This window comes from Pseudomonas sp. AC211 (assembly GCF_979258055.1).
Map to the genome: position 1 here is coordinate 4,467,501 of NZ_OZ409830.1, position 230,686 is coordinate 4,698,186.

Sequence of the window (230,686 nt, forward strand, 5' to 3'; positions counted from 1 at the left end):
GCCCAGCTTTCTAATACTCCAGCGGTTGGACGTAACGGCCAACGCGAGCAAGCCGATAAACGCCAAAGCCCCAACGAAGATGTAAGGGCGCTTGCGCAAGTCGATCAACAGCTGCCCGCCATCCAGCCCAAGCACAAACACGGCGTAAGCCGACACATGCAGCACCGCATAAGTAAAGCACCAAAGCCCCAACTGCCGCCGCACCGCAATCCAGCCTCCCCACGCGGTCAAGCGCTGCAGCGGTGTCATCGCTAAGGTAATAAGCAGCAGTGTCAGCGCACCCAGCCCCAAGCGATCAACAAGCACCTTGCCCGGATCTGGCCCTAGCGCAAACGCCCAGGCTTGATACAGCCAATACAAAGGGAGAACGGGGGCCAGACAAAACACCGCGAAACGCCATAACCGATATCGCATCAATAGTTAGTCCGCAAATCTAAACCGCTATACAACGAGGCCACCTCGTCATACCCATTGAACAGACGGGTCGGCATTACATTCGGACTAAACAGACTGCTCGGCAGACGTCGCTCATGCGCCTGCGTCCAACGCGGATGGTCAACGGCCGGATTTACGTTGGCATAGAACCCATACTCGTCAGCCGCCAGCGCCTGCCACGTATTAGTAGGCTGCTCTTCCGTCAGGGTGATTCGCACAATCGACTTGATGCTCTTGAAGCCATACTTCCGAGGCACGATCAGACGCAACGGCGCCCCGTTCTGCCCCGGCAACACCCGCCCATACATGCCAACCGCAAGAATCGCCAACGGATGCATCGCCTCGTCCATGCGCAAGCCTTCTATATAAGGCCAGTCGATCAGCGAGAAGCTGGAGCTCTGCCCTTTCATTTGCTCACGGTCGACCACTGTTTCGAAGCGAACATATTTGGCTTTCGCCGTCGGCTCGAAGCGTTTGAGCACGTCGCCCAACGAAAACCCCATCCAGGGAATGACCATTGACCAAGCCTCGACGCAGCGTAGGCGGTAAATCCGCTCTTCAAGTTGCTGCTCCTTGAACATATCCTCCAACGAGTAGCGACCCGGCTTGGCAACCTCCCCATCGACCATCACCGTCCAGGGCTCAGCTTTAAACGAGCCGGCGTAGCGTGCCGGGTCACCTTTATCAGGCCCAAACTCATAGGAAGTTGTTGTAGTGCGTAGCGTCTTTGAACGGCGTGATCGTTTCACTGCCGGCGGTAACGGCTTGCCAGCGAGCCGCCTTCAACTTGTCAGCGAACCAACCTGGCGCCGGGGCTTCTTCAACATCCGCATAGCGCGAGGCTTCCGCGCGCACGTATGCCGGCAGCGCCAATGCCGCGGCGGCGCCACCTGCTGCAGCAAAGAAGGAACGACGTGAGAGGTAAACCGACTCGGGCGTGACGTCGGATTCACTCGACGCGGAAGCAGAAGGGATTTTGATCAACATGGGAAACTCCGCGACTATCAGTGACTGACGCGCCAATAGACCGCGGAGCCTGAGGGAAATTACATCACTCCGCAGTTTTACGACGGCGCAGGCGCAGCAGGTATTGAACAGGCCCGGACGCAGCATAGGCGAGGAATATCAGCAGCAAAATACGTGGTGGGTCGCTGAATACCACGGCGAATACCAACACCACCGCAAGAATCGCTACAAAAGGCACCCGTCCTTTGAGGTCGAGATCCTTGAAGCTGTAATACTTGATGTTGCTCACCATCAACATGCCTGCGGCTGCCACCAACAAGGCGATCACGAACGACATGTTCGAACCTTGGATGCCGAAGTCGCTGAACGCCCATACGGTGCCCGCGACCACACCGGCTGCTGCCGGGCTAGCCAGACCAATGAAGTAGCGTTTATCGACCGTGCCAATCTGCGTATTGAAGCGCGCCAACCGCAGCGCAGCACCGGCCACATAGATGAAGGCAACCATCCAGCCCACTTTGCCCATGCTTCCCAGCGCCCATTCAAAGGCAAGAATGGCCGGCGCTACACCGAACGCGACCATATCGGACAGCGAGTCGTACTCGGCGCCGAACGCGCTCTGGGTATTGGTCAGACGCGCAACGCGACCGTCGAGACTATCAAGCACCATCGCTACGAACACCGTGGCGGCTGCTACATAGAAGTTGCCGTTGATGGCATTGATGATCGAGTAGAAACCGGCAAACAGGTTGGCGGTGGTGAACAGGTTGGGCAGCAGGTAAACCCCGCGGTGGCGGACTTTGCGCCCTTCGGCGTCATGACCTTCTTCAACATGCTCATCGATTGGCAGCAGGCTCTCTGCATCGGAACCGTTAGCCGGCTCCTCGGGACGTTCGTTCATGAACTACACCTTGCAACGGTTTGGAAAGTTTTTCGACCAGTACGCTGATCCGGGGTTCACCCGCTCCAGCACTGAGGCTTTATACCAGAGCCTTAGCCTAGAACGAAAAAACGCGGCCGTAGCCGCGTTTTTTCTGGATCGAACAGCCTTAGTTTTTGGCTTTGTCGACGATCTTGTTGGCAGCGATCCACGGCATCATGGAACGCAGCTGCTCACCAATGATCTCGATACCGTGAGCGGCGTTGTTACGACGCTTGGCGGTCATCGATGGGTAGTTGGTGGCGCCTTCGCTGATGAACATCTTGGCGTATTCGCCGTCCTGGATGCGCTTCAAAGCGTTACGCATGGCCTGACGGGATTCGGCGTTGATGACTTCCGGACCGGTTACGTACTCGCCGTATTCAGCGTTGTTGGAGATCGAGTAGTTCATGTTGGCGATACCGCCTTCGTACATGAGGTCAACGATCAACTTCAGCTCATGCAAGCACTCGAAGTAAGCCATTTCTGGCGCATAGCCGGCTTCAACCAGTGTTTCGAAGCCCGCTTTAACCAGCTCAACGGTACCGCCGCACAGAACGGCTTGTTCGCCGAACAGGTCGGTTTCGGTTTCGTCTTTGAAGGTGGTTTCGATGATGCCGGTACGGCCGCCGCCCACGCCCGAAGCGTAAGACAGGGCAACGTTCTTGGCATTGCCAGAAGCGTCCTGGTAAACAGCGATAAGGTCAGGAATACCGCCGCCTTTGACAAACTCGGTACGCACGGTGTGACCCGGAGCCTTCGGCGCGATCATGATCACGTCGAGGTCTTTGCGCGGCACAACCTGGTTGTAGTGAATCGCGAAGCCGTGGGAGAAGGCCAGGGTGGCGCCTTTCTTGATGTTCGGCTCGATTTCGTTTTTGTACAGCTGGGACTGGAACTCGTCCGGGGTCAGGATCATGACCAGGTCGGCAGCAGCAACGGCAGCAGGCACGTCAGCTACTTTCAAACCATGAGCTTCAGCTTTGGCGCGGGAAGAGGAATCCGGGCGCAGGCCAACGGTCACGTCAACACCGGAGTCTTTCAGGTTGCACGCTTGAGCGTGGCCTTGCGAACCGTAACCGATAACGGCGACTTTCTTACCCTGGATGATGGAAAGGTCGCAGTCTTTATCGTAATAAACTTTCATGAATTTCCCCTGATTTCTGAGGCCCGTCAGGGCCTCGCGCTAAATGAGTTAGATGCTCAGAACTTTGTCGCCACGGGCAATGCCGGTGACGCCGCTGCGGACCGTTTCCAAAATCGAACTGGTGCCCACTGCCTGAATGAAGCTGTCCAGCTTGTCGCTGGTTCCAGCGAGCTGGATGGTGTAGACGCTGCTCGTCACATCCACAATCTGGCCGCGGAAAATATCGGTAGTACGCTTGATCTCGGCACGCTGCGCGCCCGTCGCTTTCACTTTCACCAGCATCAGCTCGCGCTCGATATGGGCGCTTTCCGACAGGTTTACCAGCTTGACGACTTCGATCAGCTTGTTCAGGTTTTTGGTGATCTGCTCGATCACCTCATCATGGCCGACAGTAGTCAACGTCAGACGCGACAAGGTCGGATCTTCAGTCGGCGCCACGGTCAGGCTTTCGATGTTGTAGTTACGTTGAGAGAACAGCCCCACCACGCGGGACAGCGCGCCCGGTTCGTTTTCCAGAAGCAGAGAGATGATATGTCGCATGATTATGTCCGCTCCGTCTTGCTCAGCCACATGTCACGCATGGAGCCATCTCTGATCTGCATCGGGTAAACGTGCTCGCTGGTGTCCACCTGGATATCGAGGAATACCAGACGATCTTTCATCGCAAAGGCCTCAGCCATTTTTGGCTTCAGGTCTTTCAGATCGGTGATTTTCATACCCACGTGGCCATAAGCCTCGACCAGTTTGACGAAGTCCGGCAGCGATTCCATGTACGAGTGCGAATGGCGCCCGCTGTAGGTCATGTCCTGCCACTGGCGAACCATGCCCAGCACACCGTTGTTCAGGTTGACGATCTTGACCGGCAAGCCGTACTGCAAGCAGGTCGACAGTTCCTGAATGTTCATCTGGATACTGCCTTCGCCGGTCACGCACGCCACGTCGGCGTCCGGGAAGTTGAGCTTCACGCCCATCGCAGCCGGGAAGCCAAAACCCATCGTGCCCAGACCACCGGAGTTGATCCAACGGTTCGGCTTGTTGAAGCGGTAGTACTGCGCCGCAAACATCTGATGCTGGCCCACGTCGGAGGTCACAAAGGCATCGCCGTTGGTGACGTCGCACAAGGTCTCAACCACGGTCTGCGGCTTGATGATGCTGCCGTCGCCCTTCTCGTAAGGGAACAACGCGCCTTCGCCACGCCACTCATCAACCTGTTTCCACCAGCTGGCCACCGCTTCTTTATTCGGGGTTTCGCCGATTTCTTTGAGGATGGCGACCATCTCGGTCAGCACACTGTCGACCGGACCTACGATTGGCACGTCGGCCTTGATGGTTTTCGAGATCGACGCCGGATCGATGTCAATGTGGATGATCTTGGCGTTCGGGCAGAACTTCGACGGGCCATTGATAACACGGTCATCAAAGCGCGCGCCAACGGCCAGAATCACATCGGCGTGGTGCATCGCCAGGTTGGCGGTGTAGCTGCCGTGCATGCCCAACATGCCGATGAATTGGCGGTCAGTACCAGGGAAACCGCCCAAGCCCATCAGGGTATTGGTCACGGGAAGATTCAGCATTTTCGCCAGCTCGGTGAGCGGCTCGGATGCATTGCCCATGATCACGCCGCCACCCGAATACAGAATTGGGCGCTTGGCCGCCAGCAGCATCTCAGCGGCTTTGCGGATCTGCCCGGAGTGGCTCACGCACAGCTGGGCTATAGGAGCGCAGCTTGGCTTTCTTCGGATAAACGTATTCGAATTTTTCCGCCGGGTTGGTCATGTCTTTCGGGATATCGACAACTACCGGACCTGGGCGGCCGGACTGAGCGATATAGAAAGCCTTCTTCATGACTTCGGGGATTTCGGACGGGTGTTTGATCATGAAGCTGTGCTTCACGATCGGCCGGGAGATACCGATCATGTCGGTTTCCTGGAACGCGTCGGTACCGACCATATTGCTAGGCACCTGGCCAGACAGGATCACCATCGGGATGGAGTCCATGTAGGCAGTGGCAATACCGGTAATGGCGTTAGTCGCACCAGGGCCGGACGTCACCAGCACCACGCCGGCTTTACCGGTGGCGCGGGCGTAACCGTCAGCCATGTGGGTCGCGGCCTGCTCGTGACGAACCAGGATGTGAGTCACTTCCGGCTCTTTGAACAGCGCATCGTAAATATGCAGGAGGGCACCGCCTGGGTACCCATAGATATGCTTAACGCCTTCGTCACGCAAAAAGCGGACGACCATTTCAGCGCCAGATAAAAGCTCCACGTTGTTCACCTCTAAAACGCTTAGAGAACCGCTCACAAACGAACGGGTCCGAATAGGTTTACCGCCAAGCAGAGCATGAGCGACGGTGGTCGCCGACTACGCCAGCTACTACTTGAGCAAGTATTGGGAACGCCCCTAAGTGTTTCGGGGTTTTCCCACCCAGCGCGAGGTAACGCGTTGCGGGTGTAACAGGTCGGCACGGGTATGCGCCTCATGTCTGCTGAGCTAAAGCCTGCTTGCGGCCGACTCCACTACAGCGAACGTCGAATTGTTCGGATTCAACGCTCTCAAGTCAAGTCATCCGTGGTGCTTTCTTTGAATTGCAGCTGTGACCGGGTGCAGGGTGACGAGTGGCTGGATTTGGTTATAGTTAGCAGCACGTTCCGCCGCTAATCAGAAGGACACCGCATGCGACGCATGATCATCACCGGCAGCTTGCTGTTGGCCCTAAGCGCAGCCGCCTCGGCCAGCCAGGTTTACAAATGGGTCGATGCACAGGGCAACACCCACTTTGGCGCCCAGCCGCCGCAGGGCCAGGACGCTACGCCGATCAGCACCCAAGTTTCCCAGCCGAAGCCAACGCCTCCCCCGGCACTGCCCAAATTACCGGCACCCGGGACGGTCGATGATCCGGCGCAGAAAGCCATTGATGAAAAAAGTGAAGAAAGAAATTGCCGCGAAAGAGGAAGAGCGCGCGAAGTACTGCGAGGCGGTGCGTACCCACCTGTCGCAACTTCAGAACAATCCGCGCTTGATGGTGCAAGTGAACGGCGAAACACGCCGCTTCACCGAGGAAGAGCGGCAAAGCAAAATTGCCGAAGATATGAAAGCCATTACCGACACGTGCAGCGACTGACGCCTCCCGCCACACCGGCAACTTCCTAGGAAGTTGCCGCGCCGATCAAGCCATCAAACTCGCCAAGCAACACGAGCAAGCCGGTCGCCTTGCCCTAGCTTGGCGCTGTAGACCATTTCCGCCATTGGCCGAATGCCAGACACCGACGGCAGCGGCTGCCCGCTTTCGATAATTACCTTCATGCGCGGCAGAAAAATCCACTGCAGCCACTCTTCGAACGACAGGCTGTCTACGCAAAACGGTTCGACGCTAGCCAAAGCATCAGCGGACGGAGGCGTCGCCGCCCACCATCCTTGAGCACGCAATTCCCGCTCAATCAGCAGCAAGTGATCCGCCAGCGCAGGCAGCCGCTGATCCATCAGAGATTCACCTGAGCCTTCTGGCGAGCCTGGGCGGCGCCCGAGGCGTTGCCTTGTTTTTCCCGCGCTTGGGCGATTAGCCCCCACAGGCTGGCTTGGAGTGTGGGGCGACCGCTGGCATAGGTCAGACCACGCTGCGCTACCTGTTCGGCTTGCGCGGCATCACCTTGAGCCAAACGCACCTGAGCCAGTCGATACAATACTTGCGGCTCGCTTGGGGCGATGCGCTGCGCGCGCTCCAGACTGGACGAGGCACCATTGAGATCGCCACTGCTCTGCTGCTGTTGCGCCGTGGTGAGCAAGGCCAGCACCGGGCCATCCAACTGTTCATCAGCGGCCAGACCGCCCGATGACGGGATACCGCTTGGCGCCACAGGGGTGGGCACGCTGTAACTGGCGCTCGGGCCGGGCGTGATCGGACCCGTCGTGATCGGGCCAGACGTAATGCCGCCCGACGATATCGGCGCACTGCTCACGGATGAGCCGCCCGGGTAAGTTTGAATGGGCGCAGGCGCACGGCCCTGGCCCGGCACCATCACCACCACGCCGGAGTCCTGCGGCACCGATTGAGTCTGCGGCTGGGCTGGCGTTTGCGCGTAGCCGCCAGTGGTCGCGCGTCCATTGACCGGCGGGCGATCAGCGGAAAGCGGCGCGCCAGAGTCGACCACCGGGATCGAACCACGTTGAACACTGGCGCAACCGGTCAGCACGCTGGTGGCTATTAATGCAGGGATCAACCACTTATTCACTGAGCACCTCATCACTTAATTCATCCAACCGCGCACCCAGTCCATCACTTCCCCTGCAGGCGTTTGCCCGCCGCAGGCCGCACCGGCTGCCGGCTCGCTGCCGCGAATATACGGCATCTGTACCGCGTTCGGGCAGTTGGCATCGGAGCCTTGACCGTTGTTCGCGTCGACCCACACCTGGACCACGTTATCGGGCAGCGGCATGTTCAGCGGCAATGGGTCAGCCTGTTTCATAAACCCTGTCCACACCTGCAAAGCACCCGTTGCGCCGGTGAAGGGTGTGCCGCCGTTATCGTCACGGCCCATCCACACAACGGCCAGCAAATCCTGACTGAAACCGGCAAACCAGCTGTCGCGCGAATCGTTACTGGTGCCGGTCTTGCCGGCCAGGTTCAACGTCGACGGCAGTTGGTTATAGACCGAGCGCCCGGTGCCTTCGCGCATCACGCGCTGCATTGCGTTCTGTACCAGGTAAATGGCACCTGGATCAAAACGCTGTTGAATCTGGAACGGATAGCGCTTGAGAGGTTCCCCTTCGGCAGTCAACACACTCCGAATGCCGCGCAATGGCGTATTGAAACCACCGTTGGCCAGCGTCTGGTACATGCCGGCCACTTCGATCGGACTGAGCGCGCCCGCACCCAGCAACATCGATGGGAATGCCGGCCACTCACGGGAAACACCCAATCGCTGGAGCGTCTTCAGCACATTCGGAACACCCAGCTCCAGCCCGAGCTTGGCGGTCGACAAGTTGTAGGAGTTAGCCAGGCCTTGGTACAGATAAATCGTCCCGTGAGCCTTTCGATCGTAGTTTTGCGGCGTCCACACCTGACCGTCTTTACTCTTGACCGAGAACGGCTCGTCTTCCAGCCAACTGGTCAACGTGTATTGGCTCAGGCGTTCCAGCGCAGTCAAGTACACCGCTGGTTTAACCAGCGAGCCAATAGGCCGCACCGCGTCCAACGCGCGGTTGAACCCGGCGAAGCGTGGTTGACGGCTGCCGAGCATGGCCTGAATTTCGCCGCTTTCCGGATTGGTCACCACCATGGCGGCTTCCACTTCGTCGGCGCCTTTGCGGCCCTTGAAGCCCTTCAGCGTGGTGTGCAGTGCGTTCTCGGCTTTCTGCTGAAGAATCGGATCGAAGCTGGTGAAAATTCGCAGGCCTTCTTCCGTCAAGTCTTCATCGCGGTAGTCCTGGCGCAACTGGCGCTTCACCAAATCGAGGAAGGCCGGGTAGGAACTGTCTGCCATGCTGCCGCGCTTGGTCACGCCCAGCGGCATTTTTCTTAGCCGCTTCGGCCTGTTTGACAGTGACGACGTTTTGCGAAGCCAACAGATCGAGCACCAGATTACGTCGCTCAAGCGCACGCTCCGGATTACGGCGCGGGTTGTAATAGGTTGGCCCTTTCACCATGCCGACCAGCAACGCCACCTGATGGAGCTTCAGCTCCGCCATGGGCTGGCTGAAGAAGTACTGACTGGCCAGACCGAAGCCATGCACCGCACGCTGCCCGTCCTGACCGAGAAATACCTCGTTGAGGTAAGCCTGGAGAATTTCCTCCTTGCTGTAATGCAGCTCCAGCAACACCGCCATCATGGCCTCAGTGGCTTTACGGCTGAGGCTGCGTTCGCTGGTCAGGTAAAAGTTTTTCACCAACTGCTGCGTCAGCGTACTGCCGCCCTGGCGCATCTGCCCGGCGCTGGCATTGACCCAGAACGCACGGGCAATGGATTTTGGCGACACGCCGAAATGGTGGAAAAACTCGCGGTCTTCAACCGCTACCAATGTTTCCACTAAATAAGGAGGAGCCTGATCGAGCTTGATCAGAATCCGGTCCTCGTTGTGCGCTGGATAAAGGCCCCGATCAACAGCGGCTCCAGGCGTGCCACGGCGAGATCCTGGCCGCTGGACTGAGTGAGCCCGGCCACGTAGTCGCCAGAAAACTTCACACGAATGCGCTGCGCAGGCTCCGCACCTTCATAAAACTGAAAGCCGCGGGTATTCAAATCAATGTTATTGCCCGCCACCACTGCGGCGCCGGGTCCGGTCACCGAGGTTTCGCGGCGATAGCCAAGGGCATCCAGCTCGGTGAGGAAATCGTCTTTAGCCAGTTTCTGGCCCACAAACAACTCCAACGGCCGGGCGTACACCTTGGCGGGAATGGTCCAGCGTTTGCCGGAGAATTTCTCCTGCACCACGGCGTCGAGGTACACGGCAAAACCGGCCACGACCACCAGGCCGACGATGCTGAGTTTGAGCAGCCAACCCAGCCAGCGGCGCATGCCACCAGAGCGGGATTTAGGGCGCGAACGAGAGGGGCGAGAAGATCGGGTACGTGTCATGGCGGCGCATTATACGCACTTTGCCTGGGCCAGACAGACGCCTCCCAGCGGTTTGCACACTTGCTCACAGCCGCCATAATGGCCGCCTGAATTCAGTCCGTTATTCAAGGAAAGACCGTGAGCCAAACCCTGATTGCCGCCTTGCAGAACCCGGCCCTTTACCCGCATCCGGTAGAAGGTTTCCAGGTCATTGAAACGCACATCTCCTGGGTGGTGCTGACCGGTCCCTTCGCTTACAAAATCAAAAAGCCGGTCAACTTCGGCTTTCTCGATTTCACATCCCTTAGAGACCGCGAGCACTTCTGCAACGAAGAGCTGCGCCTGAACCAGCGCCTGACCGAAGGGCTGTACCTCGAAGTGCTGCCCATCACCGGCAGTGCCGATGCTCCGCAAATTAACGGCAGCGGCCCGGTAATCGACTACGCCCTGAAAATGCGCCAGTTCCCACAAAGCCAGCTACTGGCCGAAGTGCAAAGCCGCGGCGAGCTGACTACCGACCACATCGACGCCCTCGCCACACAGATCGCGCAGTTCCACCTGAACGCGCCGCGCGTGCCGCAAGACCATCCGCTGGGCACCGCCGCCGCGATCATGGCGCCGGTCACGCAAAACTTCGAACAGATCCGCCCCATGCTCTCGGAAAAAGCCGATCTGCTTCAGCTCGACGCGTTGCAAGCCTGGGCCGAAGCCAGCTTCGAGCGCCTGCAGCCGCTGTTCGAGCGTCGTAAAGCTGAGGGCTTTATTCGTGAATGCCACGGCGATATCCACTTGGGCAACGCCACCCTGCTGGACGGCAAAGTGGTGCTGTTCGACTGCATCGAATTCAATGAGCCCTTCCGCCTGACCGACGTCACCGCCGATGCCGCCTTCCTGGCAATGGACCTGGAAGACCGTGGCCTCAAGCCGTTGTCGCGCCGTTTCGTCAGCGCCTGGCTGGAACAAACTGGCGACTACGACGCGCTGGAAATTCTCAACTTCTATAAAGCCTATCGGGCGATGGTGCGTGGCAAGGTCGGCCTTTTCCGCCTCGGCCAGGAAGAAAGCGCCGTGCAACGCGCGGTAATTTTGCGTCAGTACCGCAGCTATGCCGCCCTGGCCGAAAGTTACAGCGCCATTCCCTCGCGTTTGCTGGCGATCACCCATGGCGTTTCGGCCGTGGGCAAAAGCCATGTCGCCATGCGCTTGGTTGAAGCCCTTGGCGCCATTCGCTTGCGCTCGGACGTCGAACGCAAACGCCTGTTTGGCGAGCAGAAAACGGCCGAACAAGGGCAATTGACTGCCGGCATCTACAGCGAAGACGCCAGCATTGCCACGTACCAGCGCCTGCATCAACTGGCGGAGTCGGCCTTGCGCGCCGGCTTCCCGGTGGTGATCGACGCAACTTACCTGAAACAGGCGCAGCGCCAGGCCGCGTGGGACGTTGCGCAGGAAACCGGTGCCCCCTTCGTGATTCTGGATTGCCAGGCTCCCGAAACCGTTATCGCCAGCTGGTTGGCGCAGCGTCAGGCGGCCGCGCAAGACCCATCGGATGCCACCATCGAGGTTATCCGCGCCCAGCAAAACAGCCGCGAGCCGCTTAATGCAGAAGAACTGGTGCTGACCAAACGCGTCGACACCCATGAGAGCGCCAGCCTCGACTCCCTGATCGAACGCATCCGCCAGCGCCTGCCAGGCCTCTAAGCCTCCGCGATCACCGCGCTCAGCCAGCGGGCAGAGCTGAGCGCGGCTTCTATACTGCCGATGAACCCCACATCGGAGGCCCGCCATGAGCAAGCCGCGTCAATTGGAAAATCCGCTGTACGTGCTGCTGCACAATGAAGACATCGAAGGCGTGAACGCCTTGAAAGCCCAAGGTGGCGACTTTGATTTTACCGGCGCCGACTTTCGCGGCCTGGACCTGCGGCTGCTTGAAGCCGATGGTTTCAACTTCACCGACGCCTACTTTCGCGGCGCCGACTTGCGCGGCATGGATTTGCGCAACACGCGCATGGACGGCGCGAGCATCGCGCACGCGCAAATCTCCGGGGTGTTCTTCCCCATCGAACTGAGTGCGGATGAAATCGTCATGTCGCTTACGTACGGCACGCGCATGCGCTATCGGTCCACGCCTTCATGAGCGAAATTGCCCAACTGTTCGGTAACCGCGCTGCCGCATACGCCAGCTTCCGCCCGCATTACCCGGATGCCTTGTTTCAATGGCTGGCGCAGCAAAGTCCGAGCACCGAACGCGCGCTGGATATCGCCTGCGGCTCTGGTCAGGCCAGCGAACCGCTGCTTGCCCACTTTCGCCAGGTGTTGGCCTGTGACGCCAGCGTTGAGCAACTCGCTGCCAGTGAAACGCTGCAGGCGACTTCGGTGTTCGCCGCTGACGCAACGGCGATCCCGCTGGCCAGCCGAAGCCTGGATCTGATCATTGTCGCTCAGGCGCTGCATTGGTTCGCCGGCCCATCCTTCTTTGATGAAGTGCAACGGCTGCTGAAACCGGACGGGCTGTTTTGCGCCTGGTGTTATGGGCTGATGAGCATCGACGAGGCGATTGACGAGGTGGTCAACGATTTCTACTGGAACACGCTGGGCGGCTACTGGCCAGCCGGGCGGGCCAGCATCGAGGCCGGCTACCGCGACATTCACTCACCGCTGCAACCGATAGCGATGCCCGCCTTTTCCATGCAGGCACAGTGGAGCTTCGACCACCTGTTGGGGTATTTGCGCACGTGGTCGGCGTGCCAGTTGTGGGAGCGCAAAAATGGGCGCGATCCGGTCGCCGACGTCGCCCCGGCACTGGAAAAAGCATGGAGAGATGTCAAACAGCCACGTTTTGTGAACTGGCCGCTACACTTCCTGGCAGGGTCCCCGTCGCGCTAACCGCGGGGGACTAAGCACGGCAGCCAAGGAGGCGCGATGAACGACGAACTGCAACACCTCAAAAACCTGGGTAAAACCTCATCGCAATGGCTGCATGCCGTCGGCATCCATAGCGCAACCGACCTACGCCGCCTGGGTGCAGTGGGCGCCTACCGTGCCGTGCAGGCGCGCGGGTTCAGGGCGTCGAAGGTCTTACTCTATGCAATCGAAGGTGCATTGCTGGATGTGCACTGGAATGAGTTGCCTCCGGCCCACAAAGCGGAGTTGAATGGCCAGCTGGACGCTATGCCCCCGCACAATAAGAGCTAGCTCACATCCTCTGCGCTCGAGGATTTACGCCGAGGCGGCCACGAACTATTGTTTCAGGGACCTTCGTGCGTTCTCGAAAGCCCAGCCAGTTCAAGGAATTACTGTATGTACCTACTCGGGGAGCAACCGGCGTACGCCGACCAGCTGATCAACCGACTGCAAGGCATCCCCACGCAACTGCTGGAAGGGCTTGCGCCTTCGGGCGCGACCTTGCGTCTGGAGCGCACCGACGACCTCGCGCTAGCAGTGCCGGGAAATCAGCTGTTCATCATCGAAAACGGCTTACTGCATGCGTTGGTCGATGAGCGTCCGTTGTTCTATCTGCAGGAAGGCGATCTGTTCGGCCTGCGCCAAGGCATCGAATTTCCCACCTGCCGGTACAGCAGCGAAGAGCCCCTGAGCCTGGTGCCGTACACCCGCAGCGAAGTGTTCAAACATATCTATGCCAGCGAAATGCGGCTGGAACTGTTCGTTCAGTACTTGATTGGCCATACGGCGCTGCTGTCCGACGCACTCGCGCGTTTGAAACAGCCGGAAATCCGCCCCGCCACCGGCTTCCAGCATTTTGCTGCTGGCGAAGAGCTTATTCACCAGGGCGACGAAGCCGACCACGTATTCATCATCATCGAAGGCCACGCCGAGGCTTACGTCGACGGCCATAAGGTCGGCGATGTTCAGAAAGATGAAATCTTCGGCGCCATGGCGGTGTTCACCCGCGAGAAACGCAGCGCCACCGTTCTGGCCAGCGAGCCTTGCACGGTGATGGTGATTCCGAAGGAACAATTCCTCAGCCTCACGCAAAGCAATCCGCGTATCGCCCACAGCCTGATTGAAAGCATGGCGCGGCGCATCGATCTGCTGAACAAAGAAGTCACCCAGCTGCGTTTGCCCGCTAGCGAGTAAGCCGTACGCTGTACGCAAAACCCGGCCAAGCGCCGGGTTTTGTGCTTTTAAAGCCCGGCGAGAAAAAAGTTTGGGGGAAGGGGTTGACTGAGAAATGAGAATTGTTATTATTACCGCAACTGGTCGCGAGATCAGTCGATATTTTGAGAGACCTTCAGTCGGCCTTTCAGATTATCTCCTCATCAGGCTAATCACGGTTTTTGACCCGGCTCTTGCCGGGTCTTTTTTTGCCCGCGAAAAAGTGCGCGATGCGCGCCGATAAAAGCCGCGCGCTTAGTTAATCGGCGTAGCGGTGAGGTTGGCGCGAATGTCGGCGTTCTGCGCCTTGATGCCATACATGGCCGTCACCGCCCCGCCGGTTGGGTGCACATTCTGCAAGCGATCCACATTCACCTCTTTGAAGGTAATGCGCCCGTTCACCGCAAACCCCAGCGGATCCGGCGTCACGGTCGTGCCCGCATTCGCCCCGCTTTTCACTTTTACGGTGGTCGGCGCAACATCCAGGTTCAGGTCGGCATTCACGCCATAGGTATTGGCGTTGGGATTGTTCGGATCGCCGTCGGACGTGGAAAAGTTGTCGATCACCAACTGCGCCCCGGTGCCGTTGCCTGCCGTGCGGTTGGTTTCCCACAGCACCTGGTTGCGCTTCTCGTCGGTGGCGACGCCGTTGACCGAGCTGTCCACCGCCGTATCACGCACGAACACGCTTTTCAGTTTCACCGACACACCTTCGTTGCCGCGATCTTCCCAGCGCCCGCCGCTGGCGCCACAGGCGCTGGCCGTGCCGCCACTGCCGCCGACACACAACGCACCGGCGCCGCCTGAACTCAGCGCCAGGGTCGAACCCTGCTCGTACCGCTTGAGCATGATCCGCCCGAGACTGGTGCCCGTGGCGCGGTCACCCCAGCGCACATCGCTGACGTCGAGCTTCGACCAATACGTGCCCTTACGCAGTTCGACGCCGCCCTTCTCGCCCGCCGCGCCGCTGCTGATATCCAGCGTGCCGTCACGGAAATGCATGTCGTAACTGGTGCCCGACAACCACAAGCCGCGCCCGGCCTCGTCGACCGTAATCGCCGCGCGCGCTTCGGTCACATAGAAGTCAGCGTTGTAGCGCACACCGCTGCCCACGTTGCCGCCCGGTTGAATGGTCAGTTGGCCATTCAGGGTGAAGTCGTAGGCGGGAAAAATCTCCATCAGCACCAGCAACTCGGTGCCGCCCTGCAACGGCGCCGTGGCGCTGCCCACTCGCAGGCCATCGAAGCTGTAACTGCCCTTGACGTTATTGAGGCCCACACGCAGCCCGTCGTAATGGCCGTTATAGCTGCCCAGGCTCATGTCGCTCTGGGTGCCGCCGTAGCAGCCCGTGCTGGCCCCAGCGGCGCAGCTTTTTGGTCACATCGAGTGTCACCTGGCCGCTGCCGTTGGTGCGCAGGCCGCTGAACCACATGCTGTTGCCGTTATCGGTCAGCGATACCGAACTGTTGACCATGTTCCAGCTCACGTCTGCGGTCACGCCCTTGAGCCCGGAATTGACGTCGCCGCCCGCCCGCAGCTTCAGCCAGTTCTGCTTCGCGCCGTCATCGAGGAAATTCAGATCAATCCCAAGGCTGCCAAGCTTCTGGTTGCTGGCATTGCCAATAATCAGGCCGCCCAAGGTCGCATTCAGCCGCAAATCAGGAAACTTCACCTGAGCAAATGTCCCCACCGTGTCGCTCGCCAAGTCCACCGTCAGGCCACTGGTGCTGCTCAGCACGCCAGCAAAATTCTCGGCCCGCAGCACGCCTTCGTCCTGATACTGAAACAGGCTGTTGGTGATCGCGATATTCGGCCGAATACGAATGCCCTGCCCGCTGGCGCCGCCACTGGCAATGCTCAAGCTGCCGCCCAGGCGCAGGTCGAGCGTGAGCGAGCCAAAGCTTTTGCTCGCGTTAGGGTCGCGAGTGTCCGGATTTGTCGGCGTCGCCAGCACGCCGTTCACCGCATCGCCATGGGCCAGGTCGAGGCCGATGCCAGCGATGCTCGCCAGCACCCGCGAATTGCCGAGGTCCAGTTTCACTTCCTTGCCGCTGCCGCCATTGACGATGTCGACATACGCGGCGTTGAGGTAGGCGTTCAGCGACATGCCGTTGACGATCAGGTCGTAGCCGTTATCGCGGTAGTAAAACGTCACGTCGGTCAGCGACAGCGTGCTGTCATCCAGGCCGATGCCGCTCACCCCGCTGCTGCCGCCGCCTTTTACCTTCAGTGTCGCGCCCAAGGTGTAAAACGCGCGGAAACTGCCGAAGCTGTTGCTGCTGCCGGCCATCTCGACGTTGTTCACCGCCAGCACTTGCGGGCTGGCTTTGTGTTCGACCACCAACTGATTGCCGACCACATCGACCTTGGTGGTCGAAGTGGCCGTGGCGCCACTGGCCGGCCGATTGCTGACATCTTTGAGCGCCACGGTTTTGCCGTCTTCGCTGTAGCCGACCGAGCTTGCCGACCAACCACCGCCGCTGATTTCCATGCTGATGCCGGACTGCCCGTTCACACCGGCCAGGCTCTCATCGTCCAACGCCTGCATGGCCAGCGCCGGCGCACTGAGGCCCAGCAAGACGATGCACAGCGGTAAACGCAGCAACGAACGGCGCATCGGCTTACCCCTCAGTTTTTAGGAAACACCAGCACGTTGCCTTGCATACGAATGCTGCCGTCGATTTTCGCCGAGAAAATGTTGGTTTGCTGATAGCTCGCATCGCCGCCGTTAGCGGCAGTGCCGGCCTTGTTGCGCCAGCCGCCCTGGTTGGCCACCGCGAAGGTAAAGCGGGTGTCTTGAAACTTCACTTCGTTGGGCAGGCCGAACTCCAGCGTGTCCTGGGCGAACGTGGCGCCATCGCCATTGAAGCCGCTGTCGATAAACCGTGTGCGAAGAGTCAGACCGTCGAAGCTGAACACGCCTTTCATATTGTCCAGCACGTACCAGCCACCGGCCGCCTCAGCGCGAATGGCCAGGCGCATGCCGCAATCCTCCGGCGAGCTGGCGCCAAGGGTGGCGCAACTGCGTTGGTTGGCCGTCCAGGCGCTGGCGGTATTGGTGGTTGGCGTCGACCACAACACGCCGCCGTTTTTATTCACGCTGAAATCACCTGATAGATACACGCCGCCTTGGCCGCTGGTGGCGCTTAACGCGTCATCGGCCATGGGTTGCAACTCACTGCGCGCCAGCGCTGGCAGCAGCAAGGCCAGCCACAACACCAACCACTCGATGCGCTTAAAGGTCATGGCTGGTCACCTTCAGGTAATTGATGCTCAAGCCCTGCAGCGTGTTGTAGCCAAAGTTGTAGCCACCGGTGCTGTAGTTGCCGCTGCCGACCTTGAGGTTGTCGATGACGATATTGGTGCGCGGCGCATTGGCGTAGAAGTCGGTCGCCAACGTGTTGCGCTGCGCCGCCGTGGTGCCGCCCGCCGTGGGGTTGGGCAGCTCCAGCACAAACTGGCCATTGCTGTTGACATCGAACAGCAGCGGCTGGGTTTTGCCGTACCCCAGCGAGATGTTCGCGTACATGTTGCTCAGCGTGATGGTGCGCGCCTCTTGGTCAGCCGCCGTGGCGCAGTTGGTGGCGCCGGCCGCGCACGACATTACGGTCAGACCTTTCGCATATAAATTCAGGCGCATCTCGCCGACCAACTGACTACGGGCGCTATCGCCCCACAACCGCAGGTACGAGCCGTCCATGGCCAACTCGGCGATGTCGATATTTAGAATGTCGGTGCGCCCAGCAGCCACCTGAAAGTCGAAGCGAATACCCAGGTCAGCTTTCTCGCTGGCCCGGCTCGAACAGTTACTGCCCGCCGCCGCGTAGCCGGAAATACAGGCTTGCCCGGCAGCGCCTGTCAGCCGCTCCGGAAAGGTCAGCGCCAATACCGCGACATTGCTCGGCGTGGTTTGCACCCACACGCCATCGTCGCGAAGCGTGCGCAGGTTTTCGCCTTTGTTGAGGTCGAGCGTGAATGGCGAACTGAGGCGGCCGATGGTCACGGGACTGAGGTTGGCGCCTTTGTTACTACCGGCCGCGCCGAGGTAAAACTCTTTCACCGAAATCGGCACGTTCTGGCCGCTGCCGTTGGTGATGTCGTTGATGGTGATGGTCGCGTTGTTGGCGTCGAGCAGAATGTCTTCCAGCACAAAGCCGAAGCCGGCGCCTTGCACGCCCGACAATTCCTGATCGTCCAGCGCCTTCATCTCGGCCTGCGCCAAGGCGCTGAAGCCCAGCAGGGCCAAGCCAGCGAACCGCCAGAGAGCGTTCATATCAGCAACCCGCAGTGGCGCTGCCGAGGCAGGTGTCTTGCCGCGGAATGCCGTTGAACGCCTGGTTGAAGTCGATGTTGATCGGCGAAACCATATTGCCGTTGGCGTCTCGGTACTTGGGCATGTTCATGAACGCGCCCTTGAGGGCAGTCATAAAGCTGTTGCTGTCCAGGTCGCGCCAGGCCACATCCTTGGTCTGCAGCGAGATGAAAAAGCCTTTCGCCGCGCCTTCGATAGCAGCCGTGCCGGCTTGATCGGCGACGCCCAGGTTGCCCACCGGCAGCGATTTGAATTGGTCGAGGTTGAAGCACGTCTGAATGCCCAGCAGCGCGCAGCCGTTGGACTTGATAATGCCCAGCGCCGCGTCGGTCAGAATCGGCAGGCAGCCGCTGGTGCACGTCAGGCCGTCGCCATTTTTCACGCCTGCCTGGGTGCCACGAATCGGGTCGGCGGCGCCACTGCCATTGACCAGTTGCGCGTCCGCCTCCAACACGCTGGAGGTGTAAATGCCGCCGATGCCCAAAATCAGTTTTTGGCCGACGTTGGCCTGGTCATAAATCGCCTGGCCTGTGCCTTTGATATGCACCGGCACGTTGCCGGTCAGGCTGGAAATGTCACCGGACAGCGTGCCTTTGGCCTCGCCAAAACCGATGCGCACGCCGATGACTTTGTTGCCCTCGTACGCCAGCTCGATAAATGGATTGGCGATTTTGAACGCATTGATGCTGTCGTCGGCGTTCACCGTGCCGAGGGCAAAGTTGTTGATCAGAATGTCGGAAGAGCCCGCCACTTCGCCCGGCCGAGTGAGGGAATCGTTGTACTGCCCGAGCTGAAGTTTCTTCATATTCAGCTGGGTATCGAGATTTACGCCCAGGTTCACCCGCGTGTAGTTGATGCCCGCATTGGCGTCGGTGGTCAGGTTGATGAATGCCTGCCCGGTGACGTTCGACAGTTCACTGTCAGCCAGCGCCTCCAGCTTGGCCTGCGCAGCACCCGGCAGCACGGCCACGGCCAGCAGCGCCAGCGTAAACAGCGAACGGAAGGGAGACAGACGACCTGCGGCAAGGCTACGGGGCGAGCGCATGGCGATTTCCTTATTCTTATTGTGTTCGGACTCTCAGCAGCGCGCGGGCGCGGCAAGAATCTACGGCATCACTATAAGAACCTCGGCCGCAACCGGCGCCCGACCCATAGTCGAGTCTGTAGAGGTGAGATAACGGGGCGCGCGGGGCGACTGTTACGAGAAATCACACTGGCGTAACGCCACTGCGGTCAGTGCTGACGGAACAGCGCGATCAGGTGATCGGCAATGGCGCCCTTGATGGCGTCGACACTGAGTTTGGAGCTGTTGCCCAGCTTGTCCGGATTGATGCGATGCAGATGCAGCGACGGCATACGCGCCTCGTATTCGCGCAGATCGCCCTTGATCAGCACCGGCAAAAAGGTCTCGCCCTTGGCCGCGTAGCGCTGGATCAGCAGCTTGAGCCCTTCCTGAAACGGCAACTCTTTCGACGCTACCAACCGGTGCTCGCCGGGAATCTTCAAATACAGCCCGGTATAGCCCATGGTTTCGCCCGGCAAAATGTGAATACCGGTGGGCTCCACGGCATCGGCCGGCACGTCATTGAACGTATCGTGCCAGGCCTGTTCATCCGGAAGAATCGTGATGCTGCCCTCCTCCGACTCCGGCACCACGAAGCTGTAATTGCTGTACAGCTTCTCCACATAGCTGGAATAGATGCACAACCGATTCTCAAACCGCTGCAAAAACGCCACCGCTTCGCGGCGGTCGGTGATTGCGTCCAGGTCCCAGTCGAGGTCGCTTTGACGCTCCAACTCGTCCCAACGGGCTTGGGCATAGGCGGCGGTGGAAGTGGACATGGGCAATCCGTAGAAGAAAGGCAGACACACGGCTATCGCAGAAAACATGCCAAGGGATTCAAGTACTTAAATCGGGGGCGGTGGGGGCGGGAGATGGGAAGGGTGCGACCTTGAGGGGGCGGAAACTGCCGAAAATGGTCAGGTGGGGGTTGGCGCTTGGGACAGGCGGGGTTGGCGCGTTATTCAACCCCCACGTACGGCGCGGGGATCAAGAATCGCTCGCCATACCTAAAAGCTGAACAACACGCGAATGAATAATCAATGGGCCCCTAAACCCCAGCCTCCAGCAAGTTATGCAACTCCACAAACTGCAACGTCAACTTATGCTTGGGCTCCAAGAAAATCAGCGGCACCGACACCTGATGCGATTCACGCATCTTCACCGAGCTGGCCAGGTACACCGGCAACACCGGCAAGCCCTCGGCAATCAATTCATCCAGCAACTGCTGCGGCAAACTCGCCCGTGCCTGGAATTGGTTGACCACAATCCCCTCAACCTCCAACCCCTCGTTGTGGTCTTCCTTCAGCTCTTCAATCTCGGCCAACAGGCTGTACAGCGCCTGGCGAGAAAAACTGTCGCAGTCGAAGGGAATAAGCACACGATCAGCCGCGATCATCGCTGAAACGGTGTAGAAATTGAGGGCCGGCGGCGTGTCGAGGTAAATGCGATCGTAGTCTTCGGACAAGTCGTCGAGCAATTTGCGCAGCTTGTTAATCTTGTGTTTGGCTTCCAGCTTTGGCTGCAAGTCGGCCAATTCACGAGTGGCGGTCACCACGTGCAAGTTGTCGAACGGCGTTTCGTAGATGTCTACCTGACCTTTCTTGGAAAACGGCCCCGTCGATAAGGTTTGCTTGAAGAAATCGGCGATTCCCATGGGGATGTCTTCGCCGGTCAGCCCGGTGAGGTACTGCGTGGAGTTGGCCTGGGCGTCCAGGTCGATGAGCAACGTGCGATAGCCCTCTTGGGCACTCACCGCCGCCAGGTTGCAGGCGATGCTGGATTTCCCCACGCCCCCTTTCTGGTTAAACACTACGCGTCGCATATCCCCACCTCGTCCTGAGCCTCGAATAGTCCCGGATTCTATGCAAAGCGCACCGCCAGGGCGAGGCACTACCGCGAACAGTGACCAGCGGCGCGGATATTTCTCCGCAACATGGGCAAAATAGCGCCCGCAAAACCGCACCTGTAACCAAAGTTTGCCTGAGCCCCGCCGCGTCGGGATAATGCCGGCACTTTGCTATGGCGCTAGCGCGGTTGCGACTTTTCCACCGGCGAAGACAGCTGCGGCTGTTCGAGGGACCTGGCCAAGCCAGGAGCGATCGCCTTTTTTACATGGACGCAAAAGCTGCCGATGCATTTCTCAATCGAACAATGGCGTGCCTGGGCCCCCGGCCTGGAACAGGAAGCTGACTGGCTGGCATGGAGCCAACAGTCCGAGCCGCCTGCCGCCAGCGATTCGCTGCCCGACGTCAGCTTTCTTCCGGCCATGCAGCGCCGCCGCCTCAGCCCGCTGGCGCGCATGGCCTTCAGCGTCGCCTGGCCACTGGCCGACGCCCATGGCGCGCCGCTGCCGCTGGTGTTTGTGTCCCGTCACGGTGAAACCCCGCGCACCTTTGCCCTGCTCAGCGATGTCAGCGCTGGCGCGCCCTTGTCGCCCACTCAATTCAGCCTTTCTGTGCACAACGCCATCATCGGCCAGTGGTCGATCATGCGCGGCGACACCAGCGAAATGACCGCGCTGGCCGGCGAAGCCGATGGCCTGGAACATGCAGTGCTGGAGGCGCAGTTGTTACTGGCCGATGGTGCGCCCGCGGTATTGCTGGTGATCGCCGAAGACACACCGCCCGCCGCCTATGCCGGTTGGGTGAGTGATGTTCCGTTTCCCTACGCCGTCGCACTGCTGCTGACGCCAGGCGACCGCTGGAACCTGCACCTGAGTACCAAAACGCAAGCACACGCAACACCTGCCGATACAGCCACCGCAGAGTGGCCGCACGCACTTAACCTGGTTTGCGCCTTGAATAACGGCGCAACCACCTTGGAGCATCGTTGGAGGAATCGACAATGGAGCTGGCAACAGAACAGCGCCTGAGCCGTTACAGCGCGCCCTATTGGTGGCGCCTGATCGCAACCGCCCTGAGCTTCACGCTGTTCGGGGTCGGTGGCGTACTGCTGCGCATCGTGGTGTTCCCGCTGCTGTCGCTGCTGCCGGGCGACGCCGTGGCGCGCCGCACCCGCGCCCGTGCCACCGTGAGCTGGACGTTCCGCGCGTTCGTGGAGTTCATGCACCGCACCGGCGTGCTCACGTTTGAAGTGCAAGGCATCGAGCGCCTTGGGCGTCCGGGACAAATGGTCATCGCCAATCACCCGTCGCTGATCGACGTGGTGGTGCTCATTGCCTTCATCCGCGACGCCAACTGCGTGGTCAAGCAGAGCCTGTGGGACAACCCCAGCATGCGTGGGCCGATTCGTGCTGCCGAGTACATCAGCAACAGCGGCAGCATGGACATGCTCGACGAAACCTCCGGCGCGCTGCGTGAAGGGCAAACCCTGGTGATATTCCCCGAAGGCACGCGCACCACGCCGGGGCAGGCGCCAGAGTTTCACCGGGGCGCCGCCGCTATCGCCTTGCGCGGTGCAACGGTGGTGACGCCAGTGGTCATCAGCGTAACGCCCACCACGCTGACCAAGGCCGAGCCTTGGTACCGCATCCCGGCGCGGCGCTTCCACTTCAAAATGCGCGTGGGCGAGGACATCGACCCGCAGCAATTCGCCGCCCACAGCTCGGCACCCATCGCCTCGCGCAAACTCAACGAACATCTGCACCAACACTTTATTAAGGAGCTCGCCAAAGATGAGCGATCTGCAACTTGAAATAAAAAACCTGATCATCGAGGCACTGGGCCTGGAAGACATCGGCCCCGACGATATCGACGCCGAGATGCCGCTGTTCGGCGAAGGCCTGGGCCTGGATTCGGTCGACGCCCTGGAGCTGGGCCTGGCTATCCAAAAGCGCTTCGGCTTCAAGATTGACGCCGACGCCAAAGACACCCGCAAGCACTTCGCCAACGTGGCTAGCCTTGCTGTGTTCGTGTCTGCACAGCAAGCCGCGTAAGAGAGATGACCATGCAAAACCGTGACGAAATCTTCACCACCCTGCGCGAGTCGCTGGTCGAGCTGTTCGAGCTTGAGCCCGAGCGCGTCACCCTGGAAGCCAACCTGTACCAGGACCTGGAAATCGACAGCATCGACGCCGTCGACCTGATCGACCACATCAAGCGCAAAACCGGCAAGAAACTCGCCGCTGAAGACTTCAAGGCCGTGCGCACCGTCGGTGACGTGGTCGAGGCGGTGTTCCGCCTGGTCAACGCGCCCGCCGCCTGAGGGTGTTGTTCGTGGACAAGGCATGAACCGCCTGATTGGTTTGGTGCTGCTGGTGGCCGGCCTGGCCTACCCCTTCGCGGTGTATTACGGCCAGCAACACCTGTCGCCGCGCTTCTTTGCCCTGCTGCTCGGCGGCTTGTGGCTGGCGCGCTTCCTGACGCAGGGGCAACGTCCGGGCAGCCGCGGCATGGCCACCGCTGCGCTGGGCTTTTGCGTATTGCTGGGCCTGGCGGACAGTCACGAGGTGCTGCGCTGGTATCCGGCGCTCATCAGCCTGTTCGGCCTGGGGCTGTTCGGCCTCAGCCTGAAATACGGCCCGCCGATGGTCGAACGCCTGGCGCGGCTGCGGGAGCCGGAGCTGCCTGAAGTGGCCATCGTCTACACCCGGCAAGTGACCAAAGTGTGGTGTGGGTTCTTTGTGTTCAATGCGCTATTGGTCAGCGCCCTCACGCTGTGGGCGCCGTTGAGCTGGTGGACGCTCTACACCGGCGTGATTTCTTACGTTTTGATGGGCCTGTTGTTCGCCGGTGAATGGCTGGTGCGCCAACGTGTGCGAGCCCAGGGATGAAGTGCCAGCTATGAAATGCCGACTATGAAATGGATAACCCTGCAAGACCTGCTCAGCCCCGTGCTGCAACGCCCAGTCGCCATTGAGCCGGCGTTGCAACATGCCGACCTGTGCGTGCAAGCGCTGAGCGTCGCCGCCGGCCTGCAAGCCCGCGGCGTGCGCAACATGGCCGTGCACCTGGAAGACAGCGCCGAGTTGGCCATTGCCCTGCTGGGCGCCTGGCGTGCCGGCGTGCGCGTGTTGCTGCCAGCCGATCTGCAAGCGCAAAGCCGCGAACGCCTGGCGCCGCAGGTGGATCTCTGGCTCAGCGACCAGGACGGTGACGCGCGCCTGGCCGAGCTGCACGCCGAGCCACTGCCAGCCGCCACGCTCGATCTCGATTTTATCGGCCTGACCCTGTGCACCTCCGGCTCCAGCGGCGAGCCCAAGCTGATCGACAAAACCCTGCGCCAGATGCACAACGAAGTCGCCGCCCTGCAAGCCCTGTGGGGCGAAGAGCTGGGCGATGCGGTGATCGTCGGCAGCGTCGCCGCGCAGCACATTTACGGCCTGTTATTCCGCGTGCTCTGGCCGCTGTGTGCGGGCCGCGTATTTGTACGTCGCCCACAACCCTTCCCGGAAGATTTGCAACGCTGGAGTCTGCCGCAAACGAATTTCGCCTGGATCGCCAGCCCGGCGCTGCTCAAACGCATGGGCGACAACCTCGACTGGCAGGCGCTGAGCCGCGTGCGCCGGGTGTTTTCCTCAGGCGGCCCGCTGCCAGCAGAAACCGGCGCGCAGCTGGGCGAACTGCTCGGCCAGGTGCCCACCGAAATATTCGGCAGTTCGGAAACCGGCGGCATCGCCTGGCGCCAGGGCGGTTCGCAGTGGCAGCCGTTTGCCGATGTGCAGGTCGGCCTTAACGAAGACGGCGCGCTGTACATTCGCTCGCCCTACCTCGCGCCCGGTCATACCGAGCAAACCGCCGATGGCGCCACGTTGCATGACGACGGCCGTTTCGAACTGCTGGGCCGACTCGACCGCATCGTCAAACTGGAAGAAAACCGCATCTCCCTGCCCATGCTCGAACAGGCGCTGGCCACACACCCGTGGGTGGGCGAGGCGCGCTTTGGCGTGGTGCACGACAAGCGTGCCTACCTCGGCGCGTTGGTGGCACTGAACGACGCTGGCTTGCACGCGTTGCGCAATCAAGGCCGCCGCGCCGTCACCGACAGCCTGCGTCAGCACCTGAGCCCGCATTGCATCGCCCTGGCGCTGCCGCGTCGCTGGCGTCTGGTGCGCCATTTACCGCTGAACGCCCAGGGCAAACTGCCGCAAGCGTCGCTCGAACAACTGCTGCACGCGCCGCGCACGCTGCTGCCGGATGTGGTCAGCCAGCGAGAAGAAAATGGCGAATGGCACCTGGAGCTGGACGTGCCGCTGGACCTCGCGCACTTCACCGGCCACTTCCCGAAAACGCCGATTTTGCCCGGCGTGGTGCAGGTCGATTGGGCGCAGAATCTGGCGCGGCAACTGATGGTGTTGCCGCCGCGTTTCTGCGGCATGGAAGTGCTGAAGTTCCAGCAACTGGCGCGCCCCGGCGACCGCTTGCAGTTGCACCTGCGCTTCGATGCGGAGCGCGGCAAGTTGTATTTCAGCTACCGCAATGGCGAGGCCGCGTGCTCGTCCGGGCGCATTTTGCTGGAGGCGGCCCGTGTCGACGCCTAACCCGCCCGCCAGTCACGCCGTGTGCGCGGTCATCCCCGTGTACAACCACGAACACGCGCTGCCCGCCGTGGTCGAGGCGCTGCATGCCAGCGGCCTGCCATGCGTGTTGGTGGACGATGCGTCGAGCCCGGCTTGCGCGGCGGTGATGGATCAACTCGCCACGCGTGAAAACACCCACCTGGTTCGCCTCATGGAAAACCAAGGCAAAGGCGGCGCCGTCATGGCGGGCCTGCGCGAAGCTGCTCGGCTGGGCTTTACGCACGCCCTGCAAGTGGACGCTGACGGCCAGCACGACCTGACCAACCTGCCGCAATTTTTGCAGCAGTCAGCGGCGCAGCCGGGCCATCTGATTTGCGGCTACCCGCAGTTCGATCACAGTGTTCCAAAAGGCCGGTTGTATGCGCGCTACATCACCCACATGTGGGTGTGGATCAACAGCCTGTCGCTGCAGATTCGCGACTCCATGTGCGGCTTTCGCGTATACCCGCTGGCCTCCACGCTGGCGCTCATCAACTCGGTGAAGATGGGCAAGCGCATGGACTTCGACACCGAAGTGCTGGTGCGCCTGAGCTGGCGTAACCAGGCCATGATCTGGCTGCCCGTTAAGGTGCAATACCCGCAAGACGGCCTCTCGCATTTTCGCGTGCTGCTCGACAACGTGCTGATCTCGAAAATGCACGCCATCCTGTTCTTCGGCATGCTCTGGCGCTCGCCGGCCATTCTCGCTCGCCGGTGGTTGCGATGAAAAACGGCCACTGGGCACGGCATAACGAGCGCGGCAGTTACCTGCTGATGGCGTTCACTGCCTGGCTGGCGCGCAACCTCGGGCGCCGCGTACTCAGCCCGCTGCTGCATGTGATCGTGCTGTATTTCTACCTGGCCGGGCGCAGCGCGCGGCACAGCGTGCAGGAGTATCAGCAGCGTCTGGCCGACTGGAGCGCCCGCCCGGATCTACAGCCGACCCGCCGTTCCGTGTTCAACCAGTTCATGGCCTTCGCCGACACCTTGCTCGACAAGCTCGACGTCTGGAGCGGGCGCCTGGGCCTGGAGCAGGTCACCCTGATAGACAACACCGATGTGCGCGGCAAGCTGCACCGCGACCAGCGCGGGCAAATGCTGGTGGGCGCGCACCTGGGCAACCTCGAAGTCTGTCGCGCCCTCGCCGAACTGGGCGAAAAAGTGCAGATGAATGTGCTGGTCCACACCAAGCACGCCGAGCAATTCAACCGCTTGCTCAACCAGGCCGGCGCCACCCATTTGCGCCTGATTCAAGTGAGTGAGCTGGACGCCGCGATCATGCTGCAACTCAGCCAGCGCCTGGAGCGCGGCGAGTGGCTGGCGATTGCCGGCGACCGCGTGCCGCTGCATGGCGGGCGCCGCGCGCGGGTGAATTTTCTCGGCCACCCGGCCGAGCTGCCGCAAGGTCCGTGGCTGCTGGCGGGCTTGCTGCAATGCCCGATCAATTTGCTGTTCTGTCTAAAACTCAACGGCCGTTATCAGGTCACCCTCGAACCGTTCGCTGAGCGCATTGAATGGCGCCGCAGCGACCGCGAGCAGGTGATCGAGCGGCACGCCCAAGCGTATGCCGAGCGGCTGGCGCACTACTGCCTGCAAGCGCCGCAGCAATGGTTCAACTTCTTCCCCTTCTGGATAGCCCATGACTAGCACACACGCCCCCACCGTGGTGTTCGGCGCCCAACCGCTGAGCATTGAGCAGGTGGTCAACCTGGCCGAACAACGCAGCCCAACCGCCCTGCAAAGCGACGGCGAATTCCGCCAGCGCATCGCCAAAGGCTCGCAGTTTCTCGACTCGTTGCTCGACAAAGAAGGCGTGATCTACGGTGTAACCACCGGCTACGGCGACTCTTGCGTGGTGGCGGTGCCGTTGGAACACGTTGAGGCCTTGCCGCGACACCTGTTCACCTTCCACGGCTGCGGCCTGGGCAAATTGCTCGGCCCGGTCGCCACCCGCGCGGTGTTAGCGGCGCGCTTGCAGTCGCTGTGCCAGGGCGTGTCCGGCGTGCGCATCGAGTTGCTGGAACGCCTGCAAGCCTTCCTCGATCACGACGTACTGCCGCTGATTCCGGAAGAAGGCTCGGTGGGCGCCAGCGGCGACCTGACGCCGCTTTCCTACGTGGCCGCCACCCTCACTGGCGAGCGCGACGTGCTGTTCCGTGGTGAAGTGCGCAGCGCCGCCGAGGTGCATGCCGAGCTCGACTGGCAGCCGCTGACCCTGCGCCCCAAAGAAGCTCTGGCCTTGATGAACGGCACCGCCGTGATGACCGGCCTCGCCTGCCTGGCCTACTCGCGCGCCGACTACCTGTTGCAATTGGCCACGCGCATCACCGCCCTCAATGTGGTGGCGCTGCAAGGCAACCCGGAACACTTCGACGAGCGCCTGTTTGCCGCCAAGCCGCACCCGGGCCAAACCCAAGTCGCCGCCTGGCTGCGCAAAGACCTGGCCATCGACGCCCCAACCGCACCGCTGCATCGTCTGCAAGACCGCTACTCGCTGCGCTGCGCACCCCATGTGCTCGGCGTGTTGGCCGACAGCCTGGGCTGGTTGCGCCAGTTCATCGAAATTGAACTGAACAGCGCCAACGACAACCCGATCATCGACGCCGAGGCCGAGCGCGTGCTGCACGGCGGGCACTTCTATGGCGGGCATATCGCCTTTGCCATGGACGGTCTGAAAAACCTGGTGGCCAACGTCGCCGACCTGCTCGACCGCCAGCTCGCGCTGCTGGTCGACACCCGTTACAACCACGGCTTGCCCAGTAACTTGTCCGGCGCGCCGGCCCACACGGCGATGATCAACCACGGCTTCAAAGCCGTGCAAATCGGCGCCAGCGCCTGGACCGCCGAGGCGCTGAAAAACAGCATGCCGGCCAGCGTGTTCTCGCGCTCCACCGAATGCCACAACCAAGACAAAGTCAGCATGGGCACCATTGCCGCGCGCGACGCCTTGCGTAGCCTGGAGCTCACCGAGCAAGTGGCCGCCGCCACTCTGATCGCCGCCAACCAGGGCGTGTGGCTGCGTGGCCACGAGCAAGACGCCCGGCCGCTGCCACCGTCGCTCGCCGCCATGCACCAGCAATTGGCCGAAGACTTCCCGCCGGTGATCGAAGACCGCGCCCTGGAGCGCGAACTGCGCCTGTGCCTGACGCGCATCCGCAGCCGCCACTGGAGCCTGTATGCGTAGCCATGGCGTGATCCAAACCGAAATCGAAGTGGTGGTGCCGTTTTTCGACGTCGACATGATGGAAATCGTCTGGCACGGCCACTACGTCAAATACCTCGAAGTGGCGCGTTGCGCGCTGCTCGACAAGATCGGCCACAACTACGCCAACATGCGCGAGGCCGGTTACGCCTGGCCCATCATCGACCTGCAACTGCGCTACATGCGCGGTGCCAAGTTCGGTCAGCGCCTGATCGTGCGCGCCGATCTGGTGGAGTGGGAAAACCGCCTGAAGATCAATTACCTGATCAGCGACGCCGCCACCGGCGAGCGCATGACCCGCGCCAGCAGCGTGCAAGTGGCGGTGGAAATCGCCAGCCTGGAAATGCAGCTGGCCTCGCCTGCCGTGTTCGTTCAGGCCGTCGAGCGCGCCATCCCATGAAGCGCTTCCTTGCCCTGCTGCTGAGCGTGGCGCTGGCGCCGCTGGCCCACGCCTTCGACCTCGACCAACTGGCCGCTCAACTGGCCAAACCGGCCGTGGTGCGCGGCCCGTTCGTGCAGGAAAAACACCTGCGCGCGTTGCCCAAGCCGTTCACCAGCACGGGCCAGTTTGTGCTGAGCAAAGACCTCGGTTTGCTCTGGCAATTGCAAACGCCGCTGCAACAGGAATACCGCATCGACGGCAGCGGCATCGCCAAGCGCACGCCACAAGGTTGGCAGCCCGTGGCACAGCAAAGCGCCAGCGCCCAGCAGAACCGTCTGTTTCTGGCCGTGCTCAAAGGCGACAGCAGCGGCTTGCGCCAGGACTTCGACTTGCGACTGAGCGGCGAAGCCGGCGCCTGGACCCTCGACCTGACGCCGCGCAGCCTGATGCTCAAGCAAATTTTCAGCGCCATTCAGATTCAGGGCGGCGAGCAAGTGGCGCGCATCGAACTGCGTGAAACCCAGGGCGACAGCACCGTGCTGCGCCTGACCGATAGCCACGCCGAGAGCCAACTCAGCGACACGGACCGTCATGCTTTCGCGGATTGATCACTGGGGGCCTCGGCTCTTTACCGTCGCGCTGTTGGCGCTGCTGGCCGTGGCCGCCTGGCAGTGGCGCGGCGGTGCGCCGATTTCCGCGAATCTGCTGGAACTGGTGCCCAGCGACACGCCGGACCTGCTGGAACAGCGCGCGGAAAAAATCGTTCAGGAACCGCTGAACCGCGAGTTGGTGGTGCTGATCAGCTTTCCCGACCGGCAGAAAGCCCTGAGCCAGGCGGCCGCCATTGGCCAGCAATGGCAGCAGGAAAAACTGTTCGAAAAAGTGCAGTGGGATGTCAGCTACGACCTCGCCCAGGTGCGCCAGCAGGTGCTCGGCAATCGCCTGGCTTTGCTCGGCGCTGAAGACCGCCAGTTGCTTCAGCAAGACCCCCGCGCCTTCGTCGAACGCCGCGTGCAGGATTTATTCGACCCCTTCCGCAGCCAGGGGCTGATCGCCACCGAGCAGGATTGGCTGGGCCTTGGCGCCCTGATCGAGAAAAAGCTGCCGCGTGCCCACAACGTGCAAGTCGACCTGAGCGGCGCACTGCTGGCCGAAAGTGACGGCAAAACCTGGGCGCTGCTGCGCGCGCGCACCCGTGGCGATGCCTTCGATGGCAACCTGCCGTTGGCCGTAGAAACCCTGGTAGCCAGCGCCCGCGCCGAGGTTCAAGCGCAAGGCGGCGAGCTGCTGGCCACCAGCGGGCTGCTGTACTCGGCCCACGGCCAGCGTCAGGCCACCCGCGAAATCAGCTTTATGGGCAGCGTGTCGAGCATTGGCGCCTTGCTGCTGATCCTGGTCGCCTTCCGCCGCTTGCGCGTGCTGGTGGCGCTGCTGCCCGCCGCCGTCGGCGTGCTCGCCGGTCTTACCGCATGCGTTGCGGTGTTCGGGCAGATTCACGTCCTGACGCTGGTGCTCGGTGCCAGCCTGATTGGCGTGGCCATCGACTACCCGCTGCACTTGCTGTCCAAAAGCTGGACGTTGCAACCGTGGAACAGCTGGCAGGCGCTGCGCGCCACGTTCCTCGGCCTAACCCTGGGCCTGGCCACCAACGTGATTGGCTACCTGGCGCTGGCGTTTACGCCATTCCCGGCCTTGAGCCAGGTGGCCATTTTTTCCTCGGCCGGCCTGCTGGGTTCTTACCTGTGTGCGGTGTGCTTGTTGCCGACCTTGCTCGGCAGAGGGCCGATCGTGCCATGGGCCAAACCGTATGGCCTGGCCACCCGTTTGCTGGCTTGGCGTCGGCGCTTGCTGTCGCGTATCGGCACGCCGTGGCTGCTGCTGATCTTCGTGCTGTTCTGCGCCGGCGGCGTGCTGCAACTGCAGCACAAGGACGATCTGCGCCAATGGGCCAGTACCCCGCCGCAGTTGCTGCAACAGTCGCAGGCAATCAGCAGGATCATTGGCTTTCAGCCCACCAGCCAGTTCTATCTGGTACGCGGCAAAGACGAAGAACAACTGCTGCAACGCCAGCACCTGCTCGGCCAGCGCCTCGACGCCCTGGTTGCCGACGGCAAATTGAAAAGTTACCTGGCACTGAGCCAATTGGTGGCGCCGGCCTCGGAGCAAAACAGCCTGCGCGCCTCGCTCAGCGCCGTGCCGACTAACAGCGCAGCCTTGCAGGCGCTCGGCGTTACGCCGCAACAGGTCGAAGCCGAAGTACGGCAACTGCAAGCCCTGCCCAACCGCAGCATTGAACAAGCCTTGGCCGGCACACTCGGCGAGCCGTGGCGCACGCTGTGGCTGGGGCCAACCGGCGAAGGCGAAGTGGCTGGTTTGGTGAGCTTGCAAGGCTTGAGCAACGCCGACCTGCTGGTTGCCCAAGCCGACGGTTTGCCTGGGGTAAAACTGATCGACCGCCTCGGGCAGCTCAATCGTCTGTTCGCCGCCACGCAAATCAGCGCAGCGGAACTGAAACTAGCCTCGTGCCTGCTGATCTTCGCCCTGCTCTGCCTGCCGTTCGGACCGCGCGGCGCGGCGCGAGTGCTGGCGGTGTCGCTGCTGGCGGCACTGGCCAGCTTGGCGAGCCTGGGCTGGCTGGGGCAGCCGCTGACCTTGTTCAGCCTGTTCGGCCTGCTGTTGGTAACGGCCATTGGCGTGGATTACGCCATCATCATGCGCGAGCGGGTCGGCGGCGAAGCCACCAGTTTGTTGGGCACCTTGATGTCGGCGCTGACCACCTGGCTGTCGTTCGGCCTGCTGGCCGTGTCGAGCACGCCAGCGGTGAGCAACTTCGGCCTGACCATCACCATCGGCTTGGCCTTCAGCTTTTTGCTCTCGCCCTGGGCCGGTGAACCGCCCAGCCCCGCGCACAAGGAGCTGGCGTCATGATGGTGATGCTGTTCTGGCTACTGGCCTTGGCCTTGTTCGGCGGCGTCGCGCTGCTGGGGCGCCAACGGCTGATTCCCATCGTCGGCCAATTGCTGGTCGCCAGCCTGGCGATTCCGTTGTTGCTGTTGGCGTGGGTAGAACCGCACTGGCAACTCAGCGCCAAGCAACTGCTGGCGCCGACCTGGCTGAGCCTGCTGTACAACCTGAGTTTCGCCCTGCTGCTGGGTTACATCCTCAGCGATGTGGTGGACCTTCACGTCAGCAGCGCCAGCCTGAAGATCGCCCTGCCCAGTTTCGCCGTGCCACTGCTGGCCGGCATCGCCGCCGCGCTGTGGCTGCTGCCGGACACAAGCGGTTGGCTGAGCGCGGTGGGCATCGGCTTGCTGTTTTCCATCACCGCGATTCCGGTGTTGTTTCTGTATTTGCAAAACATCGGCTACCCGGCCGAGGGCATCAAACGTCTGCTGCACGCGGCGATTCTGATGGACCTGATGTGCTGGAGCCTGTTCGGCCTGGCCCAGGGCAGCGCCGACCCGCAGACCTTGTTTTGGCCGCTGTTGGCCGCCGGTCTGCCGCTGCTGTTGAACAAGGTACTGGGCCTGCGCCATGCGCTGTTTTACAGCCTGCCGTTCTTCGCCCTGATGCTGGTTTTTCAACAGCTCAAACTGAACGCGCTGGTGTTTGGCATCGGCTACATGCTGTGCCTGGCGTGGCTGAAACAGCCCTTCGCCCTGCCACTGCCCGCCGCGCAGTGGAAGTGGCTGCTCAACGGCCTGGCCATTCCGCTGATTCTGACCTGCGGCGTACTGCGGGTAGATTTCCACGGCATCGGCGCCAGCTATTCCTGGCTGCACCTTGGCGCGCTGCTGGCGCTGCCGGTGGTGAGCAAATTGCTCGGCAGTTGGCTCGGTTTGCATTGGGCCATGCCCGGCGCCAGCCAGCGGCTGAAATGGTCGGAAAGTGTGCTGCTGAATATTCGCGGCCTGACCGAAGTGGTGTTCCTCAATCTGCTGCTGCAACTGCACCTGATCGACGCCCTGACCTATTTCAGCCTGCTGCTGATGAGCCTGTTTTCTACCTTGCTGCCCGCCCTGTTGGGCGTGGGCAAATCCCGAATTTCTTCGCAACAGTCCGCCACAAGGAGTCCCCATGGTGTCGCTTGAATTGGAACAGCGCCGCGTACTGGTCATCGGCGCAGGCCCGTCCGGCGCTATCGCCGCGGCTCTGCTGAAACGCAACGGGCATGACGTGCTGATCATCGAGCGTCAGCAATTCCCGCGTTTTTCCATCGGCGAAAGTCTGCTGTCCCATTGCCTGGATTTCGTCGAAGAAGCCGGAATGCTTGAAGCCGTCGAAGCCGCTGGCTTCCAGCGCAAGAACGGCGCCGCGTTTGCCTGGGGCGAGCGCCGCACGCATTTTGATTTCCGCGAAAAATTCACCGACGGCAAGGGCTGGACCTTCCAGGTGCAGCGCGCCACGTTCGACAAATTGCTAGCCGATCAGGCCGAGCTGCAAGGCGTGGAAATCCGTTACGAAGAAGAAATCATCGCCACCGACTTTTCCGCCAAGCCGATTGCCACCGTGCGCCGCCTGGACGGCAGCGAATACCGCGTGCAAGCCGACTTCGTGCTCGACGCCAGCGGTTACGGCCGCGTGCTGCCGCGCTTGCTCGACCTGGAAGCGCCGTCGGCCTTCCCGGTGCGCCAGGCCTTGTTTACCCACATCGAAGACCGCATCGACGATACGACTTTCGACCGCGAGAAAATCCTCGTCACCACCCACCCGACCATGCGTGACGTGTGGTTCTGGCTGATCCCGTTCAGCAACGGCCGCTGCTCCCTGGGCGTGGTGGCGTCCAGCGAGCGCTACGAGGGTCGTCCAGAGGACATGGAAGCGGCGCTGCGCAGCTTTATCGAGGAAACCCCAAGCCTGGGCAACCTGATTAAAAACGCCCAGTGGGACACCCCGGTGCGCAGCCTCGGCGGTTACTCGGCAAACGTCAAAACGCTGCACGGCCCGGGCTTCGCGCTGCTGGGCAACGCGGCGGAATTTCTCGACCCGGTGTTCTCCTCCGGCGTCACCATCGCTATGCGTTCGGCGAGCATGGCGGCCGGCTTGCTCAACCGTCAGTTGAATGGTGAAACGGTGGACTGGCAAAGCGAGTTCGCCGCGCCGCTCAAGCGTGGGGTGGATGCGTTCCGCGCCTATGTCGAAGGCTGGTACGACGAGAGCTTCCAAAACGTGATCTACCACCCCGCCGCCGCCCCGGAAATTCGCGGCATGATCTGCTCGATTCTGGCCGGCTACGCCTGGGACCTGAAAAACCCCTACGTCGCCGAGCCCAAGCGCCGCCTGCGTGTGCTGGCCGAGCTGTGCGCCACCGCGTGACAAGGACGATAAGCCGATGAACGCACCGATCCAGCCGTCGCCGCACAACCCAGCGGGCCGCAACTACGTTGAGGAAACCCGCTTCGGTTTCTGGTTCTTGCAGAGTCACGTCTGGCAGCACCACGTGCTGCGGGTGGCGATCAACGACCTCAAGGGCCTGCTCGGCCAGGCGCTGCCCAGCGATGCGGTATTGCTGGACGCCGGTTGTGGGCAGGGCAAGTCGTTCCGTCTGCTGCAAAACGCGTTTGCCCCGGCGCAGCTGATTGGCCTGGACGCCGACCCGCACAGCCTGACCATGAGCCGCGCCGAGGCCGAACGTGAAGGCTTGGCGGTTCAATTGCTGAGCAGCGATTGCGCGTCGATTCAGCTGCCGGACGCCAGCGTCGATGTGATTTTCTGCCACCAGACGTTCCACCATTTGGTGGAACAGGAAGCGGCGCTGGCCGAATTCTGGCGCGTGCTTAAACCCGGCGGTTGGCTGCTGTTTGCCGAGTCGACCCGGTACTACATCGACACCTGGGTGATTCGCTGGTTGTTCCGTCACCCCATGCACGTGCAACGCAGCGCCGACGAATACCTGGCCATGCTGCGCGCCCAGGGTTTCGAGTTTGGTCCGCAGAACGTTTCGTACCCGTACCTGTGGTGGAGCCGCTCGGCCGACTTCGGCTTACTGGAACGCTGGAAGCTGGTGAAGCCCAAAGCCGTGGGCCAGCGCAATGAAACCCTGGTGAACGCCGCCGTGCGCAAACCACTGGCGAGCCACAGCGCATGAAACGCTTCCTCGCGCCCCTGCTGCTGGCTCTGCTGTTGAGCGCCTGTGCCCATCAGGCGCCGCTGCCAGCGCACGCGCCGCGTCTGGACTTGCCGCTGCAATTGCATGTGCAGCGTGAACAGGCCGGGCAAACCCAGGACTGGTTTCTGGTGCTGCAACAGGAAGGCCCGGCGCTGCGCTGGTCGCTGATCGATCCCATGGGCATTCCTGTGGCGCGCCAACTGCTGACCGGCAACCAATGGCAGAATGACGGCCTGCTGCCGCCCAACCCCGAGGCGCGCGAGCTGTTTGCTGCCTTGCTGTTTGCCCTGACCCCGGCCGAGCAAGTGTCCGCTTATTACCCCGAGGCGGATTGGCAGCAACAGGCGCAACAACGCCGCCTGATGGAAGCGGGCGCCGCGCGCTGGCGCGTGGACTACCAGCAACCCCCTGAATTTTCAGCTCAGCACCCAGACGGGGCTGAGCTACCGCGTCGAGACGTTGCCATGACCGCCTACCTCAATGCCCTGGGCCTGCTGTGCGCCCTAGGCAATGACAAACACCACGTCGCTGAGCGCCTGTTCGCCGGCGACACCGATGGCATGCAGGTGCAAGCCGGCTGGGTGCCTGAGCGCCCGCTGCCGGTGGGCGCGGTCAACGCCGAGCTGCCCGCCATTGCCGGCGCCCACCGCGCCTACCAGACCCGCAATAACCAACTGCTGCTGGCGGCCGCTGAGCAAATCGACGTGGACATTCAGCAAGCCATCGCCCGTTACGGCCATGCCCGCATCGGCGTGGTGCTCGGCACCAGCACGTCGGGCATCGACGAAGCGACCCAGAGCATCCGCACGTTCCTGCAAGAAGGCGCATTCCCGGCGGACTACCACTACGGTCAGCAAGAACTCTCGGCGCCGGCAGAATTTCTGGCTGCGCACTATCAACTGGGCGGCCCGACCTACGTCATTTCCACCGCCTGCACCTCCAGCGCCCGCGCCTTGCTCAGCGCCCGTCGCTTGCTGCAAAGCGGCCTGTGCGACGCCGTGCTGTGCGGCGGCGTCGACTCGTTGTGCCAACTGACGCTTAACGGCTTCGGCTCGCTGGAAGCGCTGTCGGATGAACGCTGCAATCCGTTCTCGCGCAACCGGACCGGCATCAATATCGGCGAAGCGGCGGCGTTGTTTCTGATGACCCGCGACGCCGGCGTCAGCACCGAATCCATCGCCCTGCTCGGCGCTGCCGCCAACTGCGACGCTCACCATATTTCCGCCCCCGACCCGCAAGGGCGCGGCGCCGAACAGGTGATGCGCCAGGCCCTGGCCAACGCCGGTCTGAGCGCAGAGGACATCGCCTACCTCAACCTGCACGGCACCGCCACGCAGCACAACGACGCGATGGAAAGCCTGGCCGTATCGGCGGTGTTCCCCAACGGCGTGCCGTGTTCCTCCAGCAAACCCATGACCGGCCACACCCTCGGCGCGGCCGGCGCGTTGGAAGCCGCCTTCTGTTGGTTAAGCCTGAACGCCAAGCGCCTGCCGCCGCACATTTGGGATGGCCAGCGCGATGAGCAACTGCCCGCCCTTACGTTTACAGACGCCAGCTCAAGCCTGGAACGCCCAGGCCCACAGCGCCTGATGAGCAATTCCTTCGCCTTTGGCGGCAACAACATCAGCTTGATTCTGGGCACCACGCCGACAGCTCAGGTGCGCCCATGAACGTCTGGCCTATCGCCGAGCTGGTGCCCCACGCCGCCGACATGATTCTGGTGGACGAAGTGCTGAGCTTCGCCGACGAAGACGTGCACACCCGCCTGGTCGTGCGCGCCGGTGGCTTGTTCAGCCAGGCCGATGGCAGCCTGCCGGCATGGGTCGGCATCGAGCTAATGGCGCAAAGCGTGGCGGCGTTTGCCGGCTGCCAGGCGCGCCAGGCCGGCCTGCCGGTGGAGCTGGGTTTCCTGCTCGGCACACGCAATTACCAGTGCAACGTCGAGGCCTTTCCCCTCGGCGCCGAACTGCACATTCACGCCCTGCGCTCGCTGCAAGACGACAACGGCATGGGCGTTTTCGAATGCAACCTGACCGGCCCGGGCATTCACGCCCACGCGCGCCTCAATGTTTTCCGCCCGCCCCACGTGGCCAGCTATCTGGAAGAACCTGCACATGACTGACACCATTCTCGTCACCGGCTCCAGCCGTGGTATCGGCCGCGCCATCGCCTTGCGCCTGGCCCGCGCTGGCTTTGATTTGGTGCTGCATTGCCGCAGTGGCCGCGCTGAAGCTGAAGCCGTGCAGGCAGAAATCGTCGCCCTCGGCCGGCAGGCACGCATTCTGCAGTTCGATGTGGCCGAGCGCGCCGCGTGCCGGGAAATTCTCGAAGCGGATGTTGAGGCCCACGGCGCCTATTACGGCGTGGTGTGCAATGCCGGCCTGACCCGCGACGGCGCCTTTCCGGCCTTGAGCGAAGAGGACTGGGATGTGGTGCTGCGCACCAATCTGGACGGTTTCTACAACATCCTGCACCCGTTGGTCATGCCGATGGTTCGCCGACGCAAACCGGGACGTATTGTCTGCATCACCTCGGTGTCCGGCATGATCGGCAACCGTGGCCAGGTCAACTACAGCGCCTCGAAAGCCGGCGTGATCGGCGCGGCGAAAGCGCTGGCGGTTGAGCTGGGCAAGCGCAAAATTACCGTCAACTGCGTGGCCCCCGGTTTGATCGACACGGCCATGCTCGATGACGATCTGCCGATTGAAGAAATGATGAAGATGATCCCCGCCCAACGCATGGGCACCCCGGAAGAAGTGGCTGGCGCGGTGAATTTCCTGATGTCGGACGAAGCCGCCTACATCACCCGCCAAGTGCTCGCGGTCAATGGAGGCCTGTGCTGATGAAACGCGTGGTAGTTACCGGCATGGCCGGCATCACATCCCTTGGCAGTGACTGGGCCAGCATCGAAGCCAACTTCAGCGCCAACAAAAGCGGCATTCGCCGTATGCATGAGTGGGATCGCTTCGCCGAACTGAACACCCGTCTGGCCGGCCCCATCGACGATTTCGTGGTGCCTAAAACCTGGAACCGCAAACAACTGCGCAGCATGGGCCGGGTGTCGCGCCTGGTGGTGCTGGCCGCCGAAAAAGCCTTGGCCAACGCTGGTTTGCTGGGTGATGAAAGCATTCGCGATGGCCGTATGGGCGTGGCGTGCGGCTCGTCCACCGGCAGCACCGAAGAGATCAAAGCCTTCGGCAATATGCTGCTCAACTCGGTGGCCGACGGCCTCAACGCCAACTCGTACATCCGCATGATGCCGCACACCACCGCGGCCAATATCAGCATTTTCTTCGGCCTCAAGGGCCGTCTGATTCCCACGTCCAGCGCATGCACCAGCGGCAGCCAGGGCATCGGTTATGCCTACGAGGCGATCAAGTTCGGGCGCCTGCCGTTGATGCTGGCCGGCGGCGCCGAAGAGCTGTGCCCCACCGAAGCCATGGTGTTCGACGCGCTGTACGCCACCAGCCTGAAAAACGATGCCCCGCACACCTCGCCGCGCCCTTACGACAGCGGCCGCGACGGGCTGGTGATCGGTGAAGGTGCCGGCATGTTGGTGCTTGAAGAACTGGAACACGCCAAAGCGCGTGGCGCGACGATTTACGCCGAGGTCGTTGGCTTTGGCTGCAACGCCGACGGCCAGCACGCCACCAAGCCGGAACAGGTGACCATGCGCGGCGCCATGGAACTGGCTCTGCAAGACGCTGGTTTGGACCCGCACGCCATCGGCTACGTGAACGGTCACGGCACCGCCACCGAGCAAGGCGACATCGCCGAAACCCACGCCACCGCCAGCCTGTTCGGCTCGGGCATGGCCATCAGCTCGCAAAAAAGCTACCTGGGTCACACCTTGGGCGCGTGCGGGGCACTGGAGTCGTGGTTCAGCATCGAAATGCTCAACAGCGACCGTTATATCCACACCCTGAACCTGGACAACATCGACCCGCAGTGCGCGGACCTCGACTACCTGCGCGGCGAGCCGCGGCAGATGAACAATGAATTCGTGATGAACAACAATTTCGCCTTCGGTGGGGTCAATACCTCGCTGATCTTCCGCCGCTGGCGCTGACAGAACCGACCGACCTACCCCACCGCCGTCAAGGAGACGACTATGCACTTGAAAAGCCTCACCGCCGCAGCCCTGCTTCTGGCCGCTATTCCCGGCATCAGCCAGGCGCGCGACACCACGCACTACTTGCCACTGGAAACCGCGATCGCTCAGGCGACCGCTGCCGGCAAGCTGGATGGCTCGGTAAAATTCTACATGGCAGGGCAGAAGCCCGCTGGCAAAGTGAACGTGATCAACCCACAGATCACCACCAACCAGAAGACCAACGCCTTCAACAAGTCTGACGAAGAGGCCTGCGCCTGGGCCATGCAATCGGCCATCATCAAACTGGCCAACGCCGCCAAGGCAGCCGGCGCCAATGCGGTGATCGAAATCGCCAGCAACTACAAAGGCGTTGAGTACAAAAACCCGCAGAACTACGAATGCCACGCTGGCGCCATCATGGCCGGCGTTGCGTTGAAAGCGCAGTTGGCTTCGGTTAAGTAAGCCCACGTGTCACGGCTGAAAAGCCGTGATGCGCTTTTGCGCTCGGCTTGAGAGTCTGGATCCCCGCCTGCGCGGGGATGACGGTGGGTTTAAGACAAACTCCGTCATCCTCGCGCACGCGGCGGTCCGACGATTCGGGATGCAGAATCTCGGATGAGTCTTTGGTCTTCAGTCAGACCTATGCAAATCGTCGGTCGGCCTGCAACGCGGCCGCCTCCCGCGTCACCTGCTCAACAAAGGCCAAGGCCAGCGGCGCTTGCTGATCCTTGCGTACCACCAGCCACACCGCACTCGTGGCGCCTTCATCGAGCAACGTCCGATACACCACGCCATCCACCCGCGTGCGCCGGAACGATGCCGGCAACATCGACACCCCCAACCCTGCTGACACCAAGCCGATGATGGTCATGGCCTCACTCGCCTCCTGGGCGATGCGTGGGCTGAACCCGGCGTTGCGTGCCAAGCCAATCAGCTGGTCATACAGGCCGGTACCGTAACTGCGCGGGAAAAACACAAAGGGCTCATCGGCCAACGCGGCAATGGAAATGCCTTCGTCGCTTCCCTGCGCCAACGGATGATCCGCGCGCAGCACCGCCACCAGCGGGTCGCGAAACAGTTCGACGGCGGTGATGGTATCGGGCAACGCAAACGGGCGAATCACGCCGACCTGCACGGTCTCCTCCAGCAGCGCCTCAATCACCACGCGGCTGCTCATTTCCCGCAGGCTCAGGTGCACGTCCGGGTGGGCTTGGCGGAACGCGAGGATGCTGCGCGGGATGGTCGAGGTGAAGGGCGCCGACGCGGTAAAGCCGACATTCAGCTCGCCGATTTCGCCCTGCTGAGCGCGGCGGGCGATCTGCGTAGCCTTTTCGACATGGGCGAGAATCTGTCGGGTCTCGTCGAGAAACAGGCGGCCCGCTTCGGTCAGTTCAACCCGGCGATTGGTGCGTTCAAACAACCGCGCGCCGATCTCTTCTTCCAATGCTTGAATCTGCTGACTGAGCGGCGGTTGGGAGATGCCCAGTTGCTCGGCAGCACGGCCGAAATGCAGCTCTTCGGCAACCGCGACGAAGTAGCGTAAGTGGCGCAATTCCATGGGCAGTCTCCGCGGCAGATTAGGTCGTTAAACAGATCAAACGACACGAACAATATATTGGAGATAATAAACTGCGATTACTATTCTGTGCGCACTGCTCTTGTTCACGAGGTCTCTGTGCGCCCTTCCGCTTCCCCTGCCCTGCTCGATGCCGCCCGCGATGCGGCGGCCGACGTTGTGAGCACGGTTGAACAAACCGAAGCCTTTATCGAAAAAGGCACCCCGCAATTTGTTCGCACCTCGCTGGCCTTGTTTGCCGGCGGTTTCGCCACCTTTGCCTTGTTGTATAGCGTGCAGCCGTTGATGCCGGTGCTGTCTGCCGAGTTTGACCTTAACGCCGCGCAGAGCAGCTTGGTGCTGTCGATCTCGACCATCATGATGGCCATCGGGCTGCTCATCACCGGGCCGATTTCCGACGCCCTCGGCCGCAAGCAGATCATGGTGATTTCCCTGCTGTCGGCCGCCCTCTTCACCCTGGCCAGTGCGTGCATGCCGACCTGGCACGGCGTGCTGCTGATGCGCGGGTTGCTCGGTTTGTCATTGAGCGGATTGGCGGCAGTGGGCATGACTTACCTGAGCGAAGAAATTCATCCGCGCTTTATTGGTTTGTCGATGGGCTTGTACGTCAGCGGCAATGCCATTGGCGGCATGAGCGGGCGGTTGATCGCGGGGGTGCTGGTGGACTTCGTGAACTGGCGCGTCGCTATCGGTTCGCTGGGCGCCCTGGCACTGCTCGGCGCCTTGCTGTTCTGGCGCATCTTGCCGGAGTCGAAACACTTTCGCGCCACGCCGCTGAACCTGAAAAACCTGATCGGTAACTACGCCATGCACCTGCGCGACGCCGGGTTGCCGTGGCTGTTTCTTGAAGCATTTCTGCTCATGGGCGCGTTCGTGACGCTGTTTAACTACATCGGCTACCGGCTGCTTGGCGAGCCGTACCACATGAGCCAGGCGGTGGTCGGCTTGCTCTCGGCGGTGTACCTCGCGGGCATCTATAGCTCGGCGTGGGTCGGTTCGCTGGCCGACAAACTCGGGCGCCGCAAAGTGCTGTGGGCAGTCATCGTACTGATGCTCGCCGGCTTGCTGCTCACCCTGCTGCCGCAAGTGCCGGTGATCGTGGTTGGCATGCTGCTGTTCACCTTCGGCTTCTTCGCCGCCCACTCGGTGGCGAGCAGTTGGATTGGCCGGCGCGCGTTTGTAGCCAAGGGGCAGGCCTCGTCGATGTACTTGTTCTGCTACTACCTGGGCTCAAGCGTCGCCGGCACAGTGGGTGGCGTGTTCTGGCATCACTTTGGCTGGTTGGGCGTTGGCGTGTTTATCGGCGCGCTGCTGGTGGGCGCATTGGCCGTGTCGGTGCGTTTGGCGCGACTGCCAGTGTTGCCGGGGAATGCCTAAAGGCCGACCCTCTCCCCGGCCCCTCTCCCGCGAGCGGGAGAGGGGAGCCCGAAAATCCGGTTTTGCTCGATCAGCCCCTCTCCCGCCTGCGGGAGAGGGTTGGGGAGAGGGGCTTTTTTTTGCGCCAGTCAGTCAATCGCTTACAACTTCCCAGCCTTCATCTTCTCCAGCAGCGGCGCGCATTCATTCACCTGATCGCCACCGCCGCTCGGCACCACCAACGCCACCAACCCGGCCACCGGCGCAACGATAGCGCCCAATGCCAACATGCCTGCGCCACGGGCCAGCAGCGGCACGGTTTTCACGCCAGCGTTGGGGCTTTTGAACGGCCCGTTTACGTACAACGGCGAACGCAGGGAAATAATGCGTACGCCTTTGGATTGCGGGTCGATGGTCAGGTCCAGTTGTTCGGTTTTGAAGTTGGCAGTGCCGTCGACGTGTATCAGCGCGTTCTCGGTGTCGAACACCACCAGGCGCGTGGTCAGCAGGCCGTCTTTGACGCCGGTGTCGGCAGCGGCGCAATTGATGCGCACGTCTTTGTCGCCGAACAGTTTGCCGACCACGTAATTGCCGACATTCAAGCCCGCCAGTTCCATCAGCTCACGGCTGACGGCGCCGTCGTTGATCAACATGCGCACATCGCCGTTGGCCGTGCCCAGCAAGGCCGCCACGGAGTTGCCGGTGCCGCTGATGTCGACGTCGCCTTGCAGTGCGCCGAAGCTGGTTTGCAGCGGCGCGAAGGTGGGGAACAGTTCTTTGAGTTTGAAGTTGCGCGCGCTCAGCTTCGCCTTGCCTTGCATGGGCGTCTGGCTGCCGTCGAGGCGGATGGTGGCGTTCAACTGGCCACCCGCCACGCCGAACCGCAGGGGTTCCAGGCTGAGGGCGCCGTCGTCGAGCAGCACGTGCGCGTTGAGGTCGGTAAAGGGCAGTTTTTCGCTGTGGACGATGCGCTTGCCGGTGAAGTTGACGTCGGCGTCCATGTCGCGCCAGCGCGCGGTGCGGAATTCTTCCACGGGCAGCACTTTGTCGCTGGGCTGTTTGCTGGTGACGCCTCGGGCTTTCTGCTCGGATTTGGAGTCCGCGCCAATCAGCGGCGCCAGGTCGGCGAACCGCAATTGGTTGGAGGTTAAGGCGCCGCTGAGCTTGGGCCGTGGCTGGCCGGCGACGTAGCTGAGATCGCCGTGGATGTCGCTGTCGCCAATCGAGCCGTTGAACTGTTCGTAGTGAAACTGCATGCCGGCAGGATCGCGCAGTTGGGCGCGCAAGTGCCCGTCGGTGGCAAACGGCGGCGTGTCCGGCAAGGTCACGCCCGTTAGCGGATACAGATTGCCGAGGCTGGTGCCGGCCAGTTGCAGACGCAGGTCAAGCGCGCCGAAATTTTTCGGGTCGGTGAGCGTGCCGGCCAAGGCGATTTTGGTGGCACCGATTTGCACGTTGGCTTGTACCGGGAATGGCTGGCGGCTGTCTTGCAGCGCCAGCAATCCGCCGACCTTGCCGGAGCCATTGAGTGGCTGGCCTTTGTACTGGCCCTTGAGCGTCCAACCAAACGCGTAGTCCTGCGGTGTCGCCTCGGGCTGAGCCGCTTTGTCGGTGCCTGGCTTGTTGACGATGTCGGTGAACGGCACCGGTTTGCCCAACGGGTCGATCACCAGCTGCACCTGGGTTTTCAGGCTCTGATCGTTAACCTCAACCTGGCCTTTATCGAAGCCAATGGCGCCGATGTCGACCACCCACGGCGACTCCGATGGCGGCTCGTTGGGGTCGCTGGGTTTGAGGGTGAAGGTCCAGTTGTTGCGCCCATCCGCCAGGCGCTCAAGGCTGGCGAGTCGGGCCGGTTAGATCGATACGCGGGATGCTCACGGTGCGCCAGATTAGCGGCAGCGGTGCCAGGCGAAACTCCACGCGCTGCAGGCTGACCATCTGCGGCGCCTTGGCCCACTCGGTGTTGCCCAAGGTGATGTCTTCGGCGGAAAAATGCGGCCAGGGTACCCAGGCGCGCCATCCGCCTTCTTCCGGCTCCCTCGCCCACACCACCGCAAGGTTGCCGTTAATCGCGAACGGTCGGCCCAGCTGTTCGCTGACGGTGTCGTTGAGGCGCGGCTTTATGCGGTTCCAGTCGAAGGTGGCGATTACCACCAGCGCTATGGCAATCACTGCGAAGAAAATAGCCAGAAACCACAGCAACACTTTACGGGCCAACGTCATTCCTACCACTCCATAAACCGCAGCCCGTGGCGAACTGCGGGGGGCCGTCTTATAGAGGTATCGACGGTTTGATGGCGAAATGATTCAACCGCCGTTAGGTCGGTTGCGCGCCGAGGCCGTTGGGTTTGCGGTAAATCCAGATGCGCCGCAGCACCGTGGCGAACTGCCCGGCGAGGCTGCCGCAGTTGTAGGTTTGGCCGTAGCGCCGGGCGATTTCGCGCACTTCGACGGCCATGGCGGCGTAGCGTCGGGCCGGCACGTCGGGGTACAGGTGGTGCTCGATCTGGTGGCTGAGGTTGCCGCTGAGAATGTGGAACAGCTTGCCACCTTTGAGGTTGCTCGAGCCTTGCAGCTGACGCAGATACCAGTGCCCGCGGCTTTCGTTTTCCACCACCTCTCGCGGGAAAACCGCCGCTCGCTCGGTGAAATGCCCGCAGAAAATAATCAAAAAGGTCCACAGATTGCGCAGCAGGTTCGCCACGGCATTCCCAGCCAGTACCGCCAGGGCATTGGCACCGATCAGCGCGGCCAAGGCAGGAAAGAACAGGTAGTCCTTGAACCATTGGCGTCCGATTTTGGCGGTGAATACGCGAAGCAAAGGTCCTAACTCGTCGCGGCTCATCTTGCCTTTGTAGACTTTATCCAACCGCAGGTGCTGCACCGCCACGGAGTATTGGAACAGCAGCGCTTGCAACGTCACCCACAGCGGCTGCCAGCGGTAGAACGGCTTCCAGCGTTGTTCTGGGAACAGGCGGACCACCCCGTAACCAATATCGTCGTCCATGCCCAGCACGTTGGTGTAGGTGTGGTGGATATGGTTGTGGGTGTGGCGCCAGAAGTCCGAAGGGCCGGCGATGTCCCATTCGTAGGTGCGGCCGCTGAATTCGGGGTCGTTCATCCAGTCGTACTGGCCGTGCATCACGTTATGGCCCAGCTCCATGTTTTCCAGAATCTTGCCCAGCCCCAGCAACAGGGTACCGAGCAGCCACGTCGGCGGAAACCAGCCCAGCAACAACAGGCCGCGCCCGGCGGCCGTGCACAGGCGAATAACGTTGCGCAGGCGGCGAATGTAGCGGGCATCAACGGCGCCCAGGTCGGCCCGCGTGCGGCGGCCGAGGTCGTCGAGTTCAGCGGCGAAGGCGGACAGCTCGCTGTCGGTTAACGGGCGATCATTGCGCATGGCGCTCTCCTTAAATATCCACAACCACGTCGCCCATGGGCACGCTGACGCACAGGCGAATCGCCTGACCGGGCTCGCTTAGCACCATGCCACTGCGCTGGTCTCGCACCGTGCCGCTGAGCAGCAGGCAGGTGCAGCTGGCGCAAATGCCCTGCCGGCAGCCGTGCGCGGGCCGCAGTCCGGCAGCTTCGGCTTGTTGCAGCAGCGAGGTGGCTGTGTTGCCGAGCACGTCTTGCTGGGCACGGGCGAAACGCATGAGCACAGGGCGGTGGCTGGCGTTGCTGTTTAGTTCGGGCGGGCTAAACGATTCGGCTTGCAGCGGCGTTTCTGCTGCCGTGCTGCTCCACCATTCATTCACCGCATTCACAAACCCGAACGGGCCGCACGTGAGCACATCACTCGCGGTAAACGCGTGCAGATGAGCAGGCGAAAAGCGCCCGGTCTCGGTGGTCAGCATCGGTCGCACGCGCAGATTCTGGTAGCGCTGCTGCAGCACGTGCAGCTCGCGGGCGAACGCGTGCTGGCCGGCGTCGTGCACGTAGTGAAACAACTCCACCGGCGCGCCAAAGCCTTTTTCCAGCGCGTTACGCAACAGGCCCAGCAGGGGCGTCAGACCACTGCCCGCCGCCAGCAACAGCACGGCCTGCGCCTGATGCGGCCAGGTCAGCTCGCCGAAGGGCTCGCCAAGCTCCACGGCGTCACCGATGGCCAGATGGTCAAGCAGGCGATTGACAGCCGCCCGCCAGGCTGGCGTTTGACTGCGATCTCCACACTGCCGTCTGCCATCACTGCCGTGAGGCTGTAGCTGCGGCTCAGGCGGACGGCGTCCACTTCCAGGTACACCTGAATATGTGTTGGCCGGGCTCGGCGCCACGCCAGTTGCCGTTCGGTTGCAGGGTCAGGGCGAGCATGTCGTCAGCCACCCAGCGCCTGCTCACTAAGCGGGAGAAGACGCGGTTCAGCCGCCATGCCGGATGCAGCTGCGCCAGCACGGCGTCGACGCTGGCCTCGCGTAGCCAACCGCGCGCGACCAACGCACGCAGCGGCGCCAACAGGCGAGCGCTACGACGCGCAACGACAAAAGGAATTAGGGTCATGGACTTACCTAAGGAAAGAGCTTTGAGTGCACAAGCGTGCACCAAACTGCCAGAGTGACGAATCTCAGTCAACAGTCGTGCACTGAACGAGCGGATGGCCGCCTCGTTCGACGCCACGTAAATGCTTTTTGCTAGAGTGCGCGGCACACCACCGCAGGGAACCGCGCCACGCATGTCACCTCGTGCCGAACAGAAGCAGCAGACGCGCCAAGCGCTCTTGGATGCCGCGCGGTTCCTGATGGAAAGCGGCCGTGGCTTCGGCAGCCTGAGCCTGCGCGAAGTGGCGCGGCACGCGGGTATCGTGCCCACCGGTTTCTACCGGCACTTCAGCGATATGGATGAACTGGGCCTGGCGTTGGTAACCGAGGTGGGCGAAACCTTCCGCGAAGCCATCCGCCAGGTGCGCCACAACGAGATGCAAATGGGCGGCGTCATCGACGCCTCGGTGCGCATCTTTCTCACCAATGTCGAAGCCAACCGCTCGCAGTTCCTGTTTCTGGCCCGCGAGCAGTACGGTGGTTCGAAGAACGTGCGCCAAGCCATCAGTGCACTGCGCGAAGGCATCACCGCCGACCTGGTCAGCGACTTGGGCCATATGCCGAAACTGCCGCATCTGGACGAAGCCGCGCACGCGGTGATTGCCGACCTGGTGGTGAAAACCGTTTTCGCCACCCTGCCCGAACTGATCGACCCGCTAGCACTGGAACTCCCCGAACACCTCACCCCGCAGGCCAAAATGACGCAGCAATTGCGCTTTATCTTTATTGGCTCGAAGCACTGGCAGGGGCTGGGTAGCGTTTAACAGATGCCAGGCTGGTGCAATTTCGCTTGAAAAATACGAAACCAGCCAGTTTATCGGCGAGAAATTATCCAAAATAAGAATAGAAAAATCCTAACTAAACCCAAGTGTAAGCCGCCATAAACGCGTTATTCCGAACATCAGCGAAACGTTCAGTAATCGCCTCGCCATCACTCTTGTAAAAAACTGCGCTTCTTAACGCAGGCAACTTCCGACCGCGCCCATTCAGCATTGATCGCCGCAGCAATTAAGAGCAACCTGTTTCGCATCGAAAAAACACTCTTGTTTAAATTGTAACTGCCGACAAAAGACCAGCCCCGCTTTAACTCTAATTCAGCAAAACAACATTACTGACTGTCACCCCCTAAACAGAAAGTCGCGAGCCTAAACGCGAAAGAGCAGGAGCGTTGTAAATGTCGAGATTCAAGACTTCTTTGTTAATAGCTTCACTTTGCTTTGTTGTTTCACCACTTTCCCTGTTGCATGCGGCCGAGTGCATTTTAGCTGCAGGAAAAGAAACTTGATCCCGCCCAGATATACGACAGCCGCCATCAATGCGGCACATGCGCCGGACAACTCGAAAAGCCGCAGCTCTGCGCGACCATTAATCACATCATGGTGCCCAACTGGTCAGCCCCTTCCGATTTGGTGGCCGTTCCCCATAGAGGCCTCTGGGGACGTCTTCCAGGGCACGGCGCTGCGGAAAACACCCTTGCAGCGGCTCAGGCGGCATACGACGCCGGCTACCGGGTAATGGAGTTCGACGCGCTCGTCCTGGATGAAAACACAGCGATTAACGAGAAAGCGCTTTTGAGTCGCTACACATCAGCCAGTGCCGCCGGCGAACCGAATAGCAAGCGCTTCTACGACTATGAAGAAAAAGAACTGCACAAGCTTTATATGCGTAACCGCGACCAAACAAGGAACCATGAGCCAGGAAATAATCTGCTGCTAATAGATGATCTGCTCCAATGGGCCGTGGACCATCAGGTACTTCTTATTATCGACCCCTACGGTCGCGACGTAAAAGCATTCGGCGCGGTGCTCAATCGAGCACATTATCTTGGCGCCTTGGGTAACGTTGTTTTGAGGGCGCCAAATAGTGGAGGGGGCGACTATGCAAGACGACTGAAAGTCTCAATTGGTACCTGGTACCCGTATTACGCACATTACGAAGGCCGGTTTCTCTGGCTACCTACCATAAACGAAACCCCTGAGCTTGCCGCAATTTCCACAGAGATTGTGATCGGGAGCTGGCACAGAGAAACCAGCGAATCCAAAGGAATACTGGCCTATAACATTAACTTGTATAGCCCCAACCATTGGAGCACCAAGTCATATTCGGAAACCATCACGCTGGAACCGGCAGCCACGTGGATCAACCTCATTGACCGGTTCAGGAAGTTAACGCCATTGGGCAAACGTGCGGCGATCTGGTCAAGGGACTCGATGGGCGACAAAGGCAGGCTCAATAGCCAATACGCCTGGAACTTTGCCGCCAATTCAAGCACCGACACCCGTGGAAAATCCGTTCCGTAACCTAAGTTACGAGTTCGCCACACACCTTCTCGTGATTAGCGACCGACCAGAGTGGTACGAGCGCGCGGTCATCAAGGCTTCGAACAACTAGCCGCGCATTGGCCCTGAACATATAAAACCCTATCGGAACTGTCCGTGGATACATTTCAAGCTTGCCGGGGAGACCTAGGTGATTAATCTCAAAACTCTTGCAGTAGCAATATTATTGACCACAAGTTTCTTGCCGCCGGCCTTGGCCTACCAGGCAAACGTGGCCCTAAGATCGTACTCCAACAAACTGCCATCAGACGACTTGATTGTCGTCGAAACATATAACAATGGCAGCAGGGACCCACAGTGGTTCATAACCGAGCAGATGGGCAACAGCTTTAACATCCATCTGGTCGATTATTCACTAGGATTTAGGCGAAAACCGCTGAACTTGCCAGGGTTAGTTCAAAGGGCTTCCGATATTGATTCACTGGACAAACTGCATGACCTCAGGGTGGGCCAAGAGCATGGGCAGACCTACGACATGAGGGCCTTCTTCAACGAAGATTTCATGTGGATTGAAGTCTGGCCAAGCGGCAGCAAAACCGCGCCGGTAAGAAGCACATATCAGCTGTCGGGGTCAGATCGCGAAACCTACGAGTACTACCAACGCCATGATACCCGCGGAACCCGATACGCCAATCAGAAAGAATTAGTGGATGACATACAGAAAAAATTACGCATCCAAATACAATCCGGACTTTATCAACCTGATCCAGTACCCCGTCGCAGGGCGCAACGCCGTTCTTACAAACATGCTTTTGCGCACCCGTTGAATTGAAAGGCGTGTCGCTTCGATCGCGCACGTAACTATTGTTCAGACCGACAGTATCGGATCCGCGAGGCAATAAGCGGCGCCATAACATTCCCACATCGAGATTCAGCTGATGGTTTCGCCGACCCTAAAGTCATTCGCAGCGTTTTTACTGTTTCTACTATTCAACCCGGCATCAGCAAACAATTGCGCAACCAGCGCAGGTATTCAATTTGATCCGGTCGTTGTACTACGACGATCGTCATCAATGCGGAACCTGTGCAGGCCAACGCGAGAAGCCTCTGCTCTGCGGCGCGATCAATCGAATGATGGTGCCGCGTTGGTCAGCGGCAGCGGATATCGTTGGCATTCCAGAGCGTGGTTACTGAGGGCGTCCAGCCGCTAATAACGCTCCCGAGGGCACTGCTTAAAGCGGCCAAAGAAGCGTTGAACGCTGGTTACAGGATCATGCGGTTCAACGTATTTTTTACCGGACTCGACAAAACGGGTAACCATCAGCTACTCACCGGACGCCACGTGCCTATGGTCGCTTATGGCGGGCCAGCGGGAAAATACGTGTGGGACTACCCGCAGGACGTGCTAACCATGTACCGGATGCGCAAGCGGGATCAATCGCTAAGTTTTGGAACTGACGAAAATCTCGTTCTGTTTGCGGACCTTCTTAAATGGGCGGTGGATAATCAGGTTCTATTGATCATCGACCCGGTTACCGGGTATGCCAGGGCGCAGATACTGGAACATGCGCGATCAACTGGCGCCCTGGCCAATATTGCAGTTCGACCGGATGTTCAAGGTTACCGGAAGACCCTGATGGATCTGGAAGGCCATTTTGCCAAATTTATATTCTGTGTATGAAGGCCGTTTTTATGGCAGCCGCAAGTTAATTCCGCCGTCAACGTTAGCTGGGATACTGCCAAAACACTCATTAAGGAATGGCACGTTAATACCTCGCAGTCCAGACAGGTGCTTGCATACCAAGCCTATTTATACAGCGACACACACTGGAGCACACGACCGCTTGTTGACGGCGGGCGCACTTACATCAATCTTATTGACTATATAAAACAACTCAACCCTACGGGTAAACGCACCAGCATGTGGGCGCTTACTACAATGGGCGATAAAGGCTGGCTACACAGCGACTACACCTGGAATTTCTGGGCAAACACGTCGGAAGATACCCGCGGCAACCCATGGCGAAACCTTAGCTACAAGCTCGCGACGCATCTGGCGATTATTAGCGACCGGCCGGAGTGGTACATAGAGATGACGGAAAGCCCAACTCCACGATGATATTCACCGGCTAAAAGTCCGTAGCGTTTTATCAGTAAACCACCCCCCTGCACCTGAATGGACAACCAAGTGCACACCTAGAGAACATGGAGACGACTCGACACTTGAATACAAATTTCAGTTTTATTGTTTTCTTATGCTTGAGTGCCTATATAACCAACCAAAAGACTCGCAATCAGCTCGCTTATTAACCAGCAACGATTAACAAAATGGCCACAACGGGTCGCTATAACCTCTTGGAGTTATCTCATGAAGCCTATGTTTGGTGTCAGCCTAAAGTGCATGATGTTCCCACTATTTGCTCTCTCACTGCCGAATACTGTTTATGCATCGCAGACCTGTTTTACAACCGGATATATAAAAAGCGTTTATACCAACCTTGCCGACTTCAATTACAAGGGAGTCATTGGCATCCGTGTGCAGCACGATGACGGCCAGACCCGGTACTACAACACCCATGGCTTCCACGCTCTGGATGACGCGGTGGTTCGCTCTCTTTTGCAGCAGGCAACTACGGCGCTGGTGGCTCAGTCCCGAGTGCGCGTAGGCGTCGTTGATATATGCACCAACACGCACACACTGAACAAACAGGTGTGGGTGAGGGGTTGGAACGGCCTCACGTTGGAATAATTAAGGACGGGCCAGTCGCCGAGCCGCTGAAGCGCGGTGACCGAGCTCATCAAACATAGGAGGCCGTACGAGGCCGCCCAAGGTTTAAACATGGTGGGGCCTCGTTATGGTGAAAAAACATACGATTGCCGCCAGGCCACGGCCGAATAGGCTCACGGCGGCCGCTCCCCAGCTTATCCACAAGTCAATCCACAGCCTGACTGGATAACTTCTCCACAGGCGCGCGTCCATTTCTCGTAAACCCCTGAAAATACGCGAATATCAGTTGACAGTGTCTGTGCATAACTGAGCGACACATGGCGCTCGGCGACCCGCTCATTAAACGTACAAATCCCGCCAGGCCACGCCGCTCCTAGGCGCCAGCTAACGCTACCATGCTTATCCACAGCCCTACCCACAGAGATTGGGGGAAACTCGCCAAACGACGAGTTGCTCCGCCGAAGCGTGAATAACTGCTTGTTTTTACGAAACAAACGCGCCTGATCAAAAAATAGCCTATTTCCCACAGGCCCCGTCAAATGGCCTTCCTTGTCACCTTTACCCACCTTATCCACAGAACGCCCCACAGGTTTTGGGGACAGTATCGCCGGTGCCCCGACGAAGCTGTGGATAGATCGTCGAAAAGCCCTTGATTTTTGCCCGTATTGTCGCCCCATATTCACAGCAGGCGAAAACAACTGTACATATCCACAGCTGCGCACAAAAACCAGCTGAACTACTGCACTGACGCTCGGAAAGCTAGGTAAATCGCTGTTTTGCGGGAATAAATTACGGCGATCAAAAAATCTACAATTCCCGCTAGCCCACGCGATTTCACGCTAAGCCAGAGCTTTCCCCATTTTGCCCACAGAATTATCCACAGGTTTTGGGGACAGTTATTTCAGTCACCACTAGCGCCTACAAATCTGTGGCAAAAAGCGCAAGATATTTCGCTCAGTCTACAGCCAAAAGTCGACGATGTGCAAAAGTGTGGGCGCAGCTTGGAAACAGCTTGCTCCAGGGCTGTGGATATGCCGTAACGGGCGGTTCCAGAGGATTGGTCAATAACTGCGCAAAGCGCTGGAAGCCTTGTCCCCCATGGTCTGGACAGATCGCTCCCGCGCTTATCCACAGCACTGCCCACAGTTGTTGGGGGCAAGTTGTGCGACGAAGACGCCATTAGCGCTGCAAACCGTGAAATTCGCGCTAAGGCGTTGTTTTTAAGGCTGAAATTGATCCAAAACGCAGCGCTGTACAAAAAACCCGCAGAAGTCGCCAGATCCCATGAACAGCGGCTCCTTGCCACCTTTACCCACCTTATCCACAGAACGCCCCACAGCTTTTGGGGACAGTTCACAGCGCCGGCTGCTGAGACAGTAGCGTCTTGGCGGCAATCAGGTCTTCCAAGGCAAACCCGACGGATTTAAACAGGGTGATTTCGTCTGCGTTGAGGCGCTGGCCGTGCCCATTGAGCAAATCCCGCAGCTCCACGGCAATCGCTTGCTCGCTGATGGCACCGTCGGCGAGGGCGAAGAGCAGATCGCCCGCTTCTTCCAACGCGCCCTCACGGGTGTCGACCACGATTCGTGCGCGGCCAACAGCGGCTGAGTCGGTTTCGCGCATGCGGGGCAGGAAAGCGCCGACCAAGTCCAGATGGCTGCCAGGCTTCAGCCAGGCGCCCAGCACCAGCGGTTCGCGTGAGGTGGTGATGCAGGTGATGCTGTCGGCCTGCTCGACGCTGGCTTGCAGGTTGCTGCTGGCAGAGACGGGGAAGCCCTCGCCTTGCAGCTGTGTAACCAAGGGCGCGAGCTTCTCCGGGCTGCGGCCCCAGATCTCGACGTGGCGGTACGGCCGCACGCAGCAATGGGCGCGCACCATATGCGCGGCCAGCGTGCCGCTGCCGACGATCAGCAAGCGCTCGGCGTCTTGGCGCACCAGGTAGTCGGCCGCCAATGCCGAGGTGCAGGCGGTGCGGCGGGCGGTCATTTCCGAGGCTTCGAGCAGGGCCAGCGGTTGGCCGGTTTCGTCGTCGAACAAGGTGAACACCGCCGCAACCGAGGGCAGTTTGCGGGCGCTGTTGTGGGGGAACACGGTGACCAGCTTCACGCCAATGCCCTGCCCTTTCTGCCACACCGGCATGTGCAACAGACTGGCATCGTGCGGCAGGTCGTGACAGCTGCGCACGGGCGCCTCGCAGGCAACGGCCAAGCCGGTGCGCAGGGCTTCGATGAGCGGGGCGTAATCCAGCGCGCGAGCGACGTCGGCGTTGGTGAAGAAACGGAGGGTGTGCATGTGACGGTGCTCCTGGTGCCCTTGTGTGGACGCTAAGCGCTCGCGGCTAAAGCCGCTCCTACAAGTTTTGTAGAGGGGCTTTAACCGCGATGCAGGCGACGCTGCAAAGGGCAGTATCGAGATTCAAAAAGCGCCTCAGAAGAGGCGCGCTATTAGTGCCCGCCCAAGTAGGCGTTGCGCACGTCTTCGTTACCCAACAGTTCCTGGCCGGTGCCGGTCATGCGGATTTCGCCGTTGACCATCACGTAGCCGCGATCTGAGAGGCGCAGGGCGTGGTTGGCGTTCTGTTCCACCAGAAAGATGGTCATGCCGGTTTTCGCCAGTTCCTTGAGGGTGGCGAAAATGTGCTTAACCACAATCGGCGCCAGGCCAAGACTCGGTTCGTCCAGCAACAACAACTTCGGCCGGCTCATCAGTGCCCGGGCGATGGCGAGCATTTGCTGCTCGCCGCCGGACATGGTCATGGCGCGCTGGTTGCGACGCTCCAGCAAACGCGGGAACAGTTCGAACATGCGCTGCATGTCTTCGTCGGCGTGCTTGGCACCAATCGGAATGGTGCCCATCAGCAGGTTCTCTTCCACGCTCATGTCGGGAAACACCCGGCGACCTTCCGGCGATTGCGCGATGCCGTTGGAGGCCACGAAGTGCGACGACTTGTTGGTGATGTCGATGCCGCCATAGACGATGCTGCCGCCACTGGCGCGCGGCTGGCCGAAGATCGACATCAGCAGCGTGGATTTGCCCGCGCCATTGGCGCCGATCAGGCTCACCGTTTCCCCTTCGTTGATGTGCAGATTGACCTTCTTCAGCGCCTGAATCGGCCCGTAGAACACGTCGACGTCGTTGAATTCGAGGATCGGCTTGCTCATGCCACTTCCTCTTCGTCGGCGCCCAGGTAGGCGGCAATCACTTTCGGGTTGTTGCGAATTTCTTCCGGGTTTCCCTCGGCGATCAGCGCGCCGTGGTCGAGCACGATGATGTGATCGGAAATACTCATAACCATGCCCATGTCGTGTTCGATCAGCAGAACGGTGATCTGGTGCTCTTCGCGCAAGCGCCGAATGATGCCGCTCAGGGCTTCGGTTTCGGCGGGGTTGAGGCCGGCAGCCGGCTCGTCGAGGCAGACGATTTCCGGGCGCGTGCACATGGCGCGGGCGATTTCCAGACGGCGCTGTTGGCCGTAGGAAAGCTCACCGGCCAGGCGGTTGGCGCAGTCGACCAGGTCGACCAATTCCAGCCAGTAGAACGCGGTGTCCAGGGCCTTTTCTTCGGCGCGGCGGTAGCCGGGCGTGTTGAGTACGCCGGCGATCATGCTGCGGTTAACCCACATGTGTTGGGCTACCAGCAGGTTTTCCACCACGGACATTTCTTTGAACAGGCGAATGTTCTGGAACGTCCGCGCCAGCCCGGCGCGGTTGACCAGGTGGGTGCCGCCGAACATTTTGTAGAACAGGCGGCTGGCGAATTTGGGCGGCGACACGAAGTCGGTGACCTGGAACGGTTCGCCCATGATTTTGCCCACGCTGGTGAGCTTGGCTTGGGCATCCAGGGTGATCTGGCCGTCGGTGGCTTTGTAGAAGCCGGTGAGGCAGTTGAACACCGTGGTTTTGCCGGCGCCGTTGGGGCCGATCAGCGCGGAAATGGAGCCGCGCTGAACGTTGAAGCTCACATCGTTCAGGGCCTTGATGCCGCCGAACTGCATCATCAGATGCTCGACCGAGAGAATGATGTCGTTGCTCACGGCTTCACTCCTTTACGAATCGCGTAACCGTTGCGGCTGATACGCACCAGGCCGCGCGGACGCCAGATCATCATCAGCACCATGAGGATGCCGAACATCAATACCCGGTACTCGGCGAAGCTGCGCAACAGCTCAGGCGCCACCGTGAGTACAAACGCGGCAATCACCACGCCCAGGGTCGAGCCGAGGCCGCCGAGCACGATGATCGCGAGGATCAACGCCGACTCGAAGAAGGTGAAAGACGAGGGGTCGATAAAGCCTTGCTTGGTGGCGAAGAACACCCCGGCCAAACCGGCAATCGAGGCGCCGATCATAAAGGCCGAGAGCTTGACCAACACGTGGTTCAGGCCCATGGCGCGGCAGGCGATTTCGTCTTCGCGCAAGGCTTCCCAGGCGCGGCCGACCGGCATGTGGGTCAGGCGGTGTTTCACGTACAGCACCGCCATCACCACGATGAACAGCACCACGAAGGTGAAGATCAATTCGGCGTTGGGGTTGTAGCTCACGCCCAGCCATTCGTGGATTGGCACATGGCCTTCTTCCTTGGCGCGGCGGCCGAATTCCAGACCGAACAGGGTCGGGCCGGGAATCGGAATGCCGTTCGGGCCGTTGGTGAGCGACACCCAGTTGTTGAGCACCAGACGAATGATTTCACCAAACCCCAGGGTCACGATGGCGAGGTAATCGCCGTGCATTCGTAACACCGGGAAGCCGAGTAACGCGCCGGCAAATGCGGCGAGCAGCATCGACAACGGAATCATGGTCCAGAAGCCCAGCCCCAAGTATTCGTAGCCCAGGCCCAAGCCGTAAGCGCCAATGGCGTAGAAGCCAACGAAGCCCAGATCGAGCAGGCCCGCCAGGCCGACCACGATGTTCAGGCCCAGGCCCAAGAGCACGTAGATCAAGCCGAGGATGACCACCGAGAGCAGGTATTTGTTGGCGAAAAACGGGAAGCAGATCGCCAGCAGAATCAGCACCGGAATCACGAAACGCAGCGTCGATTTATGCCCGGCCGGCAGCACATGCACGCCGCTGTCGCGGTTCTGCATGGAGTGGGCAATCTTCTTACCCTGGGCGGTTTGCAGGAACAGGCTGAGGCAGAAGCGCCCCGCCATCACGATGCCTACCAGAATCGCCAGACGCTGCGGATGCAGGTCGAAGCTATAGCCCTGCAGCACGATGCCGACGATGGGGCCGAACACGATCAGGGAAATAAGGCCAGCGAGAACGGTGTCGATCAGGCAGCGCTTGATATCAATAGAGTTGCTTGCCGACATGGCTTACACCTTCGCCACATGGGGTTTACCCATGAGCCCTTGCGGTCGAAAAATCAGGATCAGAACCAGCAGCGAAAACGAGAACACGTCCTTGAAGTCCGAGTTCACCAGGCCCGCGAACTGCGCTTCAGCCACACCGAGAATCAGGCCACCGAGCATGGCGCCGGGCAGCGAGCCGATGCCGCCGAGTACCGCTGCGGTAAAGGCTTTGATGCCGATGATGAAGCCGGCGTAGAAGTCGAAGGTGCCGTAGTTCATGGTGATCAACATGCCGGCGAGGGCCGCCATCGAAGCGCCGATCACGAACACATAAGAGATCACCCGGTCGGTGTTGATACCGAGGATGGAAGCCATCTTGCGGTCTTGCTGGGTGGCGCGGCACATGCGGCCAAGCTTGGTGTTCTGAATGATGTAAGTCAGCACGCCCATGCCCACCAGCGACACGACGATGATGAACAATTTGGTGTAGGTCAGCTGAACGTAGCCCGTGCCCACATGGAACTTGATGACCCCTTCCAGCAGGGTCGGAACGCCTTGCTGACGCGCGCCTTGGGAAACCTGCACATAGTTCTGCAGGATCAGCGACATGCCGATGGCGGAAATCAGCGGAGCCAGCCGCGTGGAGTTACGCAGCGGTTTGTAGGCAATGCGCTCGATGGTCCAGCCGTACACGCCAGTCACCACGATGGTGAACACCAGTGTGCCGAGGATCAGGAACGGAAAGGATTCGAGACCGAAAAAGGTCAGCACCGCCAGGCCGATGGCCGTGAGGTAGGCAGAGACCATGTACACGTCGCCGTGGGCGAAGTTGATCATGCCGATGATGCCGTAAACCATGGTGTAACCAATGGCAATCAGTCCGTAGACCGACCCCAGGGTTAACCCGTTGATCAGTTGTTGCAGGAAAATACCGTCCATTGACGCAGTCTCGTCTGTTGGGGTCAGGGCCTGGGGTTCGGCCTGCCGCCTCTAGTGATAGACGGGTACTGCTGCCCAAGGCGGCCCACAATTGGCCGCACTTGCAAGACACCCAGCAGTGCCCAGAAGCACTAACCGCCCGGGTACTTGTAGTACCAGAGCGGTTAGCCGAGTCAGTGGTCTGTACGGTTAAAGCGCACGTCGCGGTTCGCCAGGCGAAGCCGCAGGGTCCGATTACTCATACAAACCACCGGTCTTACTGCTGGTGGTATTTGCCTTTGTCATCCCACTCGTACATCACGTAGTCGGACACTTTCAGGTCGCCTTTCTTATCCCACTCTTTGGAGCCCATAACGGTTTTCACCGGGTTGGACTTCAGCCAGGCGCTGGCCTTGGCGCCGTCGGTGCCTTTGATGCCAGTGAAGGCGGCAGCGATGGACTGCATGGCAGCGTAGGAATACAGCGTGTAGCCCTCAGGCTCGTAACCGGCGGCGCGGAATTTTTCGATAACCGGCTTGCCGTCAGCGATGTTGCGCGGGTCGGCGCCGAAGGTCATCAGCACGCCTTTGGTGTATTGCGCACCGCCTGCGGTGGTAACCAGTTCGTCGGTGACGATGCCGTCGCCGGAGATGAACAGCGCGGTCGAACCTTGTTCACGCAGCTGACGGACCAGAGGACCGGCTTCAGCGTGCAGGCCACCGAAGTACACCACTTCAGCGCCCGAGGAACGGATTTTGGTGACCAGGGCGTTGAAGTCTTTCTCGCCACGGGTCAGGCCTTCGTACAGCACTTCTTTCACGCCGCGCTTGGTCAGCTGGGCTTTGGTGGCGTCTGCCAGACCTTGGCCGTAGGTGTCTTTGTCGTGAATGATCGCGACTTTGGTCAGTTTCAGTTTGTCGACAATGTAGTCGCCGGCCACCACGCCTTGCTGGTCGTCACGACCGCAGATACGGAATTCGCCGGTCAGACCGCGCTCGGTCACCGTTGGGTTGGTGGAAGCTGGAGTAATGGAAATGATGCCGGCTTCGTCATAAACCTCGGAAGCTGGAATGGTCGACGAGGAGCAGAAGTGGCCGATCACGGCGACTGCTTTGTCCGAGTCCACCAGACGGTTGGCAACTGCTACGGCCTGTTTCGGCTCGCAGGCGTCGTCGCCTTTAACCAGTTTGATTTGCTCGCCATTGATACCGCCTGCGGCGTTGATATCGGCCGCTGCCTGCTCGGCGCCCTTCCACAGTTGCTCACCAAATGCAGCATTACCACCTGTCATCGGACCGGCGACGCCGATAACGATATCGGCAAAAGCAACGGAAGACAGGCTCATAGCACTGGCTACCGCGAACGCCAGAATACCTTTCTTAAAAGTTTTCTTGTGAGGCATGGAGTTTTGCTCCTGAGGGGTTATGTGATGGCGCTGAGGAAAGAGCAAGCGGCGTGCCACACACTTTTAATTCGCGAAAAAAACTCGAAAGGTTTTACCAACGGCTGCGAAAGGCCCTACATCGGGAGGGTGCAACCCAAGAAAAGCACAAGGTGCAACCCCTTCCGAAAAACTAAGAGCAACCTAACGATCAGGCAAGAGCAACCGAGCACCCCAATCAGGGCAACTCGTCGTAACTGTACTTGTCACCGAAGTGCACACCCGTGGTGCGCGAAATGCGGGCACGCGCACCAATACAGGCTAGTGCAGCGATTCATCAATGTTGGGAGCAGGTCGCGTTTTGGGTGAAAAAGGGCACATAGCTGTACTGGTCGGGCGCCGATGACGGGCCTGTGGCCGCCTCACGACACTGTGGGAGCGGCTTTAGCCGCGATGCTTTTAAGGCAAGTCAAAAGCATCGCGGCTAAAGCCGCTCCCACAAAGGTTGGCGCCGCGCCTAAATCATCCGCCCAAACATTTGGCCTTTTGCAGGAGCGGCTGGGCGGCATTCCGATCAGCCGCGATGCTCGCCTCGATCCTGTGGGAGCGGCTTTAGCCGCGATGCTTTTAAGGCAAAAAAAGCATCGCGGCTAAAGCCGCTCCCACAGTAACTTGGGACCGCTAAATCACTACCCGCAAACACTGCCCCGCGTGGTACAGCGAGAAGCCGAGTTCGTACAACCCGCTGCGCAGGCCCGGCGCGCTGATGCCGTCCATGGGCTGGAACGGCATGGGCAGCGCATCACGCGAACCGGTGAGCAAATAGTTGGCAAAGGCGCGCCCAACCGCCGTTCCCGTGGTAACGCCGCGACCGTTGTAACCGGTAACAGCCACCAACCCCGGCGCCGGCTCGAACAGGCGCATGAGGTGGTCGGGGGTGAAGGCGATGGTGCCGGTCCAGGTGCATTCCCATTCCACTTTGCCCAGCTGCGGAAAGTAGAACTGTTGAATGCGGTCGGCCCAGGCGCGCACGGCCCACATGGGTTTGTTCACAGCACTGCCGAGACTGCCGAGTAGCAGGCGGCCGTCGGCGTCGCGACGAATACTGCTGAGCACCTGGCGGGTGTCCCACGAGCCCTGGCCGCTCGGCAAAATACTGTCGGCCGCCGCACCGCTGAGGGGCACCGAGGCCACTTGGTAATAGCCACCGGGGAAAAAGTTACGCCGTAGTTCTGTCCATTCGCCCTCGGTGTAGGCGTTTGAGGCCAACACCACCTTCTCCGCGAGCACCGAGCCTTGCGCCGTTGCCACTAACCAATCCGCGCCCTGACGCTCCAGCCGGGTAACGGGCGAGTGATGAAACAGCTGCCCGCCAAGCCCGACCGCGGCCCTGGCCAACCCGCTGACATAACCCATGGGGTTGACCGTGCCGGCGCGGCGATCAAGCAACGCCGCATCGATGCGTTTGGTGCCGGTGGCGGCATGGCAGGCCGCGCCGGTGATCATTTCCACCGGCGCGCCGCGACGCACCCATTGCGCACAGCGGCTTTGCAAATCGGCCGTGCCGCTGGCGTTGTGGGCCATGTGCAGAGTGCCTTGGCGTTGGGCCTGGCAATCAATGGCGTATTTGTCGATCAGGGAAAACACCAGCGACGGCGCGTTACCCATCTCTGCCACCAGCTTGCTGCCGACGGCCTGACCGAGTCCGGCTTCGACGTCATCGGGCGCGATCCACATGCCGGCATTTACCAGCCCGACGTTGCGCCCCGAACCGCCGTGGCCGGTTTCGTGGGCCTCGACAATGGCGACGCGCTTGCCTTGCTCAAGCAAGTGCAGCGCTGTGGATAAGCCGGTGAAGCCGGCACCGATCACACAGACATCCACCTTCAAATCACCCGTCAGCGCCTCGGCTGTCGGGCGCTGCGCGGTGACCTGTTCCCACAAACATGCTTGCTGTAACGGCATAGCAAGATTCCTAAAAAGCCGACCGCACACCATTGGAAAACGTAGCGAGCGAAGGTCAGGCAAGGCAAACACAGATGAAAAAAGCGGAGTTGGCTGTAGCCAATGAGCATTTTTGAATCTGTGTTTAACGCCGCATGGCCGAGCGCAGTAGTTTTCTCGTCAATCGAATGTGATGCCCTGGGCTAGCGGCAACTCACGGGAATAGTTAACGGTGTTGGTCTGCCGACGCATATACGCGCGCCATGCATCCGAGCCGGATTCACGGCCGCCGCCGGTTTCTTTTTCGCCGCCAAAGGCGCCGCCAATTTCCGCACCGCTCGGGCCGATGTTGACGTTGGCGATGCCGCAGTCGCTGCCCACAGCCGACATAAATTGCTCGGCCTCGCGCACGTCGGTGGTGAAGATGCACGACGACAAGCCTTGCGGTACGTCGTTGTTCAGGCGGATGGCGTCAGCGAAGTCGCTGTAGGTCAGCACGTAAAGAATGGGCGCGAAGGTTTCGTGGCGAACCACGGCGCTCTGCTCGGGCATTTCAACAATCGCCGGGGCTACGTAATAGGCGTTGGGGAAGGTGTCTTCGAGTTGGCGAGCGCCGCCGAACACCGTGCCGCCTTCTTGCTTGGCCTGCTCCAGCGCCGCTTGCATGCCGTCGAAGCTTTGCTTGTCGATCAGCGGCCCGACCAGATTGCCTTCCAGCGGATGGCCGATGCGCACGTTGGCGTAGGCGGTTTTCAGGCGCGCAACGATTTCGTCTTTCACCGACTCGTGGGCGATCAGGCGGCGCAAGGTGGTGCAGCGTTGGCCGGCGGTGCCGATGGCGCTGAACAGAATGCCGCGCACGGCCATATCAAGGTCAGCACTGGGCGCGAGGATCATGGCGTTGTTGCCGCCCAATTCCAGAATCGAACGGGCAAAACGCGCCGCCACAATCGGCGCCACTTCACGGCCCATACGCGTGCTGCCGGTGGCGCTGACCAATGCCACACGACGGTCCTGCACCAGCGCTTCGCCGGCCTCGCGGGCTCCAATAATGACTTGGCTGAGGTGGGCCGGCGCATCACTGAATTGCTTGGCCACGCCGTCGAACAACGCCTGGCACGCCAGAGCGGTGAGCGGGGTTTTCTCCGACGGTTTCCACACCACCGAGTTGCCGCACACCAGGGCCAGCGTGGTGTTCCACGCCCACACGGCAACCGGGAAGTTAAACGCGCTGATTACGCCGACCACGCCCAGCGGGTGCCAGGTTTCACGCATGTGGTGGCCGGGGCGCTCGGAGGCGATGGTCAAGCCATAGAGCTGGCGTGACAGGCCGACGGCGAAGTCGCAGATGTCGATCATTTCCTGCACTTCACCCAAGCCTTCCTGGGTAATTTTGCCGGCTTCCCACGACACCAGTTCGCCGAGTTCGGCCTTGTGTGCGCGCAGCGCTTCGCCGAATAAACGGATCAACTCGCCACGACGCGGCGCCGGCACTTGGCGCCAGGCCTGAAAGGCGGCTTCGGCCTGGCCGATCTGGGCCTGCACGGAGGCGGCATCCTGTAGCTCGACCGTGCCGATCTGGCTGCCATCGATAGGCGAATGCACCGCGTGGGCGCCCTGTTGATAACGCGACGGGGCAACGCCCAATTTGTTCAGCAATGCAGCAACCATGTCCGGCACCTTTTAACCAACGGGTGAAATGTGATGGCAGCAGTAATAGCCGGCTCGCCTGCGCGCAACAAACGACCTTTACTCCACACATCATTCCGTTTAGTAATGCCAAACCCTCAATCGCCCGCCGCCGGACCGACTACCGCCATGCTCAAGCGCCACATGCCTTCGCTCACCGCCCTGCAATGCTTCGAAGCGGTGGCGCGGCACCTGAGTTTTACCCGCGCCTCGGAAGAACTGGCGCTCACGCAAAGTGCCGTGAGCAAGCAAGTGGCGCAGCTGGAAGAAGTGGTGCAGCACCTGCTGTTTCGCCGCGTGCGCCGCAGCTTACAGCTGACGCCGGCCGGCTCGCTGTACCTGGCCGAGGTGCGCAAAATTCTTACGCAGGTGGAAATGTCGACCCACTACCTGCGCTCTTATGGCGGCGAAACCGAGGTGCTGCGTGTGGCCACCTTGCCGACCTTCGGTGCGCGTTGGCTGGTGCCGCGCTTGAAAGGCTGGCGGTTGCGTCATCCGAATATTCACCTGGACGTGCGCAACGAATTGGAGCCCGACGAACTGGCGCAAGGCCTTAGCGACGTGGCGTTCTACTTCGGCCAAAGCGCCCGCCCTGGCGCCGAATGCGTGCGTTTGTTTGGCGAAGAAATGGTGCCGGTCTGCGCCCCGAGCGTGCTGCCCGCTGAGCCGTTTACCGATCCAACCCAACTCACCGAATTAGTCTTGCTGCAAAACGCGACGCGCCCGGAAGCGTGGCACGAGTGGTTTCAAAGCCAGGACCGACACACCGAGCACAGCTACCACGGCCCGCGCTTCGACAGTTTTTACATGTGCATTCGGGCCGCGCAGGTCGGTTGCGGCGTGGCCTTGCTGCCGCGCTTTCTGGTGGAAGAAGAACTGGCCGAAGGCAAACTGGTGATCCCGTGGCAACACAGCCTGACCAGCAACAGCGCCTATTACCTGGCCTACGCTGAACACGCGGCCGAAGTGCCAAAGGTGCGCGACTTCGTGCACTGGATTCACGAGCAGATCGACTAAGCCGCCAATACGAATTTATGGAATGAACCCGGCAGTTTTTTTTTTCGCTTGTCGCTCGCTGCGTCGACAGGTTTGATAGCCACAGGAAATAGCCCAAGAGCCGCCGCCATGTCCCGTGATGCCCACTTGTTCCAGCTTGTCGCTGCCACCCTCGGCGAGGCCGCCGCCGAGTGGGTGTTTGCCCATGTCGCCATTCCCGAAGGCTTGGCCGGCTTCGCCAACACCGAGCAACAGCTGCACCGCGTGTGGCTGGCGGAAGCGCTGAACCTGAGCCTGTTCCACAAACTGGTGGAAGCGGTGCCCAACGGCCGACTGTACGTGGAAGAACAGCGCCAGGACGGCCGCCAGGTGGTGTTCGACCACGGCGCCATCCGCACCGTCGACTGGCCCGAGAACGGCGCCCTGCCCCGTGGCCGTCACGCCTTCACGCGCTTGCTGGAACCGCTGGGCTTTACCGACGTGCGCACGTATCCCCTGACCAAACTGAAAATGACCGGCTACGCGTACCGGCAGATGGACTTGCCCGCCGACATCGCCCAGTTCTTTGTCTCGGAACTGCACCCCGGTCGCTTCAGCGAAGCTTTTCAGCAGGCCGTCACTCGCGTCTGCGAAACCAGCCGCGACCCACTGACCGCCGAGCATCTGGCCACGCTGCGCACCTTGCGCCAAACCCGCCATTGCACCATGGCCGCCGCCCTGCACTTGCTGCCCGCGCTGTACCAGGCCTTCGACTGCCAGCACGCGACGGTTCAGGAAAGTGACTATCAGGCCCTGCTCAGCGAAAGCGCGGAAATGGCCTGGATCGCCACCGAGGGCAATCGCTTCAACCACCTCACCGACCGCGTAAGCGACCTGCAAGCGGTGGTCGACCACCAGCGCACCTTGCAGCGACCGATGAAAGACAGCATCGAAACCTCCAGCTCACGCCGCGTCATGCAAACCGCCTACAAAGCCGTGCAAGTACAGCGCGACTTTATCGACGCCCACGGCCACACCGTGCAGCGCACCGTACCGGGTTCGTTTGTGGAATTTATTCAGCGGGAAGTGGATGAAGAGACGGGCGAGTTGGACCTGCATTTCGACAGCAGCAATGCCCAGGGCATTTTCAAAATGACCGATTCGCGGTAGCGACGAGCAGCTGCGTTTTTTTGTAGGAGCGGCTTTAGCCGCGATGCTCTTGAAGCTAAGAGCATCGCGGCTAAAGCCGCTCCTACAGAATGTCTGTGCGCTTTGAAGCGCAGCGTACGGGACGGGAAGAATCACAAAGTACTGTGGGAGCGGCTTCAGCCGCGGTGCTCTTGAGGCTAAGAGCATCGCGGCTGAAGCCGCTCCCACAAAACGGCGCTAAGCCTTCAACGCCGTATGGCCGACGACCAGAAAGCCGTCCTCAGTCAACCAAAGAAACAGAGCCTTTCATCATCGAAGAGTGGCCCGGGAACGAGCAGAAGAACGAATAATCGTCGCCCGCTTTCAGCTTGCTCACGTCAAAACTCACCGAGTCTTTCTCACCAGCACCAATGATTTTGGTGTGGGCAATTACGCGGTCATCGCCGGCTTTCAGGTAGTTGGCGTCGATGCCTGCGCCCATGCCGTCGCCGGTTACGCCAGCCATGTCGGCGGTTTTGGCGATGACCAGGTTATGGCCCATGACGTTTTTCGGCAGCGAACCGCTGTGGGTCAGGTTCACGGTGAAGGTTTTGCAGCTTTTGCTGATTTTGATTTCTTTGGTGTCGTAGCTCATCTGGTCAGTGGAGTCGACGGTGACGGAGCAATCGGCGGCGAATGCCTGAAGGCTGGCCAGCGAAAGTACGGAAGCGAGTGCGAGCTTGCGAAGCATGGTGAACTCCTTGGCAGGGTGGGCAATGCGCCCGGTTTAACAGTGACGAACAGGTAGTGCGTGTTTAAACAGACGGTTGATAACACAGACGAGTTCAAGCAAACGCGAGGCAAAAAGCCGCACGGCCAAGGTGCTATGGCGCTCATCGAAACAATTAAACGGCGTAAACGCTCGCCGCTACGTAGCCTGAGCGCTCATTTGACGAGGCGCTTCCCATGACTATCAACGACTTGCTGCGTAGCCTGCTCGCCGCCTACGCCTGTGGCGCCAGCGGCACCTGCGCCGATGAACTGCGCCACGTTTAACCCTTGGTGAGCGCGCCGTCAGCGGCTACCCTGTGGACGCATTTTTGTCTGTGGAGTGGCTTATGTCGTTGCGTTCGCTGTGTGTGTTCTGTGGTGCCAGCCCTGGCGCCAACCCGGTCTACACCGAAGCGGCGGTGAATCTGGGCCGTGCGTTGGCCGAGCAAAACATCCGCCTGGTGTACGGCGGCGGTAAGGTCGGCTTGATGGGTACGGTCGCTGACGCGGCACTTGCGGCCGGCGGCGAAGTGGTCGGTATCATTCCGCAATCGCTGAAAGACGCCGAGATCGGCCACACGGGCCTGACTCGCCTGGAAGTGGTGGACGGCATGCACGCACGCAAAGCGCGAATGGCCGAACTGAGCGACGGTTTTATCGCCCTGCCCGGCGGCCTGGGTACGCTGGAAGAATTATTTGAAGTCTGGACCTGGGGCCAACTCGGCTACCACAGCAAGCCGTTGGGCCTGCTGGAAGTGAACGGCTTCTATGCCAAGCTCAACGACTTTCTCGATCACTTGGTGGCCGAACGCTTCGTGCGCGCGCCGCACCGGGAGATGCTGCAAATCAACGAGTCACCCACCGACCTGATTGCCGCCATGGCGGATTGGAAACCTTCGGTCGCGCCCAAATGGGTAGACCGCACGCCCACCTGACACCTTCAGCCAACTGCCTGGCCCACTGCGCAAATCACTGCGCGTGGGCTTTACTCAAAGGCAATGCGCACCGACACCAGCAGAGGACTTTATGGCCAAACCCAATTACAACTTCGCCAAGCAACAGCGCGACCTTGCCAAAGAACAGAAGAAAGAAGAGAAGCGCCAGCGCAAGCTGGCCCACGGCCAAGCCGAGCAACCAGAAGAAAGCGCTGAGCCAGACACCGACGCCGTCGACGACAAACCCAGCGAGTAGTCCGCCCACACGCGCGGGTCAGCAACCGCCGCCCAGGCTGGCGATCCAGCGCGTGAGCATCTCCACCCCCTTCGCGATGAACCACTGAGCGCCCCAGCTCGGGCATCATCACGCTGGGGTCGGTGCTGTCGACGCGATAGATCAGCACCGATTCATCCGGCTGGCCCGGATGAATATCCACCAAGCGATTCCCCGAGCCTTTCCCCGCTGCCACCGGCTGCTTGCAGATACCGCTGTGAATGCCCGTGGCCGTCGCCAGATTGAGCATCAACCCCGATGTACGCGCCGGCCCTTTCGGGTTGTGGCAGTGGGCGCAGTTGGCGTCGAGGTAGCTGCGCGTTTGTTTCTCCAGGGTTTCCCCCGCGCGCGGCTGGCCCCACAGCGCGTTCTGCGGCACGGCCGCCAGTTCGGCCGGCAAGCCGCTGAGCAGGCCCTGTTGCTGCCAGTGCTGCAATTGGTTAGCGGTGCCGTCGACGTACGTCACGGCCTTGTTCAGGTGACGCGCTTTGGGCCCCAGCGGATTGATGCCCTGGCCATGGCTTTCCTCATGGCAGCCGGCACACTGGTTGGCGTCTGGCACTTCGTAGCCCACGGCCAGGGTTTGCCCGGCGTCGTCGAGCAGGCTCAGGCTTTGGCTGTCGCCGGCCAGTTCCAGGTGCGCCTCCTGTTGTTTTTCATCCCAGACATAAGGCAGCGCCACCCAGCCGCTTTTTTGCTTGAGCAGAATGCGCGTTTCCACCAAGTGCACGCGGGCCAGGCTCAGGCCGGTGCTGGGGTCGCGGTCGTCCTGGTTGTTGCGGCGCAGGCGGCCTTGTTCATCCTTAGGGTAGTAGAAGGTTTTGCTCAGCACGGTGCCGACAGGGAAGTCGAAATGCTCCTCGCCATACGCCGCCGCTTCGCCCTTGGGCATCCACACGGTGCGCATCTTGTGGGCGTAGTCGGTGAACAGCGGCGTATTCAGGTCATACGGCGTCACCTCAGCGACCGGCTGCAAATGTCCGTCGCCGAGTTTCAAAATGCCCCACTCACTCAGGGTTTGCGGGTAGTTCTCGCCTTCGGGCAAGTACAACGGTGCCGACTGCTTGGAGCACGCCGCCAACAGCAGCGCGCCCGCCAACACAAACCATGCCTTCATGCACCCTGCCCCGCTTTGGCCGAGGCCAGTTCGATGGCCGGCAGTTTCGGCAGACTGCAGGTGTGGCTGCTCATGTCGGAGCTGATGTTTTTGTAGCCGTTGGGGGCGTCGACGTTGAGCATCTGCGCGGCGCCGTTATCCACGCAAATTGCCAAGTCAGGCGGCAGCTTGCCGTTTCTGACTTTGTCGACGTTCACGTAGCCGTCCCAGAGAATGTCCGGCAGACGCCCGCTGAGGCCGAACTGGCTGATGCGCAGAGCTTTGAGTTCGAGGTTGTCGGGGCTGTCGCCGCCTGGGCCAAAGCGGTTGCCGTAGATGTAGATACTTTCCGGATACGGGTCGAAGCCTTCGGCGGTGGAGAGGTCGGTGTAGCCAGTGCTGAAGTAGCTGCTGACGATCAGGTTGGCGGTTTTGTGCTCGCCAATATCGTTGTCGAAAATTTCCACCTGATCGTTGGAGTTGATCACCACGCCCGAGCCTGCCGGCACGCTGGCCACGGGCGTGCCCTTGTGGCCGAAATTGTCGTGGTTATTGCCCTGCACCTTGTTTTTGTACACCCGGGTGGCGCGCCCGGCCTGCTGCAAGTTGGGCATGTTGAACACCAGAATGCCGCCGGTGTTGCCGGTGGCGACGTTGTCGTAGACGTCGGCGCCAATGGTGTTTTCGATTTCGATGCCGGCCACGTTCTTCTCCGCCCGGCTGTTGCGCACCACCACATTGCGCGACTGGCCGACGTAAATGCCGGCATCCGATGCACCGATGGCCACCACGCCATCAACCAGCACGTTTTCGGTTTGCACGGGGTAGATGCCATAGGCGCCGTTCTCGGTCGCCGGGCCGCCCGTCCATTCGGTGCGCACGCGGCGGATGATGATGTTCTTGCCGCCGACCACCTTCAGCGAATCGCCCTTGGTGTCTTCAAACGCGAGGTCTTCGATGGTGAAGTCGGAGGCATCCACCAGCAGCCCTTCGGCGCCGCTTTTCTGACCTTTGAAACTGAGCACGGTTTTGTCCATGCCCGCGCCTTTGATGGTCACGCCACTGGCCTTGAGGCTCAGGCTGCGATCGAGCTGATAGGTGCCGGCGGGAATGTCGATAACGTCGCCGGCCTTGGCCTTGATCAGCTTGGCTTGTAATTCTTTCTGAAAATCAACGTGAGTCACCGCCGGTTTCTCCGGCTCGCCGCACGCGGCCAGCAACACGGAAACGGCTAGTACAGACGAGGTTGCGATACGCATGGCGGGCTCCGCTAGGCTTTTTGTGAGTTTTTGTTTCCTACATAATTGGCACTATAGTTCCACATAAAATAAAAACCAAGGGTTACGTGGGTTGCGGAAAAGCCTGACTTGCTTCGATGGCTAAAACCAAACACCCGTCATCCTCGCGCACGCGGGGATCCAGAATATCGAGGGGGAGCGGAGTTGCTTGAACAATCACCGCGCCTGGATTCCCGCGTGCGCGGGAATGACGGTGGGTGGAGGGAAATGTGAGTCGGGTCGGGCGGCGTGCACGGGAATGACGGTGGGTGTTGGGGGAATGAGTCAGGCCGGGCGGGCGGCGCGGGCGTACGCGAAGGGAAGAACACACAACCACCTGTAGAAGCGGCTTTAGCCTCGATGCTCTTCAACCATCAAGCGCATCGAGGCTAAAGCCTCTCCTACAAAAAGCATCCAGAACCTGCGATGGGCCCTACAGCGGAATCACCGTCACCTGCACATCCGGATCATGGCTTCCGCCACCCAAAATCACGCCACGCAGCGGTGAGACGTCGGAGAAATCGCGGCCTCGGGCGAGGCTGATGTGTTCCAGTGCCGGGCGCACGTTGTTGGTGGGGTCGAAGTCGACCCAGCCGAGCGTCGGGCAGTACACCGATACCCACGCATGGGAGGCGTCGGCGCCGATCAGGCGAGGTTGGCCGGGCGGTGGCTGGGTGAGCAGGTAGCCACTGACGTAACGCGCCGCCAGGCCGCGCGAGCGCAAGCAGGCGAGCATCAGGTGGGCGAAGTCTTGGCACACGCCACGGCGCCGCTCCAGCACTTCCACCAGCGGCGTCGCCACCTGGGTGGCTTCGGCGTCAAAGGTGAACTCGCGGAAGATTTTTTCCATCAGCGCCTGCACCCCCAAAAGCAGCGGGCGGCTGGGCGGAAAGCAGCTGTCGGCGTAGTCGGAGAAGGCTTTTTTCAAGCGCACATAGGGCGACTCGAAGCAGAAGCGGCAGGCGTCGAGCACCGCGTCGGGCTTGGGTTTGCCGTTGTAGGTGAGCACGCTACGGGTGTGGTCCCAAGCGGGCGACTGGCGAAAATCCAGCGCCGGTTGTTCGCGCAGTTCCACCACCAGGCGGGCGTTCACTTGCAGCTCGTCGTGGGGCCGTTCGAAGGCCAGGCGGGTGACCGGGTTGCCGAATACATCCTGCTCATCGCGGCGGCTGGTGGGCTCCGGGTTGATGTGCAGCTCTTGCTCCACGCAAATCTGCCAGGGGCTAGGGCGCGGCCACAAATGCGCCAGTTGTTGGGCCAGCGACACCGGGCTGTCGTAGCGGTAATGGGTGTCGTGAAGAATCTGGTAGCGCGCGCTCATTACACCGACACCGTTTGCTTGCTGACGTCATCGACATGGGCGAAATGGCGCAGCGCCAGGCGGTCCGATGCGTGGCCGGCCGCTTCTGATACCTGCTTGAGCAGCACCACCAAACCGTCCAGCACCGCCCGCAAACTGGTCACGCCAAACAACTGGTTTTCCAGGCTGCCGAGGTCGAATGCCGCCAGGCGCTCAGCCAACAGCGACAGCCCGACTTCGCGCGGCGCGGCGAAATCTTCGTTAAGGCGACTCAGCGAGCGCACGGCCAGGCGCAGTTGGAACAGCACGGCGTGGGGGTTTTGTTCGTCGAGCAGCAGCAAGTCCAGCACCGGAATCAGCTGCGGCACGGCCATGTAGCGCGAGCGGTAGGTGATGCTGCTGTTGCCCAGCTCCAGCAGCCATTCCAGGCCGACCTGATCGAACACCGCTACGCCATGAAGAAACTCGGCCAGGCTGCTGCTGAGAAATTGCAGGCGCTCGATCTGCCGGCCCACCATGAGAAAGCGCCAGCCTTCGTCGCGGGTCATGTCGTCCAGGGCAAACCCCGAGAGCGCGGCGAGCGACATCACCAAGCGGTTGAGAAAATCCAGCAGCTCGCCGAAGTCGGGTTTTTCGCTGTCCAGAATCTGCGCGTCGTGCTGCAGCTGCACCAGCGCTTGCCAGTTCTCCCGCGAAAGCTTGCCGCGTACTTGCGAGGCCGCCCACTGCAAGCGCAGCAGGTTGGCGCGCAGGCTGGCGGGCCAGTCCGGGCCCATCAAGGCGACCAACAAGCGGTCGTGCAGGTCGCCGGCTTCGGGCAGCAGTTTCAGGCTTTCGGCCAGTTCCACCGCTGCTTGTAGCGCTAGCGGATCGTCGCCCTCGACATAACGCGCGAGCATGATGCGCAGCAGTCGCGCGCTGTCGTCGCAGCGCTCGCAGTAGCGGCCGAACCAGAACAGGTTTTCAACGATGCGCGACGGCAGATACGGGTCGCGCCGCACCAGGCCGAGACCACCGAGGTTCTTTGGATTGGGCTTGGTTTCCCCGCCCGGCGCCGGCTCGCCCAGCACCCAGGTGTCTTTGCTGGCACCGCCGCGTTGCATCGACACCACGTCGGCGTCGGCCTCGGTGGCCACCCGCGTCAGGCCGCCCGGCAGAATGCGATAACCGTCAGCATCGGCCACGGCGTACACGCGCATGCCGATGGCGCGCGGCTGCAACTGCCCATTCTCCGGCTGCCACACCGGCGCCTGCGACAGCTGCGCCAGTTCCTGCGCCACATAGGCGTAGGGGCGTTTACGAATGCGTTTGGCCAGGGCGTCGCGCTGCGCTTGGCTGAGGTCGCGACCAAACACCGGGGTAAAACTTTGCGACGGGAAGGCGGGTTTGATCAGCAGCCCCGGCAGTTTCTCCAGCGCCTGCTCCAGAACCGGCTCTTCGCCGCACCACCAGGTAGCAATCGAGGGCAAGAGCAAGTCTTCGCCGAACAGGTGCTGATTGATTTGCGGCAGAAAGCCGAGCAAACCCGGCGATTCCAACACGCCGCTGCCCAGGGCGTTGGCCACGAGCACGCGGCCTTGGCGCACGGCTTCGAGCAGCCCCGGCACGCCGAGGGCGGAGTCGGTGCGCAGCTCCAGCGGGTCGCAGAAGTCGTCGTCGAGGCGGCGCATGATGGCGTGCACGCGGCGCAAACCGCTGAGGGTTTTCAGGTACACGGTGGCGTCACGAACCGTCAGGTCGCCGCCCTCTACCAGCGGATAACCGAGCTGGCGCGCCAGGTACAAATGTTCGAAATAGCTTTCGTTAAAGCGCCCCGGCGTCAGCAGCACCACCAGCGGCACTTCGCCATCGGTGGGCGCCTGGCGCGCCAGGGTTTCTTGCAAGGTACGGAAGAAGGCGTTGAGGTGCTGAATTTGTAAATCGCGGTACAGCTCGGGAAATGCGCGGGAAACAATCTGCCGGTTTTCCAGGGCATAACCGGCACCCGACGGCGCCTGGGTACGGTCGGCCGTCACCCACCAGCGACCATCGGGCGTGCGCGCCAAATCCACCGCGTACACGTGCAAATACGTGCCATCCGGCGGTTCGACGCCTTGGCACGGCCAGAGAAAATTGTTGTGGCCGAAGATCAATTCCGCCGGCAGCAAGCCTTTGGCGATCAGGGTTTGCGGACCGTACAAATCGGCCAATACGCTGTTGAGCAGCTTGGCGCGCTGGGCGATGCCGGCGGCGATTTTCTGCCATTCATCAGCGGGCAGAAGATGGGGCAGCAGGTCCACTCCCACGGCCGGTCGGCGCCTTTGGGGTCGGCGTAGACGTTGTAGGTCACGCCGTTTTCCTGAATTTGCCGCGTCAGCAACGCCTGGCGCTGGGCCAGTTGCAGCACGCTGCTGCGCTGCAATTGGTCGAACAGCCGCCGCCAATGCGCGCGCAGGTTGCCCTCGCTGTCGAGCATCTCGTGGTAGCTACCCGGTGTCAGCCGGTACAGGTCTAGCAGGTCAGGCATGTAACGCTCGGCAGACGACAGGAAATCAGAAAGTACCGCTCAAAAGCGTAGCGCAGCCCGGCAATATCACCCATGGCGCGCCACCTGCTCTGGGCGGCGCTTGCCGTGGGCAAACCGGTCAGCGTCGATGCAGGCGCAGGTCCAAGGTCATCGGCAGCTCATCGTTGATCTGCAACGTCGGCACCGACAATTGCCCGGGGTTATGCCCAAGGCGGAAAAAACGCGCCATGCGCCGGCTTTCCGCTTCGTTGGCGTTCACCGGCAGGGTCTCGTAATTGCGCCCGCCGGGGTGGGCGACATGATACTGACAACCGCCCAGCGAGCGCTGCATCCAGGTATCCAGCAAATCGAACACCAACGGCGCGTGCACGCCAATGGTCGGCTGCAACGCGTTGTATGGCTGCCAGGCGCGAAAGCGCACGCCGGCAACGAACTCGCCCACGCGCCCGGTCGGCTGCAGCGGCACAGCAACACCGTTGCAGGTGAGCAGGTAGCGCTGCGGCGGCAGGCCGTTGATTTTCACCTGCACGCGCTCCAGCGAGGAATCGACATAGCGCACCGTGCCGCCGCCACCGCCCTCCTCGCCCAGCACATGCCACGGCTCCAGCGCCTGCCGCAGTTCCAGCTCGATACCGGCCACGGCGTAATCACCGATTTTCGGGAAGCGAAACTCCAGATGCGCGTCGAACCACTCAGCGCGCAGCGGATAGCCGGCGTTGTTCAGCTCGACGATCACGTCGGCGAAGTCTTGCTGGATAAAATGCGGTAGCAGGAAGCGGTCGTGCAGCTCCGTGCCCCAGCGCGCCAGTTTTGGCGGCGCGTAAGGCTCGCGCCAGAAACGCGCCACCAGCGCTCGCAGCAATAGTTGTTGGGTCAGGCTCATGCGCGCATGGGGCGGCATTTCGAAACCGCGCAGTTCCAGCAAACCGAGACGGCCGCTGGCGCTGTCGGGCGAATAGAGTTTGTCGATGCAGAACTCGGCGCGGTGGGTGTTGCCGGTCACGTCAATCAGCAGGTTGCGCAGCAGGCGGTCGACAATCCACGGCGGGCATTCTTCGCCCGGTGCCGGCATTTGCGAGAAGGCGATTTCCAGTTCGTAGAGCGAGTCGTTGCGCGCTTCGTCGATGCGCGGCGCCTGGGACGTCGGACCGATAAACAGCCCGGAGAACAGGTACGACAGCGACGGGTGATTGTGCCAATAGCTGATCAGGCTGCGCAGCAAATCGGGGCGGCGCAGAAACGGCGAGTCGGCCGGCGTGGCGCCACCGAGCACAAAGTGGTTCCCGCCGCCGGTGCCGGTGTGGCGGCCGTCGATCATGAATTTCTCAGTGGTCAGCCGGGTTTGCCGCGCTTCTTCGTAGAGAAACTCCGTGCGCTCCACCAACTGCTCCCAGCTGGACGAGGGCTGCACATTCACTTCAATCACGCCGGGGTCGGGCGTGACGCGGAAGTTGCCCAAACGCGGATCGCTCGGCGGCTCGTAGCCTTCGAGCAGCACCGGGCAATGCAGCTCTTCGGCGCAGGCCTCGATGACGTTGACCAACGTCAGGTAATCCTCAAGCGCGGCGAGCGGCGGCATAAACAGGTACAAACGCCCGTCGCGCGCTTCGGCGCACAAGGCGGTACGAGTCAGCCAATGGGCCGACTCGTCGATCTTCGGCTCGCCTTGTTCGGCCTTGGCCGGTGCTTCACCGCGCTCAGCCGGCAATACGCGCAGGGCATCGCTGGAGGGCAACTCGGCGAAGGTCTGATTCGGGTCCGGCACATGCACAAACGGAAATTCCGCCGCCTTCACCCACGGCTGCGACGCCAGCGGCAAGCGATAGCCCATGGCCGAGTCGCCCGGCACAAGTCGGCAATGCTCGTCGCGCAAATACCAGCTCCCGCTTTGCCAGGCATTGCCATCTGCGGTGCGCGCCAACGGCAGCACTTGGCCGACGACTTTATCCAGGCCCTGGGCGAAGACTTTGCGCAGCCGCGCGCGCTCCATTTCATCGCTCAGGCGCGAATCTTCGGCGCTGACGTTCTTGGGCAGCGCGCCTTCGCGCCAGAGGTAATAGAAATTGTCTTCGTAGGCCGGAAACACGAACTCGCCGGGCAGTTGCAGGCGCTCGGCAACGCTGGCGAGGAAGCGCCCGGCGAGCGCGCCATCGGCTTCGTAGTTCTGGGTTTCATCGGCAACCAGCGCCGGGTTGTGCCAGATCGGCTCGCCGTCGTGGCGCCAGAAACAGTTCAGCGACCAGCGCGGCAGTTGCTCGCCCGGGTACCACTTGCCCTGGCCGAAATGCACCAGGCCCTTGGGCGCGTAGCGCTTGCGCATGCGCTGGTACAGCTCGGCGGAGAGTTTGCGTTTGTTATCGCCCAGGGCGTCGGTGTTCCACTCGGGGCCGTCGGGGTCGTCGATGGACACAAACGTCGGCTCGCCGCCCATGGTCAGGCGCACGTCGCCTTCGAGCAGGTCGTGATCAATCTGCCGGCCGAGGCGCTCGATCTCCAGCCATTGCTCCTCGGTGTACGGTTTGGTCACGCGCGGCGCTTCCCAGATGCGCTCCACCGACATCTCGTGGGTGAACTCCGCTTCGCACGGCTCCACCACGCCGCTGATGGGCGCCGCGGAGGAAGGCTCCGGGCTGCACGCCAACGGAATATGGCCCTCGCCGGCAAACAGGCCGGATGTTGGGTCGAGCCCCACCCAACCGGCGCCGGGCAAATACACCTCGCACCAGGCATGCAGATCGGTGAAGTCCACGGTGGTGCCGCTGGGGCCGTCGAGGGCTTTGACGTCGGCGGTGAGTTGAATCAGGTAGCCGGAAACAAAGCGCGCCGCCAGGCCCAGGCTGCGCAGAATCTGCACCAGCAACCAGGCCGAATCGCGGCACGAGCCGGAAGCGTTGACCAGGGTTTGCTCGGGCGTTTGTACGCCCGGCTCCATGCGGATCAGGTAGCTGATGTCCTGGCTCAGGCGCTGGTTCAGGGCGACGAGGAAGTCGATGGTCGGCAGCGGCTTGCGCTCAATGCTGGCGACGTAGGCGTCGAATTTTGTCGTGGGGTCGAGGGTCGCCAGGTACGGCGTCAGCTCGCGCTTTTCATCGGCCGAATAGGTGAACGGGATTTTTTCGGCGTAGGGCTCGAGGAAGAAATCGAAGGGGTTGAACACCGCCATTTCGGCGACCAGATCGACCTCGATGCGCAGCTCGGTGGTTTTCTCCGGGAACACCAGGCGCGCCAGGTAATTGCCCTGAGGGTCTTGTTGCCAATTGATGAAGTGCTTTTCGGGCAGCACTTTCAGCGCGTACGAGAGCACGCGCGTACGGCTATGGGCCGCCGGGCGCAAACGCACGATTTGCGGGCCAAGGTCTACCGCACGGTCATAGCGGTAGTGGGTAACGTGGTGCAATGCGACATGAATCGACACGGCGTGCCTCCTGCGAGCCTTGGCGGGCAGTGAGCCGCGCAAGACTTATGCCAGCCGGGGCGGAGCCGGTGGTTTCGCTACCCGTCCCTGCACCCCGGCACCAAAATCGCGCCAGTGGCGATGCGTGGGGCAGAGGATCGCACGTAAACGGGGCGCAGGGGATGTTGAGGTGGCTACCGAGGTCTTCATTGTGGCGGGCGCGGACCGTTCAGGATCACAACTCTATGGCCAATCACACCGTCATCCTTGCGAACGCGGGGATCCAGAATGTTCAGCCGAACGCAGGGAAGCCGGGCGCTACGATCAAAATCCAGTCAAAAGCCCCTCACCCCAAGCCCCTCTCCCGCAAGCGGGAGAGGGGAATGAATCGGGGAGGTTTCGAAACACGCGGTCGGCTCCCTCTCCCGCTTGCGGGAGAGGGCTGGGGTGAGGGGCCGTTGACTCTCAACCAACACCACACACAAAAACGCCAACCCGAAGGTTGGCGTTTTTTGTTCATGCACAAGCCTTAGCGCGGAAACACAGGCTGCCGCGCGGGCTTCTTGCCGCCTTTGCCGCCCTTGCCCTTGCCGCCTTTGGCCGCGTCGTGACGGGCTTTAGCGTCTTCCTTGCTCTTGGCGAACGCGGCCGCTTTGGCTTGCTCGCGTTTGTCCCACGGATTGCCACCGTCGCTAGCGCGCGGGGGCAGGCCGGTGTGCTGGGTGAGGATTTTGGTTTCCTTGGCCACTTTATGGCTGCCGGCCGGCGTCGAGTTTTTCCGCCGAGCGCTCTGGTAGCTGTCGGTAGCCGGCTGGTGCAACGGAATGAGCTGGTTCTTGCCCGGCCCAATCAAGTCGCCACGGCCCATGCGCAGCAGCGCTTCGCGCAGCATCGGCCAGCCTTTGGGGTCGTGGTAACGCAGGAAGGCTTTGTGCAGACGGCGCTGCTCTTCGCTTTTAACGATGGTCACGCCGTCGCTCTTGTACGTGACTTTGCGCAGCGGGTTTTTGCCCGAGTGGTACATCGCCGTGGCGGTGGCCATGGGCGAGGGGTAGAACGCTTGCACCTGGTCGGCACGGAAGCCGTTGCCTTTGAGCCATAGGGCCAGGTTCATCATGTCTTCGTCGGTAGTGCCCGGGTGCGCGGCGATGAAGTACGGGATCAGGTACTGCTCTTTGCCCGCCTCTTTCGAGTACTTCTCGAACATGCGCTTGAACTTGTCATACGAGCCAATGCCCGGCTTCATCATCTGATTCAGCGGGCCTTCCTCGGTGTGTTCCGGGGCAATTTTCAGGTAGCCGCCCACGTGGTGCGTGACCAGTTCTTTCACGTATTCGGGCGATTCCACGGCCAGGTCGTAACGCAGGCCGGAGGCGATCAGAATTTTCTTCACGCCTGGCAACGCGCGGGCGCTGCGGTACAGCTGAATCAGGCTGGAGTGGTCGGTGTTCAGGTTCGGGCAAATGCCGGGAAACACGCACGACGGCTTGCGGCACGCGGATTCGATTTCCGGGCTCTTGCAGGCGATGCGGTACATGTTGGCGGTCGGCCCGCCGAGGTCGGAAATCACGCCGGTGAAGCCTGGCACTTTGTCGCGGATTTCTTCGATCTCGCGAATGATCGACTCTTCCGAGCGGTTCTGGATGATGCGGCCTTCGTGCTCGGTAATGGAGCAGAAGGTGCAGCCACCAAAGCAGCCACGCATGATGTTTACCGAGAAACGGATCATGTCGTAGGCGGGAATTTTCTCTTTGCCATAGGCCGGGTGCGGCACACGCTGGTACGGCATGCCAAACACGTAGTCCATTTCCTCGGTGGTCATGGGAATGGGTGGCGGGTTGAACCACACATCCACTTCGCCATGCTTCTGCACCAATGCGCGGGCGTTACCCGGGTTGGTTTCCAGGTGCAGCACGCGGTTGGCGTGGGCGTACAGAACCGGGTCGTTGCGCACCTTTTCCATGGACGGCAGGCGGATCACGGTTTTGTCGCGGGTCATGCGCGGGCTGGCCAGAATCTGCACGACTTTGGCTTCTTCCGGGTCTTCAACCGGGCCCTTTTCCTGCTCGATGGCGCAGGCCTGGGTGTCTTGGGTGTTCACGTACGGGTTGATGATCTTGTCGACCTTGCCCGGACGGTCGATGCGCGTGGAATCGACTTCGTACCAGCCCTGCGGCGTGTCGCGGCGGATAAACGCGGTGCCGCGCACATCGGTGATGTCTTCGATTTTCTGCCCGTACGACAGGCGCTGGGCCACTTCGACGATGGCGCGCTCGGCGTTGCCGTACAGAAGAATGTCGGCGCTGGCGTCGATCAGAATCGAGTTGCGCACGCGGTCTTGCCAGTAGTCGTAATGCGCGATACGGCGCAGCGAGGCTTCAATGCCGCCGAGCACGATGGGCACGTTTTTGTAGGCTTCTTTGCAACGCTGGCTGTACACCAGGCTGGCGCGGTCTGGGCGTTTGCCGGCCAGACCGCCAGGCGTGTAGGCGTCGTCGGAGCGAATTTTCTTGTCGGCGGTGTAGCGGTTGATCATCGAATCCATGTTGCCGGCCGCGACGCCGAAGAACAGGTTCGGCTCGCCGAGCTTCATAAAGTCGTCTTTGGACTGCCAGTTGGGCTGCGCAATGATGCCCACGCGAAAGCCTTGCGCTTCCAGCAGCCGGCCGATGATCGCCATGCCAAACGAAGGATGATCCACATACGCATCACCGGTGACGATGATGATGTCGCAGGAATCCCAGCCAAGCTGATCCATCTCTTCCCGGCTCATCGGCAGGAAAGGTGCAGGCCCGAAACACTCGGCCCAGTACTTTGGATAATCGAATAGCGGCTTGGCTGCTTGCATGGGGGAACCGTATGGCAGTTGCATGGAAAATCGCGGGCGCGGAATATAGCACAAAAAATGTACAGAATCCGACTGTGTCAGTCAGCTACTGGCCGATGGATGACAAGAAAGTCGCTCAAGCCCTGTCATCAATTTCCGATACTGATAGCTATACTCGACCCAGTTTTAATCGCCCGGCCGCAGCGCTTGGCTACAAGGAGTTATGCGGTGCGGCTGAACATTGTGCGGATGTGCCTGTATGCCTTGTTGACCGTGTGCGCTGCCCACGCGTCGGCTGCGGCGCCCATGCTGCTCGACCGCAGCAGCAGCGGCCAGTCGTTGAACGGGCAGATTGAACTGCTCGAAGATGTCGGCGCCACGCTGAACATTGCCGACATGGCCAAGCCCGACATCCAACAGCGTTTCGTGCCGGCCAATGGTAAAGCCAGCGTCGGTCAGAGCCGCAACCCGTGGTGGATCAAAGTCACCCTGCAACGGCGCAATGACGCGCCGGCGCTGTGGTGGCTTGAGATCGGTTCTGTCACCCAGCTGAATATGCAGCTCTATTTGCCCGGCCCGCACACCAGTTGGCAGCAGCGCCAGAGCGGCGAAGTGGTGAATTACGCCGAAGGTCGCGACTACCCGTACCGCCGCACGTTGTTCAAGCTGCCTGAGCTGGGCGACGAACCGCTGACCTTTTATTTGCGCAGCTACGACCCGGCCGGCAATTCGTTTCCGCTGAAGGTCTGGCAACTTGATGACCTGAGCCAACTGGCCGCCACCGAAAACATCGGCCTGGGGCTGATCTACGGGATCATCACGGCGCTGCTGCTGTACAACCTGTTTATCTTTTTCAGCCTGCGCGACGCGGCTTACTTCTGGTACGTGCTCGCCACCGGCGGCGCCCTGCTGTTTATCGTCAGCATGACCGGCCACGGCTTCCAATACCTGTGGCCCAACCACCCGGTGCCGGTGTGGCTCGACCGTATTGTGCTGCCCTCGTTGTGGGGCATTTTCGCCACGCGCTTTACCCAAACGCTGATGCAGACCAAGCGCTATGTGCGCTGGGCCCATCACCTGCTGAACCTGGCCTGCGTGGTGTACTTAGTGGCGATTGCGCTGGATGTTGCCGGCCAGCGCGGCACGGCGGCGTGGATTATTGCGTTGCTGTCGTTCACCAGTATTCCGGCGGCCCTGGGCGCGGCGTTTATCCGCTGGCGGCAGCATTACTTCCCGGCGCTGCTGTACCTCTGCGGCTACGGCCTGATTTTGGGCAGCACCGGCTTGTTGCTGCTGCGCACCACGGGCGTGGTGCAACCGGCTGGCTGGAACGCCTATGTGTTTCCGTTGGCGGTGGCGGCGGAGTCGATTTTGTTTTCCTTCGCCCTCGCCTACCGCATCCAGACCCTCAAGCACGACCGCTCCACGGCGCTGCAACAAGCCGACCGCGAGAAAACCGCGCGCCTGTCGCAGATACAGGCCAGCGCTGACGAGCTTCAGCGTGCCGTGGAAGTGCGCACGGCCGAACTGGCCCAGGCCAACCAGCAACTGCGTGAACGCGAGCAAGCCCTGCAGCACGCGGCCTTTCACGACCCGCTAACCGACCTGCCCAACCGCCGCTACCTGATTGAGCGTGTGGAAACCGCGCTGGCCGACGCCAGCCGCCGTCACGAGTCTGTGGCGCTGCTGTTGGTGGACCTCGACCACTTCAAACCGATCAACGACCGCCACGGCCACGACGCCGGCGACCTGATGCTGCGCACCATCGGCCAGCGCCTGCGCGAGCATGTGCGCAGCAATGACATGGTGGCGCGATTGGGCGGCGACGAATTCGCCATCGTCATCAGCGGCCCGGAGGCCGAGCAACATGCGCAGGAAATTGCCGTGCGCTTGCTGAGCGAATTGGCCAAGCCGGTGCTGTATGGCGCGAACAATCTGGCGGTGACCATCAGTATTGGCGCGGCGCTGTTTCCGCAACACGCCAAGCAATTCGCTGGTTTGTACAAGGCGGCGGACGAGGCGCTTTATCAGGCCAAGAGCCAGGGGCGTTCCGGCTGCATCATTCGCGGCAAGGATGGCTCGCTGACGCCGGAGCAGTGCCTGTTTCTGGATGCGCTGCAGGTGCCGACGGGGTTGGTGTAAGGGGTCGGCTAGCCGCGCTGCTGTTCAAGAGCATCGCGGCTGAAGCCGCTCTTACAGGGGCGGGGTTAGTTGTGATAGCGGCGCGGCACGCGGCCGGTGACTTTGGTTAGCAATTCGTAGCCAATGCTGCCGCAGCGTTGTGCCAGTTCATCCACGGGCAATTGCGCGCCCCACAATTCCACCGCATCGCCCAGCTGCGCGCTGGGAACGTCCGTTAGGTCGATGCTGAGCATGTCCATCGACACCCTGCCCGCCAACGGCACGCGCTGGCCGCGCACCACCACTTCGGTGCCGGGCGGTGCGTGACGCGGGTAGCCATCGGCGTAGCCGCAGCTGACGGTGCCGATCAGCGAGGGCCGTCGGGCGATCCAACTGGCGCCATAGCCCACGCTTTCGCCGGCTGGCACTTCTCGCAGGGCGATCACCTGTGCGGTGAGCGTCATGACCGGCCGCAATCCCAACTCCTTGGCGCTGAGCTCGGCAAACGGCGTGGCGCCGTAGAGCATGATGCCGGGGCGCTGCCAGTCCATATGCGCGGCGGGAATGGTCAGCAGCGCGGCGGAATTGGCCAGCGAGCGCTGGTCGAAATCCAGATCCAACAGACTCAAAAACTGCTCGACCTGCTGCTCATTCAGCTCATGGCCGCGCTCGTCGGCGCAGGCGAAATGCCCGAGCACATTGAGTTCGGCCACGTTCCCGGTGCCTGCCAGACGGCCATGCCATTCGCGCAGCTCAGCGGCCGAGAAACCCAGACGATGCATGCCGCTGTCGAGCTTCAGCCACACGTTCAGCGGCTGCGACAAGGCTGCTGACATCAGCGCCTCGGCCTGGGCGGCGTTATGCACCGCGACGTCCAGATTTAACGCGGCGGCCTGCCGGTATTCAGCCGGCTCGAAACAGCCCTCCAGGAGCAACACGCGCGCCTGCGCATTCACCTCGCGGACGGCTTGCGCCTCTTCCAGGCAGCACACGGCGAAGCCGTCAGCGCTGGCTAGCGCGGCTACCACTTCACGCACGCCATGGCCGTACGCGTTTGCTTTGACCACCGCGAACGCCTGCCGCCCCGGCGCGCAGCGATGGGCGACGGCATAGTTATGGCGCAGGGCGGCGAGGTCGATGGTGGCGATTAACGGACGCATGGCAGGCTCGACGGCATGGAAAAAAGGGACCGCAGTTTAGCCCAGCACGGCGCAGAAATATCGGCGCAGGCTACTGACAGAATGCTGTCAGTAGCCCCCTCGTAAAGTGCTCGCCAGCAGCATGCAACGGCACCCCGCCGACGGCTGCCGACTCCCTCAATACGCCAAGGAATGAATGCCATGAACGCCGTGAACTGGTTTGAACTCTACGTCAGCGACTTCGACCGTGCCCACACCTTCTACCAGCGCGCGCTGGATATCGAGATGCCGATTGTCGATGGGCCGATGTCGCGCATGGGCATTTTCCCCGGCGAAGAAAACGGCGGCGTCGGCGGCTGCGTGTGCGATGGCAGGCATGCACCCGGGCACCGGCGGCACGCGCGTTTACCTCAATGTGGAAGGCCAACTCGACGCCGTGCTGGACCGTGTTCCGAACGCCGGCGGCGTCATCCTGCAGCCCCGCACCGAGATCGCGCCGCACGGTTTCATTGCCTTGATTAAAGACAGTGAAGGCAATAGCGTTGGGCTGCACAGCGTGTCCTGACGTTTAAAACATCGCGGCTTCGGCCGCGATGGCCCACCACCGAGACCAGCCATGAGACGCGCCGACCGCCTTTTCCAGATCGTGCAGTTCCTGCGCAGCCGCCGCCTGACCACAGCGCAGTGGCTGGCCGAACGGCTGCAGGTGTCGGTGCGCACCATCTACCGCGACATTCAGGATTTGTCGCTCTCCGGCGTGCCGCTGGAGGGCGAAGCGGGCGTTGGCTATGTGCTGCGCCAGCCCATGGATTTGCCGCCGTTGATGTTCGAGCGCGAAGAAATCGAAGCGCTGATGATCGGCGCCAAGATGGTCAAAGCCTGGGCCGACCCGGCTCTGCAACGGGCGGCCGAATCGGCACTGGCGAAAATCCACAACGTGCTGCCAGGCGACCTGCGCAGCGAACTCAATCGCCACAACCTGTTCGCTCCGGAAACCAACCTGTACCCCGTGCATTGGCTCGGCCAACTGCGCCTCGCCATTCGCCAGCAACGTAAGCTGCAACTGAGCTACAAAGACGAAAAAGGCCAGAGCAGCGAACGCTGCATCTGGCCTTTGGGGCTGTTCTTCTGGGGGCAGACCTGGACGCTCTGCAGCTGGTGCGAACTGCGCGGCGACTTTCGTAATTTCCGGGTCGATCGGCTGGATACCTTGACCGATACCGATGAGCACTTTGAATGCAGCGACGGGCAGCGGCTTGAGGATTACTTGGCGCCATACGTGGACGCGGATTTTATGGCGCCGCGTTATAAGGCGTAGGGTTGGTTTTGCGGTGAATGTTGCTAGTGACTGCGATTTTGGCGAGCACCGCGCGACGCAGCATAGGCGTCGTTCGGGCCGATCCAGGCCGAAATCACTCGTCGTCGTCGAAGTTGTAACTACCCGGTGCCAGGTTTTCGAAGCGGGTGTACTTCCCGAGGAACGCCAATCGAATAAAACCAATCGGACCGTTCCGCTGCTTGCCGATGATGATTTCGGCGACGCCTTTGTGTTCGGTTTCGGGGTGATAGACCTCGTCCCGGTACACGAACATGATCACGTCGGCGTCCTGCTCGATGGCGCCGGATTCGCGCAAGTCGGAGTTCACTGGGCGCTTGTTGGGGCGTTGTTCTAGGGAGCGGTTGAGCTGGGACAGCGCGACCACAGGGCAGTTGAATTCCTTGGCCAGGGCTTTCAAGGAACGGGAAATTTCCGAGATCTCGTTGGTACGGTTGTCGCCGCTGGAGCCTGGAATCTGCATCAGTTGCAGGTAGTCGATCATGATCAGGCCGACGTCGCCGTGTTCACGCACCAGACGACGGGTTCGCGCACGCATTTCCGAAGGGCTGATGCCGGCCGTGTCGTCGATAAAAAGCTTGCGGTCGTTAAGCAGGTTGACCGCCGAGGTCAGGCGCGGCCAGTCGTCATCGTCGAGCTGACCGGAACGTACTTTGGTCTGGTCGATACGGCCCAGCGAGGACAGCATACGCATCATCAGCGATTCGCCTGGCATCTCGAGCGAGTACACCAGAATCACCTTGTCGCTGCGCAGTACGGCGTTTTCCACCAGGTTCATGGCGAAGGTGGTTTTACCCATCGACGGACGACCGGCAACGATGATCAGGTCCGAGGGCTGCAAGCCGCTGGTTTTGTCGTCGAGGTCGGTGAAGCCGGTGGACAGACCGGTGATACCTTCGCCGGTATTGAACAGCTCGTCGATGCGGTCGATGGCTTTGGTCAGCAACGCGTTCACGCCTACCGGGCCGCCGGTTTTCGGCCGGGCCTCGGCGATCTGGAAGATCTGCCGCTCCGCTTCATCGAGAATTTCGGCAGCTTGCCGGCCTTGCGGGTTGAAGGCGCTGTCGGCGATTTCGGTGCTGATGCCGATCAACTGGCGCAATGTGGCGCGCTCGCGAACGATCTGCGCATAGGCCTTGATGTTGGCCACCGACGGGGTGTTTTTCGCCAGCTCGCCGAGGTACGCCAGGCCGCCGGTTTGCGAGGTCTGGCCTTCTTTGTCGAGCTGCTCGGAAAGCGTGACGACGTCGAACGGCGAGTTATGGTCGGCCAGCTTGGCGATGGCGCGGAAAATCAGGCGGTGGTCATGGCGATAGAAGTCACCGTCCGAAACCTGGTCCAACACCCGCTCCCAGGCGTTATTGTCGAGCATCAAGCCACCGAGCACGGCCTGTTCGGCCTCGATGGAATGGGGCGGGACCTTTAGCGCAGCGGTTTGCAGGTCGAACTGTTCGGGATCGGAAATATCGTTCATGGCCACACGGAATCAGGAATGCAAAACAAGGAATACAGAAAGATAAAGGGCACGATCTGCGAGTGCAGATCGTGCCCGATGTAAACCGCTCACACCAGAGGTGCGGGGCGATCGGCGTTACTTAAGCAGCTACCACGACAACGCGGACAGTTGCTTCAACGTCGGAGTGCAGGTGCACAGCTACGTCGAATTCGCCCACGTGACGGATGGTACCGTTCGGCAGACGCACTTCCGATTTAGCCACTTCCACGCCAGAGGCGGTCAGGGCGTCGGCGATGTCGTGAGTACCGATGGAACCGAACAGCTTGCCTTCATCACCAGCGGTGGCAGTGATGGTCACTTCCAGCTCAGCCAGTTGAGCAGCACGAGCTTCAGCCGAAGCTTTCTTCTCGGCAGCCAGTTTTTCCAGCTCTGCACGACGCTCTTCGAACGCAGCAACGTTCGCAGCGGTAGCGGCAGTTGCTTTGCCTTGCGGCAGCAGGAAGTTACGGCCGTAACCAGCCTTAACATTCACTTTGTCGCCCAGGTTGCCCAGGTTGGCGATTTTTTCCAGCAGGATGACTTCCATTTGGGTCTTACCTCTTAACTTTTAACCTTCACCGTTCGCGGGGCCGGCACCGTTGCGTGCGTGGCGTCCGCGAAAATCAATCAGACTGTCGACAATGGCCAGGGCCACCAGTAACGGATAAATCAGCTGCATAAAGAGCAGCAGGCCTATGTACATCCCGACCAGCCAGAACTTGCCCAGTCGCCCTACAAACACCAGCCCATGCAACAAGGCCAATCCTGCAAACGCCAGCGGTACGCTGCACAGCGGTGTAAGCATGGCCAATTGCGGTCCAATATTCGGACCTAGCAGCATGCACACCAACAGCCCCATCGCCAACGCTGGCGGCAGTCGCAACGCCCGAAACTCGAGCCCGAAACCACCAGGGTTGTACAACGCAGCCTGCCAATAACGCCCAAGAATCAGGCACAGCAGACTGACGATTTGCAGCACAGACGCCAGCAATCCAGTCAGCACCGGCACTAGCAAGGCATCCAGTCGAGCCCGTTCTTCCACCGGCAATTGCTGGTGGAGCTCCCCGAGGGCCTGCGGCAGGAGTTTCTGCAACTCCGCCGCTACCGCTTCGAGAAATTCACGGTACTGCGAACCCAATACCAAACCGTACACTAGGCCCAAAGCCACGCTACACAACAGCACCCGGTTCCATGACCCACCAGCGCGCAACACCAACGCCAGCCCCAGCGCGCCCAGCAACACCAACAAGGTGCGCGGTTCGCCGAAGTACCACCAGACAAACGCCGGCAGGAGAGCCCAAACCAGAACGCCAGCAGCGTCCTTCAAACCACGCCGCAGGAGCACAAGGCAACCTGCAGCAGCACTCAACCAGAACAACAGCGGCAATGCCGCACTACCCACCACCACAAGAGTGGCTTGCATGCGACCGCGCATGATGAACTCAGCAACTGCGCGCATGCGATTTATCCCTTACTACGTATCGACCTTCCGGTCTCAGCGGCCGTGGCTGTCGGTGTAGGCGAGCAGGGCCAGGAAGCGGGCGCGCTTGATAGCGGTGGCCAGCTGACGCTGATAACGAGCCTTGGTACCGGTGATACGGCTTTGGAACGATTTTGCCGGTTTCAGAAACGTAGGCTTTCAGAGTGTTGAGATCTTTGTAATCGATCTCCTTCACGTCTTCAGCGGTGAAACGGCAGAATTTACGACGACGGAAGAAACGTGCCATGAGATTGGCTCCTCAATAGATCCGTGGATTACTCGTCAGCGTTATCGCTGTCGCTGTTGTCGTTGTCATCGTTGTCGCCATCGATGGAATCGGCTTCAGGACGGTCACGACGCTCGCGGCGCTCGCTGCGGTTTTCTTCAGCCTTGAGCATCTCGGACTGGCCAGTTACGGCTTCGTCGCGACGGATGACAAGGTTACGGATCACGGCATCGTTGTAGCGGAAGTTGTCTTCCAGCTCAGCCAGGGCTTTGCCGGTGCACTCAACGTTCAGCATCACGTAGTGAGCCTTGTGAACATTGTTGATTGCGTAGGCCAATTGACGACGGCCCCAGTCTTCCAGGCGGTGAATTTTGCCGCCGTCTTCTTCGATCAGCTTGGTGTAACGCTCAACCATGCCGCCGACTTGCTCGCTCTGGTCCGGGTGAACCAGAAAGATGATTTCGTAATGACGCATAAATGCTCCTTACGGGTTGTAGCCTGCCGCTTAGCGCGGTCAGACAAGGAGTGAATGACACTGTTAGCTCACCAGACAAAAGGGCACGTATGCGCCTGCCGTCACGGCAAGGGGCGCAATTGTAGAGAAGGGGGCTGGGAGGCGCAAGGCAATTGGTGATTATTTGAACAGTTGCCAAGAAGGCGGAGAAACCTGTGGGAGCGGCGTCAGCAGCGATGCCTTTGTGATCCAAAAGCATCGCGGCTAAAGCCGCTGCCACAGGCGGCGCAGCGTTATTTCCCGGCCTTGGCCTTCACGCCGCGCTGGCGCATGGCTTCGAACAGGCAGACGCCTGTGGCTACCGAGACGTTAAGGCTGCTGACGCTACCCGCCATCGGCAGGCGCACCAGGTAATCGCAGTGCTCGCGGGTCAAGCGGCGCATGCCCTTGCCTTCGGCGCCCATGATCAGAATGGTCGGTCCGGTCAGGTCCTGGTCGTACAACTCTTGCTCAGCCTCGCCTGCAGTGCCCACCACCCATAAGCCGCGCTGCTGGAGTTTTTCCAAGGTGCGCGCCAGGTTGGTGACGGCCACCAGCGGAATGACTTCCGCCGCGCCGCACGCCACTTTGCGCACGGTGGGGTTGAGCGTTGCGGATTTATCCTTCGGCACGATCACGGCCAACGCGCCAGCCGCATCGGCGGTGCGCAGGCAGGCACCGAGGTTGTGCGGGTCGGTTACGCCGTCGAGCACCAGCAACAGCGGATGGCCTTCGCTACGGTCCAATAGCTCGTCGAGCATCGCCTCGCCCCACACCTGACTCGGGCTCACTTCTGCGACCACGCCCTGATGCACGCCTTCAACCCAGGCGTCCATTTCGCGGCGCTCGGCTTGCCCGACCGCTACGCGCGATTGAGCCGCCAATTCCAGCAATACCTGGACGCGCGGATCATTACGCCCTTCAGCGAGCCAGATCTGTTTGACGCGCTTGGGATGGTGCCGCAGCAAGGCTTCTACGGCGTGCACACCGTAGATTTTTTCCAACTGACTCATGCTTTACCCTTTGGCTTGCGAGCGCCGCCGCTTTTGCTCGGTGCTGCAGCGCCAGCCTTTGGCGGGCCTTTGCGATGCGTGCTGGGCTTGGCACTTTTGCCAGTGGTGCTGGCCTTGCCTTTGCTTTTCGCTTCAGCGAGCAACGCGCTTTTCACTTCGCGGCTGCGCTTTACGTCAGCGCTGCCGGAAGTAGGTGCTGCGTTCGCCTTTCAGCACGCTCACGCGCACCGCCTTTTGGCCGCCGTCGATGTGCGGCCCTTACGGCCGATTGGCGCATCGATAGCGGCTTGAGCAAGCTCGAAGTCGATTTTGCGTTCGTCCAGATCAACGCGCATGACTTTGACGTCGATGCTGTCGCCGAGACGGAAGCTGCGGCCGGTGCGCTCGCCCGCCAGACGGTGGTGAACCGGGTCGAAATGGTAGTAATCACCCGGCAAGGCGGTGACGTGCACCAGGCCTTCGACGTAGATGTCTTTGAGCTCAACAAACAAGCCGAAACCGGTCACAGCCGTGATCACGCCTGGGAAGCTCTCGCCCACGCGGTCTTTCATGAATTCGCACTTGAGCCAGTTCACCACGTCACGGGTGGCTTCGTCGGCGCGGCGTTCGGACAACGAGCACTGCTCGCCGAGTTGCTCCAGCGCGGGTTCGTCATACGGGTAAATGCGCGCTTTCGGAATCATCATCGCGCCAGCACGCTTGACGTGCGGCGTGTCCATCTTCGAGCGAATGACGCTGCGGATGGCGCGGTGCGTGAGCAAGTCCGGATAACGGCGAATCGGCGAGGTGAAGTGCGTGTACGCCTCGTAATTCAGGCCGAAGTGGCCCTGGTTATCGGCGCTGTAAACCGCCTGGCTCAACGAGCGCAGCATGACGGTTTGAATCAGGTGGTAATCCGGCCGTTCGCGAATACCTTCCAGCAACGCTTGGTAGTCCTTGGGCGACGGGCCTTCTTTGGATTTGCCGCGTTGCAGCGACAAGCCCAGCTCACCGAGGAATGCCTTGAGCTTTTCCAGACGCTCTGGCGGCGGACCATCGTGCACGCGATACAAAGCAGGAATCTCGTGCTTCTTAAGGAACTCGGCGGTGGCCACGTTGGCGGCCAGCATGCATTCCTCGATCAGCTTGTGGGCATCGTTACGAGTGGTCGGACGGATCTCAGCGATCTTACGGCCAGAGCCGAATATGATGCGGGTTTCCTGAGTTTCGAAATCGATGGCGCCGCGCTCATGGCGAGCAGCCAGCAGCACCTGATACAGCGAGTACAGCTGCTTGAGGTGCGGCACCACGTCGGCGTACTCGGTGCGCAAGGCTTTAGCTTCGGCGCTTTTCGGCGTTTCGAGAATGGCGCTGACTTTGTTGTAGGTCAGGCGCGCGTGGGAGTGGATGACCGCTTCGTAGAACTGGTAGTCGGTCATCTTGCCGGTCTTGGAGATGCTCATCTCGCAGACCATCGCCAAGCGGTCGACCTTGGGGTTCAACGAGCAGAGGCCGTTCGACAGCTCTTCCGGCAGCATGGGGATTACGCGCTCGGGGAAGTACACCGAGTTGCCGCGCACTTGCGATTCGTCATCGAGGGCCGAGCCGATTTTCACGTAGTGCGAAACGTCGGCAATGGCGACGTACAGCTTCCAGCCGCCGGAGAACAGGCGCCAGTTGCTGCCGTTCTTCTCGCAAAATACCGCGTCGTCGAAGTCGCGGGCGTCTTCGCCGTCGATGGTAACGAACGGAAGATGGCGCAGGTCGATGCGTTTTTCTTTGTCTTTCTCTTCCACTTCAGGCTTGAGCTTGGCGGCTTCTTTGAGCACCGCTTCAGGCCATACGTGAGGAATGTCGTAACTGCGCAGCGCCACGTCGATTTCCATGCCCGGCGCCATATAGTTGCCGACCACTTCAACCACGTCGCCCTGAGGCTGGAAGCGCGGCGTTGGCCAATGGGTGATTTTCACCTCAACGAACTGGCCTTGTTTGGCGCTGGCGTTGCGACCCGGCGTGACCAGCACCTCCTGCTGGATTTTCGGATTGTCTGCGACGACAAAGCCGATGCCGCTTTCTTCGTAATAGCGACCAACGATGGTTTCGTGGGCGCGGGAAATCACTTCCACTACCGCACCTTCACGGCGACCACGGCGGTCAAGGCCGGTAACGCGCGCTAGGGCACGGTCGCCATCGAAGACTAGACGCATCTGAGCAGGGCTCAGGAAAAGGTCATCACTGCCGTCATCCGGAATGAGGAAACCGAAGCCATCGCGGTGACCGCTGATGCGACCGAGGATAAGGTCGAGTTTATCGACCGGCGCGTAGGTGCCACGACGGGTGTAGATCAACTGGCCGTCACGCTCCATCGCCCGCAGGCGACGACGCAAGGCTTCAAGCTGCTCTTCAGTGGTGAGGCCGAACTCTTCTACCAACTGCTCGCGGTTGGCTGGCGAACCGCGATCCGCCAGATGCTGAAGAATCAGCTCACGACTTGGGATAGGGTTTTCGTATTTTTCCGCTTCACGAGCGGCCTCGGGATCGAGGGATTGCCAATCGGCCATTAGAGAGGGTTCGCCTTATCTATATAGAGAAGTAAGTGTCTTGCGCCTATTGAAGCGCGAAAACGCTATCTTGGTCTGCTCACGTGAACGAATAAAGTTTTTTTTCACATCAGGGGTTTACAACATTCAAACTGGTCCGTATATTTCGCGCCCACAACGACGGCAAACGTTGTTGTAGTTGAAAGTACTTGAGCAATCAACGAACTCAACGCCCAGGTGGCGGAATTGGTAGACGCACTAGGTTCAGGTCCTAGCGATGGCAACATCGTGGAAGTTCGAGTCTTCTCCTGGGCACCAATTTAGACTGAGGTACTACCAACCTCAGCAACAAAAAAGACCGGCTTAGGCCGGTTTTTTTGTGCCTGCCATATGGCCAGCGGCGGCCATTAAAGAAGCCGGGAACGCCCGACCTCTCCAACGAACGCGCCGTTAAACGCGGAACTGACCCAAACTGGATTTAAGCCGCGACGCCAACCCATCCAGCACACGACCGCTTGCCGCTGTCGCCGCACCCGCTTCGGCGGCACGCTGCGCTTCTGCGTGAATAACCTCTACGCGACCTCGAACTGCATCGGCACCTTCGGCTTGATGCGCGGCCGCCTGGGTGGCCGCCTTGATTGCAGCATGAACGTCATCCACCGCCGCCTGCACCGACAACTGCAACCGCTCGCTGTCACGCAACGCAGCCAAACCTTCATTGGCCTGCTGACCCGCACGACCAATCACCGACACCGCCTCACGTGCACCTTGCTGAAGAGCAGTGATATGCGACTGGATATCGCCTGTGGACTGCTGCGTCTTACTGGCCAGCGCGCGCACCTCGTCCGCCACCACAGCGAAGCCTCGACCGGTCTCGCCCGCCCGCGCCGCCTCGATGGCCGCATTGAGCGCCAATAGGTTGGTTTGCTCGGCGATACCATGGATAACGGTCAGCACCATTTCGATTTGCTCACTCTGACGCGCCAGTCGCTCGATCACCGCCGAACCGGCATCGACGCGTGACACCAGCTCTTCAATCAAGGCGCCGACCTTCGTGGCGATTACGGCGTTCTCGTTGGCGTCCTGACGAATCGACACCACGCGCTGCAAGGCCGCCTGCATAGCGCGACTTTCAGCCTGCGCATCGCCAGCCATCACCGCCAACGCCTCGAGACTGCCGGCCACTTCATCACGCTGACGTTCAGCTGCCGCTTCGGCCGCAACGCTGCGAGTGGCCAGGCCTTTGATTTCGACGCCAGTGCTGACCGCGACCTCGCCCGCCTCACGCACGATGGGCTGCAATTCCTCGACAAAGCGATTCACGGCAATGGCCATGTCGCCAATCTCGTCGCGGCTGGTGACTTCGATGCGGCGGGTCAAATCGCCCTCGCCCGCTGCCAAATCGTTCAGCGCAGCAATCTGCAAGTGCAGCTTGCTCACCACCCGCCGCCCCAGCACGATCGCCAGCGTTAGCAACACGCAAAAGCCCACCAGCACCAAGCCCAAACCGATGCGCCATTTCAGCGTGGCGGCAGATTCCTGCACCGAGGCGCGGGCGCCATTGGCCATGCCGGCCGTTTCGGTTTGCGCGGCTTTCAGGCGCGCAGTAAGGGCGGCGGTACTTTCTGTGGCGGCGCCAGACAAACTATCAGCAACTAACTGATCACCGCTGGCAATCAGCGCAGCGAAGCGTTTGTCCAAAGCAACCAGTTGCTGCTCAACCGAGGCAGTGGACACGCCCATGAGCACCTTGCCGATCTCCACACCATTGGGGCTGATCGGTGCCTCGATGAGGTAAACGGATTTGTCGTTACGCGCAGCGTTGAGCACCTTATCAAGCGCCCGCTCGCCCTCGCCCTTCTCCATCAGTGCCTTGATCAGCGGATTCTCGCGATTGAGGTAGCGGGTCAGATGCTGGCCTTGCGCATCGTCGTACACCACGAACAGCACGTTCGGATTGCGCTGCGCACGGCGGGCAAATTCAGAAAGCGCCGGACCGTCGTTGTCCCACATCGCACGCGGCGCCACCGCTGCGAGCAGTTGGGCCATGTCATTGGCTGAATCCTTCAGATTCTGCTCAAGAGTCGCGCGCATTTGCGCCTGCTCTTCTTTCAAGCGACCGGAAAGGCCTGCCGCCAGCCGCTCCCGGGTGCGAGTAGACAACGTGCCCAGCCCGGACGAAAGCTCGCGCCCCGCCTCCTCCAATTCGGACTTAAGCCGCTGAGTGTCAGAACCCAGGCGCGTGCCCAGATCGACCTCCAGCGCACCGACCGTGCTCCGAGTTAGTGCAACGGCCACCAGGACCTGCACCAGCAGTGCAATTCCGAGTGCAATGAAGACCGGGCGCAGCAAGCGGCTACGCAAGAGAGAAACGATGGCTGACACGACAAACCTCCAATATCCGTCACCTGATGTGACGGCAACTGCTGGGATAACTTGAGCACAGCAAGTGCCATGCCGCCACACCTGACCAGACGCTCAGAAACGAAAAAGGGCCGCCAATTGGCGACCCTTTTCGTTAACCGTCGTAAGCGACGGCGCCAGCCCTTAGGCGAACGGATGACGCAATACGATGGTTTCGTTGCGGTCCGGGCCAGTGGAGATAATGTCGATCGGCGCGCCGACCAACTCTTCCACGCGCTTGATGTAGGCGCGGGCATTGGCCGGCAGCTCATCCAGGCTCTTGGCGCCCAGCGTCGACTCGCTCCAGCCCGGCACTTCTTCGTACACCGGCTCCAGGCCGATGTAGCTGTCAGCGTCGGTTGGGGCGTCGATGACCGCGCCGTTTTCGTTTTTGTAGCCCACGCAGATGCGGATGGTTTCCAGACCGTCGAGAACGTCCAGCTTGGTCAGGCACAGGCCCGAGATGCTGTTGATTTCGATGGCGCGACGCAGGATAACGGCGTCGAACCAGCCGCAACGACGAGCACGGCCGGTGGTCGCGCCGAACTCGTGGCCGCGCTTGGCGAGGAACGCACCGACGTCGTCAAACAGCTCAGTCGGGAACGGACCCGAACCAACGCGCGTGGTGTAGGCCTTGGTGATACCGAGGATGTAATCCAGGTACATCGGACCAAAGCCCGAACCGGTAGCGATACCGCCCGCCGTGGTGTTGGAGCTGGTGACGTAGGGATAGGTGCCGTGGTCGATGTCGAGCAACGAACCTTGCGCGCCTTCGAACATGATGTCTTTGCCGTCGCGGCGCATGTCGTGCAACACGGACGTCACGTCGGCCATCATCGGCTTCAGCAGCTCGGCGTATTCCATGCACTCGTCCAGGGTTTTCTGAAAGTCGATGGCCGGCTCTTTGTAGTAATTCACCAGCACGAAGTTGTGGTAGTCCAGCAACTCGCCGAGCTTGGCGGCAAAACGCTCGCGGTGGAACAGGTCACCTACTCGCAGACCACGACGGGCCACTTTGTCTTCGTATGCCGGGCCGATGCCACGACCGGTGGTGCCGATTTTGGCTTCGCCACGGGCGCGCTCACGGGCCTGATCCAGCGCCACGTGGTACGACAGGATCAGCGGGCAGGCCGGGCTGATACGCAGGCGATCGCGCACCGGAACACCCTTCTCTTCCAGCTTGATGATTTCGCGCATCAGGGCGTCAGGTGCAACCACCACGCCATTGCCGATCAGGCATTGAACGCCGTCACGCAGTACGCCCGACGGGATCAGGTGCAAGACGGTTTTTTCGCCGTTGATCACCAGGGTATGACCTGCGTTGTGACCACCCTGGTAGCGAACGACCGCAGCCGCGTGCTCAGTCAGCAGATCAACGATCTTGCCTTTGCCCTCATCACCCCATTGCGCCCAGGACGACGACATTCTTACCCATAACACTTGTCCTCTTCGAAGCTTGATGCCGGCCGCAGCCGACGGAAATCTTTAATTAGCCAACGGCGCCACTTGCCAGCGCCCATCGACGAGAACCAGCTGGCGATCGCAGCCTGCTCCTCGCGCGCAGCAGAAACTTTCCTGCCCCGGCAGCGCCTGCACAACACGCGTGTTTTGCCCGCGCAACTGGCGAACTGCCTTCCATAGATACAAATCGTGATTGTCTGGCGCCCAAACCCCAGCCTCTGGCTCGTCGAGCTGCATGGAGCCTAGCGTTACCAGGCTTTTCAGGTCGGTTTCGAAAACCGGTGGCCGGACGAGCGCGACTCGAAGTCAGCGCCGATGTCATCGTAACGGCCGCCTTGCGCGATGGACTGGCCAACACCGGGAACGAACGCCGCGAACACCACACCGGTGTGATAGTGGTAGCCGCGCAGTTCGCCGAGGTCAAAGTACAGCGGCACTTCGGGGTAGCGGCGTTCAAGCGTGTCGGCAATGGCGATCAACTCGTCCAGCGCCAGATGCACGTCTTCAGGCGCCTCGACCAGGCAGGCTTGTGCCAGGTCCAGCACTTCGCGCTCGCCGCACAATTCGGCGAGGGCGCGCAGCATTTTCTGCAATTCAGCGGGCACGTGCTCAGTGAGCGAAGCCACTTCATCGACGGCTTTTCGCTGCAGCGCATCGAAGAGCTGCTGCTCGACTTCACCGGAAAGACCCGCCGCGCGGGCAAGACCCCGGTAGATGCCGACATGACCGAGGTCGATATGCACGTCAGGAACGGCGGCGAGCTCGAGCATTTCCAGCAGCAGGCTGATGACTTCCACGTCACTGGCCGGGCTGGCATCGCCGTACAGCTCGGCGCCCAGTTGAATCGGGCTGCGCGAGGTTGTCAGCGCGCGCGGCTGGGCATGCAGCACGCTGCCGGCGTAGCACAGACGGTTCGGGCCTTCGCGACGCAACGTATGCGCGTCGATGCGAGCCACTTGCGGCGTGATGTCAGCGCGAAAACCCATCTGCCGACCGGTTTGCGGATCGATCACCTTGAAGGTGCGCAAATCCAGATCCTGGCCCGCGCCGGTGAGCAGCGATTCCAGGTATTCAATATGTGGAGTGACGACGAACTCATAGCCCCAGCGCTGGAACAGATCCAGCACCTGGCGGCGGGCCGCCTCAATGCGCGCCGCTTCCGGCGGCAGTACTTCCTCGATGCCATCTGGCAGCAGCCAGCGGTCTACCGTTGCCATTTTCGCCATTCCCTCGTTGCGGGCGGCAGCCATTAATGAAGCCAGTAAAGGAGGACTGTTCCCAGCAACATGCTGGCAAGCCCGATTAAACGTAAGTGACGATCAGACAGCTGTAAAAGCTGCATGAATGTCTCACGCCAACCTCGTGGATATAGGAACGGCAGGATGCCTTCCAGCACCAGCACTAAACACAACGCGATGCCGAGTTCCTGCCACATGGTTCCCACAGACGCAAAAAAGCCGGGAATTTCCCGGCTGACCAATCATAACACGTTTCCCTGATGGGTCACCCCGACGGACGACTAGCGTCCGCCGGAAACGACTGACATCAAGGTTTTGATTTCTCCAAATACCGGAAGAAATCGCTGCTTGGATCGAGGACCAATACGTCACGCTTGTCGGCAAAGCCTCGCGGTATGCGCGAAGGCTGCGGTAGAAACCGTAGAACTCTTTGGTCCATGCCGTAGGCTTGCGCGTAAATGGCAGACGCTTTCGCATCGCCATCACCGCGCATTTCTTCCGCCTCACGATAGGCTTCGGCCAGGATCACACGCTTCTGGCGGTCGGCATCGGCACGAATGCCTTCAGCCAACTCTTTACCTTTGGCGCGATGCTCGCGAGCTTCGCGTTCACGCTCCGAACTCATACGGTCGAACACGCTGCGGTTAACTTCCTTGGGCAGGTCGATCGCTTTGACGCGAACGTCGACCACTTCGATGCCCAATTCTTTCTGCGCAGCCTTGTTGAGCGTTGCAGTTACGTCAGCCATCAACGCATCCCGCTCACCCGACACCGACTCGTGCAACGTGCGCTTACCGAACTGGTCGCGCAGCGAGGCTTCAAGACGGCGCGACAAACGTTCGTCGGCAATCAACTTGATCCCGGACGTCGCGGTGTAGAAACGCTCAGCATCGAGCACACGCCATTTGGCGTAGGCATCGACCATCAGCGCTTTCTTTTCCAAGGTCAGGAAACGCGAAGTGGAGGAATCCAGCGTCATCAAACGCGCATCGAACTTGCGCACCTGGTTAACGTACGGAATCTTCACGTGAAGGCCAGGCGCTACGTCGGTTTGCACGATGCGACCGAACTGCAGCATCACCGCACGCTCGGTTTGCGCCACGATGTAGAAGCAGTTCCAACCGACCAGCACAGCGACAATGGCGACGATCAGGACGGCCAGTGATTTATTGCTCATCAGCGAGTCTCCCTTGTCCGCAGATCACGCTGTTGCAAATCAGCATTCACGCGCGCGCCCAAATCAGCGGCGGCGGCATTGGCTGGAAGCCCCCTGAGCAGGTGCAGCGCCACGGCTATCGATCATCTTGTCGAGCGGCAGATAAAGCAGATTGTTCTGCCCTTTCTCGCCGGTCACCAATACTTTGCTGGTGTTGGTCATCAGCTCTTGCATGGTGTCGAGATAGAGACGCTCGCGAGTCACTTCAGGCGCCTTGCGGTACTCGGCTACAAGCTTGGTGAAACGATCCGCCTCACCCGTAGCACGGGAAACCACCTCATCGCGGTAACCGCTAGCGTCTTCAATCAGGCGTTGAGCCTGACCACGCGCTTCCGGCACTACGCCGTTGGCATACGACTCAGCCAGATTCTTCTCACGCTGCTCATCTTCACGGGCACGAATCACGTCCATCGAAAGCTTCCTGAACTTCACGCGGCGCGGCAGCGCTCTGCAAGTTCACCTGCGTAACGGTGATACCGGTTTTGTAGGTATCCATGAAATGCTGCAGGCGCTCTTTGACTTCGCTGGCCATTAGTTCACGGCCTTCGGTCAGCACCTGGTCCATTGCGGTGGAACCCACTACATGACGTACCGAGCTGTCGGCGGCCTGCTGCAGGCTCACTTCCGGCTGGTCAACGTTAAGCACGAACTCTTGCAGGTTGCTGATCTTGTATTGAACGGTCAGCGGCACCTCGATGATGTTCTCGTCTTCGGTGAGCATCTGCCCCTGCTTGCTGTAAGCACGCTCGCGGGTGACGTTCTCTTGGAACTTGCGATCAATCGGAGGGAAATAGATGTTGAGGCCTGGGCCGACAGTTTCGTAGTACTTGCCGAAGTGCAGCACGACGGCTTGCTCCTGCTCGTCGACGACATAGACGGCGCTGTACAGCCAGATGGCTGCCACCACGGCAACGACCACAGCGATAAGGCCAAAGCCACCGCCACCGCCGCCACTGGAACCGCTATCGCTGTCACGTTTTTTACTGCCACCGAACAGTCCGTTCAGACTGTCCTGCAGCTTGCGGAAGGCTTCGTCGAGATCCGGTGGACCTTTGCGGTCACCGCCGCCCTTGCGTCCACCCCAAGGGTCTTGATTATTCGAGTTGCCACCCGGCTCATTCCAAGCCATAGCGCTCTCCATACTGATAAAGCAAAGACGCGCCCACGGCGCGCCCGCCAATGCTACAGATGCCGTCCAGCAGCAGCAAAGCCGCAGTCGCAGGCTTTATTGCAAAGTGTGTTGCTCTAAAAACTCTGACGGCTGCCAGCCTTCACGGCTGATCAAGCGGTTCAATTCAACCCGCGGAACCCGCACAGACAGCAAGCTCGCGCCGTGCTCATCATGCTCTTCGGTTTGCACAACGCCCAACTCAAAAACTGAGCGCGCAGGCGCCCCAACCGTTGCGGCAGGCACAAAGTGCCGACAAACAAATCATTGCCGAGCAGCTCAGCAACCGCTTGCTCGAGCAAATCCAGGCCACGGCCGTCACGGGCAGAAAGCCAAACGCGTTGCGGGCGCCCTGCTTCGTCACGTTGAATCTGCGGCTCAACGCCTTCCAGCATGTCGAGCTTGTTGTAGACCTCGAGTATCGGCAACTCATCCGCACCGATTTCCGTCAGCACCGCCAACACTTGCTCGATCTGCTGAGTACGGTCGGGCTCATGAGCATCGATCACGTGCAGCAGCAAATCGGAGTTGCTCGACTCCTCCAGCGTAGCGCGGAAGGCCTCGACCAGCTTGTGCGGCAGGTGACGAATAAAGCCCACGGTGTCGGCCAGCACGATTGGGCCCAAGTCGTCTAATTCAAGACGGCGAAGCGTTGGGTCCAACGTGGCAAACAACTGATCAGCCGCGTACACCTCGGATTGAGTGACGGCGTTGAACAAGGTCGATTTACCGGCGTTGGTGTAACCCACCAATGATACGGAAGGAATATCCGCACGCTTACGGCCGCGACGCGCCTGCTCACGCTGGCTGCGAACGCGCTCAAGCTTTTGCTTGATCTGCCCGATGCGTACGCGGAGTAAGCGACGGTCCGTTTCCAACTGGGTTTCACCAGGACCACGCAGACCGATACCGCCTTTCTGCCGTTCCAAGTGAGTCCAGCCGCGAACCAGGCGCGTGCTGAGGTGATCAAGCTGAGCCAGCTCGACCTGCAACTTACCCTCATGGGTGCGTGCGCGCTGAGCGAAGATATCCAGGATCAACCCCGTGCGATCCAGCACGCGGCACTCGAACACGCGCTCGAGGTTACGTTCCTGGCTGGGGGTTAGGATGTGGTTGAAGATAACCAGATCGGCCTGCTCGGCCTTGACCAGGTCGCGCAACTCTTCGACCTTGCCACTGCCAATCAGAAATTTTGCGGTCGGCCGATGACGTGGCACGTTAATGAACGCCACCGTGTCCGCACCCGCCGAATGGGCGAGCTCTTGGAACTCCTGCGGGTCTTCGCGCGCCTCTGGGTCTTGGCCTTCCAGATGAACCAGAATGGCCCGTTCACCACCTTCATGACGCTCGAAGAACAAAGCAGACCCCTATCAGGCGTTACCTGGTTCTGCTTCGACTTGCTCGCCTTCCGTCGCGCTAGGCAGACGAACCGGACGGCTCGGTACCACGGTGGAGATGGCGTGCTTGTAGACCATTTGGCTGACAGTGTTCTTCAGCAAAATAACAAACTGGTCGAAGGATTCGATCTGGCCTTGCAGCTTGATGCCGTTAACCAAATAAATTGAAACCGGTACGCGTTCCTTACGCAGGGTATTGAGGTAAGGGTCTTGTAGCGAATGCCCTTTTGACATGTGCCGCACTCCTTTGGAGATCGATAGTTATAGTATGAAAAGTGGTGGACTTCGCCGCAGTACCCCCAAGGATAGACGGCTATAAGCAAGGTCTCAGTCCAATATGGAGACCGACTTCAAGTATTTCAAGGTGCGCGGTAGATTGTCGCAAGCCAGACTGTCTAGCCAGTGCAGATTGGACCATCCGCGCAACCAGGTGAACTGTCTTTTGGCTAATTGACGGGTGGCGATAATGCCACGCTCGACCATTTGCTCTCGCGTCAGGCTGCCGTCGAGGTAATCCCAAACCTGTCGATAACCCACAGCCCGTATAGACGGCAATCCTACGTGCAGGTCACCTCTATTTCGCAGGTTTTCGACCTCTTCGACAAAGCCCTGTTCCATCATGGCCATAAATCTTTCGGCAATGCGCGCGTGCAGTACGTGGCGCTCCGCCGGTGCGATGGCCAAACTGGCGACAGTATAGGGGAATTGCGAGCCGCCAGCTGTGCTAGAACCGCCGTTTTGAGCGGCTTGACGCTCTCGATGCGACGTCATGGTCTGGCCGCTGACCAAATACACTTCCAGGGCGCGCGACAGTCGCTGCGGATCGTTGGGGTGAATACGCGCCGCCGACGCTGGGTCCACCGCCGCCAATTCGCGATGCAGCACATCCCAACCCTCTGCCGCCGCGCGCTGCTCCAACTGCGCGCGAACGGCCGCATCGGCAGGCGGCATATCGGCCAGCCCGTCTTGAAGCGCCTTGTAATACAACATGGTGCCGCCCACCAACAGCGGAATGCGCCCGCGCGCGGTGATTTCAGCCATCGCTGCAAGCGCATCGGTGCAAAAGTCTGCTGCCGAATAGGGTTCAGCCGGGTCGCGAATATCGATAAGACGGTGCGGATACTCGGCGAGCAGCGCTTTGGACGGCTTGGCCGTGCCGATATCCATGCCGCGATACACCAGCGCCGAGTCGACGCTGATCAACTCGCAGGGCAGGTGCTGGCTCAGCTCAATGGCCAGGTCGGTCTTGCCGGCGGCAGTCGGCCCCATAAGGAAAATCGCCGGAGGCAGGCGACTGGACATAACGAAGGTCCTTTAGCGGCCGCGCATGAATAGTTTGTCGAGGTCGTCCATGCCCAGCTGCGTCCAGGTCGGTCGACCGTGGTTGCATTGGCCGCTGCGCTCGGTGCTTTCCATATCCCGCAGCAAACCGTTCATTTCCGGAATAGTCAGGCGGCGATTGGCGCGCACTGCGCCGTGGCAGGCCATGGTGCCCAGCAGCTCATTGAGATGCGCCTGAATACGGTCGCTGGTGCCGTACTCCATCAAGTCAGCCACCACGTCGTGCACCAGTCGATTGGCCTCAGCCTGCTTGAGCAATGCTGGAATCTGGCGAATCGCCAGGGTTTCCGGGCCAAGCCGCTGCAACTCAAAACCCAGACGCTGGAACCACGCGGCATGCTCCTCCGCGCAATCAGCCTCACGCTGGCTCACGGCAATCGATTCAGGCACCAGCAACGGCTGCCCGCTCAAGCCTTCGCTGGCCATGGCGACTTTCAGGCGCTCATAGGTGATGCGTTCGTGTGCGGCGTGCATGTCCACCAGCACCATGCCGATGGCGTTCTCGGCGAGGATGTACACGCCTTTAAGCTGCGCCAACGCATAGCCCAACGGCGGAATGTCGCCCTGGTTTTCAGGCAAGGCCGTTGGCGCGCCGCCGGCAGCAAGCGGGGCGAAATAGTCGCGATACACGCCCTGAGTTTCTGCCACGGGAAGGCTTTGCGACGGACGCGCCGCCTGGTAGCCGCCCTGATACCCGCTGCCCGGCGCGCGCCAGACATTGTCCGAAGCCGGACGCTCCAACACATTGGCCGACAGGCTCATCTCGTTTTGCGGGCCGAACTCCCCCGCTGCCTGCCCGGTCGGCCGCAGCATGCCGGCAACCGCTGCGGGCGCGGCCAGTTGATCTTCCGGGCGAACCTCACCCAGCGCGCGGTGCAAGGTGCCATATAGAAAGTCATGCACCATGCGGCCATCACGGGAACCGCACTTCGTGTTTGGTGGGATGAACGTTGACGTCGACCACCGATGGGTCGATTTCAAGGAACAGTACAAACGTCGGATGGCGACCGTTAAACAACACGTCGCGATACGCCTGGCGCACCGCATGGGCGACCAGCTTGTCGCGGACCGCGCGACCGTTCACATAGAAATACTGCAGATCGGCTTGGCTTCGGGAGAACGTCGGCAGCCCTACCCAACCCCACATCCGCAAGCCGTTGCGCTCGATTTCGATGGGCAGCGCCTGCTCCAAAAACGCAGGCCCACACACCGCCGCAACCCGGCGAGCGCGGGCGGCTTCGTCATGGGCTTCGTGCAAGGCGAGCACGCTTTTGCCGTTATGGCGCAGATGGAACGCCACGTCGAAGCGCGCCAACGCCAAGCGCTTGACCACCTCTTGAAGGTGGTCGAATTCGGTTTTTTCAGCCTTGAGAAATTTGCGCCGCGCCGGCGTATTGAAGAACAGGTCGCGCACTTCCACCGACGTGCCGACCGGATGTGCCGCTGGCTGCACGCGGGGTGCCATGTCGCGGCCTTCGGTTTCAACCTGCCAGGCCTGCTCGGCATCCGCGGTGCGCGAGGTAAGGGTCAGGCGCGCGACAGAGCTGATGGACGCCAGCGCCTCACCGCGAAAGCCCATGCTCATGACGCTTTCGAGGTCTTCAAGCTCACGAATCTTGCTGGTCGCGTGACGCGCCAGTGCGAGCGGCAAGTCGTCGGCAGCGATACCACTGCCGTCGTCGCGCACGCGCAAGAGCTTGGTTCCGCCCAATTCGGCATCGACATCGATACGCGATGCGCCAGAGTCGAGGCTGTTTTCCAGCAATTCTTTGATTACCGAGGCCGGACGTTCAACCACCTCGCCAGCAGCGATCTGGTTCGCCAGCCGAGGGCTCAGCAGCTCGATACGCGCCTGAGTCAACTCCACCACCGTCATGGCTGCGCCGCCAAAGCCGTTGGTGGAATTTGCAGATGCTGGCCAACTTTCAGGGAATCGGTTTTCAAATTGTTGGCCGAGCGAATGGCGGCCTGCGTCACCTGATAACGCTGGGCAATCATCGCCAGGCTTTCACCGGGGGTCACCAGATGGTCACGCGGGCCGGGGGCGATCTTGCCGGAGTCACGCATCCAGGCGATGTAGGTGCCCGGTGGCGGGTTCTGTTGGAAGAACTGGCGCACGCCGCTGGAGATCGAGCGCGCCAGCGATTGCTGGTGGCTGCCGCTGGCCAGCTTCAAGGATTCATTCGGGTTGGAGATAAACCCGGTCTCGACCAGGATGGAAGGAATATCCGGAGACTTCAGCACCATAAACCCGGCCTGTTCAACGCGACGTTTGTGCAGCGACGTCACGCTGCCAAGGTTGGTGAGTACCTTCTGGCCGACGTTGAGGCTGGAGGACAGCGACGCCGTCATCGACAAGTCCAGCAGCACACCGGCCAGCATCGGGTCTTTGTCGTCGAGGCTGACGTTGCCCGCGCCGCCAATCAAGTCGGAGCGGTTTTCACTGTCGGCCAGCCAGCGTGCCGTTTCCGAGGTGGCGCCGCGATCTGACAGGGCGAACACCGACGCACCGAACGCCGATTTACTCGGCGCGGCGTCGGCGTGAATAGACACAAACAGATCAGCGCCCTTCTTGCGGGCAATCTCGGTGCGTTTGCGCAGCGGAATAAAGTAGTCGCCGGTGCGCACCAGCTCGGCGCGGTAGCCTTTGGTGCCGTTGATTTGGCGTTGCAGCTCGCGAGCGATGCCCAGCACCACATCCTTCTCACGAGCACCGCGCGGGCCGAGGGCGCCGGGGTCTTCGCCGCCGTGACCAGCGTCAATAGCGATCACGATGTCGCGCTTGCCGCTCGGGTCTGGTGGCGTCAGCTTGGGCAGCGGCTGGGTCGGCGTTACCGGCACCTGCGGCGCGGCAGCGGTGGTGGTCGACGGCAGGCTTGGCGAACTGTCGGCGCCTTGGTCGAACAGGTCGACTACCAGACGGTCACCGTACTGCTGGTTCGGCGCCAGGCTAAAGCTCTTGGGCGTGACCGGGGAGGACAGGTCGATAACAATGCGTAGGTCGGTGGGCGAACGCTGCGCCGACCGCACGCTGGTGATCGGCGTATTGGCAATCGACAGCTGTTCGAGCTTGGTCGCCAGCGTCGCGCCGTTTACGTCGATGACGATGCGGTTGGGCGACGTCAGGGTAAACACGCTGTGGGTCACCGGGCCCGACAGGTCGAACACCAGGCGGGTGTTATCCGGCGCGCGCCACAGCCGTACGCTTTTGATATCGGCCGCAGCCACTAAATCGGCAGCCAATACGGCAAGCAGCACAGCAACCCCGGTAACCAGCGCGCGCATGCGCATACCCAACCCCACTCTCTTATTGATGCTTTTCGTATTTGGCTAAGGCGGCACACCAGGCCTCGCCCAATCCGTTGTGCGGCGTAAAACGCAGCAGGCGCCCGCTCTTGTGGGGGCTAATGGTAATGTCCACGTCCGCCTTTGGCAAAACGCCAACACCGCGCTGCGGCCATTCGATCAGGCACAGGGCATCGCCTTCGAAGTAATCGCGAATGCCCAGAAACTCTAGCTCTTCGGGATCGACGAGGCGGTAAAGGTCAAAATGAAAGGCGCGCACCCCGCCCAGCTCATAGGGCTCTACCAGGGTGAACGTCGGACTTTTCACCGCACCGGTATGACCCAGCCCGCGAATAATGCCGCGCGACAGGGTGGTTTTCCCTGCACCCAAATCGCCATGCAAGTAAATGATGCCGCGCCCACCGGTGACCTCAGCGATGCGCGCCCCCAGCTCCAGCATCGACGCTTCGTCCGCTTTATAGATATCCACACTCACATCAGACATGGCGACTGTTCCTGCAAAAGCTGACGAATTACCGCGATTAAATCACTGGCGGCCAGGCCTCGGCCCTGCTCGCCCAACTGCTCACCCGCCCGGGCATGCAGCCAAACCGCCAAGCAAGCCGCCTCGAATGCCGGCAGGTCCTGCGCCAGCAATGCACCGACCACACCGGCCAGCACATCACCCAAGCCAGAGCCGGCCATGGCAGGGTGACCGTGATCGCATACGCACAGGCGGCCATCCGGCGCGGCGATCAAACTGCCTGCGCCTTTGAGTACCGCGATGGCCGCAAAGTTTTTCGCCAAGGCGCGTGCCGCTGCGGGGCGGTCGGCCTGCACTTCAGCCGTGGACATACCGAGCAAGCGCGCCGCCCTCACCCGGATGCGGCGTAATCACGCTGTTAGCGGCGAGCGCTGCGGGCTTTTGTGCCAACAGATTCAGCGCATCGGCGTCCCACACTTGAGGCAAATCGGCATGGCGGGCGACGGAAAACAAACTACGCCCCCAGGCTTCCTGCCCCAAGCCGGGCCCCACCACCAACACGTGAGCACGCTGACTAAGCGCCGTTAACTGATTGGCCGAGCTGATGCCCGCGCACATGATTTCCGGGCGACGCACCAGCGCGGACGACACATGCTCCGGGCGCGTTGCCAAGGAAACCAGGCCGGCGCCGCAGCGCAAGGTGCTCTCGGCGGCAAGCAAGGCGGCGCCGCCAAAGCCACGATCGCCACCGACCACCAGCACATGACCGAACTGACCTTTGTGCGCGGTCGCCGAGCGAGGCGCCAGATGCGCGAGGGTGGCAGCGCTTAGCCGCTGGGCCACATAAGCCGTTTCGGCGACCAACTCCGGCTCGGCGCGCAGGTCATCGAACACCAACTCACCGACCAGCGCCGGCGCTTCGCCAGTGAACAGCCCGACTTTCAATGCAATAAAGGTGACGGTGAGGTCGGCGCGCACGGCCTCGCCCAGCGCGGTTCCGGTGTTGGCACACAGCCCCGACGGCACATCCAGCGCCAGCACCGGCAGACCGCTGGCATTGATTGCGCTGATCACGTCGGCATAGGGAGCCGAACCTCGCCGGTTAGCCCCGTGCCAAGCAAGCCATCGACCACAACGCCGGCCAATGGCGCATCGGCGTGCCACGGTTGCGCCGTTATCCCGGCCTGCTTGGCTTGCGCGTAAGCAGAGGCGGCATCGCCAACCAGTCGCGCCGTATCGCCCACGGCATACACCCGTACCTTCCACCCAGCACGCTGGGCCAATGCCGCGACCAGATACGCGTCACCCGCATTATTGCCATGCCCCGCCACCACCGTGACTTCATTCACCTGCGGCCAGCGCTGACGCAACGCGCGCCAAGCGCCATGGGCGGCACGCTCCATCAGTTCAAAGCCGGGCGTGCCTGCCGCAATAAGGCGGGCGTCGAGATCACGTACCTGGGCGGCACTGTGCAAAGCGGCGGGAAGGGTGTCGTTGATAGGCGGCATGCGTCAGTCGGCTCGGATGTCTGGCAGAATTATACGCACCTCTGCCTTAGTTGCCTGCGCCCATGTCCAACCCTGCCATTGATGTTGCCAGCCTCGCCCAGTCGATCAAAGACTGGGGGCGCGAGCTTGGTTTTCAGCAAGTCGGCATCGCCGGGTTGGAATTGGGCGAGCATGAAGCGCACCTGGAACGCTGGCTGGCGGCGGGCTACCACGGCGAGATGGATTACATGGGCGCCCATGGCAGCAAACGCTCGCACCCCGAACAGTTGGTGCCCGGCACCTTGCGCGTGGTCTCGCTGCGGATGGACTACCTGCCCGGCGACACGCTGATGGCGCAGCGGCTTGGCCAGCCGGAAACCGCCTATGTGTCGCGCTATGCGCTGGGCCGCGACTACCACAAGCTGATTCGCAAGCGCCTGCAGCAACTGGCCGAACGCATTCAGCAAGCCATCGGCCCGTTCGGCTACCGCGCATTTGTCGACAGCGCGCCGGTGTTGGAAAAAGCCATTGCCGAGCAAGCCGGGCTTGGGTGGATCGGCAAGAACACCTTGGTCCTGAACCGCAAGGCCGGCAGCTACTTTTTCCTGGGCGAGCTGTTTGTCGATGTGCCGCTGCCGGTCGATGCACCTCACACCAGCGAACACTGCGGTCGCTGCACCGCCTGCCTGGATATCTGCCCGACCAACGCCTTTGTCGGCCCGTATGTGCTTGACGCCCGCCGCTGCATTTCTTACCTGACCATCGAGCTGAAAGGTCCGATTCCTGCCGACCTGCGCCCCTTGATCGGCAACCGGGTGTTTGGCTGCGATGACTGCCAGATCGTCTGCCCCTGGAACCGTTTCGCCAAGCCGACTGAACAGAGCGACTTCGCCCCGCGCCATAGCTTGGACAATGCACAACTTGCCGAGCTGTTTCGCTGGAGCGAGGAAGAGTTTCTGAGCCGTACCGAAGGCTCGCCTTTACGCCGGGCCGGCTACGAGCGCTGGCTGCGCAATTTGGCGGTGGGGCTGGGCAATGCGCCGTCGAGCATTCCGGTTATCGAGGCGCTGGAACTGCGCCGGGATGATGATTCGGAGATGGTGCGTGAGCATGTGCAATGGGCACTGGAGCGGCATGGGCGGTGATGCTTTCGATTATGTGGGAGCGGCTTTAGCCGCGATGCTCTTGAGGGCAAAAAGCATCGCGGCTAAAGCCGCTCCTACAGGCTGCCCGGTCCCGGTAGCACTTCACCTCGGCGGGTGACCGATCCTGCTCGGAGCAACAACCCACCCCCGTCGTCCTCGCGAACGCGGGGACCCAGAATGTCGGCGCGGACGGTGAATGCCTGCACGCCCTGGATTCCCGCCTACGCGGGAATGACGGCGCAAGGTTCGGTCCGCGAGCGGTGAGCCGAAGGCGAAGCCCAACGGCTGTGCGCCCGTTCCAATCAAAACGTCTTAATAAAATGCTCGCGGTAGTACTTCAGCTCGGCGATCGAGTCGTAGATGTCGTCCAGCGCCAAATGGCTGCCCTTCTTGGTGAAACCATCACGAATCTGCGGCGCCCAGCGAACCACCAGTTCTTTCAGGGTGGACACGTCGAGGTAGCGGTAGTGGAAATACGCTTCCAGGTTCGGCATGTAGCGGTAGAGGAAGCGGCGGTCCTGGCCGATGCTGTTGCCGCAGATCGGCGATTTGCCCTTAGGCACCCACTGTTCCAGAAACGCAATGGTCTGGGCTTCGGCTTCCTGGGCGCTGATTTTGCTGTCGCGCACGCGCTGGGTCAGGCCGCTTTCGCCGTGGGTGCGGGTGCACCATTCGTCCATGGCCGCCAAGGTTTCATCATTCTGGTGCACCGCAATCACCGGGCCTTCGGCCAGCACGTTGAGGTTGCTGTCGGTGACGATGGTGGCCATTTCAATGATTACGTCGGTTTCAGGATCCAGGCCGGTCATTTCCAGGTCGATCCAAATAAGATTCTGCGGGTTTTGCATGGTGGGGCTCCTCTGCGTAGCTGCGCAGTTTAGCTCAGCCATGGCGCGCGGCGGCGATCTCGGGCGGCGTGCTAAACTCGCCGGCCATCTGCATCGTTGCAGGCAGCGCAGCTCGCGCTCGCCAATTTGTTGCTTATTTAATCGGAAGTCCCATGGCCAAACGCCAGCTCAACCGTCGTCAAAATTGGCGCATCGAGAAGATTCAAGGCGAGCGCGCCGCCCGCGCCGCCAAGCGGGAGTCGCAATCACTGGAGGCACTGGAAGGCGGCGATCTCGGCCCCGAGCAGGTGGGCCTGGTGATTGCGCACTTCGGCGTGCAAGTTGAAGTCGAGGCGCGTGACGGCGAATTGGCCGGACAGGTTTTCCGCTGCCACCTACGGGCCAACCTGCCAACGCTGGTGACCGGCGACCAAGTGGTGTGGCGCGCCGGCAACCAGGGCATCGGCGTGATCGTGGCGCAATTGCCCCGTCACACCGAGCTGTGCCGTCCCGATACGCGCGGCCAGCTGAAGCCGGTGGCCGCTAACGTCGACCTGATCGTCATCGTCTTCGCGCCGCTGCCCGAACCCCACGCCAACCTCATCGACCGCTATTTGGTAGCAGCCGAACACGCCGGCATTCGGCCGTTGCTGCTGCTCAACAAAGCCGACCTGATCGATGATAAAAACGCCGTGGCGCTTAACGCGCTGCTCGGCGTGTATCGGCAGTTGGGTTATCCGTTGTTGGAAGTATCCGCCCACCACGGCAACGGCATGCAGTTGTTGCAGGCCGAGCTGGATGGACACGTGAGCGTGTTTGTGGGGCAGTCAGGTGTGGGCAAGTCGTCGCTGGTCAACAGCTTGCTGCCGGAAGTCGACACCCGCGTCGGCCCGCTGTCCGAGCTGACTGGCAAAGGCACGCACACCACGACCACGGCGCGCTTGTTCCACTTCCCCAACGGCGGCGAGTTGATCGACTCGCCGGGCATTCGCGAATTTGGTTTGGTGCACGTCAGCCGCGATGACGTCGAAGCCGGCTTTATCGAGTTCCACGACCTGCTGGGCCAATGCCGCTTCCGCGACTGCAAGCACGACCGCGAACCGGGCTGTGCGTTGCTCAAGGCGCTGGAAGAGGGGCGCATTCAGCCGCAGCGAATGGCGAGCTATCGGCACATTATCTCGACTCTTCCCGAGTCGGATTACTGAAACAAAAAGGCCGCGTCGATACGCGGCCCTTTTACGTTGGGCTCGGCACTCAGTTTTCGCGCGCCTGATCCACGCGCAACGCACCGTTATCAAACACGTTGAGCTTTTCGCGAAATTGCTCTGGCGAGGTTTGCGCGCCGGGCGCGGTTCCGGCCGGCGCGGGAGCGGCGCCTGGCGCTGCGCCGGGTGCGGCCGGAGCGCCTTCGACTGGCGGCGCCTCACCCCTCTTCACCGCCCTGCTCGCCTTCAATAGCGCGCTGAGCCTTTTTGGTCAGCACGATGATGTCGATCCGACGGTTCACCGGGTTCATCGGGTCTTCGCGATCAAACAGCGCCGAGGAGGCGTAGCCGACTACGCGAGCGATTTGCTCTTCCGGGTAACTGCCTGCCACCAAGGTGCGCCGCGCCGCGTTGGCGCGCTCGGCCGACAGCTCCCAGTTGCCGTAATCACCACGGCCTACAAACGGTTTGGCATCGGTGTGGCCGCTGACGCTGATCTTGTTGGGCACCGCTTTGATGGTGTCCGCCATGGCGATGAGGATGTCCTCGAAGTACGTTTGCAAACGGGCGCTGCCGCTGTCGAACATCGGGCGGTTGGCGGCGTCCATGATCTGAATGCGCAATCCGTCCTGGGTGATCTCGAACAGGATCTGATCCTTGAAGCGCTGCAACTGCGGGTTCTCGTTAACCTTGTTTTGCAGCTCTTGCAGCAGCAGTTCCAGGCGCTCTTTTTCCAGTTTTTCGGCGATGTTTTCCGCTTGCGTTTCGCTCGGAGAAATATCGCTTTCGGTATCGGACGCGGTGTCGGTGGCGGCCTTGGCGTCTTTCACGTCGGGATTGAGCGTTTTGTCCGGCGCTGGCGTCGGCGTGCCACCCAGGTCAATCACATAGGGGCTGGCGCTTTCACTGAAACCTACGGGGTCCTGGAAATAACCGGAGATGGCTTTCTTCTGCTCCGGCGTGGCAGAGGACATCAGCCACAGCACCAGGAAGAACGCCATCATGGCAACGGCGAAGTCCGCGAAGGCAATTTTCCATGCGCCACCGTGGTGGCCGGCGGCAAATTTCTTGACGCGTTTAACGATGATGGGTTGGTTGTTGTCCATCTATCAGCGACCGCGAATCGCTTGTTCCAGCTCGCTGAAACTGGGTCGATGCGCCGGGAACAACACTTTACGGCCGAACTCCACCGCCAGCGACGGCGGCATGCCCGAGGCCGATGCAACCAACGAAGCCTTGATGGCTTCGTACACGTTCAGCTCTTCCTTGGCATCGTGCTCAAGGCAAGTGGCCAAGGGTCCGAAGAAGCCATACGCGGCGAGAATACCGAGGAACGTACCCACCAGCGCCGCGCCCACGTGTTGGCCCAAGGCCGATTGCTCAACCTGCCCCAACAGGGCCATGGTCACCACGATACCGAGTACCGCTGCCACGATACCGAAACCGGGCAAGCCGTCGGCGATGCGGGTTACGGCGTGGGAGTTGTGTTCGAGTTCTTCTTTAAGGCTGCCCAATTCCATGTCGAACAGGCCTTCGAGTTCATGCGGGGCCATGTTGCCGGACGACATGATGCGCAAGTAGTCGCAGACAAAAGCGGTCATGCCGGCGTCTTTGAGCAGGCCTGGGTATTTGCTGAAAATAGCGCTGGCGGCGGGGTCTTCAACGTCGGCCTCGATGGCCATCATGCCCTCGCGGCGACTCTTGTTGAGGATCTCGTAAAGCATGCTCAACACTTCCAGATAGAAAGCGTGAGTAAAACGGTTGCCGAACATTTTCAGTGCTTTTTTGAACACTGACATGAAGGTGCTGCCGGGGTTGGCTTGCAGAAACGCACCCAATGCCGCACCACCGATAATCATCACCTCGAAGGGCTGAATAAGCGCCGCGATTTTACCGTGGGATAAAACGTACCCGCCCAGTACCGACGCGAACACAACGATGATGCCGATGATTTTTGCCATATAAGGATTACTTAGAAAGTCAGGAAGACGCAGCCAATGAGAGGGGCATAAAAATCACCCCTTCTAATTATCGGAACTTATACGCCAGACTATAGCCAGTTAAGGTTAAAAGCCAATGGGCTCACAACAACATGCCGACCTTGCCACCCGTACCATCAAGCCTGAAAACCTGGCTTAAGCACCTCGACAGTGTTCGTCTGCCAATACTGGCGACGACCCACGAACGGGTTCGGCGTTCCCTGCTTAATAGCAGCAGTTCGTTGCGCGATGTCGCCAATGTGATCGAAGCGAGCCCCTCGCTTGCCCTGTTGGTTTTGCGTGAAGCCAACCGAAGCAACAACAGCTTGAGCGAGCCGGCGGAGAGTCTCGAAATCGCCATCACGCGCCTGGGTTTGAAGCGCACCGAAGACCTTCTAAATATGTTGCCCGTGATTGCCGAGGAAAAAATCCCCAAGGCACTCCGGCAAATCCAGCTCATCAGTCAGCACGCCTCGCAGCAGGCCAGCGGTTTGTTTGCCAATCGCCTGGCGCGGCTGTGGCAGGAAATCCACTGGAGCAGCCTGCTCTTTCTGTCGCCACTCTGGCCGTTGGCTGCGGCGCATCCCGAGCTGGTGGATAAATGGGAACAGCGGGTGCTCGGCAAGGGCGAGCCGACCCACAAGGTCGAGCGCGAACTGTTCGGCGTCACGCTACCCACGCTCTGCCTGGCACTTGCTGAGCAGTGGCGCCTGCCGGAATGGATCATCCAAGCGTATCGCCTGCTCGCGACCGATCGCCGCCTGCTGGCGAAAGCGCTTCACATCGCACGTAATAATCAAGAGCCGCTGCATCAGCAACAGTTACTCGACGCCGACCCGGCGCTGTCGCGCTGGCTGACGCACCCGGGCAACACCATTTTATTTGCCAATGCTTTAGCGCTGAGTTCCCACCAAGCCTGGGACTGCCCGCACAGCTTGCGTTGGCAGCGCATCACCGCGCTTTATTTGCAACTGCCGCTGGCAGACTTGCAGCAACTGACCCACCAACAAGCGGTCACCAGTGCGCGGCAATTCCCTGGAACCGACTTGTGGCACCCGGCTCATGCCTTGCTCTGGCCGTGGAATGCCCGCCATCTGCAAGCCATCGCTGAACCCGCGCCGCCGCCGAAGGACACCTCCCCCGCCTGGCAACAACACTGCCGTGAACTGCTGCGCGAGCCGAGCGCCTTCGCCAACCTGTTGCAATTGACCGCGTGCATTCGCGACGCATTGGACGCTTGCGGCATGAGCCGCGCGCTGGTGTTGTTGGCTGATAAAACGCAAACGCGCCTGGTGACGCAGCAGATCGTCGGCCTTCCCAAAGAAGCGCAAGCGCTGACTCTCGATGCCACCCAGAGCCAAGTGCTCAAACGTTTGCTTTCGCAGCCAGGGCAACTGCGCTTGAGCCCGGACAACATCGCTCAATTCTCGGCCTTATTGCCCGGAACCTTGAAAGCCCTGTTTCCCGGCGAGCACACCCTGCTGCGCTCGCTGGCCAACAACGGCAAGGTGGTGATGATTCTGGTCGTCGACCAGCAAGGCACGCCGCTGAGCGAACCCTGCGTGCAGGCGTTTGGCAAAATATCGCAATGCATCGAACGCGCCTTGGCCAGCTTTGCCAAACGCGGGCGCTAGCCTTTCCGCTACAATTTGCCCCCTATCCACTTGGCCCGGAGGCCATGCATGTCCGCCTTCACTGGTTTGCCGCTGGTCATCGAACCCGCTGAACTCGCCTCGCGCCTCGCTGCGCCCGAGCTGATTCTGGTCGACCTCACCAGCGCTGCGCGCTATGCCCAAGGGCACATTCCGGGCGCGCGCTTCGTCGACCCCAAACGCACGCAACTCGGCCAACCGCCTGCGCCAGGTTTGCTGCCAGAACCCGCGCAGCTGCAAGCGTTATTCGCAGAACTAGGGCACAACCCCGACGCCGTTTATGTGGTGTATGACGATGAAGGCGGCGGTTGGGCCGGACGTTTCATCTGGTTGCTGGATGTGATCGGCCACAGCGGATACCACTACCTGGACGGCGGCCTGCTGGCCTGGCAATCGGAAGCACTTGAACTCAGCACCGACACCCCGGCGCCGACCACACAAGCGCCAATCGCCGTGACGATTCAGGAGGCCCCAACCGCCACCCGCGAGTACCTGCAAAGCCGCCTGGGCAGTGCCGACCTTGGCATCTGGGACGCCCGTGCGCCGTCGGAATACCGCGGCGAAAAAGTTGTCGCAGCTCGCGGCGGCCACATTCCTGGCGCGGTGAATTTCGAATGGACTGCGGGCATGGACCAGGCTCGCGCGCTGCGCATTCGCCAAGATATGCCAGCCATTTTGGAAAGCCTCGGCCTGAGCAAAGACAAAGAAATCATCACCCATTGCCAAACCCATCACCGCTCCGGCTTCACCTACCTGGTGGCCAAGGCGCTGGGCTATCCGCGAGTGAAGGCGTATGCCGGCTCATGGGGCGAGTGGGGGCAATCTCCCGGATACGCCAATCGAGGTGTAAGCCTCGGCTACTTATTCAACGTTTAGGAACATCCATGAAAGATCGTTTGTTTATCCTCAGCCAATACTTGCTGCCCCATCACCTGCTGTCGCGGGCCATTGGCTGCATTGCCGAATGCCGCGCCGAGTGGCTGAAAAATCCGCTCATCAAGTGGTTCGTCAAACAGTATCAAGTGGACATGAGCGAAGCGCAGGTAGAAGACCCGACCGCCTACGAAAACTTCAACGCCTTCTTCACTCGCGCGTTGAAAGACGGCGCACGGCCATTGGACGAAACCCCTGGCGCGGTGCTCTGCCCTGCCGACGGCGCCGTTAGCCAGCTTGGCCCGATCGAACACGGCCGCCTGTTCCAAGCCAAAGGCCACAGCTTCAGCGCCGTGGAACTGTTGGGCGGCGAGGCTGAACGCGCAGCGCCGTTCATGGGCGGCGAGTTCGCCACCATTTACCTGTCGCCCAAGGATTACCACCGTGTGCACATGCCGTTGGCAGGCACGTTGAAGGAAATGGTTTACGTGCCCGGACGACTGTTCTCGGTGAACCAGACCACAGCGGAAAACGTGCCGGAGTTGTTCGCACGCAATGAGCGTTTAGTCTGCATTTTCGACACCGAGCGCGGCCCCATGGCGGTGGTGCTGGTGGGCGCGATGATCGTTGCGGCCATCGAAACGGTGTGGGCCGGCCAGGTTGCGCCACCGACACGCCTGCTGAAAACCACCCGTTATGACGCAGCGGCGCGCGGCCCCATTGAACTGGCAAAAGGCGCTGAACTGGGCCGCTTCAAGCTGGGCTCCACGGCCATCGTGCTGTTCGGGCCGAACCAGGTTAAGTGGGCCGAACACATGGTTGCCGGCAGCGCAACGCGCATGGGCGAGCGCCTAGCCGACGCGCGCTGAAATGCGTGCACGGCACGAGCCCCGTGCAGTGCCGTTGAACATCTGAGTCCGGCTTGAGGTCTTACGCTTTACAAACCTCGACCGGCAAAGGCAAATCGCCATCTTGGCCATACCCTCGATTGGCTGCGGGTATGGCAAGATGCTGCTAGAGTTCGGAAAACCGACATTCAGATCGACTCGCCACGCCACCGTGCGCAGGAGTGTCCAGCCAGATGGATTACGAGTTACATGGATAAACAGAATCCCCACCTGCTGCTACGTGTACCGACGCCAAACCAGCAGAAACTTTCGTTCTGTGACTCCAGCCCTCGCGATCTCAAACGCTGGATCGCCGGCTTGCCGAAGGCCAATCTGGGCGAAACAGCCCGCCAGCTTTATCAATGCCTGGTCGAGCTCAATCAACTCATCACCCCTGCCGAAAATCGCCTGCAGCTGCTTGAACTGTTGCGTGCTGAAGTCTATTTCGTCAGCAAGCATTTGGAACGTCACTTCCTCAATCAGGCCATCGTGCTCGATGAGCGTCCGCGCAAAGTGGCCAACCTTTGCCAGGCCTTGGAAAACCATCTCGCGGCCGGCTACAAACTGATCGTCTCCCAGGAAGCGCCGCGCAACAGCCGCGAGCGCAACCAGATGCAGCTTCTGACCATCGCCATTCAACGTGCCTGCCACTGCTTGTGCGGCCCGCTGATTCGCGCGAGCCAGTTATATTGCCCGGTACCCGAAGGGCTCTGGCTGGAATTGCACAAGCTCTACCAAATTGCCCAAAACAGTGCGCTGCAAACCATCGTCGTGCGCGACGACATGGCGCTGCACACCAAAGGGCTAAGCGTCGAGCAGACCTACCTGATTGCCCTGCTGCTGGGCTGCGCGCGCACCAACCAGATGCGCCAGAACGGCATCGCGAAGCTGGCTGAAGTGCTCGGCGCGTGGAGCTCGATGGTGCACCTTCAGGCGGCGGACGAACCCGGCAGCCTCTTCGCCGTGCCCTCGCAGGTCGACGGCCCGCCGCGCTACAAATCGCTGTTCCATGACAACGAACTGCAAAGCTTGCTCGGCATTGATCCGCAGCCGTTGGTGGATGCGATCAAAGAGCACCTGATGATGGAGCCCGAGAACCGTGCAACGTCGCGCTTGCTGGTGCCCGAAGGCATGAGCATCGACCTGCTGCAACACCTCGGCTCGGCCTGGGGCGACATCGCCGAACGCACCTTCCAACGCAACGCCGGCCACGGCAGCTTGCGACTGTGCCTGGGCATGAGCGCTTTGCATTTTTTCCTGGCCGGCGGCAAGCCATTCAACGAAGTGCTCAAGCGTCAGGAAGAACGTCAGACCGCGAGCTTCAAAGCCGTCAATGCCGACGCCAAGGACATCTGGCGCAATGCCTTCGACGCGCAAGCCAACGTGGATTGGAACGGTGGTCTGCCCCACGAAGAAATCCAATACCAACGGCCGGCGGGTGAAGCCGAGTCCGCCACAGGCGCGGCAGAAAACAACTACGCGACCTTCGAGCTTCCCATCGTCAACCACAGCCCCGGCGGCTATTGCCTGAGCTGGCCGAAAGAAGTGCCCAGCCAGCTGCAAGCCGGCGAGCTACTCGGTGTGCAAGACTCGCCCGAGCAGAGCTGGAGCGTGGCGTTAGTGCGCTGGATTCGCCAAGTGCGCGGTGGCGGCACGCAAATGGGCATTGAGCTGATCGCGCCGCACGCCCAGCCGTGCGGCCTGCAACTGCTGCGTAAAGCGGATCAGAACAGCCAATACCTGCGTGCGCTGCTGCTGCCGGAAATCAGCGCTATTTCGCGGCCCGCCACCGTCATTACGGCGCGCTTGCCATTCCAGGAAGGCAACAAGGTTCAAATCAATTTGAACGGCGAAGAACGCCGCGCGGTGCTGAGTCGCAAGCAAACCAGCACCGGCAGTTTTAACCAGTTCGAGTACCGCGTTGTAGAGCAGGCGACCCCCGAACAAGGGAAGCCGGTCACAGCGCCGAAAACCCAAAGCGCGGGCGGCGAGGAAGACTTTGACTCACTTTGGAAGTCACTGTAGATTGCGCCGCACACCCCCTTTGTCGCCTTTTCGCGCCCGTTCGGCGCAGTCTAAGCACACGCCATGGCCATCGAAAAGAAAACCATCCGGCTGCTGATTCTCGAGGACTCGCAGAACGAGGCCGAGCGTCTCGTCAGCCTGTTCCGCAATGCCGGTCGCGCCACGCGCGTGCACCGTCTGACGTCCAGTGACGACCTGGCTACCGCACTCCAGCAAAGCTGGGATCTACTGATTGCCGCGCCGAGCAGTGAAAACCTCGACCCTAGCGAAGCGATCAATGCGATTCGCCGCCAGGCCAAAGATATTCCGCTGATTCAGCTCACCGCTGACAACGACCCCGACGCCATCACCGAAGCCCTCGCACTCGGCGCGCAAGACGCCTTGCCGCAAGGTGAAGACGAACGCCTGATTCTGGTCGCCAACCGTGAGCTGGCCAACCTCGAAGAACGCCGTGGTCGCCGCGTCGCGGAAATTGCCCTGCGCGAAGCCGAGAAGCGCTGCCAGTTGCTGCTCGACAGCTCGGTGGATGCGATCACCTACGTTCACGACGGCATGCACATTTACGCCAACCGCGCGTACTTGAAGCTGTTCGACTACGAAGATGCCGACGAGCTCGAAGGCATGCCGATGATCGACCTGATCTCCGGCTGCGATCACGCCAACTTCAAAGATTTCCTTAAGAACTACCAGAGCGCCGAAGGCAGCGCCGAGCTGACGTGCAGCGGCGTAAAAGCCAACGGCCAGACCTTCCAGGCGCGCATGAGTTTCTCGCCCGCCACCTACGACAGCGAACCGTGCATTCAGGTGGTGATTCGCGCCGAAACCGGCAACGCCGAACTGGAAGAAAAGCTGCGTGAAATCAGCAGCCAAGACCTGGTTACCGGCCTGTTCAACCGCAGCCACTTCATTGAGCTGATGGACGCCGCCGCCGAGCGCGCAGTAAATGCCGGCCAGCCGGGCACGCTCAGCTATATCCGCGTCGACCGCTACAGCAACCTGCTGGCGGAAACCGGGCTGGCGGGCATCGACCTGCTGCTCACTGATCTGGCCAACCTGCTGCGCGAGCACTTCAGTGATGAGTCGCAATTGGCCCGTTTCGGTGACGACGTATTTACCGTATTGCAACCGGGCAAGACGCCGGAACAGGCGCAAGGCGAGCTTGCCGCCCTGCTGAAAAAAGTCGAAGGGCACATGTTCGACGTCAGCGGCCGCACGGTGCAAACCAGCCTGTCTATCGGCGTGGCTGGTCTCAACGAGAAAACGCCAAAAGCGCAGGAAGTGATCGACCGCGCCCACCGCTGCGCCGACGAGTTGGGGGATGGCAACGCCATCAAGCTCTACAATCCGGCCCAGGAATTGGCCGCTGCGGCGAATCGCGGCAATATCGTCGCCATGGTTCAGCAGGCGCTGGAGAACAACAGCTTCCGCCTGCTGTTCCAGCCGATCATCAGCCTGCGCGGCGACAGCAATGAGCACTACGAAGTGCTGCTGCGCCTGCTCAACCCGCAAGGCGTTGAAGTGCCGCCCGGCGAATTCCTCGAGGCGGCGCGCGACGCGGGCCTGGCCGAGAAGATTGATCGCTGGGTAATCCTCAACTCCATCAAGCTGCTCGCCGACCACCGCTCCAAAGGCCACAACACCTGCCTGTTCGTGCACCTATCGCAAGCCAGCGTGCAAGACCAGACGCTGTTGCCGTGGCTGAGCGTGGCGCTTAAAGCCGCTCGTTTGCCGTCCGATGCGCTGGCCTTCCAGCTCAGCGAGCCGGATGCCACCACCTACCTGAAACAGGCCAAGGCGCTGACTCAGGGGCTGGCGGAACTGCACTGCAAAGTCGCCCTCAGCCAGTTCGGCTGTGCGCTCAACCCGTTCAACACCCTGAAGCACCTGAGCGTCGATTTCGTCAAAGTCGACGGTTCGTTCTCTCAGGACCTGAGCAACGCCGACGCTCAGGAAGCGCTGAAAACCCTGCTCAGCAGCCTGCACGCGCAAGCCAAGCTGACCATCGTGCCGTTCGTGGAAAGCGCCAGCGTGCTCGCCACCTTGTGGCAGGCGGGCGTGAACTACATTCAGGGTTACTACTTGCAGGGGCCGAGCCAGTCGATGGATTACGACTTCGCGGCGGGCGATGAGTAAATCTAAACAGCGTCGCGGCTAAAGCCGCTCCTATAGGGAAACCTCGATTCCTGTGGGAGTTGCCGGTCCGGTCGGCCTCGATGGTCTTGATCTTCTCAAACAAAAAAGGCGCCCCACGGGGGCGCCTTTTTTGTATCGGCAAAGCTTAGTGCTGAGCAGCACCTGCGCCTTCGGCCTGCATACGCGCCAGTTCCTGGGCGTACAGGGCGTCGAAGTTAACCGGGGCAAGCATCAGTGCCGGGAACGAACCACGAACCACCAGGCTGTCCAGGGTTTCGCGCGCGTACGGGAACAGAATGTTCGGGCAGAAGGCACCGAGGGTGTGGCTCATGGACGCCGCGTCCAGGCCCTTGATCAGGAAGATACCGGCCTGCTGCACTTCAGCAATAAAGGCGGTTTCTTCGCCGGTTTTAACGGTAACCGACAGGGTCAACACCACTTCGTGGAAGTCGCCTTCCAAGGCCTTTTGGCGGGTGTTGAGGTCCATGGCAACGCTTGGCGCCCATTCCTGACGGAAGATTTCCGGGCTTTTCGGTGCTTCGAACGACAGGTCGCGCACGTAGATGCGTTGCAGGGAGAATTGTGGGTTTTCAGCGCCTTGAGCAGCGCCTTCGTTGGTCACTTGATCAGTCATGTGCAAAACCTTCTTATCGTTAAGTGCGTACAGATTCGTTCGGGACGTTAACCCTTGAGTAGCGCGTCCAGCTTGCCGGCGCGCTCCAGGGCGTAGAGGTCGTCGCAGCCACCGACGTGGGTGGTGCCGATCCAGATTTGCGGAACGGACGTGGCGCGGGCTTTGCGGGTCATTTCAGCGCGCACATCGGGCTTGCCGTCGACGCTGATTTCCTCGAACGCCACACCTTTGTTGGTGAGCAACTGTTTGGCGCGGATGCAGTACGGGCACCAGGCGCTGGAATAAACGATGACGGCAGGCATATCACTTCACCACTGGCAGGTTTTCGCTGCGCCAGCTGGAGATTCCGCCAGACAGCTTGGCCGCATTGAAACCGAGTTTTTTCAGATCGCGGGCGACGGCGCCGGCGTGTTGGCCCAAGGCATCAACCACGATGAGGGTTTTCGCCTTGTACTTCTCCAGTTCGGCAACGCGAGTGGCCACTTTGTCGTATGGAATATTCACCGCGCCGACGATATGCCCAGTGGCGAAATCTTTGTTCGGGCGAACATCAAGCACGATGCCTTCGTCACGGTTGACCAACGCAGTCAGCTCGCGCGTGCTCAAGCTGGCGCCGCCTTTGCTCAATTCGGTGAAAATCAGCAATGCCAGCAACACCGCGAAAATACTGCTGAGCACGTAGTGGTTGGTGGCAAATTCAATCAGGTGAGCGAGCATCAATATGTCCCAGAACGGCAAAATGTCGGCCAGTATACACAGCCCCCAAGGGTGGCCAAACCCCGTCCAGCGGTGACGTAGCCGCCAACTTCGCTTTAAAATGCCGAACCTTTTTAGCCTGACGGAAAACTAATACGCGGGTGAACAATCCTTCACCGCATTTCCTCAGGTAAAACCTCGATCTCCCATTGCCAAAAGCGAGCCGGATAATGACTGCCACGCCCAAACCACTGGTGCTAATCATCCTCGATGGCTTCGGTCACAGTGACAGCCCCGAGTCCAACGCCATCTACGCCGCCAACACCCCCGTCTACGACCATCTGCGCGCCACCCAGCCCAACGGGCTGATCTCCGGCAGCGGCATGGACGTCGGTTTGCCGGACGGCCAAATGGGCAATTCGGAAGTCGGCCACATGAACCTCGGCGCCGGCCGCGTGGTGTATCAAGACTTCACCCGCGTGACCAAAGCCATCCGTGACGGCGACTTCTTCAGCAATCCCGCCTTGGTCACCGCCGTCGACGCAGCGGTTAGCGCCGGCAAGGCTGTGCATATTCTTGGCCTATTGTCTGACGGCGGCGTTCATAGCCATCAAGACCACTTGGCGGCCATGGCCGAAATGGCTGCCCAGCGTGGCGCGGAAAAGATCTACCTGCACGCCTTCCTGGATGGCCGCGACACGCCGCCAAAAAGCGCCCAGCCTTCGTTGCAACTGATGGACGAAACCTTCGCCAAGCTCGGCAAGGGGCGCACCGCTACGATTATTGGCCGCTACTTCGCCATGGATCGCGACAACCGCTGGGACCGTGTCGAGCAGGCTTACAGCCTGATCGTCGACAGCAAGGCCGAGTTCGAAGCGGCCAACGCTCAAGCCGCGCTCGAAGCGGCCTACGCCCGTGGCGAGAGCGACGAGTTCGTAAAGGCCACCCGCATTGGCGCGCCCGCCCAGGTTGAAGACGGCGACGCCGTGGTCTTTATGAACTTCCGCGCCGACCGCGCCCGCGAACTGACCCGCGCGTTTGTCGAGCCAGACTTCGTTGACTTCGCCCGCGCCCGTGCGCCAAAGCTGGCGAGCTTCGTGATGCTCACGCAGTACGCGGCCAGCATCAAAGCGCCCATCGCCTTCGCTGCCAGCAGCCTGGACAACGTGCTCGGCGAATACCTGGCGAAGAATGGCAAAACCCAACTGCGCATCGCCGAAACCGAGAAATACGCTCACGTGACGTTCTTCTTCTCGGGAGGCCGTGAGGAACCGTTCGAAGGTGAAGAGCGCATTCTGATCCCGTCGCCCAAAGTGGCCACCTACGACCTGCAGCCGGAAATGAACGCGCCCATCGTCACCGACCGCATCGTTGAAGCCATCGAACAACAGCGCTACGACGTCATCGTGGTCAACTACGCCAACGGCGACATGGTCGGCCACACCGGCGTGTTCTCGGCGGCGGTAAAAGCGGTGGAATGCCTGGACGAGTGCGTCGGTCGTATCGTCGCCGCGCTGGACAAAGTGGGTGGCGAAGCGCTGATTACTGCCGACCACGGCAACGTCGAGCAAATGGAAGACGAAAGCACCGGCCAGGCGCACACCGCCCACACCTGTGAGCCGGTGCCCTTCATTTACGTGGGCAAACGCGCGTTGACGATTCGTGAAGGCGGCGTATTGGCCGACGTGGCGCCGACCATGTTGACGTTGATGGGCTTGCCCAAGCCTGCAGAAATGACGGGCGAAAGCATCGTCGTATTGCAGTAACGGGGCTCGCTGGCGTCGCGTCGGTCGCCGACGCGACGCCAGCATCAGCGCGTTATTCGTTGCCATAACTCACCCGCTGATTGCCTTCGGCGGGGCGGTTCACAAAGACCGCGTCGAGATCGCTGTTACCCCGCCCCAGCGCTGCGTTCCAATTCGCTGAAAGATGAATGTAGTGGCGCCGCAGTAGCGCGTACTCCGCATCGCACAGTCCCGCTCCAGCTTCGCCCAGCACATAGGCCTCTAGCTTCTCGGCAATGTTGTGCAGTTCTTCGGGGAGGACGAGGCCCGGCGCGGTGATGGGCTTGAACGCCACGCCTACACGCTCGGCCGCTGCCCGCATCGCGCGCAGGTATACCAGTGATAACTCTCCGCGCACCTGCCGGGTACCGAGCAAGGCGGCGTATACGCGTTTTTGCGCGACTTGCCCGTTTTCCCGCCTAGGCACAGGTACATTCCACGTCACGACGCTCAATTCTTCGGGCGCGAAATAGCACAACCACTGCGCTCGGGTGCGCTCAAATTGGGCCTGCGTACGTTGCCAGGCGGGGCTGCGTTCATTGGCGGTGGTGACGGGGCAGCAGCTGCTATCCGGTTTACTCAGCAGCACCCTTTCCGTCATGACGGGCCGGTAACCCCCACCCACATCGGAATGGCTGCCGGGCACCTCTACGTCATTGCCCGTGCGCGTCAGCGCGAAGTTCTGCCGGTATTCGTCGTCCGCTACCAGCTGCACGATGGAGCGGGCGCAGCCCACCGGCAGTTGCAACGGGACCCCGGCATTGTCGGCACTTGGCGCGCTAAAGGCGATGAGCAGCGGTTCGGAAATGTGCGCGACCGTGTCGAGCAAACCGATGAAGTTCAGCGCCAGATCGTGGCCGATACGCCAGTCAAACGTCTGAGCCAGCAGCGCCGAGCCGGCGGGCATGGAACGGGCCAGCGCAGAAGACGGGCCTTTGCGTAAATCGTTGGCGCAGTGCCGGGCTGCGGCGGCTCCCCGGCTAAAGCCAAACAGGTCGACGGCAATGTCGCGAATGACCAGCCCCGGATTCTTTTCCCGCAGCCTGCGCATTTGCTCGACCACCAACGCCGGAACCTGCTCCACGCGAGCCAGAACACCCGTGCTGCCGCGGCCCGACCATTCGCTGAATAGGGAATCGGATTTACCGCTACGGGTACCGATGCCTTCGATATACACCGACAGATACGCCGTCTCGGCGTCGGCGGGAAGCGGTTCCTCGGCATGATTGGGATACAGGTCATACAGGCGCGCAATATTGCTCGGGGCGTTTCCATAGCTGTTGTCTGGCGCGGCGCCATCGTCGCTGTATCCGAGCGCGTGCAGGGCGTTCGCAGCCTCTGGGTCCACGTTCGCGTCGCTGGCCAGGCACTGCACGGTAGCGGCGTTGAGCTTGTTGTTGCCGGTGCCATCGAAGAACAAGCCCAGGTGCAACGTAACGGGGTGGTCCGATGGAGCTTCGCGCAGCCCCGGTGCGGGATAAGCATTTTGCGGCGCTACGTTCGGCGAAGCGTTTGGCGCGGCGGCCGGCGTAAACATCGGCTCAGCGCCACTAGCGCGGTCTTCGTTCAACCAACCTGACGACGTTGCCCGAAGGCTTTCGAGGGGAAAATTCATGCGGATTCTGCTCCATTAACCTCAACAACTTGTCCTTTGCCTCGGTGCCGCAGGGCATTGCCAGACGGCCCATTGGGCAGGGAGCAGGTTGGAGCCAATGGTGTTGAAAATAAGCAGGATCACTCTGAGCGCGGCTTTCCCCGAGGATTGTTCTGCCCGCGAATGCGCGACGAAAAAAACCAGGGTAACGCCCATAAAAAAACCGGGCTCAACGCCCGGTTTTCTTTACATCCCAAGCAGTATCAGTGCTTGGTTTGTTCGCCGGCTTTCTTGGCCAGGTAATGCACGAACAGTTGGTTGGCGTTGCCCAGCGAGGTCAGGTGGGCGTAGATCCAGCCGAGGAAGCCCGAGCGGTGCAGATCGAGAACATGCTCGTCGGCCAAGGCCAGGAATTTCTCTTCGTCGACGGCCAGGAAGTCGCTCAGTACAAACGACTCGCCGCTGGTGTGGCTCAGTTTCAGCGAGCGCGGCGCCAGCAATTCCAGTTCGTTGAGCTTGGCGACGAAGCGGCGGGTGCGCTCCATTTCGGCGGTGAAGTTTTGCAGGAACTGAATCATCTCTTCGAGGAATTCGCTGTTCTGCCCTTCGGTGGTGAACAGCTCGCGGCCTTCGGCTTCGTTCCAGCCGGGGTAGGCGGCGTCGAAGCACACGGTGAAGTTCTCAGCGCCGTCTTGGGCCAGCACGAACGGGTAGCGACGCACGAAGGCAGGAATGTAGGTGTTTTCGGCCCATTGCTGGTCGGCGCCGACGTAACCGTTGTGGCCTTCTTTGAGGCCCAGCAAGGCGATTGGCATGGCGTTTTCGCCTTCGCCGATAAATACGATTGGGTAGTGACGTGCGGCTTGGAAAAACTCCAGGCCGGCCAGCGGAACGAGGTGGGTGCTGGCGGCAAATTCGCTGTTGTTGAGGCCGGCGAGCTTGAGGCTTTTGTGCTCGTCGCGGTTGAGGGCTTTGATGTCTTTGTAAAGCAACAAGGTGGTCATGCAGTAACTCCTGAAAATTCTGTTTTAACGAATGACGATCTGGGCCAGAACCTGGCCGCTGTCCTGATCCGCCACCACATCCTTAAGGGTGTTGGCTGCAACCAGGCTGATGCTTAAATGTTTGCCCCAATTGAAGTTGAGCCCGGCGCCGACGCTTTGCAGGTCGACATCGGCGGTGCCCAGTTCCATGGCGCGGCCGTAGTCAAAAAACACGAAAGGCTGCCAACGTTCGCTGAGGTTCCAGTAACTCTCCAGATTCAGCGTCATGCCTTGCGGCGATGCGATAACCCCTGGTTCGTAACCACGCACGCTGCTGATACCACCAAACTGGTATAGCAAAGTGGACGGCAGAGTCTCAGTATCACTGGCGTACTGCCAACCGAAGCGCCCCACTATCAGAAACTCCTTACCGACATTTCGGCTTACGTACGCGCTGCCATTCAACAATTGGTAGCTGCCGCTTTCGCCGGTGGTCTGGTTGTCGGTATTGGCCTGACGCAGACGCTGTTCGTAGCGCACATACCAAGGCGCGTCGCGGTATTCCACCTGGCCTTTGAGCAGCATTTCGTCGGCGCTGGTTTCGCTGAGGGTCAGGCTCTCGATGGTGGTTTCCGATTCCTGATGGTTGTAGCCCACGCCGCCGAGCCACTGCCAATGCTCGTTCACCCAGTACGGATGGTCGTAGCCCAAACCGTAGGTTTGCGATTCGCCTTCAATGTTCAGAGCGGCCAGCGGACCGGTCTGAATCTGCAACGTGTTGGCGCCCGCTTCCACGTACACCACGCCGTTGTAGCGGTTCACCGGACGGCTGTAGCGCAGGCTGCCGTATTCCGAGCCGTCGGTGGCCACCGCCACGGCGCTCAAGGCATCGGCCACGCCGGTTGGCGAAAACCAGTTCAGCGTGCCGCCATACTGTTCGCGCCCGGTACTTTCATTGCCGTAGTTGTTGACGAACAGCGACCACTGCAACGGGTCCGGCTCGAATGCCTGCATGTCGACCCGCGTGGTGCCGAAGCTCTGCCCCGGCGCCAGACTCGCGCTCACCTGCGGCCCAGGCGTGGTGGCGTTGAAGCGCTGAATTGAAGTCATCAGCGCAGTGCTATCCAGGGTTTCGCCTTTGCTGACGCTGAGGCGATTTTGATAAAACGCCTCGTCCACGGATTTCCGGTCCTGCCAGGTCACTTCATCGACCTTGGCTTCCACCAGCACCACTTTCAGCACGCCGTTTTCCAGGTTTTGCGGCGGGATGATGGCGCGCGCCGTGAGCTGGCCGCCCGCCTCATACAAGGCGTTGACCTCACGCAGCAGCGCATTCAAATCGGCAAAGCTCACCGGCCGCCCCACGTATTTCTGAGCGATGGTCTCGAGCGCTTCCTTGGACAAAAAGCCCGACGCGTTAAAGCTCACGCCGCTGAGCTGAAACTGCTCGCCCTGCTCCGGCAATACCTGGTCGGCCGGCATGTCGCCACGCAGCGCCGGCACCTGCGTGCGCTTGGCGCGTTCTTCGTCGATACGCTGCTGCTGAATACGCTCGATTTGCTGACGCTGCAGTGTCGGGTCGACCTGCCCCGGAATGCCCGCAGGCACCCCGCTGGGCAACGTCGCCGCCTGAACCGAACCCACCAGCCACCACGCCGTCAGCCCACCGATTACTACCCGCTTGATTACAGATCCCACTTGGTTGCTCCGTCCGTTGTTTCCTGGCCGGGCACGACGCTGTATTGCGGTTGCTGGCTGTCATTCATGTTCATGCGCGAATCCATCCGCATCTGGTTCCAGTTCGGCTGCCAGGTCTGTTCCGGTGCTTTGCCCGCTTTGAACGTATTCAAAATGGACGCCAGACGCTGTGCTGCCAGGCCCTGCGACATCTGCCCTTCGCTGAAGCTGGCGGCCGTGGTGCGCTGGGTGGTCACGCCGGTTTCAGACGGCGTGGCCGCGTGGGTTTCGCTGAAGTTGGTCAGCAACACCAGATGGGTGAATTTCCGGTGCAGCACATAGGCGTCGGTGGTGCTGGTGATGGCGTCCTGCTTGAGCTGGAAGGCTTTATCCAGTTCATACAGCTGCACATCCGCCAGCGGCTGATACAGCGGCGTCAGGTTGTCCATCAGCACGGTGGCCGCGGCGGTGTAGAGCTTGAGGAAGTCGACGCCAGCGGCATCGCGCAGGTCGATTTTCTGGCCGGTGGTGGTGATGCTGCTGTTTACGGCGTGCAAGCGCGGCGAGACGATGTCGGCCGCATTCAGCTCGGTGACAAAGCGCGTGGCATCGGCCGCGCCGGTGCCTTCCACCCACAGGTTCAACTGCCCGGCGCCGGTGTGGCGGCCGTACAGCTCAATGTCGGCGCCGTGCAGCGCTACCGAGTTGCCGATGCGTGCATCCGCTACGCGCACCAGGTTGCCCGACCACAAGCTCAAGGTCGGCGCGGTGGCCTTGGCCAGCACGATGCTGGCGTTTGTCGCCACGCCATTGCGCCAGCCAGCGTTCACACGGGCGCCTTGGTCGGCACTCAGCTCACGGCCGGTTGTGTTGGTCATGCTGTCGAGCAGCACCTGCCCGCCCGCCACCAGACGGTCGAAGAAAATGCTGTCGTCAGTCGAGCGCCAGGTCTGGTTTTCGAGGCTGCTGCTGGTGCCTTTCACTTCGATCAGCCCGCGAGCGAGCAGGTCGATGAAGCGGCTGGACGCCAGGTCATTAACCTTCATCACGCCGCCGGAAGTGGCGGAGATGTGGCCGTTACCAGCCGTGATAAGCGGCGTGTTGATGTCGCCCGAGGCGTTCAGCACGATGTCGCCGGTCTGGCTGATGCCGCTGTAAGGCAGGCCCGTGGAAACGATGCCGCCCACGCCCGTGCTCATATTGCCGACGTTGATCGCGCCGTTCTGCGCATCGAGGGTGATGTTGCCGCCGGCTTTCACCAGATTTCCGATGGTGATCGACTTGCCCGAAACGATGCTGGCATCACGACCCGCCGTCACGTTGGTCAGGTTCACTGCGCCGCCGATGATGAAGTTCAGGTCGCGGCCCGCTTCCGCATCACCGTTCAGGCTCAAGTCGCCACCTACACCCACCGTCAGGTCACGGCCGGCTTTGAGCGAATACTTGCCGCCAAACTTCACTTCCGGCATCGACAGGTCGCCGTTGGCGATGATCGACACGTCACGCTTGGCCTCGACTTTCAGGCCGGTGATATCGCCGTCGCCATTGGCCAGCAAGCCAGTGCTTTGCAGGAACACATCTTCATCCAGGCTCTGCACGCGGCCGAAGAACAGATTGCGCCCTTTGATCACCACCTGCTTGTTGGCTTCAGCGTTGCCGCCGAACACATCGCCGTCGGTTTCGACGTACAGGTTCTCAGCCGATTTCAGGTGCCAGTTGTTGGCGTTCAGCACTGTTGGGTCGAGTGGGTCAGCCAGCACGCCAAAGCGAATGGTGCCCAGCGAACCGGCCTTTGTGGTGAGCTTCATGTCGCCGCCGCTGTAGGCCTTGAGCACGGTCAGGTTGCCGTTGGTCAAACTGGTCAGCGTGGTCAGGGCGTTGACGGTGCCCAGGTCAGCCGAGCCTGCGCGCAGGTCGATGGATTGGGTTTTGCTGTCCAACGCATCCGCCGCAAACAACCCGCCCGCTTTCAGCGACAGCTTGCCGGTGTTGCTCACCACGCTGGCGAGGTCCGCCGAGCCAACGTCGTAGGTGGCATCGCTGGCTACCTGCGCGTTGCCGCCTTTCCAGTCGCCCAGGCCATTCACATTCAACGTGGTGCCAACGCTCAGGTCGCCATAGGTCAGCTGGGTCGCAGGCGTCAGCGCCGGGCCGGTGTGGCGCAGGGCCATCGAGCCGCTGGTGGTGGCGGTGGTCAGGTTCAGCGGGCCTGCGGTTTGCAGATCCAGGTTGCCGGTGACGTGCAGATCGCCAATCGCCGAGCCACTGCCTATGTTCAGGTCGGCACTCCCGCCGCTGGTCAGCGACTTCAGTTTCAGGTCGCCAGCGATGGTCAGACCGGACGTGCCGGTAACGGTGGCCGTGCCGATATCCGCGTTGGCGCTGGTCAGGGTCCACACGCCGCCGGTTTTCAACGTGGTCGCAATCAGGTCGCCGCTGAGGTCCATCAGCAAATTGCCGGTAGTCGCCTCGGCGCTGCCCAGGGTCAGGCTGGCGCCTTGCAGGTCGAGGTTGCTGTTGGCTTTCAGGCTGCCGATGTTGACCAGGCCGGTGCCGCGCAATTGCACGCTGGCGTTGTTGCTGGTCACGCTCGTAAGGCTCAGGTCGCCGAGGCTGTTGAGGAACTGGCTGCCGGCGCTGAGCAAGGCGCCGCTGCTGATGCCTGCGGCCAGGTTGGCGTAGATCGCGCCGGTGGTGGCGGTGACGTCCAGCGCCTTGCCCGACAGGGTCAGGTAGCGGCTGCTGGCGCCGATGTTGCCGCCGTAGGCGTTCAGGCGCAGCAGGTTCTGGGTTTTCCACAGGCTGTTGGCGTCGCTGGCGGCGAAGCTGTAGGCGCTGATGTCCAGGTCGGCGGCGCTGGCGGTGGTGGTCAGGTCGCCCAAGGTCGCGGTGCCGGTCACATCAGCAAACAGACCGTTGCTGGTGGTTACCGAGGCGCCGGAGGCCATGTTCCACTGGCCGCCGAGGCTCAGGTACAGGCCGCCCAGGCTGAAGTCGCCGCTTTGCAGCAGGTCGCGGGTTTGGCCGATATCGAGCAGACCACCCACGTTCACATCGCCCATGCGCAGCACGCCGGCCTGGCTGGCGGTGCCTTGCAGGCCGCCGATGTAGGCGTTGCCGCCGACGTCCAGTTTGATGCGGTCGTTAACGCCGCCGGTGCCGATCTGAATGCGATCGGCGAGCGTGCCGACGCTGCCGCTGACGTTCAGGTTCACCGCGCCGCCCAACAGGTTTTCACCCAGTTGGCTGGCCGACTTCAGGTTGCCGATCACTTTCAAGGTCAGCGAGTCGACGCCGGTGAGGCGCTGCACCGACAGGTCGCCATGGTTGATCAGGTTGATGAGGTTGGCGCGGGCGGTGAGGTTGCCGTCGATTTGCGTGTTCGAGCCGCCGGTGCCACCGATGGCGCCGTTGCCGGCTTCCAGCACCACATCATGGCCAGTGACGACCACGTTGCTGCCGTTGGCGCTTTCGATGTTGCCGTCGGTTTTAATGCGGACGGTCTGGCCTTTGACGTTGTAGATGTTGAAGTCTTGCTGGCCGCCCAGGTAGACGTCGCCATTGGCCGTGGCCGTGGCCGTGGCGGTGATGGTGCCGGTGGCCGTGACGTTGACGTCGTCGCGCTGCACCACGCTGAATTTCAGCGGGTTGGTGTCATCGAAGTAAATGTCGTCCTGCTCGGCACCGGCCAGGGCCGCACGTTGTGCGGTGCTCAGGTTGGCGCCGCCGCCGTTGCTGAGGTCGAACTGCACGTCGGCGTCCAGCGCCTTGCCGATGCGGTTGGCCTGCAGGGTGACGTTCTTGCCGGAAATGTTCATCGCTTCGTGGGTGGCCGATGAGCTGCTGCCACGGTTAAGCAAGCTGGCGGCAATGGAGAATTGCAGCTGGTCGGTGGTCCAGGCGGCGGTGCTGTTCATTTGCGTCAGCTGCGCGTCGCTCAGGGCGTACTGGTAATTCTCGTTGTAGCTCTGGCCGCCGAACTCGGCGTTCATGGCGGTGTAATCGGCCACGCGACGGGCTTGTTCGCTGGTCACTTGCGCATCGGTCCAGCCCAGGCCCTTGAGTTGGGTGATCTGGGTGGCGCTGAGCAAGGCCTGATTGGCGTCGAAGGCCTTGGCTGACCACACGCCGGTGTTGCTGTCGAGGCTCAGGCCACGCTTGGCCCAGTACTGCGAATAACGCTGGTTGCCGGCTTCGACCAACGCCGTTTTTTGCGCCGCGAGTGCGTCGGCAGCCTGCGTGCCGGTGAGGCCCATGCTGTTCCACAACGCCTGCATTTCGCTGAGCTTGCGCTCGTCGTAGCTGACCGTGGTGTTGCCATCGAGCAGGTCGCCGTTGCGCACTTTGATGCCGATGTTGCCGCCCGCCAGCACTTGGTCGAGCCACAAATCGCCGCTGGTTTCTTCTACATAGATATCGCCACCGGCCACGGCCTTGAGCATCGCCGAGCCACTGAGGCTGCCGGTGTCGAGGTTGAGCACGGTGTTGGCGCCGCCGATGTTGCCGGCCGCCTGCAAGCTGATGCCCTGCCCCTTGACCACCACGCCGCTGTTAGCGGTGAGGTCGCCCTGGGTGCTGACGTTGACGTTGCCGCCGGCTTGCAGGGCGCTGAGGTTCAGACCCGCCGAACCGGTGGCCTTGATGCCTTGCAGGTAAATGTTGTTGCTGGCCACCGCCGACAGGTTGTTGCTCACCTGCACACGCAGCGCTTGCGCCGCATCGCCCAGGGCACCGGCCGACAGGTTCAGGTCCTTGGCGGAAATCAGCACCGCGTTCGAGCCTTGGCTCAGCGCCTTGCCGCCGTTGAGGGTGATGCTGGTAGTGCCGCTTTCGTTGAACAGCGAGCCGAGCAGGCTGACGTTGCCGTACGAGGTCACGTCCAGTTTGCCGGCGTCGTAGCCGATGAAGCTGACGGCGATGTCGGAGTCGGCGCGCACGGTGTAGCGGTCAATTTCCTTGAAGCCCTGCTGGGTCACGGTGGTGCGCGTGGTGCGGTACACCTGGCACCAGATGAAGTGCTTCTTGCAGTAGCCGCCCATGTCTTTGCGGATCACTTCGGCACCGGTGGTGGCGTAGCGTTCGTCCGCCTGGGTTTTCACCGCGCCGGTGGCCAAACCGCCCGGTACGTTGCTGGCGTCGCCCATGTACTCGGCGCCTTCAATCGGCGTGCTGGCGCCTTTCACCGTGTTGAGGCTCAGGGTGGAGCCGTCGCCTGAGGGCACGAAGCCCCAGAACTCGTCCCAGTACTCGACCTTGGTGGTGGTGTCGCTGGTGTCGCGACCTTGCAGCCACACGTAGGAGCGGTTGTCGGTGGTGTTGTAGCTGGTGTCGCGGCCGTTGGTGGTTTTCACCAGGTACTGCGACGTGGCTTTGACCGCGTTGCTCCAGCCTTCGTATTGCTGCACGGCATTGCCGGCGTGGGTGTAAATGGTCGACCAGACGTCGTTCGGGTTGGCCGCCACTCGGCCCACGTCGTTGATGCGCAGGGTGCCTTCCACGCCCGAGCCGAGGTCGATGCCGGTGATGTTCAGTTGGCGCGTGGTGTTGTTCACCACCTTCACCTGGCTGTAGCCGTCGAGCACTTTCAGCGCGCCGTTGCCGGTACTCATGATGTGCCCGGAAAGCTCCATGTAGCCGCCCGCCACTTCCACTTTGTCGAGCACGATGCTCTCGGTGAGGAAGTTGTAGCTGTAGCCGATGGCGCCGCTGCGGGCGTCGGTGGTTGCCAGTTGCACGATGGCCGCGCCGCCGCGTTTCCACGCTGCACGCAGGCCATCGAGCGCGGCGAAGTTGGCGTCGTTGAGGGTCACGCTCCAATCCTGCACACCGCTCTGCACCAGGCCGTTGATGTTCAGGTACAGGGCGTTGATCACCACGTTGTTGCCGGCGACCACGCCGCTGCCAGCGGCCGGACCTTTGAGCACACCGTTGGCGTTGTTGCTCGCCGGGTCGCCACCGATGTGGGTGAAGGCGTCGAGGTTATTGAGCACGAAATCCTGGCCGGCGGTGAGCTTGAGGCTCTGGCCACGGATGTCGGCGTTGGCGTAGATGCTGCCGTAGCTGGCGGTGATATCGATCAGGCCACGCTTGTTGTTGATGGTGCCCTGCACATAGATATCCGGCGCCGGCATTTTCAAGCCCGAGCTGTCGATAATGCCGTTGGCCGGGTTGAAGGTGTTCTTCACCGTAATCACCGGCGCCGCCGAGTTTTCGGCCACTTCGATGACGTTGAAGTTGGCCGCCGCGTTGCCTCGGTTGGCCGAGGTGATGCCGGCCTTGTTGAGCATCTTGGTGTCGTTGAACAACAGCTGACCGCCCTCGCGGTTTGGAATTTCCAGGCCCGCCAGGCTGAGGAACGCCGCGCTGTCGTTGATGATTTCAATTTTGGCGTCGCCCGGTGCATGCAGCGCGCCGCTGCCCACCAGTTGATCGCCCTTGACGAAGATATTGCCCGGACGCGCCAGGATCGGATCGACGTTCAGAATCAGCACGTTGAGCTGGCCTGGCAGCGTGCCGTCGGCTGCGGTGCCGCCCATTTGCACGTAGAGCTTGTGCAGGGTCTGGTTGAGCAGGTTGAGCTCGGCCTGGAACGCGGCTTTCTCCAACGGCGAGAGGCCGTAGTTGCCGAGCTGCGTTTGCAGCTGCGCCACACGGGCAGTCAGCAGTTGCGAGTAATCGCCACTGGTCATGTTCCAGGTGATGCCGTCGCTGATCTGGCTGAACACCGGCAGCACGGTCAGGGTGCCGGTGGTACTGGCGGTGACGTTTTTCGGGTCCACCACCACGCCATCGACCAGGTACTTGAGGCCGGTGATGTGCAAAATTTGCTGGCTGTAGACGCCGGTTTCCATCGTGCCGTTAACGGTCACTTTGGCCAGGCCAGCGTTGAGCACGGTTTTGCCGCCGGTGATGTCCAGCGACACGCTGCCGCCCAGCGCCTTGATCAACGCGGCGGCCGCTTCGCGGTATAGGTCTTTGCCGATGCCCTCACCGGTCAGCACGCCGTAGCCGGTGCCGGCGTAGGCGTAAATGTCACCGACGCTGCGCAAGCTGCTGCCGGCGTTGACGGTGACATTGCTGTTGCGCTGGTAGTTGGCTTCGGCTTCGGGGTCGTTCACCACGGGGAACGCGGTGTTGTTCCACAGGTCGGTGCGCGCGGTCAGGGTGGCTTTGTTCATCGCCCCGCTGATGTCGAAACCGCTGTAGAGCTTGGTGTCGCCATAGCTGAAGAGCTTGGCGTTACTGTCCACCAGCACGGTGTAGTTGGCGCTGACCTTGGCCAGGCTGTTGCCCATCGCGGCGCCGGCCAGGCCGTAGGTTTTGGCGTTGGCACGGGCGTCGATGTCGTACAGACCGCTGGACGACAACACCACATCGCCAACGCTCCAGATGTCGGCGTTTTTGCCCACCGACACACTGGCGTTGGACTGCTTCACCTCAATGCTCGAATCGGCCTTGGCGATGGAGATCGCGCCGCCGCTGTCGAGCTTCACTTTGTCGCGGCCATACACGTAGTTGTAGGCCTGCACTTTCATGTGGCTCGGGTTGCGCCAGTCACCCGCCAGGGTCAGACGCACGCCGTCGCCGAGGCTGCTTTGCGTGGTCAGGTTGATGGCGCTGGTGCTCAGTGCAGCGGCCGCATCCACCACACCGCCAGAGCCGGACACCACGTTGAAATCGGCGCTGTCCGGTTTGATCACGTCACTGCGCGCGCTTTGCTCGTAGGCGCGGGTGGTCACGTAAGAGCCGCCGACCAGTTCGCTGATGGTGGTCAGGTTCACGCTGTTGATGGCATGCGCACCGCTGGCGCCGAGCAAGGCGGCGTTGGTGCTGTTGACGAAGCTGTTGAAGGTCGACAGGTGATACGACGCCAGATTCAACGCACTGAATGCAGCGGCCGTGCCGCTGCCACCCACGGCATACAGCGCCGCTTTGGTGGTGCTGTAGTCCCAGGTTTTCGCGATGGCGGCCGCCCCGCTGACCAGGCCGCCTTGGCCCGATACCGAGCTGGCCAGGTTATCGACGCTGGAATTGGCCGACACATTGAGCGCGCCCATGCTGCCGCTGAACACGCCGTTGACCAGCGCTTGGGTGCTGGTGTCGGCGGTGGCTTGCGCCACGGTGGCGCCCACGGCCAGCAAACCGCCGGCATAACCTTCGGTGGAGGCGCGCTGAACCACGTCGGTACCGGCTGCGAACGTCCAGTTGCCGCCGCCCACGCCGACGAAGCGGGTGCTGTTCTGGCTTTGCAACAGGCTGGTGCTTTCGTTGTGGGCGTTGGCGACCACGGCATTGGCCGACACGCCAACGCCGCCGCTGACGCCGAAGCCGTGCACGTTAACGGTGTCGTTGTTGCCGTTCTGGGTGATCAGGCTGTTGAACGTCGCGCTTTTGCCTTGCAGCAGCGCGCCGCTGGCGAAGGTCACGCTGGTGCTGGCCTTGGCCAGCGCATCAATCACCGACGCACCCGCCGACACCAAACCACCAAGTGCCACGCTGAGGCTTTCGGCCTTGAGTTGCGGGCTGGCTTCGGCTTTCACCGTCAGCGCGTTGCTGGCCGTGACGCTGGCGTTATTGCCCACCGATACGGTGGCGCTGCTGAGGTCTTTGGCGGTGATCACCGCCGCGTTCACACCCACCAGCAAACCACCGGCAGCACCTTGCGCCTTGAGGGTCACTGGCGCTTGCGAGCTGGCCGAGAGCGACACATCGGTGCCGCTGACGGTGGCGTTGGCCGCCACGTTGGTGGTGACGGTGCTGTTATGCGCCGCCACACCCAGCACCAGCCCGGCGCCGCCGAGGCCGCCGGCCGTTACGCCGAGGGCTTGTACGTCGAGCGCCTGTTTGTCGCTGGCCGAGGCGGTCAACGCGCCGGTGCTGGCAACAATGCCGCTGAGGTTGGCGTTGACCAGGTTGTTCAGCGTCGCCACACCAATAGCCGCGCCCAGACCAATGCCCAGACCGCCGGTGCCGGTGATGGCTTTCACCGTGACCGCCGGCGAGGTGTTGAGGTTTTGCGCCACGGCGTTAAGCGTCAGGCCGTTGGTGGTCAGGCTACCGCCCAGCACTTCTGCGATTACCCGGGCATTGGACAAGGTGTAGGCGATGCCCGCGCCAAACGCGGCGCCGCCAACCACGGCGCTGCCCGCCAGGTTGCTGGAATAGAGCTTGTCGCTGGCCGTGACGCTGCTGGCGCCGTTGACCTTGACCGTGCTGCCGCTGACGCGGGCAACGGTTTCCTGCTTGTAAGTGGTGTTCTGCAGGCGCGACTTCACCGCCACGTTGCTGGTGGCCGTGTTCAGGCGCGTTGTGTCGCTGCTGTTGCTGGTGGTGGTCAGCGTGGCGCGGTCGCCGTTGGCCGGCTGATTGACGGTTTGGTAATCGAGGTTGGCGTTGCTGTGCGAGCCGAGTTTGTCGCTCAGGCTCAGGGTGCCGTTGCCGCCGTTGTCGAGTTCGTCCAGCGGGTTGCTGCCTTCCTGCGTCAGCACGCCGGAACCGAGCAGCAACAGGCCGATGCTGCCGCCCAACGCCGAGTTGCCCGAGAGGCTGGCGGTCACGGTTTTCAGCGTGGCATCCACTTCGCGTTGGGCGTCGACGTTCAACTGGTTTTTCAGGTACGCGGTGCTGTTGAGCAGTTGCGCGCGGGTGGCGCTGTTGGCCACCAATACGCTGGCCGCTGCGCCGACTGAAGCGCCGGCGCCGGCCGCCACCGAGCCGCCCACCAACAGGGCATCGAGACGGTCTTTGGCGGTAATGCTCAGGCCACCGGCATAGGTAGAGCTGGTGCCGATATCGGCGTAACCGACGCCGGCTTCGGTGGTGTTTTCCAACATCACCACGGCGGTGGAACCGGCCATGGCCGCGCCGCCGCCCGAAGCGCTGGTGGCGGTGGCGAGAATGCCGGTGTTGGTGCTGGCGTCCACATCGACCTGGCCGCTGCTGGCCACGCGGGTGCGTGCGCCGCCGCTGGCCTGTTCGCCGATCCAGGCGCGAACCAGGCTCTGGTTGCTGGCATAACCGACGCTGGCGCCAGCGCCGACCGCACCACCGGACAAGGTGGCGACGTTTGGCGCCAGGCGGTTCAGCGATGCCGCGTTGAGCTTCAGCGAACCGACGTCGAGTTTGCTGCCAGTGTTCACCAGCGCTTGCGTGCTGCCTTTAAGAATCAGCACGCCGCCGCTGCCGGCCACACCAACAATGCCGCCGCCCAGGGTGGTGACGATGTCGCTTGCCGCTTGTGTCGAGTTGGCACGCACCAGCGTTTGGCCACGGCTGTTGACGGTGGCGTTGCTCAGGCGCGCGGTGGTGGCGCGGTCCATGATCACCGTGTCGATAGCCGCAGCAACGGCCGCAGCACCCAAGGACACCGCGCCGCTGAACACACCGCCAAAGGTGAAGCTGTGGCTGGACGCGGCCACGCTGACTTGCTGCCCGGCAATGGCGGCGCTGGCGTTGCCGGCGTCCTGGTTGATCTTGGCGTCGTCGATGTACGCCGTGGTTTTACCGCTGACCAGGCTGGTGTTGCTCAGGCCGGATACGGCAGCGCTGGCAATCGGCACCAGCGACACCGCCGTGCTCAGGCTCAACTGGCCGAGCTGCTCGCAGGAGCCGGCGCGAACGGCGATGCCGTGCACGGTTTCCAGGCCGGTTTTCAGGTCCAGCACCGGGTTGAACTGTTCGGCATCGGCCCAGGCGTTAACGTCGGGTGCGTTGCTGAGAATGCCGTTGTCCACCGACAAGCCGTTGGTGCCGCCGCCCAAGGCGTCGACCCGCGTGGCAGCGCCAGCAATGCCGGCCTCGGTGGTGCTTTCCAGTTGGTTGACCGACACCAGGCCGGCCACGGCGGCGGTGCCGCTGCCGGCAACCACCATGGCGCCGGAGCGGATCACGTCGCGGTTGTTGGCGAGCACGCCCACGTCTTCGCTGGCCTTGACCAGCGCGCCGCCGTTAATCAGCGCTTTGGCGGCGGTTTGAATCAGGTTGGTGGCGATACCCGCCGACACCGCAACGGTGCCGGAGAAGCCGGCCGAGATCGACGCCGAGTTGATCGCGGCGTCGGAACCTGCTGTCACCAGCAGTTGCTTGACGGTCCAAGTGCTGAGGTCTTTGTTGCCCGACAGGCGCGCTTCAATCTGGTTGGTGATGCGGTTGACCGCGGCGGCCACACCGACCGCCACGCTGCCAGCGCCCACGGCGCCGCCGGCCAGCGAGTTGATGGTGGAGGCGTCTTTGGCGGTAATCGCTACGTTATCGGCGCTGCCTTTGCTGGTGTCGATGGCCGCCGTGGTGACGGCGCCAATCAGGTTGGTGGTGTTGGAGAACACCGCCGCGCCCGTACCGGCACCGGCGCCACTGAGGGCCAGGGTGTCGATTTGCGCGGTGGTCAACGCCGACACCGTGAGCTTGGTGAAATTGGCGTTGGGGTCCAGGGTCAGGCTGCTGTTTTCGATCAGCGCCCTGCGTTCCTGGGTGATCTGCGTGACCGCCACGGCGCCAGCGCCCGCACCGTTGCCGGCGCCTTGCACGTTACCGGCCAGGGTTTTCACCGTGGCGGTGCCGTCTTCGACCAGCACGTTGACGGTGTCAGCGCCGGTCAGGGTAACGCCGCTGAGCGTTGCCAGGTCTTTGCCTTGCAGCAGGTTCACGGCCACCGAAGCGCCGACGGCGGCATTGCTCGAACCGCCCGCGCCAACGGCGGCGGAACGCACGGTCATGGCGCCGCGCGCTTGTACGTCGAGCTGCTCGGCGATGGTCAGGGTGCTGCCGGAAATGCGCGCGTCGCGGGTCAGGGTAATCAGGCTGTTGGCGTCTGCCGCGCCCACCGACAAACCACCGCTGCCGGTGATGGTGGCGGCCAGGGCGTTGATGGTGCGATTGCCTTCTACGCGCACATCCAGCGAATTGGCGCTGAGGCTGCCGCCGATAACGGAGGCGGTTTCAGTGCCCTTGAGCACGCTGGTGGTGACCGCGCCGTTGACGGCGATATTGCCGCCGCCACCCGCCGTGACGGCGATGGTGTTGATTTCCTGATTGGCGCCGGTGCGCAACACGGCGTCATCGAAACCGGTCACGGTCGAGCCGTTGATGGTGGCGGTGCGGTCGGCGTTGATGATGTTCACCGCCGAGGCGGCGCCGAACGAGCCGTTGCCGCCATAGGTCACGGCGCCGGCCAGCGAGCCGATGGTCAGGCCGTTGCCGCTGCTGGCTTTAACGGTGAGGTCGGCACCGCCGGTTTGGGTCACGGTGCTGCCGGTGATGCCGGCATAGTCCTGACCCAGAATGACGTTGTTCACCGACGAAATATTCACCGCACCGCTGCTGGCGCCGGCGCCGCCCACGGCGATGCCGTAGATTTCGCCGTCCAGGCCGCTGAGCACGGTGAGGTCGCCGCTGAGGTTGACCGTGCTGTTGCTCAGCAACGCGCTGCGGGTGCCGCTCAACTGGTTGTAGGCGAACGCGGCGCCAATGGCTGCGCCGCCGTCGGCCAGGGAAATATTACCCGCCGCCGACCAGATGCTGTTACTCAGGCCGGGCTGGCTGGCGTACACGCTCAAGGCTTTGGCGCTGAGGGTGCTGTGATCGAGCAGCGCCTCGGTGGCACCGGCGATACGGTTGTAGCTCACCGAACCGGTGAGTGCAGTGCCGCCGGAACCCGCTGCGCCGGCTACGGCCACGCTGCCGATCTGGCTTTGTTGCGCGGCCACGATGGCCGCGTTGCCGGTCAGGGTGGCGGTGACATACGCCAGCTGCGCCTGCACGGTTTGTTCGATGTCGGTCAGCGCCACAGCGCCGCCGATGGCGCCTTTGCCACCGAAGGAAATCGCACCGGCCAGCGAGTAATAACCGCCGGCTTTCTGTGCCGACAAATCAAGCGTGCCGGCCTGAATGCTCAGCGGTTGCGCGGCGCTGCCGAGAATTTGCGCTTTGACCGTGCCTCGGTCGACCACGGCGGTGCCCGAGCCCAGCGAAGCTCCCTTGCCGGAACCGGCAAAGCCCACCGCGGCGGCCAACACCTCGGTGGCGTTGTAAGCGGCTACTTTCAGCGCGCCCGTGAGGTCGGTGCTGACGTTGGCCATGCTCGCCAGGTAGTCACTGCCGGCGTAGATCAAACCAAACGCCGCGCCGCCTGCACTCTTGCCGCCGATGGCCACGGAACCGGCGATACCCAGAATCGCCTCGCCCGACACCTTGCCGTCGAACAGCGAGTGGGTGGTGCCGTCGTACTTGCCGTCGTTATCGGTATCGCTGCCATCGGTGGTCGTGGCGTTGACGTCGATGCTCGACAGGCTGTCTTCGTAGCCGAGGTCGGCGCCCGCCAGGGTGCCGGCGGCATTGGTGTCGAATTTGCTGTCCAGGTCGGTAAGGCTGGAGACGCTGCGCGCCTGCACATTCACCGCACCGCCAGTGAGGCTGGACGTTTTCAGACTGCCGCCGCTTGGCGTGTAGCCATCGACGCGGGCAGTGACCTGGTTGTCGAGCACACCGGCGAAAATCGAGGCGGCGCCAGATTCGCCCGAGGTCGCGGCTACGCCAAGGGCGGCGAGCAAGGTTTGCGTGGCGCTGTAGGCACCGACGTCGAGCGTGGCGAACGCGCTCGCCGTGCTGCCCAGCCATTCGGCTTTGATGGTGTTGGCGATGTAGGCCAACGTCACCGAGGCGCCGACGGCGCTGCCGCTAGCGCCTTTGGCGCCGGCAAACGCACCGCCGCCAATCAGCGAGCGCGAGCGATCATAGGCCAGCACTTGAACCGTGCTCGGCGCACTGGCGCGACCGGCGATGGTGCTGTTCTGCACCCGTGCCACGGTGCTGTTGGTGAACTGCCCGTACGAGCCGGAAATGGCTTTCGCATCGTTGGACACCGAACCCGCTGTCGCGGCGGCCAGGCCCAGGCCCATGGCGATCAGGTCGCCATCGGTGGCCGCGTACACCTTCAGTAGGTCGTTGTTGTTGAGCGTGGCGTTTACCACTTCGGCGGTGGTGACGTTGGCCAGGGCGTTGGCGGCAATGGCGCCGGCCAATGCAGAGCTGGTCTGCGACTGGTTGCCGTTTTTCGCCAGGGTGATGGCGCCTGCGCCTGAGCCGGCGAACTGGTGCGTCTGGTTCAGCGCTAGCACGTTGACCTTGCTGCCTTTAACGGCCGGGTCGCGTGGGTCGAGCACGATATCGCCGAGGCGCGCGCGGGTGGTTTGCCGCGACACATTGATGCTCACCGAACCGGCCACGGCCAGTGACGACTGCGGCACCTCACCGGTGCGCGTCGGGTCGTCGTCGAGCATGTTTTTAACTTGGTTCCACTTGGCTTTGGCTTCGCTCAGCACATCGCCCAGGCCCTGAGTGATGGCGCCCAGCAAGGAGGTGGCCTTGCTGGCGGCGCCGCCCGAGGCGTCTTGGTTCGCGGTGGCGGCGTCCTGCTTTTCCTTGTCTGTGCGCGCCACGGCGCCGGCCAGGGAAAACGCACCGCTCTGCCCGCTGGATACCGCTTGCATGTCGAGCTCATCGACATTCCAGGTCGACGACACACCCAGCACGCCGGGGATGCTCAGGGCGCGCCATTGGCGGTTGTCGCCAATCAGCGCCTGCACGTCGGTCTTCACATAATTGACCGCAATGCCGGCACCGACGCCGGTGTCTTCGGAGAAGCCCAGGGCGCCCGCCGCGCTCCACAGGCCAAGGATGTGCTTGGCGTCCATGTCGACGCGATCAGCTTTGACCGTGGCGCCATTGTTGATCGAGGCATTCACCGTGGTGTCGATCAGGGCCAGCACCAGCGAGCCATTGCCCGCCGCGCTCGGGCCTTTGCCGGCGGACGGACTGATGCCGATGAGCAGGTCTTTTTCCTTCGCCGCCACCGACACGCCTTTGCTGGTGACCTGCGTGCCGGCTCCAATGCCGGCGACCGCCGAACTGTCGTGCAGCATGATATTCAGGCCCGCGCCGACCGCGCTGCCTTTCTCGGATTTGGAGCCAAACAAGGCAATGCCGAAGTTGCCCGCCACGGCCAGACGCTCGACGCGGTTTTCAGCCAACAGGCTGACCGGAGCCGCCCAGTTGTTGCTGCCGTTGGCGGGCGTGGTGTTGCTCCAGTTATCGGTTTGCAGCGTCCACAGTTTCAGCAGGTTGCCGTTGGTGTCGAGGTCGCGCCACAGCTCGCTGCTCCACGCCCCGGTGCCGGTGGTGGTGAGGCTGCTGTTGTCGCCGACCCAGGCGGCAGCGTTGATGTCGTTCTTCATCACCGACACGGCGCCGGCCAGGCCGAGCTTGTCGGCATCGCCGGTGGCGTTGGCGTATTGGCTCGGCAGGTCGCCCGGGCTGCTCACGGCCTTGGCCATGTCTTTCAGGCCGTTGTACCAATCGCTCAGCGAACTCCACTCGTTCTGGCTGCCGAACGAAACGGCCGCTTTGTCGTTGATCGGCACTTCATTCTTGGCGCCCACGCCGATGTGGCTGGCTTTGACGGTGACGTTGTCGCCAATCAGCGCCTTGGTGTTTTGCTGCAACTGGCCGTAAACCATGGCCACGCTCATGGAACGCGCGGCGGTGTCTTTTTCTTTGACGTTGGAATTGATCGCGCTGGAGGCGGTGTTGCGCAAACTGGCCTGGTATTGCAGGGCTTGCACGCTGACGTCGCCGCTGACATCCACACTCAGCGAATTGCTGCTCGCCGCGCCCAACAGCGCTTGCGCGTTGTGCTCGGCCAGGGTGATCGCGACCGCCGAACCCACACGCAGTTTGCTGCCATTGGTGGGCTGCGCTTCGTCGAGGGTAATGCCCAGCAGGCTGGTGATTTTCGGCGTGATAAAGCTGATCGAGGGGTTGGTCAGCTTGGAAACCAGGAAGTCGAACGAGCCCTTGCCGACCTTCACTTCGGCCTTGGTGGCTTGCTCGTAAATGATGTCGACGGCGCTGACGTTGAGGTTGCGGCCTTTGCTCAGGTCGGCATTGAACTGCGCCTGGGTGCTGCTCTCGAACATCGACAAGGCCAACGCCGGACCGCCGCTGGCGCCCAGGCCAATGGCGTCAAACGACACGTTGTTTTTCAGGGTTTGCTCGGCCACCGCGCGGGCGGTGATGTCGCGGGTGACGTCAACTTGCGCGCCCTTGTTCACCGTCACATGGGTGTCCAGGTCGGTCACGCCCATGCCAAAGGCAAAGCCCATGGTGGTCAGTGCATTGCCGGCAGCGTCGTGGCTGTTGACCGCTTTGGTGTCCAGGTCGAGCGTGTTGTCGCTGGTGGCTTCAAGCAGTAAATCATTGCCGGCGGTGAGCTTGGCGCCGCTGGCCACTTCCACCGAGGTCTCGCCTTTCAGGCTGCCGAAAGTTAACCCCAGACCAAACGGAATCAGGCTGTTGAGGCCTTCAACTTTGCCGTTGATATTGCTGTCGATTTGCCGGGTACTTTCGGCGGTCACGCTGAGGTTATTGCTGGCTTTGAGATCGGCGCTGGCCGCGACTTTGACGGTGGCGTCGGAGCTGACAATTTGCAGGCCGATGAAATCTTGCAGCGCCAGCAGCTCACTGAAGTTCGCCGGGTTGGCCGCCAGCATCGATTTGAAATCGTCGCGGTTGTAGGTGTTCAGCGAGTCATACAGCGTGCCGAACGCCGACACGTTGTCCAGGCTCAGCAGGCTGCTGGCCCACAACGGTTTGATGATTGCTTTGCTGCGCGCATCGATAACGATGTCGCGGCCACGGATCAAGCCGCCAACGTTGACGCTCGCGGTGGCGGTGGTCCAGCCAGCCAACTGCTGGTCAGTGGCGAACGCTTGCACGGTCACGTTGCCGGCCTTGCTGGCGTCGGTGCTGTGGCTGGCGTCGAGGGTGGAGCCGCTTTCCAGGGTGACGCTGGCAACGCCCAGGCCGCCGGCAAAAATCGCGCGGGGGGTGGATGGCAGCAGATTCAGGTCGGCGGCGGTGGTGTTGTCGTCACCGCAGAAGGTGCAGCTGATGTCGCTCAGCGCTTGCACCGTGATGTCGCCCGCCTTGCCGGCGCCACTGGCGGTGGTACTGACCTTGGCGCCACTGGCCACGGTAATGCTCGGCGCTTCGACGATCACGTCACCGGCATCTTTGCCGGCCGTGCCGCTGGTGTTGACCAGTGCGCCGCTCTTCAACTCGACCTTTTTCGTGCTGGCGATCTGCACGTTGCCGCCCGAGTTGTCGGCCATCAGCGCGGCCAACTCACCGCTGACCTCCACGCCGTTCTCGCCGACGATTTTGATCGAGCCATTGGCTTGCGCCAGGCCCGTGCCGACGCTTACGCCTTGCAGGTTCACGGTGTTGACGAACACCGTTTCGGCCGCCGAGGTACCGGCTTGCAGCGAGGCGCCGGCGGCAACTACCGCCGAAGCGGCGAACAGGTTGATCGAGCCGGACGTGTTGACCGTGCCCTTGATTTCCACCGTGCCGCTGCCGCCATCGAACTGACCGGTAGTCAGCGCCGTAACGGCGGCCGCGGCTTCGGCACTGGTGCCACCGTGGGCGATGGTGGCGAGGTTGCGCATGTCGGTGGCGGTCGGCGTGGTGACTACCAAACTGCCGACGTTAACCACACCGCTGGCCCCGACGACCAGACCGTTAGGGTCAGCAAAAATGATGTTGCCGCCGATCTTGCCGGCCGAGATGCCATTGAGCGTGCCGTTGATTTCGGCCTTGGCGTTGTGCACCAGGTTGACCAGATTCGCCGCGCCCGTAGGCACGTACAAATTCACGGTATTGCCCTGGCCGACCACGAAGTTACCGAAGGAGTTGAAACCGGTATTGCCATGCACCGTGGCGGTGGTGATGTCGGTTACCGTGGCGCTGGTGTTCGCGATGTTCGTCGCCGTGGTCATGCCCGACACCGAACCGATGCCGGCGCCGAAGTTGCCGTCGTGCACGGTGATGTTGTTGCCAGCGGCGGTCGCCCACGCTGGTATCACGCCGAGGCTGGCGAGCAGCGCGGCGGTGATACGGTTGGGTTGGAAGCGCGGCCCCAAACTCGCGGCTACAGCCTGTGCTGCAGGATGCTGGGGGGAATTACGCTTAACCATGACGACCTCGCTGTCGGGAACTTTCCACAACAGGCATTGTCGGTCGGGCGGTCAAACGTGAACTAGTCGTGGTCGTTCATGCTTGTGAACAACCGTTGACAGCTGTCAGTAGCCAGGCGCCATCAGTTTGACATCTCGCCTTGCACCGCCAGCTTGTAACCCCGGCCGTAGACGGTCTGGATCAGTTGCGGGCGGTTTGAATTGAGCTCGAGTTTGCGCCGCAGCCGCGCCACCAGCGTGTCGACGGTGCGCAAATCCCCGGAGTCTTCACTCTCGAGACCATGGCGCAAACAGGCGAGCAAATCGTTGCGATTGACCGGCTTGCCGCGCCGCTCGATCAGCCCCACCAGCAAGGCGAATTCGCCCGCCGTCAGCGACACATCGCTGCCCTCTTCATCGCTGATTCGGCGGCGCAGCAAATCCACTTTGTAGGTGCCGAGCAGCACATCCTGATCCGTCTTATCGCCCTGACGGCGACGCAGCAGACTGCGAATTTGCGCGAGCAACACACGCAGGTTAACGGGCTTGGTGATATAGCAATCGGCCCCAGTTTCAAGACCGGCCACGCGGTCAAAATCGTCGTCACGCACAGTGACCAGGATGATGCCGATTTGCGGGCTTTTACTGCGCAGCTGGGCGGCGACGGTGAGGCCGTCGATATCGGGAAGGCCGATATCGAGGATGACAGCAGCGGGTTGATGACGCTCGAACAGGCGCATGCCTTCATGGCCCGAAGGGGTGCTGAGCACTTCATAGCCGGCGTTGACCAGATACAGCGAAACCATCTCGCGGATTTCGGGTGCGTCTTCGACGACCAGGAGTTTTTCCATGCTGAGTGCGCTCGGCTTGTTGTTATGGGGCGCGATTGTGGGGGGTTCGGGGGGAGAAATACTAGATGCGCTGATCGGGGCGGTTGCGCGCGCCTCAACGCTTGTTCTCGTCCGGGATCTGCGAGACGTTCTCAGATTCCCGAAAACACATCCGTCATCCTCGCGAACGCGGGGATCCAGAATTTCTCGGCGTACAGACATGTTGGACTGCACACGATCTTGGGTCCGGCCTTGAAACTATCCGCATCGCTCACGCCTGCGCTCGGCACAAGACTCTGGATCCCCGCCTGCGCGGGGATGACGGTGGTTTGGGCGCCTACTCTCGCCCGCAATCCGCCGGCCCCACCCAGACTCCCGAAAACACATCCGTCATCCTCGCGAACGCGGGGATCCAGAATTTCTCGGCGTACAGACATGTTGGACTGCACACGATCTTGGGTCCGGCCTTGAAGCTATCCGCATCCCTCACGCCTGCGCCCGGCACAAAACTCTGGATCCCCGCCTGCGCGGGGATGACGGTGGTTTGGCCAATCTGCCGGCCCTACGCCTATTCCCGCACACACATCCGTCATCCCCGCGAACGCGGGGATCCAGAATTTCTCGACGTACAGACATGTTGGACTTCACACGATTTTGGGCCCGGCCTTGAAGCTATCCGCATCCCTCACGCCTGAGCCCGGCACAAAACTCTGGATCCCCGCCTGCGCGGGGATGACGGTGGTTTGGGCAATCTGCAGGACCTACGCCTATTCCCGCACATACATCCGTCATCCCCGCGAAGGCGGGGATCCAGAATTTCTCGGCGTACAGACATATTGGACTGCACACGATTTTGGGTTCTGCTTTGAAACTATCCGCATCCCTCACGCCTGCGCCCAACACAAGACTTTGGATCCCCGCCTGCGCGGGGATGACGGTGGTTTGGCCAATCTGCCGGCCCTACGCCTATTCCCGCACATACATCCGTCATCCTCGCGAACGCGGGGATCCAGAATTTCTCGGCGTACAGACATGTTGGGCTGCACACGATTTTGGGTTCTGCTTTGAAACTATCCGCATCGTTCACGACTGCGCTCGGCACAAGACTCTGGATCCCCGCCTGCGCAGGGATGACGGTGGTTTGGGCAATCTGCAGGACCTACGCCTATTCCCGCACATACATCCGTCATCCCCGCGAAGGCGGGGATCCAGAATTTCTCGGCGTACAGACATGTTGGGCTGCACACGATTTTGGGCCCGGCCTTGAAGCTATCCGCATCCCTCACGCCTGCGCCCGGCACAAAACTCTGGATCCCCGCCTGCGCGGGGATGACGGTGGTTTGGGCAATCTGCAGGCCCTACGCCTATTCCCGCACATACATCCGTCATCCCCGCAAAGGCGGGGATCCAGAATTTCTCGGCGTACAGACATGTTGGACTGCACACGATCTTGGGCCCGGCATTGAAGCTATCCGCATCGTTCACGACTGCGCTCGGCACAAGACTCTGGATCCCCGCCTGCGCGGGGATGACGGTGGTTTGGGCGCCTACGCCCGCCCGAAATCCGACGGACCCACCCAGACTCCCGAAAACACATCCGTCATCCTCGCGAACGCGGGGATCCAGAATTTCTCGGCGTACAGACATGTTGGACTGCACACGATTTTGGGTCCGGCGTTGAAGCTATCCGCATCCCTCACGCCCGCGCCCGGCACAAAACTCTGGATCCCCGCCTGCGCGGGGATGACGGATGTTTGGGCGGGGTGAGGATGGCTAACGACGTTGATCGGCGTATTCCCGTAGGAGCCAGCTTGCTGGCGAACCCTGCAAACGAAGGTCGCGAATTCCTTTTCCACGGTTCGCCAGCAAGCCGGCTCCTACAAGTGCAGCGCGGCTACACCAATTTATGCTCCATCGCATACTTAACAAGATCCGCCACCGACGCTGCATTCAGCTTCTGCATCAGCCGCGCTTTATGCGTGCTGATGGTCTTGTTGCTCAGCGCCAGCTGCTGAGCAATGTCGTTAACGTTGGCACCCTGTACGAGCCGTTCAAACACCGAAAACTCCCGCTCCGAGAGCCGCGTGTGCAAGGGCCGCGAGTCGGTCAGGCCGACTTCAAATACCATGCGGTCGGCCAGCTCCGGGTCGATGTAACGCCCACCGGCCGCCACGCGGCGAATAGCGGTGAGTAGCAGCGCCGGGTCGCTGTCTTTGGTGGCGTATCCGGCGGCGCCGGCTTTCAGGGCGCGGGCGGCCATTTGTGCTTCGTCGTGCATCGAGAGCACCAGAATAGCCGGCGGATTGCTCAACGCGCGGATGCGCGGAATGGCTTCCAGGCCGTTGACGCCGGGCATGGAGATGTCGAGCAGCACCACTTCGCATTCGGTATGCCGCAAGGTCTCCAGCAACTGCTCGCCGTTGCTAGCTTCGCCGGCGACGCACAGGTCTTTGGCCAGGCCGATCAGTTGCTTGATGCCTTCTCGCACGATGGTGTGGTCTTCGGCGACCAGTACACGAATCACGGTTCTATCTCCTCGTTACGTGCGGCCAGGGGAATGCGCACGGTCAGGGTGGTGCCCTCGCCCAACTGGCTGTCCAGGCGCAAGGTGCCGCCCAGCATCAGCACACGCTCGCGCATGCCGACCAAGCCAAACGAGGCGCTACGTCCAGGCGTGGCGACAAAGCCGAGGCCGTCGTCGGCAACGGTCAGGCACAGGTCGTCGCCTTCGCGCTCCAGGCGAAGCTCGACAGTATGCGCCTGGGCGTGGCGCATCACGTTGGTCAGCGCTTCTTGAAGAATACGAAACAGGCCGATGGCTTTGGCGTCGGCCAGGGCCGGCAGGTTGTCGGGCACTTGCACGATGCAGGGAATTTGCGTGCGCGCTTCGAAGCGCTGGGCTTGCCATTCGATGGCCGAGGCGATGCCGGCGTCGAGGATCGGCGGGCGCAATGCGGTGGCGACGTCGCGTACCAACTGGAAGAGGTTGGCGATCAGCTTTTTCATGCTGTTGAGGCGGTCCTGCAAACCCGGATCGAGCTCGGCATAGGCCAGTTCGCACATGGAGGTTTCCAGCTTCAGCACAGTGAGCACTTGGCCCAGCTCGTCGTGCACTTCGCGGGCGATGCGGGCTTTTTCTTCTTCGCGCACGCTTTCCAGGTGGGCGGACAATTCCCGCAGCTGGGCGCGCGAGCCGGCCAGTTCAAGCTCGATGCGTTTGTTGTCGGTGATGTCCCAGGCGATGCCGTCCCAGACCACGCTGTTGTCGTCCAGACGCCGGGCGATGGCTTTGATGTCGGCCCAGCGCTGTTCGCCGTCGCGCGTGAGGATGCGGCCTTGCCAGTGCCAGTCGCGGTCATGGGCGAAGGCTTGGTCTTGCGTGCCGTGGTAGCTGGCTTTGTCTTCGCTGTAGACCAGGCTGCGCAGGCCTCGGTCGGACGCCTGCAACACGGCGGCCGGGTAGCCGACCATGCCTTCGCTGCCGTCGCTGATAAAGGCGAATTCCACGTCGGCGCCAACGTGCGCGCGCTCCAGGCGAAACACCATGCCCGGCACGTTGGCCGCGATGCCTTGCAGGCGCGCCTGGCTTTCTTGCAGCGCGGCCAGAGCGCGACGGCGCTCGGTGACGTCGGTGATGTACACCACCAGGTATTCGGCTTGGCGAAAACGCAGAAAGCTCAGCGACACATCCGCTGGCAAGGTCGTGCCGTCAGCGCGCAGCAGCGAGCTTTCGAAGCTCAGCGGCTCGCCGTCGCTGCCCCGCGCCCGCTTCCACAGGGCCAGCCAGCGGTCGATGTGCAAGTTCGGGTCGAAGGCGGCCAAAGGCAGTTCAACCACGCCACCGGCCGGGTAGCCGAGCAGTTGTTCGGCGGCGCGGTTGGCGTAACGCACGTGGCTGTCCCAGTTAACCCAGAGGATGCCGACGGTGCTTTGGTCGATGGAAAACTGCGTCAGGCGCAACGCTTCTTCAGCGGCTTCGCGCAGGTCCAGGGCGTGCCGGGCGCTGAGCAGGTCACGCTCCAGGCGGCGCACTTGCCGGCGCAGCCAGAACAGGCACGCCACGGCGCCGGCCAGCAGCACGGCGAACAGGCTAGTGAGGTTTTGCCAGAACCCCGGCGACTCGCTCAGGCGCGGGTATTTGATTTGCACCCAGCGGTTGTGCAGTTGGTCGAGCTGCTTGGGCGTGAGGCCGGCCAGGGCTTTGTCGATGATGGCCGACAGCTGCGGCCAATCGCGGCGGGTGGCCACCCGCAGCAATTGCGGGAAGCCGATATCGCCGACCACGGCCAGCTCGGCGAACTCGGCCTCGCCGGATAGACGACTGAGTTGGGCTTCGTCGATAACCACGTATTTCACGCGCTCGGCCAACAGATTGCGCAGGGCTTGGCGCTCGTTGTCCGCGCCTTGCAGGTTGAGGTTGGAATAGGAGCTGCGCAGGTAGTCGGCCACCGCACTCGGCATACGCACGGCCACGGGGTCGTTGCTGCCTAATTGCTCGAAGTCCACCGCCGCGCCGCCCACCCGTGCGCCCACCACCAGTTGCGGCACGCGCATGTAGGGGTCGGTGAACAGCCACTGGCGCAGGCCGGCCGGGGTTTGCATCTGGCCGGGCGCGATGTCGAACAAGCGCGCCTGGGCAGCGGCCTCCAGAGACGCCTGGTCGGGGTAGGTTTGCCAGATAAGGTCGACGTGCAGCGCGGCAGCGAGGTCGTTCAGCAGGTCGATATGGGCACCGGATAACTTCTGTTGGCGGCGGTCCATTTGCGCATAGGGCGCTTGCAGCACCACACCGACGCGCAGCTGTTTATGCGCTTCGAGCCACGCTTGCTGTTCTCTGTTCAGCGCCAGCGAGGGTGGTGCGTCGCTCATCGCCAGGCCCGGCAACAAGCCGAGCAGCGCGAGCAATGCGCAGAAAACAGAACGTAGCAACGGGCGGCGCATCCAGCGAAAACCTCAGGAGGGAACAGCGAGCCGGCCTACCTTACTCCAGCCGACGGGCGCACCGCTAAACCTGCGCCTGACAAATGCACGACTGCCGATTAGGCTGCACCCATTGTTCTCGCTCAGGACTTGCCCAATGCCGCTGTCGCTTCGCCCCGCTCTCGCCCTGGTCTCGCTGCTGCTGTGTGGCGCTGTGCACGCTGCCGATGAACCGGCGCCCAGCAAAGAAGGCGAGCCCGCCGCCGCAGTGGAACGCGCGCCGCTGGCCGAACGCAGCGTTGACGATGCCGCCGCCCTGGCCAAACGTGTGCCGGCCAAGGAGCAGCAAATGCTCACGGCCGGCGATGAGCAGTTTCTGGCGCTGTATAAGTTGGCCAACGTGGGCGAGCCCAGCGGCGTGGTGATTTTAATTCCCGGTGACGGCGAAACGGCCGACTGGCCCCTGGCGATGGCGCCGCTGCGGGAAAAACTGCCCGATGCCGGCTGGCACACCTTGAGCCTGAGCCTGCCCGACCCTCAAGGCGACGAGCCGCCGCTGCGCCCACTGCAAGCCACGCCACCGGCCGAAGGCGAAAGCAAACCCGCCGAAACCACCGAACCCGCGCCGGCCACCACACCGGAAAACGCCGCCGTGCCGGCCGACAACACACCGCCGCCCAGTGGCATTAGCGAAGAACAGCGCACCGCCCATGCCACCCGCGTGAGCGCCCGAATCGAAGCGGCCATCGCCTTTGCCCAGGAACAAAAAGCCAAGGCCATCGTGCTGCTCGGCCATGGCAGCGGCGGCTACTGGGCGGCGCGTTATCTGGCGGATAACAAGCCCAAGCAAGTGAGCAATCTGATTCTGATCGCGGCTGAGAAACCGGTTGGTTTCGCGCCGGTATTGGAGGAGTTGGTGCCACAGCTGAAACTGGCCACCGGCGACTTTTACTACCGCGACCTGGCGCTGGACCGAGATAACGCCAAGCTGCGGGCGCAGGCGGGTAAGCGGCAGAAGCATCCGGCGTATATCCAGGTGGCGATGGGCGCGTTGCCGGGGGATCGGGCGACGGAGCAGGAGCAGTTGTATCGGCGGGTTAAAGGGTGGCTGAGCCAGCATGTGCAGGCGGGGGCGGTGCAGCCGGATCGGTCTGCGCCGGCGAGTGCGCCGGAGCCGGATGCGGTTCCGGAGCCGGTTGAGCCGGCTTCGCCGGGGATTTGAGGGGTGTTGGGGTTGGGCTTTGTTTTTAGGCTTGGTGCGACGGTTGGATTTTGTCGATCCGTGATTCGAGCTTCGGTCCGAAATTCTGGATCCCCGCGTTCGCGAGGATGACGGAGTTTTTTGCAACGACCACCGTCATCCTCGCGAAGGCGGCGGTTCGACGATTCGGGATCCAGAATGTTGCGCCGGGCGCAGAAAATCGGCGCGCCACCTATCGAAACCTTCACCAAAAACCGTTCTTCAAATAACCCTCACCGAAACCCTCGCTGCTCCTTAACCACCGCATACGCACTGTGCAATTCCCGCGTTTTCTCCGTCGCCTCTCGCACCTTCGCCGGACTCGCGCCTGCGCCCACCAGCTTGTCCGGATGATGCCGACTGAGCAGCCGCCGGTAGGCGTTTTTGATGGTTTGCACATCGCTGCCATGGGCCACGTTCAGTAAACGCAGCGCCTGTTCATAGCTGACCACGCTGGTGACGTTGGTGCTTTTGCGCGGTTCGAATTCCGCGCCCAGGGCCGCCACGGCGTCGCGCCCTATGCCCAACCATTTGCCCCACAGCACAATCAGTTCGCGCTCGGTGCTGGTGGCGCGGCCGTCGGCCCAGGCCATGCGCCAGCAGGCGCGCAGCACTTCTTCGGCGGCGCGCAACTCGCTGCGCAAACGACGCAGCGGCAGGCGTAAGCCGTCCTGGCCGTTTTTGCCGCGGGTGAAGGCGTCGATGGCGCGGCGCTGTTCGCCGTCGGTGAGTTGCAGGCGCTGCATTTCGGCGCGCGCTTGCTGGATGTGCACTTCGAGCACTTGGCCGTCACTCTTGGCCAGGCGACCGAGCAGCACGAAGAGCAGGTCTTGATCCGACACGCCCACCGGCCGCGCGCCTTTGAGCCGGCCGCGCAAGTCGTCCCAGCTCTCCAGGGCCATGCGCCGGTCCACCACCTGGCCGAGCAAAATGCCCAGCAAAGCGCCCGGAATACTGGCCAGCGCCAAACCGGCGGTGGCGCCCACGACGGTCGCTGGCCAGAGCATCAGCCGGCCACCGCGAGCAGCTGTTCCACTTCGGCCAGGCGCTCATGGGTGCCGACGTCTACCCAATGCCCTTGGAAATGCTCGCCGCTCACACGCCCTGCGGCCATGGCCTCGCGCAGCAGCGGCGCCAGCTTGAACGCGCCCGATTGGCAGCCAGCAAACAGGGCCGGCGCCAGCACGGCGATGCCGCTGTAGGTGAGCGTGGCGGCGCCGGGATGGGCATCGCTGAGCTGGCCATCGCGCAAGGTGAAGTCTCCGGCGCGATGGTGCGCGGGGTTGTCGATCATCACCAGATGAGCCAGGCCGGTGATGTGTCTGGGAATTGCGCGAAAGTCGTAGTCGGTCCAGACGTCGCCGTTGACGACCAGGAACGGCTCATCCCCGAGCAAGGGCAACGCTTTGTGGATGCCGCCACCGGTTTCCAGCGGTTCGCCTTCGGGTGAATAGACGATGCGCAGGCCGAACTGCGAGCCGTCGCCCAAATGATCTTCAATCTGCTGACCGAGCCAGGCGTGGTTGATCACCACCTCGCGAAAACCTGCCGCCGCCAGCGCGCGCAGGTGGTATTCGATCAGGGGTTGGCCGGCGACCGGAATCAGCGGCTTGGGCGTATGCAGGGTCAGCGGGCGCATGCGCTCGCCTTTGCCGGCCGCCAGAATCATGGCTTTCATGCGGGCACCGCCTTGGATGCGTGCAGGCTGGCAAACAACTCGCCGAGCTCAGCCAGTTCCGGACGACGCGCGAGCACCGCTTCTATATAGGAGAAGAAACGCGGCACGTCGCCCAGGTATTTCGGCTTGCCGTCGCGGTGGCAGATGCGCGCGAAGATGCCGATAACTTTGAGGTGCCGCTGTACGCCCATGAGGTCGCTGGCGCGCAGGAAATCTTCGAAGTCGGGCTGCACCGGAATGTTCAAGGCCTGCGCTTGTTGCCAGTACTGGCTCAACCAGACGCGCACACGCGGCTCGGGCCAACTGAGGAAGGCGTCTTTAAACAGGCTGGTGACGTCGTAGGTGACCGGGCCATACACCGCATCCTGAAAATCCAGCACGCCGGGGTTCGGCTCGCTGAACATCAGATTGCGGGGCATGTAGTCGCGATGCACCAGCACCTTTGGCTGGGCCAACGCGCTGTCGATCAACACGGTGCAGATGCGTTGCCAGGCGGCGAGCTGCGCGTCTGTGAATTCCAGCCCCAGTTCGTGGCGCACATACCAGTCGGGGAACAGTTGCAGCTCGCGGTGCAACAACGCGTGGTCGTAACTGGGCAACGGCGTGTGCTGCGGCAGTTGCTGGAAGGCCACCAGTGCATTCAACGCGTCGGCGAACAAGGCGTCGGCGTTGTCGTCATTAATGACGTCCAGATAAGTGTGGCGGCCAAGATCAGGCAGCAGCAAAAAGCCGCGTTCGAGGTCTTGGGCCAAAATTTCCGGCACATTTATTTTTGCTTCGGCTAGCAAACCGGCCATTTTCACGAAGGGGCGGCAGTCTTCCTGAGGCGGCGGGGCGTCCATCACGATGAATGTGCGGCCCTCGCCCTGCCAGCGAAAGTAGCGCCTAAAACTGGCGTCGCTGCTAGCTGCAGTAAGGGTTGCAGGCGGAACCGGGCCCCAGCCGCGATCGGCAAACAGGGCGGGTAATTGCTCATCGAGCCACACGGACAGCTGTTGCAGGCGTACATCTTCATCAAGCATTACAAGGGTCTCCGACGGCCCTAGCCGTTGTGCGGGTCATGCTTTATTATCCAGCATCTTTTTCAGCCCATCGAGAGGCGTGCGGTCCTAGCGGGCCGATGGCGCGCAGGAAGCCCGGACTACAAGATGGCAGTAAAATACCCCGCGTTTCGTAAAAAATTCCCTCTGCTGGTTACCGGCAGCCTATTGGCTTTGCAACCTGTTGCCACGCAATACGTGGTCGCCGCTGAGCAGTATGACTGCGCTGTGTCGGCTACGGGTGGCTGGGCATGTTCGCCAAAATCGAACACTGCCGTATTGCCTCCGCGCCCTGTGCACAGCGCCGGCGCGGTCAGCTCATTGGCCGGTACTTCGGCCGAGCAGACCAGCACGGTCGCCTCGGGTGAAGCCGTTGCCACTGAGGCCAAGCCTCAGCTGGTGACCGAGAGCAAAGGCAAAGCGTTGAAGTCTCGCAGTGCTGACTACAGTCACCTCGACTGGGTTCCGCGCGAGAAGCTCACCGCCGAGCAACTGGCCGAAACCGGCCCGTACTGCTCCGGTGCGTACATCGAGCCGGAACGTCCCGGCATGAACGACAAAACCGCCAAGAAAGATGCGCCGACTTATGTGTCTGCCAAAGCCTCGCGCTATGAGCAGGAACAACAAGTGGCGACCTTGGCTGGTGATGTGGTGATGCGCCAGGGCAGCATGCAGGTGGAGGCCGACGAGGCCAGCCTGCTGCAGGCTGAAAACCGTGGCGAGCTGAACGGCAACGTGCGTCTGCGTGACAACGGTGCCTTGGTGGTCGGTGACCACGCTCAGTTGCAACTCGATACCGGCGAAGCGCAAATCGACAACGCCGAATACGTGCTGCACAAATCCAGCGTTCGCGGCAACGCGCTGTATGCCAAGCGCCAGGAAGATTCGATCATCCGCCTCAAGGATGGTACGTACACCCGCTGCGAACCGGGCAGCAACGCCTGGAACCTGAAGGGCAACAACATCACATTGAACCCGGCGACCGGCTTCGGTACCGCGACCAACGTGACCCTGCGGGTTAAAGACATTCCGATCTTCTACACCCCGTACATTTATTTCCCAATCGACGACCGTCGCCAGTCCGGCTTCCTGCCGCCGAGCATCGGCTCGTCCAGCGACACCGGCCTGATGCTGGTAACGCCGTACTACTTCAACTTGGCGCCTAACTACGACGCCACCTTGTATCCACGCTTCATGTCCGAGCGCGGCGTGTTGATGGAAGGCGAGTTCCGCTACCTCACCGAAAGCAGCGAAGGCCAGGTCAGCGCTGCTTACCTGGATGACGGCGACGACGAGCGCAAGGATGAGCCCAAGTACGAAGATCAACGTTATCTGTACAGCCTGAAAAACCAGACCGGCCTCGATTCGCGTCTGCTGGGCACGGTCGATTACACCAAGATCAGCGACCCGTACTACTTCCAGGATCTGGAAACCGACCTGGACGTTAGCAGCCAGACCTTCGTGAACCAGCAAGGCGCGCTGACATACCGGGGCGACAGCTTCGATGCCAAGCTCAATATGCACGCGTATCAGCTGGCCACCGTAACTGACGTGACCCCGTACGATCGCCTGCCTCAGGTGACGTTTGATGGCGTTCTGCCGTTCCAACCGGGCGGTGTGAACTTCACGTACAACACCGAGTTTGTACGCTTCGACCGCGATCTGGACGAGTACGACTATCTCAACACGAGTAGCCCAGATAGCTATCTGACTGGCCTTACCCGCGCAACGGGCGACCGCATCCACTTGGAGCCAGGCGTAAGCCTGCCGCTGAACTGGAACTGGGGTTACGTCAAACCGACGATGAAGTACCTGTACACCGACTACGACCTGGATCTGGATCAGAAAGGCAAGAATGACCTCGCGACTGCCGGCAACGATTTCCAGAACAGCCAGGACCGTGGCGTGCCGTTGTACAGCGTCGACAGCGGCCTGTACTTCGACCGCAACACGACTCTGTTTGGCAACAACTACCGCCAGACCCTCGAGCCGCGCCTGTATTACCTGAACGTGCCGTATCGCGATCAGTCGGACATCCCGATTTTCGACACCAGCGAAACGCCGTTCAGCTATGCCTCGCTGTTCCGTGAAAACCGCTTCTCCAGCAGCGACCGCATTGGCGATGCCAACCAACTGTCGCTGGGCACCAGCAGCAGCTTTATCGAGGACAACGGCTTCGAGCGCGCCAGCGTTGCGATCGGCCAGACTCTCTACTTCGAAGACCGCAAAGTGCAGTTGCCAGGTATTGAAGCGAAAGACGAAGCCTCGGTGTCGCCGTACGCATTGACCGGTCAATACCGCATCAACCGTGACTGGCGTGTCAGCTCCGACCTGAACTGGGACCCGGACGCCGGCGAAACCCGTTCCGGTAACGTGATGGCGCATTACCAGCCAGAAGCGAACCCCGGCAAAATCGTTAACGCCGGCTACCGCTACCGTAACGACGTCAAGCGCTTCAACCCGCAAACCGGGTTATTCGAAGTGGGCGGCGACGAATACAAGATCGATCAGTCCGACTTCTCGGTTATCTGGCCGGTCGTACCGCAGTGGAGCGCTATCGCTCGCTGGCAGTTCGACTACAACCAGAGCCGTACGCTGGAGGCCTTTGGTGGTTTCGAGTACGACAACTGTTGCTGGAAACTGCGTCTGATCAACCGCTACTGGGTTGAGTACGACGAATTCGACTTGAAACGCGAAGCCAACGGCGACCGCGGGATCTTCCTGCAAATCGTGCTGAAAGGCCTCGGCGGCGTTATCGGCAACAAAGTCGAGAGTTTCCTCGACCAAGGCATCCAAGGTTATCGTCAACGTGAAGACCAAGCTTATTGATTGTCTGCGCCCGCTGCTGCTGGGCGCCATGCTTCTGGGTACCGCGGCACACGCCGACGTACAGTCCATTGACCGCGTTGTGGCTATCGTCGACAACGACGTAATCATGCAAAGCCAATTGGACGGCCGCCTGCGCGAGGTTCAACAAACCATCGCCAAGCGCGGTGCCGCACTGCCGCCGGAGCACGTACTGAGCCAGCAAGTGCTGGAACGCCTGATCATCGAAAACCTGCAACTGCAGATCGGCGATCGCTCGGGCATCCGCATTACTGACGAAGAACTGAACCAGGCCATCGGCACCATCGCTCAGCGCAACAACATGAGCGTCGAGCAATTCCAGGCGGCGCTGGCGCAGGACGGCTTATCGTTCAACGAAGCCCGTGAGCAAGTGCGTCGCGAGATGATTATCAGCCGAGTGCGCCAGCGCCGTGTGGCCGAACGCATTCAAGTAACGGATCAGGAAGTGCAGAACTTCCTCGCCTCCGACCTGGGCAAAATCCAGCTTTCGCAGGAATACCACCTGGCCAACATCCTGATTCCGGTGCCGGAAAGCTCCTCGCCGGAAACCATTCAGGCTGCGGACAAACAAGCCAACGCTATTTATCAGCAACTGAAGCAAGGCGCCGACTTCGCCCAGTTGGCTATTTCCAGCTCCGGAAGTGAAACGGCGCTGGAAGGCGGCGACATGGGCTGGCGTAAAGCCGCTCAATTGCCCTCTCCGTTCGACAACATGGTTGGCGCGCTGGCAGTCGGCGACGTTACCGAGCCAGTGCGCACGCCGGGCGGTTTCATCATCATCAAGCTATTGGAAAAACGCGGCGGCGACAGCCAGATGCGTGACGAAGTACATGTTCGTCATATCCTGATCAAGCCGAGCGAGATCCGCACCGAAGCTGAAACCCAGCGCCTGGTCGAGCGTCTGTACGACCGCATCCTGGCGGGCGAAGACTTCGGCGAACTGGCGAAAAGCTTCTCTGAAGATCCGGGTTCGGCTCTCAACGGCGGCGACCTCAACTGGATTGATCCGAGCACCCTGGTGCCGGAGTTCCAGCGCGTGATGGCCAATACCGCCAGCGGTGAAGTGTCCAAACCGTTCAAAAGCCCATACGGCTGGCACGTTCTGGAAGTGCTTGGCCGTCGCGCCACGGACAGCAGTGACGAGTTCCGCAAGCAGCAGGCCCTCAACGCCCTGCGCAACCGTAAGTACGACGAAGAGCTGCAAGCCTGGTTGCGCCAGATTCGCGACGAGGCATACGTAGAAGTCAAACTGTGACCCTACCGCGCTTCGCTCTTACTCCCGGCGAGCCGGCCGGCATAGGTCCCGACCTGTGCCTGCTGCTTGCCCAGCACGCCCAGCCTTATCCCCTGATCGCCATCGCCAGCCGCGACCTGCTCACCGAGCGGGCCGCGCAACTGGGCGTGGCGGTTCAGGCGGTAGCGGTCACGCCAGATGCCTGGCCCGACGCCCCCGCACCTGCCGGCACCCTGTACGTTTGGGACACGCCGCTACGCAGCGCCGTAACCGCCGGCCAGCTCGACTCGCGCAACGCCGCTTATGTACTCGAAACCCTGACGCGCGCCGGTGAAGGCTGCCTGCACAGCGATTTCGCCGGAATGATTACGGCGCCCGTGCACAAAGGTGTGATTAACGAAGCGGGCATCGCATTCTCTGGCCATACCGAATTTCTCGCCGACCTCACCCACACCGAACAAGTGGTGATGATGCTCGCCACTCGCGGCCTGCGGGTGGCGCTGGTGACCACGCACTTGCCGCTCAAGGACGTGGCTGCAGCCGTTACTCCTGAGCGCCTGACACGGGTGACGCGCATTCTGCACGCCGATCTGGTGAACAAGTTCGGCATCGCAGCGCCCCGAATCCTGGTGTGCGGCCTGAACCCTCATGCGGGCGAAGGCGGGCACTTGGGGCGCGAAGAAATTGAAATTATCGAACCGACCCTAGCCGCTTTGCGTGCCGAAGGGTTGAACCTTATCGGCCCATTGCCGGCCGATACTTTATTCACACCCAAGCACCTGGACCACTGCGACGCCGTGTTGGCGATGTATCACGACCAAGGACTGCCGGTGTTGAAGTACAAAGGTTTCGGCGCTGCGGTAAACGTGACCCTCGGCCTGCCGATCATTCGCACCTCGGTCGACCACGGCACCGCTCTGGATCTGGCCGGCTCCGGCAAGATCGATACCGGCAGCCTGCAAGTCGCCCTCGAAACGGCCTATCAGATGGCCGAAAGCCGGTAAGCCGGCCTTTCTTTTGCCGCGTCCTGCGCCTTAACTGGCAGACAGGTCGCCCGCCCCACTAGCAGCAGAGCCACTATGACTGAGCACTACCAACATCGCGCCCGTAAGCGCTTCGGCCAGAACTTTTTGCACGATGCCGGGGTTATTCACCGCATTCTGCGCGCCATTCACGCCCGCTCCGGTGAGCGCCTGCTGGAAATCGGCCCGGGTCAGGGCGCGCTGACCGAAGGCCTGCTGTCCAGTGGCGGCACGTTGGACGTTGTAGAGCTGGACCTGGACTTAATCCCGATCCTCAAGAGCAAGTTCGACAGCAACCCCAACTTCAGCCTGCATCAAGGCGACGCGCTGAAGTTCGACTTCACCAGCCTCAACCCGGCGCCCAACAGCCTGCGAGTGGTCGGCAACCTGCCGTACAACATTTCCACGCCCCTGATTTTTCACCTGCTAGACAACGCCAGCCTGATTCGCGATATGCACTTCATGCTGCAAAAGGAAGTGGTGGAGCGCCTGGCCGCGACGCCGGGCGGTGGCGATTGGGGCCGCTTGTCGATCATGGTGCAGTACCACTGCGATGTGGAGCACCTGTTCAACGTTGGTTCGGGCGCGTTCAACCCGGCGCCGAAAGTGGACTCAGCCATCGTCAGGCTGGTGCCCCACGCCACCCTGCCTCACCCGGCCAAAGATCACCGTTTACTCGAGCGCGTAGTGCGCGAAGCGTTCAACCAGCGCCGCAAAACCTTGCGCAATACGCTTAAAGCCCTGCTCACCAGCGAGGCCATCGAAGCCGCGCAGGTCGACGGCAGCCTGCGCCCCGAGCAGCTCGACCTGGCCGCCTTTGTGCGCCTGGCCGACAAACTGCACGAGCAGACAATTGCTGCGCCCGCGCACTAAACTCGTTATTCAGCAGTTCGCTAACCGAGCCATTTGTATGTCCGATGCCCGTTATCAGATCGACGTCAATGTCGTGACCCGTTACCTCCCGGAGCAATCGCAGCCGGACCAGAACCGTTTTGCTTTTGCGTACACCGTGACCATCCGCAACAACGGTGAGCTTCCGGCCAAGCTGCTCTCGCGCCACTGGTTGATCACCGACGGCGACGGCCGCGTGCAAGAAGTGCGCGGCCCAGGCGTTATCGGCCAACAGCCGACCATCGAAGCCGGCGGCAGCCACTACCTACAGCAGCGGCACGCTGATGGCCACGCGGGTGGGTAACATGCAAGGCAGCTACCAGATGCAGGCCGAAGACGGCAAGCGCTTCGACGCCATCATCGCGCCGTTCCGCCTGGCCGTGCCGGGGGCTCTGCACTGATGGCGGTGTACGCCGTTGGCGACCTGCAAGGTTGCCTGGATCCGCTGAAATGCCTGCTCGACCGGGTAGCCTTCGACCCCGCCACCGACCGCCTGTGGCTGGTGGGCGACTTGGTCAACCGTGGGCCGCAATCGCTGGAAACCCTGCGTTATCTCTACGCCATGCGTGAATCGCTGGTGTGCGTGCTGGGCAATCATGACCTGCACTTGCTCGCCGTCGCGAACAACATCGAGCGCATGAAGAAAGGCGACACCCTGAGCGAGATTCTCGAGGCGCCCGACCGCGCGGAACTGCTCGACTGGCTGCGCCAACAAAAACTCGTGCATTACGACGTCGACCGCGACATCGCCATGGTGCACGCCGGCATCCCGCCGCAATGGACGCTCAAGAAGGCCCTGCGCTGCGCTGCCGAAGTGGAAGAGGCGTTGCGCGACGATACGCGCTTCTTGCCCTTTCTGGACGGCATGTACGGCAACGAGCCGGCACGTTGGGACAGCGACCTCAAGGGCGTCACGCGCCTGCGGGTAATCACCAACTACTTCACCCGCATGCGTTTCTGTAAAGCCGATGGCACCCTCGACCTGAAAAGCAAAGAGGGCGTTGGCAGTGCTCCGCCGGGATTCCAGCCCTGGTTTAGCCACAAGCAACGCAAGACGGCCGGGCAGAAAATCATTTTCGGCCATTGGGCAGCCCTCGAGGGGGCGCTGCAACGAACCTGGCGTCACTGCGCTGGACACCGGCTGTGTCTGGGGCAACTCCATGACCTTACTCAACGTCGACAGCGGTGAACGCCACAGCTGCGACTGCAAGGAGATTCCCTCATGAGCGAATTCAAACGCATTCCCCCAGAGCAGGCCCAGGCACTTCGCGAAAGCGGCGCAGTGGTCGTGGATGTCCGCGATCCGCAAAGCTTCGCCATGGGCCACATCAGCGGCTCGCGCCACCTGGACAATCACTCGCTGCACGATTTCATCACCCAGGCCGACCTGGACGCCCCCTTGATTGTCTCCTGCTACCACGGCAACTCCAGCCAGAGTGCCGCCGCCTACCTGGTCAGCCAGGGCTTTTCCGAGGTCTACAGCCTCGACGGCGGCTTTGAACTGTGGCGCGCCACCTTTCCTGGCGAGACGGCGAGCGAGCCCGCCGAATAATTTTTTTCCGACCCGTCTAGCCCGCGCCCCGTCTGGCTTCTCGCCTTCCTGTAACAAAGACCGACACATCCTTATTGTTTGTCGGTCCTTGACCTCTCCAATTACGAACTATCCTTACCTCAGGCCATCCATACAGGGGAGAGCCGGCACACCGGCTTCCGGGGCTATCGGCAGCGACCTTTAGGTGTTCTGGGGGAATCTCATTTGCTGACTCGTCGGCAGATTGCCAGCACCCGCTCGACCGATCCCGCCCGGCTCGACCATCAAGCGAGGTGACGTCATGAGTATTTTCAGCCACTTCCAGCAACGCTTCGAAGCGACTCGCCAGGAGGAGTATTCCCTTCAGGAGTACCTCGACCTGTGCAAACAGGACAAAAGCGCTTACGCCACAGCGGCCGAGCGCCTACTGATGGCCATAGGCGAGCCGGAACTGATCGACACCTCGCACAACTCCAGGCTGTCGCGAATCTTCTCCAACAAGGTGATTCGCAGGTATCCCGCCTTTGAAGATTTTCACGGCATGGAAGAGTGCATCGACCAGATCGTGTCCTACTTCCGCCACGCCGCTCAGGGCCTGGAAGAAAAGAAACAGATTCTCTATCTCCTCGGCCCGGTGGGCGGCGGTAAGTCGTCGCTGGCGGAAAAGCTCAAACAGCTGATGGAGAAGGTGCCCTTCTATGCCATCAAAGGCTCGCCGGTGTTCGAATCGCCGCTGGGGCTGTTCAACCCGGCTGAAGACGGCACCATTCTCGAAGAAGACTTCGGCATTCCACGGCGCTACCTGAGCACCATCATGTCGCCGTGGGCCACCAAGCGCCTGGCCGAATTCGGCGGCGACATCAGCCAATTCCGCGTGGTGAAGCTCTACCCGTCCATCCTCAACCAGATCGCGGTAGCGAAAACCGAGCCGGGTGACGACAACAACCAGGACATTTCCGCCCTGGTCGGCAAGGTCGATATCCGCAAACTGGAAGAATTCCCGCAGAACGACGCCGACGCCTACAGCTACTCCGGTGCGCTGTGCCGCGCGAACCAGGGGATGATGGAATTCGTCGAAATGTTCAAGGCGCCGATCAAGGTCTTGCACCCACTGCTCACCGCCACGCAGGAAGGTAACTACAACAGCACCGAAGGCCTCGGCGCCATTCCGTTCATGGGCGTGTTGCTCGCGCACTCCAACGAATCGGAGTGGCACAGCTTCCGCAACAACAAGAACAACGAGGCGTTCATCGACCGGATCTACATCGTCAAAGTGCCGTACTGCCTGCGCGTCAGTGACGAGATCAAGATTTACGACAAGCTGCTGTTCAACAGCTCTCTAGCCAAAGCCCATTGCGCACCGGACACGTTGAAAATGCTGGCGCAGTTCTCGGTGCTGTCGCGCTTGAAAGAGCCGGACAACTCCAACGTCTATTCGAAAATGCGCGTTTACGACGGCGAGAACTTGAAGGACACCGACCCCAAAGCCAAGTCGATTCAGGAGTACCGCGACAGCGCGGGCGTTGACGAAGGCATGAACGGCCTTTCGACCCGCTTCGCCTTCAAGATTCTGTCCAAGGTATTCAACTTCGACCCCCACGAGATCGCCGCCAACCCCGTGCACCTGCTCTATGTGTTGGAGCAGCAGATCGAGCAGGAGCAATTCCCGGCCGAGGTGCGCGAACGCTATCTGCGCTACATCAAGGAATACCTGGCGCCGCGTTACATCGAATTCATCGGCAAAGAAATCCAGACCGCCTACCTCGAGTCCTACAGCGAGTACGGGCAAAACATCTTCGACCGCTACGTGCTGTACGCCGATTTCTGGATTCAGGACCAGGAATACCGTGACCCGGAAACCGGCGAAATCCTCAACCGAGTGGCGCTCAATGAAGAGCTGGAAAAAATCGAGAAGCCGGCCGGCATCAGCAATCCGAAGGATTTCCGCAACGAGATCGTCAACTTCGTGCTGCGCGCCCGCGCCAACAACAACGGCAAGAACCCGACCTGGCTCAGCTACGAGAAGCTGCGCGTAGTGATCGAGAAGAAAATGTTTTCCAACACCGAAGACCTGCTGCCGGTCATCAGCTTCAACGCCAAGGCCAGCAAGGAGGACCAACAGAAACACAACGATTTTGTCTCGCGGATGGTCGAGCGCGGCTACACCGACAAGCAGGTACGCCTGCTGTCCGAATGGTACCTGCGGGTTCGTAAGTCGCAGTAACCTGCTACGTCGGATTCGTCCGACGTCGTCGCCGCACGGTCTGTTCCAGCAGGCCATATGAGCCGCTCCGGGTCTGCTCGCTACGGTGCTCGCCGTAGTGAGCGCAGCAGGCCTGGGGGTTCTGAGGAGCGTCCATGAGCTATGTGATCGACCGCCGTTTGAACGGCAAGAACAAGAGCACGGTAAACCGTCAGCGTTTCCTGCGACGCTACCGCGACCACATCAAAAAGGCCGTTGAAGAGGCCGTCAGTCGCCGTTCCATTACCGATATGGAGCACGGCGAGCAAATCAGCATTCCCGGCCGCGACATCGACGAACCGTTGCTGCATCACGGTCGCGGCGGCAAGCAAACCCAAGTTCACCCTGGCAACAAGGAGTTCACCGCTGGCGAACGCATCCCCCGCCCGCAAGGCGGCGGCGGTGGCAAAGGCGCGGGCAAAGCGAGCAATTCTGGCGAAGGCATGGACGAGTTTGTCTTCCAGATTACCCAGGAAGAATTCCTCGACTTCATGTTCGAAGACCTTGAGTTGCCGAACCTGGTGAAACGTCAGCTCACCGGCACCGACACGTTTAAAACCGTGCGTGCCGGGGTCAGCAACGAGGGCAATCCATCGCGCATCAACATTGTCCGCACGTTACGCTCCGCCCATGCCCGGCGCATCGCGCTGTCGGGCAGCAGCCGCGCCAAACTGCATGCGGCTATTGCCGAGGTTGAGCGCCTGAAAGCCGACGAACCGGATAATTTCGCCGACATTCAAGCCAAGGAAGCCGAAATTGTTCTGCTGCGTGCGCGCATAAAAAAGGTGCCGTTCCTCGATACCTTCGACCTCAAATACAACCTGCTGGTCAAGCAACCCAACCCCAGCTCCAAGGCTGTGATGTTCTGCCTGATGGACGTTTCCGGTTCCATGACGCAGGCGACCAAAGACATCGCCAAGCGTTTTTTCATCCTGCTGTACCTGTTCCTCAAGCGGAATTACGAAAAGATCGAAGTGGTGTTTATCCGCCACCACACCAGCGCCCGTGAAGTGGACGAGGAAGAGTTTTTCTATTCCCGCGAAACCGGCGGCACCATCGTCTCCAGCGCCCTCAAGCTGATGCAGGAAGTGATGGAAGAACGCTACCCCACCAGCGAGTGGAATATCTACGCCGCGCAGGCCTCGGACGGTGACAACTGGAACGACGACTCGCCCATCTGCCGCGACATTCTGATGAAACAGATCATGCCGCTGGTGCAGTACTTCACTTATGTGGAAATCACCCCGCGCGAGCACCAGGCGTTGTGGTTCGAGTACGAGCAGGTCGGCGAGGCGTTTGCCGACACCTTCGCTCAACAACAACTGGTGTCTGCCGGTGACATTTACCCGGTGTTCCGCGAACTGTTTCAGCGCCGACTCGTTAGCTGAGGTAATGCCATGAGCGCTCGTGAGAAGAAAAGAGGCCAGCCCATTTCTACCGGTTCGGAATGGACCTTCGAGCTGATCCGCGCCTATGACAAAGAGATTGCGCGCATCGCCGAAGGCTATGCGCTGGACACCTATCCCAACCAGATTGAAGTGATTACCGCCGAGCAAATGATGGATGCCTACGCCTCGGTGGGCATGCCGCTGGGCTATCACCACTGGTCCTACGGCAAGCATTTTCTCAGCACCGAGAAATCCTACAGCCGTGGGCAGATGGGCCTCGCGTACGAGATTGTCATCAACTCAGACCCCTGCATCGCCTACCTGATGGAAGAAAACACCATCTGCATGCAGGCACTCGTCGTGGCGCACGCCTGCTATGGCCACAACAGCTTTTTCAAAGGCAACTACCTGTTCCGCACCTGGACCGACGCCAGCTCGATCATCGATTACCTGGTGTTCGCCAAGCAGTACATCATGCAATGCGAGGAGCGCTACGGCATCGACGCCGTGGAAGACCTGCTCGACTCATGCCACGCGCTGATGAATTACGGCGTCGACCGCTACAAACGCCCGTATCCGATTTCCGCCGAGGAAGAGCGCCAACGTCAGAAAGAACGGGAAGAACACCTGCAGCGGCAAATCAACGACCTGTGGCGGACCATTCCTAAAGGCGCCGACAAGGGCAACGACAAAGACACCGGCCGCTTTCCCGCGGAGCCGCAGGAAAACATCCTGTACTTCCTGGAAAAGCACGCGCCGTTGCTAGAGCCGTGGCAGCGGGAAGTGGTGCGCATCGTGCGCAAGATCGCCCAGTATTTTTACCCGCAGCGCCAGACTCAGGTCATGAACGAAGGCTGGGCCACGTTCTGGCATTACACGCTGATGAACGATCTGTACGACGAAGGCTTGGTCACCGACGGCTTCATGATGGAGTTCCTGCAATCGCACACCAGCGTGATCTATCAACCGCCGTTCGACAGCCCGTATTACAGCGGCATCAACCCGTACACCCTGGGCTTTGCGATGTACCGCGACATCCGCCGCATGTGCGAAGAACCCACCGAAGAAGACAAGCGCTGGTTCCCGGAAATCGCCGGAAGCGACTGGCTGTCGGCGGTGAAATTCGCCATGAAAAGCTTCAAGGACGAAAGTTTTATTCTTCAGTACCTGTCGCCCAAAGTGATTCGCGACCTGAAGCTGTTCAGCATCATGGACGACGACCAGAAGGACGAATTGGTGGTGCCGGCCATTCACGACGAGCCGGGCTATCGCATCATTCGTGAAACCCTGGCGGCGCAGTACAACCTGGGCAACCGTGAGCCGAATGTGCAGATTTACAGCATCAATCGCCGCGGTGACCGTTCGCTGACGCTGCGTCACCAGCAACACGACCGCAAACCGCTAGGCGAATCAACCGAGGAAGTGCTCAAGCATTTGCACCGGCTGTGGGGCTTCGACATCCATCTGGAAACCGTGCGTGGCGACCAAGTGGTGCAGACGCAACACGTACCGCCACGGGGCGATTCGGAGAACGCGGAATACCCGCGACTGGACCTCGTGATACCGCCGATTTGAACCCCGTCCGTTCGACTGGTTGACCGACGGCAAGCTTGCGTTGAGCATATTGCATCCTTCGCGGAGCTTGCCGTTTATGCCTGTAAAGCCGTTTTTTCTGCGCGTTTTGTTCCTCAGCCTGCTGCTTGCCGGCTGTTCAAGCCCGTCGCCGCAAGTGCTGGTGGTGCAAACCGCCACGCCGTCCTTGGGGCAGCGCCACACCTTTGAAATGCTGCCGCCCAGCACCAGCCCCACCGGCCAATTACCGCCCACTCGCGATTACGCCCAAGTGCGCGCCAACCTGCGTCAGGGCCTGCTAAATCGTGGCTATGTCGAGGCAAAGAAAGCGGACGTGCGCGTCGCCTACACCCTGACGCTGAATGAAGCCCCGTTGGAATTTCGCGTCGATACGCCGCCCCCGAGCCCCTCGGCAGCTACCTCGCCGTGCACCGTTTTCAAGATGAGTCCATCACCCTGCGATTACGCGTGAGCGACCGAGCCGACAAAACCCTCTGGCAGGGTTTGATCACCACAAGCCTGAGTCCCTCATGGCAGCGTGAAGAATTGCTGCGTGCCGCCGTGGTTGCCCTGATGCAACAAATTCCCGTCAGCCGCTGAGCCTGGCCATTAGCGGCGCAGCAGGTATCCTGTGGCGCTAACGGAGGGTTTTCCATGCAGATTTACAAGGTCGGCGGCGCGGTGCGTGATCGCCTGCTGGGCCGCGATGTCACCGATATCGATTGGGTGGTGGTTGGCGCGAGCGCAGAAGAGATGCTCGCCCAGGGCTATCGCCCCGTCGGGGAAGACTTCCCGGTCTTTCTCCATCCTCACACCCAAGAGGAATACGCCCTCGCCCGGACCGAGCGCAAAAGCGGGCGCGGCTATGGCGGCTTTACCTTTTACGCAAGCCCCGACGTCACCCTCGAAGACGACCTGACCCGCCGCGACCTGACCATCAATGCCATGGCCGAAGACGACGCCGGCAACGTGCTCGACCCCTACGGCGGCCAGCGAGACCTTAAAGCCCGCGTGCTGCGCCACGTGTCGCCGGCCTTTGCCGAAGACCCGCTACGCGTGCTGCGTGTGGCCCGCTTCGCCGCCCGCTATGCGCCGCTGGGTTTTCATGTCGCCGACGAAACCATGGCCTTGATGCGCAGCCTGAGTGAGTCCGGCGAGCTGTCAGCCCTAACGCCGGAACGCAGCTGGAAGGAAATTTCCCGCGCGCTCATGGAAGAACGGCCAGATGTGTTTGTTCAGGTGCTGTACGACTGCGGCGCGCTGCACGCGATGCTGCCGGAAGTGCACGCGTTGTTTGGCGTGCCGCAACCCGCAGCGCATCACCCCGAAATCGACACCGGCGCCCATGTACTCAGCGTGCTGCGCCAATGCGCTGAACACGCGCAGCCGCTCACCGTGCGCTGGGCCTGCCTGCTTCATGACCTGGGAAAGGGGCTGACCCCGGAAGAAGAATGGCCACGGCATATCGCCCATGAACACCGCGGCGTAAAGCTGATCAAGGCCGTGAACGAACGCTGCAAGGCCCCACGCGACTGTCAGGAACTGGCGGTGCTGGTGGGCGAATATCACACCCATGGCCATCGCGCGCTGGAGCTGAAAGCGTCGACCTTACTGGAACTGCTACAAACGTTTGACGTGTACCGCCGCCCGCAGCGCTTCGACGAGTTTATTGCCGCGTGCGAAATGGATGCGCGTGGGCGGTTAGGGTTGGAGCAGCGCGACTATCCACAAGCTGATTACCTGCGCGCCGCCGCCGATGCGGCGCGTGCCGTGAAGGTTCAGCCGTTGGTGGAACAGGGCTACCAAGGCGCCGATTTGGGCGAGGCGCTCAAGCGCGAACGCCTAAAAGCGTTGCAGGCGTACAAAGCCGCCCAAACCCCCAAGCCCCTGTAGGAGCGGCTTCAGCCGCGATTCTCTTCAGCTACGCGAGGGACGCGAATTTATGGCGCGTCCGGCGTTAGCTGCTCGCCACGCCACTCAAACGCCACCGGCGCCAGCACCTGCTCGATCTGCGCGCCTCGCCACAGCTCGGCATAAGACGTTTTCACACCCGGATGCAACTGCTCCGGCACCAGCATCGCCAGCGGCCAGAGCACAAACGCGTTTTTCAGAATTTCTGCGCGGGGAAGAATCAAGCCGTCGAAGTTGCCTACCAGCTCGCCGTAGGTCAGCACGTCTATATCCAACGGCAAGCCTTTGCGATTCGGCGCATACCGTCCGTTATCCGCCTCGATGCATTTGAGCCGGCGATCCAACTCGTGCAGCGGCAGGTCGGTTTCGGCCAGCACCACAAGATTGAAAAACGGCCCACTCTTGATCCCCACCGGCTGGCTTTCGAAGACCGGCGAGCAGCGCATGTTTTGAAGGAACTGAGCCAGGGCGTCGAGGCCAGCCGTCAGGTGCGCTTCGCGCTCAACGTTGCTGCCCAGGCCCAGCAGAATGGGGGTCAGAGGCATCCGCGCTGAATCTCCACGCCGACGCCGCCGGTGGCTGCCGGCACGGCGCCCGGCTTGGTGAGTTTCAGGCGTAAACCGGGAATGTTGAACTCGCTCATCAGTGTTTCGGCGAGGCGCTCAGCGAAGGTTTCTACCAACTGAAACTGCGCCTGTGCGGCGAAGGATTGGATGCGCGCGGAGACCGATGCGTAGTCGAGCGCCTTGCTCAGGTCGTCACCGGCAGCAGCGGGACGATTGTCCCAGGCGAAGCTCAGATCCAGCCGCAGGCACTGGCGAATGTCGCGCTCCCAGTCATACGCACCGATCACGGTGTCGACTTCCAGACCTTCGATAAACACTCTGTCCAAGCACTCTGCTCCGCCGCACGACAAGGGCGCTGCGCCCCGCTAGAATCGGGGCTCACTCGCCCCGGATGGATACCATGTTCTGGTTGCTGGCGATCCTCGCCTACCTGCTCGGCTCGCTGTCTTTCGCCATCCTGCTCAGCCGCCTGGTCGGCGCTCCCGACCCTCGCGCGGCTGGCTCCGGCAACCCCGGCGCCACCAATATGCTGCGGGTGGCGGGTAAAAAGCTGGCCATTCTGACCTTGCTAGGCGACGTGCTCAAAGGCCTGTTGCCCGTGCTCGTCGCCTATGCGCTGGGCCTTTCGGTGCAACAACAAGCCTGGATCGGCCTCGCCGCCGTGGTCGGGCATTTGTACCCGGTGTACTTCAATTTCCGTGGCGGCAAGGGCGTGGCGACTGCGGCCGGCATGCTCCTGGGTCTTTACCCGCCGGCAGCCCTGCTGGCCGCTGCAGGGTGGGGCCTAACCTTCTGGCTGACCCGCACCAGCTCGCTGGCTTCCCTTATCGCAACGCCGTTGATTCTGCCGCTTTTGGCCTGGCAGAAACCGGCGGCGCTGCTACCCATGTGCGTGCTCACCGGCCTTATCGTGTGGCGCCATCGCAGCAATCTACGCGACCTGCTGGCCGGGCGCGAACGGCATTTCTAAGCCTCAGATCGCTGGCAATTGCTCCATCGGCCAACGCGCCTGCACCGAGATTTCCGGCCCTTCGTGCTGGCCGGCCATCAGCCGCTGGCAACCGGCGTAGGCGATCATCGCGCCGTTATCGGTGCAAAAAGCCGGGCGCGCGTAAAACACGTTGCCTCTGAGGTCACCGAGCATTTTTTCCAGCGACCGGCGCAGCGCCTGATTGGCGCTCACGCCGCCAGCGATCACCAGACGATTCATGCCGGTCTGCTTGAGGGCGCGCTTGCATTTGATGGTCAGAGTCTCGACCACCGCCGTCTGGAAGGCCAGGGCGATGTCGCTACGGGTTTGCTCGCCGTCGTCGCCAGCATTGCGGCATTGCAGCCAGGTATTCAGGGCGAAGGTTTTAAGGCCGCTGAAGCTGAAATCCAGACCCGGGCGATCAGTCATCGGGCGGGGAAACACGAAGCGCCCTTCCACACCGTTCAGCGCCAGACGAGCGATTTCGGGACCACCGGGATAACCGAGGCCAATAAGCTTGGCCGTTTTGTCGAACGCCTCGCCGGCCGCATCGTCCAGCGACTCACCGAGCAATTGGTACTGACCAATGCCATCGACACGCACCAATTGCGTATGGCCGCCGGAAACCAGCAGGGCTACAAACGGAAATTGCGGCGGTGTTTCTTCCAGCATCGGCGCCAGCAAATGGCCTTCCATGTGGTGCACGCCAAGCGCTGGAATGTCCCAGGCAAAGGCCAGCGCCTGGGCACAGGAAGCGCCCACCAGCAGCGCTCCGACGAGCCCAGGGCCGGCGGTGTAGGCGATGGCGTCGATGTCTTGCGTGGCGCAGCCGGACTGCTCCAGCACTTCGCGAATCAACGGCAGCATGCGCTTGACGTGATCACGCGAGGCGAGCTCCGGCACCACGCCGCCATAGGCTTTATGCAGGTCGATTTGGCTGAACAAGGCATCGCCCAGCAAGCCGCGCTCGCTGTCGTACAAGGCAACGCCGGTTTCATCGCAAGAGGTTTCTAGTCCCAGCACGAGCATGGGTTTTCCCTTCAGACTGGGCAATTTCGAAGGCGCGCATGATAATCGCCGTCCTTAACGCCGCCTAGCGGTTTTCGATCAGAGGCTTTGCATTCCTGGCGATGAGGCGTTAACATCCGCAACCCTTAAAAACCGACGTCCTCCAGCTCAGTTTGCAACGAGTACGTCTACCCCGGTAATGAATGAAGGTAGCTCTGGATGCCAGCCGTCAAAGTTAAAGAGAATGAACCCTTCGACGTAGCTCTGCGTCGCTTCAAACGCTCCTGTGAAAAAGCCGGTGTTCTGGCCGAAGTTCGCAGCCGCGAGTTCTACGAGAAACCAACTTCCGAGCGCAAACGCAAAGCTGCAGCCGCAGTTAAGCGCCACGCCAAGAAAGTGCAGCGCGAACAGCGCCGCGCCGTTCGTCTGTACTAATACGCAGACTGACGCCGCCTGTTTTGCCACGCCCGGCCGCAAGCCGGGCTGCCGGCAAAATCGATAGCACAAACGCTCCAAACGCATTAGCGAAGTTATCCAGGTTGTTTAGGCAGCCGCGATAAGCCTCGCTTTTTCGCGTTTTTGCGGATGCATATTCCGCCCGCCCCGCAGTTAAAAGGCCTGTAGAGCCGATCACCAACAATTGGCATGATTAGCCCCTCGCCGCTTCGTGCGCCGAGACGCGCTTTGCATCTATTTCCGAACACCTGAAATCCCGACAGCAATGCCGGCGATTCGACGACTTCGAGAGCGCCATGGCCGGGCTTATTCCCCAAAGCTTCATTGACGACTTGCTCAACCGCACCGACATCGTCGACGTGGTCAGCTCGCGCGTGCAACTGAAGAAAACCGGGAAAAACTTTAGCGCCTGCTGCCCCTTCCACAAAGAGAAGACGCCCTCGTTCAGCGTCAGCCCCGACAAGCAGTTCTACTACTGCTTCGGCTGTGGGGCCGGCGGCAACGCCCTTGGTTTTATCATGGACCACGACAATCTGGACTTCGTCCAGGCCGTGGAAGACCTGGCCAAAAGCGCCGGCATGGAAGTGGTTCGTGAAGAGGGCGGACGGAGTGGCAACCATAAACCGCGCCAGCCGACCGACTCGCCGCTGTACCCGCTACTGACAGCCGCCGCCGAGTATTACCGCCAGGCGTTGAAAAGCCATCCAACCCGCAAAGCCGCTGTCGACTACCTGAAAGGACGCGGTCTTTCCGGCGAAATTGCCCGCGACTTTGGCCTCGGTTTCGCCCCGCCCGGCTGGGACAATTTGCTCAAGCACTTGGCCACCGACACGCTGCAACAGAAAGCGATGATCGAAGCCGGCCTGCTGATCGAAAACGCCGACAGCGGCAAACGCTACGACCGCTTTCGAGACCGGGTGATATTTCCCATCCGCGACAGCCGTGGCCGTGTCATCGCATTTGGTGGCCGCGTACTGGGCGACGACAAACCCAAGTATTTGAACTCGCCGGAAACCCCGGTTTTTCATAAAGGCCAGGAGCTGTACGGCCTGTATGAGGCGCGCAAAAGCAATCGCGACCTGGATGAAATAATGGTCGTCGAGGGCTACATGGACGTTATCGCCTTAGCCCAGCAAGGCTTGCGCAACGCCGTCGCCACGCTTGGCACGGCCACCAGCGAAGAACACCTCAAGCGCCTGTTCCGCATCGTGCCCAGCGTGCTGTTTTGTTTCGACGGCGACCAAGCTGGCCGCAGCGCCGCATGGCGCGCCCTTGAAGCCACGCTGCCCAGCCTGCAAGACGGCCGCCGCGCGCGCTTCCTGTTTCTGCCCGAAGGCGAAGACCCCGACACCTTAGTGCGCGCCGAAGGCACCGACGCGTTCCGCGCGCGAATCAACCAACAGGCGCAGCCACTGGCCGACTATTTTTTCCAGCAATTGACGCAAGAAGCCGACCCTCGCTCGCTGGAAGGCAAGGCGCACTTGGCGACCTTAGCCGCGCCGCTCATCGACAAGATCCCCGGCGCCAACCTGAAAACCTTGATGCGCCAGCGGCTGACCGAAATTACCGGCCTGAGCATTCAGCAGTTGAATCCTGCGCCTCACAATCCGGTCAGCGCACCGCAAGCACCCTCGAATTCGCATCCGCATTACGAAATGGACGAGGCGCCGCAATACGACCCCAGCGCTTATTTCGACGCGCCAGCCGACTACGGCCAGGAGCAATACGCGCCGCAGCCTGAGCAAGCATGGCAGCCGAAGACGGGGTTCAAGGGAAAAGGCCAGGGCGGCAAGAAATGGGAAAAAAGCTGGAGCAAAAAGGTGATCGCGACCGCGATGATTTCCCCCGCGGACCGCGCGTTGCGGCACCCGTAGAATCTCCGACGCTTACCGCGCTGCGCACGCTGCTGCATCACCCGCAACTGGCCGAGAAGGTGGAAGAGGCCAGCCACTTCGCTGCCGAAAACGACACCTATGCACAATTGCTCGTCGCGCTGCTCGGCGCCATGCAGAAAAATCCGAAATTGCGCTCGCTGCAGCTGATTGCACGGTGGCATGGAACTGAGCAGGGACGTTTATTGAAGGCGTTGGCGGAAAAGGAATGGCTGATTGACGCTGACAACCTTGAACAACAGTTTTTCGACACTATAACTAGTCTGGCTGCACGCCAACGTGAGCGCAGCCTGGAACATTTGCTGCGCAAAGCTCGTCAAAGTGAGCTCAGCGCAGAGGAAAAAGAGCAACTTCGCGGCCTCCTTAGTCGCACTGCAACTCCCGTCACCCCGACCTCAACTGGCGCGTGAGGTCTCAGCTCTGGTATAATCCTCGGCTTGTTTTTTGCCCGCCAAGACCTTCAGTGGATAGGGTGTTATGTCCGGAAAAGCGCAACAACAGTCCCGCCTTAAAGAGTTGATCAGCCGTGGTCGTGAGCAGGGTTACCTGACTTACGCAGAGGTCAACGACCACCTGCCGGAGGATATTTCAGATCCGGAACAGGTGGAAGACATCATCCGCATGATCAATGACATGGGGATCAACGTATTCGAGAGTGCTCCGGATGCGGACGCTCTGCTATTGGCTGAAGCCGATACCGACGAAGCGGCCGCCGAAGAAGCAGCCGCTGCTTTGGCTGCGGTAGAAACCGATATTGGCCGTACCACCGACCCGGTGCGCATGTATATGCGCGAAATGGGTACGGTCGAATTGCTGACCCGCGAAGGCGAGATCGAAATCGCTAAACGCATCGAGGAAGGCATTCGTGAAGTCATGGGCGCTATCGCCCATTTCCCAGGCACTGTCGACAGCATTCTTTCCGAATACACCCGCGTCACTACCGAGGGCGGCCGTCTGGCCGAAGTCCTCAGCGGCTACATCGACCCGGATGACGGCATTGCCGCGCCGGCCGAAGTGCCCGTCCCGGTTATCAAAGACGGCGCAGCTGCCGCCGAGCCTGAAACCGAAGACGAAGAAGCCGACGGTGACAGCGAAGACGAAGAAGAAGGTGATGGCGGCCCGGATCCAGAAGTTGCACGCGTGCGCTTCGGGGCCGTAGCCGACCAACTGGAAAAAGCTAAAAAGGTGCTGAAAAAGCACGGTCGCGACAGCAAGCAAGGCATGGCCGAACTCGCTGAACTGGCCAGCCTGTTCATGCCGATCAAGCTGGTTCCGAAGCAATTCGATGCGCTGGTTACTCGTGTTCGTGATGCCCTTGAGCGTCTGCGTGCACAAGAACGCGCCATCATGCAGCTGTGTGTGCGTGATGCCCGTATGCCGCGTGCCGACTTCCTGCGTCAGTTCCCGAGCCACGAAATCGACGAAAGCTGGGCTGAGCAGCTGTCCAAAGGCAAAAGCAAATACGCTGAAGCCATTGGCCGCCTGCAAGCCGACATCCTGCGCTGCCAGCAAAAACTGGTTGCCCTGGAAGCTGAAACCGGTTTGAAACTCGCTGAAATCAAAGACATCAACCGTCGCATGTCGATCGGTGAGGCGAAAGCCCGCCGCGCGAAGAAAGAGATGGTTGAAGCGAACTTGCGTTTGGTGATTTCGATCGCCAAGAAATACACCAACCGCGGTCTGCAATTCCTCGACTTGATCCAGGAAGGCAACATCGGCTTGATGAAAGCGGTGGACAAGTTCGAATACCGTCGCGGCTACAAGTTCTCGACTTATGCAACCTGGTGGATCCGTCAGGCGATCACTCGCTCGATCGCCGACCAGGCCCGCACCATCCGTATTCCGGTGCACATGATCGAGACGATCAACAAGCTAAACCGCATCTCGCGTCAGATGCTTCAGGAAATGGGCCGCGAGCCTACTCCGGAAGAACTGGGCGAGCGCATGGAAATGCCTGAGGACAAAATCCGCAAGGTATTGAAGATCGCGAAAGAGCCGATCTCCATGGAAACACCGATTGGCGATGATGAAGACTCCCATCTGGGTGACTTCATCGAAGACTCCACCATGCAGTCGCCCATTGATGTCGCCACGGTAGAAAGCCTCAAAGAAGCGACCCGCGAAGTACTGGCCGGCCTCACTGCTCGTGAAGCCAAAGTACTGCGCATGCGCTTCGGCATCGACATGAATACCGACCACACCCTCGAAGAGGTTGGTAAACAGTTCGATGTAACCCGCGAGCGGATTCGGCAGATCGAAGCCAAGGCGCTGCGCAAGCTGCGTCATCCAACGCGTAGCGAGCACCTGCGCTCCTTCCTCGACGAGTAATTCGTTACCCAACGAAAACCCGTTACTGAAGCGCAAATAAAACCCCCGGCCTGGTCCGGGGGTTTTGCTTTTTTGGATGCTGGCAACCCGCCACACAGCTACACTCGGCACATCAATCCCTACGCTGTTTTGAGGCCGGGTCATGCCGCGACTGTTTGCCACTCTTCTGCTGTGTTTGGCCTACTGGTGCGCGCCCGCCCAGGCATTCACCCTGACGTCAGAGGAGCAGGCCTGGCTTGAGGCCCACCCAACCTTGCGCATGGGCGTCGACGCCACTTGGCCACCCTTCGAATACCGCGACGAACAAGGCCGATATCAAGGGATTGGCCGCCGACTACATTGCCCTGATCGAAAAACGCCTAAACGTAAAAATGGAGACGTACGAGCCAAGCACCTGGAGCGAAGTACTCGACCAGGCCCGGGCTGGCACCATCAATCTCTTACCCGGCGCCATGTCCACACCCGAGCGCCAGGGCTACCTGAGCTTCACCCGCCCCTATCTCGACTTCCCCATCGTGATCCTCGCCCGCAACGGCGGTGCCCAACCTCACGAACTCAAAGACCTGTACGGGCTGAAAATCGCGGTTGTCGAAAACTACGCGCCCCACGAAATTCTGCGAAGCCGCCACCCGGATCTGAACTTGCTGCCCGTCGCTAACGTCGCCGCGGCGCTGCAAGCCGTGGGCACGGGCCAAGCTGACGCGCTGGTGGGCGACCTCGCCTCCAGCGTCTGGGGCTTGCGCCAGCTCAAACTCGAAGGCATCGCCATCACCGGCGAAACGCCCTACCGCTACCAGCTATCAATGGCCGCGCCGAAAGACCAAGCGATTTTGGTCAACATCCTCGACAAATTGTTCGCCGACATGAGCAGCAGCGAAATCGAAGCCATGCAGGAACACTGGCTCGGCGGCGTGCTGGACCAACGCAGCGTGTGGCGAAAAACCTTGGTGGTTGCCGTACCCGGCCTACTCGCTCTGCTGCTCGTTCTGATTATCGTGGTCGCTGTAAACCGGCGACTGAGCAGTGAAATCAACCGACGCGCTGCTCTTGAATTGGCGCTTCGTAACAGCGAACAGCACTACCGCAGCCTTGTGGAATGCTTGTCGGCAGTCACCTGGGAAGCCAGCCGTGAAGACTTCTGCTATTCCTACGTCTCGCCCCATGCCGAAAAACTGTTTGGCTACCCGCTGAGCGATTGGCAGACCCCAAGCTTCTGGGCAAATGCGCTGCACCCACAAGACCGCGAACGCACCCTCGCCTACCGCCGTCAGGAGACAGACGCTGGCCGCGACCACACCGTTGACTACCGCGTGTACGCCGCCGATGGCCGCCTAGTCTGGATTCACGACATCGTCACCTTGATCGAACACCGTGGCGCTACCGTGCTGCGAGGCGTGATGGTTGAAGTCACCGAAACCAAACAGATCGAGCAAGCCCTGCGCCTGTCCGAACAGAAATTCGCCTCCGTGTTTCAGCAATGCCCAGACGTGCTCATCATCGCCCGCCGCGACGACGGTCGCTTGCTGGAGGTGAACCCTTCCTTCGAGCTGCACACCGGCATTCCCGCCGCCGAGGCCATCGGCAAGAACGGCACAGAACTCAACTTGTGGGGCACTGCCGACGCGGGGCCAAGCGTCTTGCAAAGGCTGCAGCACGACAGCCTGCGCAACCTCGAAATGCTCTTCCGCCGCCAAAACGGCGAGTTCTTTACCTGTCTTATTTCCGCGCAACAATTCCAACTTGCCGATACGCCAGCGCTCGTCATCGTGGTGCGCGACATCAGCCAAGTGAAGAAAACTCAGGAAGAGCTGCAATCCTCCGAAGAGAAATTCGCCAAAGCCTTTCACGCTTCACCCGACGGCTTACTGCTAACGCGCATGCGCGACGGCCTGATTCTGGAGGTGAACGAAGGTTTCTCCAGCCTGACCGGCTACACCAGCAGCGACGCCACCAACCAGTCCACGCTCGGCCTGGGCCTGTGGCACAACCCGCTCGACCGCAGCACCGTAATGCAACAGCTGCAAGAAATCGGCACCGTGCGCGATTACACAGCCGCTATTCGAGGCAAGAACGATGAGCTTCGCTTGTGTGAAATTTCGATGCAGAGCATGCAAATCAAAGGCGAACACTGCGTACTGACCATCGCCCGCGACGTCACCGAACGCACCCGCACCCAAGAGAAACTCCAGCTCGCCGCCACCGTTTTCGAGAGCACGGCTGAAGGCGTGCTGATCACCGACACCCAACAGCGCATCACCGCCGTCAACCGCGCCTTCACCGAAATCACCGGCTACAGCGAAGCCGAAGCGCTCGGGCGCTCCCCGCAACTGCTCGCCTCGGGCCAACATGACAGCGCCTTTTACGCCGCCATGTGGCACCAGCTTGATGCTGCCGGTCACTGGCAAGGCGAGATATGCAACAAACGCAAAAACGGCGAGCTGTATCCGCAATGGCTGACCATCAGCGCCGTGCGCAACGATGACGAACGGATCACCCATTTCGTCGCCGTGTTTGCCGACATCACCTCACTCAAACACGCCCAAGACAAGCTCGACCACCAAGCCCACCACGACTCCCTCACCGGCCTGCCCAACCGCCTGCTATTCGAAAACCGCCTTCAAGCCATGCTTGCCGACGCACAAACCACGCCGTGCCTGGGCGCCGTGTTATTTCTCGACCTCGACCGCTTCAAACACATCAACGACAGCCTAGGCCACCCCGTCGGCGACCTGCTGCTGCAAGACACCGCGCAGCGCCTGCGCAATCAATTGCGCGACATCGACACCGTGGCGCGGCTTGGCGGCGATGAATTCATCATCCTGCTTCCTGGCCTACATGAACCGGCGGACGCAGGGCGCGTAGCGGCGAAATTACTCACTTGCCTGAGCGCACCGTTCCAAGCAGATGGTCACGAATTCTTTATCACCGCCAGCATTGGAGCGAGCCTGTTCCCCCAAGACGGCAGCGACGTCGCCACCCTGATCAAAAACGCCGACGCCGCCATGTACCGCTCCAAAGCCAAAGGCCGCAACCGCGCCGAGCTCTACACCAGCGACCTAACCCAGCAAGCCACCGCCCGCATCGCCCTGGAAAACGAACTGCGCCGCGCCATCGAACGCAACGAACTGAGCCTGCACTACCAACCCAAACAATCGCTCGCCGACCGCCAGATCGTCGGCGCAGAAGCGCTGCTGCGCTGGCACAGCGCGGTATTCGGCAACGTCTCCCCGGAACGCTTCATCTCACTCGCCGAAGACAACGGCCTGATTCTGCCCATCGGCGACTGGGTGCTCGCCCAGGCCTGCCAGCAAATGGGCGAATGGCAGCGCCACCACCTGCCGTTCGGCCCGATGTCCGTCAACCTCGCCGGCGCCCAACTGCGCCAACCGCGCCTGGTGCAGCGCATCGCCGACCTGCTCGCCGAACACCAATTGCAGCCCCACATGCTGCAACTGGAAATCACCGAAAACTTCATCATGAACCAGACCGACGAGGCGCTGACCATCCTCCACGACCTCAAACGGTTGGGCGTCTTGATCGCGATCGACGACTTCGGCACCGGCTATTCGTCCCTCAGCTACCTGAAACGCCTGCCGTTGGACACGTTGAAAATCGACCAATCCTTCGTCCGCGGCCTGCCCGACGACCCCCACGACGCCGCCATTACCCGCGCCATCATCGCCCTGGGCCGCAGCATGCAACTCACCCTGGTCGCCGAGGGCGTAGAAACGCCCGCACAAGAGCGTTTCCTCATCGAAGAAGGCTGCGAACAGATCCAAGGCTTCCTCCTCAGCCGCCCGGTAACCCCCTGACAAGTTCGCAAGTACTTTCCTAAGCCCGCGCCACGCAATTGGCACACAGCAAACCGCACCGGTATAATCCGCCCCACTTCTGAGGGCCTATAGCTCAGTTGGTTAGAGCAGAGGACTCATAATCCTTTGGTCCACGGTTCAAGTCCGTGTGGGCCCACCAAATAAAAAGCCGCGCTGAATGCGCGGCTTTTTGCGTTTCTGTGGTTTGCGATTCGATGCGGACTCGCAGCGCCCTCAACTCAATCTCGCAGCGCAGCGGAAGTCCAATCCGCCGTCCCGCTTTAAGAGCGACTAGCGAGCACAGCCCCCACACGCCAGATGGCCAATCTCTTCACCGCAGCGACCTACACTGACGCTCCAATTAAAGCGGGCCAACTGCCATCACTTTGAGTAAGATCCAAAAACCCTCAAGGAAAGAGATGGTGTTCTTCAGCCCAATCATTGCCCAGCTCTCAGCCACGCTCGCCTGGTTCCTCCCGGTAATAGCGCTGATCGGCCTGCTCAAAACGCCTTGGGCAAAAGGCTATATCGGCGAACTCCTAGTCCGGCTATTCGCCCATTGGCAACTGGACAAAAACACCTACCGCCGCCTGCACAACGTCACGCTAAACACACCCGACGGCACCACGCAGATCGACCACGTATTCGTCTCGCGTTACGGCATCTTTGTACTGGAAACGAAGAACATGAGCGGCTGGATCTTCGGCAGCGAGAACCAGGCGCAGTGGACGCAAAAGCTCTACAAGCACACCTTCAAATTCCAGAATCCGCTGCGGCAAAACTACAAACACCTCAAAGCACTGGAAGCCGCCCTGGGTGTTAACCCCGAGCACCTGCATTCGGTCATCACCTTCGTCGGCAGCAGCACCTTCAAAACCGAAGTGCCGGCCAACGTGACACGGGGCATCGGTTTTATCCGCCATATCAAGTCATTCCAGCAGCCGGTATTCAGCGAAGCTGAAGTCAACGCCATGCTGAAAGCCCTGCAAACCGACCGCCGCGCCCCCACCCTCGCCACCCACCGCGAGCACGTACAAAACCTTAAACGCCGTAGTGACCCAACAGCCGAGCGGCAATGCCCGAAATGCGGCAGTGCGCTGCTGATTCGTACCGTGAAATCAGGGGGCGAAAACAGGGCAGCAGTTTTGGGGATGCTCGACATTTCCCCAATATCGAATGATGCAGCACTTTTGAGAGGCAGAGCTCTTCCTCACCTAACTTTAGCAGAGCGAAGCAGTACTATTTATGTATCGAAAAGACTGGCAAAGTCTCCAAAACGTGCCATCACGATCGATACCCCCGGCCAGCTGTAAAATTTTAAATAGCCGTAATTGACCATATCAAATATTGAGCAAAACCGTAATTTCAATGATTATTTAATCTTAGTCAATAACACCCATACAAACCGAAAACAAAAATAACAATTTTAACCTTTAAATTTTCAAACCCAATACACTGGAAAAAAAAGCTTAATGCGATACAATCGCGCCCCTTAATCTGACGGTACAGCCTAACTCCCATGACACAGACGAACGTTATCCATAACCTCGACTGCTTACAAGGTTTAAAGAATCTTCCAGACAACTTTGTAGACGTGTGTGTCACCAGCCCTCCGTATTGGGGTCAACGAGGTGATCAAGGCCTGGGCACTGAAGAAGACCCCCGAGACTACATTAGCAACTTAACAAATATACTTCTTGAAGTTATGAGGATTTTAAAGCCTACGGGCGTCCTCTGGCTGAACATTGGAGACTCCTACAACACCCCAATAAATTGGTCATTTGAAGACCATGTTCATAGCACCCTAGGTGCGGACAAAGCAGGTTTAGCCATCACAAATTCGGCATATACAAAAAATCGTGGGAAACGAAGAGCATTCATAGAAAAGGAATCTGGATGGCTGCAATATGGAAACTTGTTAATGATCCCCAACCGTGTCGTCATCGAGCTATGCAATGCAGGGAATTTTTTTAGAGGGGAAGTTATTTGGGCTAAAAGAAAAGCTATGCCCGAAGGCCGCTGCAGGAGACCTCATCGAAAACATGAAGGAATCTATCTTCTATCTAAATCTGAGCAACACACGTTTCGTGTAGCGCCTCCTGTGCCTTCAGTTTGGGATATTGCACCCGATGGAAACCGAACTCCGCACACGAGCACATTTCCAATCGACCTCCCAAAGAAGTGCATAGAGGCTAGCGGTGTAGAGAGCGGTTTAGTTTTAGATCCATTTATGGGGAGCGGCACGACTGCTGTAGCTGCTAAACTCCTTGGTTTTGACTACATAGGATACGAACTAAATCCCGAGAATGTCGAAATTGCAAATAGTCGTATCCTAGAAAAAACTGGAGGGCTATGCCTGAGTTAGAATTACTTCTTTCTAGACAAAAATCTTTCCAGGCCTTTATAATATTTCCAGGCAGAGGATCTCTGCCTGGTTCAAATGTTGAAGAATAAATCCTACATCCACTTTCTGTCTTATCTCCGCTAGGAACCGTTCGTAGATTATACGAATAGCACCCAGTAAAAGATCCGTGCTTTTCGATATATTTTCGCTTATCACTGGGAGCTTGCAATGAGCCTAATTCCCCTCTATTGATAAGATCACCGTTAGGAGGCGGGAATGACTTGGCATCCAGCGTCAGCAAATAACTAACGAATCCTTTCCTCATCATAGCTTCGCTACAAGGAACATCATCACTAACTCGCTCAGCCAGGGAAGCTTTTAAATGAATCCCGCCAAAAATCAGTTCGGAGCCGTTATGCTCACCAGAAAGAACGATATCTAATTTAGACCCACCAACGAGGTTGGTTAATCCCATCTCCTTCAGCGCAGCTAATTTATCGGAATTTTTCACCAAGCCTTTTACTTTAATACCATAAGGAGCCAACACCCTAGAGTACCTATCGACTACATATAGCTCAAGAGCCTCTCCGCCTGCCCTCACCCAACTACGATCCGCCTGGGATTTTGAATACTCCCTTAAGTAAAGCCGATATACCATATGATGGTAGATGTCACTGGGATTTACTTGAGGGTATTTATCGATAGATAACTTCAATGCCTGGAAAATGACTTCTCTATTCTTAAGTTTTTCAGAAGTATTGAGTGCAGCATACATTTTAGAAATAGCGCTTTCCAAGAAAATATAGCCTGCCAAGTCCATTCCATCTAATTGAACTTTCAGCACCTTTCCCTGCCATGCAAAGTGCATCAACGTACCAGTGCACGTGCTCTCAGCGGACTGAGGAATTGGAAGTGCTGGAAGCCCCCGATGAGGGCTGCCCTGGTCAGCAAACCAGCCTATTTCAGAGAAAAATTTTTCTGGTTTGTATTCCAATGCCAATAGCCAATCATAGAGCTCAATAACATCCAAACGCCGCTCTAGATTTTCCACCTTTGAAACAAAAGATTGCTCCTGCGAAATAGCTCTCGCAAGTACGGCTTGGGTTATTTGCGCACTCTTTCGAAGAGTCGAAAGATACTCGATAAGTTTGATATAGCGGGGGTCATATATAGTAGTCATGCCACAATGATGGCCGCACAGAAAATATATCCCAAAATGGGATATTTAGAAATACCTGACTTTCGCACAAAGCCCCTGGAGAACTGCCCGGACGTTAGGCCTGGTTTACGATGAGACGGCAGCTACTGACAGCTGTCAGCGCTTGCCCAACGACTCAAAGCACCTGACCGAAACTGCCACATACGGTACACTGGCGGTACAGTGCCCAGCTTTTACAGATTTCGCCAAATTACGCTTAAACCGCTCTACGCCGCTACTTTCAGCTAACTGTACCTGCGCTAAGCTACGCACGGCTTCATTAGGCCTACAGCGTTTCTAGGCAACTCATAATCCTTTGGTCCACGGTTCAAGTCCGTGTGGGCCCACCAAATAAAAAAGCCGCGCTGAATGCGCGGCTTTTTCGTTTCTGTGGTTTGCGATTTCGATGCGGACTCGCAGCGCCCTCAACCGAGTGCCGCGACGCAACGAAAGCTAAACCCGCCCCCCGCCTTTTCTGAGCTTCCAGTAGCACAACTCCCCTATACGAAATGGCACATCCCATCATTGCAGCTACCTGACACTGACGCTCCAATTAAAGCGGGCCAACTGCCATCACTTTGAGTAAGATCCGAAAAGCCTCAAGGAAAGAGATGGTGTTAGACATGGACTTCAGCCCAATCATTGCCCAGCTCTCAGGCACGCTCGCCTGGTTCCTCCCGCTAATAACGCTGATCGGCCTGCTCAAAACACCTTGGGCAAAAGGCTATATCGGCGAACTCCTAGTCCGGCTATTCGCCCATTGGCAACTGGACAAAGCCACCTACCCCCGCCTGCACAACGTCACGCTAAACACACCCGACGGCACCACGCAGATCGACCACGTATTCCTCTCGCCCTACGGCATCTTTGTACTAGAAACGAAGAACATGAGCGGCTGGATCTTCGGCAGCGAGAACCAGGCGCAGTGGACGCAAAAGCTCTACAAGCACTCCTTCAAATTCCAGAACCCGCTGCGGCAAAACTACAAACACCTCAAAGCGCTGGAAGCCACCCTTGGCGTTAATTCCGAGCACCTACACTCGGTCATTACCTTTGTCGGCGGCAGTACCTTTAAGACAGAAATGCCGGCCAACGTGACTCACGGCATCGGTTTTATTAGGTATATCAAGTTGTTTGAGCAGCCGGTATTTAGCGAGGCGGAAGTAGATTCCATGCTGCAAGCCCTTCAAACAGGCCGCCGCGCTGCGACCCTCGCCACACACCGCGAGCATGTGCATAACCTCACACGCAGAAGTGATCCGACAGACCAGCGACAGTGCCCGAAATGCGGAAGCGCCCTGCTGATTCGTACTGTGAAATCTGGAGCGAAAGCAGGGCAACAGTTTTGGGGATGCTCTGCGTTTCCAAAGTGCCGAACGATGCAGAGTCTTTGAGGTGTTGGGGCGAGTGGGAAATCGGGGGCTGTCCCTAATGCTCGCTAGCCAAACGTCTGCATAAACGGCAAAGCACATTCCCTAATTGATGCGACCACATGGGGCGCCTGGTCGCATAACTCGCTTCGAACGGGCCAACACGCGCTCCAGGACGTTCAACTGCTCACGAATCACTTCCGCCGGCTGCGCCACATCGCAGACGTGGGCGAAGTCCAGAAGTCCTTGGCGGGATGCGAAGAGCGACTTGTTGCCGATAAGGTCCAACGCCAATACATCTTCTGGAATGTAGGCCGTGGTGTTGACGATGTCGTAGGCGGGGGCGAGTCGCGCGTCGCGCTGGGTAGGGTCGGAATACAGCAAGCCGAAGTTTTTAAGATGGGCGTCGCCGTTTCCGACGATGCAGCTGAGGGTCACCATGGCGAACAGCTGCGCCAGTGAACTCTGCACGTGGTCGGGCGAGCAGAACAGGCGAATGGCCTTGGCGATGGCCGAATAGCTCTTGCTGTACTTTTGCTCCGCAGCCAGCCCCATCAGTGCCGCCATGTCCTCGAAGCCTATGGGATTGAGCTGTTGATCCCGATCGAAGCGGCGCATAACGAACAGTTTGGCGTTGTCGGACAGGTAAAACTCTGGCACCGCAATGCCTGCCTCTTTGGCCACGGACATGCAAAGGAACTCGTTGATCGCCAGGCCCGGAAACTCATCCCGACCGCTCTTGATAATCAGGTCAGAAGTTTTCGAGGTGAAGCGATGCTGGGCGGAGTCCTTATGCTCAGGCACCAATACCTTTGGCTGCACGCCGGATATGCCTGCCCGCAAAATGTAGCGATCCACCAGGCCGGCAAAAATATCTTCTGCGCCATCCCAGGCGAGAATTTCTTCGAGCCTTTCTCCGGGAAACTGCTGCCTGCGCAACAGCGCATCGATCTCCGGGGAGCTGACTGCCACCCGACCGATAGGCGAACTGCTGCCAGACAGCGCCAGCAGCAACATCGGATCGACGTTCGCCACTTTCGCCAGCCGGTTGCGCAACTGCTCCAGTACGTAGCCTTCCGGCAGGTTCATTTGGAAGATGGGGTGCAAACCCCGGTGGCGGTATTCATCCAAGCGCACCGGCATTAACAAACTGACCGCCGCTTGCGGCGTTGCGTCTTCGTGGTAACGGAAGAGAAAGTCTCCGGCGCTGGTAAGAATCTTCCCGCTGTCGCCCTCAGGCGTGACGACCTGCAGCACGGCCGTCATCAGTCAAATACTCCATGGATTTCGTCCAACGTAGGCATGGCTGCCGGCACCACGTTGAGCTCGGAGTCCAGAGCCGCTAGCACTCGGGCATAAGCCATCATCCCTACTGAGAGATCACCCTTCTCAATGGCGATGACCTTTTGCCGGGTGATGCCGGCCAGGGAGGCCAGCCACGCCTGCGTGAGCCCACGATTGAGGCGGCGCTGTCGAAGCTGCTCGCCAAGTCGTAACGCGATGAGGGAATGATTCATGTTCTGTTTACGAAACAATCAAGAGAAGATGTAACGTATATCGAACCACGAAGGAAATCAAAGCGAATCTACCGCCCAGCCCGATCGCCTGTTATTCGGCTCGTCGAGTGAGCCGAATAACCCCGCTAATCGGCTCATCACTGCTCTGCGCGCACCTCGAATCGACAAACTCCTTCCGGCCACATCCCCAACCCACGACAAACGGCCCCTCCAGCCCCTCCCTCCCCTGCCGATAACCCCTGTTCAACACTGCCCGCCCGCCGCGCCTCGATTTGAACTAAGCGCCGCGCGGATCAGTCGACTTTGTAGGATGGAAAGATCCGGAGGTCTGTATGGATGTTTCAAGCGTTGCCGCAGCCGCTTCGAGCGCGCAGATGGCGAAAACTGCTTCTGATGTGTCGATCAAGATTCTGAATAAGACGTTGGATATTCAGTCGGAAAGCGCGATGGCGCTGATTGAGGCAATTCCTGAGTTGTCGGCGCTGCCGAGTAATCCGCCGAATCTCGGTAACTCTATTGATGTAATGGTCTGACGGCAGAATTGGCTTAGTGCGTGGGGCATTGCCTACACTGGGCTTATAACAAGACACCCGTAATGACTAATCTGCCCTCATCGGCAGCATGGAGCGAAGATGAATCAGGACAATGCAAAACCAAGCTGGCATCAGCAAGTGGCCGACGATCTGGTCGATCCGGTGATGAAGGACCTGGCCTGGCACGGTCGAACCACTGACTGGTTTTTGCAGGATCTGGTGCGGCTGACCAATGAGACCGATCTGCAAGTGGGCGTCACCTTGTCGACGCCAGCGGGCATGATTTCGGGAATCTTGATCAGCGTTGAACAGTATTTCCAGTTGTTCGGTGAGTCATTTTCCAGCTCGTGGCCAGCGGCTGATGCCGATCGGTTGCGCGCGCACTATGCCGAGTTGGGTAAGTCGCGGTTGCCGAAGTCCGATGGCGAAACGCCGCCGCCTGTGCAGTATCTGCATTTGAAAGACGCCAAGTTGAGTACGCCCACCGGGCAAATGCCGGCGAGCGAGGGCTTGCTGTGGCGCGGCACCATTGCGTCGATTTCCGGTTTCTCGTTGGGGCTGTTGGCGGACGACGCCGGCGACATCCAACCCACGCTGTAACAGCCACCCAAAAACGCAAAAGCCCCGCTCGCTGCGGGGCTTTTTTTGTGCCGGAACGGTTTTAGCGCTTGGCGATGATGTAAACGGCGTGAACGATGCCCGGAATGTAGCCGCACAACGTCAGCAGGATGTTCAGCCAGAACGCGCCGCCAAAACCGACCTGCAGGAAGACGCCCAGCGGCGGCAGCAGAATGGCAATCAGGATGCGGATCAGGTCCATGATTCAGGTTCCTTTTAAAGTGGAAAAACGTACCCCATAACCGACCTGCCACGCTCGTGTCTGGTTCAACCTAAGTCTTTTCTCAACCTTTGTGCGTATGTTTCGCCGCGTACAGGCAAAGCATCTCCATGGCGATGGTCGCGCCCGCCAGCGCGGTTATTTCCGCGTGGTCGTAGGGCGGCGCCACTTCCACGACGTCCATGCCCACCAAGTTGATGCCGCGCAAACCGCGCAGAATTTCCAGCGCCTGGTGGCTGGTCAAGCCGCCGCATACCGGCGTGCCGGTGCCGGGGGCGAAGGCCGGATCCAGGCAGTCAATGTCGAAGGTCAGGTACACCGGGTTGTCGCCGACGCGGGCGCGGATTTGTTCGGCGATCTGCTCGGGCGTGTGGCGGTGCACGTGCGGGGCGTCGAGTACCTGGAAGCCCATCACGTCGTCGTTGGTGGTGCGCAGGCCAATCTGCACGGAGCGCGCCGGGTCGACCAAGCCTTCGCGGGCGGCATGGAAAAACATGGTGCCGTGGTCGATGCGCTGCACCTCCTCGTCGGGCCAGGTGTCGCTGTGGGCGTCGAAGTGGATCAGCGACAGCGCGCCGTGTTTTTTGGCGTGGGCTTTGAGCAGTGGGTAGCTGATGAAGTGGTCACCACCCAAGGTCAGCATGGCGCAGCCTGCGGCGAGAATTTGGTCGGCGTGGGCTTCGATGGCGCCAGGGGTTAGCTGCGGCTGGCCATGGTCGAAATCGCAGTCGCCGTAGTCGATCACGGCCAGCTCGTCGAACGGGTCGAATTCCCAGGGGAAATGCCGGGCCCAGGCCATTTGCGTGGAAGCGGCGCGAATGGCGCGCGGGCCGAAACGCGTGCCGGGGCGATTGGTGGTGGCAGTGTCGAACGGTACGCCGCTGACGACTACATCCACACCGCGCAGGTCGCGGCTGTAGCGGCGGCGCATAAAGCTGGTGATGCCGCCGTAGGTCGATTCCGCCGCCGTGCCGTACAGGCTCTCGCGGGTAAGCGCCTGGTCGTTGCGTGAGGCTTGGTCCATTGCGGTGCTCCTTAGTAGTGGGTGCGAAAGGCGGTCCACAGTCGTGTGCGTTCACGCTGCGCGGCCAGCGGTTGCAGGTGTTCGCTGAAGAGCCGCGCGCGAATATCGGCGGGCGGGTAAATGTCGGGGTCGGCGGCAACGGCGGGGTCAACCAGGGCGGTCGCCGCGCGGTTGGCGTTGGCGAAATACACGGTGTTGGTGACTTCGGCGATGGCTTCGGGCCGCAGCATGTAGTTGATAAACGCCAGCGCTGCTTTGGGATGCGGGGCGTCTACCGGAATGGCCATGGTGTCGAACCACACCAGCGTGCCCTCGCGCGGAATGCGGTACACCACTTCAAAGGGCTGCTTGGCTTCCACGGCCCGGGCGGCGGCGGTGGCGGCATCGCCGCTATAGCTCAGGGCCAAGCAGATTTCGCCTTTGGCCAGGTCGTCAATCTGCCGGCCGGACGCCACGTAGCGCACGTTGGGCTGCAGCCCGGCGAGCAGTTGCTGAACCGCTTTCAAATCGGCCGGTTCGGTGCTGTAAGGGTCGTGGCCGAGGTAGTTGAGGGCGATGCTGATCACTTCTTGCGGCGAGTCGAGCACCGCGATGCCGCAGTCTTTGAGCTTGCTGGCGTACTCGGGTTTGAACAGCACATCCAGGGTGTTGAGCGGCACGTCGCTGCCCAGCCGTTTAGTCACCGCTTCTTTATTAAGGCCCAAGCCAACCGTGCCCCAGGTGAACGGCACGCCGTAGCGGTTGCCGGGATCGGAGGTGGCAAGTTTGGCCAGTAGCTCAGCGTCCAGGTTCGGGTACAGCGGCAAGCTGGCGGCGTCGATGGGCTGCAGGGCTTTGGCCTTCACGGCGCGAGCCAGGCCGCTTGAGGCGGGAAACACCAGGTCGTAGCCGCTGCCGCCGGTGAGCAGTTTGCTGTCCAGGGCTTCAGGGCTGTCGAACACGTCGTACTTGATCTGAATGCCGGTCTCGGCCTGGAAGCCTTTTAACGCTTCGGGCCCGATGTAGTCGGACCAGTTGTAGATGTTCAGCGCCTTGTCTTCGGCATGCAGATGCAGCGGCAACGTGGCGGCAAGCACTAAGGCGCAGGTGGAAATTCGCATGGTTCAAGCTCCTCCGGCAGATAAGGGTGACCGCTCCTCTCGCAGGGGCGCTTCGCGTTCTTCGCGGCGCCAGGAGGCTCTGGATGGGAGGGATACTGCGCCGGCCTTTGCGTTGAATAAATGCAAAGTGATATACGCTGACATCGCCGTCTATCAATGTTTGGATTCCCCATGCTCAGCCAAGTACGTGACCTCGATTTACAACTGCTGCGGCTGTTTATGACCGTGGTGGAAAGCGGCGGCTTCAGTGCGGCGCAGGGCGAGTTGGGCATCGGCCAATCGACCATCAGCACGCAGATGGCCAAGCTGGAAACGCGCTTGGGGTTTCGCTTGTGCGAGCGCGGTAAAGCGGGCTTTCGCCTGACGCCCAAGGGCGAGGAAGTGGTGCTGGCGGCGCGCAAGCTGTTCGCGGCCATCGAGGTGTTCAAGGGCGAAGCGCAGGGCATGGCGGACAAGCTATTGGGCGAGCTGCGCATCGGCATTTCCGAGGCGCTCGACCCGAACACCCTCAACCGCCTCGGCAGCGCCATTCGCTTGTTTCGCCAGCGTAACCAGGCGGTGCATATCGAATTGCTCAGCGCCACGCCGGCTGAATTGGAGCGTCGTCTGCTGCACGATCAGTTGCATCTGGCCGTCGGTTATTTCTCCGGGGCGCAGCCAGCCATTGAGCACCGTCCGTTATTCAGCGAAGACCAGGCGCTGTATTGCGGGCGCGGCCATCCGTTGTTCGAGCGCAAGAAGCTGCGGCTGGAAGACTTGCATGACCAGGACGGCGTGCACCATCCCTACCGTTTTTTGCAGCTGGACGAACCCTGGCAGTCGGCCAATAGCAGCGCGCGCAGTGAGCAGGTTGAGGGCTCGCTGGCGTTCGTGTTGTCGGGCGCGCACTTGGGTTATCTACCCACTCATGTCGCCGCGCCGTGGGTCGCGAGTGGCCAGCTGCGCGCGGTGCTGCCGCAAAGCCTGGGCTTTGCCGTGCAGTTCCATGTGGGCAGTCATCGCGGTCGCCAGCCCAGCGAAGCGCAGAAGGCGTTTGTGGCCGACTTATTTAGCGTGTTCGGGGTCAACTGAACGGTCTGTCACGGGCGTTTGGGCGATGGCTGGCTATAGTTGCAAGCTGTTGATCCGTTCGCCTCAACCAAGGAGTCACCATGAGCAAAGTTCACCGCGTCGCCGTGCTGGTCGGCAGCCTGCGTAAAGCCTCGATCAACCGCAAACTGGCCCTGGCATTGGCGGACCTGGCGCCCGCCTCGTTGAAGCTTGAAATCGTCGAGATTGGCGACTTGCCGTTGTACAACGAAGACATCGACGTCACGCCGGCACCGCCCGCCTACACCGTTTTTCGTGACCAGGTAAAAGGCGCCGATGCGCTGCTGTTTATCACCCCGGAATACAACCGCTCGGTACCAGCGCCGCTGAAAAACGCCATCGACGTCGGCTCGCGCCCGTATGGCCAAAGCGCGTTCAGCGGCAAGGCCGGTGCGGTGGTCAGCGCGTCCCCCGGTGCGGTCGGTGGCTTTGGCGCCAACCATCATTTGCGCCAGTCCATGGTGTTTCTCGACGTGCACATGCTCCAGCAGCCAGAAGCTTATCTGGGTGGCGCCGGCAGTTTTTTCAGCGAAGACGGTACGCTGAGCGATGGCATCAAACCGTTCCTGCAAAAGTTCATCGACACCTACGCCCAGTGGGTTGCGCTGCATAGCAAGGGCTGATGCGCCACGCGGCGGTCTGTTCGCAACGAGCCGGCCGCCACGCCTTCCACGAATTTTTCATGTGCCGTTGACCTTCTTTTCACCCTCACCTTTGCATCCTGCGCTCGGAAACATGCCGTAACGACTGTCCAATAGGGGCTCGTCCGGCGTGCGCACCCGTACTCCAACGCCTCTCAGGATGCACGCCGATGAATAAACTTCCGCAGATCACCCTGGCCTTCTGGGTGATGAAAATTTGTGCAACGACGCTGGGCGAAACCGCCGGCGACTTGCTGTCGATGACCCTTAACGTCGGCTACGCCATCAGCTCAATGATTTTGATCACCGCGTTTCTGGTGACGCTCATCGGTCAGCTCAAAGCCAAAACCTACCACCCCATGCTGTATTGGCTGGTCATTCTCTCCACCAGCACGGCGGGCACCACGATGTCCGATTTCATGGACCGCACCCTCGGCCTCGGTTACGCCACCGGTTCGGCGCTGCTCGTTACCTTGCTGGTCGTGACCTTGGCCACCTGGCGCTGGAGCGAAGGCTCGCTGTCGGTAGACCGGGTGAACACCACCAAAGGTGAGCTGTTCTACTGGGTCGCGATTCTGTTCTCTAACACGCTGGGCACGGCGCTTGGGGATTTCCTGGCGGACGATTCGGGGCTGGGCTTTGCCGGTGGCGCGCTGTTGATCGGCGGGGCGATTGGCCTGGTAGTGCTCGCGCATTACTACACGCGCCTCTCGTCGGTGCTGCTGTTTTGGTTGGCGTTTGTGCTGACTCGCCCGTTCGGCGCGACGTTGGGTGACGTGCTGACCAAGCCCCACGAAAAAGGTGGGTTGGACTTCGGCACTATCGGTTCGTCGGCCGTGCTAGCGGCCATTCTGGTGGCGCTGGTGATTACCGCGACGGTGGTCAGAAACCGTCGAGCGCAGCAAAACACCCTGGGAATGGCGTAGCCGCCAGACGTTTCAAGAAGCACCGGCCTTGCGCCGGTGTTTTTCATTACGCTCAACAAAGCGCAGCGAAAATAGAAAGGCAGAAAAAAGAAAACCCCGCCGAGGCGGGGCTTTGCAGACTGTGTCCTGACATCCGTAGTCATCCACCATCCTGGTGGAAATCCAGCGTATCCGTGTTGGTTCCTTGGCGCTTCCGTGCACAACGTCCATGTGCAACAGAATAACGAGGCGTTATTACCTGCGGTAGCGGCGATAAGCAGCACGCTTTGTAAGCTTTGGCTTACAAAGGTTTAAACCATGCCTTAGGTCTGCTTTATTTTGTGAAGGGGCTCTTGTTAGACTCGCTTTGTCCTACAAAACAACACACACATCATCGCGGCGTCGACCACTCGGTTTCTCCTTCCCATGCAGTTCCTGGGGTTCAAGTCTCATGCGCGCAGTAGCAGTTGCCCTGGCTGGTTTCACGGTTTGCGTGTCTTCGGGGGCTAATGCCGGCGGACAAAACCAGCTGGCTGACCCCAAGATCGCCGTTGACCAATTCTTCTGGAAGCAGCTCTACCCCAAAGGCGGCACCACGCTCTATTGCGCCAAGCCCTTCGTGGGCGAACGCGGCCAGGTGGCCGCGAGCCTGGTGTACACGGCCAAGCAAATAAAGTCGGCCTTGCGCTGCGTCACCGATAGCCAGTGCGCCGAAGCCAACCCGCAATACCCCTATATGTTGAGCGACCTGCACAACATGTACCCCGCCCTGACCCTGGTCGAACTGGCGCGCCGCAACGCGCAATTCGGCGAATTGGGCGATGACGTGTCGAGCAAATTCAGCGATATCGGCTGCCAGCTCAAAGCCAGCTTCCAACTGATCGAGCCGCCGGATTCGGCCAAAGGCAACGTCGCGCGGGCGATCTTCTACATGCGCAGCGAGTACGGCTTGCCGGTGGTGGGGCAGCTGCAAATGTACAAGCGATGGAGTCAGCTCGATCCGCCAGATGCCGAGGAAAAAGCGCGCAACGACCAGATTGAAGCGCTGCAAGGCACGCGCAATCGGTTTATCGACGCGCCGGCAGCGGCGGAGCAGCTTACTCAGGAGTAATCCAACCCTCTGGCGCAGTTGGGCGGCATTCCGATCTGCCCCAATGCTTGTGGACCTGCCACGTCCAATCGAGGCTAAAGCCTCTCCTACAAAAGCGATTTGGCTACGACAAAAAAAAGCCCCGCATCGGCGGGGCTTTTTGTTAACGCGAAACAGCCATCAGAACTGCGCAGCATCCAGCAGGTACAGCGATTCGCTACCGGCTTTTACCGACGCTGTCAGCGAGTGAATACGCGGCAGCAGACGGGCGAAGTAGAAGCGTGCGGTGCCCAGCTTGCTGGCGTAGAACTCGTCTTGGCCTTCTTTGCCCAGCGACGCGCGCGCCATCAACGCCCACATGTAGGCGTAAGCGGTGTAGCCAAACACGTGCAGGTATTCCACCGACGCCGCGCCGATTTCGTTCGGGTTCGACTTGGCGCTGTCGAGCAGCCAGGCGGTGAGGTCGTCGAGGTTTGCGATGGCCGCTTTCAGCGGTTCAACAAACTCGGCCATCTCGCCGTTGGCGCTGCCGATGAAGGCTTTCACTTCGTCGGCGAAGTGCTTGTAGAACGTGCCGCCGCTGCCGACGATTTTGCGGCCAACCAGGTCGAGCGCCTGGATGCCGTTGGTGCCTTCGTAGATTTGCGTGATGCGCACGTCGCGCACCAGCTGCTCTTGGCCCCATTCGCGAATGAAACCGTGGCCGCCGAAAATCTGCTGACCGTGCACGGTGGTTTCCAAACCGAGGTCAGTCAGGAACGCTTTGGCGATTGGCGTCAGCAGGGCTACCAACTCTTCGGCGCGTTTGCGCGTGGTCGGGTCTTCGCTGAACTTGGCGGTGTCGAGCTGCATGGCCACGTAGGTGGAGAACGCGCGGCCACCTTCGTTGCTGGCCTTCATGGTCAGCAGCATGCGGCGCACGTCGGGGTGCACGATGATCGGGTCGGCCACTTTGTCTTTGGCAACCGGGCCGGTCGGCGCGCGGCTTTGCAGACGGTCACGGGCGTATTCGATGGCGCTCTGGTACGAACGCTCACCAGCTGCCAGGCCTTGAATACCAACGCCGAGGCGCTCGTAGTTCATCATGGTGAACATGGCCGCCAAGCCTTTGTTCGGGCCGTCGATGATGTAACCGGTGGCGCCGTCGAAGTTCATCACGCAGGTGGCCGAACCCTGGATGCCCATCTTGTGCTCGATGGAACCGCACGACAGGGTGTTGCGCTCGCCCAGGCTGCCGTCGGCATTGACCATGAACTTGGGCACCAGGAACAGCGAGATGCCTTTGGAGCCCGCTGGCGCGTCCGGCAGTTTTGCCAGCACCAGGTGGATGATGTTTTCGGTCAGGTCGTGCTCGCCGCCGGTGATGAAAATCTTCGTGCCGGTGACTTTGAACGAGCCGTCAGCCTGCGGCTCGGCCTTGGTGCGGATGATGCCCAGGTCGGTGCCCGAGTGCGGCTCGGTCAGGCACATGGAGCCGGCCCAAACGCCGGAATACATGTTCGGCAGGTAGGTTTCTTTCAGCTCGGCGCTGGCGTGGGCGTTGATCGACAGGCAGGCGCCGGCGGTCAGCATCGGGTACAGGCCGAACGACAGGTTGGCGGCGTTGAGCATTTCCTCAACCTGCGCGCCTAGCACTTTGGGCATGCCCATGCCGCCGTAAGCCGGGTCACCGCCTACGCCAACCCAGCCGCCTTCGCCGTAAATTTTGTAAGCCTCAGGGAAACCCGCCGGGGTGGTGACCACGGTGTTGTTCCAGCTGCAGCCTTCTTCATCGCCGCTACGGTTGAGCGGGGCGATGGTTTTTGCAGTGACCTTGCCGGCTTCTTCGAGGATCGCCTCGGCCGTGTCTGCATCGACGACTTCCGCCAGCGCAGGCAGTTGTTGCCAGAGTTTGGAGACCTCAAACACTTCATTGAGGACGAAACGCATATCGCGCAGGGGAGCTTTGTAGTCGGCCATGGTAGTGATCCTCGAACGATCCAACGATGCGGCCTAAAGGCCGGTATGACGCAGGCCTCGGAGTTTACCCGAACAACTTTTCAGACACATAGGGTCATGGTGGGACCGAATAGTCACGATCAAGCCAGCACAATTCCCGTAGGAGCGAGCTTGCTCGCGAACCCCTGCAACCCACATTCATGACCGGCGTTCGCAGGGTTCGCCAGCAAGCTGGCTCCTACAAAAAACGCGCGCATTGAGGCTGCTCAATCCTGTAGTAGCGGCTTCAGCCGCGATGCTCTTAAAAAGAAAAGCCCGCCATAAAGGCGGGCTCCCTTCCAGCCTAGGCGCTTAGCCGGCGAACTGCTCGGCGCTCAGTTGCATCAGGCTTTCGCTGCCCGCTTCTACGCCAGCGCGGTGCACCAGGGTGCGGGGCAGCAGGCGCTTGAAATAGAAGTCAGCCGTCGCCAGCTTGGCTTTGTAGAACTCGGCATCACCGCTGCCGGCGTCGATTTTCTCTTGCGCCACAACGGCCATGCGCAACCAGAAGTAGGCCAACACGACGTAGCCGGAATACATCAGGTAATCGGTCGCGGCGGCGCCCACTTCGTCCGGGTTTTTCATGGCGGCCATGCCGACTTTAGTGGTCAGCTCGCCCCACTCTTTATTCAGCGTGGCGAGTTGGTTGAACGCACCCTGCAATTGCGGATGGCTGGCGTTGGCTTCGCAGAACTTGTGCACCAGCTTGGTAAAGCCGCGCAGCAGTTTGCCTTGACTGCCGAGTACTTTACGGCCGAGCAGGTCGAGGGCCTGAATGCCGTTGGTGCCTTCGTACAGCAGGGCGATGCGGCAGTCGCGCACCAGTTGCTCCATGCCCCATTCGCGAATAAAGCCGTGGCCGCCAAACACCTGCATCCCGTGGTTGGTCACTTCCAAACCGGTTTCGGTCATGAAGGCTTTGCAAATCGGCGTGAGGAAGGCCAGCAGGTCTTCGGCTTGCTGACGTTGTTCTTCTGTCTCGGCGTGCAACTGGTCAAGCAGTTGAGCGCAGAAGTAGGCGAGCGCGCGGTTGCCTTCGTTGAAGGCCTTCATGGTCAGCAACATGCGGCGCACGTCGGGGTGAACGATGATCGGGTCGGCGGATTTCTCCGGGGCCTTGGCGCCGGTGAGCGAGCGCATTTGCAGACGCTCGGTGGCGTACTTCAGTGCGCCCTGGTAGCTCGTTTCGCCCAGGCAAAGGCCCTGCATGCCGGTGCCCAACCGCGCATGGTTCATCATGGTGAACATGCAGTTCAGGCCCTTGTTCATCTCACCGATGAGGTAGCCCTTGGCGTTATCGAAGTTGATAACGCAGGTGGCCGAACCTTTGATGCCCATTTTGTGTTCGATGGAGCCGCAGGAAACCGCGTTGCGCTCGCCGGCTTTGCCATCGGCGGCTGGCAGGAATTTCGGCACGATAAACAGCGAAATGCCTTTGGTACCCGCCGGTGCGTCCGGAAGCTTGGCCAGCACCAAGTGCACGATGTTCTCGCTGAGGTCGTGCTCGCCCGAGGAGATGAAAATTTTGCTGCCGGTCAGCGAGTAGCTGCCGTCGGCTTGTGGCACGGCGCGGGTTTTGATCAGGCCCAGGTCGGTGCCGCAGTGCGCTTCGGTCAGGCACATGGTGCCGGTCCAGTTGGCCTCGGTCATCTGCGTGAGGTAGGTCTGTTTCTGCTCTTCGGTGCCGTGGGCGTGAATGGCTGCCATGGCGCCTTGGGTCAGGCCGGGGTACATGCCCCAGGCGTAGTTGCTGGAGCCGATCATTTCGCTGAATAGCAAGCCCAGCGAGTGCGGCAGGCCTTGGCCGCCGTAAGTTGGGTCGGCCGACAGACTCATCCAGCCGCCTTCGGCGAATTGCTGGAAGGCTTCTTTAAAACCGGTGGGCGTGGTGACGACGCCGTTATCGAATGTGCATTCTTCTTCGTCGCCGGAGCGGTTCAGCGGCGCGATGACCTGCTCGCAGAACTTCGCCCCTTCTTCAAGAATGGCGTTGACCATGTCCGGCGAGGCGTCGGTGGCGCCCATGGCCGCGTAGCCAGCGTGGAAGTCGAACACTTCGTCGACCAGAAAGCGCATATCGCGCAGGGGAGCCTTGTATTCGGGCATGGACGTTCTCCTAGGCAGGGACGCGAGCGCGTCATCGAGACCGACACGCTACTGCCGGCCCGTTGCCTGGGACAATGACGTTGCGCGCGCTGAATGCGCGCCTATAAGCAGGCGCGCCTATGCCGTAGGGCTTGCCACGCGCACCGCGCCGCGACGGTTTTGGCCGTGCTGGATCACGCAGTTGCGCCCCGCCGCCTTGGCCGCGTACAGCGCACGGTCGGCGGCTTTGATTACTTCTTCAGGCGTGCGCTGCTCACTTTCTTTTTCGGCCACGCCAATGCTTACCGTCACCGACACACTGGTGGCTGCCGCCGCGCCGCGCCGCTGTTTGCCTTTGCTGTCGTTTTGCGGGCGGTTGCCTTTGTCGCGCAGCTGAATCACATAGCGCTCAACGGCCTGGCGCACTTCTTCCAGGTGCGGTTTGCATTCGTCCAGCGTCTTGCCGGAAAACACCAGGGTAAATTCCTCCCCGCCGTAGCGATACGCCTTGCCGCCGCCACCGATTTTTCGCAACTGGCTGGCGACCACGCGCAGCACTTGGTCGCCGACATCGTGGCCGTGGGTGTCGTTGAATTTCTTGAAGTGATCGACGTCGGCCATGGCAATCACGTAGTTGCGGCCCAAGCGAGGCAAGCGTTCGTTGAGCGCGCGACGGCCCGGCAAGCCGGTGAGCTCGTCGCGAAAGGCCATTTGGTAAGCCTCGTGTGCCACCGCCACGGCCAGAATCAGCATGACTTCGCTGCTCATCACGTTCAGGCCGTGGGGCAGCAGGAAGGTTTTCGGCAGCATCCAGCACAATCCCACCAGGCCGACGATTTGCGCGGCGTGCAGCGGGCGCGGCTTGTAGATGTACTGAACGATCAATCCGATAAACGCCAGCACGAACAACGGATACGCCAACTGCACCAGGCTCATCCACTCGGCGTGCAGCGACGGCCAGCGGATCTGCGCCAACCATTCGAGCATGCCCTGCGGGTAGCGCTGCGCCAGGCCAAGCACCACGGCGCCGATAGCCAGCAGCACGGCGGAACGCGCCACCAGATCGCGGACCAAGTGGGTGCGTTCCAGCCAGGCCGCGTAAATACCGTAGAGCAGCGGCAGCAACAGGCTGCACAGGTGGAAGACCAGCGCCGTTTCAGGCCGCGCCTTGCCGGTGGTGCGGAAAAAGTCGGCTTGGGTGTCGAGCAGAAAGTAGGCGCCGTAGACCACTACCAGCAAAAACAGCTCGCGTTGGCGGGAATAGATCAGACAGAACGCGCCGCCGAGAATCAGCAGCAGCGTGGGCAAGACGTTGAACAGTGACGTGAAGAACTCGTTCAGCACCGGCAAGCTGGCAGCCGTCATCCCTGCCACCAACAGCAGCAATGAAGGAAGGAAATGGCTGAGGCGAACGGCTTTAAGGCGATGCACGACACTGTTCCACGGGCCGTCAGAAAGTGGCGGCGAACCGGTGGCATTTTGCCTATTTCCATCGCATTCGGCACCGATTCCTGTCGCAATTTCCTCTAATTAAGAGCGAAACAACTGTCTGTAGGAGCGGCTTCAGCCGCGATGTTTTTGTTCTGTTCGAAAATGCATCGCGGCTGATCGGTATAGCCAAACCCCGCCCATAAAAAAACCGCCCGCCCTTTCGGGCGAGCGGTTTTTTTCAACCGATGGTGCGAACTACGACTTAGTAGCCCAGCGCGAAGTCTTCTTCGGCCATGTCCATCAGGTTGTTGGCGCCGGACAGCATGGCCTCAACGTGCGCGCGAGTGCGCGGCAGGATGCGCTGGAAGTAGAAGCGCGCGGTTTGCAGCTTGGCTTTGTAGAACGCTTCTTCGGCGGTACCGGCAGCCAGCTTCTCAGCGGCTACACGGGCCATGTCGGCCCAGAAGTACGCCAGGCAGACATAGCCGGAGTACATCAGGTAGTCGACCGAAGCAGCACCCACTTCTTCACGATCTTTCATCGCGGCCATACCGACCTTCATGGTCAGCTCGCCCCACTCTTTGTTCAGCTTGGCCAGCGGAGCGGTGAACTCGGCGACAGCCTCGTTACCTTCGTTGGTCTGAACAAACTTGTGCACGATCTTGGTGAAGCCTTTGAGCGCTTCGCCTTGGGTTTGCAGCACTTTACGGCCCAGCAGGTCGAGCGCCTGGATACCGGTGGTGCCTTCGTACAGCATGGAAATGCGGCTGTCGCGAACGTTCTGCTCCATGCCCCACTCAGCGATAAAGCCGTGGCCGCCGTAGATTTGTACGCCGTGGTTAGCGGCTTCGAAACCGACTTCAGTCATGAAGGCTTTAGCGATTGGCGTCAGGAAGGCCAACAGCGAATCGGCTTTCTTCTTGGCTTCTTCGTCTTGGCTGTATTTGACGATGTCCACTTGCTGAGCGGTGAAGTAGACCATTGCGCGGTTGCCTTCGGCGAACGCTTTCATGGTCAGCAGCATGCGGCGAACGTCCGGGTGCACGATGATCGGGTCAGCGGCTTTGTCCGGCGCTTTCGGGCCAGTCAGCGAGCGCATCTGCAGACGTTCACGGGCGTATTTCAGACCACCCTGGAAGCCAACTTCAGCATGCGCCAGACCTTGCAGCGCGGTACCCAAACGAGCGGTGTTCATAAAGGTGAACATGCAGTTCAGGCCTTTGTTCGCTGGGCCGATCAGGTAACCGGTGGCGCCGTCGAAGTTCATCACGCAGGTGGCGTTACCGTGGATGCCCATTTTGTGCTCGAGCGAGCCACAGGAAACGGCGTTACGGGTGCCGACGCTGCCGTCTTCGTTCACGTTGAACTTGGGAACGATGAACAGCGAAATGCCTTTGGTGCCTTGCGGCGCGTCGGGCAGGCGGGCCAGAACGATATGGACGATGTTGTCGGCCATGTCGTGTTCGCCAGCGGAAATGAAGATTTTGGTGCCGGAAACTTTGTACGAGCCGTCCGCTTGCGGTTCAGCTTTGGTACGCAGCATGCCCAGGTCGGTGCCGCAGTGCGGCTCGGTCAGGCACATGGTGCCGGTCCACTCGCCGGAAACCAGCTTGGTCAGGTAGGTGTGCTGCTGCTCAGGCGTGCCGTGCTCGGAGATGGTGTTCATCGCACCGTGCGACAGGCCTGGGTACATGCCCCACGACCAGTTCGAGCTGCCGACCATTTCGCTCAGTACCAGACCCAGAGACTCTGGCAGGCCTTGGCCGCCGTGCTCTACGTCGTGGGACAGGCTTGGCCAGCCGCCTTCTACGTATTGTTTGTAGGCTTCTTTAAAGCCAGTCGGGGTTTTAACGCCGGACTCGCTCCAGGTGCAGCCTTCCAGATCGCCAACGCGGTTCAGTGGCGACAGCACTTGCTCACAAAACTTGGCGCCTTCCTCGAGAATGGCATCAACCATGTCCGGGGTAGCATCTGCGCAAGCCGGCAGGCTTTGATAGTGCGCTTCGTAGCCGAGCAACTCGTCGCGTACGAAACGAATATCACGCAAGGGGGCCTTGTAATCAGGCATAGCGGTAACCTCTACGATGGGTCCTAGATGGGTGACCGGCTTGGCGGTCTCGTGCGAGATCTCTCTCGATTGCCCGGCGGCTAGGATTCAGCCCAGCAATCAAACAGGCGTTTGAAACATACGTTTACGCTGATACCTTGTCAAGCATCGCCCTACAGCCTTCTAGGCAAACGCCTCTATCTGCGGCGCGGCTTCTGTGGGCGAAGCAATACTCTGATACACCTGAAGCGATGCCGCCGCGTCGGCCGGCTTGGCCGTATCGTCAGCCGTACTGTCTTTGTCGTCTTCGGCGTTCTTTTCTTCAGCCCGCTCCACGTTCTCATTGCGACGTTGCTGCGCCAGTTCCGCGCGTGCCGCCGATGCCAGCCCCTGGGCTTGCGCCGCTACGCGGAGGTCTTGGGCGGAAGGATCTGCCGGCGCCAAGGCCGCGCGCATCACCACTTCCATTTTGCTGATAGTGGCTGCCGGGTCGTTGGCCACTGCGCTCACGTCAATGCCCACTTCGCCGCCAACTGCATACGCCTTGCCGTCCGGCCCGCGCTGCAGGGTGTAACTGGGCGAGCCAGCATACGCGCCACCTACTGAGGCATGGGCAGCCTCATGGGCGCGAACGTCGGAGTCTCGGCTCGACAATTCGGAAATCTTCTGGCGATCCAGTTGTGCTTGCTGGGCATTTGCTGCGTCGCCCTTAGGCGGCGCCGCCGTCCTGTGCGGCGTCACCGGGCTTTTCATCAGCCGCCGCCAAGCGCTTGCCATCGGCGGACAACGTCACCGTGGTGGAGGGAGAAGACGCAGAGGTTGTGTCAGAGAGGAGCGCCGAAGGCGTGTCGTCGGCAAGCGAAGACGGGCTCAGCGTGGGCGAAGCCTGCGGTAACAGCGGATAACGCGCAGCACTGCCGATTTGCATGGGCTTTTCTCAGCGCCCGAATGGAACAAGCCCGCGAGGGGCCGACCGCCGACGGGGTCAGGCGGCCGTGGAATCAGGCACGAATGTCGATCAAGGTGCCGAGCACCTCGTCGCTGGTCTCGATCACTTTCGCGCCGGCCTGGGCTTCGGTTTTACCGACGCTCAGTTGCACCAAGTTGTCAGCCGTGTCGGCTGCATCGGAGTTGCGCGTAACGGAATTGCTCGCGATTTCGGACGCCGCCCTGATCAATCCGGCGTTGGCCAGATTGCACGGTGCTTAACCCGGAGCTGAAAGCACTACCCGAGATTTCCATCGCAGACCTCGACAAAGAGAAATTTCTGACGCCAATTTAAGCAGATCGCGCTTAATAAACGTACAACCAAAAGGCTATGGGAGCGCGGCTGTTTATAGCGCCAAATGCGCCAGGTGCAGATGAGCTGCCACGCTTTCGGCGGCGGCGTCAGCCAAACGCGGCACGCGACCCAGGCACGGAGCGGCCAGCAGCTCGGTCAAAGTGGCCAGGTTTTCATCGAGCCGCGAGGTTTCCGGGTCGACGATATTCGCCACCCAGCCGGCCAATTTCAGGCCGTCGCGCTCAATCGCCTCGGCGCTCAACACGGCGTGATTGATGCAGCCCAAGCGCACGCCCACCACCAGAATCACTGGTAAGCCCAGCGCTATCGGTAGGTCGGATAAAAAGCCGCCATCGCCCAGCGGCACGCGCCAGCCGCCCGCGCCTTCCACCACGGTGAAATCCGCGCCTTGGTCGAGCACATGACGCACCGGCGCCAGCAACGCTGCCGCCGTCAGCTCGACACCCGCTTCACGCGCCGCCAGGTGCGGGGCAATGGCGGGCGCGAAGGCCAGCGGGTTGACGTCGTTATAGCTGAGCGGCAACGAGCACTGGCCCGAGCAGCGCCAGCGCATCGCTATTGCGCAGGCCGTCAGCTGTGTTCTCGCTACCGGACGCCACCGGCTTGCATGCCGCCGTGCTCAAACCCTGGCGGCGAGCGGCGCACAGCAGCCCGGCGGCAATCGTAGTTTTGCCGACTTCGGTGTCGGTGCCGGCGATAAAAAATGCAGCGCTCATCTCAACCTTCCTTTTCCAACACGGCGTACACAACCTGGTAAGTCGCCGGCAAGCCCTGCGCCTGGCGGAACTGCTCGTACGCCTCGATCAGCGCCAGAATCCGCGCCCGCCCGGTCAACCCGCCGGGCCGGCCAGGGTTGAGGTTGTGGGCGCCGAGGGCTTTGAGTTCATGGGTCAGGCTGCGCACGTCGGCGTAATGCAATACATGGGGCAGCACATTCAGGCTGCGCACGCGCAAGCCGCTGTCGGCACACAACTGTTGATAGTCGCCGAGCTGGCGGAAGCGGTTGACGTGCACATGGCCGTCCACCGCCTGCCAGCTGTCGCGCAATTCCTGCAGCGTGCCAACGCACAGACTGCTGAAGGCCAGCACGCCGCCTGGGCGCAGTACGCGTTTGGCTTCGCTGAGCACCGCCGCGAAGTCGCCGCACCATTGCACCGCCAGACTGGAAAACAGCAGATCGCGGCTGGCAGCGCGCAGCGGCAAGCGCTCGGCATCGCCGGCAATAAAATGCTGCGCGCCGCCCAGTGGCCGCGCGTGTTGCAGCATGCCTTCGGCGATATCCAGCGCCACGCCTGCCCCACCAAACCGCTCGCCCAGTGCGCGGGTGAAATAGCCGGTGCCGCAGCCGATATCCAGCCAATCAGCCGGGGCCATTGCTGCCGGCAACTGTTCCAGCAGGTGATTGCCGACGGCGCGTTGCAGCTCGGCGACGCTGTCGTAGCTGGCGGCTGCGCGGGAGAACGAGGCGGCTACCTGGCGTTTGTCGGGCAAGGCGCTCGCTGACCGATCAACCATCATGGCGCCGCCAAAAACGGCATATTTCCTCGGCCACCGGACCGGCCTGCTCCATTTGGAACGCGTGGCAGCCGCCCATGAAGCGGATCTCCGGATGACTAGCGCTGGCGGCCGCTTCTGGCACCAACGCGTCGCTGTCGCCAAACATGTGCAACTGCGGGCCCTTGAACGTCGTCATTGCCTCGCGAATATCCAGTGCTGCGAGTACGTGCAAGCCGTTGATCAAGCTGTTAACGGCGGGGGAAGGAGCAGATCTGACGATCAATTTCGCATAGTGGTCCGCTTCGTCTCCGCCTTTGGTGCAGAGCAGCGCAAAGCGCCGCAGCGTGCCGGCAGGATTCTTCTCGCAGCGCTGCATGAAATCGGCAAAGTCTTCGGGCGGCATACCGTGGGGCCAGTCTTCGCTGGCGACGAAACGGCTGTTACTCGCCATGGTAATCAGTCCCGCACAGCGATGTTGGCGACGGGCTGCCAGCTCGGTGGCGAGCATGCCCCCCAGTGACCAGCCACCCAACCAGCAACCGTCCGGCAACCGTGCATCGAGTTCTTCCAGCCAGTGCCCCGGCACGCTCGAATCAATTTCCGGCAACGGCTCGAGCTGAACCTGCAGGTCATTTTCCTCGCACTCCAAGGCGATTTGCAGGATGCCCAATGGCTCGATTCCCAAGCCCCACCCCGGCAACAGCACCAATGAATTACCCATTAGGGTTCCCCAACAACGGCCAGCACTCCGCCAACCCATTCAACAATTGCTGCACCTGCGCTTCGCTGTGGGCGGCCGACAAGGTCACCCGCAGTCGCGCGCTGCCAGCGGGCACGGTGGGCGGGCGAATGGCGGTGACCATCAAACCGCGTTCACGCAACAACTCGGACAGACGCACCGCACGCCCGGCATCGCCAATCATGATCGGCTGAATCGGCGTAAAGCTGTCCATCAACTCCAGCCCCAACGCTTGCGCTTGCCACGGCGGAATTGGCTGATCAAACTGTTCAGGTGTTCACGTCGCCAGTGCTCGCTGCGCAGCAATTTCAGGCTTTGCAGGGTGGCGCAGGCCAGCGCGGGCGGCTGGCTGGTGGTGTAGATGTAGGGCCTTGCGAACTGCACCAGGGTTTCGATCAGCTCTTCGCTGCCGGCGACAAAAGCGCCCGCCGTGCCGAAGGCCTTGCCCAGGGTGCCGACCAGCACGGGCACGTCTTCCAGGCTCAAACCGTAATGCTCGACGATGCCGCCGCCATTGGCGCCCAGCGGACCGAAGCCGTGGGCGTCGTCGACCATCAGCCAGGCGCCAGCAGTTTTGCAGGTGGCGGCCAGGGCCGGCAGGTCGGCGATGTCGCCGTCCATGCTGAACACGCCGTCGGTGACTACCAAGGTGTTGCCGGCCGGCTCTTTCTTGTCCGAGCGGGCGATGCGCACGCACAGGCTGTCGGCGTCGTTGTGCAAATAACGGGAAAAGCGCGCGCCGCTGAGCAGGCCAGCGTCGAGCAAGGAAGCGTGGTTGAGGCGGTCTTCCAGCACCGTATCGCCCTGCCCGACCAACGCGGTAACAGCGCCGAGGTTGGCCATGTACCCGGTGGAAAACAGCAGCGCGCGCGGCCGGCCGGTGAGGTCGGCAAGCGCCTCTTCAAGCTCGTGGTGCGGCGTGCTGTGGCCGATCACCAAATGCGACGCACCGCCACCCACACCCCAGCGCTCGGCGCCGGCTTTCCAGGCGGCGATCACGTCGGGGTGGTTGGCCAAGCCCAAGTAGTCGTTATTGCAGAAGGCCAACAAACGCTTGCCGTTGACGACCACGTCCGGCCCCTGCGGGGTTTCCAGCAGTGGGCGGTGGCGATAGAGGTTGTCGGCGCGGCGGGCAGCCAGGCGGGCGGAGAGGTCGAAGCTCATGGCGAATCAAAGCTCGGCAATAAAAAACGCGCCGCCCGGAAAAGGCCGGGCGGCGCGGGAAAGGACAATCAGGCCGAGGCAGCGTCGTAGAACAGCTCGCTGCTCTTCTGCTCGATCAGTGCCTGCTCGATGGCAGCCTGATGCACTTCGTCCGCGTGCTCTTCGCGCGCTTCGGGTTTGATGCCCAGGCGGCTGAACAGCAGCATGTCTTTGTCGGCTTGCGGGTTGGCGGTGGTCAGCAGTTTCTCGCCGTAGAAAATCGAATTGGCGCCAGCGAAGAAGGCCAGTGCCTGCATCTGCTCGTTCATCGCCTCACGGCCAGCGGACAGGCGCACATGGGATTTGGGCATAAGAATGCGCGCCACCGCCAGCATGCGGATGAAGTCGAACGGGTCGACATCGTCGGCGTTAGCCAGCGGTGTGCCCTGCACTTTCACCAACATGTTGATGGGCACCGACTCCGGGTGCTCCGGCAGGTTGGCCAGTTGAATCAGCAGGCCGGCGCGGTCGTCCAGCGACTCGCCCATGCCCAGAATGCCGCCCGAGCAGATCTTCATGCCGGCATCACGCACGTAGCCCAGGGTTTCCAGGCGTTCGCTGTAAGTGCGGGTGGTGATGATGCTGCCGTAGAACTCAGGCGAGGTGTCGAGGTTGTGGTTGTAGTAATCCAGGCCCGCCTCGGCCAGGGCGCTGGTTTGCTCTTTGTCGAGCTTGCCCAGGGTCATGCAGGTTTCCAGGCCCAGGGCTTTCACGCCTTTCACCATTTCCAGCACGTAGGGCATGTCTTTAGCTGAGGGGTGTTTCCACGCAGCGCCCATGCAGAAACGGGTCGAACCGATGGCCTTGGCTTCTGCCGCCGCCTCCAGAACCTTCTGAACTTCCATCAGCTTTTGCTTATCCAGGCCGGTGTTGTAGTGGCCGGATTGCGGGCAGTACTTACAGTCTTCAGGGCAGGCGCCGGTTTTGATCGACAGCAAGGTCGACACCTGCACGCGGTTGGCGTCGAAATGCGCGCGGTGAACGGTTTGGGCTTGGAACAGCAGGTCGTTGAAGGGCTGTTGAAAAAGTGCCTTAACCTCAGCGAGGGACCAGTCGTGACGCAGGGTAGGAGAAGTGGTGGCGCTCATCAGCAGTCCTTCTTGTAGTCATGCGCGGCGGGTGAATCAGACAATGCCCACAAGCGCGGTAGGGATGTTCGGCATAGTTAAGGAAGCAAAATGCGCTGTCAACCTGCCAGATGGAAAGTGGTTTACAAGTGGTTAAATAATGATCAGTCGTGCTTTCTGTGCGACGGGCCGGTTAGCGGCCAGCGCTCACTGTGCAATGCGTGCGAAGCGGACCTTGCGTGGCTCGACAACTGCTGCATCCGGTGCGCTCTGCCCCTGCCCATGCTCTCGCCAAATCACGGTTTGATCTGCGGCGATTGCCAGAAAAAGCCGCCCCAGTTCGATCAGGTGGTCTCACCCTGGCGCTACAGCTTTCCCATCGACACGCTGGTTACGCAGTTCAAGCACCACGGCAAGTGGCCTGTGGGACGCCTGCTGGGTCAGCTTTTGTCACACCACCTGCAAAATGCCTTCGCCGCCGGCTTACCACGCCCGGATTTATTGCTGCCGGTGCCACTGGGCAAACAGCGGTTGCGACAGCGCGGTTTCAACCAGGCCGGCATGCTCGCCAACTGGCCTGAGCCGCACCTAAACGTGCCGGTGAACGCTCGTTTGCTCCGCCGCGTGCGCGAGACGGACGCCCAGCAGGCGCTCGACGCCACCGCTCGGCAACGCAACTTACGCAACGCGTTCGTGCTCGACGATGCCGCGCAAGTCGCCGGCAAACACCTGGCCCTGATAGATGACGTGCTCACCACCGGCGCCACCGCCAACAGCCTGGCGGGTTTGCTGAAGAAAGCCGGGGCGCGGCGCGTGGATGTGTACTGCCTGGCACGCACCCCGAAACCCGGCGAAACAGCCTGAGCCCAACGCTTGGCGCGCCGCTGAGCGTACACTGGCGCCCCCACGCCGCCAGGAACGTCCCATGAGCCACCCGTTTGCTGAACTCACCCCCGACCTGGTTCTGGATGCCGTAGAGAGCATCGGGTTTCTCAGCGATGCGCGCGTCATGGCGCTAAACAGCTACGAAAACCGCGTTTACCAGGTGGGAATCGACGAAGGCCAGCCACTGATTGCCAAGTTCTACCGCCCGGCGCGCTGGACGGACGCGGCGATTCTCGAAGAGCACGCTTTCACCGCTGAGTTGGCTGATTGCGAGGTGCCCGTGGTCGCGCCGCTGGTGCACAACGATCAAACGCTGTTCGAGCACAAAGGTTTTCGCTTCACCTTGTTTCCCCGCCGTGGCGGCCGGGCGCCTGAGCCGGGCAATCTCGATCAGCTGTATCGCCTTGGCCAACTGCTCGGCCGCCTTCATGCCGTCGGCGCCAGCAAGCCTTTCGCACACCGCGACGAGCTGAGCGTGCAGAACTTCGGTCACCAGTCGCTGGCCACCTTGCTGGACGGCGGTTTTATTCCCAAGAGCCTGCTGCCCGCTTACGAGTCGGTCGCCCGCGACGCGCTCAAAAGGGTGGAAGACCTCTACGCCGCCACGCCCTATACCGCTATCCGCATGCACGGCGACTGCCACCCCGGCAACATGATGTGCCGAGACGAGGTGTTTCATATCGTCGACCTCGACGACTGCCGCATGGGCCCGGCGGTGCAAGATTTGTGGATGATGCTGGCCGGCGACCGCCACGAGCGCCTCGGCCAGTTGGCCGAATTGGTGGATGGCTATCAGGAATTCCACGACTTCAACCCGCGCCAATTGCCACTGATTGAAGCCCTGCGCACCCTGCGTTTGATGCACTACAGCGCCTGGCTCGCACGGCGCTGGGATGACCCGGCGTTTCCGATGAGCTTTCCCTGGTTTGGCACCGAGCGATATTGGGGCGAGCAGATTCTGGTGTTGCGCGAGCAGCTCTCGGCGCTACAGGAAGAGCCGCTGCGGCTGTTCTGATTAGCGCGACTCGCGCACCAGCCGAAGCCCGACATAGGTCGGCGGCGTGCCCACCGAGCACGCCCCGCTCACCGGGTCGCGAATAAAGTCTGACAGCGCACTCGGATGGCGCCCCGCCGCGATATGAATGCCGCAAAAATCCTGCCCACCCGCGCCAGCGGAAAAACACGTGTTGGTCCATTCCCACACGTTCGTGGCAATGCTCACCAAACCGCTGGGGCTTGAGGCCTGCTCACTGAAACGCTGCACCTTCAACGATGGCGCGCTGCGCTGGGCGTCCCGCGCGTACTCGTCGAGCCAGCGGCGCGCCGGGTTGCGCGGGTCGTCTTTGATAGGTGGGTCATCGACATACAAACGCCCCGCTGCCTGCAGCCACTCGCCGTATCGCGGCAGCCTATAAGGCTCGCCCGTCACCGCCGATAGCCAGCTTGCGTAAGCGGTGGCATCCACCCAACTGATACCCACCACCGGCTGATCGGCACGTTTGCGACCGGGCTTATCCAGCGCCGCGCAGCGTTTTAGCCCGCACGCAGGCGGCGTATTCAGCACGGCTCACTTGACGACGCATGATGCTGAACGCCGCCACTTTCTCAACTACCGGAGCAGAGGCGGCCGGCAGCTGATAGCGCGCTACGCCAGCCGGCACCTGTACCCAAATATCTTCATGCTCCGGCGCCGGCCCGCCGACTCCCAAGGCCATTAGCAGGCCCAACACCACCGTTTCGGAGTGATCCATAGCGCCTCCTATTACTGAGCCTTGGTGATCGGGCCGGGCGCTTTCACCTGCTCCATCAGGTCGCTATTCCACTCGCCCTCCACCTTCACGTGGCCGGCAGCGCCCAGTTCCATGGCTTCGATCAGGTTGTGGTTCACGTAGGCGTAGATGCCGGGTTGCTTGAAGGTGTAGAGCGCAGCGCCAGCTGAGCCGCCGCGAATAAACCAGGTTTCCTGGTTTTTCTGCGGCGGGTTGGCGAACTTGCCGTTTTCCCACACCCAATCGCCGTGGCCGCCAATCAGGTGCGGGCGGGTGTCGCGGTTGGCCTGGGAATGGATAAACAGCACGGTTTCGCCGACCTTGGCGGTCATGGCGTTTTCGCCGGTCAGCGCACCGACGCGGCCGTTGAACACCACGTGGCTCGGCGTGAGGGTGCGCATGACGGCGCGGGTGTCGGCGTAACCGGCGATGGCGTTGGGGTATTCCTTGTACTTGCCGTCCGGTCCTTTCGGGATATACAGGTCGAACTCGCCAATGGTGTACGCGCGGTCGTAGTGTAAGGCCTGGCCCGCCGGGTCTTTGAGCCCCTCACGCGGAAGCACCATCAGCGTGCCGCTCATGCCCGACACCACATGCCACGGCACCATGCCCTCGGGCGCGCAGTGATAAACAAAGGTGCCGCTGCGGTCGGCTTTGAAGCGCAGCACGGTTTCCTGGCCTGGCGAAACGAAGGTCAACTTGGCGCCACCCAGGCTCCGGTGGCGGCGTGAAAATCGATGTTGTGCGCCAGGCTGTTGGTCGCCGGATTTACCAGCGTCAGTTCAACGTAATCGCCCTCGTGCACCACCATGGTTGGGCCCGGCATCGAGCCGTTGAAGGTCATCGCCTGTAACGTGGTGCCCTGGTTGTCGACGACCATTTTTTTCTCTTCGATGGTCATTCGGAACTGCACCACCTTCGGCGCGCCGGTGTCGACTTGCTGGTGGGCGTGAACCTGCGGTGGCGCCACCAGGTCAACCTTGACCCGTTGCAAGTTGTCGGCCCCGCCTGCCATTACCGTGCCTGCCAAGCCAAGCGCGACGGCCATTACCAGCGGTTTGATGTGGTTCATTCCAAGCTCCATCAGCGATTGAGTTTGCCGGCCATTGCAGGCCATCAACCCGTCGCTGATGTTGTCTTGGAGCAATGCCCAACCACTGCTTCGCAGAATCGAGCGATTTCGCACAGGCGCAGTCGCCAGGTCGGACAGATGCCAGCGGGCTGACTAGAATGAGCCCCTGCGTTTTTTCACCAAGGACTTCCATGACCAGCGCCAACCCGCGCCGCGGGTATCTACTCGGCATTTGCGCCTACACCATCTGGGGCCTGTTCCCGCTGTACTTCAAAGCCATCGCGCAGGTGCCTGCGCTGGAAATCATCGTGCACCGCGTGCTCTGGTCGGCGTTGTTTGGCGTGCTGTTACTGCTGGTGTGGAAGCATCCGGGCTGGTTCGGCGAGCTGCGCAAAAACCCGCGTCGATTCGGGGTGCTGGTTCTTGGCGGCGCGCTGATCGCAGCCAATTGGCTGACCTATGTGTGGGCCGTAAACAACGGCCACATGCTCGACGCCAGCCTCGGCTACTACATCAATCCGCTGATCAACGTGCTGCTGGGCATGGTGTTATTGGGCGAGCGTTTACGGCGCCTGCAATGGTTGGCGGTGGCGCTTGCGAGTATTGGCGTGGCGCAGCAGCTATGGCTGGCCGGCCATGTGCCGTGGATTTCGCTGATGCTGGCGCTGTCGTTCGCGTTTTACGGGCTGATCCGCAAACAGGCGCCTGTAGCCGCCCTGCCCGGCCTGGTGGTGGAAACCTGGCTGTTGGTGCCGTTCGCCATTGGCTGGCTAATGCTCAGCCCGGACGCGTTGAGCCGGCAACCGGACTTCTGGACCAGCACCCAGTGGCTATGGCTGGCGGCGGCCGGCCCGGTAACGCTGGTGCCGCTGCTGTGCTTCAACGCAGCCGCGCGGCACTTGTCCTATGCGGCGCTGGGCTTCCTGCAATACGTGGCGCCGACGCTGGTATTGCTGCAAGCCACCTTGCTATTCGGTGAACACCTGAGCCCAAGCACGCTGACCGCCTTCGCCTTTATCTGGGCGGCGCTGGCTGTCTACAGCGTCGACGCCTGGCGCAGTTTGCAGCGCAGCAAACTGCCCGTCGCCTGACCGGCATCGCGCAGCCGAGGTTATTCCTCGCTGCGCAACACCAGCTCAACCATCAAGTCATCGGCCAGTGTTTCCAGGCGCGCCTGCAGCACATCGAGTGACAAACTCAGCGGAACCGCCAGCGTCGCCTCGGCATGAAACAGCGGCTCGTTGCTCATGGGCGCCGGCACTACATCGGTAACCAGACTCTCCACGTTCACCTCCAGCTCGCTGAGCACGCGGGTGATATCGCGCACGATGCCGGGCCGGTCGTTGCCTACCAGGTCGAGCAAAATCGGCTTCCACGCGTGCGCCGGGTCGAGGCCGCTTTCGGCCAGCAGTACGCGAATGCCCTGGCCATCCAACGCTTGCAACGCGGTGACCAGATCGTGGTGCCCTTCGGCAGGAACGCTCACTTTCAGAATGCCGGCGAACTGCCCCGCCATGCGCGACATGCGGCTCTCCAGCCAGTTGCCGCCGTGGGTTGAAATGCAGCTGGCGATCTTTTCCACCAAACCGGGCTGGTCTTCGGCAATTACGGTCAACACCAAATGCTTCACGGTTAACTCCTTGCTGTGATTAACGCGGCGTCCGCCACATCGTAGGAGCCAGCTTGCTGGCGATAGGGGCGAACGCAATTCGAAATCGGTGATTGCAGGGTTCGCCAGCAAGCTGGCTCCTACAAAAAGCGCTGTCAGGTCAGGCTGAGCCAGTAGGTCAGGTACACCTCGTCTTTCACATAACCCAGGCTTTCGTACAACGCCTGGCCAGCCAGATTGGTTTTCGCGGTTTCCAACTGCAAGCCGCAGGCGCCGGTTGCTTCGGCATGGGCGCGGGCAGCATTCATCAGCAGTTCGCCTACACCTTGGCGGCGGGCCGACGGGCTTACGAACAAATCGCTGAGCAACAACGCAGGCGCCAGGGCCAAAGAGGAATGAAAGGGATAAAGCTGCACGAAGCCCTGGGCCGCACCGGCCTCGTCACGCGCCAGCAATACGGTGGAATCACCCTTATGCAGACGAGCGGCGAGAAAGCCTCGAATCTCATCCAGCGGACGCGGCACCTCATAGAACTCAAGATAACCGGCGAACAACGAGGCGAGGTCGTCAAGGTCGCGGGTTTGGACGGCGTGAACGGGCATACATGGCGCTCCTAAAGGGCTTGCGCGAGTATAGGCAAAAGCCTACGAGCGCTGTCGAGCAAGGCGAAAAAGGTAGTAACACTACAAAATCGTGTACGAAACGAAGATTTTTGTGGAACAAAAGCGCTTTTTTTTGAGAACATCCGCGCCCCCGTTGTGACTGCCGAGGCCATAGCTGGTCGCAGTTCGACGCATGCCCGCTGATTTTCCACCGATCATGATGTAGTATGCCGCGCCTCGGACTACAAGACGGCCAACGCCGGGTCCGTACAGGGCTATCCGCAGTGAGCTATTGAGTACAGCTAAGAGCTGAGCAGAGAGGCAAGTAATGACTGAGCGCGTTCAAGTCGGTGGCCTGCAGGTCGCCAAAGTCCTGTTCGACTTCGTAAACAACGAAGCTATTCCCGGCACCGGGATTTCTGCCGAGCAGTTCTGGAAAGGTGCAGAGAGCGTCATCAATGACCTCGCACCGAAGAACCACGCACTACTCGCCAAACGTGATGAGTTGCAGGCCAAGATCGACGCCTGGCACCAGGCACGTGCTGGTCAGGCGCATGACGCCGTGGCTTACAAAGCCTTCCTGCAAGACATTGGTTACCTGCTGCCAGAAGTCGCAGATTTCCAAGCCACTACCCAAAACGTCGACGAAGAAATCGCCCACATGGCCGGCCCGCAGCTGGTAGTGCCGGTGATGAACGCGCGTTTCGCCCTCAACGCCTCCAATGCCCGCTGGGGATCGCTCTACGATGCCCTGTATGGCACCGACGCGATCAGCGAAGAAGGCGGCGCCGAGAAAGGCAAGGGTTACAACAAGGTTCGCGGTGACAAGGTAATTGCCTTCGCCCGCGCTTTCCTAGACGACGCCGCGCCGCTGGCTGCCGGCTCGCACGTTGATTCCACCGCCTACAAAATCGTCGACGGCAAACTGGTGGTCGGCCTCAAAGGCGGCAGCAACACCGGCCTGCGCGACGATGCGCAACTGATCGGTTTCCAAGGCCCGGCCAATGCACCCGTAGCCGTGCTGCTCAAGCACAACGGCCTGCACTTTGAAATTCAGATCGACGCGTCCAGCCCCATCGGCCAGACCGACGCGGCCGGCGTGAAAGACGTGCTGATGGAAGCGGCGCTGACCACCATCATGGACTGCGAAGACTCCGTAGCCGCCGTGGATGCAGACGACAAAACCGTCATCTACCGCAACTGGCTCGGCCTGATGAAGGGCGACCTGGCCGAAGAAGTGGCCAAGGGCGGCACCACCTTCACCCGCACCATGAACCCCGACCGCGTCTACACCAAAGCGGACGGCAGCGAGTTGACCCTGCACGGTCGCAGCCTGTTGTTCGTGCGTAACGTCGGCCACCTGATGACCAACCCGGCCATTCTCGATGCCCAAGGCAACGAAATTCCGGAAGGCATCCAGGATGCACTGTTCACCAGCCTGATCGCGGTGCACAACCTCAACGGCAACACCAGCCGCAAGAACACCCGTACCGGCTCGGTGTACATCGTTAAGCCAAAAATGCACGGCCCGGAAGAAGTCGCCTTCACCAGCGAAATCTTCACCCGCGTCGAAGACGTTCTGGGCTTGCCACGCAACACCCTGAAAGTCGGCATCATGGACGAAGAGCGCCGCACCACCGTCAACCTCAAGGCGTGTATCAAAGCCGCCAGCGAGCGCGTGGTGTTCATCAACACCGGCTTCCTCGACCGCACCGGTGACGAAATCCACACCTCCATGGAAGCCGGCCCGGTTGTGCGCAAGGCCGCCATGAAAGCCGAGAAGTGGATTGCCGCCTACGAGAACTGGAACGTCGATATCGGCCTGGCCACCGGCCTGCAAGGTCGCGCCCAGATCGGTAAAGGTATGTGGGCCATGCCCGACCTGATGGCCGGCATGCTTGAGCAGAAAATCGCTCACCCACTGGCCGGCGCCAACACCGCTTGGGTGCCGTCGCCGACCGCCGCTGCATTGCACGCGCTGCACTACCACAAGGTTGACGTGTTCGCCCGTCAGGCCGAACTGGCCAAGCGCGAGCGTGCCTCGATTGACGACATCCTGACCATCCCGCTGGCGGCTAACACCAACTGGTCTGCAGACGAAATCCAGAACGAACTGGACAACAACTCGCAGGGCATTCTGGGTTACGTCGTACGCTGGATCGACCAAGGCGTCGGCTGCTCGAAAGTGCCGGACATCAACGACGTTGGCCTGATGGAAGACCGCGCCACCCTGCGTATTTCCAGCCAATTGCTCGCCAACTGGCTGCGTCATGGCATCGCCAGCGAAGAGCAGATTGTGGCCAGCCTCAAGCGCATGGCGCCGGTGGTTGACCGTCAGAACGCCAACGACCCGCTGTACCGTCCGCTCGCTCCGAACTTCGACGACAACATCGCTTTCCAGGCTGCCCTGGAATTGGTGATCGAAGGCGCCAAGCAACCGAACGGCTACACCGAGCCGGTTCTGCACCGTCGTCGTCGTGAATTCAAAGCCAAAAACGGCCTGTAACTCACTCGACAGCGGCACAAAAAAAACGCCCTTCGGGGCGTTTTTTTATGGGTATTCCTCGGCGATAGCTGCCTGATGGCACCTGGCCCTCCACCCGTCCCGGAAAAGCCCTACAGACAACCAGACCAGCGGGCATACGGAAAACTTAAGCCGCCCAGCTAAATGCCGATAAAAATGTACCGCGACCTATACAATGGTCAGCTGGTGACCAATAAAAGATAATTAGTTTCATTTGGAAACTTTTCCTCTGCCGCAGTCTGGAAACAAGTCCATGTTCAAAAATATGCCGCTGACGTTGAAGCTTTCCCTGCCGCCCGCCGTGGCGCTTATCGGCCTGCTGCTCTTCGTGGTCTACACCGGCATTCAACTGAGCAATAACGACACCCGCCTCGTCGCGCTGGAAAAACAGAGCTACCCGACACTGGAAAACGCCGACGCGGTGATCTTCCAGTTTTCCCGTATCCCCGGCCTGCTCAACAGCGCCGTTGCGGCCGGCGAAATGGAAACGCTCAACGACGCTCGCAAAGTGATCGACGAAATCAACGTCAAGCAGCAAGCCCTGCAGACGTTGGTGAACGATCAGCCGCAACGACGCGATGAGTTACGTGCCTGGACCGCCGCCGTAAAGAGCTATGCCGACAACGCCTTCTCGGCCACCGAACAACTGCTCAAGGGCACAGCCTTTGAAGACCTGCGCGCCAACCTCGACCGCATGGCCAACGACCTGCAACTGGCGCAGAAAGCCGGCGAGCAGTTTCGCGCCCACGCCTATGACGATTTCCAGACCAGCCTGGCGCAAACCCGCACTGACAATGCCACCACCACTCGCGTCGGTTACGGCCTGAGCATCGCGCTCATTTTGCTGGTCAGCATCGGTTCGGTGATGGTCATTCGCAGTGTCATGAGCAACATCCATGGCGTGATCGACTCGTTGAAAGCCATTGCCAGCGGCGACGGCGATCTCACCCGCCGCGTGACGGTGGAAACGAACGACGAAATCGGCGTGATGATCAAACTGTTCAACGGTTTCCTCGACAAGCTGCAAGGCACCATCCGCCAGATCGTCAATGCTGCCAGCCCACTGGGCGATATGTCCAAGGAGCTGTACCGGCTAACCCAGGGCGCCGAAGAAAACGCCCGCTCGCAGCAGGGTCACACCGACTCCATCAGCCGCGACATTGCCACCATGACCGGCAGCATTCAGGAAGTGGCGCAGCGTTCGCAACAGGCCTCCCACGAGGCGGGCGCGGCGTCGAAACAAGCCGAAAGCGCGCGCCAGAACATCGGCAGCCTGTCCTCCAGCATCAGCGACCTGGGCAGTAGCGTCATGGGCTCGGTTCAGGCCATGGAGCAATTGGAAGAAGAAACCCAGCAGGTGGGCTCGGTGCTCACGGTCATTCGCAGCATTGCCGAGCAAACCAACCTATTGGCCCTGAACGCCGCTATTGAAGCCGCGCGGGCGGGCGAGCAAGGTCGCGGCTTTGCCGTAGTGGCAGACGAAGTGCGCAACCTGGCGCAGAAGACCGCAGCCAGCACGGCTGAAATCCAGAACATTATTCAGCGCCTGCAAAACAGCGCCAATGGCGTGCTGAACGTAATGACGCAGAACGGCCAGAAAGCCCAGGCCAGTATCGAACGCTCGGTGGCTGCCACCGAAACCCTGGACGCTATCGCCCAGGCTGTTCGCCAGATTGACGAGTTGAATGCCGGCATCGCCCAGTTCACCCAGGAGCAGATCGGCCTTTCCAACTCCATTCAAAAAGACACAGAAGTGTTGCAGAGGGATACGCAAGCAACCACACACGGGGCCGATGCGACCGCACGCCTTGGCGAGCAGTTGGTCAGCACCGGGGACCATTTGCGCGCCGCTACGGCCCAATTCCGCGTTTAACACGAGAGCACCAGAATGACCCAACTTCGAGTATTCACCCTCGCAGCCTGCCTTGCGAGCACACCGGCGTTTGCCTTGGACCAAGGCGAATATCGCTTTAACGGTTTCGGCACCGCCGGCATTACCCACCTGGGTGGTGAAGACGATGGCCGCAGCTACGGCGTGAACGGCCAGACCAACGACTCCTGGCGCGGCGACCAACTGTCCAAGCTCGGCGGCCAGTTCCAGTACGGCCTCACCGACACCGTCGGCGTCACCGTGCAGGCAACGCTCAAGCCCGAGCAAGACAACTGGAAAGCCAACCTGGAATGGGCCTATTTGTCGTGGCAAGCCACCGACGGCCTGATGCTGCGTGCCGGTCGTCTGCGCAGCCCGGTGTACATGTACTCGGAAACCCTCGACGTCGGCTTCACCTACCCCTGGCTGCGTCTGCCAGACGAGGTGTACAGCCAAGTTCAGGTCAGCAACTACGAAGGTGCGGATGCCGTTTACACCCTGCCGCTTTCCTTTGGCTCGGTAAGCTTCCAGGTTGCGGGTGGCCAGGCGGTCAACCGCAACATTTTCGCCGCCGATGACCTCTACGACATCGACTACAAGAAAATTTTCGCCGCCAACGTCAGCCTCGCCACTAATGACTTCGGCACCGTGCGCATCGGCTACACCGAAGCCGATATCGACGCCGACATCACCGGCCGGGTTACCACGCCGTTCCGCACACGTATCACCATCCCGCTTAATCAGCTGGACCAGCAGAAGGGCAAATTCACTTCCGTGGGCTACCAGTACGACGACGGCACCTGGATCACCGCCAACGAGTGGACCAGCCGCATCATCGAAGCCGATGACGCCGGCAGCACCGACGCGTTCTACCTGATGGGCGGCCGCCGTTTCGGCGACTTCCTGGCCCACGTCACTTACGCCCAGTTGGACGAAGACGAGGGTCGCCAGACTTCCTGGACCTACGGCCTGAACTACAACGTGACCCCGACCGTGATCGTCAAAAGCGAATACAAGCGCGTGGACACCACCGGCGGCTACGGCGGCGTGTTCGTCGAAAACGCCCAAGAGAGCTACAACCACGCGGTCTATTCAGCGACCAACGGCCTGGCGGGCACGCCTTCGCGCAACTTCGACGGCGACATCATCAGCGTCGGCGTTGACTTCGTATTCTAAGGAGAGCCCCCATGAAGTTTGCAATTCGCGCTCTCTATGCCAGCACCCTGATGGCCGCTGCCACCCTGGCTCACGCCGAAGTGGCGGTGATCGTCAATGCTGGCGCCAGTGCCAACCCGAGCCAATCAGACGTGGCCAACATTTTTCTGGGTAAAGACAAGTCGCTCAAAGGCGTCGACCAGAAAGAATGGAACCCCACCAAAGACAAGTTCTACAGCAGCGTCGCCAGCAAAAACGAGTCGCAGCTGAAGTCGTACTGGTCGGGCTTGGTGTTCACTGGCAAAGGCCAACCGCTGCCAAGCGTTGCCGATGACGCTGCCGTTGTCGCCAAAGTGGGCGCCGAAGCGGACGCCATCGGCTATGTCGACAAGGCTGCCGTGACCGACAAGGTGAAAGTGCTGTTCACCCTGCCGTAAGCACCGCGTCACCGCATAAAAAAACCGCCTGATTGGGCGGTTTTTTTATGGGGCAAATCTGCGGAACGCCGCTGGGCTTCATAGCCTCACTGCACAAGTGACGCCATTTCGCTGGGTGCCGACGCTGAATATTTAAGCCGCTCGATCACCTCGCGCGGCAGCACATCGTTACTGATACCCGGCTGCAACAGGCCGGAAAAATAGTAATGCGGCAGTCCCATCAGTTTCCTGAACGTGCGAAACATCGAATTGCTATTCACCGTTTTACCGAACACGGCGACACCGAACGGCGGGTAATCCAGATCCAGTTCATTGATCACCGCCAACGCTCGCCCTGCTGCCTGCCAGCGTGCATACGCCTCCTGCGCAGCGCCTTGAAACAACACCTTCTGACGTTGTCCGGGCAAATACAGATTGCTCCTCTTGAATGCCGGCGAGCTGTTGTCGACGCCGATGGCCGCCACCCAATCGGGCTCAACGAAACTCCAGGCCCGCAGCGAATGCTGTTTGGTGGTGCCGACCGGTAGCGGTCTTCCCGAGGCTCTATCAGTGGCCAAGCCATGCAACTCGGCAATTTTTTCCCCGGCGGCGTTTTTCAACACCCAAAAATTATGGCTCGCCACACCCGCGTTCAGAATGTTGAAAGAGCGCGCTTCGATGCTGAATGCGTTAATCATGGGAAATCCAAGGTTCGTTAAAAAAGCGGGCTTGCTCAGATGCCAAGCCCGCTGCGGTGTAGTCACGCTACCCATTTCGAAGGACCCAGCTTGCTAACGAACCCTGCACTCGGCGCTTGCAAAAAGCCGGGTGCAGGCTTCGCCTCCAAGCAACCCCCTAGCCCCAGCTCGCTGCCAACACAGGCTCCAACGCCGCCTGGTAATTGGGCGGCAGGCTGCTGCTTGCCGAACTCGGCGGCGCGAATGCGGCCATGGCTTCGATCAGGCGATTGACCTTGGCGGCCGTCAACGCATCGCCTGTCGAGGTCTGAAACGAAGTGTTCTGTTTACTCGGATCAACGAACCAATCGGAAATAGTCAGCGTGTCATGCGTGCCGATAATGCTCACGTCCAGGTTATTTGCCGCTCTGCTGAACCAAAGATCGTTAGCGCCTACTGCATCAAGAAACTGAACGTACTGCGCGTCAGTCGCCGCAAACGTCGCTTCGCTGGTGATGGTGTCATGGCCATAACCACGCCCGAACAGGTAGGTATTACTGCCGGCACCGCCATCAAGGGTGTCGTCACCGGCACCACCGTCCAACACATCATTCCCGCCTTGACCTTCCAGCACATCGTTACCGGCGCCACCTGTGAGCACGTTGTCGCCGCGGTTACCTACCAGGACGTTGTCCTGGCTGTTACCGGTCGCGTTGATGTTTTCATCCCAGAGTTTGAGCGGTTCGAGTGTGAAGATGGCGTAAGCGCCTGGCACATTGGCCGCTTGGCGGAACAGATCGAGGCTAACGAAGCGCGTCATGTCACTGACTTTTTGCCGTCCCGAGTCCGCGATATAAAAACCCAGCAACTCACCGTCCGTTTCGCCGTAGGCGACGCCGGTAACCGTCACCATGTGGTTGGCCGAGCCACTTTGAACATACTTGGCATCGTTCCAGAGTAGACCCGCATTTACCGCTTGAACTACGCCGCGACCACTGCGCAATAAATACGCGGTCCCCGTTTCGTTGTAGCTATTGATTACTTCGTTGCGCACCCCGTAACTATTAAGCATCGCCCGCTGCTGCGAGACGTTTGTGCTGCCTCCTGAGCTGAGTGCGTACTTCGGGAAAAGCTCCCGGTCGACCCACCGTTTATCCAGAGCCAGCTCTAGCAACTCGCTTTCGCTACTGGCGCGGTCAACCTGATTCAATAAATTGGCAATCGATACAATTGCGCACGTACCCCGATAACCTTCGACTGCATCGCCTTGCATGTAGTCGAGTTCGTTAGCTTTGGGGAAGCCGTAGATCACGCTGGCCTGCCCATCAATCACGCCTTTTTCTCCCTTGGCGAAGTCCAGCAGCACTACGTTTTCAACATTGTCTGACAGCGTGTGGCTGATACTTGCCTGGACGGTATCGTTACCTTCACCCTCGTACTCCACCGTCTGGTCGCCGACGTTATCCACGTAATAGACGTCGTTGCCGGCCCCGCCAAGCATGCGATCCGCGCCGGTTACGCCATCCAGAATATTGTCCCGCTCATTCCCGATGAGCAGGTTATCCAGCGAGTTCCCCGTGCCATGGATATCCAAACCATCGAGGAGCCGCAGCTCTTCGATATTGGCGTTAAGCAGATAAGTGGTGCTGCTGATAACCGTGTCGTAGCCCTCGCCCTTGAGTTCAAGGATCGAATCGTTAACGCTGTTGACGACGTAAGTGTCATTACCTTGGCCGCCTTCCATCACGTCTGCGCCAGCGCCGCCGTCGAGATAGTCGTTGCCTAAACCGCCGATAAGCGTGTCATTTCCCGCCCCGCCGTAGAGCCAGTCGTTATCGGTTTCGCCGGGCTCCAACGTTTGCTTGGCTTCGTCCGACCCCATGAAGCCGAACAAAATGTCATCGCCATCGCCGCCATAGAGCACGTCGTCACCCACTTGCCCGAACAGCCGATCATCACCGGCATCGCCAAACAATCGATCATTGCCCAGGCCGCCAGCAATGGTGTCTTGGCCGTCGCCGGCATAAATGGTGTCGTTATCCGTCTCACCGGCTTCCAGGGTTTGCTTGCTGTCATTGGCTGCAGTAAAGCCGGCCAAAATGTCATCGCCATCACCACCCCAAAGCGTGTCGTCCCCCGCCTCGCCCCACAGCCGGTCATTACCGGTGCCGCCGATTAACCAGTCGTTGCCGTTACCGCCTGAAAGCTGATCTGCCTCATCTCCACCGAACAACGTATCGAGGCCTTCGCCCCCGAAAAGCTTGTCGTTGCCGGCTTCGCCTAACAGCAGGTCGTTACCATCGTCGCCATACAGGTAATCTGCTCCAAGGCCGCCAAAGAGTCGGTCGTCCCCAGCCTCTCCCCAAAGGCGGTCATTACCTGCCTCACCGTAGACATCATCATCGCCTGCGCCGCTTGAAATCGAATCGACACCTGCACCGCCGCGCATTAAGTCGTTACCAGCATCACCGAACACAAAGCGACCTACCTTCCGTCCCGTTATTAGCTGTTTCTGAGCACCATCGGACAGGTTGTTGAGCGCTACCGTATCTGCCTCATCGGACGCGAATTGCTCAGCAGCCATTCCGACAGCAGTGCCGTTGCTACGGGCAAATAATGCAAACTCACTTGAACGCAGCCGCTCAATTCCCCGCTCTACCAGCGACTGAACTTCGCCGTCATCGAGATGGCCGTTTTCATTCGTATCTGCCCAAGCCGAGAGTGATGAGAGTTCATCGCCTGAAAGTTCGCCGTCTGCGTTCGTGTCTAACAGCGCGAATTGCGCAGCGGTGGTGGGGCGCCGATGCTCGTCGAACAGCATAAAAGTCTTGTCGGCAATGGACGTTGCGCTATCGGTGACAGAGGACTGAGAGTCGTAGAAGGCGCCGACGGGTTTGTGGTTGGTGCTGTTACCGCCGAGTTCTGGTTTAGAGGGAGATGAGCCGAATCCGAAGAAATCGAGAATATTGGCGTACATATTTGCAAACCAACCCGTTACTGTCTCAAAGAAACTCTGACTAATCACTCCGTTATCGCGCGCTTTTTCTATTCCTTTCTCAGCAGCGAAAATCTGCTCTGGCGAAGAAATGCTGGAGGAATATTTGAGAACATTTATGACTGCCTCGGGCAACACGTCATTATCGATACCTGGCTCAATCACACCGGAAAAATCATCGAATTCGACTGACATTAATTTGCCGAACGTTCGAAATACAGAGTTACTGTTAACTGTATCTGAGAAAACCTCAAATCCGAATGGCGGATAGTTCAAGTCCAGCTGATTAATTAACTTTACCCCTTGGCCGCAGCTCGCCATCTTGTGTAAACTTCTTCCGCAGTACCGAGATACACTACTTGGCTTTGCTGATTTTGGTCATAAAGATTGCTATTTTTGAAGTAGGGCGAACTACTGCTGACGCCAATGATGTTTTCCCATCCATCTTCAACAAAGCTCCATGCCCGTAAAGACTCTTTTTCCGAAACCCCAATTGCGACCGGGTTTCCAGAAGCCCTATCTGTGGCTAGGCCATGCAGCTCGGCAATTTTATTACCTGCCGGATCCCTAAGTACCCAATAATTATGGCTTGCAATTCCGGCATCAAGGATGTCGTAAGAACGTGCTTCTATTCGGAAGAAATCTATCATCTTAATTTCACCATAAACTGGTGGTCGCGCTCTTCACAGACACAACCCTGTTAAATAAAAGCTATCTGTTTAAACAATTAAAAACCCCTGCCTTGACACGCTCCACCGCTTTTTCTGCCCCTAGATCTGTGTAATAAGCACCGATAGCACGGACGACAATCAGGCCCGAACCGGAATATTGGTCGTACCAAATCCGAAAAGAAAAACCCACAGCATTAGTCTCGTCAAAGTTATCCGTCTGAAATCTTCCTCTCTCTGGCTCCATGCGAGAAATCGCCGAGGGCCACCAATCTTCTCGATCATTTAGGTCCACGAGAGTTTGTTGGGCGCACTCAAATACCTTTGTGGTTTCGAATGCTTTATCCAGATGAAAATCCGTTCTAGAGGTCGGGACCAGCAACGTGCACGAGCAAATCGCAAATAGAATCAAGATAAAGAGTATGCCAATCCAACTACGCACCAAGAAACCATCTTCTCGCCCCTCCGCCAAAAAGTTTGGAAAATCCAAATAAATACTCCCGGTTTGTTTTTCAACGGCACGCCACTAAACACATCAGAACAGCATCTAGATTCAACCCCTACAATTGGTTGCGCAAGCTTCGAGCGCCAACTTAGGAAGCATCCGACGGACTTTTATAAACTATGACTATGCAAGAGCGACGTAAACTAAGCTCCTTTAAGAGGTTCCGACAAAAACCGCAGAGGAAGCCAAGCAAGCGAATTGAACGGGTACTGCACCACCACGTTCTTTCATACAGAACTACGACTAAAAATCGATCTCCGGGCCCGCGCCCCGAACTAGACTTATGTCCCATGGCCCCCCCGTCCGATTTTCCCGACGATGGCCTTTCGATGAATTCAAGGCCACGGTCCGGACGCAGCGTTATGAGCAAGGCCAGTGAATTCGCCCAGGCGGGCAAGGTGGCGGTGCAGCAGAACATCCTCGGGTTGATGGAGTTTTTGCAGAAGTTTCCGCCGTTCAATCAGATGGAAAACGCCCACTTGGGCTATGTGCTGGAGAACTGCCAGCTACGGTTTTATGGCGCCGGTGAAAGCATTCTCAAGCCCAGCGGCGGGCCGGTTCAGCACTTTTATATCGTCAAGCAAGGCCTGGTAGTCGGTGAGCGACCGCACACGGCGCGGCGCGGTACGGAAACCACGTTTGAGATCACCACCGGCGAGTGCTTTCCGCTGGCGGCGCTGCTGGGTGAACGGGCAACCCGCACGGAGCACTTAGCGGGCGAAGACACGTTCTGTTTGCTGCTGGGCAAAGACGCCTTTATCAAGGTGTTTGCCTTGTCTGCGCCGTTTCGTGACTTTGCGTTGCGCGGCGTCAGCAGTCTGCTCGATCAGGTCAATCAGCAAGTGCAGCGCCAGGCTGTCGCCACGCTGGGTGCGCAGTATTCGCTGGATACGCCGCTCCGCGAGTTGGCGATGCGCCAGCCTGTAACGTGCAGCGCCGACACGCCGATCAGCGCGGCCGTGCGCCTGATGCATGAGCAACAAGTGGGCAGCATCGTGATTGTCGACGATGCCCGTCGTCCCACCGGCATTTTCACTCTGCGCGATTTGCGCGCGGTGGTCGCCGCCGGGGCGGAGAATCTGGGCGGGCCGATTGCCGATGTGATGATTCCGTCTCCCTTCCATTTGCCGCCCATGGCTAGCGCCTTTGACGCCGCCATCGCCATGACCGAGCGACATATCGCCCATGTCTGCCTGGTGGAAAACGGCGAGCTGCGCGGCGTGGTGTCCGAGCGTGATCTGTTTTCCCTGCAACGGGTCGACCTGGTGCACTTGGCGCGCACCATCAGCCACGCCAACCGGCTGGAGACGCTGGTGGCGCTGCGCAGTGATATTCACCAGTTGGTCGAACGCATGCTCGCCCACGGCGCATCGTCTACGCAGATCACGCAAATCATCACGCTGCTCAACGACCACATGGTGTGCCGCGTCATCGAGTTGAGCATCGAGCAGTTGGGCGCTCCGGGCGTGCCGTTTACGTGGCTGTGTTTCGGCAGCGAAGGGCGACGCGAGCAGACGCTGCATACCGATCAGGACAATGGCATGTTGTTCGAGGCCAGCGATGCGGCCGACGCAGCGATCAAGCGCGGCAAGCTGCTGCCGTTGGCCGAGCGCATTAACCACAGCCTGGATAAATGCGGCTTCAGCCTGTGCAAGGGCGGCGTCATGGCCAGCAACCCGCAGCTGTGTTTGTCGCACTTGGAATGGTCGCGGCGCTTTAGCAGTTTTATCCGCGATGCCAGCCCGGAACATTTGTTGGCTTCGAGCATTTACTTCGACTTGCGCGCGGTGTGGGGGCCGGTGGAAGGCTGCGAAGTGCTGCGTCAGCAGATTCTGATCGAGGTGGCGGACAATCAGATTTTCCAGCGCATGATGGCCGCCAATGCCCTGCGCAACCGCCCACCGGTGGGGCGCTTTCGCGATTTTGTGGTGGCGCGCAGCGGCAGCGAAAAACACACGCTGGATTTAAAAGTGCAGGGGCTGACGCCATTCGTGGATGGCGCGCGGCTGTTGGCATTGGCCCATGGCATCAGCGCGGGCAATACGGTGCAGCGCTTGCGTGAGTTAATCGCCAAGGAAGTGATCGACCCGCTCAACGGCGCCGCGTACCAAGAGGCGTATCACTTTATTCAGCAAACCCGCATGCAGCAGCACCAGCAGCAGGCGCGCCAGCAGCAGCGTTACTCCAATCGCCTCGACCCCGACAGCCTCAACCACCTCGATCGGCGCATTTTGCGCGAGTCGTTCCGCCAGGCGCAGCGCCTGCAAAGCAGCCTGGCGCTGCGGTATCAGTTGTGAGCACGCGCCCATGATGCCGTTCGACTGGCTGCGCCGCCGCCCCGCCGAGCCCATCGCCCAACCGTTATTGGACGCCTGCGCGCAACTGCCCGCGCCGGGCCAATGGCGCGACGTGCCGCTGCGCGAGCAACGCTTTGTGGTGCTCGACGTGGAAACCAGCGGCCTTAATTTGCAGCGCGATCAGGTGCTGTCGATTGGCGCCGTGGTGATCGAGGACGGCGCCATCAACCTCGGCCAGCAGTTCGAATGCACCCTGCAACGCCATGCGCAGCCGGTAAGCCCCAGCGTGCTGATCCATGGCATCGCGCCCAGCGCGCTGGCCGCTGGCGTGGTGCCCGCCGACGGCTTGCTGGCATTTATGCAGTTTGTCGGCGACAGCCCGTTGTTGGCCTTTCACGCGCCATTCGACCAACACATGCTGAGCAAAGCGTTGAAGCAGGAATTGGGCTACAACCTGGAACACCGCTTCCTAGACGTGGCCGACCTGGCGCCGATGCTCTGCCCCGACATCACCCTGCGCCAAGCCGGGTTAGACGACTGGACTGCACACTTTGGCCTGCAGGTGCAGCAGCGCCACCACGCCAGCGCCGACGCACTGGTGACAGCAGAACTGGCGCTGATTCTGTTCAGTCGTGCGCGCCAGCAAGGCTTGCACAGCCCGGCCGCGCTGGCCGACGGGCTCGCTCGCTGGCAACGGCGGCAGCACCGACCGTCTCTGTAATCACGCCACAACGCAGCCCACATAAATAACCGACCGCGAACAATCGCGAGGCACGGCCACTCTCTGCAATCATATGCGAATAATTCTCGATTTCGCGTTTGTTCTGCTTTTGGGCGGTGAGTGCTGTGTCGGTTGGGGAATCCACAAACCACGAATTGGCGGGCGTGCTGTATCGCGATCATCGCGATTGGCTGCTCAGCTGGCTGCGTAAAAGCCTGAGCTGCCCACACCGGGCCGAAGACCTCAGCCAGGACACCTTCGTGCGCATTCTCGGCAAACCCGACGCCCTGCACATGCGCGAACCGCGCGCCCTGCTGACCACCATCGCCAAAGGCCTGCTGATCGACTATTTCCGCCGCAGCGCGCTGGAACGAACCTACCTCGACGAACTGGCCGCCTTGCCAGAAAGCGTTCATCCCGACATTGAAGAACAAGCGCTGGTGCTGGAATCGCTGCGCGCCATCGACCGCCTGCTCGGCACGCTCGAGCAATGCGCGCGCGGCCTTTCTCTACAACCGCATCGACAACCTCGGCCACGCCGAGATCGCCGAGCGCCTCGGGGTGTCGGTGCCGCGCGTGCGTCAGTACCTCGCGCAGGGTTTGCGCCAGTGCTACATCGCGCTGTACGGCGAGCCGACATGAACCGCAGCAGCGTATCGGCCAAGGTGCTCGACGAAGCCATCAGCTGGCAGCTGTGCCTCGGCTCCGGTGAAGCCAGCGAGCTTGAGCGCGCCGAGTTTCACCTGTGGCAAGCCGCCAGCGCCGAACACGCCCGCGCTTGGGCGCAGCTCAGCGGCGTGGACCAACATTTCGCCAACGTCAGCAGCCAACCGGCCCGCCGCGCGTTGTTGCGCGCCGGCAGCGCGGGCAAAACGCGTCTGCGCAGCGGGGGCATTCTCGGCGTGCTGCTCGGCGCCGCGCTGGGCCTGAGCCTGGCGCAACAACACCGGCCGCTGGGCGACTGGCTGGCCGACGAGCGCACTGCGCCGGGCGAGCAGCGCGAACTGGAACTGCCAGACCACAGCACGGTGCGCCTCAACAGCCGCAGTGCGCTGGATATCGACTTCAACCCGCAGCAACGCCGCCTGTTTCTGCGCAGCGGCGAAATACTCGTGGAAACCGCCCATGGCGATGCCAGGCCTTTTATCGTCGCCACCCGCAATGGCGAGCTGCGCGCCCTGGGCACACGCTTTCTGGTACGCCAGGAGCCAGGCGGCACGCGCCTGATCGTGCTGCAGTCGGCCGTCGCCGCGCGCCCGGCGAGAGCCGCTACGGAAACCAATGTCATCCAGCAAGGCCAGCAAGTGCTGATGGCCGCCGACGCATTGGGCGCAGTGAACGCTGCACCCGCTACCGCTGACGCCTGGACCCACGGCATGTTGGTGGTGGAAAACATGCGCCTGGCCGACTTGCTCGAACAGCTCGGCGAGTACCGCGACGGTTTTCTCAGCGCCGACCCGCTCGTGGCCGACCTGCGCATCAGCGGCAGCTTCCCGTTGCGCAACACCGACCTGGCGCTGGCCGCGCTGCCGCCCAGCCTGCCGGTGCAGATCGAACGCCGCACCGATTGGTGGGTGCGCGTGGTGCCAGCGCCGGTGGCTGAAAACCCTGAAAAGCGGGGCTGCTGGAAATATTTTCAGGCAGCCCTATCACTTTTCGTTTTTGCTTCGGCATAGGGGCATTGAGATTAATTCCTGCTTGGGAGCCGCTCGCAATGTCGAAGTCCGCCATCACCCTGTTCCGCCCCACGTTACTGGCCGCCGCCATGGCCTTTGCCACCCTGCCGGCGCTCGCCGCCGACAGCGCCGCCGTACGCAGCTACCAACTGCCGGCCGCGCCACTGGCCAGCACCCTGAACCAGATCGCCAGCCAGGCCGGCGTGGTGCTGAGCATCGACCCGAGCCTGACCGCTGGCAAAACCGCGCAGCCGGTACAGGGGCAATACGACGCGCAGACGGCGTTGCGTCAGGCATTGCGCGGTAGTGGGGCTGACGTTGGTGGCCAATAGTGCGGGGACGTTTAGTGTGGCGCCGGCTGCGACTGATGAAATGACCCTGCCCGCCACCGACATCAATGCTGCAGGCATCCTCGATGGCAGCGCCGACTCCGGTTACCGCACCGAATCAATCAAAAACGTCGGCGCGCTCGGCGGCATGAGCCTGCAAGACACGCCGTACTCCATCAGCGTCGTCTCCAAAGAAATGCTGCAAAACACGCAGACCACTTCCACGGACGACGTGTTCAAGCGCAACCCGTTTACCCAGCTGTACTCGCCGAAAAACGCCGGGTATGCGAGCGCGGTGGCGATTCGTGGGTTTAGCAGTGCGGGGAACTTGAGTATTGCCAATGATGGGTTGCGGTTTAGCACCGGCTACGACGCCGGCAACTACGTTGAGGAAATGGAGCAGATCGAGATTCTCACCGGTCTGAGCGGCTTTCTCTATGGTCCGGGCAACCCCGGCGGCCTGGTCAACTACGTGCTTAAACGCCCGACTGCCGAGCGCTACAACAGCGTGACCCTGGGCAATGCCGGTGGCGAAAACTACTACCTGCACGGCGACTTCGGCGGCCCGATCGACGATGCGGGCGTGTTCGGTTATCGCTTGAACGTGCTGACGCAAGACGGCGAGACCGCCATCGACATGCAGAAGCGCCGTCGCGAAATGATCACCCTGGCGCTGGACTGGAATGTCAGCGATGACCTGCTGGTGCAGTTCGATGCTTCGCACAAGAAGAGCGAAACCCGTGGGTTGAATAGCTACTGGTACATCGCCGACGACGCCAACGGCAACAGCCGTCGCCCGGACGCCAGCGACCTCAGCAATGACAAGTTGTACAGCCAACGCTGGGCATTCTCCGACACCGAGCAAGACCGCGTCGGTTCGCGCTTCAACTGGCGTATCAATGACATCTTCACCCTGCGCGGTGCGGTTGCTTATGCCGAGTACACCGAAGAGTACGTTTACACCGGCCCGACCATCGACGCATTCAACGCACCCACGCGTGGTACTTACTCGCAGCCGTTGTATGCGTTCGCTCCGGTTGAAAATGAGGAAACCTCTTCCTACCTGTTCCTCGACTCGATGTTCGACACCGGCCCGCTTAACCACAAGGTTACCGTGGGCTATCAAGGCAACAACGTTCGCACTCGCCAATACACCGACCACATCGACTTTGCCTACCAGTGGCAATCAGTGGTCGG

Annotated in this window: 158 protein-coding genes, 2 tRNA genes and 33 pseudogenes (2 of these 193 only partly in view); 89 read left to right on the plus strand and 104 right to left on the minus strand. The window is 60.9% G+C overall.

Translation table 11 applies throughout. From position 1 onward, the window contains the following. The 6 genes and pseudogenes from msrQ to ACZZZP_RS21120 all read right to left on the minus strand — a co-directional run. Window positions 1-414: the 5' portion of a protein-methionine-sulfoxide reductase heme-binding subunit MsrQ gene (gene msrQ, locus ACZZZP_RS21095; RefSeq protein ID WP_463384005.1), read on the minus strand. The gene continues 180 nt to the left of window position 1, outside the view; only the first 414 of its 594 coding nucleotides appear in the window; the start codon lies at window positions 412-414; its stop codon lies off the left edge, out of view. Next, window positions 414-1,422: pseudogene (gene msrP, locus ACZZZP_RS21100) on the minus strand (protein-methionine-sulfoxide reductase catalytic subunit MsrP). Before msrP ends, msrQ begins: the two are co-directional and overlap by 1 nt. A 64-nt stretch (window positions 1,423-1,486) precedes the next feature. Next, on the minus strand, window positions 1,487-2,302 hold the full coding sequence (pssA, locus tag ACZZZP_RS21105) for a CDP-diacylglycerol--serine O-phosphatidyltransferase (protein WP_122491881.1): 816 nt from the start codon (window positions 2,300-2,302) through the stop codon (window positions 1,487-1,489). Window positions 2,303-2,450: 148 nt separating this feature from the next. Further along, window positions 2,451-3,467: a ketol-acid reductoisomerase gene (gene ilvC / locus ACZZZP_RS21110; RefSeq protein WP_122451504.1), complete on the minus strand. Its 1,017-nt coding sequence runs from the start codon at window positions 3,465-3,467 to the stop codon at window positions 2,451-2,453. 48 nt (window positions 3,468-3,515) lie between these two features. Continuing rightward, window positions 3,516-4,007: an acetolactate synthase small subunit gene (ilvN, locus tag ACZZZP_RS21115; protein ID WP_108099957.1), complete on the minus strand. Its 492-nt coding sequence runs from the start codon at window positions 4,005-4,007 to the stop codon at window positions 3,516-3,518. 2 nt (window positions 4,008-4,009) lie between these two features. Then, window positions 4,010-5,735 (minus strand): annotated as a pseudogene (locus ACZZZP_RS21120) (acetolactate synthase 3 large subunit). Between the two features lie 408 nt (window positions 5,736-6,143). Here ACZZZP_RS21120 and ACZZZP_RS21125 point away from each other — a divergent pair. Next, window positions 6,144-6,591 (plus strand): annotated as a pseudogene (locus tag ACZZZP_RS21125) (DUF4124 domain-containing protein). 25 nt (window positions 6,592-6,616) lie between these two features. Here the strand turns inward: ACZZZP_RS21125 and ACZZZP_RS21130 are convergent. The 3 genes and pseudogenes from ACZZZP_RS21130 to mrcB all read right to left on the minus strand — a co-directional run bounded on the left by ACZZZP_RS21130 (window position 6,617) and on the right by mrcB (window position 10,042). Then, a pseudogene (locus ACZZZP_RS21130) lies at window positions 6,617-6,950 on the minus strand (YqcC family protein). Beyond that, window positions 6,950-7,699 carry a tetratricopeptide repeat protein gene (locus tag ACZZZP_RS21135; protein WP_463384008.1) on the minus strand — a complete coding sequence of 250 codons (750 nt, stop codon included), beginning with the start codon at window positions 7,697-7,699 and terminating at the stop codon, window positions 6,950-6,952. The pseudogene ACZZZP_RS21130 and the gene ACZZZP_RS21135 overlap by 1 nt, the downstream one beginning before the upstream one ends. Window positions 7,700-7,714: 15 nt before the next feature. Then, a pseudogene (gene mrcB / locus ACZZZP_RS21140) lies at window positions 7,715-10,042 on the minus strand (penicillin-binding protein 1B). Between the two features lie 117 nt (window positions 10,043-10,159). Here mrcB and ACZZZP_RS21145 point away from each other — a divergent pair. The 5 genes from ACZZZP_RS21145 to ACZZZP_RS21165 all read left to right on the plus strand — a co-directional run bounded on the left by ACZZZP_RS21145 (window position 10,160) and on the right by ACZZZP_RS21165 (window position 14,119). Further along, entirely contained in the window at window positions 10,160-11,722 is a 1,563-nt protein-coding gene (locus ACZZZP_RS21145) for a bifunctional aminoglycoside phosphotransferase/ATP-binding protein (protein ID WP_463384010.1), read from the plus strand. 85 nt (window positions 11,723-11,807) lie between these two features. Continuing rightward, window positions 11,808-12,158 (plus strand): pentapeptide repeat-containing protein, encoded by a 351-nt coding sequence (locus ACZZZP_RS21150; RefSeq protein ID WP_463384011.1) that lies wholly within the window; start codon window positions 11,808-11,810, stop codon window positions 12,156-12,158. Then, a complete protein-coding gene (locus ACZZZP_RS21155; RefSeq protein ID WP_463384012.1) occupies window positions 12,155-12,907 on the plus strand; it encodes a class I SAM-dependent methyltransferase in 753 nt (250 codons plus the stop codon). The genes ACZZZP_RS21150 and ACZZZP_RS21155 overlap by 4 nt, the downstream gene beginning before the upstream one ends. 36 nt (window positions 12,908-12,943) lie before the next feature. Continuing rightward, a complete protein-coding gene (locus ACZZZP_RS21160; protein WP_122491889.1) occupies window positions 12,944-13,216 on the plus strand; it encodes a TfoX/Sxy family protein in 273 nt (90 codons plus the stop codon). A gap of 105 nt (window positions 13,217-13,321) precedes the next feature. Continuing rightward, window positions 13,322-14,119: a Crp/Fnr family transcriptional regulator gene (locus ACZZZP_RS21165; protein WP_463384013.1), complete on the plus strand. Its 798-nt coding sequence runs from the start codon at window positions 13,322-13,324 to the stop codon at window positions 14,117-14,119. Between the two features lie 273 nt (window positions 14,120-14,392). Here the strand turns inward: ACZZZP_RS21165 and ACZZZP_RS21170 are convergent, their stop codons facing one another. From ACZZZP_RS21170 to ACZZZP_RS21200, 7 genes are all read right to left on the minus strand, one after another. Continuing rightward, window positions 14,393-15,457 carry a hypothetical protein gene (locus ACZZZP_RS21170; protein ID WP_463536824.1) on the minus strand — a complete coding sequence of 355 codons (1,065 nt, stop codon included), beginning with the start codon at window positions 15,455-15,457 and terminating at the stop codon, window positions 14,393-14,395. Next, on the minus strand, window positions 15,438-16,754 hold the full coding sequence (locus ACZZZP_RS21175) for a DUF6160 family protein (RefSeq protein ID WP_463536825.1): 1,317 nt from the start codon (window positions 16,752-16,754) through the stop codon (window positions 15,438-15,440). The genes ACZZZP_RS21170 and ACZZZP_RS21175 overlap by 20 nt, the downstream gene beginning before the upstream one ends. Before the next feature lie 11 nt (window positions 16,755-16,765). Continuing rightward, the gene (locus ACZZZP_RS21180) at window positions 16,766-17,383 is read right to left on the minus strand and encodes a hypothetical protein (protein ID WP_463384015.1); all 618 of its coding nucleotides are present in this window, start codon (window positions 17,381-17,383) and stop codon (window positions 16,766-16,768) included. Then, window positions 17,373-18,410 carry a hypothetical protein gene (locus ACZZZP_RS21185; protein ID WP_463384016.1) on the minus strand — a complete coding sequence of 346 codons (1,038 nt, stop codon included), beginning with the start codon at window positions 18,408-18,410 and terminating at the stop codon, window positions 17,373-17,375. The genes ACZZZP_RS21180 and ACZZZP_RS21185 overlap by 11 nt, the downstream gene beginning before the upstream one ends. A gap of 1 nt (window position 18,411) precedes the next feature. Beyond that, window positions 18,412-19,494 (minus strand): DUF6160 family protein, encoded by a 1,083-nt coding sequence (locus ACZZZP_RS21190; RefSeq protein WP_241000484.1) that lies wholly within the window; start codon window positions 19,492-19,494, stop codon window positions 18,412-18,414. A gap of 188 nt (window positions 19,495-19,682) precedes the next feature. Continuing rightward, a complete protein-coding gene (locus tag ACZZZP_RS21195) occupies window positions 19,683-20,291 on the minus strand; it encodes a hypothetical protein (protein ID WP_122491894.1) in 609 nt (202 codons plus the stop codon). A 269-nt stretch (window positions 20,292-20,560) separates the two neighbouring features. Beyond that, window positions 20,561-21,334: a ParA family protein gene (locus tag ACZZZP_RS21200; RefSeq protein WP_122491895.1), complete on the minus strand. Its 774-nt coding sequence runs from the start codon at window positions 21,332-21,334 to the stop codon at window positions 20,561-20,563. 309 nt (window positions 21,335-21,643) lie between these two features. Between ACZZZP_RS21200 and ACZZZP_RS21205 the strand changes: the two genes are divergently transcribed. The 21 genes and pseudogenes from ACZZZP_RS21205 (at window position 21,644) to ACZZZP_RS21305 (ending at window position 40,217) form a co-directional block, all read left to right on the plus strand. After that, window positions 21,644-22,384 (plus strand): beta-ketoacyl synthase chain length factor, encoded by a 741-nt coding sequence (locus ACZZZP_RS21205; RefSeq protein ID WP_463384017.1) that lies wholly within the window; start codon window positions 21,644-21,646, stop codon window positions 22,382-22,384. Then, entirely contained in the window at window positions 22,357-23,166 is an 810-nt protein-coding gene (locus ACZZZP_RS21210; protein ID WP_122491896.1) for a lysophospholipid acyltransferase family protein, read from the plus strand. Before ACZZZP_RS21205 ends, ACZZZP_RS21210 begins: the two co-directional genes overlap by 28 nt. Next, window positions 23,147-23,407, plus strand: a complete 261-nt coding sequence (locus ACZZZP_RS21215) for a phosphopantetheine-binding protein (protein WP_122451521.1) — start codon at window positions 23,147-23,149, stop codon at window positions 23,405-23,407. The genes ACZZZP_RS21210 and ACZZZP_RS21215 overlap by 20 nt, the downstream gene beginning before the upstream one ends. Window positions 23,408-23,418: 11 nt before the next feature. After that, window positions 23,419-23,676 (plus strand): acyl carrier protein, encoded by a 258-nt coding sequence (locus tag ACZZZP_RS21220; protein ID WP_122451522.1) that lies wholly within the window; start codon window positions 23,419-23,421, stop codon window positions 23,674-23,676. 22 nt (window positions 23,677-23,698) lie between these two features. After that, window positions 23,699-24,244 carry a COG4648 family protein gene (locus ACZZZP_RS21225; protein ID WP_463536826.1) on the plus strand — a complete coding sequence of 182 codons (546 nt, stop codon included), beginning with the start codon at window positions 23,699-23,701 and terminating at the stop codon, window positions 24,242-24,244. Window positions 24,245-24,268: 24 nt separating this feature from the next. After that, on the plus strand, window positions 24,269-25,951 hold the full coding sequence (locus ACZZZP_RS21230) for an AMP-binding protein (protein WP_463384018.1): 1,683 nt from the start codon (window positions 24,269-24,271) through the stop codon (window positions 25,949-25,951). Then, on the plus strand, window positions 25,938-26,696 hold the full coding sequence (locus ACZZZP_RS21235; protein ID WP_463384019.1) for a glycosyltransferase family 2 protein: 759 nt from the start codon (window positions 25,938-25,940) through the stop codon (window positions 26,694-26,696). Before ACZZZP_RS21230 ends, ACZZZP_RS21235 begins: the two co-directional genes overlap by 14 nt. Further along, entirely contained in the window at window positions 26,693-27,616 is a 924-nt protein-coding gene (locus ACZZZP_RS21240; protein WP_463384020.1) for an LpxL/LpxP family acyltransferase, read from the plus strand. Before ACZZZP_RS21235 ends, ACZZZP_RS21240 begins: the two co-directional genes overlap by 4 nt. After that, on the plus strand, window positions 27,609-29,153 hold the full coding sequence (locus ACZZZP_RS21245; protein WP_463384021.1) for an HAL/PAL/TAL family ammonia-lyase: 1,545 nt from the start codon (window positions 27,609-27,611) through the stop codon (window positions 29,151-29,153). The genes ACZZZP_RS21240 and ACZZZP_RS21245 overlap by 8 nt, the downstream gene beginning before the upstream one ends. Next, the gene (locus ACZZZP_RS21250) at window positions 29,146-29,571 is read left to right on the plus strand and encodes an acyl-CoA thioesterase (protein ID WP_463384022.1); all 426 of its coding nucleotides are present in this window, start codon (window positions 29,146-29,148) and stop codon (window positions 29,569-29,571) included. The genes ACZZZP_RS21245 and ACZZZP_RS21250 overlap by 8 nt, the downstream gene beginning before the upstream one ends. Next, window positions 29,568-30,161 carry an outer membrane lipoprotein carrier protein LolA gene (locus tag ACZZZP_RS21255; protein WP_463384023.1) on the plus strand — a complete coding sequence of 198 codons (594 nt, stop codon included), beginning with the start codon at window positions 29,568-29,570 and terminating at the stop codon, window positions 30,159-30,161. Before ACZZZP_RS21250 ends, ACZZZP_RS21255 begins: the two co-directional genes overlap by 4 nt. Next, entirely contained in the window at window positions 30,145-32,481 is a 2,337-nt protein-coding gene (locus tag ACZZZP_RS21260; protein ID WP_463384024.1) for an MMPL family transporter, read from the plus strand. The genes ACZZZP_RS21255 and ACZZZP_RS21260 overlap by 17 nt, the downstream gene beginning before the upstream one ends. Then, window positions 32,478-33,644 carry a sodium:proton antiporter gene (locus tag ACZZZP_RS21265; RefSeq protein ID WP_463384025.1) on the plus strand — a complete coding sequence of 389 codons (1,167 nt, stop codon included), beginning with the start codon at window positions 32,478-32,480 and terminating at the stop codon, window positions 33,642-33,644. Before ACZZZP_RS21260 ends, ACZZZP_RS21265 begins: the two co-directional genes overlap by 4 nt. Next, complete coding sequence (locus ACZZZP_RS21270) at window positions 33,631-34,869, plus strand: NAD(P)/FAD-dependent oxidoreductase (protein WP_463384026.1); 1,239 nt, start codon at window positions 33,631-33,633, stop codon at window positions 34,867-34,869. Before ACZZZP_RS21265 ends, ACZZZP_RS21270 begins: the two co-directional genes overlap by 14 nt. A gap of 16 nt (window positions 34,870-34,885) precedes the next feature. Next, on the plus strand, window positions 34,886-35,641 hold the full coding sequence (locus tag ACZZZP_RS21275; protein WP_463384027.1) for a class I SAM-dependent methyltransferase: 756 nt from the start codon (window positions 34,886-34,888) through the stop codon (window positions 35,639-35,641). Continuing rightward, window positions 35,638-36,006, plus strand: a pseudogene (locus ACZZZP_RS21280) (hypothetical protein); the annotation flags it as partial. The gene ACZZZP_RS21275 and the pseudogene ACZZZP_RS21280, both read left to right, overlap by 4 nt. Window positions 36,007-36,126: 120 nt before the next feature. After that, window positions 36,127-37,332 (plus strand): beta-ketoacyl-[acyl-carrier-protein] synthase family protein, encoded by a 1,206-nt coding sequence (locus ACZZZP_RS21285; protein WP_463384028.1) that lies wholly within the window; start codon window positions 36,127-36,129, stop codon window positions 37,330-37,332. Then, entirely contained in the window at window positions 37,329-37,784 is a 456-nt protein-coding gene (locus tag ACZZZP_RS21290) for a hotdog family protein (protein ID WP_122491910.1), read from the plus strand. The genes ACZZZP_RS21285 and ACZZZP_RS21290 overlap by 4 nt, the downstream gene beginning before the upstream one ends. Beyond that, complete coding sequence (gene fabG / locus ACZZZP_RS21295) at window positions 37,777-38,505, plus strand: 3-oxoacyl-ACP reductase FabG (protein ID WP_463384029.1); 729 nt, start codon at window positions 37,777-37,779, stop codon at window positions 38,503-38,505. Before ACZZZP_RS21290 ends, fabG begins: the two co-directional genes overlap by 8 nt. Next, window positions 38,505-39,731, plus strand: a complete 1,227-nt coding sequence (locus ACZZZP_RS21300; protein ID WP_463384030.1) for a beta-ketoacyl-ACP synthase — start codon at window positions 38,505-38,507, stop codon at window positions 39,729-39,731. The genes fabG and ACZZZP_RS21300 overlap by 1 nt, the downstream gene beginning before the upstream one ends. 42 nt (window positions 39,732-39,773) lie before the next feature. Further along, complete coding sequence (locus ACZZZP_RS21305; RefSeq protein ID WP_122491913.1) at window positions 39,774-40,217, plus strand: excinuclease; 444 nt, start codon at window positions 39,774-39,776, stop codon at window positions 40,215-40,217. Window positions 40,218-40,395: 178 nt separating this feature from the next. Here the strand turns inward: ACZZZP_RS21305 and ACZZZP_RS21310 are convergent, their stop codons facing one another. Continuing rightward, entirely contained in the window at window positions 40,396-41,313 is a 918-nt protein-coding gene (locus ACZZZP_RS21310; RefSeq protein ID WP_463384031.1) for a LysR family transcriptional regulator, read from the minus strand. 117 nt (window positions 41,314-41,430) lie between these two features. Between ACZZZP_RS21310 and ACZZZP_RS21315 the strand changes: the two genes are divergently transcribed. After that, the gene (locus tag ACZZZP_RS21315) at window positions 41,431-42,708 is read left to right on the plus strand and encodes an MFS transporter (protein WP_463384032.1); all 1,278 of its coding nucleotides are present in this window, start codon (window positions 41,431-41,433) and stop codon (window positions 42,706-42,708) included. A 140-nt stretch (window positions 42,709-42,848) separates the two neighbouring features. Here the strand turns inward: ACZZZP_RS21315 and ACZZZP_RS21320 are convergent. The 3 genes and pseudogenes from ACZZZP_RS21320 to ACZZZP_RS21330 all read right to left on the minus strand — a co-directional run bounded on the left by ACZZZP_RS21320 (window position 42,849) and on the right by ACZZZP_RS21330 (window position 47,190). Beyond that, a pseudogene (locus ACZZZP_RS21320) lies at window positions 42,849-44,913 on the minus strand (AsmA family protein). Between the two features lie 94 nt (window positions 44,914-45,007). Further along, on the minus strand, window positions 45,008-46,093 hold the full coding sequence (locus ACZZZP_RS21325; protein WP_463384034.1) for a fatty acid desaturase family protein: 1,086 nt from the start codon (window positions 46,091-46,093) through the stop codon (window positions 45,008-45,010). 10 nt (window positions 46,094-46,103) lie between these two features. Further along, a pseudogene (locus ACZZZP_RS21330) lies at window positions 46,104-47,190 on the minus strand (ferredoxin reductase). Window positions 47,191-47,362: 172 nt separating this feature from the next. Between ACZZZP_RS21330 and fabR the strand changes: the two are divergent. From fabR to ACZZZP_RS21355, 5 genes are all read left to right on the plus strand, one after another. Next, on the plus strand, window positions 47,363-47,992 hold the full coding sequence (fabR, locus tag ACZZZP_RS21335; RefSeq protein ID WP_122491919.1) for an HTH-type transcriptional repressor FabR: 630 nt from the start codon (window positions 47,363-47,365) through the stop codon (window positions 47,990-47,992). A gap of 612 nt (window positions 47,993-48,604) precedes the next feature. Beyond that, on the plus strand, window positions 48,605-49,528 hold the full coding sequence (locus ACZZZP_RS21340) for a glycerophosphodiester phosphodiesterase family protein (RefSeq protein WP_463536827.1): 924 nt from the start codon (window positions 48,605-48,607) through the stop codon (window positions 49,526-49,528). 169 nt (window positions 49,529-49,697) lie between these two features. Next, window positions 49,698-50,339, plus strand: coding sequence for a hypothetical protein (locus ACZZZP_RS21345; protein WP_463536828.1), 642 nt, complete (start codon window positions 49,698-49,700; stop codon window positions 50,337-50,339). A 441-nt stretch (window positions 50,340-50,780) separates the two neighbouring features. Continuing rightward, on the plus strand, window positions 50,781-51,188 hold the full coding sequence (locus ACZZZP_RS21350; protein ID WP_463536829.1) for a hypothetical protein: 408 nt from the start codon (window positions 50,781-50,783) through the stop codon (window positions 51,186-51,188). Window positions 51,189-51,875: 687 nt separating this feature from the next. Continuing rightward, window positions 51,876-52,256: a hypothetical protein gene (locus tag ACZZZP_RS21355; protein ID WP_463384038.1), complete on the plus strand. Its 381-nt coding sequence runs from the start codon at window positions 51,876-51,878 to the stop codon at window positions 52,254-52,256. Between the two features lie 1,332 nt (window positions 52,257-53,588). On the opposite strand, the gene lhpI is transcribed toward ACZZZP_RS21355, so the two are convergent. The 8 genes from lhpI to amaB form a co-directional block, all read right to left on the minus strand. After that, complete coding sequence (gene lhpI, locus ACZZZP_RS21360; RefSeq protein ID WP_463384039.1) at window positions 53,589-54,527, minus strand: bifunctional Delta(1)-pyrroline-2-carboxylate/Delta(1)-piperideine-2-carboxylate reductase; 939 nt, start codon at window positions 54,525-54,527, stop codon at window positions 53,589-53,591. A 152-nt stretch (window positions 54,528-54,679) separates the two neighbouring features. Beyond that, window positions 54,680-55,396, minus strand: coding sequence for an ABC transporter ATP-binding protein (locus ACZZZP_RS21365; RefSeq protein ID WP_463384040.1), 717 nt, complete (start codon window positions 55,394-55,396; stop codon window positions 54,680-54,682). Further along, a complete protein-coding gene (locus tag ACZZZP_RS21370; protein WP_163016485.1) occupies window positions 55,393-56,232 on the minus strand; it encodes an ATP-binding cassette domain-containing protein in 840 nt (279 codons plus the stop codon). The genes ACZZZP_RS21365 and ACZZZP_RS21370 overlap by 4 nt, the downstream gene beginning before the upstream one ends. Before the next feature lie 32 nt (window positions 56,233-56,264). Beyond that, a complete protein-coding gene (livM, locus tag ACZZZP_RS21375; protein WP_463384041.1) occupies window positions 56,265-57,545 on the minus strand; it encodes a high-affinity branched-chain amino acid ABC transporter permease LivM in 1,281 nt (426 codons plus the stop codon). 3 nt (window positions 57,546-57,548) lie between these two features. Then, window positions 57,549-58,463 (minus strand): ABC transporter permease subunit, encoded by a 915-nt coding sequence (locus tag ACZZZP_RS21380; RefSeq protein WP_122451554.1) that lies wholly within the window; start codon window positions 58,461-58,463, stop codon window positions 57,549-57,551. A gap of 256 nt (window positions 58,464-58,719) precedes the next feature. Beyond that, window positions 58,720-59,844 carry a branched-chain amino acid ABC transporter substrate-binding protein gene (locus tag ACZZZP_RS21385; protein ID WP_122491928.1) on the minus strand — a complete coding sequence of 375 codons (1,125 nt, stop codon included), beginning with the start codon at window positions 59,842-59,844 and terminating at the stop codon, window positions 58,720-58,722. Between the two features lie 660 nt (window positions 59,845-60,504). Then, on the minus strand, window positions 60,505-61,788 hold the full coding sequence (gene amaA, locus ACZZZP_RS21390; protein WP_463384042.1) for an L-pipecolate oxidase: 1,284 nt from the start codon (window positions 61,786-61,788) through the stop codon (window positions 60,505-60,507). Window positions 61,789-61,947: 159 nt separating this feature from the next. After that, window positions 61,948-63,438, minus strand: coding sequence for an L-piperidine-6-carboxylate dehydrogenase (amaB, locus tag ACZZZP_RS21395; RefSeq protein ID WP_463384043.1), 1,491 nt, complete (start codon window positions 63,436-63,438; stop codon window positions 61,948-61,950). A gap of 147 nt (window positions 63,439-63,585) precedes the next feature. Here amaB and ACZZZP_RS21400 point away from each other — a divergent pair, with 147 nt between their 5' ends. Further along, window positions 63,586-64,473 (plus strand): LysR family transcriptional regulator, encoded by an 888-nt coding sequence (locus tag ACZZZP_RS21400; RefSeq protein WP_463384044.1) that lies wholly within the window; start codon window positions 63,586-63,588, stop codon window positions 64,471-64,473. Between the two features lie 108 nt (window positions 64,474-64,581). Then, window positions 64,582-65,601, plus strand: a complete 1,020-nt coding sequence (locus ACZZZP_RS21405) for a 2-oxoadipate dioxygenase/decarboxylase family protein (protein ID WP_122491932.1) — start codon at window positions 64,582-64,584, stop codon at window positions 65,599-65,601. 259 nt (window positions 65,602-65,860) lie between these two features. On the opposite strand, the gene azu is transcribed toward ACZZZP_RS21405, so the two are convergent. Beyond that, the gene (gene azu / locus ACZZZP_RS21410; RefSeq protein ID WP_122491933.1) at window positions 65,861-66,310 is read right to left on the minus strand and encodes an azurin; all 450 of its coding nucleotides are present in this window, start codon (window positions 66,308-66,310) and stop codon (window positions 65,861-65,863) included. Between the two features lie 367 nt (window positions 66,311-66,677). On the opposite strand from azu, the gene ACZZZP_RS21415 reads away from it, so the two are divergent. Continuing rightward, window positions 66,678-67,265, plus strand: coding sequence for a TIGR00730 family Rossman fold protein (locus ACZZZP_RS21415; RefSeq protein WP_122491935.1), 588 nt, complete (start codon window positions 66,678-66,680; stop codon window positions 67,263-67,265). A 274-nt stretch (window positions 67,266-67,539) separates the two neighbouring features. Here ACZZZP_RS21415 and ACZZZP_RS21420 read toward each other — a convergent pair. From ACZZZP_RS21420 to ACZZZP_RS21445, 6 genes and pseudogenes are all read right to left on the minus strand, one after another. Then, window positions 67,540-68,656 (minus strand): annotated as a pseudogene (locus ACZZZP_RS21420) (SO2930 family diheme c-type cytochrome). Then, window positions 68,653-69,894, minus strand: a complete 1,242-nt coding sequence (locus ACZZZP_RS21425; RefSeq protein ID WP_463384046.1) for a parallel beta-helix domain-containing protein — start codon at window positions 69,892-69,894, stop codon at window positions 68,653-68,655. Before ACZZZP_RS21425 ends, ACZZZP_RS21420 begins: the two are co-directional and overlap by 4 nt. Before the next feature lie 451 nt (window positions 69,895-70,345). Beyond that, on the minus strand, window positions 70,346-71,233 hold the full coding sequence (locus ACZZZP_RS21430) for a transglutaminase family protein (protein ID WP_463384047.1): 888 nt from the start codon (window positions 71,231-71,233) through the stop codon (window positions 70,346-70,348). Beyond that, window positions 71,233-73,718, minus strand: a pseudogene (locus ACZZZP_RS21435) (circularly permuted type 2 ATP-grasp protein). Before ACZZZP_RS21435 ends, ACZZZP_RS21430 begins: the two are co-directional and overlap by 1 nt. A 118-nt stretch (window positions 73,719-73,836) precedes the next feature. Further along, window positions 73,837-77,133 (minus strand): transglutaminase family protein, encoded by a 3,297-nt coding sequence (locus ACZZZP_RS21440; protein ID WP_463384048.1) that lies wholly within the window; start codon window positions 77,131-77,133, stop codon window positions 73,837-73,839. A 508-nt stretch (window positions 77,134-77,641) separates the two neighbouring features. Then, window positions 77,642-79,960, minus strand: coding sequence for a YgiQ family radical SAM protein (locus ACZZZP_RS21445; protein ID WP_463384765.1), 2,319 nt, complete (start codon window positions 79,958-79,960; stop codon window positions 77,642-77,644). Window positions 79,961-80,188: 228 nt separating this feature from the next. Here ACZZZP_RS21445 and ACZZZP_RS21450 point away from each other — a divergent pair, with 228 nt between their 5' ends. Further along, the gene (locus ACZZZP_RS21450; RefSeq protein WP_463536973.1) at window positions 80,189-82,081 is read left to right on the plus strand and encodes a diguanylate cyclase domain-containing protein; all 1,893 of its coding nucleotides are present in this window, start codon (window positions 80,189-80,191) and stop codon (window positions 82,079-82,081) included. A gap of 65 nt (window positions 82,082-82,146) precedes the next feature. Here ACZZZP_RS21450 and alr read toward each other — a convergent pair whose 3' ends face one another. Together alr and ACZZZP_RS21460 are read right to left on the minus strand one after the other, a co-directional pair. Continuing rightward, window positions 82,147-83,220: an alanine racemase gene (gene alr / locus ACZZZP_RS21455; protein ID WP_463384049.1), complete on the minus strand. Its 1,074-nt coding sequence runs from the start codon at window positions 83,218-83,220 to the stop codon at window positions 82,147-82,149. A 156-nt stretch (window positions 83,221-83,376) separates the two neighbouring features. Beyond that, on the minus strand, window positions 83,377-83,577 hold the full coding sequence (locus ACZZZP_RS21460; RefSeq protein WP_463536830.1) for a hypothetical protein: 201 nt from the start codon (window positions 83,575-83,577) through the stop codon (window positions 83,377-83,379). Here ACZZZP_RS21460 and ACZZZP_RS21465 point away from each other — a divergent pair. Both ACZZZP_RS21465 and ACZZZP_RS21470 read left to right on the plus strand, forming a co-directional pair. After that, complete coding sequence (locus tag ACZZZP_RS21465; protein ID WP_463536831.1) at window positions 83,576-83,764, plus strand: VOC family protein; 189 nt, start codon at window positions 83,576-83,578, stop codon at window positions 83,762-83,764. The genes ACZZZP_RS21460 and ACZZZP_RS21465 overlap by 2 nt on opposite strands. A gap of 51 nt (window positions 83,765-83,815) precedes the next feature. Beyond that, window positions 83,816-84,517, plus strand: coding sequence for a helix-turn-helix transcriptional regulator (locus ACZZZP_RS21470; RefSeq protein ID WP_463384050.1), 702 nt, complete (start codon window positions 83,816-83,818; stop codon window positions 84,515-84,517). Between the two features lie 94 nt (window positions 84,518-84,611). On the opposite strand, the gene dnaB is transcribed toward ACZZZP_RS21470, so the two are convergent. The 7 genes and pseudogenes from dnaB to rnr all read right to left on the minus strand — a co-directional run bounded on the left by dnaB (window position 84,612) and on the right by rnr (window position 91,782). Next, entirely contained in the window at window positions 84,612-86,009 is a 1,398-nt protein-coding gene (dnaB, locus tag ACZZZP_RS21475) for a replicative DNA helicase (RefSeq protein ID WP_463384051.1), read from the minus strand. A 121-nt stretch (window positions 86,010-86,130) separates the two neighbouring features. Then, complete coding sequence (gene rplI, locus ACZZZP_RS21480) at window positions 86,131-86,577, minus strand: 50S ribosomal protein L9 (protein ID WP_122451571.1); 447 nt, start codon at window positions 86,575-86,577, stop codon at window positions 86,131-86,133. Between the two features lie 21 nt (window positions 86,578-86,598). Continuing rightward, window positions 86,599-87,489, minus strand: a complete 891-nt coding sequence (locus ACZZZP_RS21485; protein ID WP_463384052.1) for a hypothetical protein — start codon at window positions 87,487-87,489, stop codon at window positions 86,599-86,601. 36 nt (window positions 87,490-87,525) lie between these two features. Continuing rightward, window positions 87,526-87,757 (minus strand): annotated as a pseudogene (rpsR, locus tag ACZZZP_RS21490) (30S ribosomal protein S18). 28 nt (window positions 87,758-87,785) lie between these two features. Next, complete coding sequence (gene rpsF / locus ACZZZP_RS21495; RefSeq protein ID WP_122451573.1) at window positions 87,786-88,211, minus strand: 30S ribosomal protein S6; 426 nt, start codon at window positions 88,209-88,211, stop codon at window positions 87,786-87,788. Between the two features lie 272 nt (window positions 88,212-88,483). Next, entirely contained in the window at window positions 88,484-89,242 is a 759-nt protein-coding gene (gene rlmB / locus ACZZZP_RS21500) for a 23S rRNA (guanosine(2251)-2'-O)-methyltransferase RlmB (protein ID WP_463384053.1), read from the minus strand. Further along, window positions 89,239-91,782 (minus strand): annotated as a pseudogene (rnr, locus tag ACZZZP_RS21505) (ribonuclease R). Before rnr ends, rlmB begins: the two are co-directional and overlap by 4 nt. Window positions 91,783-91,992: 210 nt before the next feature. On the opposite strand from rnr, the gene ACZZZP_RS21510 reads away from it, so the two are divergent. After that, window positions 91,993-92,079 (plus strand) — tRNA-Leu (locus ACZZZP_RS21510). Window positions 92,080-92,211: 132 nt separating this feature from the next. Here the strand turns inward: ACZZZP_RS21510 and ACZZZP_RS21515 are convergent. From ACZZZP_RS21515 to ACZZZP_RS21575, 13 genes and pseudogenes are all read right to left on the minus strand, one after another. Beyond that, entirely contained in the window at window positions 92,212-94,146 is a 1,935-nt protein-coding gene (locus tag ACZZZP_RS21515; RefSeq protein ID WP_463536832.1) for a methyl-accepting chemotaxis protein, read from the minus strand. A 162-nt stretch (window positions 94,147-94,308) separates the two neighbouring features. Then, a pseudogene (locus ACZZZP_RS21520) lies at window positions 94,309-95,599 on the minus strand (adenylosuccinate synthase). A 50-nt stretch (window positions 95,600-95,649) separates the two neighbouring features. Further along, window positions 95,650-96,842 (minus strand): annotated as a pseudogene (locus ACZZZP_RS21525) (ATP phosphoribosyltransferase regulatory subunit). A 32-nt stretch (window positions 96,843-96,874) separates the two neighbouring features. Further along, entirely contained in the window at window positions 96,875-97,060 is a 186-nt protein-coding gene (locus ACZZZP_RS21530) for a DUF2065 domain-containing protein (protein ID WP_108097891.1), read from the minus strand. A gap of 110 nt (window positions 97,061-97,170) precedes the next feature. Then, a pseudogene (gene hflC, locus ACZZZP_RS21535) lies at window positions 97,171-98,040 on the minus strand (protease modulator HflC). Next, window positions 98,040-99,208 (minus strand): annotated as a pseudogene (gene hflK, locus ACZZZP_RS21540) (FtsH protease activity modulator HflK). Before hflK ends, hflC begins: the two co-directional pseudogenes overlap by 1 nt. 96 nt (window positions 99,209-99,304) lie before the next feature. Then, window positions 99,305-100,605, minus strand: a pseudogene (hflX, locus tag ACZZZP_RS21545) (ribosome rescue GTPase HflX). 12 nt (window positions 100,606-100,617) lie between these two features. Beyond that, window positions 100,618-100,878, minus strand: a complete 261-nt coding sequence (gene hfq / locus ACZZZP_RS21550) for an RNA chaperone Hfq (RefSeq protein ID WP_108097895.1) — start codon at window positions 100,876-100,878, stop codon at window positions 100,618-100,620. 93 nt (window positions 100,879-100,971) lie between these two features. Beyond that, complete coding sequence (miaA, locus tag ACZZZP_RS21555; protein WP_463384059.1) at window positions 100,972-101,946, minus strand: tRNA (adenosine(37)-N6)-dimethylallyltransferase MiaA; 975 nt, start codon at window positions 101,944-101,946, stop codon at window positions 100,972-100,974. A gap of 12 nt (window positions 101,947-101,958) precedes the next feature. Continuing rightward, window positions 101,959-103,846: pseudogene (gene mutL / locus ACZZZP_RS21560) on the minus strand (DNA mismatch repair endonuclease MutL). An 11-nt stretch (window positions 103,847-103,857) separates the two neighbouring features. Continuing rightward, a complete protein-coding gene (locus tag ACZZZP_RS21565) occupies window positions 103,858-105,288 on the minus strand; it encodes an N-acetylmuramoyl-L-alanine amidase (protein ID WP_463384061.1) in 1,431 nt (476 codons plus the stop codon). A 4-nt stretch (window positions 105,289-105,292) separates the two neighbouring features. Beyond that, window positions 105,293-105,775: a tRNA (adenosine(37)-N6)-threonylcarbamoyltransferase complex ATPase subunit type 1 TsaE gene (gene tsaE / locus ACZZZP_RS21570; RefSeq protein ID WP_463384062.1), complete on the minus strand. Its 483-nt coding sequence runs from the start codon at window positions 105,773-105,775 to the stop codon at window positions 105,293-105,295. Continuing rightward, window positions 105,763-107,262, minus strand: a pseudogene (locus ACZZZP_RS21575) (NAD(P)H-hydrate dehydratase). Before ACZZZP_RS21575 ends, tsaE begins: the two are co-directional and overlap by 13 nt. Before the next feature lie 62 nt (window positions 107,263-107,324). On the opposite strand from ACZZZP_RS21575, the gene queG reads away from it, so the two are divergent. Continuing rightward, on the plus strand, window positions 107,325-108,386 hold the full coding sequence (queG, locus tag ACZZZP_RS21580) for a tRNA epoxyqueuosine(34) reductase QueG (RefSeq protein WP_463384064.1): 1,062 nt from the start codon (window positions 107,325-107,327) through the stop codon (window positions 108,384-108,386). Between the two features lie 302 nt (window positions 108,387-108,688). Here the strand turns inward: queG and orn are convergent, their stop codons facing one another. Further along, window positions 108,689-109,234, minus strand: coding sequence for an oligoribonuclease (orn, locus tag ACZZZP_RS21585; RefSeq protein ID WP_463384065.1), 546 nt, complete (start codon window positions 109,232-109,234; stop codon window positions 108,689-108,691). 152 nt (window positions 109,235-109,386) lie between these two features. Here orn and rsgA point away from each other — a divergent pair, with 152 nt between their 5' ends. Next, window positions 109,387-110,418, plus strand: coding sequence for a small ribosomal subunit biogenesis GTPase RsgA (gene rsgA, locus ACZZZP_RS21590; RefSeq protein ID WP_463384066.1), 1,032 nt, complete (start codon window positions 109,387-109,389; stop codon window positions 110,416-110,418). 49 nt (window positions 110,419-110,467) lie between these two features. Here the strand turns inward: rsgA and ACZZZP_RS21595 are convergent, their stop codons facing one another. The 3 genes from ACZZZP_RS21595 to motA are packed head-to-tail and all read right to left on the minus strand — an operon-like array spanning window position 110,468 to window position 112,379. After that, window positions 110,468-110,650: a hypothetical protein gene (locus ACZZZP_RS21595; protein WP_463536833.1), complete on the minus strand. Its 183-nt coding sequence runs from the start codon at window positions 110,648-110,650 to the stop codon at window positions 110,468-110,470. Continuing rightward, the gene (gene motB, locus ACZZZP_RS21600; RefSeq protein ID WP_463536834.1) at window positions 110,637-111,524 is read right to left on the minus strand and encodes a flagellar motor protein MotB; all 888 of its coding nucleotides are present in this window, start codon (window positions 111,522-111,524) and stop codon (window positions 110,637-110,639) included. The genes ACZZZP_RS21595 and motB overlap by 14 nt, the downstream gene beginning before the upstream one ends. A 3-nt stretch (window positions 111,525-111,527) precedes the next feature. Next, window positions 111,528-112,379, minus strand: coding sequence for a flagellar motor stator protein MotA (gene motA / locus ACZZZP_RS21605; protein WP_463384068.1), 852 nt, complete (start codon window positions 112,377-112,379; stop codon window positions 111,528-111,530). Between the two features lie 131 nt (window positions 112,380-112,510). Here motA and ACZZZP_RS21610 point away from each other — a divergent pair, with 131 nt between their 5' ends. The 5 genes and pseudogenes from ACZZZP_RS21610 to ACZZZP_RS21630 all read left to right on the plus strand — a co-directional run bounded on the left by ACZZZP_RS21610 (window position 112,511) and on the right by ACZZZP_RS21630 (window position 119,967). Beyond that, window positions 112,511-114,031: an HDOD domain-containing protein gene (locus tag ACZZZP_RS21610; protein ID WP_122491962.1), complete on the plus strand. Its 1,521-nt coding sequence runs from the start codon at window positions 112,511-112,513 to the stop codon at window positions 114,029-114,031. Window positions 114,032-114,079: 48 nt separating this feature from the next. After that, window positions 114,080-114,899: pseudogene (locus tag ACZZZP_RS21615) on the plus strand (rhodanese-like domain-containing protein). Window positions 114,900-114,933: 34 nt separating this feature from the next. Further along, a complete protein-coding gene (gene asd, locus ACZZZP_RS21620) occupies window positions 114,934-115,791 on the plus strand; it encodes an archaetidylserine decarboxylase (RefSeq protein WP_463384070.1) in 858 nt (285 codons plus the stop codon). A 228-nt stretch (window positions 115,792-116,019) separates the two neighbouring features. Further along, window positions 116,020-117,834 carry a molecular chaperone gene (locus tag ACZZZP_RS21625; RefSeq protein WP_463384071.1) on the plus strand — a complete coding sequence of 605 codons (1,815 nt, stop codon included), beginning with the start codon at window positions 116,020-116,022 and terminating at the stop codon, window positions 117,832-117,834. Window positions 117,835-117,897: 63 nt separating this feature from the next. Continuing rightward, on the plus strand, window positions 117,898-119,967 hold the full coding sequence (locus tag ACZZZP_RS21630) for an EAL domain-containing protein (RefSeq protein WP_463384072.1): 2,070 nt from the start codon (window positions 117,898-117,900) through the stop codon (window positions 119,965-119,967). Window positions 119,968-120,112: 145 nt separating this feature from the next. Here ACZZZP_RS21630 and secB read toward each other — a convergent pair whose 3' ends face one another. The 3 genes from secB to ACZZZP_RS21645 are packed head-to-tail and all read right to left on the minus strand — an operon-like array spanning window position 120,113 to window position 121,318. Beyond that, a complete protein-coding gene (gene secB, locus ACZZZP_RS21635) occupies window positions 120,113-120,601 on the minus strand; it encodes a protein-export chaperone SecB (RefSeq protein ID WP_122451596.1) in 489 nt (162 codons plus the stop codon). 47 nt (window positions 120,602-120,648) lie between these two features. Continuing rightward, window positions 120,649-120,903, minus strand: a complete 255-nt coding sequence (gene grxC, locus ACZZZP_RS21640) for a glutaredoxin 3 (RefSeq protein WP_122491967.1) — start codon at window positions 120,901-120,903, stop codon at window positions 120,649-120,651. A 1-nt stretch (window position 120,904) separates the two neighbouring features. Beyond that, on the minus strand, window positions 120,905-121,318 hold the full coding sequence (locus tag ACZZZP_RS21645; RefSeq protein ID WP_122491968.1) for a rhodanese-like domain-containing protein: 414 nt from the start codon (window positions 121,316-121,318) through the stop codon (window positions 120,905-120,907). Window positions 121,319-121,527: 209 nt separating this feature from the next. Here ACZZZP_RS21645 and gpmI point away from each other — a divergent pair, with 209 nt between their 5' ends. Beyond that, window positions 121,528-123,063, plus strand: coding sequence for a 2,3-bisphosphoglycerate-independent phosphoglycerate mutase (gene gpmI, locus ACZZZP_RS21650; protein WP_463384073.1), 1,536 nt, complete (start codon window positions 121,528-121,530; stop codon window positions 123,061-123,063). Window positions 123,064-123,115: 52 nt separating this feature from the next. On the opposite strand, the gene ACZZZP_RS21655 is transcribed toward gpmI, so the two are convergent. The 7 genes from ACZZZP_RS21655 to ACZZZP_RS21685 form a co-directional block, all read right to left on the minus strand. Beyond that, on the minus strand, window positions 123,116-124,696 hold the full coding sequence (locus tag ACZZZP_RS21655; RefSeq protein ID WP_463384074.1) for a DUF2235 domain-containing protein: 1,581 nt from the start codon (window positions 124,694-124,696) through the stop codon (window positions 123,116-123,118). A gap of 242 nt (window positions 124,697-124,938) precedes the next feature. Continuing rightward, window positions 124,939-125,679 (minus strand): SapC family protein, encoded by a 741-nt coding sequence (locus ACZZZP_RS21660; protein WP_122491971.1) that lies wholly within the window; start codon window positions 125,677-125,679, stop codon window positions 124,939-124,941. Between the two features lie 24 nt (window positions 125,680-125,703). Continuing rightward, entirely contained in the window at window positions 125,704-127,356 is a 1,653-nt protein-coding gene (locus tag ACZZZP_RS21665) for a ShlB/FhaC/HecB family hemolysin secretion/activation protein (RefSeq protein WP_463384075.1), read from the minus strand. Beyond that, window positions 127,344-145,364, minus strand: coding sequence for a leukotoxin LktA family filamentous adhesin (locus tag ACZZZP_RS21670; protein ID WP_463536835.1), 18,021 nt, complete (start codon window positions 145,362-145,364; stop codon window positions 127,344-127,346). Before ACZZZP_RS21670 ends, ACZZZP_RS21665 begins: the two co-directional genes overlap by 13 nt. A 122-nt stretch (window positions 145,365-145,486) precedes the next feature. Next, entirely contained in the window at window positions 145,487-146,194 is a 708-nt protein-coding gene (locus ACZZZP_RS21675; RefSeq protein WP_463384077.1) for a response regulator transcription factor, read from the minus strand. A gap of 1,873 nt (window positions 146,195-148,067) precedes the next feature. Next, complete coding sequence (locus tag ACZZZP_RS21680) at window positions 148,068-148,697, minus strand: response regulator transcription factor (protein WP_122491976.1); 630 nt, start codon at window positions 148,695-148,697, stop codon at window positions 148,068-148,070. After that, window positions 148,694-151,042 (minus strand): PAS domain-containing sensor histidine kinase, encoded by a 2,349-nt coding sequence (locus tag ACZZZP_RS21685; protein ID WP_463384767.1) that lies wholly within the window; start codon window positions 151,040-151,042, stop codon window positions 148,694-148,696. Before ACZZZP_RS21685 ends, ACZZZP_RS21680 begins: the two co-directional genes overlap by 4 nt. Before the next feature lie 208 nt (window positions 151,043-151,250). On the opposite strand from ACZZZP_RS21685, the gene ACZZZP_RS21690 reads away from it, so the two are divergent. After that, complete coding sequence (locus tag ACZZZP_RS21690) at window positions 151,251-152,315, plus strand: alpha/beta hydrolase family protein (RefSeq protein WP_463384078.1); 1,065 nt, start codon at window positions 151,251-151,253, stop codon at window positions 152,313-152,315. A 251-nt stretch (window positions 152,316-152,566) separates the two neighbouring features. Here the strand turns inward: ACZZZP_RS21690 and ACZZZP_RS21695 are convergent, their stop codons facing one another. The 3 genes from ACZZZP_RS21695 to ACZZZP_RS21705 are packed head-to-tail and all read right to left on the minus strand — an operon-like array spanning window position 152,567 to window position 155,033. Continuing rightward, complete coding sequence (locus ACZZZP_RS21695; protein ID WP_463384079.1) at window positions 152,567-153,340, minus strand: TerB family tellurite resistance protein; 774 nt, start codon at window positions 153,338-153,340, stop codon at window positions 152,567-152,569. Then, window positions 153,340-154,011: an N-acetylmuramate alpha-1-phosphate uridylyltransferase MurU gene (gene murU / locus ACZZZP_RS21700; RefSeq protein WP_463384080.1), complete on the minus strand. Its 672-nt coding sequence runs from the start codon at window positions 154,009-154,011 to the stop codon at window positions 153,340-153,342. The genes ACZZZP_RS21695 and murU overlap by 1 nt, the downstream gene beginning before the upstream one ends. Beyond that, on the minus strand, window positions 154,008-155,033 hold the full coding sequence (locus ACZZZP_RS21705; protein ID WP_463384081.1) for an aminoglycoside phosphotransferase family protein: 1,026 nt from the start codon (window positions 155,031-155,033) through the stop codon (window positions 154,008-154,010). The genes murU and ACZZZP_RS21705 overlap by 4 nt, the downstream gene beginning before the upstream one ends. Before the next feature lie 126 nt (window positions 155,034-155,159). On the opposite strand from ACZZZP_RS21705, the gene ACZZZP_RS21710 reads away from it, so the two are divergent. From ACZZZP_RS21710 to ACZZZP_RS21770, 13 genes and pseudogenes are all read left to right on the plus strand, one after another. After that, window positions 155,160-157,880, plus strand: coding sequence for an LPS-assembly protein LptD (locus ACZZZP_RS21710; RefSeq protein ID WP_463384082.1), 2,721 nt, complete (start codon window positions 155,160-155,162; stop codon window positions 157,878-157,880). Next, window positions 157,861-159,153 carry a peptidylprolyl isomerase gene (locus ACZZZP_RS21715; protein ID WP_163016473.1) on the plus strand — a complete coding sequence of 431 codons (1,293 nt, stop codon included), beginning with the start codon at window positions 157,861-157,863 and terminating at the stop codon, window positions 159,151-159,153. Before ACZZZP_RS21710 ends, ACZZZP_RS21715 begins: the two co-directional genes overlap by 20 nt. Beyond that, on the plus strand, window positions 159,150-160,136 hold the full coding sequence (gene pdxA, locus ACZZZP_RS21720; protein WP_122491982.1) for a 4-hydroxythreonine-4-phosphate dehydrogenase PdxA: 987 nt from the start codon (window positions 159,150-159,152) through the stop codon (window positions 160,134-160,136). Before ACZZZP_RS21715 ends, pdxA begins: the two co-directional genes overlap by 4 nt. Window positions 160,137-160,211: 75 nt before the next feature. Continuing rightward, entirely contained in the window at window positions 160,212-161,027 is an 816-nt protein-coding gene (gene rsmA / locus ACZZZP_RS21725; RefSeq protein WP_463384083.1) for a 16S rRNA (adenine(1518)-N(6)/adenine(1519)-N(6))-dimethyltransferase RsmA, read from the plus strand. 37 nt (window positions 161,028-161,064) lie between these two features. Then, window positions 161,065-161,446: pseudogene (gene apaG / locus ACZZZP_RS21730) on the plus strand (Co2+/Mg2+ efflux protein ApaG). Beyond that, window positions 161,446-162,271: pseudogene (locus tag ACZZZP_RS21735) on the plus strand (symmetrical bis(5'-nucleosyl)-tetraphosphatase). Before apaG ends, ACZZZP_RS21735 begins: the two co-directional pseudogenes overlap by 1 nt. Then, window positions 162,268-162,597 (plus strand): thiosulfate sulfurtransferase GlpE, encoded by a 330-nt coding sequence (gene glpE, locus ACZZZP_RS21740; protein WP_463384086.1) that lies wholly within the window; start codon window positions 162,268-162,270, stop codon window positions 162,595-162,597. Before ACZZZP_RS21735 ends, glpE begins: the two are co-directional and overlap by 4 nt. Before the next feature lie 280 nt (window positions 162,598-162,877). Then, window positions 162,878-164,800: a PrkA family serine protein kinase gene (locus tag ACZZZP_RS21745; protein ID WP_122451616.1), complete on the plus strand. Its 1,923-nt coding sequence runs from the start codon at window positions 162,878-162,880 to the stop codon at window positions 164,798-164,800. 134 nt (window positions 164,801-164,934) lie between these two features. Then, window positions 164,935-166,206 carry a YeaH/YhbH family protein gene (locus ACZZZP_RS21750; protein WP_122491985.1) on the plus strand — a complete coding sequence of 424 codons (1,272 nt, stop codon included), beginning with the start codon at window positions 164,935-164,937 and terminating at the stop codon, window positions 166,204-166,206. Window positions 166,207-166,215: 9 nt separating this feature from the next. Next, window positions 166,216-167,781 (plus strand): SpoVR family protein, encoded by a 1,566-nt coding sequence (locus tag ACZZZP_RS21755; protein ID WP_463384087.1) that lies wholly within the window; start codon window positions 166,216-166,218, stop codon window positions 167,779-167,781. A gap of 76 nt (window positions 167,782-167,857) precedes the next feature. Continuing rightward, window positions 167,858-168,250 (plus strand): hypothetical protein, encoded by a 393-nt coding sequence (locus tag ACZZZP_RS21760; RefSeq protein WP_463536836.1) that lies wholly within the window; start codon window positions 167,858-167,860, stop codon window positions 168,248-168,250. Continuing rightward, window positions 168,247-168,378 carry a hypothetical protein gene (locus ACZZZP_RS21765; RefSeq protein ID WP_463536837.1) on the plus strand — a complete coding sequence of 44 codons (132 nt, stop codon included), beginning with the start codon at window positions 168,247-168,249 and terminating at the stop codon, window positions 168,376-168,378. The genes ACZZZP_RS21760 and ACZZZP_RS21765 overlap by 4 nt, the downstream gene beginning before the upstream one ends. Before the next feature lie 54 nt (window positions 168,379-168,432). After that, the gene (locus ACZZZP_RS21770) at window positions 168,433-169,671 is read left to right on the plus strand and encodes a multifunctional CCA addition/repair protein (protein WP_463384089.1); all 1,239 of its coding nucleotides are present in this window, start codon (window positions 168,433-168,435) and stop codon (window positions 169,669-169,671) included. A 47-nt stretch (window positions 169,672-169,718) separates the two neighbouring features. On the opposite strand, the gene folK is transcribed toward ACZZZP_RS21770, so the two are convergent. After that, window positions 169,719-170,234, minus strand: a complete 516-nt coding sequence (gene folK, locus ACZZZP_RS21775) for a 2-amino-4-hydroxy-6-hydroxymethyldihydropteridine diphosphokinase (protein ID WP_463384090.1) — start codon at window positions 170,232-170,234, stop codon at window positions 169,719-169,721. Next, window positions 170,225-170,581, minus strand: a complete 357-nt coding sequence (gene folB, locus ACZZZP_RS21780) for a dihydroneopterin aldolase (protein ID WP_122491989.1) — start codon at window positions 170,579-170,581, stop codon at window positions 170,225-170,227. The genes folK and folB overlap by 10 nt, the downstream gene beginning before the upstream one ends. A 74-nt stretch (window positions 170,582-170,655) precedes the next feature. On the opposite strand from folB, the gene plsY reads away from it, so the two are divergent. Beyond that, window positions 170,656-171,225: a glycerol-3-phosphate 1-O-acyltransferase PlsY gene (gene plsY, locus ACZZZP_RS21785; protein WP_122491990.1), complete on the plus strand. Its 570-nt coding sequence runs from the start codon at window positions 170,656-170,658 to the stop codon at window positions 171,223-171,225. Window positions 171,226-171,228: 3 nt separating this feature from the next. On the opposite strand, the gene tsaD is transcribed toward plsY, so the two are convergent. Next, complete coding sequence (tsaD, locus tag ACZZZP_RS21790) at window positions 171,229-172,254, minus strand: tRNA (adenosine(37)-N6)-threonylcarbamoyltransferase complex transferase subunit TsaD (RefSeq protein ID WP_463384091.1); 1,026 nt, start codon at window positions 172,252-172,254, stop codon at window positions 171,229-171,231. A 198-nt stretch (window positions 172,255-172,452) separates the two neighbouring features. On the opposite strand from tsaD, the gene rpsU reads away from it, so the two are divergent. The 7 genes and pseudogenes from rpsU to ACZZZP_RS21825 all read left to right on the plus strand — a co-directional run bounded on the left by rpsU (window position 172,453) and on the right by ACZZZP_RS21825 (window position 183,086). Next, complete coding sequence (rpsU, locus tag ACZZZP_RS21795; protein ID WP_002551877.1) at window positions 172,453-172,668, plus strand: 30S ribosomal protein S21; 216 nt, start codon at window positions 172,453-172,455, stop codon at window positions 172,666-172,668. 317 nt (window positions 172,669-172,985) lie between these two features. Then, window positions 172,986-174,991 (plus strand): annotated as a pseudogene (gene dnaG / locus ACZZZP_RS21800) (DNA primase). A gap of 67 nt (window positions 174,992-175,058) precedes the next feature. Next, window positions 175,059-176,909, plus strand: a complete 1,851-nt coding sequence (gene rpoD, locus ACZZZP_RS21805; protein ID WP_122491993.1) for an RNA polymerase sigma factor RpoD — start codon at window positions 175,059-175,061, stop codon at window positions 176,907-176,909. 142 nt (window positions 176,910-177,051) lie between these two features. Then, window positions 177,052-180,788, plus strand: a pseudogene (locus ACZZZP_RS21810) (EAL domain-containing protein). 16 nt (window positions 180,789-180,804) lie between these two features. After that, window positions 180,805-180,881 (plus strand) — tRNA-Ile (locus ACZZZP_RS21815). A 262-nt stretch (window positions 180,882-181,143) separates the two neighbouring features. Further along, window positions 181,144-181,915, plus strand: a pseudogene (locus ACZZZP_RS21820) (nuclease-related domain-containing protein). Between the two features lie 325 nt (window positions 181,916-182,240). After that, window positions 182,241-183,086 (plus strand): DNA-methyltransferase, encoded by an 846-nt coding sequence (locus ACZZZP_RS21825; RefSeq protein ID WP_463384093.1) that lies wholly within the window; start codon window positions 182,241-182,243, stop codon window positions 183,084-183,086. On the opposite strand, the gene ACZZZP_RS21830 is transcribed toward ACZZZP_RS21825, so the two are convergent. Continuing rightward, window positions 182,980-184,245 carry a BsaWI family type II restriction enzyme gene (locus ACZZZP_RS21830; RefSeq protein WP_463536838.1) on the minus strand — a complete coding sequence of 422 codons (1,266 nt, stop codon included), beginning with the start codon at window positions 184,243-184,245 and terminating at the stop codon, window positions 182,980-182,982. The two genes, ACZZZP_RS21825 and ACZZZP_RS21830, sit on opposite strands and share 107 nt — an antisense overlap. 641 nt (window positions 184,246-184,886) lie before the next feature. Here ACZZZP_RS21830 and ACZZZP_RS21835 point away from each other — a divergent pair. Next, window positions 184,887-185,657, plus strand: a complete 771-nt coding sequence (locus ACZZZP_RS21835) for a nuclease-related domain-containing protein (RefSeq protein WP_463384095.1) — start codon at window positions 184,887-184,889, stop codon at window positions 185,655-185,657. Between the two features lie 44 nt (window positions 185,658-185,701). On the opposite strand, the pseudogene ACZZZP_RS21840 reads toward ACZZZP_RS21835, so the two are convergent. Together ACZZZP_RS21840 and ACZZZP_RS21845 are read right to left on the minus strand one after the other, a co-directional pair. Further along, window positions 185,702-186,899, minus strand: a pseudogene (locus ACZZZP_RS21840) (type II toxin-antitoxin system HipA family toxin). Next, window positions 186,899-187,150: a helix-turn-helix transcriptional regulator gene (locus tag ACZZZP_RS21845; RefSeq protein WP_463384097.1), complete on the minus strand. Its 252-nt coding sequence runs from the start codon at window positions 187,148-187,150 to the stop codon at window positions 186,899-186,901. Before ACZZZP_RS21845 ends, ACZZZP_RS21840 begins: the two are co-directional and overlap by 1 nt. A 332-nt stretch (window positions 187,151-187,482) precedes the next feature. On the opposite strand from ACZZZP_RS21845, the gene ACZZZP_RS21850 reads away from it, so the two are divergent. Both ACZZZP_RS21850 and ACZZZP_RS21855 read left to right on the plus strand, forming a co-directional pair. After that, window positions 187,483-187,683, plus strand: coding sequence for a YjfB family protein (locus tag ACZZZP_RS21850; protein ID WP_122492005.1), 201 nt, complete (start codon window positions 187,483-187,485; stop codon window positions 187,681-187,683). A gap of 99 nt (window positions 187,684-187,782) precedes the next feature. After that, window positions 187,783-188,283 carry a hypothetical protein gene (locus tag ACZZZP_RS21855; protein ID WP_463384098.1) on the plus strand — a complete coding sequence of 167 codons (501 nt, stop codon included), beginning with the start codon at window positions 187,783-187,785 and terminating at the stop codon, window positions 188,281-188,283. A 61-nt stretch (window positions 188,284-188,344) separates the two neighbouring features. Here ACZZZP_RS21855 and ACZZZP_RS21860 read toward each other — a convergent pair whose 3' ends face one another. The 3 genes from ACZZZP_RS21860 to ACZZZP_RS21870 form a co-directional block, all read right to left on the minus strand. Continuing rightward, complete coding sequence (locus ACZZZP_RS21860) at window positions 188,345-188,503, minus strand: YqaE/Pmp3 family membrane protein (RefSeq protein ID WP_074939855.1); 159 nt, start codon at window positions 188,501-188,503, stop codon at window positions 188,345-188,347. Window positions 188,504-188,585: 82 nt separating this feature from the next. Continuing rightward, complete coding sequence (gene speB, locus ACZZZP_RS21865; protein ID WP_463384099.1) at window positions 188,586-189,545, minus strand: agmatinase; 960 nt, start codon at window positions 189,543-189,545, stop codon at window positions 188,586-188,588. A gap of 11 nt (window positions 189,546-189,556) precedes the next feature. Then, the gene (locus ACZZZP_RS21870) at window positions 189,557-190,645 is read right to left on the minus strand and encodes an extracellular solute-binding protein (RefSeq protein WP_463384100.1); all 1,089 of its coding nucleotides are present in this window, start codon (window positions 190,643-190,645) and stop codon (window positions 189,557-189,559) included. 171 nt (window positions 190,646-190,816) lie between these two features. Between ACZZZP_RS21870 and ACZZZP_RS21875 the strand changes: the two genes are divergently transcribed. From ACZZZP_RS21875 to ACZZZP_RS21890, 4 genes are all read left to right on the plus strand, one after another. Next, entirely contained in the window at window positions 190,817-191,716 is a 900-nt protein-coding gene (locus ACZZZP_RS21875) for a LysR family transcriptional regulator (RefSeq protein ID WP_463384101.1), read from the plus strand. An 80-nt stretch (window positions 191,717-191,796) separates the two neighbouring features. Continuing rightward, window positions 191,797-192,357 (plus strand): NADPH-dependent FMN reductase, encoded by a 561-nt coding sequence (locus tag ACZZZP_RS21880; protein ID WP_463384102.1) that lies wholly within the window; start codon window positions 191,797-191,799, stop codon window positions 192,355-192,357. A gap of 188 nt (window positions 192,358-192,545) precedes the next feature. After that, window positions 192,546-193,301, plus strand: coding sequence for a COG4705 family protein (locus ACZZZP_RS21885; RefSeq protein ID WP_463384103.1), 756 nt, complete (start codon window positions 192,546-192,548; stop codon window positions 193,299-193,301). Between the two features lie 430 nt (window positions 193,302-193,731). Further along, the gene (locus ACZZZP_RS21890; RefSeq protein ID WP_463384104.1) at window positions 193,732-194,391 is read left to right on the plus strand and encodes an endonuclease; all 660 of its coding nucleotides are present in this window, start codon (window positions 193,732-193,734) and stop codon (window positions 194,389-194,391) included. Window positions 194,392-194,550: 159 nt separating this feature from the next. Here the strand turns inward: ACZZZP_RS21890 and ACZZZP_RS21895 are convergent, their stop codons facing one another. The 12 genes and pseudogenes from ACZZZP_RS21895 to bioB all read right to left on the minus strand — a co-directional run bounded on the left by ACZZZP_RS21895 (window position 194,551) and on the right by bioB (window position 207,740). Next, on the minus strand, window positions 194,551-196,329 hold the full coding sequence (locus ACZZZP_RS21895) for an acyl-CoA dehydrogenase C-terminal domain-containing protein (protein ID WP_463384105.1): 1,779 nt from the start codon (window positions 196,327-196,329) through the stop codon (window positions 194,551-194,553). 330 nt (window positions 196,330-196,659) lie between these two features. Then, window positions 196,660-198,453, minus strand: a complete 1,794-nt coding sequence (locus ACZZZP_RS21900) for an acyl-CoA dehydrogenase C-terminal domain-containing protein (RefSeq protein ID WP_463384106.1) — start codon at window positions 198,451-198,453, stop codon at window positions 196,660-196,662. A 117-nt stretch (window positions 198,454-198,570) separates the two neighbouring features. Then, window positions 198,571-199,863, minus strand: coding sequence for a GGDEF domain-containing protein (locus ACZZZP_RS21905; RefSeq protein WP_463384107.1), 1,293 nt, complete (start codon window positions 199,861-199,863; stop codon window positions 198,571-198,573). 262 nt (window positions 199,864-200,125) lie between these two features. Next, complete coding sequence (locus ACZZZP_RS21910; RefSeq protein WP_122492016.1) at window positions 200,126-201,931, minus strand: phenylacyl-CoA dehydrogenase; 1,806 nt, start codon at window positions 201,929-201,931, stop codon at window positions 200,126-200,128. 162 nt (window positions 201,932-202,093) lie between these two features. Then, entirely contained in the window at window positions 202,094-202,663 is a 570-nt protein-coding gene (locus tag ACZZZP_RS21915) for a putative metalloprotease CJM1_0395 family protein (protein WP_463536839.1), read from the minus strand. Further along, entirely contained in the window at window positions 202,620-202,838 is a 219-nt protein-coding gene (locus tag ACZZZP_RS21920; protein ID WP_463536840.1) for a hypothetical protein, read from the minus strand. Before ACZZZP_RS21920 ends, ACZZZP_RS21915 begins: the two co-directional genes overlap by 44 nt. 73 nt (window positions 202,839-202,911) lie before the next feature. Further along, window positions 202,912-203,152, minus strand: a pseudogene (locus tag ACZZZP_RS21925) (hypothetical protein). Between the two features lie 92 nt (window positions 203,153-203,244). Next, window positions 203,245-203,929 (minus strand): annotated as a pseudogene (gene bioD, locus ACZZZP_RS21930) (dethiobiotin synthase). A gap of 1 nt (window position 203,930) precedes the next feature. After that, window positions 203,931-204,731, minus strand: a complete 801-nt coding sequence (gene bioC / locus ACZZZP_RS21935) for a malonyl-ACP O-methyltransferase BioC (RefSeq protein ID WP_463384110.1) — start codon at window positions 204,729-204,731, stop codon at window positions 203,931-203,933. Next, window positions 204,721-205,431 (minus strand): alpha/beta fold hydrolase, encoded by a 711-nt coding sequence (locus ACZZZP_RS21940; protein ID WP_463384111.1) that lies wholly within the window; start codon window positions 205,429-205,431, stop codon window positions 204,721-204,723. The genes bioC and ACZZZP_RS21940 overlap by 11 nt, the downstream gene beginning before the upstream one ends. Continuing rightward, window positions 205,424-206,613, minus strand: a pseudogene (bioF, locus tag ACZZZP_RS21945) (8-amino-7-oxononanoate synthase). The gene ACZZZP_RS21940 and the pseudogene bioF overlap by 8 nt, the downstream one beginning before the upstream one ends. Window positions 206,614-206,681: 68 nt before the next feature. After that, on the minus strand, window positions 206,682-207,740 hold the full coding sequence (gene bioB, locus ACZZZP_RS21950; protein WP_463384113.1) for a biotin synthase BioB: 1,059 nt from the start codon (window positions 207,738-207,740) through the stop codon (window positions 206,682-206,684). Window positions 207,741-207,830: 90 nt separating this feature from the next. On the opposite strand from bioB, the gene ACZZZP_RS21955 reads away from it, so the two are divergent. Continuing rightward, a complete protein-coding gene (locus tag ACZZZP_RS21955; protein WP_463536841.1) occupies window positions 207,831-208,583 on the plus strand; it encodes a double zinc ribbon domain-containing protein in 753 nt (250 codons plus the stop codon). Between the two features lie 61 nt (window positions 208,584-208,644). Next, a complete protein-coding gene (locus tag ACZZZP_RS21960) occupies window positions 208,645-209,619 on the plus strand; it encodes a serine/threonine protein kinase (RefSeq protein WP_463384115.1) in 975 nt (324 codons plus the stop codon). Here ACZZZP_RS21960 and ACZZZP_RS21965 read toward each other — a convergent pair whose 3' ends face one another. From ACZZZP_RS21965 to nirK, 3 genes and pseudogenes are all read right to left on the minus strand, one after another. Then, the gene (locus ACZZZP_RS21965; RefSeq protein ID WP_463536842.1) at window positions 209,620-210,087 is read right to left on the minus strand and encodes an SUMF1/EgtB/PvdO family nonheme iron enzyme; all 468 of its coding nucleotides are present in this window, start codon (window positions 210,085-210,087) and stop codon (window positions 209,620-209,622) included. A gap of 28 nt (window positions 210,088-210,115) precedes the next feature. Next, window positions 210,116-210,355 carry a hypothetical protein gene (locus ACZZZP_RS21970; RefSeq protein ID WP_463536843.1) on the minus strand — a complete coding sequence of 80 codons (240 nt, stop codon included), beginning with the start codon at window positions 210,353-210,355 and terminating at the stop codon, window positions 210,116-210,118. A gap of 11 nt (window positions 210,356-210,366) precedes the next feature. Then, a pseudogene (gene nirK / locus ACZZZP_RS21975) lies at window positions 210,367-211,445 on the minus strand (copper-containing nitrite reductase). Between the two features lie 191 nt (window positions 211,446-211,636). Between nirK and rarD the strand changes: the two are divergent. After that, on the plus strand, window positions 211,637-212,536 hold the full coding sequence (gene rarD / locus ACZZZP_RS21980; RefSeq protein ID WP_463536844.1) for an EamA family transporter RarD: 900 nt from the start codon (window positions 211,637-211,639) through the stop codon (window positions 212,534-212,536). Between the two features lie 20 nt (window positions 212,537-212,556). Here the strand turns inward: rarD and ACZZZP_RS21985 are convergent, their stop codons facing one another. Then, entirely contained in the window at window positions 212,557-213,075 is a 519-nt protein-coding gene (locus tag ACZZZP_RS21985; RefSeq protein WP_463384119.1) for a glycine cleavage system transcriptional repressor, read from the minus strand. A 134-nt stretch (window positions 213,076-213,209) separates the two neighbouring features. Continuing rightward, window positions 213,210-213,656, minus strand: a complete 447-nt coding sequence (locus tag ACZZZP_RS21990) for an N-acetyltransferase family protein (RefSeq protein WP_463384120.1) — start codon at window positions 213,654-213,656, stop codon at window positions 213,210-213,212. Between the two features lie 328 nt (window positions 213,657-213,984). Between ACZZZP_RS21990 and ACZZZP_RS21995 the strand changes: the two genes are divergently transcribed. From ACZZZP_RS21995 to ACZZZP_RS22010, 4 genes are all read left to right on the plus strand, one after another. Next, window positions 213,985-216,162, plus strand: a complete 2,178-nt coding sequence (locus ACZZZP_RS21995) for a malate synthase G (protein WP_463384121.1) — start codon at window positions 213,985-213,987, stop codon at window positions 216,160-216,162. Window positions 216,163-216,433: 271 nt separating this feature from the next. Next, window positions 216,434-218,053 carry a methyl-accepting chemotaxis protein gene (locus ACZZZP_RS22000; RefSeq protein ID WP_463384122.1) on the plus strand — a complete coding sequence of 540 codons (1,620 nt, stop codon included), beginning with the start codon at window positions 216,434-216,436 and terminating at the stop codon, window positions 218,051-218,053. Between the two features lie 15 nt (window positions 218,054-218,068). Next, a complete protein-coding gene (locus ACZZZP_RS22005) occupies window positions 218,069-219,226 on the plus strand; it encodes a hypothetical protein (protein ID WP_463384123.1) in 1,158 nt (385 codons plus the stop codon). 11 nt (window positions 219,227-219,237) lie between these two features. Then, entirely contained in the window at window positions 219,238-219,642 is a 405-nt protein-coding gene (locus ACZZZP_RS22010; RefSeq protein WP_122451660.1) for a phosphate ABC transporter substrate-binding protein, read from the plus strand. 86 nt (window positions 219,643-219,728) lie between these two features. Here the strand turns inward: ACZZZP_RS22010 and ACZZZP_RS22015 are convergent, their stop codons facing one another. The 4 genes from ACZZZP_RS22015 to ACZZZP_RS22030 all read right to left on the minus strand — a co-directional run bounded on the left by ACZZZP_RS22015 (window position 219,729) and on the right by ACZZZP_RS22030 (window position 224,451). Next, complete coding sequence (locus ACZZZP_RS22015) at window positions 219,729-220,385, minus strand: hypothetical protein (protein WP_463536845.1); 657 nt, start codon at window positions 220,383-220,385, stop codon at window positions 219,729-219,731. 91 nt (window positions 220,386-220,476) lie between these two features. Continuing rightward, window positions 220,477-223,569: a calcium-binding protein gene (locus ACZZZP_RS22020; RefSeq protein ID WP_463536846.1), complete on the minus strand. Its 3,093-nt coding sequence runs from the start codon at window positions 223,567-223,569 to the stop codon at window positions 220,477-220,479. A gap of 20 nt (window positions 223,570-223,589) precedes the next feature. Beyond that, window positions 223,590-223,943: a hypothetical protein gene (locus tag ACZZZP_RS22025; protein ID WP_463536847.1), complete on the minus strand. Its 354-nt coding sequence runs from the start codon at window positions 223,941-223,943 to the stop codon at window positions 223,590-223,592. 61 nt (window positions 223,944-224,004) lie between these two features. Continuing rightward, the gene (locus ACZZZP_RS22030; RefSeq protein WP_463384126.1) at window positions 224,005-224,451 is read right to left on the minus strand and encodes a hypothetical protein; all 447 of its coding nucleotides are present in this window, start codon (window positions 224,449-224,451) and stop codon (window positions 224,005-224,007) included. Window positions 224,452-224,828: 377 nt separating this feature from the next. Between ACZZZP_RS22030 and ACZZZP_RS22035 the strand changes: the two genes are divergently transcribed. The 5 genes and pseudogenes from ACZZZP_RS22035 to ACZZZP_RS22055 all read left to right on the plus strand — a co-directional run. Then, window positions 224,829-226,763 (plus strand): putative nucleotidyltransferase substrate binding domain-containing protein, encoded by a 1,935-nt coding sequence (locus ACZZZP_RS22035; RefSeq protein ID WP_463384127.1) that lies wholly within the window; start codon window positions 224,829-224,831, stop codon window positions 226,761-226,763. A gap of 10 nt (window positions 226,764-226,773) precedes the next feature. Further along, entirely contained in the window at window positions 226,774-227,484 is a 711-nt protein-coding gene (locus tag ACZZZP_RS22040) for a 3'-5' exonuclease (RefSeq protein WP_463384128.1), read from the plus strand. 125 nt (window positions 227,485-227,609) lie between these two features. Further along, window positions 227,610-228,126 (plus strand): annotated as a pseudogene (locus tag ACZZZP_RS22045) (RNA polymerase sigma factor). Next, a pseudogene (locus ACZZZP_RS22050) lies at window positions 228,123-229,076 on the plus strand (FecR domain-containing protein); the annotation flags it as partial. The pseudogenes ACZZZP_RS22045 and ACZZZP_RS22050, both read left to right, overlap by 4 nt. Before the next feature lie 122 nt (window positions 229,077-229,198). Continuing rightward, window positions 229,199-230,686 (plus strand): annotated as a pseudogene (locus ACZZZP_RS22055) (TonB-dependent siderophore receptor) (it continues 928 nt past the right edge of the window).

Bases quoted from the DNA above. Each gene is read 5' to 3' on its own strand.
- bioB (WP_463384113.1), bottom strand. From the start codon at position 207,740: ATGAGCGCCACCACTTCTCCTACCCTGCGTCACGACTGGTCCCTCGCT.
- speB (WP_463384099.1), bottom strand. From the start codon at position 189,545: ATGGACCAAGCCTCACGCAACGACCAGGCGCTTACCCGCGAGAGCCTG.
- ACZZZP_RS21380 (WP_122451554.1), bottom strand. From the start codon at position 58,463: ATGGACGGTATTTTCCTGCAACAACTGATCAACGGGTTAACCCTGGGG.
- ACZZZP_RS21205 (WP_463384017.1), top strand. From the start codon at position 21,644: ATGCATTTCTCAATCGAACAATGGCGTGCCTGGGCCCCCGGCCTGGAA.
- ACZZZP_RS21760 (WP_463536836.1), top strand. From the start codon at position 167,858: ATGCCTGTAAAGCCGTTTTTTCTGCGCGTTTTGTTCCTCAGCCTGCTG.
- ACZZZP_RS21460 (WP_463536830.1), bottom strand. From the start codon at position 83,577: ATGCCTGCCATCGCACACGCAGCCGCCGACGCCGCCGTTTTCTTCGCC.
- folK (WP_463384090.1), bottom strand. From the start codon at position 170,234: ATGCCTCTGACCCCCATTCTGCTGGGCCTGGGCAGCAACGTTGAGCGC.
- ACZZZP_RS21160 (WP_122491889.1), top strand. From the start codon at position 12,944: ATGAACGACGAACTGCAACACCTCAAAAACCTGGGTAAAACCTCATCG.
- ACZZZP_RS21255 (WP_463384023.1), top strand. From the start codon at position 29,568: ATGAAGCGCTTCCTTGCCCTGCTGCTGAGCGTGGCGCTGGCGCCGCTG.
- ACZZZP_RS21210 (WP_122491896.1), top strand. From the start codon at position 22,357: ATGGAGCTGGCAACAGAACAGCGCCTGAGCCGTTACAGCGCGCCCTAT.
- ACZZZP_RS21630 (WP_463384072.1), top strand. From the start codon at position 117,898: ATGGCCATCGAAAAGAAAACCATCCGGCTGCTGATTCTCGAGGACTCG.
- amaB (WP_463384043.1), bottom strand. From the start codon at position 63,438: ATGGTTGCTGCATTGCTGAACAAATTGGGCGTTGCCCCGTCGCGTTAT.
- rpsF (WP_122451573.1), bottom strand. From the start codon at position 88,211: ATGCGTCATTACGAAATCATCTTTCTGGTTCACCCGGACCAGAGCGAG.
- ACZZZP_RS21265 (WP_463384025.1), top strand. From the start codon at position 32,478: ATGATGGTGATGCTGTTCTGGCTACTGGCCTTGGCCTTGTTCGGCGGC.
- ACZZZP_RS21405 (WP_122491932.1), top strand. From the start codon at position 64,582: ATGTCCCGTGATGCCCACTTGTTCCAGCTTGTCGCTGCCACCCTCGGC.
- ACZZZP_RS21220 (WP_122451522.1), top strand. From the start codon at position 23,419: ATGCAAAACCGTGACGAAATCTTCACCACCCTGCGCGAGTCGCTGGTC.
- ACZZZP_RS21870 (WP_463384100.1), bottom strand. From the start codon at position 190,645: ATGCGAATTTCCACCTGCGCCTTAGTGCTTGCCGCCACGTTGCCGCTG.
- ACZZZP_RS21645 (WP_122491968.1), bottom strand. From the start codon at position 121,318: ATGCTCGCTCACCTGATTGAATTTGCCACCAACCACTACGTGCTCAGC.
- ACZZZP_RS21705 (WP_463384081.1), bottom strand. From the start codon at position 155,033: ATGCTTGATGAAGATGTACGCCTGCAACAGCTGTCCGTGTGGCTCGAT.
- dnaB (WP_463384051.1), bottom strand. From the start codon at position 86,009: ATGAACGATATTTCCGATCCCGAACAGTTCGACCTGCAAACCGCTGCG.
- ACZZZP_RS21690 (WP_463384078.1), top strand. From the start codon at position 151,251: ATGCCGCTGTCGCTTCGCCCCGCTCTCGCCCTGGTCTCGCTGCTGCTG.
- ACZZZP_RS21875 (WP_463384101.1), top strand. From the start codon at position 190,817: ATGCTCAGCCAAGTACGTGACCTCGATTTACAACTGCTGCGGCTGTTT.
- ACZZZP_RS21900 (WP_463384106.1), bottom strand. From the start codon at position 198,453: ATGCCCGAATACAAGGCTCCCCTGCGCGATATGCGCTTTCTGGTCGAC.
- ACZZZP_RS21885 (WP_463384103.1), top strand. From the start codon at position 192,546: ATGAATAAACTTCCGCAGATCACCCTGGCCTTCTGGGTGATGAAAATT.
- rsgA (WP_463384066.1), top strand. From the start codon at position 109,387: ATGGCCAAACGCCAGCTCAACCGTCGTCAAAATTGGCGCATCGAGAAG.
- ACZZZP_RS21325 (WP_463384034.1), bottom strand. From the start codon at position 46,093: ATGCGCAATGATCGCCCGTTAACCGACAGCGAGCTGTCCGCCTTCGCC.
- ACZZZP_RS21355 (WP_463384038.1), top strand. From the start codon at position 51,876: ATGAAGCCTATGTTTGGTGTCAGCCTAAAGTGCATGATGTTCCCACTA.
- asd (WP_463384070.1), top strand. From the start codon at position 114,934: ATGAAAGATCGTTTGTTTATCCTCAGCCAATACTTGCTGCCCCATCAC.
- ACZZZP_RS21300 (WP_463384030.1), top strand. From the start codon at position 38,505: ATGAAACGCGTGGTAGTTACCGGCATGGCCGGCATCACATCCCTTGGC.
- ACZZZP_RS21845 (WP_463384097.1), bottom strand. From the start codon at position 187,150: ATGAATCATTCCCTCATCGCGTTACGACTTGGCGAGCAGCTTCGACAG.
- ACZZZP_RS21310 (WP_463384031.1), bottom strand. From the start codon at position 41,313: ATGGAATTGCGCCACTTACGCTACTTCGTCGCGGTTGCCGAAGAGCTG.
- rlmB (WP_463384053.1), bottom strand. From the start codon at position 89,242: ATGAGTCAGTTGGAAAAAATCTACGGTGTGCACGCCGTAGAAGCCTTG.
- ACZZZP_RS21610 (WP_122491962.1), top strand. From the start codon at position 112,511: ATGCCGACCTTGCCACCCGTACCATCAAGCCTGAAAACCTGGCTTAAG.
- orn (WP_463384065.1), bottom strand. From the start codon at position 109,234: ATGCAAAACCCGCAGAATCTTATTTGGATCGACCTGGAAATGACCGGC.
- ACZZZP_RS21995 (WP_463384121.1), top strand. From the start codon at position 213,985: ATGACTGAGCGCGTTCAAGTCGGTGGCCTGCAGGTCGCCAAAGTCCTG.
- ACZZZP_RS21880 (WP_463384102.1), top strand. From the start codon at position 191,797: ATGAGCAAAGTTCACCGCGTCGCCGTGCTGGTCGGCAGCCTGCGTAAA.
- ACZZZP_RS21290 (WP_122491910.1), top strand. From the start codon at position 37,329: ATGAACGTCTGGCCTATCGCCGAGCTGGTGCCCCACGCCGCCGACATG.
- ACZZZP_RS21250 (WP_463384022.1), top strand. From the start codon at position 29,146: ATGCGTAGCCATGGCGTGATCCAAACCGAAATCGAAGTGGTGGTGCCG.
- ACZZZP_RS21915 (WP_463536839.1), bottom strand. From the start codon at position 202,663: ATGAAAAGCCCGGTGACGCCGCACAGGACGGCGGCGCCGCCTAAGGGC.
- gpmI (WP_463384073.1), top strand. From the start codon at position 121,528: ATGACTGCCACGCCCAAACCACTGGTGCTAATCATCCTCGATGGCTTC.
- ACZZZP_RS21215 (WP_122451521.1), top strand. From the start codon at position 23,147: ATGAGCGATCTGCAACTTGAAATAAAAAACCTGATCATCGAGGCACTG.
- ACZZZP_RS21910 (WP_122492016.1), bottom strand. From the start codon at position 201,931: ATGCCTGATTACAAGGCCCCCTTGCGTGATATTCGTTTCGTACGCGAC.
- ACZZZP_RS21445 (WP_463384765.1), bottom strand. From the start codon at position 79,960: ATGCAAGCAGCCAAGCCGCTATTCGATTATCCAAAGTACTGGGCCGAG.
- ilvN (WP_108099957.1), bottom strand. From the start codon at position 4,007: ATGCGACATATCATCTCTCTGCTTCTGGAAAACGAACCGGGCGCGCTG.
- ACZZZP_RS21225 (WP_463536826.1), top strand. From the start codon at position 23,699: ATGAACCGCCTGATTGGTTTGGTGCTGCTGGTGGCCGGCCTGGCCTAC.
- ACZZZP_RS21190 (WP_241000484.1), bottom strand. From the start codon at position 19,494: ATGCGCTCGCCCCGTAGCCTTGCCGCAGGTCGTCTGTCTCCCTTCCGT.
- motB (WP_463536834.1), bottom strand. From the start codon at position 111,524: ATGGACAACAACCAACCCATCATCGTTAAACGCGTCAAGAAATTTGCC.
- ACZZZP_RS21955 (WP_463536841.1), top strand. From the start codon at position 207,831: ATGCGCTGTCAACCTGCCAGATGGAAAGTGGTTTACAAGTGGTTAAAT.
- lhpI (WP_463384039.1), bottom strand. From the start codon at position 54,527: ATGCACACCCTCCGTTTCTTCACCAACGCCGACGTCGCTCGCGCGCTG.
- ACZZZP_RS21470 (WP_463384050.1), top strand. From the start codon at position 83,816: ATGAGACGCGCCGACCGCCTTTTCCAGATCGTGCAGTTCCTGCGCAGC.
- ACZZZP_RS21850 (WP_122492005.1), top strand. From the start codon at position 187,483: ATGGATGTTTCAAGCGTTGCCGCAGCCGCTTCGAGCGCGCAGATGGCG.
- ACZZZP_RS21170 (WP_463536824.1), bottom strand. From the start codon at position 15,457: ATGAGCCTGGGCAGCTATAACGGCCATTACGACGGGCTGCGTGTGGGC.
- fabG (WP_463384029.1), top strand. From the start codon at position 37,777: ATGACTGACACCATTCTCGTCACCGGCTCCAGCCGTGGTATCGGCCGC.
- ACZZZP_RS21755 (WP_463384087.1), top strand. From the start codon at position 166,216: ATGAGCGCTCGTGAGAAGAAAAGAGGCCAGCCCATTTCTACCGGTTCG.
- ACZZZP_RS21275 (WP_463384027.1), top strand. From the start codon at position 34,886: ATGAACGCACCGATCCAGCCGTCGCCGCACAACCCAGCGGGCCGCAAC.
- ACZZZP_RS21750 (WP_122491985.1), top strand. From the start codon at position 164,935: ATGAGCTATGTGATCGACCGCCGTTTGAACGGCAAGAACAAGAGCACG.
- ACZZZP_RS21660 (WP_122491971.1), bottom strand. From the start codon at position 125,679: ATGACCACCTTGTTGCTTTACAAAGACATCAAAGCCCTCAACCGCGAC.
- ACZZZP_RS22025 (WP_463536847.1), bottom strand. From the start codon at position 223,943: ATGATAGATTTCTTCCGAATAGAAGCACGTTCTTACGACATCCTTGAT.
- rpsU (WP_002551877.1), top strand. From the start codon at position 172,453: ATGCCAGCCGTCAAAGTTAAAGAGAATGAACCCTTCGACGTAGCTCTG.
- ACZZZP_RS21830 (WP_463536838.1), bottom strand. From the start codon at position 184,245: ATGACTACTATATATGACCCCCGCTATATCAAACTTATCGAGTATCTT.
- ACZZZP_RS21855 (WP_463384098.1), top strand. From the start codon at position 187,783: ATGAATCAGGACAATGCAAAACCAAGCTGGCATCAGCAAGTGGCCGAC.
- livM (WP_463384041.1), bottom strand. From the start codon at position 57,545: ATGTCGGCAAGCAACTCTATTGATATCAAGCGCTGCCTGATCGACACC.
- ACZZZP_RS21710 (WP_463384082.1), top strand. From the start codon at position 155,160: ATGGCAGTAAAATACCCCGCGTTTCGTAAAAAATTCCCTCTGCTGGTT.
- ACZZZP_RS21385 (WP_122491928.1), bottom strand. From the start codon at position 59,844: ATGCCTCACAAGAAAACTTTTAAGAAAGGTATTCTGGCGTTCGCGGTA.
- ACZZZP_RS21860 (WP_074939855.1), bottom strand. From the start codon at position 188,503: ATGGACCTGATCCGCATCCTGATTGCCATTCTGCTGCCGCCGCTGGGC.
- alr (WP_463384049.1), bottom strand. From the start codon at position 83,220: ATGCGTCCGTTAATCGCCACCATCGACCTCGCCGCCCTGCGCCATAAC.
- queG (WP_463384064.1), top strand. From the start codon at position 107,325: ATGTCCAACCCTGCCATTGATGTTGCCAGCCTCGCCCAGTCGATCAAA.
- ACZZZP_RS21245 (WP_463384021.1), top strand. From the start codon at position 27,609: ATGACTAGCACACACGCCCCCACCGTGGTGTTCGGCGCCCAACCGCTG.
- ACZZZP_RS21685 (WP_463384767.1), bottom strand. From the start codon at position 151,042: ATGAGCGACGCACCACCCTCGCTGGCGCTGAACAGAGAACAGCAAGCG.
- ACZZZP_RS21745 (WP_122451616.1), top strand. From the start codon at position 162,878: ATGAGTATTTTCAGCCACTTCCAGCAACGCTTCGAAGCGACTCGCCAG.
- ACZZZP_RS21175 (WP_463536825.1), bottom strand. From the start codon at position 16,754: ATGCGCCGTTCGTTGCTGCGTTTACCGCTGTGCATCGTCTTGCTGGGC.
- ACZZZP_RS21370 (WP_163016485.1), bottom strand. From the start codon at position 56,232: ATGATGCAGTTCGGCGGCATCAAGGCCCTGAACGATGTGAGCTTCAAC.
- ACZZZP_RS21890 (WP_463384104.1), top strand. From the start codon at position 193,732: ATGCGCGCAGTAGCAGTTGCCCTGGCTGGTTTCACGGTTTGCGTGTCT.
- ACZZZP_RS21415 (WP_122491935.1), top strand. From the start codon at position 66,678: ATGTCGTTGCGTTCGCTGTGTGTGTTCTGTGGTGCCAGCCCTGGCGCC.
- ACZZZP_RS21675 (WP_463384077.1), bottom strand. From the start codon at position 146,194: ATGGAAAAACTCCTGGTCGTCGAAGACGCACCCGAAATCCGCGAGATG.
- ACZZZP_RS21835 (WP_463384095.1), top strand. From the start codon at position 184,887: ATGGACTTCAGCCCAATCATTGCCCAGCTCTCAGGCACGCTCGCCTGG.
- ACZZZP_RS21825 (WP_463384093.1), top strand. From the start codon at position 182,241: ATGACACAGACGAACGTTATCCATAACCTCGACTGCTTACAAGGTTTA.
- hfq (WP_108097895.1), bottom strand. From the start codon at position 100,878: ATGTCAAAAGGGCATTCGCTACAAGACCCTTACCTCAATACCCTGCGT.
- secB (WP_122451596.1), bottom strand. From the start codon at position 120,601: ATGACTGATCAAGTGACCAACGAAGGCGCTGCTCAAGGCGCTGAAAAC.
- ACZZZP_RS21200 (WP_122491895.1), bottom strand. From the start codon at position 21,334: ATGCGACGCGTAGTGTTTAACCAGAAAGGGGGCGTGGGGAAATCCAGC.
- ACZZZP_RS21430 (WP_463384047.1), bottom strand. From the start codon at position 71,233: ATGAGCGCGCGCTACCAGATTCTTCACGACACCCATTACCGCTACGAC.
- amaA (WP_463384042.1), bottom strand. From the start codon at position 61,788: ATGCCGTTACAGCAAGCATGTTTGTGGGAACAGGTCACCGCGCAGCGC.
- ACZZZP_RS21655 (WP_463384074.1), bottom strand. From the start codon at position 124,696: ATGAATTTTCCCCTCGAAAGCCTTCGGGCAACGTCGTCAGGTTGGTTG.
- ACZZZP_RS21180 (WP_463384015.1), bottom strand. From the start codon at position 17,383: ATGACCTTTAAGCGCATCGAGTGGTTGGTGTTGTGGCTGGCCTTGCTG.
- motA (WP_463384068.1), bottom strand. From the start codon at position 112,379: ATGGCAAAAATCATCGGCATCATCGTTGTGTTCGCGTCGGTACTGGGC.
- ACZZZP_RS22010 (WP_122451660.1), top strand. From the start codon at position 219,238: ATGAAGTTTGCAATTCGCGCTCTCTATGCCAGCACCCTGATGGCCGCT.
- ACZZZP_RS22005 (WP_463384123.1), top strand. From the start codon at position 218,069: ATGACCCAACTTCGAGTATTCACCCTCGCAGCCTGCCTTGCGAGCACA.
- ACZZZP_RS21365 (WP_463384040.1), bottom strand. From the start codon at position 55,396: ATGAGCAAGCCGATCCTCGAATTCAACGACGTCGACGTGTTCTACGGG.
- murU (WP_463384080.1), bottom strand. From the start codon at position 154,011: ATGAAAGCCATGATTCTGGCGGCCGGCAAAGGCGAGCGCATGCGCCCG.
- ACZZZP_RS21305 (WP_122491913.1), top strand. From the start codon at position 39,774: ATGCACTTGAAAAGCCTCACCGCCGCAGCCCTGCTTCTGGCCGCTATT.
- ACZZZP_RS21230 (WP_463384018.1), top strand. From the start codon at position 24,269: ATGAAATGGATAACCCTGCAAGACCTGCTCAGCCCCGTGCTGCAACGC.
- rpoD (WP_122491993.1), top strand. From the start codon at position 175,059: ATGTCCGGAAAAGCGCAACAACAGTCCCGCCTTAAAGAGTTGATCAGC.
- ACZZZP_RS21350 (WP_463536829.1), top strand. From the start codon at position 50,781: ATGCGGTTCAACGTATTTTTTACCGGACTCGACAAAACGGGTAACCAT.
- ACZZZP_RS21400 (WP_463384044.1), top strand. From the start codon at position 63,586: ATGCTCAAGCGCCACATGCCTTCGCTCACCGCCCTGCAATGCTTCGAA.
- ACZZZP_RS21425 (WP_463384046.1), bottom strand. From the start codon at position 69,894: ATGCGTATCGCAACCTCGTCTGTACTAGCCGTTTCCGTGTTGCTGGCC.
- ACZZZP_RS21185 (WP_463384016.1), bottom strand. From the start codon at position 18,410: ATGAACGCTCTCTGGCGGTTCGCTGGCTTGGCCCTGCTGGGCTTCAGC.
- ACZZZP_RS21670 (WP_463536835.1), bottom strand. From the start codon at position 145,364: ATGGTTAAGCGTAATTCCCCCCAGCATCCTGCAGCACAGGCTGTAGCC.
- ACZZZP_RS21530 (WP_108097891.1), bottom strand. From the start codon at position 97,060: ATGTGGCAGGAACTCGGCATCGCGTTGTGTTTAGTGCTGGTGCTGGAA.
- ACZZZP_RS22000 (WP_463384122.1), top strand. From the start codon at position 216,434: ATGTTCAAAAATATGCCGCTGACGTTGAAGCTTTCCCTGCCGCCCGCC.
- ACZZZP_RS21155 (WP_463384012.1), top strand. From the start codon at position 12,155: ATGAGCGAAATTGCCCAACTGTTCGGTAACCGCGCTGCCGCATACGCC.
- ACZZZP_RS21340 (WP_463536827.1), top strand. From the start codon at position 48,605: ATGGTGCCCAACTGGTCAGCCCCTTCCGATTTGGTGGCCGTTCCCCAT.
- rplI (WP_122451571.1), bottom strand. From the start codon at position 86,577: ATGGAAGTCATCCTGCTGGAAAAAATCGCCAACCTGGGCAACCTGGGC.
- ACZZZP_RS21940 (WP_463384111.1), bottom strand. From the start codon at position 205,431: ATGGGTAATTCATTGGTGCTGTTGCCGGGGTGGGGCTTGGGAATCGAG.
- tsaE (WP_463384062.1), bottom strand. From the start codon at position 105,775: ATGTCTGATGTGAGTGTGGATATCTATAAAGCGGACGAAGCGTCGATG.
- ilvC (WP_122451504.1), bottom strand. From the start codon at position 3,467: ATGAAAGTTTATTACGATAAAGACTGCGACCTTTCCATCATCCAGGGT.
- ACZZZP_RS21770 (WP_463384089.1), top strand. From the start codon at position 168,433: ATGCAGATTTACAAGGTCGGCGGCGCGGTGCGTGATCGCCTGCTGGGC.
- ACZZZP_RS21195 (WP_122491894.1), bottom strand. From the start codon at position 20,291: ATGTCCACTTCCACCGCCGCCTATGCCCAAGCCCGTTGGGACGAGTTG.
- ACZZZP_RS21285 (WP_463384028.1), top strand. From the start codon at position 36,127: ATGACCGCCTACCTCAATGCCCTGGGCCTGCTGTGCGCCCTAGGCAAT.
- ACZZZP_RS21165 (WP_463384013.1), top strand. From the start codon at position 13,322: ATGTACCTACTCGGGGAGCAACCGGCGTACGCCGACCAGCTGATCAAC.
- ACZZZP_RS21625 (WP_463384071.1), top strand. From the start codon at position 116,020: ATGGATAAACAGAATCCCCACCTGCTGCTACGTGTACCGACGCCAAAC.
- plsY (WP_122491990.1), top strand. From the start codon at position 170,656: ATGTTCTGGTTGCTGGCGATCCTCGCCTACCTGCTCGGCTCGCTGTCT.
- ACZZZP_RS22035 (WP_463384127.1), top strand. From the start codon at position 224,829: ATGAGCAAGGCCAGTGAATTCGCCCAGGCGGGCAAGGTGGCGGTGCAG.
- ACZZZP_RS21260 (WP_463384024.1), top strand. From the start codon at position 30,145: ATGCTTTCGCGGATTGATCACTGGGGGCCTCGGCTCTTTACCGTCGCG.
- ACZZZP_RS22040 (WP_463384128.1), top strand. From the start codon at position 226,774: ATGATGCCGTTCGACTGGCTGCGCCGCCGCCCCGCCGAGCCCATCGCC.
- ACZZZP_RS21465 (WP_463536831.1), top strand. From the start codon at position 83,576: ATGCACCCGGGCACCGGCGGCACGCGCGTTTACCTCAATGTGGAAGGC.
- tsaD (WP_463384091.1), bottom strand. From the start codon at position 172,254: ATGCTCGTGCTGGGACTAGAAACCTCTTGCGATGAAACCGGCGTTGCC.
- ACZZZP_RS21920 (WP_463536840.1), bottom strand. From the start codon at position 202,838: ATGCAAATCGGCAGTGCTGCGCGTTATCCGCTGTTACCGCAGGCTTCG.
- ACZZZP_RS21150 (WP_463384011.1), top strand. From the start codon at position 11,808: ATGAGCAAGCCGCGTCAATTGGAAAATCCGCTGTACGTGCTGCTGCAC.
- ACZZZP_RS21960 (WP_463384115.1), top strand. From the start codon at position 208,645: ATGAGCCACCCGTTTGCTGAACTCACCCCCGACCTGGTTCTGGATGCC.
- ACZZZP_RS21990 (WP_463384120.1), bottom strand. From the start codon at position 213,656: ATGCCCGTTCACGCCGTCCAAACCCGCGACCTTGACGACCTCGCCTCG.
- ACZZZP_RS21485 (WP_463384052.1), bottom strand. From the start codon at position 87,489: ATGCGCGCAGTTGCTGAGTTCATCATGCGCGGTCGCATGCAAGCCACT.
- azu (WP_122491933.1), bottom strand. From the start codon at position 66,310: ATGCTTCGCAAGCTCGCACTCGCTTCCGTACTTTCGCTGGCCAGCCTT.
- ACZZZP_RS21970 (WP_463536843.1), bottom strand. From the start codon at position 210,355: ATGGATCACTCCGAAACGGTGGTGTTGGGCCTGCTAATGGCCTTGGGA.
- ACZZZP_RS21240 (WP_463384020.1), top strand. From the start codon at position 26,693: ATGAAAAACGGCCACTGGGCACGGCATAACGAGCGCGGCAGTTACCTG.
- rsmA (WP_463384083.1), top strand. From the start codon at position 160,212: ATGACTGAGCACTACCAACATCGCGCCCGTAAGCGCTTCGGCCAGAAC.
- miaA (WP_463384059.1), bottom strand. From the start codon at position 101,946: ATGTCCAGTCGCCTGCCTCCGGCGATTTTCCTTATGGGGCCGACTGCC.
- pssA (WP_122491881.1), bottom strand. From the start codon at position 2,302: ATGAACGAACGTCCCGAGGAGCCGGCTAACGGTTCCGATGCAGAGAGC.
- glpE (WP_463384086.1), top strand. From the start codon at position 162,268: ATGAGCGAATTCAAACGCATTCCCCCAGAGCAGGCCCAGGCACTTCGC.
- bioC (WP_463384110.1), bottom strand. From the start codon at position 204,731: ATGATGGTTGATCGGTCAGCGAGCGCCTTGCCCGACAAACGCCAGGTA.
- rarD (WP_463536844.1), top strand. From the start codon at position 211,637: ATGACCAGCGCCAACCCGCGCCGCGGGTATCTACTCGGCATTTGCGCC.
- ACZZZP_RS21895 (WP_463384105.1), bottom strand. From the start codon at position 196,329: ATGGCCGACTACAAAGCTCCCCTGCGCGATATGCGTTTCGTCCTCAAT.
- ACZZZP_RS21695 (WP_463384079.1), bottom strand. From the start codon at position 153,340: ATGCTCTGGCCAGCGACCGTCGTGGGCGCCACCGCCGGTTTGGCGCTG.
- ACZZZP_RS21270 (WP_463384026.1), top strand. From the start codon at position 33,631: ATGGTGTCGCTTGAATTGGAACAGCGCCGCGTACTGGTCATCGGCGCA.
- grxC (WP_122491967.1), bottom strand. From the start codon at position 120,903: ATGCCTGCCGTCATCGTTTATTCCAGCGCCTGGTGCCCGTACTGCATC.
- ACZZZP_RS21450 (WP_463536973.1), top strand. From the start codon at position 80,189: ATGTGCCTGTATGCCTTGTTGACCGTGTGCGCTGCCCACGCGTCGGCT.
- fabR (WP_122491919.1), top strand. From the start codon at position 47,363: ATGTCACCTCGTGCCGAACAGAAGCAGCAGACGCGCCAAGCGCTCTTG.